Source organism: Yoonia sp. D2-7 (genome assembly GCF_055809435.1).
Genome location: NZ_CM147912.1, coordinates 401,949 through 628,892 on the forward strand (window position 1 = coordinate 401,949; position 226,944 = coordinate 628,892).

General features: G+C 54.7%; 221 protein-coding genes, 2 tRNA genes and 1 pseudogene (2 of these 224 running past the window's edge). 108 read left to right on the top strand and 116 right to left on the bottom strand.

Annotation, left to right across the window (positions count from 1 at the left end; translation table 11 throughout):
* Positions 1-111, bottom strand: partial view of a DUF302 domain-containing protein gene (locus AC0L7R_RS01830; protein ID WP_473658556.1) — the 5' end (the start) only. 354 nt of this gene lie to the left of the window's left edge; only the first 111 of its 465 coding nucleotides appear in the window; it begins with the start codon at positions 109-111; its stop codon lies off the left edge, out of view.
* Between the two features lie 77 nt (positions 112-188).
* Positions 189-1,043 carry an EamA family transporter gene (locus AC0L7R_RS01835; protein WP_473658557.1) on the bottom strand — a complete coding sequence of 285 codons (855 nt, stop codon included), beginning with the start codon at positions 1,041-1,043 and terminating at the stop codon, positions 189-191.
* 156 nt (positions 1,044-1,199) lie between these two features.
* On the opposite strand from AC0L7R_RS01835, the gene AC0L7R_RS01840 reads away from it, so the two are divergent.
* The gene (locus AC0L7R_RS01840) at positions 1,200-1,652 is read left to right on the top strand and encodes a tellurite resistance TerB family protein (protein ID WP_348107078.1); all 453 of its coding nucleotides are present in this window, start codon (positions 1,200-1,202) and stop codon (positions 1,650-1,652) included.
* 24 nt (positions 1,653-1,676) lie between these two features.
* Here the strand turns inward: AC0L7R_RS01840 and AC0L7R_RS01845 are convergent, their stop codons facing one another.
* Positions 1,677-2,903, bottom strand: coding sequence for a Hint domain-containing protein (locus tag AC0L7R_RS01845; RefSeq protein ID WP_473658558.1), 1,227 nt, complete (start codon positions 2,901-2,903; stop codon positions 1,677-1,679).
* Positions 2,904-3,041: 138 nt separating this feature from the next.
* Here AC0L7R_RS01845 and pncB point away from each other — a divergent pair, with 138 nt between their 5' ends.
* Positions 3,042-4,334: a nicotinate phosphoribosyltransferase gene (gene pncB, locus AC0L7R_RS01850; RefSeq protein ID WP_473658559.1), complete on the top strand. Its 1,293-nt coding sequence runs from the start codon at positions 3,042-3,044 to the stop codon at positions 4,332-4,334.
* A 39-nt stretch (positions 4,335-4,373) separates the two neighbouring features.
* Complete coding sequence (locus tag AC0L7R_RS01855; protein ID WP_473658560.1) at positions 4,374-6,038, top strand: AIPR family protein; 1,665 nt, start codon at positions 4,374-4,376, stop codon at positions 6,036-6,038.
* 8 nt (positions 6,039-6,046) lie between these two features.
* On the opposite strand, the gene arfB is transcribed toward AC0L7R_RS01855, so the two are convergent.
* From arfB to AC0L7R_RS01885, 6 genes are all read right to left on the bottom strand, one after another.
* Complete coding sequence (arfB, locus tag AC0L7R_RS01860) at positions 6,047-6,463, bottom strand: alternative ribosome rescue aminoacyl-tRNA hydrolase ArfB (protein WP_247127813.1); 417 nt, start codon at positions 6,461-6,463, stop codon at positions 6,047-6,049.
* Between the two features lie 390 nt (positions 6,464-6,853).
* The gene (locus AC0L7R_RS01865) at positions 6,854-7,495 is read right to left on the bottom strand and encodes a queuosine precursor transporter (protein WP_473658561.1); all 642 of its coding nucleotides are present in this window, start codon (positions 7,493-7,495) and stop codon (positions 6,854-6,856) included.
* Positions 7,496-7,582: 87 nt separating this feature from the next.
* A complete protein-coding gene (locus AC0L7R_RS01870) occupies positions 7,583-8,440 on the bottom strand; it encodes an esterase-like activity of phytase family protein (protein WP_473658562.1) in 858 nt (285 codons plus the stop codon).
* A complete protein-coding gene (gene mepA / locus AC0L7R_RS01875; protein ID WP_473658563.1) occupies positions 8,441-9,355 on the bottom strand; it encodes a penicillin-insensitive murein endopeptidase in 915 nt (304 codons plus the stop codon). It abuts the gene before it with no gap.
* Complete coding sequence (locus tag AC0L7R_RS01880; protein WP_473658564.1) at positions 9,340-10,722, bottom strand: MFS transporter; 1,383 nt, start codon at positions 10,720-10,722, stop codon at positions 9,340-9,342. The genes mepA and AC0L7R_RS01880 overlap by 16 nt, the downstream gene beginning before the upstream one ends.
* Positions 10,723-10,784: 62 nt before the next feature.
* On the bottom strand, positions 10,785-11,333 hold the full coding sequence (locus AC0L7R_RS01885; protein ID WP_473658565.1) for a thioesterase family protein: 549 nt from the start codon (positions 11,331-11,333) through the stop codon (positions 10,785-10,787).
* 139 nt (positions 11,334-11,472) lie between these two features.
* Here AC0L7R_RS01885 and AC0L7R_RS01890 point away from each other — a divergent pair, with 139 nt between their 5' ends.
* From AC0L7R_RS01890 to AC0L7R_RS01940, 11 genes are all read left to right on the top strand, one after another.
* Positions 11,473-11,760, top strand: a complete 288-nt coding sequence (locus AC0L7R_RS01890) for a YggT family protein (protein WP_473658566.1) — start codon at positions 11,473-11,475, stop codon at positions 11,758-11,760.
* Positions 11,761-11,884: 124 nt separating this feature from the next.
* The gene (gene fdhF / locus AC0L7R_RS01895) at positions 11,885-14,650 is read left to right on the top strand and encodes a formate dehydrogenase subunit alpha (RefSeq protein ID WP_473658567.1); all 2,766 of its coding nucleotides are present in this window, start codon (positions 11,885-11,887) and stop codon (positions 14,648-14,650) included.
* 616 nt (positions 14,651-15,266) lie between these two features.
* Positions 15,267-17,225, top strand: a complete 1,959-nt coding sequence (locus tag AC0L7R_RS01900; protein WP_473658568.1) for an AMP-binding protein — start codon at positions 15,267-15,269, stop codon at positions 17,223-17,225.
* Between the two features lie 67 nt (positions 17,226-17,292).
* On the top strand, positions 17,293-18,105 hold the full coding sequence (locus tag AC0L7R_RS01905; protein ID WP_247127803.1) for an ABC transporter ATP-binding protein: 813 nt from the start codon (positions 17,293-17,295) through the stop codon (positions 18,103-18,105).
* A 68-nt stretch (positions 18,106-18,173) separates the two neighbouring features.
* Positions 18,174-19,169, top strand: coding sequence for an ABC transporter permease subunit (locus tag AC0L7R_RS01910; RefSeq protein WP_473658569.1), 996 nt, complete (start codon positions 18,174-18,176; stop codon positions 19,167-19,169).
* 50 nt (positions 19,170-19,219) lie between these two features.
* Complete coding sequence (locus AC0L7R_RS01915) at positions 19,220-20,296, top strand: ABC transporter permease subunit (protein ID WP_473658570.1); 1,077 nt, start codon at positions 19,220-19,222, stop codon at positions 20,294-20,296.
* An 82-nt stretch (positions 20,297-20,378) separates the two neighbouring features.
* Positions 20,379-21,662: an ABC transporter substrate-binding protein gene (locus tag AC0L7R_RS01920; RefSeq protein WP_473658571.1), complete on the top strand. Its 1,284-nt coding sequence runs from the start codon at positions 20,379-20,381 to the stop codon at positions 21,660-21,662.
* Positions 21,663-21,734: 72 nt separating this feature from the next.
* Complete coding sequence (locus AC0L7R_RS01925) at positions 21,735-22,559, top strand: ABC transporter ATP-binding protein (protein WP_348107093.1); 825 nt, start codon at positions 21,735-21,737, stop codon at positions 22,557-22,559.
* Positions 22,560-22,659: 100 nt separating this feature from the next.
* Positions 22,660-23,835 carry a phenylacetate--CoA ligase family protein gene (locus AC0L7R_RS01930; protein WP_473658572.1) on the top strand — a complete coding sequence of 392 codons (1,176 nt, stop codon included), beginning with the start codon at positions 22,660-22,662 and terminating at the stop codon, positions 23,833-23,835.
* An 18-nt stretch (positions 23,836-23,853) separates the two neighbouring features.
* Positions 23,854-25,512 (top strand): peptidoglycan-binding protein, encoded by a 1,659-nt coding sequence (locus AC0L7R_RS01935; protein WP_473658573.1) that lies wholly within the window; start codon positions 23,854-23,856, stop codon positions 25,510-25,512.
* Positions 25,509-25,967, top strand: a complete 459-nt coding sequence (locus AC0L7R_RS01940) for a GNAT family N-acetyltransferase (RefSeq protein WP_473658574.1) — start codon at positions 25,509-25,511, stop codon at positions 25,965-25,967. Before AC0L7R_RS01935 ends, AC0L7R_RS01940 begins: the two co-directional genes overlap by 4 nt.
* Before the next feature lie 3 nt (positions 25,968-25,970).
* On the opposite strand, the gene AC0L7R_RS01945 is transcribed toward AC0L7R_RS01940, so the two are convergent.
* The 3 genes from AC0L7R_RS01945 to AC0L7R_RS01955 all read right to left on the bottom strand — a co-directional run bounded on the left by AC0L7R_RS01945 (position 25,971) and on the right by AC0L7R_RS01955 (position 27,711).
* The gene (locus AC0L7R_RS01945) at positions 25,971-27,200 is read right to left on the bottom strand and encodes a DVUA0089 family protein (protein WP_473658575.1); all 1,230 of its coding nucleotides are present in this window, start codon (positions 27,198-27,200) and stop codon (positions 25,971-25,973) included.
* A 233-nt stretch (positions 27,201-27,433) separates the two neighbouring features.
* Positions 27,434-27,559, bottom strand: coding sequence for a type B 50S ribosomal protein L36 (gene ykgO, locus AC0L7R_RS01950; RefSeq protein WP_039685556.1), 126 nt, complete (start codon positions 27,557-27,559; stop codon positions 27,434-27,436).
* A 77-nt stretch (positions 27,560-27,636) separates the two neighbouring features.
* Positions 27,637-27,711 (bottom strand) — tRNA-Val (locus AC0L7R_RS01955).
* Between the two features lie 150 nt (positions 27,712-27,861).
* On the opposite strand from AC0L7R_RS01955, the gene AC0L7R_RS01960 reads away from it, so the two are divergent.
* Positions 27,862-28,734, top strand: a complete 873-nt coding sequence (locus AC0L7R_RS01960) for an N-formylglutamate amidohydrolase (protein WP_473658576.1) — start codon at positions 27,862-27,864, stop codon at positions 28,732-28,734.
* On the opposite strand, the gene AC0L7R_RS01965 is transcribed toward AC0L7R_RS01960, so the two are convergent.
* The 6 genes from AC0L7R_RS01965 to AC0L7R_RS01990 form a co-directional block, all read right to left on the bottom strand.
* Positions 28,735-28,968, bottom strand: coding sequence for a hypothetical protein (locus AC0L7R_RS01965; protein ID WP_247127792.1), 234 nt, complete (start codon positions 28,966-28,968; stop codon positions 28,735-28,737).
* Between the two features lie 63 nt (positions 28,969-29,031).
* A complete protein-coding gene (locus AC0L7R_RS01970; protein WP_473658577.1) occupies positions 29,032-29,604 on the bottom strand; it encodes a ferric reductase-like transmembrane domain-containing protein in 573 nt (190 codons plus the stop codon).
* Between the two features lie 6 nt (positions 29,605-29,610).
* Complete coding sequence (locus tag AC0L7R_RS01975) at positions 29,611-30,078, bottom strand: twin-arginine translocation pathway signal (protein WP_473658578.1); 468 nt, start codon at positions 30,076-30,078, stop codon at positions 29,611-29,613.
* Between the two features lie 214 nt (positions 30,079-30,292).
* The gene (locus AC0L7R_RS01980; RefSeq protein ID WP_473658579.1) at positions 30,293-31,810 is read right to left on the bottom strand and encodes an ATP-binding cassette domain-containing protein; all 1,518 of its coding nucleotides are present in this window, start codon (positions 31,808-31,810) and stop codon (positions 30,293-30,295) included.
* Positions 31,811-32,038: 228 nt separating this feature from the next.
* Entirely contained in the window at positions 32,039-32,464 is a 426-nt protein-coding gene (locus tag AC0L7R_RS01985; RefSeq protein WP_473658580.1) for a GFA family protein, read from the bottom strand.
* 21 nt (positions 32,465-32,485) lie between these two features.
* Positions 32,486-33,739, bottom strand: coding sequence for a DNA polymerase IV (locus tag AC0L7R_RS01990; protein ID WP_473658581.1), 1,254 nt, complete (start codon positions 33,737-33,739; stop codon positions 32,486-32,488).
* On the opposite strand from AC0L7R_RS01990, the gene AC0L7R_RS01995 reads away from it, so the two are divergent.
* Positions 33,738-34,211, top strand: coding sequence for an NUDIX domain-containing protein (locus AC0L7R_RS01995; protein WP_473658582.1), 474 nt, complete (start codon positions 33,738-33,740; stop codon positions 34,209-34,211). The two genes, AC0L7R_RS01990 and AC0L7R_RS01995, sit on opposite strands and share 2 nt — an antisense overlap.
* Before the next feature lie 92 nt (positions 34,212-34,303).
* On the top strand, positions 34,304-35,302 hold the full coding sequence (locus AC0L7R_RS02000; protein ID WP_473658583.1) for a Gfo/Idh/MocA family oxidoreductase: 999 nt from the start codon (positions 34,304-34,306) through the stop codon (positions 35,300-35,302).
* Here AC0L7R_RS02000 and AC0L7R_RS02005 read toward each other — a convergent pair.
* Genes AC0L7R_RS02005 through AC0L7R_RS02030 form a run of 6 tightly spaced genes read right to left on the bottom strand, consistent with a single transcriptional unit; the run spans position 35,299 to position 42,653 of the window.
* On the bottom strand, positions 35,299-36,261 hold the full coding sequence (locus AC0L7R_RS02005) for an aldose epimerase family protein (RefSeq protein WP_473658584.1): 963 nt from the start codon (positions 36,259-36,261) through the stop codon (positions 35,299-35,301). The two genes, AC0L7R_RS02000 and AC0L7R_RS02005, sit on opposite strands and share 4 nt — an antisense overlap.
* A gap of 3 nt (positions 36,262-36,264) precedes the next feature.
* Positions 36,265-38,166, bottom strand: a complete 1,902-nt coding sequence (locus AC0L7R_RS02010) for a beta-galactosidase (protein WP_473658585.1) — start codon at positions 38,164-38,166, stop codon at positions 36,265-36,267.
* A 48-nt stretch (positions 38,167-38,214) separates the two neighbouring features.
* Positions 38,215-39,042 (bottom strand): SMP-30/gluconolactonase/LRE family protein, encoded by an 828-nt coding sequence (locus AC0L7R_RS02015; RefSeq protein ID WP_473658586.1) that lies wholly within the window; start codon positions 39,040-39,042, stop codon positions 38,215-38,217.
* Positions 39,039-39,644, bottom strand: coding sequence for a 2-dehydro-3-deoxy-6-phosphogalactonate aldolase (locus tag AC0L7R_RS02020; RefSeq protein WP_473658587.1), 606 nt, complete (start codon positions 39,642-39,644; stop codon positions 39,039-39,041). The genes AC0L7R_RS02015 and AC0L7R_RS02020 overlap by 4 nt, the downstream gene beginning before the upstream one ends.
* A gap of 4 nt (positions 39,645-39,648) precedes the next feature.
* Positions 39,649-40,551 (bottom strand): 2-dehydro-3-deoxygalactonokinase, encoded by a 903-nt coding sequence (locus AC0L7R_RS02025; protein WP_473658588.1) that lies wholly within the window; start codon positions 40,549-40,551, stop codon positions 39,649-39,651.
* Positions 40,548-42,653, bottom strand: coding sequence for an alpha-galactosidase (locus tag AC0L7R_RS02030; RefSeq protein ID WP_473658589.1), 2,106 nt, complete (start codon positions 42,651-42,653; stop codon positions 40,548-40,550). The genes AC0L7R_RS02025 and AC0L7R_RS02030 overlap by 4 nt, the downstream gene beginning before the upstream one ends.
* A 134-nt stretch (positions 42,654-42,787) precedes the next feature.
* Between AC0L7R_RS02030 and AC0L7R_RS02035 the strand changes: the two genes are divergently transcribed.
* Positions 42,788-43,573: an IclR family transcriptional regulator gene (locus AC0L7R_RS02035; RefSeq protein ID WP_247127777.1), complete on the top strand. Its 786-nt coding sequence runs from the start codon at positions 42,788-42,790 to the stop codon at positions 43,571-43,573.
* Here AC0L7R_RS02035 and AC0L7R_RS02040 read toward each other — a convergent pair.
* The 10 genes from AC0L7R_RS02040 to AC0L7R_RS02085 form a co-directional block, all read right to left on the bottom strand.
* Positions 43,570-44,439, bottom strand: coding sequence for a dimethyl sulfoxide reductase anchor subunit family protein (locus tag AC0L7R_RS02040; protein ID WP_348109202.1), 870 nt, complete (start codon positions 44,437-44,439; stop codon positions 43,570-43,572). The genes AC0L7R_RS02035 and AC0L7R_RS02040 overlap by 4 nt on opposite strands.
* Positions 44,439-45,218, bottom strand: a complete 780-nt coding sequence (locus AC0L7R_RS02045; RefSeq protein WP_473658590.1) for a 4Fe-4S dicluster domain-containing protein — start codon at positions 45,216-45,218, stop codon at positions 44,439-44,441. Before AC0L7R_RS02045 ends, AC0L7R_RS02040 begins: the two co-directional genes overlap by 1 nt.
* A 73-nt stretch (positions 45,219-45,291) precedes the next feature.
* A complete protein-coding gene (locus AC0L7R_RS02050; RefSeq protein WP_473658591.1) occupies positions 45,292-48,117 on the bottom strand; it encodes a molybdopterin-dependent oxidoreductase in 2,826 nt (941 codons plus the stop codon).
* A 79-nt stretch (positions 48,118-48,196) separates the two neighbouring features.
* Complete coding sequence (locus tag AC0L7R_RS02055) at positions 48,197-48,946, bottom strand: sulfite exporter TauE/SafE family protein (RefSeq protein WP_247127773.1); 750 nt, start codon at positions 48,944-48,946, stop codon at positions 48,197-48,199.
* Positions 48,947-50,005 (bottom strand): acetate/propionate family kinase, encoded by a 1,059-nt coding sequence (locus tag AC0L7R_RS02060; protein WP_473658592.1) that lies wholly within the window; start codon positions 50,003-50,005, stop codon positions 48,947-48,949.
* Positions 50,002-50,937, bottom strand: a complete 936-nt coding sequence (locus AC0L7R_RS02065; RefSeq protein WP_473658593.1) for a phosphate acyltransferase — start codon at positions 50,935-50,937, stop codon at positions 50,002-50,004. The genes AC0L7R_RS02060 and AC0L7R_RS02065 overlap by 4 nt, the downstream gene beginning before the upstream one ends.
* A 7-nt stretch (positions 50,938-50,944) precedes the next feature.
* Complete coding sequence (locus tag AC0L7R_RS02070; protein WP_473658594.1) at positions 50,945-51,685, bottom strand: TSUP family transporter; 741 nt, start codon at positions 51,683-51,685, stop codon at positions 50,945-50,947.
* Positions 51,686-51,687: 2 nt separating this feature from the next.
* On the bottom strand, positions 51,688-53,460 hold the full coding sequence (xsc, locus tag AC0L7R_RS02075; protein ID WP_473658595.1) for a sulfoacetaldehyde acetyltransferase: 1,773 nt from the start codon (positions 53,458-53,460) through the stop codon (positions 51,688-51,690).
* 202 nt (positions 53,461-53,662) lie between these two features.
* On the bottom strand, positions 53,663-55,141 hold the full coding sequence (pdxR, locus tag AC0L7R_RS02080; protein ID WP_473658596.1) for a MocR-like pyridoxine biosynthesis transcription factor PdxR: 1,479 nt from the start codon (positions 55,139-55,141) through the stop codon (positions 53,663-53,665).
* Positions 55,142-55,369: 228 nt separating this feature from the next.
* Positions 55,370-56,752 (bottom strand): aminotransferase family protein, encoded by a 1,383-nt coding sequence (locus tag AC0L7R_RS02085; RefSeq protein WP_348109195.1) that lies wholly within the window; start codon positions 56,750-56,752, stop codon positions 55,370-55,372.
* A gap of 453 nt (positions 56,753-57,205) precedes the next feature.
* Between AC0L7R_RS02085 and AC0L7R_RS02090 the strand changes: the two genes are divergently transcribed.
* The 5 genes from AC0L7R_RS02090 to AC0L7R_RS02110 all read left to right on the top strand — a co-directional run bounded on the left by AC0L7R_RS02090 (position 57,206) and on the right by AC0L7R_RS02110 (position 62,454).
* Complete coding sequence (locus tag AC0L7R_RS02090; RefSeq protein ID WP_247127766.1) at positions 57,206-58,207, top strand: taurine ABC transporter substrate-binding protein; 1,002 nt, start codon at positions 57,206-57,208, stop codon at positions 58,205-58,207.
* A gap of 122 nt (positions 58,208-58,329) precedes the next feature.
* A complete protein-coding gene (locus AC0L7R_RS02095; RefSeq protein WP_348109193.1) occupies positions 58,330-59,133 on the top strand; it encodes a taurine ABC transporter ATP-binding protein in 804 nt (267 codons plus the stop codon).
* On the top strand, positions 59,133-60,467 hold the full coding sequence (locus AC0L7R_RS02100) for an ABC transporter permease subunit (protein ID WP_247127764.1): 1,335 nt from the start codon (positions 59,133-59,135) through the stop codon (positions 60,465-60,467). Before AC0L7R_RS02095 ends, AC0L7R_RS02100 begins: the two co-directional genes overlap by 1 nt.
* A gap of 123 nt (positions 60,468-60,590) precedes the next feature.
* The gene (hisD, locus tag AC0L7R_RS02105) at positions 60,591-61,898 is read left to right on the top strand and encodes a histidinol dehydrogenase (RefSeq protein ID WP_473658597.1); all 1,308 of its coding nucleotides are present in this window, start codon (positions 60,591-60,593) and stop codon (positions 61,896-61,898) included.
* Between the two features lie 37 nt (positions 61,899-61,935).
* Positions 61,936-62,454, top strand: a complete 519-nt coding sequence (locus AC0L7R_RS02110; protein ID WP_473658598.1) for an NYN domain-containing protein — start codon at positions 61,936-61,938, stop codon at positions 62,452-62,454.
* Positions 62,455-62,457: 3 nt separating this feature from the next.
* Here AC0L7R_RS02110 and uvrB read toward each other — a convergent pair whose 3' ends face one another.
* A complete protein-coding gene (gene uvrB / locus AC0L7R_RS02115) occupies positions 62,458-64,665 on the bottom strand; it encodes an excinuclease ABC subunit UvrB (protein ID WP_473658599.1) in 2,208 nt (735 codons plus the stop codon).
* A gap of 163 nt (positions 64,666-64,828) precedes the next feature.
* Between uvrB and AC0L7R_RS02120 the strand changes: the two genes are divergently transcribed.
* Both AC0L7R_RS02120 and AC0L7R_RS02125 read left to right on the top strand, forming a co-directional pair.
* On the top strand, positions 64,829-65,140 hold the full coding sequence (locus tag AC0L7R_RS02120) for an ETC complex I subunit (protein WP_348394158.1): 312 nt from the start codon (positions 64,829-64,831) through the stop codon (positions 65,138-65,140).
* Positions 65,141-65,230: 90 nt separating this feature from the next.
* Positions 65,231-66,172 (top strand): MYG1 family protein, encoded by a 942-nt coding sequence (locus AC0L7R_RS02125; protein ID WP_473658600.1) that lies wholly within the window; start codon positions 65,231-65,233, stop codon positions 66,170-66,172.
* Positions 66,173-66,187: 15 nt separating this feature from the next.
* On the opposite strand, the gene AC0L7R_RS02130 is transcribed toward AC0L7R_RS02125, so the two are convergent.
* The 3 genes from AC0L7R_RS02130 to AC0L7R_RS02140 all read right to left on the bottom strand — a co-directional run bounded on the left by AC0L7R_RS02130 (position 66,188) and on the right by AC0L7R_RS02140 (position 68,410).
* On the bottom strand, positions 66,188-66,619 hold the full coding sequence (locus AC0L7R_RS02130) for a glyoxalase superfamily protein (protein WP_473658601.1): 432 nt from the start codon (positions 66,617-66,619) through the stop codon (positions 66,188-66,190).
* Positions 66,616-68,007 carry an MATE family efflux transporter gene (locus tag AC0L7R_RS02135; RefSeq protein WP_473658602.1) on the bottom strand — a complete coding sequence of 464 codons (1,392 nt, stop codon included), beginning with the start codon at positions 68,005-68,007 and terminating at the stop codon, positions 66,616-66,618. The genes AC0L7R_RS02130 and AC0L7R_RS02135 overlap by 4 nt, the downstream gene beginning before the upstream one ends.
* A gap of 326 nt (positions 68,008-68,333) precedes the next feature.
* Positions 68,334-68,410 (bottom strand) — tRNA-Arg (locus tag AC0L7R_RS02140).
* 124 nt (positions 68,411-68,534) lie between these two features.
* Here AC0L7R_RS02140 and AC0L7R_RS02145 point away from each other — a divergent pair.
* Positions 68,535-69,560, top strand: coding sequence for a LacI family DNA-binding transcriptional regulator (locus AC0L7R_RS02145; RefSeq protein ID WP_473658603.1), 1,026 nt, complete (start codon positions 68,535-68,537; stop codon positions 69,558-69,560).
* Here AC0L7R_RS02145 and AC0L7R_RS02150 read toward each other — a convergent pair.
* Positions 69,557-70,354, bottom strand: a complete 798-nt coding sequence (locus tag AC0L7R_RS02150) for a PhyR family response regulator anti-anti-sigma factor (RefSeq protein ID WP_473658604.1) — start codon at positions 70,352-70,354, stop codon at positions 69,557-69,559. The two genes, AC0L7R_RS02145 and AC0L7R_RS02150, sit on opposite strands and share 4 nt — an antisense overlap.
* A 108-nt stretch (positions 70,355-70,462) precedes the next feature.
* On the opposite strand from AC0L7R_RS02150, the gene AC0L7R_RS02155 reads away from it, so the two are divergent.
* Genes AC0L7R_RS02155 through AC0L7R_RS02165 form a run of 3 tightly spaced genes read left to right on the top strand, consistent with a single transcriptional unit; the run spans position 70,463 to position 72,455 of the window.
* On the top strand, positions 70,463-70,639 hold the full coding sequence (locus AC0L7R_RS02155; RefSeq protein ID WP_281501988.1) for a NepR family anti-sigma factor: 177 nt from the start codon (positions 70,463-70,465) through the stop codon (positions 70,637-70,639).
* Entirely contained in the window at positions 70,636-71,175 is a 540-nt protein-coding gene (locus tag AC0L7R_RS02160) for an RNA polymerase sigma factor (RefSeq protein ID WP_247127726.1), read from the top strand. Before AC0L7R_RS02155 ends, AC0L7R_RS02160 begins: the two co-directional genes overlap by 4 nt.
* A gap of 5 nt (positions 71,176-71,180) precedes the next feature.
* Complete coding sequence (locus tag AC0L7R_RS02165) at positions 71,181-72,455, top strand: histidine kinase dimerization/phosphoacceptor domain -containing protein (RefSeq protein ID WP_473658605.1); 1,275 nt, start codon at positions 71,181-71,183, stop codon at positions 72,453-72,455.
* Here AC0L7R_RS02165 and AC0L7R_RS02170 read toward each other — a convergent pair.
* Together AC0L7R_RS02170 and AC0L7R_RS02175 are read right to left on the bottom strand one after the other, a co-directional pair.
* Entirely contained in the window at positions 72,452-73,759 is a 1,308-nt protein-coding gene (locus AC0L7R_RS02170; RefSeq protein WP_473658606.1) for an FAD-dependent oxidoreductase, read from the bottom strand. The two genes, AC0L7R_RS02165 and AC0L7R_RS02170, sit on opposite strands and share 4 nt — an antisense overlap.
* A complete protein-coding gene (locus AC0L7R_RS02175) occupies positions 73,756-75,147 on the bottom strand; it encodes an aminotransferase (protein WP_473658607.1) in 1,392 nt (463 codons plus the stop codon). The genes AC0L7R_RS02170 and AC0L7R_RS02175 overlap by 4 nt, the downstream gene beginning before the upstream one ends.
* A 159-nt stretch (positions 75,148-75,306) precedes the next feature.
* On the opposite strand from AC0L7R_RS02175, the gene AC0L7R_RS02180 reads away from it, so the two are divergent.
* The 6 genes from AC0L7R_RS02180 to AC0L7R_RS02205 all read left to right on the top strand — a co-directional run bounded on the left by AC0L7R_RS02180 (position 75,307) and on the right by AC0L7R_RS02205 (position 82,099).
* A complete protein-coding gene (locus tag AC0L7R_RS02180) occupies positions 75,307-76,386 on the top strand; it encodes an extracellular solute-binding protein (RefSeq protein ID WP_473658608.1) in 1,080 nt (359 codons plus the stop codon).
* A gap of 74 nt (positions 76,387-76,460) precedes the next feature.
* Positions 76,461-77,588 (top strand): polyamine ABC transporter ATP-binding protein, encoded by a 1,128-nt coding sequence (locus AC0L7R_RS02185; protein ID WP_473658609.1) that lies wholly within the window; start codon positions 76,461-76,463, stop codon positions 77,586-77,588.
* Between the two features lies 1 nt (position 77,589).
* Positions 77,590-78,480 (top strand): ABC transporter permease subunit, encoded by an 891-nt coding sequence (locus tag AC0L7R_RS02190; RefSeq protein WP_473658610.1) that lies wholly within the window; start codon positions 77,590-77,592, stop codon positions 78,478-78,480.
* The gene (locus AC0L7R_RS02195) at positions 78,477-79,295 is read left to right on the top strand and encodes an ABC transporter permease subunit (protein WP_473658611.1); all 819 of its coding nucleotides are present in this window, start codon (positions 78,477-78,479) and stop codon (positions 79,293-79,295) included. The genes AC0L7R_RS02190 and AC0L7R_RS02195 overlap by 4 nt, the downstream gene beginning before the upstream one ends.
* An 83-nt stretch (positions 79,296-79,378) precedes the next feature.
* A complete protein-coding gene (locus AC0L7R_RS02200; protein ID WP_473658612.1) occupies positions 79,379-80,800 on the top strand; it encodes an aldehyde dehydrogenase family protein in 1,422 nt (473 codons plus the stop codon).
* A 60-nt stretch (positions 80,801-80,860) separates the two neighbouring features.
* Positions 80,861-82,099 carry an aminopeptidase gene (locus AC0L7R_RS02205; protein ID WP_473658613.1) on the top strand — a complete coding sequence of 413 codons (1,239 nt, stop codon included), beginning with the start codon at positions 80,861-80,863 and terminating at the stop codon, positions 82,097-82,099.
* Between the two features lie 48 nt (positions 82,100-82,147).
* On the opposite strand, the gene gyrB is transcribed toward AC0L7R_RS02205, so the two are convergent.
* The 9 genes from gyrB to mutM form a co-directional block, all read right to left on the bottom strand.
* Positions 82,148-84,565, bottom strand: a complete 2,418-nt coding sequence (gyrB, locus tag AC0L7R_RS02210; protein ID WP_247127716.1) for a DNA topoisomerase (ATP-hydrolyzing) subunit B — start codon at positions 84,563-84,565, stop codon at positions 82,148-82,150.
* A 79-nt stretch (positions 84,566-84,644) separates the two neighbouring features.
* Positions 84,645-85,265, bottom strand: coding sequence for a LysE family translocator (locus AC0L7R_RS02215; RefSeq protein WP_348107163.1), 621 nt, complete (start codon positions 85,263-85,265; stop codon positions 84,645-84,647).
* Positions 85,262-85,714: a VOC family protein gene (locus tag AC0L7R_RS02220; RefSeq protein ID WP_473658614.1), complete on the bottom strand. Its 453-nt coding sequence runs from the start codon at positions 85,712-85,714 to the stop codon at positions 85,262-85,264. The genes AC0L7R_RS02215 and AC0L7R_RS02220 overlap by 4 nt, the downstream gene beginning before the upstream one ends.
* Positions 85,711-86,823 carry a DNA replication/repair protein RecF gene (recF, locus tag AC0L7R_RS02225; RefSeq protein WP_473658615.1) on the bottom strand — a complete coding sequence of 371 codons (1,113 nt, stop codon included), beginning with the start codon at positions 86,821-86,823 and terminating at the stop codon, positions 85,711-85,713. The genes AC0L7R_RS02220 and recF overlap by 4 nt, the downstream gene beginning before the upstream one ends.
* A gap of 44 nt (positions 86,824-86,867) precedes the next feature.
* On the bottom strand, positions 86,868-87,986 hold the full coding sequence (gene dnaN / locus AC0L7R_RS02230; RefSeq protein ID WP_247127712.1) for a DNA polymerase III subunit beta: 1,119 nt from the start codon (positions 87,984-87,986) through the stop codon (positions 86,868-86,870).
* Positions 87,987-88,113: 127 nt separating this feature from the next.
* Positions 88,114-89,457 carry a chromosomal replication initiator protein DnaA gene (gene dnaA, locus AC0L7R_RS02235; RefSeq protein WP_348109335.1) on the bottom strand — a complete coding sequence of 448 codons (1,344 nt, stop codon included), beginning with the start codon at positions 89,455-89,457 and terminating at the stop codon, positions 88,114-88,116.
* Positions 89,458-90,034: 577 nt separating this feature from the next.
* On the bottom strand, positions 90,035-90,298 hold the full coding sequence (rpsT, locus tag AC0L7R_RS02240) for a 30S ribosomal protein S20 (RefSeq protein WP_247127710.1): 264 nt from the start codon (positions 90,296-90,298) through the stop codon (positions 90,035-90,037).
* 175 nt (positions 90,299-90,473) lie between these two features.
* Positions 90,474-91,250, bottom strand: coding sequence for an enoyl-CoA hydratase (locus tag AC0L7R_RS02245; RefSeq protein ID WP_247127709.1), 777 nt, complete (start codon positions 91,248-91,250; stop codon positions 90,474-90,476).
* Between the two features lie 63 nt (positions 91,251-91,313).
* The gene (mutM, locus tag AC0L7R_RS02250) at positions 91,314-92,165 is read right to left on the bottom strand and encodes a bifunctional DNA-formamidopyrimidine glycosylase/DNA-(apurinic or apyrimidinic site) lyase (RefSeq protein ID WP_473658616.1); all 852 of its coding nucleotides are present in this window, start codon (positions 92,163-92,165) and stop codon (positions 91,314-91,316) included.
* 85 nt (positions 92,166-92,250) lie between these two features.
* On the opposite strand from mutM, the gene ubiE reads away from it, so the two are divergent.
* The gene (gene ubiE, locus AC0L7R_RS02255) at positions 92,251-92,997 is read left to right on the top strand and encodes a bifunctional demethylmenaquinone methyltransferase/2-methoxy-6-polyprenyl-1,4-benzoquinol methylase UbiE (RefSeq protein WP_247127707.1); all 747 of its coding nucleotides are present in this window, start codon (positions 92,251-92,253) and stop codon (positions 92,995-92,997) included.
* Positions 92,998-94,527: a 2-polyprenylphenol 6-hydroxylase gene (gene ubiB / locus AC0L7R_RS02260; protein ID WP_473658617.1), complete on the top strand. Its 1,530-nt coding sequence runs from the start codon at positions 92,998-93,000 to the stop codon at positions 94,525-94,527.
* Here the strand turns inward: ubiB and AC0L7R_RS02265 are convergent.
* Both AC0L7R_RS02265 and AC0L7R_RS02270 read right to left on the bottom strand, forming a co-directional pair.
* The gene (locus tag AC0L7R_RS02265; RefSeq protein WP_473658618.1) at positions 94,524-95,195 is read right to left on the bottom strand and encodes a flagellar hook capping FlgD N-terminal domain-containing protein; all 672 of its coding nucleotides are present in this window, start codon (positions 95,193-95,195) and stop codon (positions 94,524-94,526) included. The two genes, ubiB and AC0L7R_RS02265, sit on opposite strands and share 4 nt — an antisense overlap.
* A gap of 7 nt (positions 95,196-95,202) precedes the next feature.
* Positions 95,203-96,594, bottom strand: a complete 1,392-nt coding sequence (locus tag AC0L7R_RS02270) for a flagellar hook-length control protein FliK (RefSeq protein WP_473658619.1) — start codon at positions 96,592-96,594, stop codon at positions 95,203-95,205.
* A gap of 96 nt (positions 96,595-96,690) precedes the next feature.
* On the opposite strand from AC0L7R_RS02270, the gene AC0L7R_RS02275 reads away from it, so the two are divergent.
* The 6 genes from AC0L7R_RS02275 to AC0L7R_RS02300 all read left to right on the top strand — a co-directional run bounded on the left by AC0L7R_RS02275 (position 96,691) and on the right by AC0L7R_RS02300 (position 100,439).
* The gene (locus AC0L7R_RS02275) at positions 96,691-96,993 is read left to right on the top strand and encodes a rod-binding protein (protein WP_473658620.1); all 303 of its coding nucleotides are present in this window, start codon (positions 96,691-96,693) and stop codon (positions 96,991-96,993) included.
* Positions 96,974-97,315, top strand: a complete 342-nt coding sequence (locus tag AC0L7R_RS02280; RefSeq protein ID WP_473658621.1) for a hypothetical protein — start codon at positions 96,974-96,976, stop codon at positions 97,313-97,315. Before AC0L7R_RS02275 ends, AC0L7R_RS02280 begins: the two co-directional genes overlap by 20 nt.
* Positions 97,316-97,512: 197 nt before the next feature.
* Positions 97,513-98,772, top strand: a complete 1,260-nt coding sequence (locus AC0L7R_RS02285; RefSeq protein WP_247127702.1) for a flagellin — start codon at positions 97,513-97,515, stop codon at positions 98,770-98,772.
* A 99-nt stretch (positions 98,773-98,871) separates the two neighbouring features.
* Entirely contained in the window at positions 98,872-99,246 is a 375-nt protein-coding gene (gene flaF, locus AC0L7R_RS02290; RefSeq protein ID WP_473658622.1) for a flagellar biosynthesis regulator FlaF, read from the top strand.
* Positions 99,247-99,651: a flagellar biosynthesis repressor FlbT gene (flbT, locus tag AC0L7R_RS02295; protein ID WP_473658623.1), complete on the top strand. Its 405-nt coding sequence runs from the start codon at positions 99,247-99,249 to the stop codon at positions 99,649-99,651.
* A complete protein-coding gene (locus AC0L7R_RS02300) occupies positions 99,648-100,439 on the top strand; it encodes a DUF1217 domain-containing protein (protein WP_473658624.1) in 792 nt (263 codons plus the stop codon). The genes flbT and AC0L7R_RS02300 overlap by 4 nt, the downstream gene beginning before the upstream one ends.
* Positions 100,440-100,448: 9 nt before the next feature.
* Here the strand turns inward: AC0L7R_RS02300 and AC0L7R_RS02305 are convergent, their stop codons facing one another.
* Entirely contained in the window at positions 100,449-101,771 is a 1,323-nt protein-coding gene (locus AC0L7R_RS02305; protein ID WP_473658625.1) for a FliI/YscN family ATPase, read from the bottom strand.
* 82 nt (positions 101,772-101,853) lie between these two features.
* Here AC0L7R_RS02305 and AC0L7R_RS02310 point away from each other — a divergent pair, with 82 nt between their 5' ends.
* From AC0L7R_RS02310 to AC0L7R_RS02350, 9 genes are read left to right on the top strand one after another with little or no spacing between them, the layout of a single operon-like run.
* Positions 101,854-102,237, top strand: a complete 384-nt coding sequence (locus tag AC0L7R_RS02310; RefSeq protein ID WP_473658626.1) for a FlgB family protein — start codon at positions 101,854-101,856, stop codon at positions 102,235-102,237.
* A gap of 3 nt (positions 102,238-102,240) precedes the next feature.
* Positions 102,241-102,633, top strand: a complete 393-nt coding sequence (flgC, locus tag AC0L7R_RS02315; RefSeq protein ID WP_247127696.1) for a flagellar basal body rod protein FlgC — start codon at positions 102,241-102,243, stop codon at positions 102,631-102,633.
* 12 nt (positions 102,634-102,645) lie between these two features.
* The gene (gene fliE, locus AC0L7R_RS02320) at positions 102,646-102,930 is read left to right on the top strand and encodes a flagellar hook-basal body complex protein FliE (protein WP_473658627.1); all 285 of its coding nucleotides are present in this window, start codon (positions 102,646-102,648) and stop codon (positions 102,928-102,930) included.
* Positions 102,930-103,199: a flagellar biosynthetic protein FliQ gene (locus AC0L7R_RS02325; RefSeq protein ID WP_247127694.1), complete on the top strand. Its 270-nt coding sequence runs from the start codon at positions 102,930-102,932 to the stop codon at positions 103,197-103,199. Before fliE ends, AC0L7R_RS02325 begins: the two co-directional genes overlap by 1 nt.
* Before the next feature lie 2 nt (positions 103,200-103,201).
* Positions 103,202-103,918 carry a flagellar hook-basal body complex protein gene (locus tag AC0L7R_RS02330; protein ID WP_473658628.1) on the top strand — a complete coding sequence of 239 codons (717 nt, stop codon included), beginning with the start codon at positions 103,202-103,204 and terminating at the stop codon, positions 103,916-103,918.
* A gap of 12 nt (positions 103,919-103,930) precedes the next feature.
* A complete protein-coding gene (gene flgG, locus AC0L7R_RS02335) occupies positions 103,931-104,716 on the top strand; it encodes a flagellar basal-body rod protein FlgG (protein ID WP_473658629.1) in 786 nt (261 codons plus the stop codon).
* A 5-nt stretch (positions 104,717-104,721) separates the two neighbouring features.
* Positions 104,722-105,129: a flagellar basal body P-ring formation chaperone FlgA gene (gene flgA, locus AC0L7R_RS02340; RefSeq protein ID WP_473660339.1), complete on the top strand. Its 408-nt coding sequence runs from the start codon at positions 104,722-104,724 to the stop codon at positions 105,127-105,129.
* On the top strand, positions 105,116-105,859 hold the full coding sequence (gene flgH, locus AC0L7R_RS02345) for a flagellar basal body L-ring protein FlgH (protein ID WP_473658630.1): 744 nt from the start codon (positions 105,116-105,118) through the stop codon (positions 105,857-105,859). The genes flgA and flgH overlap by 14 nt, the downstream gene beginning before the upstream one ends.
* Positions 105,860-105,868: 9 nt before the next feature.
* Positions 105,869-106,375, top strand: a complete 507-nt coding sequence (locus tag AC0L7R_RS02350) for a flagellar basal body-associated FliL family protein (RefSeq protein ID WP_473658631.1) — start codon at positions 105,869-105,871, stop codon at positions 106,373-106,375.
* Between the two features lie 371 nt (positions 106,376-106,746).
* Here the strand turns inward: AC0L7R_RS02350 and AC0L7R_RS02355 are convergent, their stop codons facing one another.
* Genes AC0L7R_RS02355 through AC0L7R_RS02390 form a run of 8 tightly spaced genes read right to left on the bottom strand, consistent with a single transcriptional unit; the run spans position 106,747 to position 114,888 of the window.
* A complete protein-coding gene (locus AC0L7R_RS02355) occupies positions 106,747-107,808 on the bottom strand; it encodes an EscU/YscU/HrcU family type III secretion system export apparatus switch protein (protein WP_473658632.1) in 1,062 nt (353 codons plus the stop codon).
* Complete coding sequence (locus AC0L7R_RS02360; RefSeq protein WP_473658633.1) at positions 107,809-108,585, bottom strand: flagellar biosynthetic protein FliR; 777 nt, start codon at positions 108,583-108,585, stop codon at positions 107,809-107,811.
* On the bottom strand, positions 108,582-110,666 hold the full coding sequence (locus AC0L7R_RS02365) for an FHIPEP family type III secretion protein (RefSeq protein ID WP_473658634.1): 2,085 nt from the start codon (positions 110,664-110,666) through the stop codon (positions 108,582-108,584). Before AC0L7R_RS02365 ends, AC0L7R_RS02360 begins: the two co-directional genes overlap by 4 nt.
* Before the next feature lie 30 nt (positions 110,667-110,696).
* Entirely contained in the window at positions 110,697-112,532 is a 1,836-nt protein-coding gene (locus AC0L7R_RS02370; RefSeq protein ID WP_473658635.1) for a hypothetical protein, read from the bottom strand.
* Positions 112,532-113,401 carry a flagellar motor stator protein MotA gene (gene motA / locus AC0L7R_RS02375; RefSeq protein ID WP_247127685.1) on the bottom strand — a complete coding sequence of 290 codons (870 nt, stop codon included), beginning with the start codon at positions 113,399-113,401 and terminating at the stop codon, positions 112,532-112,534. Before motA ends, AC0L7R_RS02370 begins: the two co-directional genes overlap by 1 nt.
* Positions 113,402-113,432: 31 nt before the next feature.
* Positions 113,433-114,029: a MotE family protein gene (locus tag AC0L7R_RS02380; RefSeq protein WP_473658636.1), complete on the bottom strand. Its 597-nt coding sequence runs from the start codon at positions 114,027-114,029 to the stop codon at positions 113,433-113,435.
* Positions 114,026-114,382, bottom strand: coding sequence for a hypothetical protein (locus AC0L7R_RS02385; RefSeq protein ID WP_473658637.1), 357 nt, complete (start codon positions 114,380-114,382; stop codon positions 114,026-114,028). The genes AC0L7R_RS02380 and AC0L7R_RS02385 overlap by 4 nt, the downstream gene beginning before the upstream one ends.
* An 11-nt stretch (positions 114,383-114,393) precedes the next feature.
* On the bottom strand, positions 114,394-114,888 hold the full coding sequence (locus tag AC0L7R_RS02390; protein ID WP_473658638.1) for a flagellar basal body-associated FliL family protein: 495 nt from the start codon (positions 114,886-114,888) through the stop codon (positions 114,394-114,396).
* A 126-nt stretch (positions 114,889-115,014) separates the two neighbouring features.
* On the opposite strand from AC0L7R_RS02390, the gene fliF reads away from it, so the two are divergent.
* From fliF to fliP, 4 genes are read left to right on the top strand one after another with little or no spacing between them, the layout of a single operon-like run.
* Complete coding sequence (fliF, locus tag AC0L7R_RS02395; protein ID WP_473658639.1) at positions 115,015-116,622, top strand: flagellar basal-body MS-ring/collar protein FliF; 1,608 nt, start codon at positions 115,015-115,017, stop codon at positions 116,620-116,622.
* Entirely contained in the window at positions 116,623-117,186 is a 564-nt protein-coding gene (locus AC0L7R_RS02400) for a FliH/SctL family protein (RefSeq protein WP_473658640.1), read from the top strand.
* 1 nt (position 117,187) lies between these two features.
* Positions 117,188-117,484 carry a FliM/FliN family flagellar motor switch protein gene (locus AC0L7R_RS02405; protein WP_473658641.1) on the top strand — a complete coding sequence of 99 codons (297 nt, stop codon included), beginning with the start codon at positions 117,188-117,190 and terminating at the stop codon, positions 117,482-117,484.
* Between the two features lies 1 nt (position 117,485).
* A complete protein-coding gene (gene fliP / locus AC0L7R_RS02410) occupies positions 117,486-118,214 on the top strand; it encodes a flagellar type III secretion system pore protein FliP (protein WP_473658642.1) in 729 nt (242 codons plus the stop codon).
* On the opposite strand, the gene AC0L7R_RS02415 is transcribed toward fliP, so the two are convergent.
* Positions 118,211-118,837: a hypothetical protein gene (locus AC0L7R_RS02415; RefSeq protein WP_473658643.1), complete on the bottom strand. Its 627-nt coding sequence runs from the start codon at positions 118,835-118,837 to the stop codon at positions 118,211-118,213. The genes fliP and AC0L7R_RS02415 overlap by 4 nt on opposite strands.
* Before the next feature lie 238 nt (positions 118,838-119,075).
* On the opposite strand from AC0L7R_RS02415, the gene pnp reads away from it, so the two are divergent.
* The 4 genes from pnp (at position 119,076) to AC0L7R_RS02435 (ending at position 123,416) form a co-directional block, all read left to right on the top strand.
* Positions 119,076-121,211 (top strand): polyribonucleotide nucleotidyltransferase, encoded by a 2,136-nt coding sequence (gene pnp / locus AC0L7R_RS02420; protein WP_473658644.1) that lies wholly within the window; start codon positions 119,076-119,078, stop codon positions 121,209-121,211.
* A 102-nt stretch (positions 121,212-121,313) separates the two neighbouring features.
* Positions 121,314-121,964 (top strand): hypothetical protein, encoded by a 651-nt coding sequence (locus AC0L7R_RS02425; RefSeq protein WP_473658645.1) that lies wholly within the window; start codon positions 121,314-121,316, stop codon positions 121,962-121,964.
* Between the two features lie 162 nt (positions 121,965-122,126).
* On the top strand, positions 122,127-122,723 hold the full coding sequence (locus tag AC0L7R_RS02430; protein ID WP_473658646.1) for a L,D-transpeptidase: 597 nt from the start codon (positions 122,127-122,129) through the stop codon (positions 122,721-122,723).
* A gap of 135 nt (positions 122,724-122,858) precedes the next feature.
* Complete coding sequence (locus AC0L7R_RS02435) at positions 122,859-123,416, top strand: L,D-transpeptidase (RefSeq protein WP_247127672.1); 558 nt, start codon at positions 122,859-122,861, stop codon at positions 123,414-123,416.
* 59 nt (positions 123,417-123,475) lie between these two features.
* Here the strand turns inward: AC0L7R_RS02435 and AC0L7R_RS02440 are convergent, their stop codons facing one another.
* The 3 genes from AC0L7R_RS02440 to AC0L7R_RS02450 all read right to left on the bottom strand — a co-directional run bounded on the left by AC0L7R_RS02440 (position 123,476) and on the right by AC0L7R_RS02450 (position 125,498).
* Positions 123,476-124,123: a redoxin domain-containing protein gene (locus AC0L7R_RS02440; RefSeq protein WP_473658647.1), complete on the bottom strand. Its 648-nt coding sequence runs from the start codon at positions 124,121-124,123 to the stop codon at positions 123,476-123,478.
* Between the two features lie 81 nt (positions 124,124-124,204).
* Positions 124,205-124,852, bottom strand: coding sequence for a pseudouridine synthase (locus AC0L7R_RS02445; RefSeq protein ID WP_473658648.1), 648 nt, complete (start codon positions 124,850-124,852; stop codon positions 124,205-124,207).
* The gene (locus AC0L7R_RS02450) at positions 124,845-125,498 is read right to left on the bottom strand and encodes a YggS family pyridoxal phosphate-dependent enzyme (protein WP_348108093.1); all 654 of its coding nucleotides are present in this window, start codon (positions 125,496-125,498) and stop codon (positions 124,845-124,847) included. The genes AC0L7R_RS02445 and AC0L7R_RS02450 overlap by 8 nt, the downstream gene beginning before the upstream one ends.
* A gap of 233 nt (positions 125,499-125,731) precedes the next feature.
* On the opposite strand from AC0L7R_RS02450, the gene AC0L7R_RS02455 reads away from it, so the two are divergent.
* The 4 genes from AC0L7R_RS02455 (at position 125,732) to holA (ending at position 130,995) form a co-directional block, all read left to right on the top strand.
* Positions 125,732-126,814, top strand: a complete 1,083-nt coding sequence (locus AC0L7R_RS02455; protein WP_348108092.1) for a porin — start codon at positions 125,732-125,734, stop codon at positions 126,812-126,814.
* A 149-nt stretch (positions 126,815-126,963) separates the two neighbouring features.
* Complete coding sequence (leuS, locus tag AC0L7R_RS02460) at positions 126,964-129,507, top strand: leucine--tRNA ligase (RefSeq protein ID WP_473658649.1); 2,544 nt, start codon at positions 126,964-126,966, stop codon at positions 129,505-129,507.
* A 13-nt stretch (positions 129,508-129,520) separates the two neighbouring features.
* A complete protein-coding gene (gene lptE, locus AC0L7R_RS02465) occupies positions 129,521-129,976 on the top strand; it encodes an LPS assembly lipoprotein LptE (RefSeq protein ID WP_473658650.1) in 456 nt (151 codons plus the stop codon).
* Complete coding sequence (holA, locus tag AC0L7R_RS02470; protein WP_473658651.1) at positions 129,973-130,995, top strand: DNA polymerase III subunit delta; 1,023 nt, start codon at positions 129,973-129,975, stop codon at positions 130,993-130,995. The genes lptE and holA overlap by 4 nt, the downstream gene beginning before the upstream one ends.
* A gap of 56 nt (positions 130,996-131,051) precedes the next feature.
* Here the strand turns inward: holA and AC0L7R_RS02475 are convergent, their stop codons facing one another.
* The 7 genes from AC0L7R_RS02475 to AC0L7R_RS02505 form a co-directional block, all read right to left on the bottom strand.
* Positions 131,052-131,252 carry a hypothetical protein gene (locus tag AC0L7R_RS02475; RefSeq protein ID WP_473658652.1) on the bottom strand — a complete coding sequence of 67 codons (201 nt, stop codon included), beginning with the start codon at positions 131,250-131,252 and terminating at the stop codon, positions 131,052-131,054.
* A gap of 74 nt (positions 131,253-131,326) precedes the next feature.
* On the bottom strand, positions 131,327-131,533 hold the full coding sequence (locus AC0L7R_RS02480) for a hypothetical protein (RefSeq protein ID WP_247127664.1): 207 nt from the start codon (positions 131,531-131,533) through the stop codon (positions 131,327-131,329).
* 73 nt (positions 131,534-131,606) lie between these two features.
* Positions 131,607-131,807, bottom strand: coding sequence for a hypothetical protein (locus AC0L7R_RS02485; protein WP_183523790.1), 201 nt, complete (start codon positions 131,805-131,807; stop codon positions 131,607-131,609).
* A gap of 486 nt (positions 131,808-132,293) precedes the next feature.
* The gene (locus AC0L7R_RS02490) at positions 132,294-133,466 is read right to left on the bottom strand and encodes a TIGR03862 family flavoprotein (protein WP_473658653.1); all 1,173 of its coding nucleotides are present in this window, start codon (positions 133,464-133,466) and stop codon (positions 132,294-132,296) included.
* A complete protein-coding gene (locus AC0L7R_RS02495) occupies positions 133,463-134,770 on the bottom strand; it encodes a mechanosensitive ion channel domain-containing protein (protein WP_473658654.1) in 1,308 nt (435 codons plus the stop codon). Before AC0L7R_RS02495 ends, AC0L7R_RS02490 begins: the two co-directional genes overlap by 4 nt.
* Positions 134,771-134,825: 55 nt before the next feature.
* Positions 134,826-135,437, bottom strand: a complete 612-nt coding sequence (locus AC0L7R_RS02500; protein WP_473658655.1) for an enoyl-CoA hydratase-related protein — start codon at positions 135,435-135,437, stop codon at positions 134,826-134,828.
* Positions 135,434-136,192, bottom strand: a complete 759-nt coding sequence (locus AC0L7R_RS02505; RefSeq protein WP_473658656.1) for an SDR family NAD(P)-dependent oxidoreductase — start codon at positions 136,190-136,192, stop codon at positions 135,434-135,436. Before AC0L7R_RS02505 ends, AC0L7R_RS02500 begins: the two co-directional genes overlap by 4 nt.
* A gap of 111 nt (positions 136,193-136,303) precedes the next feature.
* Here AC0L7R_RS02505 and AC0L7R_RS02510 point away from each other — a divergent pair, with 111 nt between their 5' ends.
* The 7 genes from AC0L7R_RS02510 to lpxK all read left to right on the top strand — a co-directional run bounded on the left by AC0L7R_RS02510 (position 136,304) and on the right by lpxK (position 144,063).
* Positions 136,304-137,797, top strand: coding sequence for a DUF2125 domain-containing protein (locus AC0L7R_RS02510; protein WP_473658657.1), 1,494 nt, complete (start codon positions 136,304-136,306; stop codon positions 137,795-137,797).
* 67 nt (positions 137,798-137,864) lie between these two features.
* On the top strand, positions 137,865-139,388 hold the full coding sequence (locus AC0L7R_RS02515; protein ID WP_473658658.1) for a hypothetical protein: 1,524 nt from the start codon (positions 137,865-137,867) through the stop codon (positions 139,386-139,388).
* A gap of 64 nt (positions 139,389-139,452) precedes the next feature.
* Entirely contained in the window at positions 139,453-140,799 is a 1,347-nt protein-coding gene (locus AC0L7R_RS02520; protein ID WP_473658659.1) for a metallopeptidase TldD-related protein, read from the top strand.
* On the top strand, positions 140,786-141,595 hold the full coding sequence (locus AC0L7R_RS02525; RefSeq protein WP_473658660.1) for an inositol monophosphatase family protein: 810 nt from the start codon (positions 140,786-140,788) through the stop codon (positions 141,593-141,595). Before AC0L7R_RS02520 ends, AC0L7R_RS02525 begins: the two co-directional genes overlap by 14 nt.
* Positions 141,596-141,634: 39 nt before the next feature.
* Positions 141,635-141,877 carry a DUF4170 domain-containing protein gene (locus AC0L7R_RS02530; protein WP_247127655.1) on the top strand — a complete coding sequence of 81 codons (243 nt, stop codon included), beginning with the start codon at positions 141,635-141,637 and terminating at the stop codon, positions 141,875-141,877.
* 13 nt (positions 141,878-141,890) lie between these two features.
* Entirely contained in the window at positions 141,891-143,078 is a 1,188-nt protein-coding gene (locus tag AC0L7R_RS02535; protein ID WP_473658661.1) for a glycosyltransferase N-terminal domain-containing protein, read from the top strand.
* Position 143,079: 1 nt separating this feature from the next.
* Positions 143,080-144,063, top strand: coding sequence for a tetraacyldisaccharide 4'-kinase (gene lpxK, locus AC0L7R_RS02540; RefSeq protein ID WP_473658662.1), 984 nt, complete (start codon positions 143,080-143,082; stop codon positions 144,061-144,063).
* A gap of 3 nt (positions 144,064-144,066) precedes the next feature.
* Here the strand turns inward: lpxK and AC0L7R_RS02545 are convergent, their stop codons facing one another.
* Together AC0L7R_RS02545 and AC0L7R_RS02550 are read right to left on the bottom strand one after the other, a co-directional pair.
* Complete coding sequence (locus AC0L7R_RS02545) at positions 144,067-144,681, bottom strand: DsbA family protein (RefSeq protein ID WP_247127652.1); 615 nt, start codon at positions 144,679-144,681, stop codon at positions 144,067-144,069.
* Positions 144,682-144,685: 4 nt separating this feature from the next.
* Positions 144,686-145,207, bottom strand: a complete 522-nt coding sequence (locus tag AC0L7R_RS02550) for a DciA family protein (RefSeq protein WP_473660341.1) — start codon at positions 145,205-145,207, stop codon at positions 144,686-144,688.
* A gap of 66 nt (positions 145,208-145,273) precedes the next feature.
* Between AC0L7R_RS02550 and mutY the strand changes: the two genes are divergently transcribed.
* Positions 145,274-146,341: an A/G-specific adenine glycosylase gene (mutY, locus tag AC0L7R_RS02555; RefSeq protein WP_473658663.1), complete on the top strand. Its 1,068-nt coding sequence runs from the start codon at positions 145,274-145,276 to the stop codon at positions 146,339-146,341.
* Positions 146,342-146,377: 36 nt separating this feature from the next.
* Positions 146,378-147,520: a fatty acid desaturase gene (locus AC0L7R_RS02560; RefSeq protein ID WP_473658664.1), complete on the top strand. Its 1,143-nt coding sequence runs from the start codon at positions 146,378-146,380 to the stop codon at positions 147,518-147,520.
* Here AC0L7R_RS02560 and AC0L7R_RS02565 read toward each other — a convergent pair.
* The 4 genes from AC0L7R_RS02565 to AC0L7R_RS02580 form a co-directional block, all read right to left on the bottom strand.
* The gene (locus tag AC0L7R_RS02565; RefSeq protein ID WP_473658665.1) at positions 147,509-148,543 is read right to left on the bottom strand and encodes a methyltransferase domain-containing protein; all 1,035 of its coding nucleotides are present in this window, start codon (positions 148,541-148,543) and stop codon (positions 147,509-147,511) included. The genes AC0L7R_RS02560 and AC0L7R_RS02565 overlap by 12 nt on opposite strands.
* Positions 148,544-148,680: 137 nt before the next feature.
* Entirely contained in the window at positions 148,681-149,805 is a 1,125-nt protein-coding gene (locus tag AC0L7R_RS02570; protein WP_247127648.1) for a site-specific DNA-methyltransferase, read from the bottom strand.
* Between the two features lie 97 nt (positions 149,806-149,902).
* Positions 149,903-150,532 (bottom strand): ribonuclease HII, encoded by a 630-nt coding sequence (locus AC0L7R_RS02575; protein ID WP_348108073.1) that lies wholly within the window; start codon positions 150,530-150,532, stop codon positions 149,903-149,905.
* 126 nt (positions 150,533-150,658) lie between these two features.
* A complete protein-coding gene (locus AC0L7R_RS02580) occupies positions 150,659-151,153 on the bottom strand; it encodes a hypothetical protein (RefSeq protein ID WP_473658666.1) in 495 nt (164 codons plus the stop codon).
* Positions 151,154-151,304: 151 nt separating this feature from the next.
* On the opposite strand from AC0L7R_RS02580, the gene AC0L7R_RS02585 reads away from it, so the two are divergent.
* Positions 151,305-151,586, top strand: a complete 282-nt coding sequence (locus tag AC0L7R_RS02585) for a hypothetical protein (RefSeq protein ID WP_473658667.1) — start codon at positions 151,305-151,307, stop codon at positions 151,584-151,586.
* A gap of 25 nt (positions 151,587-151,611) precedes the next feature.
* A complete protein-coding gene (locus tag AC0L7R_RS02590; protein WP_247127750.1) occupies positions 151,612-152,262 on the top strand; it encodes a winged helix-turn-helix domain-containing protein in 651 nt (216 codons plus the stop codon).
* Positions 152,263-152,304: 42 nt separating this feature from the next.
* Here AC0L7R_RS02590 and AC0L7R_RS02595 read toward each other — a convergent pair whose 3' ends face one another.
* Entirely contained in the window at positions 152,305-152,871 is a 567-nt protein-coding gene (locus tag AC0L7R_RS02595) for a carboxymuconolactone decarboxylase family protein (RefSeq protein WP_473658668.1), read from the bottom strand.
* A gap of 98 nt (positions 152,872-152,969) precedes the next feature.
* Between AC0L7R_RS02595 and AC0L7R_RS02600 the strand changes: the two genes are divergently transcribed.
* Positions 152,970-153,542 (top strand): TetR family transcriptional regulator, encoded by a 573-nt coding sequence (locus AC0L7R_RS02600; RefSeq protein WP_473658669.1) that lies wholly within the window; start codon positions 152,970-152,972, stop codon positions 153,540-153,542.
* A gap of 65 nt (positions 153,543-153,607) precedes the next feature.
* On the opposite strand, the gene rpsO is transcribed toward AC0L7R_RS02600, so the two are convergent.
* From rpsO to rbfA, 7 genes are all read right to left on the bottom strand, one after another.
* The gene (gene rpsO / locus AC0L7R_RS02605; protein WP_247127642.1) at positions 153,608-153,877 is read right to left on the bottom strand and encodes a 30S ribosomal protein S15; all 270 of its coding nucleotides are present in this window, start codon (positions 153,875-153,877) and stop codon (positions 153,608-153,610) included.
* Between the two features lie 135 nt (positions 153,878-154,012).
* A complete protein-coding gene (locus AC0L7R_RS02610) occupies positions 154,013-154,858 on the bottom strand; it encodes a calcium-binding protein (RefSeq protein ID WP_473658670.1) in 846 nt (281 codons plus the stop codon).
* 109 nt (positions 154,859-154,967) lie between these two features.
* A complete protein-coding gene (locus tag AC0L7R_RS02615; RefSeq protein ID WP_473658671.1) occupies positions 154,968-155,477 on the bottom strand; it encodes a DUF1643 domain-containing protein in 510 nt (169 codons plus the stop codon).
* A gap of 105 nt (positions 155,478-155,582) precedes the next feature.
* A complete protein-coding gene (locus AC0L7R_RS02620; RefSeq protein WP_348106779.1) occupies positions 155,583-156,077 on the bottom strand; it encodes a hypothetical protein in 495 nt (164 codons plus the stop codon).
* Between the two features lie 201 nt (positions 156,078-156,278).
* Complete coding sequence (gene truB / locus AC0L7R_RS02625; protein WP_473658672.1) at positions 156,279-157,193, bottom strand: tRNA pseudouridine(55) synthase TruB; 915 nt, start codon at positions 157,191-157,193, stop codon at positions 156,279-156,281.
* Between the two features lie 111 nt (positions 157,194-157,304).
* Complete coding sequence (locus AC0L7R_RS02630; protein WP_473658673.1) at positions 157,305-158,024, bottom strand: phosphodiester glycosidase family protein; 720 nt, start codon at positions 158,022-158,024, stop codon at positions 157,305-157,307.
* Positions 158,021-158,416 (bottom strand): 30S ribosome-binding factor RbfA, encoded by a 396-nt coding sequence (rbfA, locus tag AC0L7R_RS02635; RefSeq protein WP_247127636.1) that lies wholly within the window; start codon positions 158,414-158,416, stop codon positions 158,021-158,023. Before rbfA ends, AC0L7R_RS02630 begins: the two co-directional genes overlap by 4 nt.
* Before the next feature lie 96 nt (positions 158,417-158,512).
* Between rbfA and dapB the strand changes: the two genes are divergently transcribed.
* Entirely contained in the window at positions 158,513-159,322 is an 810-nt protein-coding gene (dapB, locus tag AC0L7R_RS02640) for a 4-hydroxy-tetrahydrodipicolinate reductase (protein ID WP_473658674.1), read from the top strand.
* A 79-nt stretch (positions 159,323-159,401) separates the two neighbouring features.
* Positions 159,402-159,767 carry a dihydrodipicolinate reductase gene (locus AC0L7R_RS02645; protein ID WP_473658675.1) on the top strand — a complete coding sequence of 122 codons (366 nt, stop codon included), beginning with the start codon at positions 159,402-159,404 and terminating at the stop codon, positions 159,765-159,767.
* 9 nt (positions 159,768-159,776) lie between these two features.
* Here the strand turns inward: AC0L7R_RS02645 and AC0L7R_RS02650 are convergent, their stop codons facing one another.
* Together AC0L7R_RS02650 and AC0L7R_RS02655 are read right to left on the bottom strand one after the other, a co-directional pair.
* Positions 159,777-159,911 carry a hypothetical protein gene (locus AC0L7R_RS02650; RefSeq protein ID WP_281501982.1) on the bottom strand — a complete coding sequence of 45 codons (135 nt, stop codon included), beginning with the start codon at positions 159,909-159,911 and terminating at the stop codon, positions 159,777-159,779.
* Positions 159,912-159,978: 67 nt separating this feature from the next.
* Positions 159,979-160,158, bottom strand: coding sequence for a DUF1674 domain-containing protein (locus AC0L7R_RS02655; RefSeq protein WP_348106784.1), 180 nt, complete (start codon positions 160,156-160,158; stop codon positions 159,979-159,981).
* Positions 160,159-160,224: 66 nt separating this feature from the next.
* Here AC0L7R_RS02655 and AC0L7R_RS02660 point away from each other — a divergent pair, with 66 nt between their 5' ends.
* The gene (locus AC0L7R_RS02660; RefSeq protein WP_473658676.1) at positions 160,225-161,496 is read left to right on the top strand and encodes a transcription antitermination factor NusB; all 1,272 of its coding nucleotides are present in this window, start codon (positions 160,225-160,227) and stop codon (positions 161,494-161,496) included.
* A gap of 85 nt (positions 161,497-161,581) precedes the next feature.
* Here the strand turns inward: AC0L7R_RS02660 and AC0L7R_RS02665 are convergent, their stop codons facing one another.
* Complete coding sequence (locus AC0L7R_RS02665) at positions 161,582-162,568, bottom strand: 2-hydroxyacid dehydrogenase (protein ID WP_247127631.1); 987 nt, start codon at positions 162,566-162,568, stop codon at positions 161,582-161,584.
* Between the two features lie 110 nt (positions 162,569-162,678).
* On the opposite strand from AC0L7R_RS02665, the gene AC0L7R_RS02670 reads away from it, so the two are divergent.
* Positions 162,679-163,212, top strand: a complete 534-nt coding sequence (locus AC0L7R_RS02670) for an SH3 domain-containing protein (RefSeq protein ID WP_473658677.1) — start codon at positions 162,679-162,681, stop codon at positions 163,210-163,212.
* Positions 163,213-163,282: 70 nt separating this feature from the next.
* Here AC0L7R_RS02670 and AC0L7R_RS02675 read toward each other — a convergent pair whose 3' ends face one another.
* The 6 genes from AC0L7R_RS02675 to AC0L7R_RS02700 form a co-directional block, all read right to left on the bottom strand.
* Complete coding sequence (locus tag AC0L7R_RS02675; protein ID WP_473658678.1) at positions 163,283-165,307, bottom strand: M3 family metallopeptidase; 2,025 nt, start codon at positions 165,305-165,307, stop codon at positions 163,283-163,285.
* A 64-nt stretch (positions 165,308-165,371) separates the two neighbouring features.
* The gene (locus tag AC0L7R_RS02680; RefSeq protein ID WP_473658679.1) at positions 165,372-166,424 is read right to left on the bottom strand and encodes a molybdopterin-synthase adenylyltransferase MoeB; all 1,053 of its coding nucleotides are present in this window, start codon (positions 166,422-166,424) and stop codon (positions 165,372-165,374) included.
* Positions 166,421-166,879: a dUTP diphosphatase gene (gene dut / locus AC0L7R_RS02685; protein ID WP_473658680.1), complete on the bottom strand. Its 459-nt coding sequence runs from the start codon at positions 166,877-166,879 to the stop codon at positions 166,421-166,423. The genes AC0L7R_RS02680 and dut overlap by 4 nt, the downstream gene beginning before the upstream one ends.
* A 14-nt stretch (positions 166,880-166,893) precedes the next feature.
* Positions 166,894-168,090: a bifunctional phosphopantothenoylcysteine decarboxylase/phosphopantothenate--cysteine ligase CoaBC gene (coaBC, locus tag AC0L7R_RS02690; RefSeq protein ID WP_473658681.1), complete on the bottom strand. Its 1,197-nt coding sequence runs from the start codon at positions 168,088-168,090 to the stop codon at positions 166,894-166,896.
* 62 nt (positions 168,091-168,152) lie between these two features.
* The gene (locus tag AC0L7R_RS02695) at positions 168,153-168,938 is read right to left on the bottom strand and encodes a ChaN family lipoprotein (protein WP_473658682.1); all 786 of its coding nucleotides are present in this window, start codon (positions 168,936-168,938) and stop codon (positions 168,153-168,155) included.
* Positions 168,935-169,813, bottom strand: coding sequence for an RNA polymerase factor sigma-32 (locus tag AC0L7R_RS02700; protein ID WP_473658683.1), 879 nt, complete (start codon positions 169,811-169,813; stop codon positions 168,935-168,937). Before AC0L7R_RS02700 ends, AC0L7R_RS02695 begins: the two co-directional genes overlap by 4 nt.
* An 85-nt stretch (positions 169,814-169,898) precedes the next feature.
* Between AC0L7R_RS02700 and cobU the strand changes: the two genes are divergently transcribed.
* Genes cobU through AC0L7R_RS02720 form a run of 4 tightly spaced genes read left to right on the top strand, consistent with a single transcriptional unit; the run spans position 169,899 to position 173,504 of the window.
* The gene (gene cobU / locus AC0L7R_RS02705) at positions 169,899-170,471 is read left to right on the top strand and encodes a bifunctional adenosylcobinamide kinase/adenosylcobinamide-phosphate guanylyltransferase (RefSeq protein ID WP_473658684.1); all 573 of its coding nucleotides are present in this window, start codon (positions 169,899-169,901) and stop codon (positions 170,469-170,471) included.
* Positions 170,468-171,043, top strand: coding sequence for a histidine phosphatase family protein (locus AC0L7R_RS02710; protein WP_473658685.1), 576 nt, complete (start codon positions 170,468-170,470; stop codon positions 171,041-171,043). The genes cobU and AC0L7R_RS02710 overlap by 4 nt, the downstream gene beginning before the upstream one ends.
* A 20-nt stretch (positions 171,044-171,063) precedes the next feature.
* Entirely contained in the window at positions 171,064-171,933 is an 870-nt protein-coding gene (locus tag AC0L7R_RS02715; protein ID WP_473658686.1) for a glutathione S-transferase N-terminal domain-containing protein, read from the top strand.
* 56 nt (positions 171,934-171,989) lie between these two features.
* On the top strand, positions 171,990-173,504 hold the full coding sequence (locus tag AC0L7R_RS02720) for a YifB family Mg chelatase-like AAA ATPase (protein ID WP_473658687.1): 1,515 nt from the start codon (positions 171,990-171,992) through the stop codon (positions 173,502-173,504).
* On the opposite strand, the gene gshB is transcribed toward AC0L7R_RS02720, so the two are convergent.
* The 3 genes from gshB to rsmI all read right to left on the bottom strand — a co-directional run bounded on the left by gshB (position 173,505) and on the right by rsmI (position 175,768).
* On the bottom strand, positions 173,505-174,452 hold the full coding sequence (gene gshB / locus AC0L7R_RS02725) for a glutathione synthase (RefSeq protein ID WP_473658688.1): 948 nt from the start codon (positions 174,450-174,452) through the stop codon (positions 173,505-173,507).
* Between the two features lie 75 nt (positions 174,453-174,527).
* The gene (locus AC0L7R_RS02730; RefSeq protein WP_473658689.1) at positions 174,528-174,908 is read right to left on the bottom strand and encodes a YraN family protein; all 381 of its coding nucleotides are present in this window, start codon (positions 174,906-174,908) and stop codon (positions 174,528-174,530) included.
* Entirely contained in the window at positions 174,905-175,768 is an 864-nt protein-coding gene (gene rsmI, locus AC0L7R_RS02735) for a 16S rRNA (cytidine(1402)-2'-O)-methyltransferase (protein WP_473658690.1), read from the bottom strand. The genes AC0L7R_RS02730 and rsmI overlap by 4 nt, the downstream gene beginning before the upstream one ends.
* An 82-nt stretch (positions 175,769-175,850) precedes the next feature.
* On the opposite strand from rsmI, the gene AC0L7R_RS02740 reads away from it, so the two are divergent.
* From AC0L7R_RS02740 to murJ, 3 genes are read left to right on the top strand one after another with little or no spacing between them, the layout of a single operon-like run.
* The gene (locus AC0L7R_RS02740; RefSeq protein WP_473658691.1) at positions 175,851-177,032 is read left to right on the top strand and encodes an ABC transporter substrate-binding protein; all 1,182 of its coding nucleotides are present in this window, start codon (positions 175,851-175,853) and stop codon (positions 177,030-177,032) included.
* The gene (locus AC0L7R_RS02745) at positions 177,013-179,808 is read left to right on the top strand and encodes a [protein-PII] uridylyltransferase (protein WP_473660343.1); all 2,796 of its coding nucleotides are present in this window, start codon (positions 177,013-177,015) and stop codon (positions 179,806-179,808) included. Before AC0L7R_RS02740 ends, AC0L7R_RS02745 begins: the two co-directional genes overlap by 20 nt.
* Positions 179,809-179,863: 55 nt before the next feature.
* The gene (murJ, locus tag AC0L7R_RS02750) at positions 179,864-181,450 is read left to right on the top strand and encodes a murein biosynthesis integral membrane protein MurJ (protein WP_473658692.1); all 1,587 of its coding nucleotides are present in this window, start codon (positions 179,864-179,866) and stop codon (positions 181,448-181,450) included.
* A gap of 3 nt (positions 181,451-181,453) precedes the next feature.
* Here murJ and AC0L7R_RS02755 read toward each other — a convergent pair whose 3' ends face one another.
* The 5 genes from AC0L7R_RS02755 to AC0L7R_RS02775 all read right to left on the bottom strand — a co-directional run bounded on the left by AC0L7R_RS02755 (position 181,454) and on the right by AC0L7R_RS02775 (position 185,929).
* Entirely contained in the window at positions 181,454-181,660 is a 207-nt protein-coding gene (locus AC0L7R_RS02755) for a DUF3035 domain-containing protein (RefSeq protein ID WP_348108675.1), read from the bottom strand.
* A 53-nt stretch (positions 181,661-181,713) separates the two neighbouring features.
* Positions 181,714-182,214 (bottom strand): signal peptidase II, encoded by a 501-nt coding sequence (lspA, locus tag AC0L7R_RS02760; protein WP_348108676.1) that lies wholly within the window; start codon positions 182,212-182,214, stop codon positions 181,714-181,716.
* An 11-nt stretch (positions 182,215-182,225) separates the two neighbouring features.
* Entirely contained in the window at positions 182,226-183,815 is a 1,590-nt protein-coding gene (gene purH / locus AC0L7R_RS02765; protein ID WP_473658693.1) for a bifunctional phosphoribosylaminoimidazolecarboxamide formyltransferase/IMP cyclohydrolase, read from the bottom strand.
* Positions 183,815-185,584, bottom strand: coding sequence for a heparinase II/III domain-containing protein (locus AC0L7R_RS02770; RefSeq protein WP_473658694.1), 1,770 nt, complete (start codon positions 185,582-185,584; stop codon positions 183,815-183,817). Before AC0L7R_RS02770 ends, purH begins: the two co-directional genes overlap by 1 nt.
* A gap of 189 nt (positions 185,585-185,773) precedes the next feature.
* Entirely contained in the window at positions 185,774-185,929 is a 156-nt protein-coding gene (locus tag AC0L7R_RS02775; protein WP_473658695.1) for a hypothetical protein, read from the bottom strand.
* A 248-nt stretch (positions 185,930-186,177) separates the two neighbouring features.
* On the opposite strand from AC0L7R_RS02775, the gene AC0L7R_RS02780 reads away from it, so the two are divergent.
* Positions 186,178-188,673: an FAD-dependent oxidoreductase gene (locus AC0L7R_RS02780; RefSeq protein WP_473658696.1), complete on the top strand. Its 2,496-nt coding sequence runs from the start codon at positions 186,178-186,180 to the stop codon at positions 188,671-188,673.
* 75 nt (positions 188,674-188,748) lie between these two features.
* On the opposite strand, the gene AC0L7R_RS02785 is transcribed toward AC0L7R_RS02780, so the two are convergent.
* The 3 genes from AC0L7R_RS02785 to dnaE all read right to left on the bottom strand — a co-directional run bounded on the left by AC0L7R_RS02785 (position 188,749) and on the right by dnaE (position 193,659).
* Complete coding sequence (locus tag AC0L7R_RS02785; protein ID WP_473658697.1) at positions 188,749-189,225, bottom strand: hypothetical protein; 477 nt, start codon at positions 189,223-189,225, stop codon at positions 188,749-188,751.
* A 92-nt stretch (positions 189,226-189,317) separates the two neighbouring features.
* A complete protein-coding gene (locus AC0L7R_RS02790) occupies positions 189,318-190,070 on the bottom strand; it encodes a hypothetical protein (RefSeq protein WP_473658698.1) in 753 nt (250 codons plus the stop codon).
* Positions 190,071-190,161: 91 nt separating this feature from the next.
* A complete protein-coding gene (gene dnaE, locus AC0L7R_RS02795; RefSeq protein WP_473658699.1) occupies positions 190,162-193,659 on the bottom strand; it encodes a DNA polymerase III subunit alpha in 3,498 nt (1,165 codons plus the stop codon).
* 84 nt (positions 193,660-193,743) lie between these two features.
* Between dnaE and AC0L7R_RS02800 the strand changes: the two genes are divergently transcribed.
* The 11 genes from AC0L7R_RS02800 to AC0L7R_RS02850 all read left to right on the top strand — a co-directional run bounded on the left by AC0L7R_RS02800 (position 193,744) and on the right by AC0L7R_RS02850 (position 206,384).
* Positions 193,744-194,034: an ArsR/SmtB family transcription factor gene (locus tag AC0L7R_RS02800; RefSeq protein ID WP_348108683.1), complete on the top strand. Its 291-nt coding sequence runs from the start codon at positions 193,744-193,746 to the stop codon at positions 194,032-194,034.
* Positions 194,035-194,232: 198 nt separating this feature from the next.
* Positions 194,233-195,582, top strand: a complete 1,350-nt coding sequence (locus AC0L7R_RS02805; protein WP_473658700.1) for an FAD binding domain-containing protein — start codon at positions 194,233-194,235, stop codon at positions 195,580-195,582.
* Positions 195,579-197,975, top strand: coding sequence for a xanthine dehydrogenase molybdopterin binding subunit (gene xdhB / locus AC0L7R_RS02810; protein ID WP_473658701.1), 2,397 nt, complete (start codon positions 195,579-195,581; stop codon positions 197,973-197,975). Before AC0L7R_RS02805 ends, xdhB begins: the two co-directional genes overlap by 4 nt.
* A complete protein-coding gene (gene xdhC / locus AC0L7R_RS02815) occupies positions 197,968-198,720 on the top strand; it encodes a xanthine dehydrogenase accessory protein XdhC (RefSeq protein WP_473658702.1) in 753 nt (250 codons plus the stop codon). Before xdhB ends, xdhC begins: the two co-directional genes overlap by 8 nt.
* Positions 198,717-200,240, top strand: a complete 1,524-nt coding sequence (locus AC0L7R_RS02820; RefSeq protein ID WP_473658703.1) for an ATP-binding cassette domain-containing protein — start codon at positions 198,717-198,719, stop codon at positions 200,238-200,240. The genes xdhC and AC0L7R_RS02820 overlap by 4 nt, the downstream gene beginning before the upstream one ends.
* Positions 200,241-200,273: 33 nt before the next feature.
* Positions 200,274-201,356 carry an ABC transporter permease subunit gene (locus AC0L7R_RS02825; RefSeq protein WP_473658704.1) on the top strand — a complete coding sequence of 361 codons (1,083 nt, stop codon included), beginning with the start codon at positions 200,274-200,276 and terminating at the stop codon, positions 201,354-201,356.
* A complete protein-coding gene (locus tag AC0L7R_RS02830; protein WP_348108137.1) occupies positions 201,356-202,270 on the top strand; it encodes an ABC transporter permease in 915 nt (304 codons plus the stop codon). The genes AC0L7R_RS02825 and AC0L7R_RS02830 overlap by 1 nt, the downstream gene beginning before the upstream one ends.
* A 36-nt stretch (positions 202,271-202,306) precedes the next feature.
* The gene (locus AC0L7R_RS02835; RefSeq protein ID WP_247127599.1) at positions 202,307-203,386 is read left to right on the top strand and encodes a BMP family ABC transporter substrate-binding protein; all 1,080 of its coding nucleotides are present in this window, start codon (positions 202,307-202,309) and stop codon (positions 203,384-203,386) included.
* A gap of 122 nt (positions 203,387-203,508) precedes the next feature.
* On the top strand, positions 203,509-204,354 hold the full coding sequence (locus tag AC0L7R_RS02840; protein ID WP_473658705.1) for a hypothetical protein: 846 nt from the start codon (positions 203,509-203,511) through the stop codon (positions 204,352-204,354).
* A gap of 27 nt (positions 204,355-204,381) precedes the next feature.
* Positions 204,382-205,314, top strand: a complete 933-nt coding sequence (locus tag AC0L7R_RS02845; RefSeq protein ID WP_473658706.1) for an aldo/keto reductase — start codon at positions 204,382-204,384, stop codon at positions 205,312-205,314.
* Positions 205,311-206,384, top strand: a complete 1,074-nt coding sequence (locus tag AC0L7R_RS02850) for an FAD-dependent oxidoreductase (RefSeq protein WP_473658707.1) — start codon at positions 205,311-205,313, stop codon at positions 206,382-206,384. Before AC0L7R_RS02845 ends, AC0L7R_RS02850 begins: the two co-directional genes overlap by 4 nt.
* 6 nt (positions 206,385-206,390) lie before the next feature.
* Here the strand turns inward: AC0L7R_RS02850 and AC0L7R_RS02855 are convergent, their stop codons facing one another.
* A complete protein-coding gene (locus AC0L7R_RS02855) occupies positions 206,391-206,579 on the bottom strand; it encodes a hypothetical protein (protein ID WP_473658708.1) in 189 nt (62 codons plus the stop codon).
* A gap of 59 nt (positions 206,580-206,638) precedes the next feature.
* Positions 206,639-206,842, bottom strand: a complete 204-nt coding sequence (locus AC0L7R_RS02860) for a SlyX family protein (RefSeq protein ID WP_247127594.1) — start codon at positions 206,840-206,842, stop codon at positions 206,639-206,641.
* A 112-nt stretch (positions 206,843-206,954) separates the two neighbouring features.
* On the opposite strand from AC0L7R_RS02860, the gene hisS reads away from it, so the two are divergent.
* From hisS to hisG, 3 genes are read left to right on the top strand one after another with little or no spacing between them, the layout of a single operon-like run.
* Complete coding sequence (gene hisS, locus AC0L7R_RS02865; RefSeq protein WP_473658709.1) at positions 206,955-208,436, top strand: histidine--tRNA ligase; 1,482 nt, start codon at positions 206,955-206,957, stop codon at positions 208,434-208,436.
* Positions 208,437-208,444: 8 nt separating this feature from the next.
* Positions 208,445-209,500 (top strand): ATP phosphoribosyltransferase regulatory subunit, encoded by a 1,056-nt coding sequence (locus AC0L7R_RS02870; protein WP_473658710.1) that lies wholly within the window; start codon positions 208,445-208,447, stop codon positions 209,498-209,500.
* Complete coding sequence (hisG, locus tag AC0L7R_RS02875; RefSeq protein WP_473658711.1) at positions 209,500-210,189, top strand: ATP phosphoribosyltransferase; 690 nt, start codon at positions 209,500-209,502, stop codon at positions 210,187-210,189. The genes AC0L7R_RS02870 and hisG overlap by 1 nt, the downstream gene beginning before the upstream one ends.
* A gap of 68 nt (positions 210,190-210,257) precedes the next feature.
* On the opposite strand, the gene AC0L7R_RS02880 is transcribed toward hisG, so the two are convergent.
* Positions 210,258-210,689, bottom strand: coding sequence for a DUF1489 family protein (locus AC0L7R_RS02880; RefSeq protein ID WP_473658712.1), 432 nt, complete (start codon positions 210,687-210,689; stop codon positions 210,258-210,260).
* 236 nt (positions 210,690-210,925) lie between these two features.
* Here AC0L7R_RS02880 and AC0L7R_RS02885 point away from each other — a divergent pair, with 236 nt between their 5' ends.
* Positions 210,926-213,202 (top strand): adenosylcobalamin-dependent ribonucleoside-diphosphate reductase, encoded by a 2,277-nt coding sequence (locus AC0L7R_RS02885; protein ID WP_473658713.1) that lies wholly within the window; start codon positions 210,926-210,928, stop codon positions 213,200-213,202.
* 192 nt (positions 213,203-213,394) lie between these two features.
* Here AC0L7R_RS02885 and AC0L7R_RS02890 read toward each other — a convergent pair whose 3' ends face one another.
* Positions 213,395-213,604, bottom strand: coding sequence for a helix-turn-helix domain-containing protein (locus tag AC0L7R_RS02890; protein ID WP_473660344.1), 210 nt, complete (start codon positions 213,602-213,604; stop codon positions 213,395-213,397).
* 116 nt (positions 213,605-213,720) lie between these two features.
* Here AC0L7R_RS02890 and AC0L7R_RS02895 point away from each other — a divergent pair, with 116 nt between their 5' ends.
* Positions 213,721-214,116 (top strand): hypothetical protein, encoded by a 396-nt coding sequence (locus tag AC0L7R_RS02895; RefSeq protein ID WP_473658714.1) that lies wholly within the window; start codon positions 213,721-213,723, stop codon positions 214,114-214,116.
* Positions 214,117-214,582: 466 nt separating this feature from the next.
* Here AC0L7R_RS02895 and AC0L7R_RS02900 read toward each other — a convergent pair.
* The 6 genes and pseudogenes from AC0L7R_RS02900 to AC0L7R_RS02925 all read right to left on the bottom strand — a co-directional run bounded on the left by AC0L7R_RS02900 (position 214,583) and on the right by AC0L7R_RS02925 (position 220,122).
* A pseudogene (locus AC0L7R_RS02900) lies at positions 214,583-215,832 on the bottom strand (IS3 family transposase).
* A gap of 198 nt (positions 215,833-216,030) precedes the next feature.
* On the bottom strand, positions 216,031-216,495 hold the full coding sequence (locus tag AC0L7R_RS02905; RefSeq protein ID WP_473658715.1) for a DUF1348 family protein: 465 nt from the start codon (positions 216,493-216,495) through the stop codon (positions 216,031-216,033).
* 6 nt (positions 216,496-216,501) lie between these two features.
* Positions 216,502-216,969 carry a cyanase gene (gene cynS / locus AC0L7R_RS02910; RefSeq protein WP_473658716.1) on the bottom strand — a complete coding sequence of 156 codons (468 nt, stop codon included), beginning with the start codon at positions 216,967-216,969 and terminating at the stop codon, positions 216,502-216,504.
* Between the two features lie 17 nt (positions 216,970-216,986).
* Complete coding sequence (locus tag AC0L7R_RS02915) at positions 216,987-217,892, bottom strand: nitrate ABC transporter ATP-binding protein (protein WP_473658717.1); 906 nt, start codon at positions 217,890-217,892, stop codon at positions 216,987-216,989.
* Positions 217,893-217,902: 10 nt separating this feature from the next.
* Positions 217,903-218,736 (bottom strand): nitrate ABC transporter permease, encoded by an 834-nt coding sequence (ntrB, locus tag AC0L7R_RS02920; protein WP_247128910.1) that lies wholly within the window; start codon positions 218,734-218,736, stop codon positions 217,903-217,905.
* A 3-nt stretch (positions 218,737-218,739) separates the two neighbouring features.
* Positions 218,740-220,122 carry a CmpA/NrtA family ABC transporter substrate-binding protein gene (locus AC0L7R_RS02925; protein WP_348108122.1) on the bottom strand — a complete coding sequence of 461 codons (1,383 nt, stop codon included), beginning with the start codon at positions 220,120-220,122 and terminating at the stop codon, positions 218,740-218,742.
* A gap of 433 nt (positions 220,123-220,555) precedes the next feature.
* Between AC0L7R_RS02925 and AC0L7R_RS02930 the strand changes: the two genes are divergently transcribed.
* The 4 genes from AC0L7R_RS02930 to AC0L7R_RS02945 form a co-directional block, all read left to right on the top strand.
* A complete protein-coding gene (locus AC0L7R_RS02930; protein WP_473658718.1) occupies positions 220,556-222,178 on the top strand; it encodes a sigma 54-interacting transcriptional regulator in 1,623 nt (540 codons plus the stop codon).
* A gap of 904 nt (positions 222,179-223,082) precedes the next feature.
* Positions 223,083-224,792, top strand: coding sequence for a hypothetical protein (locus tag AC0L7R_RS02935; protein WP_473658719.1), 1,710 nt, complete (start codon positions 223,083-223,085; stop codon positions 224,790-224,792).
* A 180-nt stretch (positions 224,793-224,972) separates the two neighbouring features.
* Positions 224,973-226,511 carry an alkaline phosphatase D family protein gene (locus tag AC0L7R_RS02940; RefSeq protein ID WP_473658720.1) on the top strand — a complete coding sequence of 513 codons (1,539 nt, stop codon included), beginning with the start codon at positions 224,973-224,975 and terminating at the stop codon, positions 226,509-226,511.
* A 200-nt stretch (positions 226,512-226,711) separates the two neighbouring features.
* Positions 226,712-226,944, top strand: partial view of a CAP domain-containing protein gene (locus AC0L7R_RS02945; RefSeq protein WP_473658721.1) — the start only. The gene runs 265 nt beyond the window's last position; 233 of the gene's 498 nt are visible here — the first part of the coding sequence; its start codon is at positions 226,712-226,714; the stop codon falls past the right edge of the window.

Below are 226,944 nucleotides of genomic sequence, written 5' to 3' on the forward strand. Positions count from 1 at the left end.
ATCAAAAGGTTTGTCACTATGCATAACAACCCAACCATCGCGCGGGGTCACGGATTGGGCCATCGCAGAGGCGGACCAGAGGGCAAGTATCGCAATCAAAACCAAACGCATCGGGACTTCCTTTGTTATCAGGCCTCTTGCATCCATTACTTCGTGCGTTTGGTAAATTCACGTTTGCGACAGATCGCCTATTTCGCGCGGCCCGCCGCCCAGATTGAACCGGCACCAGCGGTGATAATCACGGCGAGGCCCATCAAGGCAATTGAATCGGGCCATTCGCCAAAGAATAGGAACCCAAAGACAGTCGCGATGATGATCTGGCTATAGATCAATGGGGCGATCACGGATGCCTCTGCCGCGCGATTCGCGTGCACAAGCAACAGGTTACCGATCGCCGACCCCATCGCGCTGATTGTGATGTATCCGACAAAGGGCAACGTCAATGACGGCAGCGGCGCGATCGCGAGCGGGGCCAAGACAATGGAACCGATGACAAGCTGCGAAAACAGCAAAAACCGTGGGCGATAGGATCCTGCCAACCACCGCGTCGCGACAAGGTAGCTGCCGTGGAAAACGCCAGCCAGCAACGCAAATCCAAGACCCGGTGTCATCCCAAATCCCGGCTTCACGACCAACAAAACACCGCCAAAGCTGACCAACAACAGAACCGTGCGGGGGATCGTTACCTTTTCCTTAAGGAATATGGCGGACAGTGCATAAGAAATGATCGGCCCAACAAAGAAACCGCCAAACACAGTCGCCAGCTGTTCGGTCTTGAGCGCGGTCAAGATTGACGCGATCCCCCCTGCGATCAGGCAGGCGCGAAACATCAACGCGGGTTTCAGCAAAAGCCGCATTTCGCCTTTTTGAAGGCCGACGACTGGGGCAAGTAGGACGGCCGCCAAGGCAAAACGCGTCCAGGCTACGAAAAATTGTGAAAATCCCGCACTGGTCAACATCCGACCGGCCACATCACCACCAACGATCAGGATCATCGCACCGACAACCATGGCGACCACGCGAAGCTGAAATGAACCCGTCATGTTTTATCCTTCAAAATCAGCTGCACACTCTGCTTTGCCCCGACTGTGGTCAAGCGCCCTTCGTACAGCGTCAGACGCAAATCCCCGATGGTTTGGGGGCTAGCCCCCAAAGCGGCGCACGGCTAGACTTCGTTAACGACATTCCGGAGCTTCACCATGTTCGATCGCATTTTGTCCATGTTTCATAAAGAAACCAACGTCACCAAGCTGCCAGAGGCAGATGCACAGCATGCGCTGGGGGCTTTGTTGGTGCGCGCGGCGAAAATCGACAAAGCGTATCTTTTTGAAGAAATCGAACAGATCGATGACGTTTTGGCGCATCGCTACGGATTAAACCCCGTTCAGGCCGCGAAAATGCGGGCCGAATGCGAAAAACTGGAAGAAGCAATGCCAGATACCGACGCTTTGTCGACCATCTTGCATGACGCGATTAGTCTCGAAGAACGCGAAGCCACAGTTGCGGCACTTTGGGCTGTTGTTTTCGCAGATGGTGTTGAAGCGGAAGCAGAAGACCAACTTTTGCACCAAGTAGAAGCGATCTTGGGCGTATCACCCGAAGTCAGCAAAAAGCTTCACGATGCCGCAATGGCAGCCCGCAATCAGGGCTAGAACGTGCACCGCGCACGGCCAACGTTAGAAAACTGGCTTTGCGTTCACCAATGGCCTGTCCGCTTTATCCCGCACGCGCCGCCTGTCTGTCGCCACACGCCTTTCGTTGGCTGCGGGCCATGGTTTCTGCGGTCCACGGCGATCTTTTTTACGCCGTTGTGGCGTCGGATTGGCCAACGCGCGGGTGACATCGCTACGCGCGATTTGGTTCACATCAAGCGGCCCCAACGATCGACGCAGGGTGTCAAGGCGGCGCTGCACCATCCCCACCGTGTAACAATCGCGTGCTGGCGGCCCATTCAGTGGGGCATCGGGAACGATCGGGGCGCCAAATATGTGTCGCAACGCCCTTCTTTGATCGTCTGACAACAGCGCCAACACCATTGGCCCCAATAAAAGCGTTTCCGACCAGCAGTCATTCGCAAGAACAATTTGATGGGCATCACAGACAAAATGAACCCACGTGACGTTCTTCTTGCCGTTCATATGGCGAACACCCGGCAAAGCGGTCAGTGATTTTGCAGGCGCGAAGGCTTCTTCTGTGAATAAGGCTTCCAATTGACCTTTGCCCCCAACGAACAAACGGTGCTGCGGCGATACCACCATGTCCGTCGACGGCCGCCCTTTTCCCAAGGCGTTTGCAGAGATCAAGACAGGTTTCGCATCGGGTGACGTATCTTCCAGCGGTTGGGTATCCGACCTGACCCACCGGATCGGCACAATGCCGTCGTCCAACGTGACGACCAGATCACCGGGTTGTAGGTATTCAACCGGTCTGGGGCCGTCGGGTGTCGTGATAAGCGTGCCTTCCGCAAAACAAACGGCTTGATATGTTTCGGCTGCGTTCTGGTCGCTGGTCCAAAAGGCGTTCGGGCTGTCTGGCCCGCCACCGTTGTCCCAATACCAGCTTTCCAAATCAAATCCGGGGGACCAAACCATTTGAAATAGCTCGCCAGTAACAGAATTCGTGCCTTCAAAGACCACGGCGCCTTCGCCCGGACCAACGTAGTCGCTGCGAATAATGGTCGCGTCCTGCATGTCACCACCGCCGCCATGACCCGACCATGTTAGGTCGTAGGTTTCCCCGACTTCAAACAAAATCGGTTTATCGTCCCCCATATTCGACGTGATTTCGAGGTTAGTCGTCGATCCCGGGGGGTGGTCGAAATAACTATAGTCCTGATGGACATCCACATTGCTACCGGACGCGGCAGCAAATTCGTTATCGAGCGCATAGAAAGTTTTGGTCATGATCGGTTCCTTCCGGTACCCGATACGTCCACTTCGTTGAGGTTCGATAAACAGCGACAAATTGAACTATTTTGGAACGCCCTTGCCAATGGGTCGTGCCCTTGGTCTAACCTGCTGTAAGTCAAAGGGAACACGCACATGGTCGACATCGCAACACGGGTCTGGAACCACAAATGGAAGATCGACCCAATCGTGCGGTCGCTCATCGACACGGATTTCTACAAGCTCCTGATGTGCCAATCCATTTTTCGGAACCATCCGGACACCAACGTCACATTCTCGCTGATCAACCGGTCCAAACACGTGCGCCTCGCGGACCTCGTCGACGAAGGCGAACTGCGCGAACAGCTCGACAATATCCGGTCGCTGTCCCTGTCACGCGGTGAATCCACATGGCTGCGGGGGAACACCTTCTACGGCAAACGGCAAATGTTCCGGCCCGACTTCATGGAATGGTTCGAAAACCACAAACTCCCGCCCTATCACCTCGAAAAACGGGACGGGCAGTACGAACTCACCTTCGAAGGCAAATGGCACGAAGTCATGCTCTGGGAAATTCCGGCGCTCTCCACGCTCATGGAACTGCGGGGGCGGGCGGTGCTCAAGGACATGGGGCGGTTCGAACTGCAGGTCCTCTACGCTCAAGCCATGACCAAAGTCTGGTCCAAGGTCGAAAAACTCCGCGACGTGCCCAACCTCAAACTCGCGGACTTCGGGACGCGGCGGCGGCATTCCTACCTCTGGCAGGACTGGTGCGTGCAGGCGCTGAAAGAAGGGCTGGGCGACAACTTCACCGGCACCTCCAACTGCCGGATCGCCATGCAGCGCGAAATCGAAGCCATCGGGACCAACGCCCACGAACTGCCCATGGTCTACGCAGCCATGGCGGACACGGATGAAAAACTGCGGCAATCGCCCTACGACGTGCTGGCGGACTGGCAGGAAGAACACTCCGGCAACCTGCGGATCATCCTGCCGGACACCTACGGAACGCAGGGGTTTCTGGACGATGCACCGGACTGGCTGGCAGGCTGGACAGGCATGCGGATCGATAGCGGAGACCCGGCAACAGGGGCAGAGCGGGCGATCGACTGGTGGACAGCGCGTGGGGAAGACCCGCGCAAGAAACTGGTCATCTTCTCGGACGGGCTGGACGTCGATAAAATCGCAACGCTGCAAGCGCAATTCGCAGGGCGGGTGCGGGTGTCCTTCGGGTGGGGAACCATGCTGACCAACGACTTCAAAGGGCTTGCGCCGGACGACGCACTCGCACCGTTTTCCCTCGTCTGCAAAGCGGTCGCGGCCAACGGCAACCCCACAGTCAAACTGAGCGACAACCCCAACAAAGCCATGGGCCCCGCCGAGGAAATCGCTCGGTATAAGCGAGTGTTTGGGGTCGGAGAGCAAGAGAAGGTTGAGGTTGTAGTTTAGCCAATCTAGAGTTGCTCATGTGAAAGTGAGAAACAACCCATGGCCGTAAACGATCAGTACCTTCTCGACGAAATCCTTAAGCAAAAGAAAAGAGAATTGTTCCCCCATTTTTCAGATGCAGATTTTTTTGAGTTTTTCTGTGCCGCTGAAATTTTGAAAGACTTTGAACTTTCCTACGAAGAAATTGAAAATGGAATCGTTGATGGTGAGCATGACGGAGGTATTGATTCCGTCTATGCATTCCTAAATGGAAATCTGGTTGTCGAAGACTTCGACCCGAGTTCGCACAAGAAAGATGTGAGATTCGAGTTACATGTCATCCAGTCAAAAACATCGAAGGGCTTTAGCGAAGATGCTCTGGATAAGATTTCGCGTACCTTGGAGAAACTTCTAAACTTCAGCGTTTCGGATGAAGAGCATCCAGAGTTGAACGGTTCCGTTAAGGCAAAATTTGCTTACTTTCGAAATATTTATAAAGCAATGGCAACACGGTTTCCAAGTCTAGAGGTGCATGTCCATTACTGTGCAAAAAGGGCAGATGACAATGTTCACCCAAATATGGAGATTAGATCGTCCGAATTAGTCGAAAAGATCGAAAAAATGCTCTCGTCGTCAAAGGCTAGTGTACATCTTCTTTCTGCATCCGATCTAATGGATATGGCTCGGAAAATCCCCAAAACAACTTTCAATCTGAATTTTACTAATGTCCTAAGCGATAGTGATAACGGTTTCATCGTGCTTGCTAACCTAAGAGATTTTGATAGCTTTTTGCGGGATGAAAGTGGTCGCCGGCTCGAACGAATTTTTGAATCAAATGTTCGGGACAACCAAGGTCGTACGCCAGTAAACAAGGAGATCCGGGCCACGCTTGGAAGCGAAAAGGATGTAGATTTTTGGATGCTAAACAATGGCGTTACAATTGTCGCTGACCGCGCGCAGATATCTGGGCAATCGCTAGCTATAGAAGGGCCGCAAATCGTCAATGGACTTCAAACATCAACGCAAATTCTCGACCATTTTGACGAATTGCAGTTTGGTGAGGAGAGTCGAAAAATAATGATCAAAGTAGTTCCGCTTTCAGATGATGAAGTGCGGGACAAGATTATTAAGGCAACCAATAGTCAAACGCAGGTGTCAGCAGCTTCGCTGCGAGCAACAGACAAGATTCAACGTGACATAGAGACATCGTTGAGAGCAAAAGCACTTTTCTACGACCGAAGAAAAAACCATTATAAAAATATGGGGATTTCGCCAGACAAGATAGTAAGCGTTCCGTACATGGCGCAATGTATGATGGCCACAAACCTAGGGCGGCCGGATGATGCTCGCGCCCGCCCGTCTACTCTGATCAATGATGAAAAAGAATATGCTCAACTATTCAATCCAAAGTTTAATCTGAAGACATATTCAAACTGCGCGGAGCTTGCCAAATTGGTCGAGGATTCACTTTCACGTCGAGCCGACGTATCCTCAAGTGACAGAAATAATCTGCGATTTTATGTCTTGTGGGATGTGCTAGCGCAAAAATTCAAAATTCAGAAAATAAAGGATTCCCAGTTGGCAAGTCTGGAAGCCGGTAGTGTGACTGGTGATGAGATTGAGGCATCAATTGGAAGGGTTGCACATGAGTATCGCGAGCTAGGCGGGACTGACAAAGTTGCGAAAGGCACAGAACTACTCCGCAGGCTAATCAGTAAGCTTTGAGTGGACGCTCACTCCTCCCCAACCTTCCCCCGCAACTTCTTCACAGCCCCGCGCACCTTTTTCCCCTCAAGCCGCCGCTTGACCGACCCGTAGGTCGGTTTTGTTCCGATCCGGCGTTTGGGCACATGCAGCGCCTGCACGATCATCTCGGCCAGACGGTCCCGCGCGATTTCGCGGTTCCGTGCTTGGGACCGCGTGTCCTGCACAAACAGGACCACCGCCCCGTCCTTCGTCCATTTCTGGCCCGCCACCCGCCGCAGCCGCCGCTTCACCGCCTCGGTCAAATTGGGCGACCGCGCAGCTTCAAACCGCAGTTCCACCGCCGTCGAAACCTTGTTCACGTTCTGCCCACCCGGACCGGACGACCGCGCGAACTGCTCGGTCAATTCCCAATCTTCAAGCGTGATCTGATCGTTGATTTTCATCTGTCCACTACAACTCATCAGCGGTCCCGACGCAAATGCCGTGGCCAATCTTCATGATGCGTTAACACTTCTGGAATTCAGGGGCTGACAACGCGGTGCACGCCTTGTGTACGCGTTGTGCACGCAAATCACACCGTCCAAATACGAAAAAGGGCCGCCCCGGCGTGGGGTGGCCCTTCTCTGAATAGCGGAGGGGGGTCGGTTAGGTCGCCCACCCTGTGGTTTTCTCAGCTAAGGGCTGCCCTAGTTGAAGACCCCACAAGTTGTCCCGACTGCCTTCTCCAATACTTCATGATGCACTGGATCACCTCCTTTCAAAATGTTTCGCCTATACTTTGAAGGTGGCATACCTGATCTTAAAATCAAGATAATTTTTTGTGACAACGCAGATTAAGCCCGCGCATCCACAAATCGCCCAACAATAATTCGGAACGGCACCAAAGCGAGCAAAGCAATCACAAGCTTCACGCCCCAGTCCGCAACCGCCAAAGAAACCCACAACGGAGCGTCCGGACCTACGGTCAAGAACGGAACAGCATCCTGCGCCCAGCTAATCTCCACCATGGCAGATTCGGATAACCCATTGAAAAGCGCAGAAAAAGCGATGGTGAAGAAGATTGCCGTATCCACGGTGGAGCTGATCAAAGTGGACCCCAGCGGTGCTTTCCACCAAGATCCGTCCCGCAGTTTGTTAAACACTGCAACGTCCAGCAGTTGTGCCACGCCGAACGCAATCGCAGACCCGATCGCAACACGTAACGCAACGGCTGCGTACGGTCCATATTCACTGTCAAAAATGATTTGCGTCCCGATCAGGGAACAGATGATCCCCGTGACCAAACCTGCGAACACAACCTTGCGGGCCGTCGCGGCCCCGTAAAGCCGGTTCATGATGTCTGTTACCAGAAAGGCGAGCGGGTATGTGAATGCCCCCCACGTCAGCAATCCATCAAGGATCAGATATTGCACAAGAATATTGGATGCGACCACAATAGCGGCCATGGCGAGAACGCCGGGGAGAATACGTGTCATGTCATTGGTTCCGTTTTGACAAGGGTGCGGCACTTGGTCCCCGAACCGTTCAAGGACGCGCCCACTTAGGCCTCGCTGGCCGACAGGTCAACCGTCGATACGGTATTCCGCGATCTCGTTCGTCAGAATGCTGCGGAAATTGTTATCCGCGATCAGGGTCATGATCATTTGACCATCCGCGGTCTGCCATACGGAAATGCCTTCCATATTTCCGTGAACGCCAATTCCGGTTTCTAGGATCGTTTCGGCGGTTGCGGCATCCAGATCAAGGCGGCGCACGCGCGTATAGAAACCGAAGCCGCTGAAATCCCGTTCCAGCACATAAAGCATGCCGTCAGGCCCAAAATCCGCGCCGACCATCAGATAGGCACCGGTGCGCGGGATGGCATAAGGTTGATCCCATTTGCCGTCTTTGTAGCGATATACCGGGAAAGGCCGATCGTACCGTCCAGACCGTTCGGGGATTGTGTAAAGGGCGCCATCCGCGTCGATTGCCAGGGCTTCCAAGCTGCTGTTGTCCTGCAAAGCCTCAAATTCGCGGGGCACTGGCAGGGTCTGTTCGGCGGCCCCGAAGTTTGCGAATTTCCCGACCCGATGCTGCCCTTCGAAAGAAACATAGATCGTGCCGTCGGGCGCCACAGCGATACCTTCGGAATCGTTGTTTGTCAGACCTCCTGGCAGGTCTGCGTTTTCAATTGAAACGGGTGTGCCCATGGCAATACCGCTGATCTGTCCTTCTGCGTCCCGTGAAATTGTGCCTTGCATCAACATGCCGCGATCACTGACCGCAATGATGGTGCTGCCATCATCACCGATATGCACCGCAGACAGGCCACCGATCCGTCCGCCATCTGTGTGGATGATAAAACGCCCGAAAAGGGCGGTCTCGGTGAAACCAAGACCGCCCATCAGAAGAATGGCCGCTGAAAACAGAATTTTTAGCATTTAGTCCGCGTTCAAAACACTCAGGCATTGGCCGGGTAGATTAGCCATTGTGATCGGTCCGCGCGGCGGACGAGACGTCGGGTTGGGATTTGGGGGTGGCGGGTTCAGGATGTTGTTCACCCAATCCTGCGCATCTGCACAGCCATCACCTGCTGGTGGCGGCGCTTGATCAACGCAAGTGTTGTCACCCGCCGGGCATTTCAGGCGGACGTGGAAATGGTAATGGTGACCGTACCAAGGGCGGATTTTGTTCAGCCAGCTGCGATCACCCGTCGCAGAGTTACACATCGCAACCTTTGCGCCAGGGAACACAAAAATGCGCGCGACACGTGGATCAGAGGCAGCCGCTTTGAGTACCGCCTCATGTTCGGCGGTCCAACGGCTGTTCGTGTAGGCCCCGCTGGCACGACGCATGGAGATCGAAGAGATATTCTCGCGTTCTTGTGCAGATAGGTTCAACCGATCAGGCGGCAGCATCCAGATATCGGCATCAAGCCCGACTTGGTGGCTGGCGTGTCCCGTCAACATCGGGCCGCCACGTGGCTGGCTAAGATCGCCGACGTACAGACCTTCCCAGCCGGGTAAGCGCGCAACTTCACGGCTTAGGTCCTGAATATAGTCGATCAGCGCAGGTTGGCCCCAGTTCCGGTTTCGGCTCAGGCGCATCGCCTGCCACGTTGGACCGGTTTCGGCCAATTCAACAGCGCCCGCTTGGCAGCCCTTTGCGTAACCGCCAATCGCTTCGGGTGTTTGGTTCGATCCGCGTGGGATGTGGCCGAAAAGCGTCTTGGCCACACGAGTATCACCCGCGTTCGACGTCGAAATGGCTGCGGCTTGGCTAACCGATGCCGTGTCTTCGCTTTGGCATGCCGCCAAAGCCGTTAACAATGAAAGTATGCCTATGAAGCGGACCATGCTGCGCGATCTCCGTCTTTGTTGACCCATGATAGCATCACGAGGCCAAGAAGAAAGAGGAAGATAACAGGCAAGAAACCAAGTTGCACATTACCGGTCCAAGCGGTGAAAATCCCAATGAGCAGGGGGGCCATGAACGCGGTCGCTTTGCCGGAAAGTGCAAATAGACCAAAGGCTTCGGTTGGACGTTCGGGGTTTGTGTGGCGCACCATCATGGACCGCGATGCGGCATAAATTGCGCCGCCTGCACCCCCAATTACAGAACCACACACGAAAAAAATAATGTCAGGGACCATCGAATCTGCCGCAAGCGGGACGCCAAACACCTGTGTGCGAGACATGCCGACGATGATCGTGCTGACGATCAGAAGGCAAAGAATGCAGAAAATGATGACTGGTTTTGGTCCCAGCTTCGCGTCAAACCGACCGCCGACATAGGTAAATACGGCTGCTGTAATGACGCTGATGATCCCGAAAACGCCTAGCCAGATCGTGCCCCAACCTAACACAAGCGTCGCGTAAACGCCGCCAAATGCATACAAAGCGTTCAGGGCGTCGCGGTAAAACATCGACCCGAGCAGGAACGATGCGGTGCTTTTGCGGCGTGCGACATTGCGCAGGGTCTGTTTCAGATCACCCCAAACTTTCGACATTCTGGGGACCTCGCCTGCGTCAGCAGGATTGTCGCGCACCCATAAGAAGAACGGGATCATGAAGATTGCAAACCAAACCGCCATGAACGGACCGACGGCACGTGTGCCTTCGCGTGCGCTTGGGTCTAGCCCAAACAGCGGGTCCAAACCGATCAGCGTTTTGCCTGTCTGCGCGTCCTCAGCGAACAGCAACAACATAATGATCAAAGCAACCAAGCCGCCCCAGTAACCAACTGACGCACCAGTGCCCGAGATGCGACCGACCTCTTCCGGGGTGCCAAGCGACGGCAAATATGCATTGATGAAGTTCAACGCCGATTCTGCCGCAATAAAGCCGACATAAAACAGGATCAGGAACAGCATCAGGCTGCTGCTGTCGGGGGTCAAAAACCATAACGACCACGCGCCGACGACATATAGAAGGGAAAAGCCGATGATCCACGGCATCTTGCGACCCGTATTGTCCGCAAAAGCGCCAAGGAACGGCGCGGTAAAGGCGATGACAAGGCCCGCACAGGTCTGGCCAAAGGCCCAAGTGCTTTGCGCTGATGCGCCTGCGGCTTCTTGGTCAAGCCCTTGACCGAGAAAGTAATTCGCAGCGACGACCGCAAAATATGGCCCAAAGATAAAGGTCAACCCAAGCGTGTAGTATGGTTGCGCTGCCCAATCAAAGCTCATCCAGCCCCAGATGCGCTTTTTTGCCGATATTGTCATGGTCGTCCCCCGTAAGTGCCGCGATAAGACACCGAAGGGACGGCACATTGCAAGTGACGTGTTTATGACTGTGTGTCTGGTGTCACTTCTGGGGGCCAAGGACGTGTCTGGTCAGCGTCGATCCAGTTTTGTGCCCACGCAGGTAGCGGCGGTCGGTCGCCTTCGTAGCCAATGTGATCAAATAGCTGTCGGGGGCGCACGATCCCGTTTTTGTCAGTCACAGCAGACCGGTACAGGGCCTGCACGGCGCATTCGTTTCCGATCCAGATGGATTGTTCGAGGTAGAAAAACTTATCGTCCCAGCCCACAGCGCGACTGACAGTCTTGAATTTCACAAACGGACGAATACGCTTGCGGTAACGCACGCTGACACCCGCCATTGTAAGACCCCAACGCTTTTCCCTGAGCGCGTCTAGCAGGCCGACCCGTTTGGCCAAAACTGTGCGCCCAAGATCAAGAATTGTTAAGATACGTCCGTTATTCATTTCAATGAACGCGTCGATATCTTGTGGCCAGCACCGGTGTTGCGACACATGAACACCCAGAATGGGCAGGTCAGGTGCGCGGCGGGCAAGATACATATCTTTGATAAGCCGTACGAAAGGATACATCGGGACAACCTTTAGATGACGATTACCCTCTCCATCTGCCTTGTTGACGTAAACGTCAACTTTGACGCAACGGAAGCTGGGGCTTGCAGGACTGTCACTTAGAACTTACTTGAACGGTGCACAAATTGAAGGCGATACCATGCAGTCCATCTTTGAAATCTTGTTGATGCTCATCGGCGTCGCCCGTTTCTTTATCTTTGCGCATTTCATCATGAGCTGGTTGATCAGTTTTGATGTCTTGAACGTGCGTCAGCCGTTGGTCGGCCAAATTTGGTACACGCTGCAACGTATCTTGGAACCGCTTTACGCCCCGATCCGTCGGTTTATGCCTAATTTAGGCGGCATTGATTTATCGCCAATCGTCGCCTTGTTGGGGCTGGAAGCGATCCGGATCGTCCTGATCAACAACGCCCAAGCATTTTTCTAAAGCCACACGTAGATTTCGCATCAGAAACCGCACATGGCGCAAATGTGCGGATCGTGGTCGCGGATGGCCTGTCTTAACTTGCACGAAAGTGGTGTAGTTTGCTCTGAGGATGAGGAGCACCGCTATGGCCGAGATCAAATTTACACTCGACGGTAAGTCAGTGACCGCCCAGCCGGGTGAAACGATTTGGGAAGTGGCCAATGGCCGTGGTCTTGTGATCCCGCATCTCTGCCACAAACCGCAGCCCGGTTATCGGTCCGACGGAAACTGCCGCGCGTGTATGGTCGCGATTGATGGCGAACGGACCTTGGCGGCGTCCTGTATCCGCGAACCGTCTGAAGGCATGGTCGTCACGACAGACCAGCCGCGCGAAGTGCAGGCGCGTAAAATGGTCATGGAAATGCTGGTTGCAGACCAGCCTGAACAGGCTGTCGCGCACGATAAATCGTCTCATCTATGGGACATGGCTGCCAAACAGGACGTCAATGAAAGCCGTTTTCCGACGATGGATAGCGACCACATCCCACTGCTCGACGACAGCCATGTCGCGATGTCGGTTAACTTGGATGCGTGTATTCAATGTGGATTGTGCGTGCGGGCTTGCCGTGAAGTGCAGGTCAATGATGTGATCGGCATGGCGGGGCGGGGCCACAATGCCTACCCTGTTTTCGATATGGACGATCCGATGGGTGCATCCAGCTGCGTGGCCTGTGGTGAATGCGTACAGGCTTGCCCAACTGGAGCATTGTTGCCCGCGACCGTGACGGATGAAAACCAAATCGGCGATACGGCGGACTACGACCGCGAAGTCAATAGCGTTTGCCCATTCTGTGGCGTCGGCTGTCAGGTGTCGTTGAAAGTGAAGGACGACAAGGTCAAGTTCGTCGAAGGTATTAATGGCCCCGCGAACGAAGGCCGTTTGTGTGTCAAAGGCCGGTTCGGTTTCGACTATATTCACCACGATCACCGGCTGACCAAACCTTTGATCCGGCGCGACGATGCGCCCGCAAAGGGCTTGAACGTTGATCCGGGCAATTGGGGCGAAGTGTTCCGCGAAGCGTCTTGGGACGAAGCGCTGGATTTTGCTGCCAATGGCATGAAAGAACTCGGCGGGACCAAGATCGCGGGCTTTGGGTCAGCCAAATGTACCAACGAAGAAGCGTATCTTTTCCAGAAAATGATCCGCCAAGGCTTTGGCCACAACAACGTCGATCACTGCACACGGCTATGCCACGCGTCATCTGTCGCTGCGTTGATGGAAAACGTGGGATCGGGTGCCGTCACCGCCACATTCAACGAGATTGAAAACGCCGATGTCGCCATCGTCATCGGTGCGAACCCGATTGAAAACCACCCCGTCGCCGCGACCTATTTCAAGCAGTTCACCAAACGCGGTGGCAAACTTATTGTGATGGATCCGCGCGGTCAGGCATTGAAGCGTTTCTCGACCCATATGCTGCAATTCCGCCCCGGTGCGGATGTGTCGATGCTGAACGCGATCATGCATGTGATCGTTGAAGAAAAACTTTACGATCAACAGTATATCGATGCCTATACCGAAAACTGGGAAGCTGAAAAAGCGCATCTCAAAGACTTCTCACCAGAGAAGATGGAAGGCATTTGCGGCATTCCAGCAGATGAATTGCGCGCCGTCGCGCGGACCTTTGCGGGGGCCAAAGCGGGGATGATTTTCTGGGGCATGGGGGTGTCGCAACACATCCATGGGACCGATAATTCGCGCTGCCTGATCAGCCTTGCTTTGATGACAGGCCAGGTCGGCCGTCCGGGCGCCGGACTGCATCCGCTGCGGGGGCAAAACAACGTGCAAGGCGCGTCTGATGCGGGCCTCATTCCGATGTTCCTGCCCGATTACCAGCCCGTCGGTGACGACGGCGTACGGTCTGCGTTTCAAGAGGTTTGGAACGAAGGCAATATTGACCCGAACAAGGGTCTGACCGTCACTGAAATCCTTGATGCGGTATACGCGGGTGACATTCAGGGGATGTATATTCTGGGTGAGAATCCTGCGATGTCTGATCCAGACGTTGAACATGCGCGGGATGCCTTGGCGAAACTTAAGCATCTGGTCGTGCAGGATATTTTCATCACAGAAACGGCGAACTATGCTGATGTGATCCTGCCTGCTTCGGCCTTTGCCGAAAAGACCGGGACGGTGACAAACACAAATCGACAGGTGCAAATGGGACGCCCAGCGGTCGCACCTCCGGGTGATGCGAAGGAAGACTGGTGGATCGAAGTTGAGCTTGGGAAACGATTGGGCCTTGGTTGGACCTATACGCATCCAAGCGACGTGTTCGACGAGATGACACAGGTGATGAAATCTTTGGATAACATCACATGGGATCGGCTTGAGACCGAAAATGTGGTGACTTATCCATCATTGTCAGCAACGGATCCGGGGCAACCAATTGTTTTTGCGGATGGTTTCCCGCGCGAAGACGGGCGCGCCCAATTCACACCGGCCAATGTGATCGCGCCGGATGATGTGCCTGACGCGGACTATCCGATGATCCTGACAACCGGACGACAGTTGGAACATTGGCACACCGGGTCCATGACGCGCCGTTCAAAGGTGCTGGATGCGGTTGAGCCAGAAGCGAACTGTTCGCTTCACCCGTCGACGCTGCGCAAGCTTGGTGTTGAACCGGGTGGGTTATTGCGACTGACAACTAAGCGTGGGTCGATCAAAATCATGGCGCGGTCGGATCGGGCTGTCGCGCCTGACATGGTCTTCTTGCCGTTTGCCTATGTTGAGGCAGCCGCGAACATTCTAACGAATCCAGCGGTCGACCCCTTCGGCAAGATTCCCGAATTCAAATTCTCTGCAGTGCGTGTTGAGAAAGTCGAAACGACAATCGCAGCCGAATAACGCAGTGCAGCCCCAGCCACTTCTGGGGCTGTATTATGACCTTGTCCAGAACGTTGCCGATAAAGCCGCCAGCGTAAATCAGATCTTCGTTGTTGCCGCAGAACGTGCCGATAACTTTGTCATAGATTATGCCACCGCTTTTGATCGGCACGACCCGAATCTGTTGCTACGTTTTGTGCAGGAATAGAGCCGGACAGAATTGCTGCGGCGGCGATTAGGTTGATCGTCGTGAGTTCCTTTTAGGTTTTCGTCAAAAACTATCTGGGCATTGCTATTTCAATTTTTGTACCTCGTGGTTCACCATTCAAGCGGCTTTGGTTTGGCTCCGAAATCAGATGTGTTTCGACGCCAAACGCCTTGGAAATGGCAGTAGCATCTAATAGATAGCTGCAATTGTGCCCTTATATGAGGCCGCTTCTGCGGTGTCACGTTCGCGCTGAATCGGCTTGCAAAAAAGGTGTCCGCGACGGCTTCGGGCAGAGCATCATCACCTGTTCAGATAAATTAAATGAACGCTTGTTCAAAAAACCATTTGACGGATCGCAGGTGGTCGGCACAGTATCAAACCTAAGCAATGGATCGCGGGGAGGCGATTCAATGTGGGGGAGGAAAATCAATGGCGACAGGGCAACCCCTTGCGGGTCCAACGTCCATACCAGCACTATTGGCGCGCAATGTTGAACAGCATGGTGCCAAGGCTGCGTATCGTGAAAAAGAATTTGGGATTTGGCAAAGCTGGACTTGGGCCGAAGCCGCAGTAGAGATCGATGCGCTCGCGCTTGGTCTGCTGTCGCTTGGGGCAAATGTTGGTGACCACGTTGCCATTGTTGGTCGCAATCGGCCCGCGCTGTATTGGGCGATGGTCGCGGCGCAAAAGGCGGGCTGCGTGCCTGTGCCGATGTATCAGGACGCGGCTGCCGAAGAGGTCGCCTATGCGATGGATCACTGCGGTGCGCGCTTCGCGATTGTGGGTGATCAGGAACAGGTTGATAAGCTGGAAGACGTCCGCGATCAGCTGACCGGACTGGACCACGTGATCTATTTGGACGGTCGCGGTCTGCGTAAATACGATCACTCTGCCATGACATCCTATGCCGATGTTCAGGCTGCTGGACGTGCGTCAAATCTGGAAACGGTGATGGCGGAACGGACCGTGGCGCTGAATTACAACAGCACCTGCGTGATGCTTTATACATCAGGTACGACCGGGCGCCCCAAAGGAGTTGTGCTGTCGAACCGCAATGTGATCGAGACATCGCGCAATTCGTCCGAGTTCGATCATCTGCAAGCTGGCGATGAAGTTTTGGCTTACCTTCCAATGGCTTGGGTCGGTGATTTTATCTTTTCCATCGGGCAGGCGATGTGGACTGGGTTCTGTGTGAACTGTCCGGAAAGCCCCGATACGATGCAGTTCGACCTGCGCGAAATCGGTCCGACCTACTATTTTGCTCCGCCGCGCGTGTTCGAAACGCAGCTAACCAACGTCATGATCCGGATGGAAGATGCGGGTCGTTTCAAGAAGTGGCTGTTTGACAAATACATGGCTGTCGGCCGTCGGGTTGGGCCGCGCCTTTTGGACGGCGAAGACGTCAGTTTTGGTGATCGCTTGCGGTATAAGTTGGCCGATTGGCTGGTGATTGGACCGCTGAAAAACACGCTTGGCCTTAGCCGCGTGCGTGTTGGATATACCGCTGGTGAAGCAATTGGACCTGAGATTTTCGATTTTTATCGGGCCTTGGGAATCAACCTGAAACAGCTTTACGGTCAGACGGAAGCGACCGTTTTTATAACACAACAGCCTGATGGCGAGGTGCGGTCTGATACTGTTGGCGTCCCTAGTCCGGGTGTTGAACTGAAGATCGCGGACAATGGTGAGGTATTCTATCGGTCGCCGGGTGTCTTTGTGGAATACTATAAAAACGCGGACAGCACTGCGTCTACGAAAGACGCCGAAGGTTGGGTCGCGACGGGTGACGCTGGCTTTATCGAAGAGAATTCTGGCCATCTGCGGATCATCGACCGCGCAAAAGACGTGGGCAAAATGGCAGATGGATCGCTGTTCGCGCCGAAATACGTGGAAAACAAGCTCAAGTTTTTTCCGAATATCCTTGAGGCTGTTGTCTTTGGGGCGGATCGGGATCGCTGCACCGCGTTCATCAATATTGATCTGACTGCGGTGGGCAATTGGGCGGAACGTAACAACATCGCCTATTCGTCGTACCAAGAATTATCGCAGCATCCGCAGGTGCTTGATACGATCGCGGAACATGTCGCCGAGGTGAATGCATCAGTTGCAGCTGATCCCATGTTGGCCGGTTGCCAAGTGCATCGGTTCCTTGTTCTGCACAAGGAATTGGACGCGGATGACGGGGAGATGACCCGCACGCGCAAAGTGCGTCGCCGGATCGTGGAAGAGAAATTCAGCGATCTGATTGCGGCACTTTATGGCGGAAAATCAGATATTTATACCGAAACGGAAGTCACTTACGAAGATGGCCGCAAAGGCAAGATTACAGCCACTTTGGATATACGTGACGCCATTGTAGCACCTGCCGTGAAGGTTGCGGCGGAATGATGGTGCGACGCTTTTGCTGCGCAATGCGCCCCGCCCACCATCCCATGCCACACGAAGGAGACGCGTTATGCTAGATGAAGGATACGTCACCGCGGACGGGCGTCAGATTGGCGGCGTCATGATGGATATGCGTGGCATTACTTTGCGATTTGGCGGTGTCGAGGCAATCAAGAATATTTCGTTTGATATTCGTGAAGGCGAAATTCGCGCGATTATTGGGCCGAATGGTGCTGGTAAGTCGTCGATGCTGAACGTGATTTCCGGTTTCTATAACCCGCAAGAGGGCGAGGTTTGGTTTCACGGCAGCAAACGCCCGCCGATGAAGCCGTTTCAAGTCGCCCGTCAGGGGATTGCTCGCACGTTCCAGAACATTGCTTTGTTCGAAGGGATGTCCGTGCTCGACAATGTCATGACGGGTCGTCTGACGAATATGAAGGCCGGTATGCTCGCCCAGGCGATCTGGAAGGGTAAAGCGGAACGGGAAGAGACGGCGAACCGTGAAGTCGTTGAGAAGATTATTGATTTCCTTGAAATCCAGGCGATCCGGAAGACCCCTGTGGGGCGTTTGCCTTACGGTTTGAAGAAGCGTGTTGAACTGGCGCGTGCGTTGGCCGCCGAGCCGAAGTTGCTGCTTTTGGATGAACCGATGGCGGGCATGAACGTCGAGGAAAAAGAGGACATGTCCCGCTTTATCCTTGATGTGAACGATGAATTCGGCACCACGATTGCCCTGATCGAACACGATATGGGCGTCGTTATGGACCTGTCCGACCGCGTGGTCGTGATGGATTATGGTCGCAAAATTGGTGACGGCACGCCGGATGAAGTCCGCAATAATCAAGAAGTGATTGATGCATATTTGGGGGTCGCGCATGACTGATTTTTCACTTGTGACTCGCGTGCACAATGCGTGCACAACCCGTGCACCGCAATTCCGGGAGTTAACCAATGTCAGCTGATTTTCTGTACGGAATTGAGGTGGTCATCAACGGCCTGATGGCGGGGGTTTTGTATGCCCTTGTTGCCTTGGGCTTTGTTTTGATCTTCAAGGCGTCCGGCATTTTCAATTATGCCCAAGGTGTGATGGCGCTGTTCGCGGCTTTGACCCTTGTTGGTGTCATGGAAGGGCAAGTGCCGTTTGCCCATATGATCAACGCGATCTTTGGCACTGAAATCCACCATTTCGGTTGGGAGGTGCCCGCCCTACTGGCGATTTTCGTGACCTTATTGGTGATGATATTGTTTGCGTGGCTCGTGCAGCAGTTCGTGTTTCGCCATCTTGTGGGCCAGGAACCGATCATTTTGTTTATGGCGACGATCGGGCTTGCCTATTTCCTTGAAGGTGTGGGCGATCTGATGTGGGGATCTGAGATCAAGACGATTGCCTTGGGCCTGCCGCAGGGTGGATCGCGTGTGGTCGAAGATTTCACTGCCGGACTTGGTGGTGACGATTTTTACGGCTTCTTTATCGACAAGCTGGATATGGTCGCCACGGTTGTCGCGATCATCTTGGTCGCCGCATTGATTGGCTTTGCCCAATACACCAAGCAAGGTCGCGCGATGCGTGCTGTGGCGGATGATCACCAAGCCGCGTTGAGCGTCGGCATTTCGCTGAACTTCATCTGGGTGCTCGTGTGGTCTTTGGCGGGGCTTGTCGCCTTGGTCGCAGGGGTCATGTGGGGCGCGAAATCGGGTGTACAGTTTTCGCTGTCTTTGATTGCGCTGAAGGCGTTACCGGTGCTGATGCTGGGTGGCTTTACGTCGATCCCCGGTGCGATTGTTGGCGGATTAATCATCGGCGTGGGTGAGAAATTGTTTGAATACACGATTGGCCCGATGGTGGGTGGTGCGACTGAAAACTGGTTCGCCTATGTACTGGCGCTGATCTTCTTGGTGTTCCGACCACAGGGCCTATTCGGGGAGAAAATCATTGAACGTGTTTGATGTGACTGACCCGCAAGATGAGTTGTTAGGGCGCAATATAGGAGGCTGTCATGCTGTATCGTGAGGCCGGTGATTTTTCGACGTCCTATCCTGAGGATAGCCAGACGTTCCCGATTAAATTTGACCGTTATCGTTATTGGGCTGTGCTGGCCATTGCGTTTCTGGTCATACCGTTTGTGATCAATGACTATTGGGCGTCATCGCTGCTCGTGCCGTTCCTGATCTATGCGATTGCCGCAATCGGCCTGAATATTCTGACCGGATATTGCGGTCAGGTATCGCTGGGCACGGGTGGTTTCATGGCTGTGGGGGCCTATGCCTGCTACAAGTTGATGACCGCCTTTCCTGATGTGAATATCGTGTTTCATATCGTGATTGCTGGCGGGATCACGGCGGCTGTTGGTGCGGCCTTTGGTCTGCCGAGCTTGCGTATCAAGGGGTTTTACCTTGCCGTGGCAACACTGGCCGCGCAATTTTTCCTCGTTTGGTTGTTTAATAAGGTGGCGTGGTTCTACAATTACTCCGCCTCTGGCCAGATCAACGCGCCAGAGCGGTTTGTGTTCGGACAGGCCGTGACGGGCCCGAATTCAACGGCAATGTCCCAATATATGATCTGTCTGGTGTTTGTGACCGTCTGTGCGATCATCGCCCGCAACCTGACCCGCGGCACATTGGGCCGGTCGTGGATGGCGATCCGTGATATGGACATCGCCGCAGAGATCATCGGGGTGAACCCGCTGAAGGCGAAACTGACCGCCTTTGCTGTGTCGTCGTTTTTCATCGGCATCTCGGGGGCGCTGTTCTTTGCGGTCTATCTGGGCGCGGTCGAAGTGGGCGAAGCATTTGGCATTCAGAAATCGTTCCTTGTCTTGTTCATGATCATCATCGGCGGGCTTGGCTCGATCTTTGGTAGTTTCGCCGGGGCCGCGTTCCTTGTGCTGTTGCCCGTCGCCCTTAAGGTGTTGGGCGTGGATGTTCTGGGTTGGCCCACTGATCTGGTGGCGCATCTGCAGCTTGTGATCGTAGGCGGTTTGATCATGTTCTTTTTGATCAAGGAACCGCACGGGTTGGCCCAACTTTGGCGGCTGGCCAAAGAAAAATTACGGCTCTGGCCGTTTCCATATTGACCCGAGGCGGGGACCAACCCGCCCGGACGCCGGACACACCGGCACCCACATAATCGGTATAACCAATGGGAGGAAATTTCCGATGACACTTAAGGCATTAGCAGCCATGGCCCTTGCGGGAACGATGGCAGCAGGACCGGCGCTGGCCGATCTTGTAATCCCCGACCTGAGCTATCGTACCGGCCCTTACGCGGCGGGCGGCACACCGTTTTCGGACGGCTATCAGGACTATTTCAACCTGCTGAACGCCCGCGATGGCGGGATCGGCGGCGAGCCTGTCCGCATCATTGAATGCGAAACAGGCTATAACACCGAAAAGGGTGTGGAGTGTTACGAGAGCACCAAAGGTGAAGGCGCGCTGATCTATCAACCGCTGTCCACCGGCATCACCTACCAGCTGATCCCGAAAGCAACGGCGGATGGTATCCCGATCCACACGATGGGTTATGGGCGTACGTCGGCTGCGAATGGTGAGGTGTTCAACTGGGTATTCAACTATCCTGCGAACTACTGGGATGCAGCGTCGGTTGCGGTGAACTATCTGCTTGATGAAAACGGTGGATCGCTGGATGGCAAGAGCATCGCGCTGGTTTACCACAACTCTGCTTACGGTAAGGAACCGATCCGCACGCTGGAAGAACTGTCAGCGATGCATGGGTTTGATTTGACGCAGATCGCCGTTGATCACCCCGGTCAGGAGCAGAAATCACAGTGGCTGCAAATCCGCCGCGAACGTCCTGACTATGTCCTGATGTGGGGCTGGGGCGTGATGAACCAGGTTGCCGTGCAGGAAGCTGCTAACATCGGGTTCCCGATGGAGAACTTTATCGGCAACTGGTGGGCTGGTGCGGAACATGATGTGGGTCCTGCAGGTGATGCGGCAAATGGCTACAAATCACTGAACATGAACCCGATCCGCAACTATCCTGTTCTGGATGAAATCCGCGCGATGGTTGTCGATGCGGGCAATGCTGCCGGTGACGGGTCCAACGTAGGTTCTGTGCTGTATGTACGCGGGATGTACGCCGCGATGCTGGCATCTGAGGCGATTGCCACAGCACAGGAAATCCACGGTGTGGCTGACGTAAGCGCCGCAATGGTCCGCGACGGTATGGAAGCGCTGGATATCACGGCTGCCCGCATGGCCGAATTGGGCATGGAAGGCATTGGGCCGGAATTTGCTGTGTCCTGTCAGGACCACGGTGGTTCGGGCCTTGGTATCGTGCAGCAGTGGAATGCGTCGACTGGCACATTCGATCCGCTGACCGATTTCATCGCACCTGATGATTCCGTGATCGCGCCACTGGTGGCTGAGGATTCAGCTGCATTTGCCGCTGAAAACAACATCGAGGCTGGCTGTCTCTAAAACATGTCGGGCGACCCGATTGGGTCGCCCGATTTCCACGAATTTTTGGCAAGACAATATGAAAGTTGCTCCATGCTAGATGACACCGCGCAGACCGAGACGTTGCTTGAGGTCAACAACATCGAAGTGATCTATAACCACGTGATCCTTGTGCTGAAGGGCGTGTCGCTGTCCGTGCCGAAAGGCGGGATCACCGCGCTTCTAGGCGGCAACGGCGCTGGCAAGACGACAACGCTGAAGGCGATTTCGAACCTGCTGCATTCCGAACGTGGCGAGGTGACAAAAGGGTCGATCAACTATCGCGGGGATCGGGTTCAAGACCTGTCGCCGTCTGATCTTGTGAAACGCGGCGTGATCCAAGTCATGGAAGGCCGCCATTGTTTTGAACACCTGACCATCGAAGAAAACCTGATGACCGGCGCTTATACGCGCGGCGACGGGTCCGGTGCCGTGAGCGCTGATCTTGAGATGGTTTATGATTATTTCCCGCGGCTGCGTGAGCGCCGCAAATCGCAGGCGGGCTATACGTCGGGCGGTGAACAACAGATGTGTGCGATTGGTCGCGCCCTGATGTCGCGCCCTGAAACGATCCTGCTGGATGAACCGTCCATGGGGCTTGCCCCGCAGTTGGTCGAAGAAATCTTTACCATCGTGAAGAACCTGAACGAAAAGGAAGGCGTGTCCTTCCTGCTGGCCGAACAGAACACTAACGTTGCCCTGCGTTTTGCCCACCACGGGTATATTCTGGAAAGCGGACGTGTCGTGATGGAAGGCCCCGCTGCTGAATTGCGCGAAAACCCCGATGTGAAGGAATTCTATCTGGGTATGTCCGATGATGGCCGCAAATCGTTCCGTGACGTGCGCAGCTACCGCCGTCGTAAGCGTTGGCTCGCCTAATTTTCAACCGATATCGTATAACAACACCATGATGCCCTAGTCTTTGACTGTGCTGACCGCCAGAGTGAACAAAAGACTGGGCGGCAGGACAGGAGAGAAGATGACTCATTTTGACGACCTTGAAACACGTAGTGCAGATGCCCGTGAAGCGGATCAAACCGCTGCGTTGAACGCACAGATTGCGCGTGTTGGTGGCATGGATCAGGTCACGTCATTGGCGGACTTGGCCAAACTGCCTGTGCTGCGCAAATCTGATCTGAGTGCCCGTCAAAAAGAACAGCCGCCGTTTGGTGGTATGATCGCCACGAACCTGAGCCACGTTTTTCAATCCCCCGGCCCGATCTATGAACCGGGCGGGTCGGCGCATGATTGGTGGCGTTTCGGGCGTTTCTTGACCGCCTGTGGGATCAATGCCGACGATATCATTCAGAACTGTTTCAGCTATCACCTGACCCCTGCTGGCACGATGTTTGAAAACGGCGCGCGTGCTGTCGGGGCTGTTGTGCTGCCTGCGGGGACTGGCCAGACTGAACTGCAAGCGCAGGCGGCCCACGATATTGGCTGTACCGCCTACGCTGGTACGCCGGATTATCTGAAGATTATCCTCGAAAAAGCAGACGAGATGGGTCTGCCGCTGAAAATCACGAAGGCTGCCGTGTCTGGCGGGGCATTGTTTCCGTCGTTGCGCGATTTCTACGCGGATCGCGGTATCACCTGTTTGCAATGCTACGCGACCGCTGATCTGGGCCACATCGCCTATGAAACCACCGTTGGCGAAGGCATGATCGTCGACGAAGGCGTGATCGTCGAAATCGTCACCCCCGGTACGGGCGATCCGGTAGCGGAAGGCGAGGTCGGCGAAGTCGTCGTTACGTCCCTGAACCCTGACTATCCGCTGATCCGTTTTGCAACGGGCGATTTGTCTGCCGTGATGGCGGGGCAAAGCCCCTGTGGTCGCACAAATATGCGGATCAAAGGCTGGATGGGTCGCGCCGATCAGACAACTAAGATCAAAGGCATGTTTGTGCGGCCCGAACAGGTCGCGGCCTTGGTTGCAAAACATGACGGCATGACCCGTGCGCGGGTGATTGCGGATCGTGCGGGCGAGACGGATGTCATGTCCGTGCAATGCGAAGGTGATAACCTTGACGCCACAGCCATCGCCGACAGCCTACCTGCTATTTTGAAACTAAACGGTGACGTCGCGGTTGTTGCTGACAACACGATCCCGCGCGACGGGGTCGTTATCGAAGATCGTAGAACCTACGACACATAACAAAACGGAGGTGCCCTGATGCGCCGGATTATCCTGACTACTGCCATTGCCCTTTGGGGTAGCACGACGCTCGCTGACGATCAGGCGCTTTTGCTGGGGGTGGATCGATACGCGACCCTTGATCGGGTCAGTGGTGCTGCGGATGTCGCCGATGCGGCGGACGCGTTGCAGGCTGTAGGGTTCAATGTGCAGACGCAGGTCAACGGCGTCGGTCGCGATATGACCCGACGGTTGACGGGATTTGTGTCGGGGATTGATGGCGCTGACAGGCTGGTCGTCGGGATGTCGGGTGCCTTTGTCACCGATGGTGATCGCAGCTGGTTGCTGCCCGTTGATGCCAGCGATCCGGTTTTGTTTAACCTCGCGGGTGCTGTTTCTGTGGAAAGCATCCTGCAGGTTTTAGCCGCCACACCGGGGCAGGCGGTGCTGGTGTTGGGCGCGGATCGGTCTGCGAATGATCGCTACGGTCCCTATATGCGCGACGGAATCGGGACGCTGACGGTGCCAAATGGGGTGACGGTGGTGACGGGAACCACGGGGGCCGCGTCCGATCTGTTGCAAGAAATGGCCGAGCCGGGTGCGGATGTTATGGCGCTTGTGCGTGCGAACAATCGGTTGTCTGCACAGGGTTATACGCCTGCGTCGTTGGTGCTGGTCGCGGATGATGTGACCCCAGTTGCGGTGCCTGATGCGCCAGAGCCGACTGATGATGAACGCGCGGCGGAAATCGCGTTGTGGGAAGGGGCGCAAGCGCTGGATACCGCAGATGCGTACCGCAATTACCTGACGCGTTATCCTGACGGGACCTATGTCGAACAGGCTAATGCCCTGATCTTAGAGATTAACACAGAACCCAATCGCGCCGCGCGGCTGGCAGAAGAAGCGCTATCGCTGTCGCGCGATGCGCGTCGCGATATCCAACGTGACCTGACAATCTTGAACTTCGATCCGCGTGGGATCGATGGTATATTTGGCCCTGGATCGCGGTCTGCCGTCACGAATTGGCAGCAGCAAAACGGTTTCTCGCAGACGAGTTATCTGACGACCGAACAGATTAACCAGCTTGATGCGCAAGCAGCACGTCGCGCGGCTGAGCTTGAGGCTGAAGCAGAACGCGCCCGCGCCGAAAAGGAACGGCTTGATCGTGCGTTTTGGGCTGAAACGGGCGCGCAAGGTGATGAACCGGGGCTGCGGGCCTATCTGGAACGGTTCCCTGACGGGTCATTTGCTGCACAGGCGACTGAACAGCTTGGCGAGATTGAAGCAGCTAAACGCCAAGCCGCTGCTGCCGAAGACAAGGCCGCTTGGGACACCGCGACCGAAACCAATACGCAAGCGGCTTACCAGACCTACCTGCAATTGTTCCCTGCCGGATCGTTTGTTGCAGAAGCCGAAGCGCGAATTGCTGCGTTGAATGCGCCAGAGCCATCGGATGATGCCGCAATTGCAGCAGAAAACGCATTGGGCTTGGACGGCATCACCCTGCGTTTGATCGAGGCGCGTCTGGCGCAGCTTGGTCTGGAGCCGGGATCCGTTGATGGTGGTTTGGACGAAGACACGCGTCGTGCGATCCGCAATTTCCAAGAAGATCGTGATTTAGATATCACCGGATTTATCAACGAACAGACGATCGTTCGTCTTTTGGCTGACGGTTTCCAAGCGCTTGGGCAGAATTGATAAAGGTCGACAATATTGCTGATGTTGCAGGCTGCGACGACGTATTGGTCGATCTGCTGATGACCACATGGCCCGCGTATTACGGCGCGGGCGGTTTGGGGGATGCGGACAAGACTATCGCGCAGAGGCGTCAACATCGGTCCGGCGGCGTGGCGTCGTTGAACGGTCAAATTGTCGGAACTGTCGCGCTATCTGAAACATCGTTTGGTGCGCAGTCTGGCGACGAAGGTATTTGGCTGATCGGCCTGTGTGTCACGCCCGCTGCACGGCAAATGGGCGCTGGCACAGCGTTGGTGCGTTGGGCGATGGCGCAAGCTGATGCGTCACTTTTCACGACAACGCAAAACGCCGCAGGATTACTGCGGCGTTTAGGGTGGACCGATCTGCGCGAGGTCACTGATGACAGCGCTCGATGGTCGGTTTTGGAAGCCCCACCCAAGACGGGTGAGGCTTAGAAATTAACGCGCTGCGGTGTAGCGTTCGAAGACCATCCGCACGTCGCCTGTCATGCCTTCTTCCAATTGGCGGACGCCAACCAGATATGTGCCGGCATTGACCCGCGCGGCGATCAGGCTGTCGTAGCCTTCGCCGTAATCGTCGTTCTGGCCAACTTTGCGACCAAGGTCATCGTAAGCCACCAACCACGGATCGCCTTCGCTGCCAACGGACACGGCTTCGATCAGCATCAGGCCAGCCTCTGGCATATCCACGGTAAACCACGTCATTTCGCCAGTTGTGGACACGTCTTGGCGCAACCGATTGTCCAAGCTGCCGAGTGCTGTAAACGGGATGGATCCGTCAAGCGGAGGTGCAACATCGCCGCTTGCATAAAGCGCAAGCTGGGCTGCGACTGGATCGTATTCGATAACGCCGACGGTGATTGGCAAATCGTTGCTGTCCAAGGCACCAATTTCGATGCAGTAATCACCTGCAGCAAGAGCGTCGGTGTATTCGAGCCGCGAATTCAAGCCATCGAAATCATCGTTGTCGTTGATGTAGTTCCCTTCGGCATCCAACAGGGTCATCGTCGGATCGGCTTCTTCATTTTCAGCCGTCATGGTGAGGGCTGTGTCTTCCGACAGGCTAAAGCTCCAGTAGGCATTTTCGGCCACCGATGCGGTGCCGAACAACCCGTCCGCCAGTGACCCTTCCAAAGGACGCGCGTCAGCGCAGCTGCCTGTCGCGACGTTGGTGTCCGTGTCGGTATCCGCATCAGGAACCACGACGGCTGCCCCTGCGGTCAGCGCTTCTTGTTCCGACCGACCAACGCGGACAAAGGCCGTCAATGGCGCGCCATCGTAGCTTTTCACCGCGACGCAATATGTGCCCGCATCAAGCTGTGTTTCCGCGCGCGCCGCGCCATTGCCGCCGCTATCGTCGTCGGACAAGATGATGCTGCCCGTGCTGTCGAGCAATTCAAGCAACGGATCGCCCGCGCCACGACCCTGTGCTTCCAACCGGACATCAGTTGTGCCGGACAGGGTGAAGAGTGAAACGTAGGCATTGCCGCCCAGCACCAACGCCATTTGTTCCTGATGGGAAGACGCTGTTGTCATGTCCGATGATGCTTCGCTTCCGCCGATCCATTGCCCGTCGCCGAGACCACACACATCTTGGGCGAATGCAGGGGAAGCGACTGCAAGTGTCGCTGCTGCCAACGCAATCGAAGGTAAATGGGATTTCTTCATCGAACGGATCCTTACATTATTTTGGTCGTGATGCGTGATCCTAGGCTTAGGGCAGGTCATCTGGCCAGTGCCTAGCGCACAAAGGTAAGGAAATCCGGATATTTGAGAGCCGATATTGTCAGAAATGCACGCAAGCGTTGAATGAAAGTATCATTCTTGAAGTCGCAAACAAAAAGGGCCGCTTCAAATGAAGCGACCCTTTTCGAATGCTATTACAGCGGTTTAACGCAGGATTAACCCTGACGTGCTTTAAACCGACGCTGCGTCTTGTTGATCACGTAAACGCGGCCCTTACGGCGCACAATGCGGCAATCGCGATGACGATTTTTCAGCGAGCGGAGGGAGTTACGTACCTTCATGGCAGAATCCTCTTTCTTTTCGCGGCGCGCGGATTGCGCCTTGGGTTACAGTTATGGCCCGTGAAGGCCGAAATTCATGGTGGACGATACTGGGATCGAACCAGTGACCCCTTCGATGTCAACGAAGTGCTCTACCGCTGAGCTAATCATCCATAACCTCAGTGGTTTACTAGCATCTCGTCGCAAAACGAGACGCGGGAAAACCGCGTCGGGTTCCGGTGCTATAAAAGGAGTCGCGAGGGGGATCAAGGGCTTTTGAAAAAACCATTTCGTGGACTAAGTTATAAATCAAAGGAAACTGAATGACAGCACCCCACGCCCCTACGGCATACCATCTTTTTCAGCCGAAAAGCCGGACAACGTCCGTTGTTTTTGCGTCCCCGCATTCCGGTCGGGCCTACCCCGAAGCGTTCCTGAAGCGCACGATTTTGAACGAACGAGAGGTCCGTTCATCTGAAGATGCCTTTGTAGATCAATTGTTTAGCGCTGTTCCGGAACATGGTGCACCGTTTCTGACGGCCTGCGGGCCCCGTGCGTTTCTGGATTTGAACCGCGGGACCGAAGAACTGGATCCCGCGTTGATCGAAGGTGTGCGCCGTATGTCACACAATCCGCGCGTTGCGTCGGGTTTGGGAGTGATTCCGCGCGTCGTGGCCAACGGTCGCGCGATTTATCGGGGAAAATTGTCGCTGTCAGAGGTGCATCGCCGCCTGACAGAGTATTGGCGACCGTATCACGACCAGCTGCAAACCCTGCTGGATCAAAGTTTGAATACCTTTAACGAAGCGATTCTGATCGATTGCCATTCCATGCCGCACGAAGCGCTTGAAAACGTGGGCCCGCCCGGTGCTGCGCGCCCGCACATCGTGCTTGGTGATCGCTTTGGTGCCGCCGCTGCCGGGTCTATCGTCGAAAAAGTGGAAGCTGCGTTTTCACAGGCCGGATTTCGTGTCGCCCGGAATATGCCGTTTGCGGGGGCCTATATTACGCAGCATTACGGGCGGCCGTCGCGCAGGCAACACGCGCTTCAAGTCGAGATTGACCGCGCGCTGTACATGGATGAAAAAACGATGACGCCGCACGCAGGCTACGACGATTTTGTGTCCGCTCTGAATGGAGCCATCGCAGATATTGCGGCAATCGGCGCCAGTGAACGCAGACTGGCCGCCGAATAGTCAGCCCCAGCGGATCAATCCGATGATGGCCGACGCGGCATAGAAGAACTGCAGCGCGAAGAAGGCCCAGCGTTTGTCGAGAAAGCCCCAGCCTGCGAACAATAGGGCAGATATCAGCAACAGCGAAAACCCGAGGATTTCGTTGCCGGTATTGGACGCGATCAGTAGCGCATAGGCCATGGCAAGAACGGAGCCCGCGATTTCGCAGATTGATATGATGGTGTTTTTTTGCATGAAATGTGCCCTTCGCAGTCCCTGATCTTCGGTAGCAGATGCGTGTGAAACTGTCGAAGCGGATTAACGCGCCTGTTTGAAAACTGCGTGGTACGTGGTGAACAGCAGGACTAAGCTGAGGCCGATTTTGGTAAATGTTTCCATTGTGCCGTCGATCAAATAGGCATGCAGCACTGTGGTCAGCACGATGATCATCGCCAGTGTTTTGTGAATGCGCTGCCACATGCGCGGGCGAAGACGTCGCCTGAAAGCTGCAAAGGCAGCGGTCGCGAATATCCCCCACATCGCGATGACACCCCAGAGTGAAAACGGGGTGGGCGAGGCAACGAGCAGCGCATCGATGACGTCAGGCGGGCTGGTGATCCAAAGCCCCCCGACATGCGCGATAATTGCCACGACCAATACCACCCCCATGATCCGGTGCAATTTGCGTTGCGTCATCGGGTGAATGGTTGGCAACGCGCGGGATGCGAGCAGCGTTTGCAGCAAAAGCCCCACCATCGCGGTTATGCCCGCAAACCCCGCGATAATGTAAATCGGGTCACGCCATGCCAGCAGTGGACTGAACCCAGCCGCCGCAATTGGGGCCGTGACCGCGCAGAAAAGCCCGATCCAAAAGACAAGGGTACGGGTCATAAGTGTCTAGGCAGGTGTCAGAACGAAATCGACGTTGAGACTGGTATCCGTCGGCTTTGCCATGACGGGGCGTAGGAACACTGTCTCGAATTCACCGCTGTCGTAGGCCAGATGCCCATGCGCCTGCCCGAAGGCGGGCACGATCTGCGGCATTTCCAAGCGGAACACGCCATCTGCATCGCTAAGGGTCGCACCATGGCTTTGCGGATCGCGTTCATGACCTTCGGTTGTATGGGCCCAGACCTGAATGCGTTGGTTGGCTAAAGGCGCACCATCCCCCGCACGGCGCACAGTACCGGTCATCCAGAAACCACCGCCGCCTATTTTATCAACAAGGGGCGCATCGGGCAGGTAGTTGTTCGCACCGCCGCGCATTGTGCGTGTGGCGGACAAGTTTTGCGCAAGGGCGGGCATGGCGAGGCCACTGGCCGCACCGGCAATCAATGTGCGTCGGGTGATCAAAAGCGGGGGCATTGCGATCTCCTTTTGGGACGTGTCGGTGTATAGATATGACGAGTTTACAGAAATTCGAATGTGAAGTGGCGCGATTGGCTGGAATTCGCCTTCACCCTTGCGTGATCTGACCGATTATTGGTTAGTTGTGCGCAGCATATGCCCGCATGCCGCGCGGTTTGGGCGCGACAGGCGATTGGACACAGCGGAAACGCCGCTTTTAGGTCATCGCGCCTTAGTGGTCGGCGAGCGCGCTTTCAAAGAACGGTTCGGGGCTGTCGACCTCGACCAGTTTGTTCCGTTCGACTTGCCAGAACCGATTACCGACCGCCCGAATGAAGCTACGGTCGTGGCTGACAAGGAGGCAGGATGCGCCGTGCGCGACCAGTTCATCCTCCAACGCTTCTTGTCCTTCGATATCCAGGTGGTTCGTCGGTTCATCCAACAGGTAGAAATTCGGATGCGTCAGGCGCAGCACCAACATTGCCAATCGCGCTTTTTGTCCGCCTGACAGCTTTGCCGCTGGGGCGTCTTGCATCGCGATTGTCATGCCAGCACCGGCTAATTGCCCGCGTGCCCGTTGATCGCCCACATCAAAGCGATGGGTGATATTCTGCAAAGGGCTGAGCGTCAGATCGAGCTGCGATAACGCTTGGTCGGAATAGCCGGTCACGACGCTGGGCGCGTGTTTGATTCCGTTTTCGGTACCACCTAACGCTGCCTGCACCATCCGCACCAATTGCGTTTTGCCGACACCGTTATGCCCCAGCACAACAACGCGATCACCGCGCGAGATCCATTTTTGACCTGTCATATACAGATCGCGGTTATCGGGCGTCTTAACTTGGATATTATCGAGCGTGATCAACGCCTTCGCATGTGTGCCGCTATTGCCCAATTTGATATCGCCGGCAGAGCGTTCTTTGTAGGCAGGTTTAGCCGCCGCTTCCATGTTTTCGGCGCGTTCGTTCAATTGCTTGGTCTTTTTCACCAGCAGATCAGAGCCGGAGTTGATGCCAACGTTCTTGAGCTTGGCCGCCTGTTTACGTAGCTGCTGGGCCTGTTTCATTTCGTTGGTAAAGCGGCGTTCATCTGCGGCGTCGGCTTCATCCAACGCATCGCGGGCCTTTGTGTAGGGGAGCGCGAAATCGCGTGATACCTCGCGGCGCAAAAATAGCGTGCGGTTTGTCGTTTCATCCAGAAACGCACGGTCATGGCTGGTGATGATCACGGGCACATCGCGGGGAAGGCCGGACAGCCAGTCTTGCAGCAGCCCGATGCGGGACAGATCAAGGTGGTTCGTCGGTTCGTCCAACAACAACACGTCGGGTTCAGTCACCCACGCGGCTGCCAGCATTGCGGTCCGTTGCCATCCGCCGGACAATTCACGCAAAGCTGAATGGTGCAGATCGAACGGGATTTTCAGATCATCGAGCACAACGTCGACGCGCCAGCCTTCGAAATCCTGTTGTTCGGGGGCGAGCGCGAATAGCACAAAATCGTAAAGTGACTGATCCAAACGGTCGTCGGGTACATATTGCGCAACGGCTGCGATTCGGCATCCGCGTGCCGTTGTGATGTCGCCGGTGGTTTGTTCCAGCTCGCCTGTCAGGCACGCCAGAAGGGTCGATTTTCCCGTGCCGTTGGCCGCGACAAGCCCCAATCGGTCGCCTTTGGAAAGCGTCAGGTTAAGGTCGGTAAACAGCGGTTCACCAAGGGTGACGCCGAGGTTGCGTAGATTGATAATGCTCATGAAATTCTCTGGTCTGTTGCGCATAGGCGCGTGGCCCCGAAAGGGCGGATAGGGCAGACCGTGGGATATTTCACCCGATGATCAGCCCTGCAAAATGTCTTGCAGGGCAGCGCGGGGACCATGCTGAAGCATGCGGGTGATACGTGGCATCAGCGTTGTCCTCCTGTCAGGTTCGTGTTTCGCATTGGTGGCAGGGTAAGCTGTCGTGCGCGTGCTGGCAAGCCTGTCTCAGTCGTCGACGTGGTGCCGCACAAACCGCAACGTGCCGCAAACCGGTGCTGCTGTGCCTTTGTCGGAGGGATGATTAACGCCATCGTTCACGATCACTTCGTCGAAATCAAAGGGGCTTACGCCGTCGAGACAGGCCACGTTGACGCCAAATTCGTTTGGATTCGACCGCCGTTGGTGGTGCGTGTAAATCCCGCATGTGGAGCAGAAGTAGTGTTTCGCCGTTCCTGTGTTGAATTGGTACAATGTCAGGTTTTCGGCACCTTTGGTAAACGTGATCCCGTCGAGGTTGGCGCTGACTGCCACCGCCCCACGCATGCGGCAAAAACTACATGAACAGCGGCGTGCAGTGTTCAGACCGTCCGTCAGTGTGACGTCAAACTGAACCGCGCCGCAATGACACGCTGCATGGTGTTTGTCTGGCATTGGGTGTTTCCCCTTCAATCGTTAGCGCAAGGCACGCCCTTTGATAATGGCGGTATCGCCAAACTTTTCGCGGATTTTGTCGGCTGCCCGTTCTGCATCCGCGCGTTTGCCCGCATCCGGATCAAGCAGATCACCTTCGCGATCCGCATCCCCGTCCGATCCGATTTCCGACATGCCGACGCCCAGCAGCCGAAACGGCCCCCGATGGCTGACCTGATCGAACAGACCACGTGCTGTGCGGTAAATGGTATCGGCCATTTGGGTCGGATGGTGCAGGCTTTGCCGTTTCGACACCAGCTTAAAGTCTGAGGTTTTCAGTTTCAGCGTCACCACGCGCCCTGCTTTGTTCTTAGCTTTGGCGCGCGCGGATACCTTTTCGGCCATGCGCCACAGGTGCCCGTCCAGCAAGTCGATGTCTGCCGTGTCTTCGTTGAACGTTGTCTCGTTCGACAGCCCTTTGACGGGAGTGTGCGATGAAATCCGGCGACCATCTTCGCCACGGGCCAGCGCGTAAAGCCGTTCGCCCATTCCGCCAAACCGGTCATGCAGGTCGCGGCGGTCCCAGCGCAGTAAATCATCAAAGGTTTTGATCCCCGCTTTTTCAAGCGACTGCTGTGCAACGGGGCCAATGCCCCAGATCAAGCGGACGGGTTTGGGGCGCAAAAAGGCGGTGGTTTCCGCCTTGCCGATAATCGAAAAGCCCCGTGGTTTTTCTAGATCAGACGCGACTTTTGCGAGGAATTTATTGTGGGACAGACCGATTGATCCGGTAAGGCCGATCTCGTCCTTCATCCGCTTGACCAGTCGCGCCAGCATGACCGCAGGTGGCGCACCGTGTAGTCGTGCGGTGCCGGTCATGTCCATGAACGCCTCGTCCAATGACAAAGGTTCAACCACGGGCGTGAGTTCATCCATCAAAGCACGGATCGCGCGTGATGCTTCGGTGTAGGCGTCGAACCGCGGTTTCACGACGACGGCTTCGGGGCACAGCTTGAGCGCTTGGAACATCGGCATCGCGGATTTCACGCCTTTGATCCGCGCCACATAACAGGCTGTTGAAACCACGCCCCGCCGCCCGCCGCCAATGATGACAGGTTTGTCTTCAAGTTCCGGATTATCGCGTTTTTCGACGCTGGCATAGAACGCGTCGCAATCCATGTGGGCGATGCTGAGATCCCACAATTCGTCGTGTCGGGTGACACGTGGCGACCGGCACGACGGACAACGTGCGCCGTCTTCAAATTGGGTCAAACATTCGCGGCAAAGGGCGGGCATGGACCTAAGATACGTCTTGCAGGGCAGGGTCACAATGGGCGACGCTGCGGGCATGACAGATGATTTTAACGGCGCAAAGGTGGCCTTGTTCATAGGGGCCGAACTGCTCGCGATCTTGCGGGATGATGATCCGGACATTGCTTTCCCGAACCTGTGGGACTTTCCGGGTGGCGGACGCGAAGGGGATGAGACCCCGTTTGAAACCCTTGCCCGAGAGGTCAAAGAGGAAGTCGGTTTGACCTTGCCGCGCGACGCGATCATCTGGGAGAAATGCCTGCCGTGGTCACAAGATGCGACGCAAAAGATATGGTTCTTTGTTGCGCAAATGCCTGCGGGGACTGAGGACAAAATCGTGTTTGGTGATGAAGGTCAAAGATGGGGGCTGATGACGCCTGACGCTTTTATGACCCACGAAAGAACGGTGCCAAATCTGGGGCAACGGCTTCGGCTTTGGATGGATGACGCGACCTAAGATATGGTGCTTACGTTGAATTACGGTGCAGCGCGATCTGGCGCGACCTATGCATTGCGCTGGAAAACACCCCGGATCAAAAGGATCACTTCATGCTGAACATCGGTCTTCTTGGCGCATCTTGGATTGCGCCCCAAGCTATCATTGATCCGGCAAGCATTGTGCAGGGCACCCGTATTGCCGCCGTTGCTGCACGTGATCTGGGTAAGGCGCAAAGCTACGCGAACACCTACGGTATTCCAACGGCTTACGGCAGTTACGATGATCTTTTGGCAGACCCTGCATTAGACGCGATCTACATCAGTTTACCGCCTGCCTATCATGCGGTGTGGACTATTCGCGCGCTGCAGGCGGGCAAACATGTCATTTGTGAAAAGCCCACAGCGATGACGCTGACAGAAGCGCGAGCAATGGTGGACGTGGCAAAATCCACAGGAAAACGTCTGATTGAAGCGTTCCATTCGCGCTATCACCCAGCGTTTTTGACCTGCATGGACTGGGTCGCGTCGGGCGACATTGGCGACGTGCAAAGCATGACCGCGCATTTCGGCGTTGGATTTCCGGATGATGGCGTAAAGAACCAATATCGTCCCGAATTGGGCGGTGGCACGATCATGGATATGGGGTGCTACCCGCTGCATTGGGTCCGGCAGTTGGCGGGCGGGGCCATTACCGATGCAAAGGTAGAGACGACGTTGGCCGAGTCGGGGGTTGATCTGACAATGGCGTCTGAGCTGACGTTTGATAACGGCGTGACGGCCAAGATTTCGTCGTCCATGCATCCTGACACTGAATTTGATGCGTACCTTGAAGTGACTGGCACCAAAGGAACGATCACATTCCAGAACCCGCTGGTGCCGCATCAGGGCGGGGCGCTGTCCAAGACCGTTGATGGTGTGACGACGGATGCGCCCGTGTCCACTGTCACGACTTATTGCTACCAGCTAAAGGCTATCGCGGAGGCGTTGCAGACGGGCGATGTGCTGCCAACCGAAGCTGCCGGACTTTTGGATCAGCAGGCCGAAATCGACCGGCTTTATGACGCTGCTAGCCTGTCACATCTGCGGATCACGACGCAGGACTATACTTAGGCCGTGAACGTCCACGTTGTGACTTGCGTATAGGTTTGGTCAGGCGTCAGGATGATCGACGGGAAATCGCGATTGTTCGGGGCGTCGGGCCAGAACTGTGCCTCTAGCGCGAGCCCTTCGTGCGTGGACCGACCAGGGCGCAGGCCGTCCTTGTTGTCGTAAATCTGAATGCCGGGTTCGGTCGTCGCAATCGTAAGCGATACGCCGGATGCGCCGGTTAAGGTCAGCGCATCGTGCAGCGGGCGGCGGTGATCTGCGAGGCAGAAGTTGTTGTCGAACGTATCCGTTTGCCGCGAGATTTTGCGCGGCTCTCGGAAATCCATCGGTGTGCCGTCTACCGCGACGATTTCGCCTGTTGGGTAACACTGTGGCGTGCCCGGCAGGTAGCTGTCTGCGTGAACCGTCAGCGTGTGATCGTCCCAACTATCGCTGCCATCAAGGTTCCAATAGCTGTGGTTGGCAAAGCTCATCGCGGTCGTGGTGTCGGTTGTTCCCGTGATTTCCATAGACAGGGTGCCGGGGGCTGCCACGCGGTAGGTGACGGTGAAATCGCGGTTGCCCGGAAGGCCGCATTCACCGTCGCGCATTGTGCAGGTCAGCGTCGCGTGGTTGTCGGATGCATCGACCAAAGTCCACGCACGACGATGGGTGGCCTGTGCGCCGGAATGCAGGTGGATCGCGCCGTCCTGATTGCGTTCGAGTTCATACATCATGCCGTCGATTTTCACGCGGGCATTGCTGATCCGGTTCGCAATCGGGCCAATCAGCGACCCGTGATGACGCAATCCACCTTCGTAATCGCGCAAATCGTCCGAACCTAAGGTCAGGCTGTAATCCACGCCAGCCAGACGCACATCTTGGATAATCGCACCCCATGTCAGGATGCTGACGCTGAGATCACCCGCACTGATCGTCACTTTTTCGACGTCAACGCCTGTGCTGCTGGTTCCAAAATGCATGGCTTAGATTTCCTCCCAGTGGACCCCCGCTGCCGGAATGATCACATCGCCCCATTTGCGGGCCTTCGGTGCATAGTTGAACACAAACCGATGGGTAGCGGTATCCCTGATCCGCAGACCTTTGGGTAAATCGAACGTCGCAATATCAAGCGTGTCGCACAGGTTGCCGATGATCTGGTCAAAGGTGTCATCACTGGGCCAACCGGCCAAGTAACGCACATTGTCGCTGCCCATGATCGCAGGCTGGCCCGCTTTGGTGGACAGATAAACGTCTGCGTCACCTTCGAGATGATCGAACCAATGCAGAAATTTTCCACCGTTTTGCAGCTTGATCGCATCGGATGGCGGCAGGCTTTCGGCCATTACGACACTGACGTCGGTGTTTGGCAGGTTAGGGCCAAGCGGGGTCGGAATCGCCAGTTCATCCGTTTTGGTGTCGGTGCGTGGACCGAGCAGGGCGATGCCGTCGAATGTGTCCAAGGCGGCACGGAACGGATCGGACAGCGTCATCAGGCCGGGTGCCAGCACCAGTTTGTAAGCGGATAGATCGGCGGTTTCGGGGTGGATGATATCCACGCTTAGACCCGCACGACGCAACCCGCGATAGGCGGCAAAGGCGAGCCGGAACATATCAAAATCAGCGCCTTGCGGCTGCACGTCCCATGCCCATGCGCTTTCGTAGTCGAAAACAAGTGCGACGGGCGAGGCGGCTGTGCCGACCTCTGGCAGTTGTGCAATTTCTTCGGCAACTTGCGCGGCTTCGGCCAATGCAGGCGCTGGTTCTGCGTCGGGACGCAGCAATGCCGCATGCATTTGCTCTTGCGCAAAGGGGGCCTGCCGCCAGCGGAAATAACACACGGTTTCAGCGCCATGCGCGAATGCTTCCCATGCCCACAGACGCGCCATGCCGGGAAGCGGGGCAGGGTTATAAGGTGCCCAGTTTACGGGACCGGGTTGCTGTTCCATGACCCACATGCGGCCGCGGCCAACGGCGCGGTACAGGTCGTGGTGGAAGGCTTGGTTATCGGGGTGGCCTTGGCGCAGATAGGTCTGCTTTTCCTTTGGCGTCCCTTCGATCCGGTCAGACAGGAACCCGATCGGGTAGCTGTCCCAGGACGCGATATCGAGGTCAGCGCCGACTTTCCAATGATCAAACGTCGTGATGCGACCCATGTAGTTGTGGATCAGTGGGGCGTCGGTATGTGGGCGGATCACGTCGACTTGGGCTTTGTTAAACGCGACGACCTGATCAGAGGAATAGCGGCGGAAGGCGAGCTGATGTGGATGGTTTGGTTCCGTCACGGTCAGGTTTGGCAATTCGATCTGATCGAACGTGTCGTATTGCATCGACCAAAATACGTTGCCCCACGCACGGTTCAGCGCATCGGTCGATTGGTAGCGCTGGGCGAGCCAATCTTGGAAACCCTTTTTGGCAGCTTCGGAATAAGACAGTGTCGTGTCGTGGCAGTCGTATTCGTTGTCGATTTGCCATGCGGCGATGTATGGGTTTTTGCCATAGCGTTCGGCCATCAGGCGGGCGATGCGCACCGCTTCGGCCCGAAATCCGAGATGGCTGAAATCATAATGACGACGCGATCCGAATTTGCGTGTTTGATTATTTTCATCCACAGCAAGCATATCTGGATGCTTATCAATCATCCAGCGCGGCGGTGTGGCCGATGGCGTGCCTAGAACAACCTTCAATCCAGCCTTGCCCAACACGTCAATCGCGCGATCAAGCCAGCCCCAGTCGTAGGTGCCGGGCGTGGGTTCCATCAAGGACCAAGCGAATTCGCCGATCCGAACCCATGTCAGGCCATTCGCGACCATTTGGGCGGCGTCGGTTTCCCAACGCTCCTCTGGCCAATGTTCAGGATAATAACAAACGCCGAGCGTGCGGTTCATGGCGGTGCCTTCAAAGTTGTTTTGGACTGATGGAACAGAGCAGCGGGATCAAAGGATCACGCGGTGCTCTGCTTGGCCAGTGGTTGTGGTAGGTGCGGCAAATGTTTTGCCGTCATCAATTGCGGGCGACGTCATGCCTTCTGTGGCGGACGTGCAATACAACGTCTTCATATCAGCGCCGCCAAACGCGGGGCAGGATGTCTGGCTGGCGGGGAACGTGACCGATTGCAAGAATGTCCCATCGGGCGCGTATTGTGCCACGCGCGATGCCCCCCATTGCGCATTCCAGATGTTACCATCGGCGTCCACAACAGCACCGTCGATGCCGAAATCCTCATCGCTGAGATCAACGATCAGACGCGGTTTGCCAGTGGGCCATCCGTCTGCATCAAGATCGGTCGCCATCAGTTTTCCAACGATGGTGTCAGTGTAATACGCGATGGTCCCACAAGGCGCGAAGCAAATGGCGTTTGTGATCGTCACGTTATCAAACAAACGGCGCAGTTCGCCGCGGTAGTAACGGTAGATCGCCCCTGCTTTTTCTTCAGCGTTAAAGCCCATGGTGCCGATCCAGAACCCGCCTTGCGGATCAGCGCGGCCATCGTTGGAACGGGTCACTTCGTTATCGCTTTCCAGACCGCAGACGTAGGTTTCTTCTTCGGTTTCAAGGTCGAAGGTGAACAACTGCGTGGCGGATGCGATCAGGAATGTGTCTTTGTCGACCCAGCCTGCCGCCGACACGTATTCGTCGAATTCCCAGTATTTGCCGACTGTGTGCAGCCGCTTGTTCAGGATGTCGAACCAGAAGAACTGTTGGCGTTCGGGATGCCAGATCGGACCTTCGCCCAAAGCGCATGGTGTATCGTCGATAATCATTTGGCAGCCTTGTAAGCCGCGACCATGCCTTTCGCCCGTTCAGCGACATCAGCAACAGAGAAACCGGGTTTGAACAATGCTGACCCAATGCCAAAGCCGTCGGCGGACGCATCCATCCACAAACGGAAGTTATCTGCGCCAGCACCGCCAACCGCGTACACTTGGGTACCTGCCGGCAACACCGCACGGATGGCCTTGATGCCGTCCGGGCCAAGCAATCCGGCAGGGAAAATCTTAAGACCGTCAGCGCCTGCTTTGAGCGCGGCGAAGCATTCGGTTGGGGTCATGACACCCGGCCAGCTGGCCATGCCAGCCGCTTTGGTTGCCATGATCACGCGCTGATCGCAGTTGGGCGACACGATCAATTCGCCGCCTGCATCACGTACACGACCAACGTCGTCGGTGGACAATACGGTGCCTGCACCGATGATCGCCGCGTCACCAACGGCGTTTTTCATGGCTGTGATGCTGTCGAACGGCGTCGGTGAATTCAGCGGAACTTCGATCTGGGTGATGCCTGCGTCGACCAAGGCTGTGGCCATGGCCGGGGCTTCTTCAGTTGTAACACCGCGCAAGATCGCGATCAGGGGAAGGTGGGACATAGAATTAACCTTTCAAGCGGCGGTAGGCCGCGATGAGACCAGCAAGCGTGACACTGTCACCTTGCACTTGGGTAGCGGGCGCGCCTTGCAGACCAAGGGCTTTGACGTAAAGGCCAGCAATGTCACCAGCACCAATTACGGCGATCTGTTGACCTAACCAATAAGGGCGCGCGCCAGCAAGTTCGGCGCCAATCAACAGGCCGGACAGGCGGCTACGCGCCGCTTCGTTTGTCATGTTATGCAGCAGGCCGTCCGCGCGCAGCGAAAACAGGTTCGCGGCCAGCTTTTCTGGGCGTGACATTGTTTCGGAAACGGCGGTTTCAAACACGCTATCGTCCCAGCCGATACTATCAACGGAATGCTTTAGCACGGTGTGCCCAGAGATAGCCGCGAACAATTCGCCGGTCATATAGGTTTGAAAACTCACGATTTCGTCGGCGCTGACATGGACCCATTTGGTGTGGCTGCCGGGCAGGCAGATGATGCCATCCCAATTCGGATTGCGTGACAGGAATCCAGCGATCTGGGTTTCTTCGCCACGCATCACATCAGCGGGGCTGTCCTGTGAAATGCCTGGAATGATGTGGACCGACAAATCGGGGTCGTCGGTCGGTACCTTGGTGAAACCGGAGGTCGCTGCAGGACAAGGGACACGGTCATACTTCGCTTCGGCCCAGCCTTGACGCGCGCCAACCATGCCGCAGGCGACGACGGTCATCGGGCCGTTGATCCACTTGCCAGCAACATCGCGCAGCGCTGGTTCAAACCCTGTGCGGTCTAGTTTGCCCATGCCTTGGTCAGAGCTTGCTTCGGCCAAGATATCGCCGCTGGCTGACATCGCCCACACACGCAAGTTGCTGGTACCCCAGTCGGCGGCGATCCAGTCTGGTGTGATCGTGTCAGTCATGATGTCTCCTTTGGGGCGTCCGTCAATCGCGTGCCTTCGATGACCCACATACGGTCAGGGAAGGTCCACGGCAATGTCACACCGTGGCGCATCAGATACGCACCGGATACTTCGATTTCTTGGGTCTTGAGGATTTGATCGCCACGCGACAGTGCGGGCGCGCTGGTCCGGTTGGCAAGGTTGATCCGATATGTCGCTGTGGGAACCAAATTGGTTAACCGCAGTGGGCGTGGCGCGATTTGCGCGCTTGTTGCGGCTTTGCCCGCGAAGACGACAAACTGGTCGCCGTCTTGTGCCATTTGCTGTTCTGCGATGACGGCCGGATCGGCGCTATCCAGACGCAGAATGTCCGCCTTTTGCATCCAATGGCGGTTGTGTTTCCACCACGATGTTACTTCGGTCAGCACTGCGACTTCGTGATCGTCCAGTTCGCGCGGGTCCATTTCGAAACCCATGTGCCGTTGGGCGGCGACCCATGCGCGGAACGCGATATCGAGCGTGCGGCCGGACGTATGGCAGATGCGCGGGCCGACGTGTGATCCGGTCACGGATAGGGGCAGGAACAGCGCCGCATCATGTTGAATACGCAGGCGTTCCAGCGCGTCGTTGCTGTCGGACAACCAAACCCGTTGGGTCCGTTCCATGATGCCGAAATCGATGCGACCACCGCCTGATGCGCAGCTTTCGATTTCTGTATTCGGGAAGTCAGCACGCAGCCGGTCGATCAAGGCGTAAGACCCGCGGGTCTGTGCGGCATCGGGCATCGGCAGCACGCGGTTGTGGTCCCATTTGATGTAATCGACGTCATGATCGCGCAGGATCGCAGACATCCGATCGTACAGGAAATCGCGGACTTCTGGCAGTGCCATGTTCAACGCTTTTTGCTGACGGCCCAGCGTCTGGTCTTCGCTGCCTAGGGCCCAGTGCGGGTTGGCGCGGTGAATGTCGCTGTCTTCGTTGACCATTTCAGGTTCAAACCAGATGCCAAACGTCATCCCGAGGCTGTGCACGTGATCCACCAACGGACCAAGGCCATCAGGGTATTTGCGGGGATCAACGGTCCAGTCAGACAGGCTGCGGGTGTCGTCATCGCGCTGGCCGAACCAGCCGTCATCCAGCACAAAACGTTCGGCGCCAAGTGATGCGGCCTTTTCGGCGATCTCTTTCAACACGGGCAGTTTGTGGTCGAAATACACGGCTTCCCAGCAGTTGTAGTGCACCGGACGCGGCGCATTTGGCTTTGGCCACGTCACGATCCGGTCGCGCAGGTGACGTTGGAAAGATACCGCGCAGCCGTTCAGGCCGCTGTCGGAATATGTGATGTAAAGCGGTGCGGTTTTGAATTGCTTGGATGGTTCTGTTTCCATCCGCGCGGCGTGACCCCACTGGATTTGACGACGACCGTCTTGCAATTCTTCGGCGATCATCCGGTGCCCACCGGACCAACCATAGTGGAAACCGTAGGCCTCGCCTTGGGTGTTCGTCGCACCCGTACACGGCACGATCAGACCGGGGAAATGTTCGTGACCCGTGCGACCCGTCCGGTTTTCGCGGTAACGGATGCCTGCACCCCACGCTGTGCGGTTGGGCTGGAATTCACCACACCAACGGCCTGAGAAATCGATCATTTCATCAGATTGTTGCGGACCCGGCAGAACCGGTGCTGCAAGCCAATGCAGGTGCACTGGGCGATCTGCATCAAGCGTTGTTTGGCAGGTAATAATATGCGTGTGGGGATCTGGTTTGAAGCTGACGGTCAGTAGCAGACCGTTGTCGGCATCACGGTATGTCAGAACGATCCCGTCCGTTTCATCGACGCTTTCAAAGCAGAATTTCGGCAATAGCGGCGTGCCATCGCTGTCGCGGACAATCAGACCGGGCTGGCCGGGAAAAGACCGTGTGGCTTCTGGGCAAATCGAAAGATCGGGGTTTTCGTCCAGCATACCGCCCGTCACGTCCAGCGCGCCTGCGGCATGGATTGTTGTCAGATCTTCGTCCATCGGCAGGGCAGCGCCCCAGTAGACAACTTCGTGCAGGCGGTCATTGCGGGCCGCAAGAACAAGTGTTTGGCGGTCATCATCAAGGCGATAAGTGCGTGTCATGGAAACTCTACAGGCGATCAGGTCCGGAAGCGGACGGCTTCTTGTTTCAATAATTGAAACTAGGTTTTGAATATTGATACTAAAGCGGCTATCGTCGGAAAATGTCAACTGCTGCAATAGGGGAGGTCGCCGCAATGTCACGTGACCATGAGGATGGAACTGTCGGTAAGGCACTGGCGGTCTTGGATCAAGTTGCTGCATTTGGACAGCCTGTGCGTTTTGGAGAAATCCTTGCGCAGTCGGCGTTTCCGAAGCCCACATTGTACCGATTTGTCCAAACGCTGACGAATCAGGGCATGCTGGCCTATGATCCGGATCGGCAAACCTATTCCCCCGGTGTGCGTTTGGTGCGACTTGCGCATGCGGCATGGGCGCAATCCACTTTGGCCCCGATCGCGCGACCGCATCTGGATGCGCTTAGCGCAGAAGTTGGCGAAACAGTGCATCTGGCCCAACTAGACAATGCGCAAGTTCTGTATCTGGAAAAACGCAACGCGGCCCAGCCTGTCAAAATGTATTCCCAAGCTGGTAAAGTTGGCCCAGCGTATTGCACGGGCGTGGGCAAGGTCATGCTGGCCTACACCGAAGATGCGGCGTTGGATCGGATCATTGCACAGCAGTCTTTCCATGAATTTACACCCAAGACCCTAACCAATTCTGAAACGTTGATGGAAGAATTGGATGCCATTGTCGCCCGTGGTTACGGGTTTGACGATGAAGAACACGAACCGGGGATCATCTGTATCGCGGTGCCGATCCTGACTGAAAAGGGGCGGCCGCTGGGTGCGTTGTCTGTGACCAGCACCACGGCGCGTCAATCATTGGAACAGATGGAAAAGCTTGCACCGATGTTGCAACAAACCGCCCGCGACATCGCATTCGATGCCGCGAACTGGCATATTCGGGACGAAGATTCTTAGCGTTTACCGTAGTAAAGACCGACGACATGTTCGGCTTGCGCGAAGAACAACCAGCGCAGCGTCAAGACGCCTGCGATGTGGCTCAGCACAGCGAGCAGCGCGAAAAAGTGGTTGAACGGCAAGATCAGAAGCAGGACGGGCAGGACAAAAGCCAAGCCCATTGCGATCATCCGCAGCTTTTCAGCATGTTTGCGGCCTACAACGTGCACGAATTCACGCAGCAGATAGTTGGTGCCGGTATGCGGCGGTTCGAACGCGCGGACCTCACCGATGTTGCCAAGACCTGTCGCCGTTTTCAGGTCTGTCCCTGATTCCGCTAACCGCGTATCGCCAGACATCCATGCGTAATATTGCAGTGCGGCAGCAGCGGCGAGCAGGACAATTGCGATCCAGACTTGGCCAGCAAACAACGCACCGCCGCCGATGGACAGGGTCAGGAACAACGCAGGCGTCGTCCAATGTTTCCAACGCGGCACTGTTTTCAGTTGGGCGTAGATCATCGACGTTGTGAAAACCGTGGCCAATGCGCCTAACGCGCCCAGAAAGCCAAGGAACCCCATGTGCGTGCCAAACAATGCGCCAAGGGCATAAATCCCCATGATGACGAGCGTGACGACAGCTGCAATCCCTTCGCGGGACAACCAACTGGTGCGCCATTGGCTAAACGCTTTGATTGCGCGTTCGGGGTGACCAAGGTGGAAAGTGGAGGCGAGCAAACCGCCGACAGCCATCGCATAGGCGATTGCAAACCAGATGAAAGCGCCGAACCCCGTGGGTTGCAACGCGCCAAGGCCAAGCCAGAACAGCAAGCCAAACCCGAGGCCAGAAAAAGTAGTGAAGATGATAACACTTGGTGCGGGATGCATTAATTTGTGCCTCCGGGTAGGGCGTTCAGCGCTTTGTCGAGCCAGCCAACAAAACCTTTGGCGTCTGCGGCGATTGGTTCAAGGTATGGTGCAAGCACGTCAAATTCAGGTGCGACGTCTTTCGGGCGCGGCGGCAGGTATTTGTTGACGGGCTTTGTGCCTTGTTCTGGCATCAGATCAAAACCGCCGCGTTCTTTGGTCAGAATGCTCACGTTGCTCTCTGGGTCTGCGAAGTCGCCAAAGTGACGCGCACCAGCGGGGCAGGTCCGCACACACGCTGGCTGACGGTCTTCTTCTGGCAGGTTTTCGTTGTAAATCCGGTCCACACACAGAGTGCATTTTTTCATCACCCCTTCGTCCGCATCCAGTTCTCGTGCGCCGTAAGGACATGCCCATGCGCATAGCCCGCAACCGATACAATCCTGTTCGTTTACCAGAACGATGCCGTCTTCGACCCGCTTATAGCTTGCGCCAGTCGGACAGACGGTGACGCATGGGGCGTCTTCGCAATGCAGACAGGATTTCGGGAAATGGATCAGTTGTGCTGCAGGTTGCGGTTCGTCTTTCAGCTTGGGTGGCTGAACTTCGTAGGAATGCACGCGGTTTAGGAACGTGCCCGTTGGGTTTGCGCCGTAAGGGTCCTGATCCGACAGCGGCGCGCCGTAGTTTTCGGTGTTCCAGCCTTTGCAGGAAATCACGCAAGCATGGCAGCCGACGCAAGTATCAAGGTCGATGACAAGGCCCAGCTTTTTCTGCGTGGAGGTAGGTAAGGTGGTCATGATTGGCCTCCTAAATGTGTGGTCTGTGCCAGAGATTTCGGCAGGAATTTGTTCGGGCAGGCGGAATGAGAAGTCATTTGCCCACCTTCCACGTCAGCTTGTTCGGGCCTTTGCCGACTGGCGATTTGATCGCAGGGATCGCTGGTTGCGCCTCGTTGGGAACACTGGATTTGCTGATTTTGACACGCAGGTCGAACCAAGCAGCTTGACCTGTGATCGGGTCTGAATTCGCCCATCGCAGGCCGTCACCTTTGGGTGGCAACAGTTCGTGGATCAGGTGGTTCAGCAGGAAACCTTTGGTGGCTTCCGGTGCTTTTTCATCCAACGCCCATGCGCCTTTGCGTTTGCCGATCGCGTTCCAAGTCCAGATTGTGTTTTCGTTCAAGCTGGCCTGATGGGCGACGGGCACCACAATCGCGCCATGGGCGGATTCAACCTTCGCCCAATCGCCTTCTTTGAACCCGTTTGCTTCCCAAATCTTGGTTGGGACATATAGCGGGTTATGCCCGTGAATTTGGCGGAGCCAGGCGTTCTGGGTGCCCCATGAATGGTACATCGCCATCGGGCGTTGGGTCAGCGCGTGGACGGGATATTCGTCGACGTCCACGTGGCTGTCTTCAAAGGGCGCATACCAGATCGGCAGCGGGTCCATGGTTTTCTTGATCCGCTCGCGCAGGTGTTCAGGTGGCTGACGGTCACCAACGCCTTCTGCTGCAAGTTGGAATTTGCGCATCGGTTCGACGTAAAGCTGGAAGATGTAAGGCTGCACCGCGTCATAGAACCCCATCTCGACCGCCCAATCTTGGTAGGCTGCGTTGAAAGGTTTGAAATAGGCGGCTTCGGCGGGGACATGTTCCATCCAGAATCCACCGTTGTCGATGTAGGCCTGCAACTGATCAGGGTTCACGTCGCCGCGCCCTTTACCTGACCCGTCTTCATTGCGGAAACCGGCCAGTGGCCCAACACCCGGACGGCGGATGTGGTTGGTAATGTAGTCGCCGTAGTCCTTGTATTTCTGGCTGCCGTCTTCGTTCACGAAACCGGGCATGTTCAGCATCGCGCCAAGTTCGCAGAGCACGGATTGGAAGCCGCGCACGTCGCGATCTGGTTCGACCACTGGCCAGCGGATCGCATCGGCCACGGCGTCGGCTTCACAAATCGGACGGTCCAGCAGGGAGATACAATCGTGCCGTTCAAGGTAGGTCGTATCCGGCAGGATCAGGTCGGCGTAGGCCACCATTTCGCTTGAGTACGCATCCGAATAGATGATGTTCGGGATCACATAAGATCCGTCTTCATTCTTGTCGGTCAGCATTTGCATGACGCCGGACGTGTTCATCGACGAATTCCATGCCATGTTTGCCATGTACATGAACAAGGTATCGATCTTGTACGGTACGCCCGCGTGCGCGTTCGAGATAACCATATGCATCAGCCCGTGGGCGGACATCGGATTGTCCCATGAATAGGCTTTGTCGATGCGGGTCGGGGTGCCGTCGTCCTGCAACAACAGGTCTTCGGGACCGTGCACGTAGCCGAGGTGCGGGCCGTCCAGCGGCGCACCGACCGTGACCTTGCCGTGTGGTTTTGGATGCGCCGTCGCGGGTTTTGGGTAGGGCGGTTTGAACCGCATCCCGCCGGGGGTCTCAACCGTGCCGAGCAGGATTTGCAACACGTGCAACGCGCGGCAGGTCTGGAAACCGTTCGAATGTGCCGAAATCCCACGCATCGAGTGGAAGGACACAGGGCGCCCGACCATCTTGTCATGCTTCTTACCGCGGAAGTCGGTCCATTCGCGTCCAATCGTGATTTCTTCGTCAAAGGCGACACGTGCCAACTCGGCAGCCATCGCACGGATTTTTTCTGCAGGGATGCCGGTCTTTTCGGCGACATTTTCTGGCGCGTAGTCATCCGACAGATATTTGTCGGCCATCTGGTGGAACACGGGGCGATGTGTAATCCCGTCTTTTGCGTATGTGCCCGACAAATCAGGTTCGACGCCTTGACCGTTCCAAGGTGCCAGCTTGCCGGTGTTGCGGTCGATGACCTGCGGCTGGCCGTTGCTGTCTTTCAAAAACAACCCGCGATCATCGCTATTTGGGTCTTCGTTCACCAAAACGGACGCATTGGTGAACCGCGCGAGGTAGTCCAGATCGACCTTACCGGCCTTCATCAGACAATGGATCATCGACAGGATATACAGCCCGTCGGTGCCCGGTGTGATGCCAACCCATTCGTCAGCGACAGCGTTATAACCTGTGCGGATCGGGTTCACGCCGATGATCTTCGCGCCGTTTTTCTTGGCGCGTCCGATTCCCATCTTGATCGGGTTGCTATCGTGATCTTCGGCGACACCAAAGATCATCACCATCTTGGTCAGGTCCCAGTCAGGCTGCCCGAATTCCCAGAAAGCGCCGCCCATCGTGTAGATGCCAGCGGCGGCCATGTTCACCGAACAGAACCCGCCGTGAGCCGCAAAGTTTGGTGTGCCGTAGGCCTGCGCCCAGAAGCCCGTAAACGACTGCGACTGATCGCGACCGGTGAAGAACGCCAGTTTCTCAGGGGCTTCATTGCGAATTGGTTCAAGGTGGCCTTTTGCAATCGCCAGCGCTTCGTCCCACGTGATTTCTTCGAATTCGCCTGAACCGCGTTCGCCAACACGTTTCATGGGGGCACGCAAACGGGATGGCGCGTTATGCTGCATGATACCGGCAGAGCCTTTGGCACACAGCACACCTTGGTTCACGGGATGGTCACGGTTGCCTTCGATATAGGCGACCTTTCCTTCCTTCATATGCACGTTGATGCCGCAGCGACAGGCACACATGTAACAAGTCGTTTTGCGAACCTCGTCTGACACTTTCGGCGAAGTGTCGAGGTTGGGCTGGTGATGCGTCATGCGGGCCTCCCTATGGCGTACGTCGGCAATGCAATGTCCGCTTGTGCGGCGCGTGCAGTGAATGTGGTGCGGTAATCCATTATGTGGCCACCGTGCGGATCAGGCTGAAACCGGCCAGCGACATCAGCAGCGTCAGGCAAAACGGGCGGTAATACGGGGCCAACCGTTCGGTGAACGTTTGTTGGCCTGCATAGACCCCTGCGGCTGCGAACACGGCCAGCGATAGACCACGCGCTGCGGCTTGGCCGTTCATGACGCCGGTGACCAAATAGGTAATCATCGTCGTGGTGCTGCTAATGAAAAGAAACAGAACAAGCGCTGCCCGCATTTTTGCGGCGGGCGCATCTTGAGAAAGAACGTAAAGGGCGACAACCATGCCACCAACCGATGCGAGACCCGTCGCAATACCGGCGCAAAAACCGGACAGGTACAGTCCGGGTTTTGTGGCGAGAAACGCAAATCGAACTTTGGCCAATTGGGTCGCAGACAGGATAATCAAAACCACCAAGACAACCAGTTTCGACGTGGCAACCGGCAATGCCATCATGGTCAAAACGCCGAACGGCACCCCGACGGTTGATCCGACGACCAGCCCGAGAACGACGCCGCGGTCTGCTTCTTGCCAACCGCCACGCGCCATAAGGACGGATGCGGTAAGCTCTAGCACCAAACAAATCGGGATCAGTTCAATCGGGGGGAGGATCAAAACGCCAGCGGCCATTACCAACGCCGACAATGCAAAGCCTGAAAACCCACGCACGACGCCCGCCAAGGTGACGATCACCGCCAGCCAAGCAAAGTCTTGGGAAGAGAGGGCCAGCAATTCCATCTATGCGCCCATCACTGACAAGGCGTCGCGGGCAATCGCTTTTTCTTCGTCCGCCGCGATGACATGGACAGTTGGCGCCCCAAAACAGGCCAGATGTCTCATGATTTGATCACGGATCGCTGGTGCGTTTTCGCCGATGCCACCTGTAAAGGCGACAGCATCCACGCCGCCCATCGCGACGATAGCTGACCCCGCGTGACGTGCGGCCCAATAACAGAAATGTTCCACTGCAAATTTGGCAGCGTCATCGTCGCGGTCCAGCAGCGTTTTCATGTTGTTGTCGCCCGCCAATGCCTTGAGACCAGAGTTTTTGTTCAACATGCGGTCGGTTTCGGATTCGCCAAGAGCGTCTGAAATCCGTAGCACCGCGGCCCCGTCAATATCGCCGGAACGGGTGCCCATGGTCAGGCCCGACAGCGGCGAATACCCCATGGATGTCGCGACGGATTTGCCGTCTTCAATCGCGCAAAGCGATGCCCCATTGCCAAGGTGAAAGGCCAACAAGCGTTTCGGCAGCGCGTCACCGAATTCCGCAACCATATTTGCGTAGGACAACCCGTGGAAACCGTAGCGGCGAATGCCTGCGTCATGCTGAATTTGCGGGATTGCGTATCGCGTCGCGACCTCCGGATTTGTGGCGTGAAACGCTGTCCCGAACGAACAGAACTGCGGCAGATCGGGCGCTTTTTCGCGCAAAGCTATGATCGCAGCAAGGTTGTTGGGGTTGTGCAATGGCGCCAGCGGAATACAGTTTTCGATGGCTTTGATGACCGGATCAGTGACCTTTGCCGGCTGCGTCAGGATCGTGCCGCCATGCACCACGCGGTGGGCAGCAGCGGTTAGGTCCTTCAGTGCGACACCGTTGGATGCCAAGGCAGCGAGCATCGCATCCAACGCGTCAGCATGAGTGGCCGTCGTGAGCGTTTCGCGTTTGTCACCAAGCCGCAATTCACCTTCGGTTCCGATATTTGTCACTGCACCACTGACGATCGACGCAAGCGAAAGGTCAAAAACCTCTACTTTCAACGACGATGATCCAGCGTTCAGAACAAGTATCATTTTGGTAACCCACAGCGAATAGATGCAAGGGCGGCTGATGCCATGCGCGCCGCCGCTGGATCGGCCCGCGAAGTCAGCAAGATCGGCACCTTTGCGCCTGTCACAAGGCCCGCAGCACAGCCGCCACCGACGTAAACCAGCGATTTGAACAACGCGTTGCCGGACACGATATCCGGCACGATGATTGCGTCCGCTTGACCAGCTACGGGATCCTTAGTCAGTTTCTTGGTTTTGACGGCGTCCATCGACAGGATCAGGTCCAAGGCAAGCGGGCCGGACACATCCGCGTCTTCGATGTGCTTTGCAGCCCAGTCGGCCAATTCGCGGCCTTCCATGGATGAAGGAACGGCAGGGATCGGGCTTTCTGTCGCGGAAAGGATGGCAACCTTTGGGCGGGACGTGCCCAAGCGTTGCAGCAGATCGACAACTTCTTCGATGGCGCTTTGGCGTGTTTCGATATTCGGAGACACGTTCACTGCGGCGTCAGAAATCAGGATCGGTTTGCCGCCATCGGGGTGCGAAATATGGAAGATATGAACAAAGCGTTTATCGGTGCGCAGCCCATTGGCGCGACTGACGGCGGATTTCATGAAGACGTCGGTGTGCAACTGGCCCTTCATCAGGACATCAGCCTCTCCCGCGCCGCAAAGCTGGGCGGCGGTCATGCCTGCCTCTTCTTCGCCGGTCGTGTCGTGAATCGCGTAGCCTGAGATGTCCCAATCCAGTTTTGCGGCCTCGCTGCGGATCGCGTCTGCTTCGCCCACGAACACAGGGATCATGATGCCGGCTTTGGTCGCGTCTTCGGCGGCTTCCATCGGCAAGGGTGCACCTGCACGGGCAATGGCGACGCGCGGCGCTGCGAATCCCTGTGCGAGATCAAGAAGGTTCTGCGGGCAGACCGCTTCGCGACTGGAAACAAATGGGGAAGACATCAGAACCTCACAATAGCGCCCGGAGAAGTCCGAGCATCGACAGTATCAATAGTATAGCAATTGCAAATTTGCGAAAGCCTTGCGGGCTTGTTGAATTGAATTTTCTGCTGCCCAGCCAAATGCCAAGCCCTAGAAACGGCATTGCGCAGAGCGCGCCGATGCCTGTTTCCGCCGTGATCAACCCGCCGTGCCACATCCATGGCATCGTGATCAGGTCCAATCCGGTCAGATAGACGATCATCGTAGCGCGAAAAACGGGGGCCGCGATGGGCTGTGCTGTCAGGAACGCCGCGACGGGAAGACCGCCAATGCCTGCAGCGTTGCACATGCCGGAAATTACGCCGACACCCGTGAACCCCGCTAAGGGGATCGTGCGTTTGATCGTCCATCCAGTCAGCAAGATCAGGGACATGGTGAATACGATGGCTGAAACCGCTAGTCGTGCGGTTTGATCGCCGACCGACAAAATCACGCAGATCGCAAATGGCAGGGCAAGTGCCGCCCCCAGCAACAACGCCCCGACGCGCCGCCAGTCGATGTGACCGCGAATGCCGCGTGCTTGAAGTGCTGTCATGATGATTTCGCACGAAAAGACCACCGGAATTAGGGGAAGTGGATTGGTGATGAGTGCTGCAAAAGCGATGAAGATCGCTGAAAACCCAAAACCAGAATAGCCGCGGACATAGGCCGCAAATAGCAAAGCAATGCTAAGTGCGCCCAGTTGCCCGAGGCCGAGGTCAAATAGCAAACTTACTCAGCTGCCATGTCGGATGCGTCGATCCCTGCCACTTTGACAGGTTTCTTCATCGCATCGCGGCGGAATGGTTCGCCAAGCTCTTGGTTCAGGATGACTTCGATCAACGTGGTTGTGTTGTTTTCCATCTGATCCACGATCGCTTGCTTCAGCACAGCTGTCAGTTCGTCCATCGTTTTCGCTTGAACGCCTTTCAGGCCACATGCGTTTGCGATGCCCGCATAGGACACTTTCATGTCCAGTTCGGTGCCCACAAAGTTATCGTTGAACCACAGTGTGGAGTTCCGCTTTTCAGCACCCCACTGGTAGTTGCGGAAAACGATCTGTGTGATGGCTGGCCATTCGTCGCGACCAATCGCTGTCAGTTCGTTCACGGAAATCCCGAACGCACCGTCACCCGCAAAACCGATCACAGGCACATCGCGCTGGCCGATTTTCGCGCCGATGATGGACGGAAGACCATACCCACAAGGACCAAACAGACCCGGTGCAAGATATTTACGACCTGTTGGGAAGCTTGGGTAAGCGTTACCAATCGCGCAGTTGTTGCCGATGTCGGAAGAGATGATCGCATCTTCTGGCATCGCGGACTGGATCGCACGCCATGCTTGACGCGGTGACATCCAATCAGGACGCGCGTCGCGTGCGCGTTCGTTCCATGTGGTGCCAGGATCGTCCTGTTCGTGATCCAAAGACGTCAGTTCCTGTGCCCAAGCGGATTTGGTTGTGGCGATCAGGTTCTTACGATCTTCGCGACCCGCATCACCGGCTGTGTCTGCCAGTTGGGATGTGATGCCGTTGGCAACTTTGGTCGCGTCGCCAACAATACCGACTGTAACCTTTTTGGTCAGGCCGATGCGGTCCGGATTGATGTCGACCTGAATGATTTTCGCGTCTGTCGGCCAGTAATCAATGCCGTAACCCGGCAGTGTTGAGAACGGGTTCAAGCGTGTCCCAAGGGCCAGAACAACGTCTGCCTTTGCGATCAATTCCATCCCTGCTTTTGAACCGTTGTAGCCCAACGGACCTGCGAACAGCGGGTGGTTGCCCGGGAACGCGTCATTGTGCTGGTAGCCGACGCAAACAGGTGCATCCAGCTTTTCTGCCAAAACGCGGGATGCTTCGATGCCGCCTTCAGCCAGAACAACGCCTGCGCCGTTCAGGATCACGGGGAATTTCGCTTCTGACAGCAGGGCCGCCGCGCTTGCGATGGAATCTGTGCCGCCTGGTGAGACTTCGAAGTTGATTGGTTCTGGAATTTCGATGTCGACGACCTGAGTCCAGAAATCGCGCGGGATGTTGATCTGGGCCGGGCCAGACAAACGGTGCGCTTTGGAAATTACGCGGGCCAACACTTCGCAAATGCGGGTCGGGTCGCGGACTTCTTCTTGGTAGGCCACGCAGTCAGCGAACAGGTTCATCTGCTCCATCTCTTGGAAACCACCCTGACCGATTGTTTTGTTCGCAGCCTGTGGCGTGACGAGCAAGCACGGTGTGTGGTTCCAGTAAGCGGTTTTCACGGATGTGACGAAGTTCGTGATGCCCGGACCGTTTTGCGCGATCATCATGGACATTTCGCCAGTCGCACGGGTGTAACCGTCGGCCATCATGCCGGCTGTCATTTCGTGGGCGCAATCCCAGAACGTGATGCCAGCAGCAGGGAAAATATCAGAAATTGGCATCATGGCAGAGCCGATGATCCCGAACGCGTGGCGAATGCCATGCGCTTGCAACGTTTTGACGAAGGCTTCTTCGGTCGTCATTTTCATGGGAAATTCCCTCCAGACAGTTTGACAGGCGTGGCTTAAAGCCTCGTTGGTATTGGGGCGACACTAAGAATTGGTCAAGACCCGCGATAGGTCCAATAGGTCCAGCTCATTAGTGCCAGCGGCAAAATTAATGAGACTTTGTGTCTCAAAATTAATGATAGGTCGGATTTAGCAGCTATTCAGGCTTTTGCATACCCTAAAGTCACGCATGTCCCTTTTCTTCCAATGTCCGCAAGGCATCAGCAATGTGACCAATCCCCGCGGAAATCCGGCTGGCGGGGATAGAAGAATACGCAACGCGGAAATAGTTCTGCGGTGGATTGGTGCTGTGGAAGAACGGTGCGCCGGGTTCGATCAGGACACCCTTCGCCCGCAGAATGTCCGCAAGGTTTTGCGTGTCGATATGCGGTGCGGCTTTCATCCAGATCGAACTGCCACCAAACGTGCCTTGCCCCGCGACGGTAAGGCCGTTGTCGGCAATCGCCTGATCAATCACCATGCGCCGTTGTTCATACGCCTTGCTCATCCGGCGGACCAACGCGTCGTAATGGCCTAACGACAGGTAATAGGCGACGGTTCGCTGAATTTGGCCCGGTGGATGACGCAGGATCGAGGCCCGCAAAGCGCGTGCTTCGCGAATAAAGGGGGCGGGACCGACAAGGTAACCAAGCCTTAACCCCGGAAAGAGAGACTTCGAAAAAGAACCCACATAGATGACCCGCCCGTTCTGATCCAAGGATTTCAAAGACGGAGAGGGCGCCTTGAGAAAGGACATTTCGAATTCGTAGTCGTCTTCCACAATGAGAAAATCGTCGTCTTCTGCTTTTTGCAATAACGCTTTGCGTCGATCCAATGGCATCGTGCATGCGGTCGGGCAGTGATGGCTTGGCGTCGTGAACACAACATCGGTTCCGTCAGGAATGGCTTCCGGCGGCAGGCCGTCTTTGTCCACGGACACGGGGCTTAACTGGCAACTGGACTGCGTCAGGATCGTGCGTAAGGCGGGGTAGCTGGGGTCTTCGATGGCGGCGCGACGACGCGCGTTCAGCACAACCTGCGCCGTCAGCCAGAGCGCGTTTTGCGCCCCCATGGTGACAAGCACCTCTTCAGGCCCCGCGAGAATCCCGCGTCGCGGCAAGATTTGTCGCGCAATGAATTCAATCAGCTTCGGGTCGTCACGGTCATAGTAATCGGCCGTCATCGCGCTGAAGTCGCGTTTACCGAGCGCCTGAAGCGCACAGAGCCGCCAATTGGCGCTATCGAATAGGGTTGGATCGGTTTGACCGTAAATGAACGGATATTTGTAGCTAGCCCAATCTTTCGGTCGGTCCATATTAAACGCAGGCAGATGTTTGTGCCCGATCACGCGGCCCCAATCGACTGTACTATTGGGGGCCTGTTGGGCGGGGAACGCGGGTGGTTCAGGCGCATTTTCTGAAACGAAATAGCCGGATCGCCCTTTCGAAGTCAGGTAATCATCCGCAACCAATTCCGTATAGGCCAAGGTCACGGTAATGCGGCTGACACCAAGGTGTTGTGCCATGCGACGTGATGACGGTAGCCGTTCACCGGGGCGGAAACGACCGGCCAGAATACCCTGCGCGACCATCTGCTGAATGCGGGCTTGCAGCGTGCCTTCGGCATCGGAATCGAGAAAAAAGGTTTCGATGGAAATTGGCATGGAGATTCTTCTGGACCTAAGAGTCTGATCAGGGTGGACCCATTCAAGTTAACGAACAAGGTTATTTTGAAGGTCTGATTGGAAATGCTGCACATGAAACCTTCCCCGCGGGGAAGACGTGCGTCGTGCTTAGCAAAAGATGAATCCCTAGATGGTGTGGGAAGTGCACGATCTAGAAACGAAAAAGGGCACCGCAGATCGCGATGCCCTTGATGATGGCCTTAACCTTTAGCCCAGAACGCGCGTGATCGCCTGATCGACCGCATCGGTGACGTGATCGATGTCGTCTGGTGTGGCGATCAGGGCAGGTGCGAACAGCAAGGTGTTGTTGAAGCCCGGAAGCGATTTGTTGGTCGCCCCGATGATCACGCCTTGGTTCATGCAATCCGCAACGATAGCTGCGACCAGTTTTTCGTCGACTGGTTCTTTGCTGTCGCGATCTGTCACAAGTTCCGCGCCTGCAAACAGACCCATGCCACGCACGTCGCCGATCCAGCTGTGCTTTTCCATAAGTGCGTGAAGGTTGTTTTTCAGGTGTTCACCTGTGCGGACAGAGTTGCCGCGCAAATCTTCTTCTTCGATGATCAACATGTTCTCAATCGCCGCTGCAGGCCCCGCAGTACATCCACCGAAGGTAGAGATATCGCGGAACATCGACAGTTTGTCGGTGTCGTCTTTGAACTGGTCGAACACCGCGTTGGTTGTCACACAGCACGAGATCGCAGCGTAGCCAGATGCCACGCCTTTCGCCATTGTCACGATGTCTGGCTGCACGCCGAACTGCTGATAGCCAAACCACGTCCCCGTCCGGCCAACGCCGCAGACGACTTCGTCGATGTGGAGCAGGATTTCGTATTTGCGGCACAGTTCCTGCACGCCTTCCCAGTACCCAGTTGGCGCGACGATGATGCCGCCGCCTGCAGTGATTGGTTCGAGGCAGATGGACCCGATGGTGTCCGCGCCTTCGCGCAAGATGACGTCTTCGATGGCTTTCAGCGATGCGGCTGCATATGCTTCGCCAGTTGATCCGTCTTGGGACCGGTATTCAAGGCAATGCGGCACAGGAATGAAGCCCGGCGTGTATGGGCCGTATTGTGCATTGCGTTCTTCTTGGCCGCCCGCAGACAGGCACGCAATTGTTGTGCCGTGATAATCGCGTTCGCGGTAAAGGATCTTGGACTTTTTGCCGCCGTGATGCTTGTGGCTGATCTGGCGGACCATTTTGAAGGCTTTCTCGTTCGCCTCTGAGCCAGAGTTGGCGTAGTAGACCCGATCAAGACCCGGCATTTTGTCGATCAGCATTTCGGCAAAGTTCGCGCCCGGGATCGTGCCCATCGTGCCGCCGAAGAAGCACATCTTGGATACCTGATCAGCAATTGCTTTGCCGATACGTTCGCGTCCGTAGCCGACGTTGACGGTCCAAACACCGCCGGACACGGCATCGATATGTTCTTTGCCTTTGATGTCCCAAACCTTCAGGCCTTTGCCTTCGACGATGATGCGCGGATCAACGCCAGAATCGTATGGTTTGTGCTGGGAAAGGTGGTGCCACACATGAGCCCGGTCGGCTTCGACAACATGGCCTGGGTCATTGGAAAGCGTAAAGTCCATCGGGACACTCCTTATTTGTATGGGTTTCGGGTGCACGAATCCGTAGATTCTGCCATTGCCTCGTTTTCAGACATTGCGCCTAACTGTTGGTTTCTCAGTAGGGCCAGAGTTGGTGCAAGCATATATCCAGAATTGGTACGGAATGCGTCATCTGATCCGTGATTTGCACCAAGTTACTTAGAAAACTGGTACTTACAGCCAAAAATTCGCGAATTGCCGGTTTTCTGCCGTTTCCGCCTGATCGTTCGCGGCTGTTGACGGATCGGATTGTTCTGCTTTTGACTGCCCATTGCTACTGGGGGGTCAATTGCGAACGCCTTGGTGAACAACTTGTGTCCGCGAACGGGGGTGGTGAATTGCCCCTTTTCATGGTCATCTGAAAAATGACGAGGCGGGAAACACCTGTCCGGCAAACCGGTCTGCAGAAGGCCAACCAACGTGGAGAGAAACAAAATGAAACTTACCAACAAATTGATGAGCGCCGCTGCTGGCGTTGCAATGATGACTGGTGCAACGGCTGCGTTCGCAGACGGTCACGGTGAAATCACTGTCGGTTACTTCCTTGAGTGGCCAATGCCATTCCAGTTCGCAAAAGTGAACGGCACATACGATGAAGCGCTGGGCGCAAAAGTGAACTGGGTATCCTTCGATTCCGGTACTGCGATGTCCGCAGCTATGGCGTCTGGTGACGTGCAGCTGTCTGTATCCCAAGGTGTGCCGCCGTTCGTTGTTGCTGCATCCGCTGGTCAGGATCTGCAGATCCTCGACGTTGCTGTGTCTTATGCTGAAAACGACAACTGCGTTGTGTCTTCCGGTCTCGAAATCGACGCGTCTTCTGCGGCTGAACTGGCTGGCAAAAAAGTTGCTGTTCCGCTTGGCACCGCTGCGCACTACGGTTTCCTGCGTCAGATGGACCACTTCGGTGTAGATGTTGCATCTTTGGATGTTGTTGACATGGCGCCTGCTGATGGTGCTGCTGCGATCGCACAAGGCCAAGTCGACATGTCTTGCGGTTGGGGCGGTGCATTGAACCGCATGAAAGAGCACGGCAACGTGTTGCTGACAGGCGCAGAAAAAGAAGCACTCGGCATTCTTGTTTTTGACGTCACATCAGGTCCAGCCGACTTTGTCGCTGAAAACTCTGAAATGGTTTCCAAGTTCCTGAAAGTGACTGCAGACGCAAACGCGGCATGGGCATCTGGCGAAAACGAAGCTGAAATGCTGGCAGTGATCGCCAACGATTCCGGTATGGACGTTGAAGCGGCTGCTGCATCTTTGGCAACATTCGTTTTCCCAACAGTGGAAGAACAGCTGTCTGAAGCATGGCTTGGCGGCGCGGCACCTGCGTTCATGAAGGGCGTGGCTGATGTGTTCGTTGAATCTGGCTCTATCCCATCATCTTTGGATGACTACGCTGGCGCAGTGAACACTGGCCCATTGGCTGCTGCTCAATAAGCTAAACGGTAAGGGCGCGGCGCAAATGCTGCGCCCTTATTGCAAACGCAGGTCGCGATTTTTCATGACGAAATTCGGTAACAGCGAATTTTCTCAGGGAAAATAACAACAGGGAGCAGGATATGTCTGGTTTACAGATGGATAAAATATCCATGCGTTTTGATCTGCCAAATGGCAGCTCCGTCCAAGCATTAAAAGATGTGTCGCTTGATCTTAAGGCTGGCGAATTATTGTCGGTTCTTGGGCCGTCAGGGTGTGGTAAGACCACGCTTTTGAACATCGTCGCCGGGTTTTTGGCCCCGACAGAGGGCAAGATCGTCCTGAACGGAAACACCGTTCACGGTCCCGGTGCTGAACGCGGCATGGTGTTTCAGCAGGGCGCATTATTCGAATGGATGTCCGTGCGTGAAAACGTGGGCTTTGGTCCGAAAATGAAAGGCATGGCGGCTGGTCCGAAGCGCGAGATCGTGGATCATTTGCTGGATGTTGTCGGTCTTGGCGATTTCAAGGAAAAGGCCGTTTACGAATTGTCCGGCGGGATGCAGCAACGTGTTGCTTTGGCCCGCTGTCTGGCGAACGAACCTGATGTCATCTTGATGGACGAACCATTGGGTGCGCTTGACGCGCTGACCCGCGAAAAGATGCAGGGTCTGGTTCTGAAGCTGTGGAAAGAGACCGGTAAGACGATCATTCTGATCACGCACTCTGTTGAAGAAGCGCTGTTGTTGGGTGAACGCCTGCTGGTTATGGCACCACGTCCGGGCCGTATCCATAAAGAATACCGTTTGCCGTTCGCTGAGATGGGCGTCGATCAAGATCTGCGTGACGTCAAAAAGCACCCCCAATTTTCCGAGGTCCGTGAAGAGATCCTTGGGATGATTTGGGACATGGAAGAAGAAATCATGGGCCGGAAGGAGGGCGCGTAATGGGTATCATTTCACAACTCGGCGCTGAACTGGGCGCGGTCTTGGCCACGTTGTTTGGCGCGTTGCCGTATATCTTGGGCTACGTGCTGCTAATTTTGGCGTTCTCGTTCATCTGGCAGGCCGTCAAGCGGTTCCTGACCCCAAAAGCGGACTATGGTTCGTTGAAAACGGTGACTTTCGGGGACGAAAGCGCGGTCACGTCGAATTCTGTCGCATCGGTCGTTTCGATTGTTCTTATTTTCGTTTTGTGGGGGGCGTTTACGGGATCTAAACTGTTGCCGTCCTTTATGCATGCACCCGGTGCGTTCACCGGCGAAGGGTCGTTCACATACACGGTCACGACGCCAGACGGTCAGTCTGACGATGCGACTGTTTCGGTTATTGTATTCGAGACTGGCGCGCCTGTTGATGCACCTGACGTTGACCCCGGTGAAGGTTTTGCCAAGAACGACAGCATCGCGTTGGCTGCTTATCGGTCCGCATTGCTGCGCGTTGACGAGAACGATGAAATCGGTCGTGCCGAAGAAGCTACAGTGACGGCAATTAACGGTGAAGCGATTGAACCGGGCGGGTCTGTCAGCACCGACTTTGGTCGTGTGGAGCTGTCTGGGAAAGGCACACCAAACGTCTATCCATCAAAGGGTATACAGATGGAGCCAATCTGGCTGCCAGCACCTGAAGCCGTGTGGAGCCGTTTGACGGAAATCGCCACCGAAGGGTACCGGAATTCGACCTTGGCGGAACACCTTGGTTTCTCGCTTTTCCGCGTGATCGTGGGCTTTATCCTTGGTGCAATCGTCGGCATTCCGCTTGGTTATGCGATGGGGCTGTCGAACTGGTTCCGTGGCTGGTTTGACCCGATCGTGGAATTCATGCGCCCTGTGCCGCCGCTGGCTTTGATCCCGCTTGTGATCATCTGGGCGGGTATTGGTGAGGTTGGTAAGATCATCCTGCTGTTCCTCGCCGCCCTGTGGATCATGGCGATTGCCGCCCGGTCCGGTGTGTCTGGCGTCCGTATTTCCAAAGTGCATGCGGCCTATTCGCTGGGCGCATCGAAGTGGCAAATCATGCGGTATGTCATCATTCCGAACTCGCTTCCTGAAATCTTTACAGGTGCGCGTGTTGCGATGGGTGTCTGTTGGGGGACCGTTGTTGCGGCTGAATTGGTTGCTGCGGAAAAAGGGGCCGGCATGATGATTATGGTCGCGTCCAAGTTCCAATCGACGGACATCGTTCTAATGGGGATCATCCTGATTGGTGTCATCGGCTTTAGCATTGATATGCTGATGCGCTGGGCGGAACGCTGGTTGGTGCCTTGGAAGGGTAAAGGTTAACGCCCCCTCGGATTTCCTAAATCGGCTTTCAGCCAACCAAAACACATCAAGGCAAGGCGTTTTCACGCTTTGCCTTTTTGTTTGTCCATGGCCATGTGGCGCTGACACCTAAGGAGTTTCACGATGGCCGAGTATCTGAAAACCGCAAGCCGGACCGCCGAAGAAGACCATGCCGATGTCAGCGTTGCCGTGCGCGCGCTGTTGGATGAGGTTGCACAGGGCGGAGAGGCCGCAGCGACCGAATTAGCAAAACGGTTCGACAAATGGGATGGACCGATTGTTGCGACACGCGCCGATATCGATGCTGCCAAAGCAAACCTGCCGGAGCAGGTCAAAAAGGACATCCAATTCGCGCATGCCAATGTGAAAAGGTTTGCGCTGGCACAGCGCGAAACGATCGTCGACACCCAAGTCGAAATCATGCCGGGCCTGATTGCGGGGCAAAAGCAAATTCCGGTGAACGCGGCCGGTTGCTATGTTCCGGGTGGACGGTACGCCCATATTGCGTCTGCGATTATGACTGTGACGACGGCCAAGGCTGCTGGCGTTGGTCATGTCACCGCGTGTTCGCCGCCAACGCCAGGCAAAGGTATCCCCGATTCCATCCTGTATGCGATGGACCTGTGCGGCGCTGATACGATTTTGAACATGGGTGGTGTGCAGGCCGTTGCATCCATGGCGACCGGTTTGTTTGATCTGCCGAAGGCGGATATTCTGGTGGGTCCCGGTAACGCCTATGTCGCTGAAGCAAAACGCGTTTTGTTCGGTCAGGTGGGGATCGACATGGTTGCTGGTCCTACGGATTCGCTCGTGCTTGCTGACAGTTCTGCTGATCCCGAAATCGTGGCTGTGGACCTTGTGGGTCAGGCTGAACATGGCCCCAATTCACCGGTTTGGTTGGTGACAGATGATCGCGCATTGGCCGAAAAGGTGATCGCCCGCGTGCCCGCATTGATCGACGATCTGCCAGAGCTGAACGCAAACAGTGCTCGCGCTGCGTGGCGGGATTATGCCGAAGTGATCCTGTGCGAAGACCGCAATGAAATTGTCGCAGAATCCGACCGTATCGCGCCCGAACATTTGACCGTTATGTGCGCTGATCTGGATTGGTATCTGGATAGTTTGACGAACTACGGGTCGTTGTTTTTGGGTGAAGAAACGACAGTTGCCTTTGGTGACAAAGCGTCAGGTCCAAACCATGTTTTGCCGACTTCAGGTGCCGCGCGTTACACTGGTGGTTTGTTCGTTGGTAAGTTCATGAAAACAGTGACGTGGCAGCGATCAACACGCGACGCGGCCAAATCGGTTGCAGAGGCGACAGCGCGGATTTCGCGGATGGAGGGGATGGAAGGCCATGCCCGTTCTGCGGATATTCGTTTGGCAAAGTTCTTTCCGGATGAGACTTTCGATCTTGGCGCAACTGCGGACTAGGGTTGCATTCAGCGTGCCGCGTTGATTCAAGTGCGGCATGCTTTCTGATCTTCTTTTGCTTGCTCCGGCGGCGATCATCTTTGTCATACTTCTGCTGTTGCGACTGCGGGGGAGGGCGACAGATGCTGTGCCGTCCGATGACACTGCGCCGCGCAATGCGATTGTCGTCGATGGGTCTAATGTGATGCATTGGGGCGGCGATCCATCGCTAGGTGTTTTGGCGCGGGTTTTGCGAAGTCTTGAGATGGCGGGCTTCAGCCCTATCGTCTTTTTTGACGCAAATGTGGGGTATAAAGTGGGTGAACGCTACTATACTGAGGAAACGCTTGCCCCGCTCATCGGTGTCCCAATTGGCCATATTGTTGTCGTCGATAAGGGCGTTGTTGCAGACGAAATGATCTTGAAGTGCGCGACCGATCTTAGAGCGCGGATCGTGACGCAAGACAAATTTCGTGACTGGCGCGTCCGGTTCCCGCACGCCGCAAAGAAGGGGGTGCTGGTCAGCGGTAAATACACCAATGGCAATGTAAAATGGGCGCGACCATTGAAGGTCTAGCGCCTATTTCTTACCGCCATAGCGCGATTTACCGCCACGCATCCCGCCGCGACCGCCGGTACTGCGCCCAGATTTGACACCCGCTTCGACCACCGCTTTTTCGACGGCTTGCTGCCGCGCAAGCGGATCATCCGACACGGCAAGATCGACCGCTTCGAGGCGTTTGACCTCGTCACGCAGGCGCGCCGCTTCTTCGAATTCGAGGTTCTCAGCCGCCTTGCGCATGTCGGTCCGCAGCCCGTCGAGAACGGTTTGCAGGTTTCCGCCCGCAAGCGGATTGTCGATTTTGGCGGTGACGCGGTTCATGTCGGCGTCGCCTTTGTACAGACCCGCAAGAATGTCTTCGACGTTCTTCTTGACGGTCATCGGCGTGATGCCGTGTTCTTCGTTGTAGGCCTGTTGTTTGGTGCGACGGCGCTCGGTTTCTTTCATCGCACGTTCCATCGAACCGGTGATCCGGTCGGCGTACATGATCACGCGTCCTTCCGCGTTTCGTGCCGCACGACCGATGGTCTGAACTAGCGACGTTTCAGAACGCAAGAAACCTTCTTTATCGGCGTCTAAGATCGCGACGAGCCCACATTCGGGAATGTCGAGACCTTCGCGCAAAAGGTTAATGCCGATGAGCACGTCGAAAGCGCCAAGCCGCAGATCCCGCAGGATTTCGATCCGTTCAATCGTGTCGATATCGGAGTGCATATAGCGGACACGAATGCCCTGTTCATGCATGTATTCGGTTAGGTCTTCGGCCATGCGTTTGGTCAGCGTGGTGCACAGCGTACGGTAGCCATCGGCGCTGACTTTACGGACCTCGTCGAGTAGATCGTCGACCTGCATTTCGACGGGTCTGATCTCAATTTTCGGGTCAATTAGTCCAGTAGGACGGATGATTTGTTCAGCAAACACACCTCCGGCTTGATCCAGTTCCCATGCGGATGGGGTCGCCGAGACAAAGACAGACTGCGGGCGCATGGCGTCCCATTCTTCGAATTTCAGCGGGCGGTTGTCCATACAGGACGGCAGCCGGAACCCGTGTTCGGCCAGCGTCATTTTGCGTCTAAAGTCACCCTTATACATACCGCCGATTTGCGGGACGGACACGTGGGATTCATCCGCAAACACGATGGCATTGTCAGGGATAAATTCGAAAAGGGTGGGCGGCGGTTCGCCCGGCGCGCGGCCTGTTAGATAGCGCGAATAGTTTTCGATGCCGTTACAGACGCCCGTCGCCTCAAGCATTTCGAGGTCGAAGTTTGTCCGCTGTTCCAGCCGCTGTGCTTCCAACAATTTGCTGTCGGCGACCAACTGGTCCAAGCGCATGCGTAGTTCTTTTTTGATCCCAACAACAGCTTGCTGCATGGTTGGTTTCGGCGTTACGTAGTGTGAGTTCGCATAGATGCGGACCTTTTCGAAGGTGCCAGTTTTTTGGCCCGTCAAAGGGTCAAATTCTGTAATGCTTTCCAGTTCTTCGCCAAAGAACGACAGTTTCCATGCTTTATCATCAAGGTGGGCTGGCCACACTTCGAGACTATCGCCACGCACACGGAAACAACCACGCTGGAATCCCTGATCGTTGCGGCGATATTGCTGGGCCACTAGGTCGGCGATGATACCGCGCTGATCGTAGCTTTGGCCGACGTAGATATCCTGCGTCATGGCCCCATATGTTTCGACGGACCCGATACCGTAGATGCAAGACACGGAGGCCACGATGATCACATCATCGCGTTCTAACAGCGCACGCGTGGCCGAATGGCGCATACGGTCAATTTGTTCGTTAATCTGACTTTCTTTTTCGATGTAAGTGTCTGATCGCGCAACGTAGGCTTCCGGTTGATAGTAGTCATAATAACTTACGAAATACTCAACGGCGTTTTCGGGAAAGAACCCTTTGAATTCGCCGTATAATTGGGCCGCAAGTGTTTTGTTCGGGGCCAGAATAATCGCAGGACGCTGGGTTTCTTCGATGACCTTTGCCATCGTGAATGTTTTGCCGGTACCGGTGGCGCCCAACAGCACTTGGTTCTGTTCACCAGACAGCACACCTTCGGACAATTCTTTGATCGCGGCGGGCTGATCGCCGGCTGCATCGAATTCGGTCACGAGCTTAAACCGTTGACCGCCCTCAAGTTTTTCCCGCGTCCGCACATCCGGAGCAGGGTTCGCCATGAAGGGCATATCGGGCGATTTGTCGGTCTGGGCGTACGGCATTGGGGGCTCCTTGCGGGATACCATACATTTGGCGTTTCGCAGCAAAGCTTCAACCCCTGATTGGGGAGTGATGCCACGCGACAGAGTTCGTTAATCCCATTGATCGGGAAACCTTGCATTATCCGCCCGATTTTTACATAAGTCGGCCATCAAGGAGATCCTCATGCGTGCACGTATTTTTAAGCCTGCGAGAACAGCCATGTCATCCGGCACGGCAAAGACCCGTCATTGGGTTTTGGAGCATGTAAACGAGACTGGTCGCGACGTTGACCCGTTGATGGGATGGACGTCGTCATCGGATACGCAAGCGCAAGTGCGCCTGACGTTCGATTCGAAAGAAGCCGCCCTTGATTACGCAAAAGACCACGGAATCGACGCGGTCGTACAAGAACCAAAACCCCGCAAGGCGAATGTGCGCCCCGGTGGTTACGGCGAAAACTTTGCGACAAACCGTCGTGGGGCTTGGACCCACTAAGCGGTTCCTCCCCCATCGCTATCCGAAGGCGGCCAATTCGGTCGCCTTTTTTCATTCTGACTGATCAATATCGACCCTGCGGAGCTATCAATGACCATCACACATCTTGTCACCCATTCCGGCGGTTTTCACGCGGATGAGTTGATGTCCTCGGTCATTTTGACCCGCCTGTTTCCGGATGCGACGCTAATTCGCACCCGCGACAAAGCCTGGATCACACCGGGCGAGGACAAGATCATTTATGATGTCGGTGGTGACTATGACGCCGCCGCCCAGATCTTCGATCATCACCAACGGCCTAGCCCATTGCGCGAAGACGAGCAGCCATTCAGTTCGTTTGGTCTGATATGGAAGCATTTCGGGTCCGACTATCTGGCCGCGCTGGACGTTCCAGAGGCTGATATTGAACTGGTTCATGCGACTGTTGATACCAAGTTCGTGCTGCCGATTGATCTGCTGGACAATGGCGCGATGGAGCCTTCGGTTGCGGGTCCTTTGTCTGTTCTGACGTTGCCAAGCCTTCTGGGCAGTCTGAAACCGGTTTTTGATGATACGTCTCCGACTGCTGATGATGATGCATTCCATAACGCTTTGCCGATTGCGCGCAGTTTCGTTGAAGCGTTTGTCGCGAACATTGCCGCGAAATACCGCGCCACTGGAATCGTCGAAGCCGCAATTGAAGCAGCTGGCGAATCCGAAATTCTTGAACTGCCGATGGGTATGCCTTACCGGTCGACATTGCTTAAAATGGAAGCGGATCACATTCTGTTCGTTGTTAATCCGCGTGGCGGTGACTGGACGTTGAATGGAATCAAACTGTCCCATGACACCTTTGATCAGCGCGCTGATCTTCCTGCGTCATGGGCTGGTCTGACCGATGCAGCGCTTGAAGCTGCGACAGGTGTTCAGGGGGCAAAGTTCTGCCACAACGCCCGTTTCATTGCCGTTGCGAATAGCCGTGATGCGATCATGGAAATGGCTGAAATTGCAGTTAAAGAAGCATCGCAGGCGGTCGCTGAACCGACCGCCTGAAACAAAGGGACGCATTTACCAGAGGTCGATTTGAAGCTGGGCCTGCCCGTCGCTAGTGCGTTCGGCTGAATGACCTTTAGGGCCAACAACACCCCGAATACGCGTGCGAAAATTCGTGAAGCTATCGGAGGTCACGACGTCAACGGGTTCATCCAGCTGTAGTTCCAGTTCGTGCCAGCCGGGCCTAACTACCGAAGCGGCGATCACCTGTGCCGTGAAAGGTTGTGACAAATACGTGCCCTTAACGGTGTCACCGTTGGCCCATCCTTTCGGCGGTTCGTTTCCGATAGCCGCGAACATGGTGTTCCAATCGCGGTAACCATATTGGTGAGCGATAAACTCAAGCGATTTGGCATGCCCGATTGGCGTCCCATCGGCGGTCATCTTTGTGCGTAAACGCTTTGCCTGTTCTTTCGCTTGCGCTGCTGATGGAAGTTGCGTGTTCATAGTGGTGCTCCTTCATTCGTGTGGAATAGACCCCATTTGAGGGGCTGTGTGCGTGCGACGTTCCAGAGAATGAATGCTGTCAGGCATAACAGCATCATTTCTGCGACGGGGCCCGCGTACCAAATCCCTTTTTCACCAAAGAAGATCGGCAAGGCGAACGTCAAAGGGATCGCAAAGGCGTAAGGTTTGGTCAGCCCTAAGATTGCGGCTTTGGTGGCAGATCCGATAGCCTGAAAATAGGAGGCGACCATCATCAATGGGCCGACCGCGAAGAAGACACTCGTCATTATCGGCAGAATGCGGGTGACTTCGGCGATGACAGCGTGATCGTCCACAAATGCGCGTGCGATTTGGGTTGGTATGGTCATCACGATGATTTGCACGGTGCTGCAATAGGCAAACGCGGCCCAAAGCGCCACGCGCAGGCTGGCGTCGGATCGTTTCCAAAGTGCTGCCCCGTAATTGTTGCCCGTGATGGTTTGCATCGCGAAAGACAGCCCTAGAAGGGGCAAAAAGGCAAATGTGATGACCCGCGTGATGATCCCATAGGCCGTAATCGTATCGGCGTAGCCGGGCCGACCGACCCACTGAAGCGCGCTGATAATTGCCGCAGACCCCAGCGCCAAACCGATGAAATTCAGGCTTTGTGGCGCGCCCAATGCAAGGATGCGTGCCCATTTCCCGTACATCGAATGCGACAGCAACGTTGCAGGCCGTAAAGGGGTGTCGCCGACAAAACGAAATGTTGTGATAATGCAAAAGGCAAGGGCTTGCGCGGCGGCTGTCCCGTAGGCTGATCCCGCGACGCCCATGTCCAAAATCGCAATCAAAACATAGTTGAACACGATATTGGCAACGGACACCAGCAGGCTCATCGCTGCCATGAAACCTACGCGCCCTTCGTTCCGCAATGCGTCAGAATTCACCGACAGGACGAACAATAGCGGCGCGAAAAAGACTGTGATCCGCAGGTAGGTCAAACCCATTTCTGCAAGTGTTTCGGACCCGCCTGCGGTGCGTAAGGCGACGGGCTTGCCCAACAAAATAAACAACCCGATCAGAACAGCGCCCAACGCAATCGCAAGTCCATGTGCCCCCGCAAACGTCGCCCGCGCATTTTCCATATCGTTGGCCCCAAGCGCCCGAGCCAACAGGCTGGACATCCCGTTTGCCACAAGCGTGGAAAGTGCCACAATCAACATATAAATAGGGAACATCAGGGTAACAGCCGCCAATGCATCGGGTCCCACATGGATTCCCAAAAACAATGCGTCGGCCACCGACAACAACCCGTTCATACCCATTACAAAAATGATCGGCAGCGCGGTTTTGAGGTAGACGGAACCAAGTGGTCCATCGGTAAATGAATTCGTAGGGGTATCTGTCATATCCCGTATCTCTCTTGCCTGATCGCGCAGTTTAAGATGGGACCCGCATTACCATCCGCGCGATGTGCGGAAAGAGGTAGATAGAGATTTACACCGTAGAACTTAACCAAGACAAACGTCAGCGGGAGGCAGGTGTCTACAACCTGCCGTTGGGTTATTGTGAAAATCTTGGCACGTCAAGCCGCTGTCATTCGATAGGCTTTGTGAGAGCGGCACGTGGTAATCCACTTCGTCCAATGGCTGTGCGGCGCCGAGTGCGCAACTGGTAATGACCTATCGCGTCGGCGCGCGGGGAATTCGTGCGGAAACCTGATTTAGGATTTGTCTGGTGACCCCGGCAGGATTCGAACCTGCAACCTGCCCCTTAGGAGGGGGCTGCTCTATCCAGTTGAGCCACGGGGCCTTGCTGTGATCCTTGCCGCGCTTTTCATGGATGGTCAACGGGGAACCACGTTTGGTGACCTATCCCTTGGACAAGCCCACTGAGAATGTCTAACAAGGGATAACGATACTATCAGGATCACACCGTGAACCCACCACCACGCCGCCCGCTTACCCTTCGTGATGTGTCTGAGGCCTCTGGCGTCAGTGAAATGACTGTTAGTCGCGTTCTGCGCAATAAAGGGGACGTGAGTGCTGCGACCCGAACAAAAGTTCAGGAAGCTGCGAAGCGTTTGGGGTACGTGCCCAACAAGATCGCCGGATCTTTGGCATCGAGCCGTGTTAATCTGATCGCCGTTGTTATCCCGTCGCTTAGCAACATGGTTTTTCCAGAAGTGCTGTCTGGCATTTCGGAACGGTTGGAAAGCACAGGTCTGCAACCCGTTGTCGGCGTCACGGACTACCTTGTTGAAAAAGAAGAACAAGTTCTGTTTGAAATGCTGAGCTGGCGTCCGTCTGGTGTGATTATCGCGGGCTTGGAGCATTCCGAAGCGTCAGAAGCGATGTTGCGCCAAGCTGGCATTCCGGTTGTTGAGATTATGGACGTTGATGGTGTTCCAATCGATGCCTGTGTCGGGATTTCGCACCGTCGTGCCGGTCGGATGATGGCAGAACAGATCATTGGTGCCGGTTACAAACGTATTGGTTTCATGGGGACCAAAATGCCGCGAGATCACCGTGCGCGTAAACGTTTCGAAGGTTTTACGCGGACGCTGGCCAAAGCCGGTATCGAGATTGCGGATCAGGATTTCTATTCGGGTGGTTCTGCCTTGGCAAAGGGTCGCGAGATGACCCAGGCCATGTTGGAGCGCACCCCTGACGTCGATTTTCTATATTTTTCGAACGACATGATCGGGGCTGGTGGTCTGCTTTATCTTCTGGAGAAGGGGATCGACGTGCCGGGCCAGATTGGTCTTGCTGGGTTTAACGGCGTGGAATTGCTGGATGGCTTGCCGAAGCAGTTGGCGACGATGGATGCCTGCCGGAAAGAGATTGGTCAGACCGCGGCCGAAATGATTGCAAAGCACTACGCAGATGGTCCTGACAGCTATGAACGGCGGGTCGAGCTGGAACCAAAGCTGGCGCTGGGTCAAACCCTGCTGCGCCGTTAAGGTTTCGCCAGAAGTACCGTCGTTGCAAAGAACATCGCCTGTGATACGGCTGATGTAACGTGGCTTTCGTTGTAAGGTTTCGATATGAGGAATGCGGGTTCTGGCCGGTTGCCGGTCAAAAGCCGTTCTGGGAAAGCCGTGATGAAAATGACAGGCACCCCGCCAAATTCTTTCATCAGGTCATGCGTCGCATCAATGCCTGACGACCCGTCTGCCAGTTGAATATCAGCAAGAATGAGGTCCGGCTTCGTTTTTTTGCCAAGCTTGACGGCCTCTTCTCGTGTACGCCCAACGCCAGTCACACGGTGGCCTGCGAGTTCCACGATCCGCGAAAGGTCTGATGCAATAATAGGTTCGTCTTCGATGATCAGGATGAGCCCTTCGGACAACCGTTTCATGTCCGACTTGGCTTGCGCGATCAGCGAGTGAACAGTTTCGATATCCGTATCGAGGATAATGCTGACCTGATGCGAGGTGAATTCTTCGATGGTGCTCAACAGAAGGGCTTCGCGAGAATCGGGTGCAAGATCGGCAAGCCGTTTCTGCGCGTGCGCATGGTCGCCTTGATCGATTGCCGATGGGGCGGTCGCCATCGCGGTCCATTGCTGGTGAAAAATCCTAAAAACAGCCACACGCAGCGGTGTATCAGCTATTAGTGCTGTCCGGTCGTTGAGTATTCTTTGAAGGGTTTCGTAAGCCAGATCATCGCCGCTGGCCTGTGCCCCTGTAAGTGCGCGTGCATATCTGCGGAGGTAGGGTAATTCTATCGTGAGTTGGTCCGCAAGATCGTGCATAGTTCGACATCCGTTTATTCTTTAGTAGCTGGTAGGGAACAAAGTTAGCTGCAACGTTGTTGAGTTTGTATAGAGTAATGCCATTCCCTATGAGAAAGCCAGTAAATCATGTCAGAGGATGACCACGACCCATTACGGGGTGACGTCGATGCCCTGATAGATCAAAACTTAAAACTTATGTACCAAGAGCTTTTGAAAGAGAGCCTCCCGGACCGTTTTCAAGACCTTCTCGCCGTTATTCGGGCAGAGGATCAGTTGAACGCGAAAAAGGATGGCGACGCATGAGCGACACATATCGCGATGAACTGATCAGCCATTTGCCGGCATTGCGCGCGTTTGCAATCAGTTTAACACGGTCCAGATCAGCAGCGGATGACGCTGTGCAAGACGCGGTTCTTAAGGCGCTGGTTAATTTCGACAAATATGAACCCGGAACGAATATGAGGGCTTGGCTGTTCACCATTTTGCGGAACACATATTATTCGTCTCGTCGGAAATACCACCGTGAAGCCAGCGATCCTGATGGTTTGTTGACAGCCGGTTTGGCGGTGAAACCGGATCATGATGGTCGCCTGCAGTACAATGACTTCATGAAAGCGTTCAGCCAGCTTCCTGATGACCAACGCGAAGTGCTTATTTTGGTCGGGGCGTCCGGATTTTCCTATATCGAAGTGGCTGAAATGACGGGTGTGGCATTGGGCACCGTGAAAAGTCGTGTGAACCGTGCCCGTGCGCGCATTGCCGAGATTTTAGAATTGGGCGACGGACCGATAGAGTTGACCGATAAATCAACGATTGCAGTCGTTTCGCGAAGCCTTTGAAACGCATGGTTTTTCGACCGTCAGATGCTCTGGTTGATCGTTACGGGCGACCGGTGGTCATTGCCGCGTTGTTGTTTGTCGTGGCCCTTTTCGCGACCTTCTATGTGGGCGCAACGCATCGGCAGGATAACGCGATTGCGTTCGCGAAAGTGCATAGCTTGCTCGTTGCAACGACGCTTGAGAAAGAACGCGGTGACATCAATGTGGTCAGCGAAGCGGGGCAAGGTGACGGGCTGTTGCACCTCGGGCTGTATGGTCGTGATGGCGAATGGATCAGTGGCGATACGTTCGAATTCGATCTTGATAGCGCTGTTCTTGAGCCGACCGTCCTGTCAGAAAGGCCGACCATTGTGATCGGGGTGCCTGCTGCTGATGACGTCTTCATTGCAGAATGGGACCGTACGCTGATCTTGCCGCAAACCTGGCGATTGGATCGTTATGCGTTTCTGAGTATTGCGAGTTTGCTTGCGATTTTCACGGGTCGTGCAGTTTGGCATGATCGATCAGCGCGCCAGACCAAGCAGTTGCGCCGCCGGATGAGCCGGTTCTTGCAGACCGGTGAACATCAGCCTCAAACATCGACCACCCACATGTCAGCTGACCTTGCGCGGTTATATGCTGCCTTCGACAAAATGGCCGAAAGCAGCGTGGCCGATGTTGAAAAAGCTAAACAGTCGACTGCTGAAAAGTACGTTTTAATCCGTGAAGTGCATCATCGCGTGAAGAACAATCTTCAAATGATGTCGTCGATCCTAAGTATGCATCTTCGCGACACAAAAAATCCCGAAATGATCAGCGTTCTTCGGCGCATACAAGATCGGGTGATTAGCTTGGCTACGGTCCATGCTGATTTGTATCAATCCAGCACGGCGGGGGCAGTGCCAGTCGCACCTTTGCTGAATGAAATCGTGGATCGCGTGGAACAGGTTGCCCGATCACTTGGCCAATCCCTGACTATTTCACGCGATATTTCGGAGGCAAATTTACTGCCCGATCAAGCAGTTCCGCTGTCATTGCTGACGGCTGAAGCATTGAATATCGCTTTGAAGGACGTCGTGCCAACAGGCCAAGTTCCTGAAGTTTTGCTGTTGTCGTTCCGCGCTGGCAACCGATGTGTGCTGTCAGTGGAAATCCGAGATCGAAACCTAAAAGAAGCCACGCCCGCGAGCATCGGCCAGCAATTACTGGAAGCGTTTGCGACGCAATTGCATGCAGATTTTACGCGTACCCGCGACGCTGACCTTCTGCGGTTCACTTTCAGTTTTGAAGTTGTCGCTTAAAGGCGGTCTCTTAAGCTGTAATAGATCATCGCCGCTGCGAGCAACGGCGCGCGCAGTCGCGATCCCCCAGGGAATGCTGTTGTAGGAACCGACGCCATAAGGTCAAATTTTTCGGCCTGTCCTGCGATTGCATCAGCTGCGATTTTTCCGCCCAATGTCGCCATCGCAACGCCGTGCCCCGAATATCCGCTGGCCGTGAGCACATTGCCAGCCAGTCGGGCAAAGTGGGGCATTCTGTTCATCGTGATCCCAAGGGTGCCGCCCCAAGCATAGTCTATTTTTACGTTCTTTAGTTGGGGAAAAATTTCAGACATCGGTTTGCGGACAGTTGCCGCAATGTCTTTGGGGAAGCGGTAACCGTAGCTTTCGCCGCCGCCGAACAGCATGCGATTGTCATCGGACAAGCGGAAATAATTGATAACAAATTTACTGTCCGCGACGGCGTGATTATACCGGATCAGGTTTTTGGCTGTATGATCATCAAGCGGTTCTGTCGCGGCGATGAAGTTGTTGATCGGCATGACCTTTTTGGCGACCTTGCCATCTAAAGCGCCAAGGTATCCGTTACAGCCAAGCACTACATAAGTCGCTGAGATATCAGCATGTTCCGTCGCGATTTTGGCAGGCGTTCCGTGCGACAAGTTGGTTACTTTGCTGTTTTCGAAAATGCGCACGCCCCCCGATTGCGCCGCTCGCGCAAGGCCTATTGCATAGCGCAACGGATGAATGTGGCCGCTGCCTATATCCAACGTGCCACCGTAATATGCTGGCGACCCGACGTGATCGCGCATTGCGTCGCGATCCAGTGTCGTGACCTGCGTGTAGCCGTAAACGCGTTCCAGATGCGCTGCATATTCGTGGTAATCGGGCACAAAGCGGGCGCGATGGGCTGCTTCGATGATGCCGTCATGGAACGGTACATCCATGTCGTGTTGCGTGATCAGGTCTTTGACGAGTTGAACGGAGTCGAGCGATAGGTCCCACAACGCTTTCGCGGGGCCCATGCCGACCATTTTTTCCACGCTGTCCATTTCGACGCGCTGACCGGTCGCGACCTGACCGCCATTGCGTCCCGATGCGCCGAAGCCGACGCGCTGTGCCTCTAGTAGGACGACATCGTATCCTTTTTCCGCCAAGTGCAAGGCCGCAGACAGACCCGTGTAGCCGCCGCCAACGACGCATACATCGCAAGTGATCGCGCCCTTCGCCGTTGGGAAGGGCGGAAGTTGAGGCGCGGTCGCGGCGTAGTAAGACGCGGGATATGCGCCCTGCGTGTCGTTGGCTGTGAGCAGATCAAGCTTCACGCGGTCATGTGCCCTTCGGATTTCGCCCAAGCGTATGTTTCATCAAGCGACTGCACCGCGCGATCGATCAAAGTGTCGATTTCGTCCTTCTTGATCACAAGCGGCGGCGAAATAATCATGCGGTCGCCCACGTGACGCATGACCAATCCGTTTTCAAAGCAACGCGTCCGGCAATAATACCCCATCGCACCGGGTGTTTTGAACGCAGCGCGGCTTTCTTTATGCGGTGTCATGGCGACCGAAGCCATCATCCCCTTGATCGAGGCTTGGCCAATCAGCGGGTGTTCGGTCAGCGCTTCCCATTTCTGTTTCAGGTATGGCGCGGTTTCGTCGCGAACGGTTTCGACGATACGTTCCTCTTCCAAGATACGCAGGTTTTCCAATGCAACGGCCGCAGACACAGGATGGCCTGAATAAGTGTATCCGTGGTTAAAATCGCCAGCATTGTTGATCACATCGGCGACTTCATCACAGACCAATGATCCGCCAATCGGCGCATATCCGGACGACAGACCTTTGGCGATTGTCATGATATGCGGCTTGATGTTGTAGGTTGTGGACCCGAACCATTCGCCGGTGCGTCCAAAACCGCAGATTACTTCATCCGCGATCAATAGGATGTCATGCGCGTCACAAATGCGCTGAATTTCAGGCCAGTAGGTTTCAGGTGGAACGATCACGCCGCCAGCACCTTGCACGGGTTCCGCGATGAATGCCGCGATTTTGTCTTCGCCGTAGTGGGCAATTGCGGCCTCGAGCTGGCGCGCACGTTCAAGGCCGAATTCCTCGGGTGACATATCACCACCTTCGGCCCACCAGTTTGGCTGATCAATGTGATGCACGTCGGGGATCGGCAGTCCGCCCTGTTGGTGCATCGGAATCATGCCACCAAGGCTTGCGCCACCTAAAGTCGAACCGTGATACCCGTTTTTGCGGCTGATGATGATCTTTTTCTCGGGCTGGCCTTTCGCAGACCAATAATGGCGCACCATCCGGATGTTCGTGTCGTTGGCTTCAGACCCAGAACCCGCGTAAAACACATTGTTGAACCCGTCAGGTGCAAGTTCGGCCAGCTTCGCAGACAGGGCGATCACAGGCACATGTGTCGTCATGAAAAAAGTATTGTAGTAGGGCAGTTCACGCATCTGGCGCGATGCGGCTTCGGCCAGTTCATCACGTCCATAGCCAATATTCACGCACCAGAGGCCGGCCATCGCATCAAGCAATGTTTTACCTTCACTGTCTGTTAGCGTGACACCTTTTGCAGAGGTAATGACCCGTGCACCTGCGGCAGCCAGTTCTGCGCCGGCGGTAAATGGATGCATGTGATGGGCTGCATCAAGTGCCTGCAATTCGGCAGTCGGCATATGGTTTGAGATCTTATTCATCAGATGCATCCTATTTGGGCTGGGACATGCCACCTTGCGTTGTGCCGCAGTCCGAATGCGGAGCCGCAAGACCTGTTTGTATTGCAATGGCTGAATGAAATTGATCATATCAACCATACGAGAGCAAGAGACTCTCAAAGCCATCGACGGGAGATACCGATGAAAAAGATTGCTTTGCTGCTGGCCACGACGACTTTCGCCAGTGCGGCATTTGCCGAAGAAGTCCGGGTCTACAATTGGTCCGACTACATCGACGAAGAGCTGCTTACCAAGTTTGAAGAAGAAACAGGTATCGACCTGATCTATGACGTTTTTGACAGCAACGAAGTGCTTGAAACGAAAATGCTGGCGGGATCGTCCGGTTACGATGTTGTGGTGCCGTCCGGGACGTTCTTACAACGCCAGATTTCTGCGGGTGCGTTTCAAGAATTGGACGCAGACCAACTGTCCAACGTGGGGAATCTTTGGGACGTGATTAAGGATCGTACCGCGCAGTATGATCCGAATAATGCATATTCCATCAACTATATGTGGGGCACGACGGGCCTTGGTGTAAACGTTGGCAAGGTGCAAGAAATTCTCGGTGAAGATGCACCGATCAATTCGCTCGATCTGGTGTTTAATCCGGAAAACATGGAAAAGCTGGCGGCCTGTGGGGTTCATTTTCTAGATGCACCGGCCGAGATGATCCCGGCTGCATTGAACTACATCGGCGAAGATCCTGATAGCCAAGATCCTGATGTGATTGCCAAGACAGAAGATGTCCTGATGGCCGTGCGCCCGCATATTCAAAAGTTCCATTCGTCCGAATACATTAACGCGTTGGCGAACGGGGATATTTGTGTTGCATTTGGTTGGTCCGGCGATGTTTTGCAGGCACGAGATCGCGCATGGGAAGCCGACAATGGTGTCGAAATCGCCTACAACGCCCCCGTGGAAGGCGCATTGATGTGGTTTGACCAGATGGCTATTCCAGCGGACGCACCGAACCCTGAAGCGGCGCATAAGTTCTTGAACTTCATCATGGATGCCCAGAACATGGCTGATGCGTCGAACTATGTTTATTACGCGAACGGCAATCTGGCGTCGCAAGAATTGCTGGTTGAGGACGTGATTGGTGACACCGCGATCTACCCAGATGCAGCGACACTTGAAAATCTGTATACGACTACGCCGTATGACGCGCGCGTCCAGCGGTCTGTGACCCGTCTGTGGACGAAAGTGAAGTCTGGGACATAAACGCCAGCACAATGACAAAGCGCGCACTGGATAGACCGGTGCGCGTGCGTTTCTTCAACATGTGAGACCTCAACATGGCGCAATCGCCGCAAGATGTTTTTGCCCCTTGGGAGGATGCTGCAGAAAAACCGCTGATCCGGTTTCGCAATGTGACGAAGAAATTTGGCGATTTTACCGCCATCGATGATCTGACGCTCGACATCTATGCGAAGGAATTCTTTGCACTTCTTGGTCCTTCGGGCTGCGGGAAGACGACCTTGATGCGGATGTTGGCCGGGTTTGAAAAACCGACGACGGGTTCGATTGAATTGGACGGGAAAGACATCGCGAATGTGCCGCCGAACCAACGCGCGGTGAACATGATGTTCCAGTCCTACGCGCTGTTTCCGCATTTGACGGTGTATGACAACATCGCTTTTGGCCTGAAACGGTCAAATATGGATCGCGCTGATATTCCTGCGCGGGTTGATGAAATGCTGCGTCTGACGCGTCTGCAAAAATTCGCCAAACGGAAACCTCATCAGATATCCGGGGGACAGCGGCAACGCGTTGCTTTGGCCAGATCGCTTGCGAAGGCCCCGAAATTGTTGCTGCTGGATGAACCGCTAGGCGCGCTTGATAAGAAGCTGCGACATGAAACCCAATTTGAACTGATGGATATTCAGGAGAAAACTGGAACGACGTTTGTTATCGTCACGCACGACCAAGAAGAGGCGATGACTGTTGCGTCCCGTGTTGCGGTGATGGACGCCGGTGTGATCGTGCAGGTCGCAACCCCTGATCGGATTTATGAGACGCCAAATTCTGTTTATGTCGCTGATTTCATTGGTGAAGTGAATTTGATCGAAGGCCGTGCGATGGTTGCTGATGGGGTTGCCACGATTTCTTGGGCAGAAGGGCAGAAGCCGATTTCTGCGAAAACTGACCTGAGTGGTGATGTCCGCTGCACCTATGCGATACGCCCCGAAAAGATCGCGATTTCACGTGATGAACCGCGGGATCGCCCTAATAAGGTGCAAGGCGCTGTGTTGGACATCGCCTACCTCGGCAATATTTCGACTTACCATGTCGAATTGCCGAATGGACAAATTATCAAAGCGCAAACCGCCAACGACCGGCGGATCGCGCGGCGTAGCTTTACATGGGAAGATCGCGTTTGGCTTGCTTGGACCGACACCGCTGGTGTCGTGTTGACCGCGTAGGATGCGCCGCTTCATCCTCATTGCGGTTCCATATGTATGGTTGCTTGCGCTGTTCTTTGTGCCGTTCCTTATCGTGCTGCGCATCAGTTTTTCTTACTACGAACTGTCTATTCCCCCTTATGGTCCGCAGCTTGATATTGCTGCTGGGTGGGCAGGCATTAATGCATTTTTTGCTGAACTGAACTGGGACAATTACGCCTTTCTGACCGGGGATGACCTGTATTGGAAAGCCTATCTATCTAGTTTGAAGATTGCGTTAATCGCCACATTCTTCACGCTTTTGGTTGGGTTTCCAATCGCTTACGGAATGGCCAAAGCCGCCGAAGAGTGGCGCCCGACCTTGATGATGTTAATCATCTTGCCGTTCTGGACATCGTTCCTGATCAGGGTCTACGCGTGGATCGGCATCCTTGGAACGGAAGGATATCTTAACCAGCTGCTGCTAGGTCTCGGAATCATTGATACGCCTTTGACGATCCTGAACACCAGCGTCGCCGTCTATATCGGGATCGTCTACACCTATCTGCCGTTCATGGTGCTGCCGATCTATGCCGCGTTGGAAAAGATGGACGATAGCCTGCTTGAAGCGGCGGAAGACCTTGGTTGCACGCGGACCCAAGCGTTTTGGCTTGTGACGGCACCCCTTGCAAAGTCGGGCGTCATTGCTGGCTGCTTTCTTGTGTTCATTCCCGCGCTGGGCGAATTTGTCATACCATCGCTGCTTGGTGGTTCAGACACGCTGATGATTGGTAAGGTTTTGTGGGAAGAATTCTTTTCGAACCGTGACTGGCCAGTGGCATCGACGGTCGCGGTTATACTGTTGTTGATCTTGATCATCCCTATCATCCTATTCCAGCGCAATGAGCAGAAGCAGCGGGAGCAGGACGGATGAGGCGCTTTAGCTGGTTCAATGCGACGTCGCTGACGTTGGGATTCGTGTTTCTCTATCTGCCAATGATCATCCTCGTGATCTACAGCTTCAACGAAAGCCGGTTGGTCACGGTGTGGGCCGGATTTTCTGCAAAATGGTATGCCGAACTACTTCAAAACGATGCGTTTCTTGACGCGGCTTGGGTGACCGTCAAGGTGGGTTTCTGGTCATCAACGCTGGCCACTGTTCTTGGTACGATGGCGGCATATGTCATGGTCCGTGGTGGCCGTTTCTTCGGGCGCACATTGTTCTCTGGAATGGTCTATGCGCCATTGGTCATGCCCGAAGTGATCACAGGGCTTTCACTGCTTCTTTTCTTTATTGCCATAGACTTAGATCGTGGCGTCTTGACGATTGTCTTGGCCCATACAACGTTTTCGATGTGTTATGTATCGGTCGTGGTATCGTCGCGTTTGATCAGTTTTGATAAGTCGCTGGAAGAGGCTGCGCTTGATCTTGGCTGCACGCCATTTGATGCGTTTCGATCCGTGACATTGCCGATTATCGCACCGTCTGTGATCGCGGGTTGGCTGCTGGCGTTTACCTTGTCGCTTGATGATCTGGTGATTGCATCTTTTGCGTCGGGTCCATCATCAACGACGTTGCCAATCAAAATCTTTTCGGCGGTGCGGTTGGGTGTGACGCCAGAAATTAATGCACTATCAACGATCATGATCGGGATTGTCACTTGTGGTGTGATATGTGCATCTTTGGTCATGAAACGGAATGTTGCGCGGGCCAAAGCGGACGAAGCCCGCGCGGAGATGAACAGTTAGGCGAGCATCAACTAGCCCCTGTTGATCGACCATTAGGTTCAACGCCGCCTTCCGTGAGGTGCCGCTGACAAGAGGATATCAGCATGATCGAGAAACGTGATTTTTACATTAATGGCGCATGGGTTGCGCCGGCAATTGCGGCTGATCTGGCCGTCATTGACCCGTCGACTGAACAGCAATGTGCCGTAATTTCTGTTGGTTCTCAATCAGATACCGACGACGCTGTTGCAGCCGCAAAGGCTGCTTTTCCTGCATGGTCTGCGACCCCTTTAGAAGAACGTCTTGCCGCATTGGAACGGCTCGAAGTGATCTATAAGGCGAAAAAGACAGAGATGTCGGAGGCGATGTCGCTGGAAATGGGGGCCCCGAAGTCGCTGTCCGAGTCGTCTCAGTGGGGCGCAGGTGCTTGGCACATCAAGGAAGCAATCCGTGCAGCGCGCGCGTATGATTTTGAGCGCAAGAGCGGCGATGATTGGATCTACCACGAACCGATTGGCGTTGCCGCTTTGATTACACCGTGGAACTGGCCCATGAACCAAGTCACGCTGAAGGTAATACCGGCGTTGGCAGTTGGCTGCACTGTTGTGCTGAAGCCGTCAGAGATTGCGCCGCTGTCTTCGATCCTTCTGGCCGAAATGATTGATGAAGCGGGTTTCCCTGCTGGTGTCTTTAATATGGTAAATGGTGACGGTGCCGGTGTCGGTTCGCAGCTGTCGGTGCATCCTGACGTCGATATGGTCAGCTTTACAGGGTCAACGCGTGCAGGTGCTTTGATTACAAAGGCCGCCGCAGATAGCGTCAAGCGTGTCAGTCTCGAGCTGGGCGGTAAGGGTGCAAACGTCATTTTCGCGGATGCTGATGAAAAGGCTGTTGCCCGTGGAGTGCGCCATTGCTTCCAAAACACGGGCCAGTCATGCAACGCGCCGACCCGCATGTTGGTTGAAGAAAGCATTTATGATCAAGTTGTCGAAACCGCCAAAGGGCTGGCTGAAAAGCAAGAGGTCGGGATCGCGCAAAAAGACGGTCGACACATCGGCCCACTCGTCAGCGATGTGCATTGGCACAAAGTGCAGGGTTTGATCCAAGATGGAATTGATGAAGGCGCGCGCCTTGTTGCTGGTGGCACAGGGCGTCCTGACGGCATGGACGTTGGTTATTTTGTGAAGCCCACGATTTTTGCCGATGTGAACAATGATATGAAGATTGCGCGCGAAGAAATTTTTGGTCCGGTATTGGTGATTATTCCATTCAAGGACGAAGCCGACGCGTTGGCGATCGCAAATGACACACCATACGGTTTGGGGAACTATGTGCAGACCCAAGATCCTGAAAAGGCTAAGAGAATGGCGCGGGGGATGCGGTCGGGAATGGTCGAAGTTAACGGCAATTTCTTAGGCGGCGTGACCCCGTTTGGCGGGTACAAGCAGTCCGGAAATGGGCGCGAAGGATCTGTTTGGGGGCTTGAGGAATATCTCGAAGTGAAAGCTGTCGCAGGCATTTCTTAACTGGTTGACCTTATGGTGGTCGGGCGTAGGTTGGCACAGTTTTCAAAACTGAGGTGCACCATGTCCGACCATATCGATCCTGTGAAACTCGACCGGCTTGCCGAAGTCGCTGTGCGTACAGGTGTAAATCTTCAGAAGGGCCAGGATCTGGTGATCACGGCCCCGATGTCCGCGTTGCCGCTGGTTCAGCGCATCGCAGTGCATGCCTACAAGGCGGGTGCTGGCGTTGTCATGCCATTCTTTAGCGACGATGCAATTACCTTGGCGCGCTATGAAAACGCCGACGATAGCAGTTTTGACCATGCGCCTGCATGGTTCTACGAAGGTCTTGCCGCTGCGTTTAAGGGTGGCGCCGCGCGTATGGCGATTACAGGCGATGATCCGATGCTGCTGGCTGATCAAGACTCAAGCAAGGTGGCGCGGCTGTCAAAAGCCACTTCAATCGCGGCAAAACCGGCGATGAACCCGATTGTGGGTTTTGAGGTGAACTGGAATATTGTTGCCTATCCCGGCGCCGGTTGGGCGGCGCGCGTCTTCCCAGATCTGCCTGTGGAGGAAGCGCAAGGTAAGCTGATGGATGCGATTTACGATGCGTCTCGTTTGGATGGCGACGATCCGGTTGCCAATTGGGCAGATCACACAGCTGAACTGAAGAAGCGTGTGAAGTGGCTGAACGATCAAAAATTTGACGCCCTGCATTACACAGGACCGGGCACTGACCTGCAACTTGGCCTCGCTGAAGGCCATATTTGGAAGGGTGGGGCATCGCCTGCACTGAATGGTGTTGTGTGTCAGCCGAACATCCCGACTGAGGAAGTGTTCACGTGTCCGCATGCCTATAAGGTCGACGGTACGGTGTCTGCGACCAAGCCGCTTGCGCACCAAGGTAATGTTATTGAAGATATTTCCGTCCGCTTCGAGGCAGGCAAAATCGTAGAAGCGACGGCGTCGAAAGGGCAAGATCAGCTGCGCGCATTGCTCGCGACAGACGATGGGGCCAGCCGTATTGGCGAGGTTGCTTTGGTTCCGCACTCCAGCCCGATTTCGCAGTCCGGCGTGCTGTTTTTCAACACGTTGTTTGACGAAAATGCATCGTGCCACATTGCGCTTGGCCAGTGCTATGCGGACACCATCGAAGGCGGTTCTGAATTGGCACCCGAAGAGTTGCAACAAAAGGGCGGCAACCAAAGTCTGATCCACGTCGATTGGATGATGGGGTCGGACGCCGTTGATATCGATGGTGTGACGCTATCGGGTGAAAAAGTACCTGTGATGCGCAAAGGCGAATGGGCGTTCTAAGTCGTTAATAAATAAAGAAAAGGCCCGCGCTGTGCGGGCCTTTTTGATTTAGAAATCCAGGTTCTCGACGCTCAACGCGTTATTCTGAATGAACTCGCGTCGTGGTTCCACCACGTCACCCATCAGCTTGGTAAACAGGTCATCGGCGTCGGCCAGATCTTCGACTTTTACTTGCAAAAGCGTCCGCGCATCCGGATCAAGTGTGGTTTCCCACAGCTGATCTGGGTTCATTTCGCCCAAGCCTTTATAGCGCTGATAAGATAGACCTTTTTCGCCTTCCTCAAGAATGGCTTTCAACAGATCAAGCGGTCCATAGATCGCTTGCGACCTGTCTTTGCGGACCAGTGTTGCAGGCAGGTTGTAGACGTCTTGCAACGATTTGGTGAAGGATCCAGTGCGGCGCGCCTCGCCTGAGCGTAACATCGTACCATCCAGTGTCCGCACCTCTTCAACGCCGCGTAGGATACGGGCAAGGCGCATACCTTTGTCTTGCGTGATGCGACCGGCCCAGCCGCGTTCCCATTCTAATGCGATGAGGTCGAGACGTTTGGCCACGCGGTCTGCGGTACCCTGCAAATCGCTGTCGACAACACCGGGCACGAACGCGCCTGCGATGGCGGCCTGTTCAAGGATGTGACGCGGGTAATGCGTTGGAAACGCGTCCAAAACTCGCTTGAGCTGACGTGCTTCGTCGACAACGCGTTTCAGGTCCGCGCCAAGAATCTCTTCGCCGTTTCCCTGCCGTAAAATCGCACCATCGATGCCCTGTTCGATCAGGTAATCTTCCATTTCGGTTTGATCTTTGAGGTAAACTTCAGACTTACCGCGCGACACTTTGTAAAGCGGCGGCTGCGCGATGTAGAGGTAGCCACCTTCGATCAGTTCCGGCATCTGACGGAAGAAGAATGTCAGCAACAGCGTCCGGATGTGCGCCCCGTCAACGTCCGCATCGGTCATGATGACGACCTTGTGGTAGCGCAGTTTATCTATGTTGAACTCGTCACGGCCGATGCCCGTTCCGAGCGCCATAACGAGGTTACCAATTTCCTGACTGCCGAGCATTCGGTCAAAACGGGCGCGTTCGACGTTCAGGATTTTACCTTTAAGCGGTAGGATGGCTTGCGTTTGACGGTCACGACCCGTTTGGGCGGACCCGCCAGCGGAGTCACCCTCCACCAAGAAGACTTCGGTTTTGGATGGGTCTTTTTCAGAGCAATCCTTGAGCTTACCCGCTAAGAAATTGACATCCATCGGATTTTTGCGCCGCGTCAGTTCGCGGGCCTTGCGGGCCGCTTCACGCGCCAATGCTGCCTCGACGATCTTTCCAACGATTTGCTTGGCGACGTTAGGGTTTTCTTCAAACCATTCTGACAGTTTTTCCCCTACGAGGGATTCTACCGCTGGCCGCACCTCGGAAGACACGAGTTTATCTTTGGTTTGTGAGGAGAATTTAGGATCAGGAACTTTGACGGACAACACGCATGTTAGGCCTTCACGGGCATCGTCCCCAGTGAAGCTAACCTTTTCCTTCTTCGCGATACCTGATGACTGCGCGTAGGCGTTGATTGTCCGCGTCAGCGCGCCACGGAAGCCCGCCATGTGCGTGCCGCCATCGCGTTGTGGAATGTTGTTTGTGAAAGGCAGGACCATTTCGTTGTAGCTATCGTTCCACCACATCGCGACTTCTACGCCGATGTCGTCCTTTTCGCCGACAACATAGATGGGTTCTTCCATGACGGCTGTTTTTGAGCGGTCGAGGTATTTCACAAACTCTTTTACGCCACCGTCGTAGTACAAATTCGCTTCAAGAGGTTCCGCAGGACGTTCGTCTTTCAAAATGATACGCACGCCAGAGTTTAGGAATGCCAGCTCGCGCAAGCGTTTTTCGAGCGTATCAAACGAATAGTCGAGGTTTGAGAACGTGTCAGTCGAAGCAAGGAAACGAACCTCTGTCCCTTTGCGGCCGTTTGCTGGGCCCACAACTTCGAGCGATTTTGTGGTCACGGATTCTTCGAAACGGCAGTAATGTTCTTTGTCGTCACGCCAAATGCGCAGTTCCAGCCAATTGGACAGCGCGTTTACAACTGAAATACCCACGCCGTGCAGACCGCCGGACACCTTGTAGGAGTTGCTGTCAAATTTACCACCGGCGTGCAGCTGGGTCATGATGACTTCGGCCGCTGAAATGCCTTCTTCCTTATGCATATCGACGGGGATGCCGCGCCCATTATCACCGACGGAAACAGAGTTGTCGGCGTGGATCGTGACGCTAACGTGGTCCGCATGGCCGGCCAACGCTTCGTCAATTCCGTTGTCCACGGCTTCGTAGACCATGTGGTGCAAACCAGACCCATCGTCGGTGTCACCGATGTACATGCCTGGCCGTTTGCGAACTGCATCTAAGCCCTTGAGAACCTTGATGGAATCGGCGCCGTATTCAGCGTTGTTCGGCTGGTCGTCAGACATATGTATTATCCCGTGTATCTACCCCCAAAATATATGCTTTTTCGGGGGCAATGTCACGCGTTTGCCGCTACATTTTGTGTCACGCGAAAGGGATAATTAGGCCGACGCCGATCAGCAAAAAGCCAGCGATGATGTTGGTTCGTTTCAGGGCTGTTGGCGACGTCAAAAGCGCGCGGGCTTTGCCGATGAACAGAGCCAAAGTCAGGTTGCCGATTAGTGGTACGATAAAGGACAGGGTGCAGATTGCTGCGATGTCATAGCCCGTCACCGCAGTCAGATCAAAGAACCCGGGCAGCATGCCCATATAGAACAAAACCGCCTTTGGATTGCCCAAGATGACGGCGAGCCCAGCTATAAATCCAGCCCACATACCAGGTTTTGTGAGACGGCTATCGCTTGCGATGGTTTTATCCGCGTGCCGGATAAGAAGCACACCCATTGCGATAAACATCACGCACGCGACCCAACTGATTGCTTGGAGTATCCCGCCGTACAGGGAAACTAGCCAAGTCAGTCCAAAGATCGCGACAAGAGGCCAAAGGACGTCGCCGATCACCACACCAAGGGCGAGGGGCCATGCACCGTTAAAACCGCCAGATAGCGTGCGTGCGATCAGCGCGACCCAAACCGGACCGGGCGTTAGGAACAGAACAAGCAAGGCACCCGCGTAGAGCAGCAGGTCGGCTGGGGAAAGCGTCATGCAGCTGGTGCCTCGTCCGGTAAAGTTTGAACGCCGTCGTCATCAAGTTCCCAAAACGGGTTAAACGCAACTTCCCACGGATGACCGTCCGGATCAGCGTAATAGCCTGAATAGCCGCCCCAAAAGACCTTTTCTGGTGCCTTGAGCGCAGTTGCCCCGGCAGCCAGTGCATGCGCGTAGGCTTCGTCAACTTCGGCTTCGTTGCGGAAATTCTGTGCAAGGGTCATCGCGCCCGTGCCGAGCTTTGCTTCTGGTCGCCCTTGATCTTCAGCGAGCGGTTCGATCCCGAATAGCCCCAGAACCGCACCATGTATCTGATAGAAAATCACCTGACCCGGCACTTCATCTTTGGGTGTCCAACCAAGATCCCCGTAGAATTTCCGCGAAACCGCGAGATCTGCGACGCCAAGCGTGATGAGGCTGACCCGCTGTACTGGAAGTTTTGTCATGGTGCGTCCCTTTGTGTGACTGTTGATGCGCCAGTGTCGTCTCCGACTTCGATGAATTGCGCACGGTGGCCAAGTTCCCCGAACAATTCTGGCCCTGTGCCAGTCATCCAAGCTTGCGCGCCCAATGTGCAGATTTCATCATAAAGTGCCGCGCGACGACCTGCGTCAAGGTGCGCTGCCACCTCATCAAGCAGCAAGATGGGCGGTGCACCGAAATCCCGTGTCAGCGCCCGCCCATTCGCCAAAATGAGCGAAATCAGCAGCGCTTTTTGTTCGCCGGTTGAACAGTCTTTCGCTAGGACGCCTTTTTCGGCATAGGTCGCACCCAGATCAGACCTGTGCGGACCATGTAGTGCGCGTCCCGCGGCCAAGTCACGCGGTCGGTTCTGGGCGAAAGCGTCGACAAGCGCGGCTGGATCCCCCGGCGTTTCGCAACCGCCGTCAGGATTAGCAAGCGACAGATCCGCAGTCGGAAACGCGGTCGTGGCGTTGGCCTGTGCGGTGTTCAATTCATTGATCGTGTTCGTGCGGTTCATGTGGATCACGGCGCCCGCTTCGGCCATCTGCCGTTCAAGGGCGACGTACCAATGCGGGTCGCGCACCATGTCCTTTAACAGCCGATTGCGTTCGCGCATGGCCTTTTCATAAGACAACACCGCTTCGGCGTGGGACGGTGTAAAGCTGAGCGTGGCACGATCCAGAAAACGCCTGCGTCCTTCGGCCCCTTCTATCCAAAGGCGATCCATCGACGGCACCAGCCACAAGATGCGTGCGATGCGACCTAGGGCGGTCTGGGGTGACGTCTTTTCATCAATCCGCACTTGGCGCGATTGCGTAGGTTCGGCGAAAGTGCTGATTTCGTGGGTTTGGTTCAGCGATTGCAGGACTGCCGTGATCTTCCAGCCCAGTGATTCCGGCCTGCGGATCAAATCGTCCATGCCTGCCCGCCGCAGCCCCCGACCAGGGGACAGCATCGAAATCGCTTCGATCAGATTGGTCTTTCCAGCGCCGTTTGCGCCGTAGATGGCCACAGGTCGCGCGTCGACCTCTAGTACCGCACGGCGGTGCGACCGGAAATGGGACAACGTGAGTTCAGAGAGCGCGAGCATCGCTGAACCTTACGTGCAGATGATGGCTTGGCAAGGTGTCCGCGTCACACGCGCATTGGCATAACGACGTAAATCGCAGTGGTGTCATTGCCTTCGCGCATCAGCGTTGGATCGCCCGATGAGTTGAACATGAACACCGCGTTTTCACGGTCAACTTGGCTCGCAATTTCGAGCAAGTATTTGGCGTTAAAGCCAATTTCGAGCCGTTCGTCGCCGTAAGCCACAGCCAGTTCTTCTTCCGCGGCACCGCTGTCTGGCGCGTTGACGGACAGAACAAGACGGTCTTCGTCGAGCGATAGTTTCACGGCGCGCGACCGTTCAGAAGACACGGTTGCCACACGATCGACGGCCTTTGCGAATTCCGCGGCATCGACTTCGAGTTTGCGTGTGTTTCCTGTCGGAATAACGCGCGTGTAGTCCGGGAATGTGCCGTCGATGACCTTAGATGTCAACGTGATCGTAGGTGTCGCGAACCGGATCTTAGTTTCAGATACGGACACGGCGATCTGCATGTCGTCGTCATCAAGCAGCTTGCGCAATTCGCCAACGGTTTTGCGGGGTACGATGACCCCAGCCATGTCTGCCGCACCTTCAGGCAATTCCGCGTCGATCCGCGCAAGGCGGTGGCCGTCGGTTGCAACGCAGCGCAGCACCTTACCGCCGTCCGCGTCGGACACGTGCATGTAGACACCGTTTAGGTAGTAGCGTGTTTCTTCGGTCGAAATCGCGAACTTGGCTTTGTCGAAAAGACGGCGCAGCGTCGGCGCAGGCGCCGAGAAATTCGCGGCGTATTCGGATGATGCCATGACGGGAAAATCTTCTTTTGGCAGTGTCGCCAAAGAGAAATTCGACCGACCTGCTTCAATCGTCAAACGGCCAGATGCGCCATCTTCGGTCAGCGTGACCAAGGCACCGTCAGGCAATTTGCGGACGATTTCGTTCAGCGTGACGGCGGCGACAGTGGTCGCGCCAGCGCGTTCGACCTTAGCAGGTGCTTTGTCGACGACTTCGATATCAAGATCGGTCGCGCGGAACATCACATCATCGCCATTGGCTTCGATCAGGACGTTCGCAAGGATCGGAATCGTGTTGCGTCGTTCAACGACGGATTGTGCTTGTGCCACGGCCTTCAGCAATGCCGCCCGTTCAATACTGAATTTCATGTCCCATGCTCCGCAATTAGGCGTGCTTTGTGCCGCCGGGAGTTGAAAACTATCCTATATCCCAGCAGGCTCAAGCGTTTTGTTGGACTGTTGCCGCGTTGGAGGGCAGCGTCAAGGCGTGGGCGGCTTATTCCGACAAAGCGCGACGCAGAAGTTCCACATCATCAGCCATTTGACTGTCGGTTGCTTGCAGTTCTTCGATCTTTTTCACGCCGTGCATGACGGTTGTATGATCGCGGCCGCCAAAACGACGCCCGATTTCCGGCAAGGACCGGCTTGTCATGGTTTTCGCAAGATACATCGCGATTTGACGCGGACGTGCCAAGGTGCGCACCCGCTTTGGCCCGATCATGTCAGACAGGCGGATGTTGTAGTGTTCAGATACCTTGCGCTGGATTTCTTCGACCGTGACCTTACGATCAGATGCTTTCAGAACATCAGCTAAGCAGTCTTGCGTCAGCTCAAGGTTAATTTCGCGACCGACCAGCGATGCGAACGCGAACAGGCGGGTCAAAGCGCCTTCCAGCACGCGCACGTTGGTGCTGATCCGGTGAGCAAGGAATTCGAGAACGCCGTCGGCCATTTCGATGCCTTGATACATCGGCGCGTATGCTTCGGCTTTGGCCTGAAGGACACCGAGACGCAGTTCGTAGTCGGTCGGGTGTAGGTCAACGACAAGACCACATTGCAGGCGGGATTTGATGCGCTCTTCTAGGTCCTTAATTTCGCCCGGAGCACGGTCAGCAGATATGATGATCTGCTTGCCAGCGTCGACGAGCGCGTTGAACGTGTGGAAGAATTCTTCTTGCGTGCTGTCTTTGCCTGCAAGGAACTGAACGTCGTCGACCATCAGAATGTCGACTGAGCGGAACAAATCCTTAAAGTCCATCATTTTGCGATCACGCAGGGCCGTAATGAAACGATACATGAACTGTTCGGCGGACAGGTACAGAACGTTCAGGTGCGGCTGCTGACTGCGCAATTCGTGGGCGATCGCGTGCATCAAGTGCGTTTTGCCAAGGCCAACGCCACCATAAAGGAACAGCGGGTTAAAGCTGACAGGACCACCTTCGGCCACACGACGAGCGGCGGCATGGGCGAGTTCGTTTGGCTTGCCGACAACGAATGTGTCGAACGTAAACCGTTTATCAAGACCGGCAGTGGATGCTTCAGCACGTGGTGCTGCTGATGGCGTGCGGACGTCTTTTGTGACGGCCGCTGCGCGACGTTCCCCACCAACCGCAAAACTAAGGCGGTCAATGCTTTGATCTGCTTCGCGCATCTTGTGCAGAATCAGATCAGAGAAATTCTGTTTGACGTAGTTACCGATAAAAGTCGTTGGTGCGTTTAAAGTCGCGACGCCACCATTCAAACCGCCGAACTCTAATGGTTCGATCCAATTGGAATAGCTGTTGGCGCCAAGAACCTCTTCCAAAGTTCCAAGTACACGTGCCCACGTATCGTTCGTCATTTAATTCGGTGTCCCACTGTCTTTTGTCGTCACGAGCCCCCACAGCTCGCGTTTGTTACTCTTTAGGCGCAAACGTTTCCGGATCGGTTGCCATCGAGCAGCCGTCGCAAACAACTTGCATTCTGCGGTGAAATCTTTGACGCGCCAGGCAGCGCAGGATTCACGAACAGTACATTCTTGAAGACAGACAACTTCCACCGCACATGCGGCTTCACATCGACACAAACCTGACCTCGGTGCTTAGTTTGCCCTAAGCATCGTTTCTTGGCTGCATGAGAAAGGCCCTTGTTACGATTGGCAGTTTTGGCGCTGCAACAAAGACGGGTTTCTCTCATGTCCCCCCGTGCGACCCGAGTCGCATGCACAAGTTACCAATCCACACATGGCCATTTCAACAGAACAACGGTCTTGACTCTAAGTGGACCCGAAAAGAATCTATGAAGCCCCGCGAAGGCCTTTGGAATTGCTGGATTTGCACGTTCAAATAGAAAAGGCGCGCCGATACGGGCGCGCCTTTGATAAGCTCTTGCTGGTGACATTTCGACAACGATTCTATCGTCGCCGATGTCTGGCTGATTTAGCCGAGCGCCTTCACACGGGAAGACAAGCGGGACATTTTACGTGCCACTGTGTTCTTGTGGAAAACGCCTTTTGTCACGCCGCGCATCAGTTCTGGCTGTGCAATTTTCAGTGCTGCTTGTGCTGCTGCTTTGTCGCCGGATGCGATTGCTTCTTCAACTTTGCGCAGCTCTGTGCGGATGCGTGAACGGCGCATTTTGTTGATTGCGAAACGTGCTTCGTTCTGACGGGCGCGTTTTTTTGCCTGTGGTGAATTCGCCATGATGCGTACCTTTGTCTAAGCCCTATGATCGGGCAATTAAATATCATCTGCGCAATCGGCCCGACCGGGTTTTAGAACCGGCTGATTCTGGCCAAAGCGGGCCTCACACGCATTTCTGAAGCGGCGTATAGGCATATTTCCCTCGGAAAGGAACCCCTAAACGCCGCTTGAGTTCTTACTTGTCGCGGAACTGTGCTTCGCGCTTTTCTTGGAAGGCGGCCATCCCTTCGGATTGGTCTTCTGTCGCGAACAAGGACTGGAAAAGCCGACGTTCGTAGTTAACGCCTTCGGCCAGTGTCGTTTCGTAGGACCGGTTGACGGCGTCTTTTGCGGCAATGGTCGCGATCTGCGATTTTTCAGTGATCTTGACGGCTGCTGCCCGTGCTTCGTCCAGCAGCTTTTTGGCAGGTACCACACGGCTGACAAGGCCCGAACGTTCAGCTTCTTCAGCGTCCATAAAACGCCCTGTCAGGTGCATATCCATCGCTTTGGATTTACCTACGAACCGTGTCAGGCGCTGCGTCCCACCGATACCGGCGATGACGCCAAGGTTAATTTCGGGCTGACCGAATTTGGCGTTATCAGCGGCGATGATAAAGTCGCACATCATCGCAAGTTCACAACCACCACCCAGCGCGTAGCCCGCAACAGCGGCAATGATGGGTTTCCGCGTATTGTTGAAACGCGTGGCTTCCGGCGTGAAGAAATTCTGCATGAACATGTCAACGAAGGACTGATCCGCCATTTCAGTGATGTCAGCACCGGCTGCGAAGGCTTTGGGCGAACCGGTGATGATGATGCACCGCACCTTGTCGCTCTTGTCCGCGTCTTCCAGAGCTGAGCAAACCTCGCCCAGCAGTTTCTGATTCAACGCGTTCAGCGCATCTGGGCGGTCCAGCGTGATGGTGGCGACGTAATCTGTCACATCAACGTTGATCGTCTCATAAGCCATGCAAAGCAGTCCAAGTTGTTTCTCAGACCCCTGTTGTTGGCGAAACTTTTACAGCGGATCAAGCTATCTTTGGCATTGCGGACAAAAGAAACTTGAGCGTCCCGATTGCACGATTCGCGCAATGTGTTTGGTACAATCGGGGTTTACGCAGGGTTCACTTTCGCGGTCATATACTTGAAAACCATGCTGAAAATAGCCCAATTCCCCGTCGGCCTGTCTGTAGTCTTTTAACGATGATCCGCCTGCTGCGATGGCTTCTTCCAGCACTGCACGAATAATGGGCACGAGCCCCGCCACCCGCTTTGCCGCAATTTGTCCGGCTTTGCGTTTAGGGTGAATGCCTGCGCGAAACAGCACTTCGCAGACATAAATATTACCAAGACCAGAAACGATTCTTTGGTCCAAAAGCGCAGATTTGATCGGCGTATTCCGATTGCTGAGGCGTTCAATAAGATACGAATCGTTAAAACCATTGCTTAGTGGTTCGGGGCCCAGGTCGCGGATCAGCCAATGATCGTCTTGTACGTCGGTTTGCATCAAATCCATCGCACCAAAGCGGCGTGCGTCGTTGAATGTGATCCGAACGCCGCTGTCCAGATGCAGGACAACATGGTCATGCTTGGCCGGGGCAGGGTGTGCGTGATGGAAATCACCGACGGTATGCCCTGAAATCAGCATGCGCCCAGACATGCCGAGGTGGATCAGCAAACTTTCCTGACTGTCCAAATCAACGAGGATGTACTTTGATCGACGGCGTAGGCCGAGCACCCGCCGGCCCGTCAGTCTTTCGGCCATTTTTTCAGGGAAAGGCCAGCGCAAATCCGGCCTGTTCACATCGGCGTGCGCGATCACGGCGCCTTCCATCACAGGAGCCAAACCGCGACGGACTGTCTCGACCTCTGGTAATTCCGGCATGGCGTGCTTTCCTTATGGTGTGCGGACGTTGTATGCCGCAGTTGGCGTCCTATACTTGGGGCGAAGAATAGAGGACGGCAAGCCCATGACAGACGACAAAACCACGCATTTTGGGTTCGAAACTGTTCGTGAAGAAGAAAAAGCAGGGCGTGTGCAAGGCGTGTTTTCTTCGGTCGCGTCAAAATATGATGTGATGAATGATGTTATGTCGGTTGGCATCCACCGCATTTGGAAAGATGCGATGATGGATTGGCTGGCCCCGCGTCCCGGTCAAAAGCTGCTCGATGTTGCCGGTGGTACTGGCGACATTTCGTTCCGTTTTCTAAAACGGGCAGGTTCCGGCCATGCGACGGTGCTTGATTTGACTGAACCTATGTTGGTCGAAGGCCGCAAGCGCGCCGAGGCCGATAATATGTCGGACAGCCTGGATTGGGTCGTTGGCGACGCGATGGCGCTGCCGTTTGAAGACAATACGTTTGATGTTTACACGATCTCTTTTGGCATCCGGAACGTGACCCGCCCACAAGAAGCGCTGAACGAAGCGTTCCGCGTTTTGCGCCCCGGTGGCCGGCTGATGGTTCTGGAATTTTCGCAGTTGCCGAACCCGATGATGCAGGCTGCCTATGACGCCTATTCGTTCAATGTGATCCCCAAAATGGGCAAGCTGATTGCGAACGATAGTGAGAGTTATCAATACCTTGTCGAATCTATTCGTAACTTTCCTGATCAAGAAACGTTCTTGGGCATGGTACGCGCTGCCGGGTTTGAAAATGCGAAATATCGCAACATGACGCTTGGTGTTGCCGCCCTGCATTCCGGGTGGAAGCTCTAGATGCGTGGTCCACACAACATTATTCGTCTGATCCGAACTGGTGCTACGTTTGAGCGTACGGGCGCAATGAAGGTTGTGCTTGAGGCACTCGATGCGCCGCCGTTGGTGAAGGGCGTATTTCGGACGATTGTTTGGCCGTTTCAATGGCTTGGGTATAAAGGTGACGTGAACGTCCCGCCTGTCCCGCGGGCATTGACGGCACTAGGGCCAGCTTACATCAAATTTGGGCAGATCTTGTCGACGCGTCCTGACGTTGTCGGCAACGACATGGCAATCCAGTTACGTGTTTTGCAGGACAAGCTGCCACCATTTTCGATGAAAGAGGCGAAAGACGAAATCGCACGTGAGCTTGGCCAAACAGTAGATCAGCTGTTTTCAACGTTTTCCGAACCCGTGGCCGCTGCATCTTTGGCGCAGGTTCACAAAGCCCATTTGGTCGAAACTGGCGAAGCGGTGGCGATCAAGGTTCTGCGTCCAGGGATCGAAAAAGCATTCCGCAAAGACATCGATGCATTCTATTTCGCGGCCAAAACCATCGAAATATTATCGCCGTCGTCCCGTCGCCTGCGTCCTATGGAAGTGATTACGCATTTTGAAGGCGTCGTGCTGGGCGAGCTTGATTTGCGTTTGGAATCCTCAGCGGCGTCGGAATTCGCCGACAATACTGCGGGAGACGCAGGTTTTTCTGTCCCTCGTGTTCGGTGGCATCTATCCGGACGGCGCGTTATGACGCTTGATTGGGCCGAAGGCGTGAACGCGGGTGATAATGACGGGATCGACGCCGCCGGCCACAGTCGCGAAGAGCTTGCGACGCGGGTGTTACAGATGTTCCTGAACCACGCGTTGCGGGACGGGTATTTCCACGGCGACATGCATCAGGGTAACCTGAAAATCGGAGCGAACGGCGATATCATCGCATATGATTTCGGGATCATGGGGCGTATCGATGAATACACGCGCCGCGTCTACGCCGAAATTCTGTACGGGTTTATTCGTCGTGATTACAAACGTGTGGCGGAAGTCCATTTTGAGGCGGGATATGTGCCGGCCAATCGGGACGTTGATGAATTCGCCCGTGCCCTGCGTGCGGTGGGCGAACCCATCTTTGGCATGGATGCGACCAGAATTTCGATGGCGCGGCTTTTGTCTTATCTTTTCGAAGTGACGGAACGCTTCGGAATGGAGACGCGAACCGAACTGATCCACTTACAGCGCACAATGGTTGTGGTGGAAGGCGTCGCGCGATCCATGAACCCGAAGATGAACATCTGGGAAGATGCGCGTCCTATTGTCGAGGCGTACATCAAAGACAGCATCGGTCCAAAAGCTGTTCTGCAGGATTTGATGAAGACCGCAGTCGTCTTGTCTCGGTACGGTTCACGGTTGCCTGCAATGGCCGAAGCGGCGGTTATCCGGCAATCCAATCCAGATCACGTACCGGAACCAAGTAGCCGTCGCGCCTCTATCGGGTATTTCCTTGCAGGGGTTGGCGCGACGGCATTCATTGGTTGGATACTGCAAACGATCTAAGTATTTGCTGCGCGGATGGCAGACACGTCACTTGCCGGCACGGTTGACCCGCCTTCGAAAACAACAAGCGTATCGCCTGCAGGCGTTTTTTGTACTTCGCGAACGGTGGCATAGACGGCGGCTTGTGTTGTTTCGACTAAGGTGTCGCCATCGAAGCTTTCGATGTCGAAGCTGTATAATCCCGACGCGAATGGAACACCGTTTGCGTCCACGCCCGCCCACTCAATAGGGTCGTCGGAACTTGGTTTGGTGAAACGTGCAACTTCAAATCCGTTCGCGTCTTTAACGACGACATCCATTTCCGTCGCGTTGTTCGTCGGCGAAGGAAAGAGCATTACGGGCGCGCCGCTAAACTGAACTGGTGTGGCGGCCCGCGCCTCTTTGCCAACCCAATCAGCCATTTGCGCGATACCGGACAAGCCTAACTGAGCCTTCAAGTCCTTTAGGATATCGTTGGTTTGGACCTGTTGTTCCACATTCGAAAACGTGGCGAGCTGCACAGCATAGTCGGAAGAATCAACTGGATTGAGAGGATCTTGATTTTGCATCTGAACAGTCAGCATCTTCAAAAAAGTCTGAAAATCTGAACTGATTCCGTTCGTCGATTCGGTCGGTGGTGTGATGACGTTTTGAGCTGTCTTGCTGGTTTGGGTGTTTGATATTTCCATTTTGTCCTCATAGGCGCAAATCGAGACGTGCGTCGGGCGCACTATCGGTATGAAGTTGTTCCGGTTGAGCCAAGCTGGTTGGTTCGACCTTACTCGGCTCATCTGCTTTATCTTGATCTCTAAAATTGTCTTGGCCGGGACCGTCGCCGCCGAAGTCGAAGGTCATCGATTCATACCCCAAGGCTTGAAATTCTTGGGCGAGCTCTGTGATGTGTCGGCGCATAATTTCTGCCGTTTCTGGGCGTTCTGCCAGAATAGTCATTGCCATAACGCCATCCGCATTGCGCAATGACATGCGGACGGGCCCTAATTCTTCTGGGTTCAGGCGAATCGTTGTTGATCCGTCGTTCTGTTTGGTAATTTGGGTGGCGAGTTGCTGCACAATGCTTTTTGCCTCGTGAGAATTCAAGTTTTGGACTACCTGAGCTTGTGGTGGAGACGGGACATGTTGCCGTGACTCAGTCTCTGCCAATCTAATTGGTTCGATTGAAACGGGCATAAACTGCCGTTTATCATCAACGCCGAATGGGATTGGCGATTGATTGGTTCTGGAAATTGGGTTTCTGGTAATTCCGATTTTGACTGGTGTGTCCGATACGCTCACCCGTTGGGGCGTCGCGCTGCGTTGGTTTGTCTCTGCCAATTGTTTATCGGGACCACGCTTCTCCGGTTCCTGGGCGTATTTTGAAAGGGGCTTGTCGGAGGTATTTTCAGTGACCATTCGAATCGGCGCGACCGCATCTTTTTGCGTATCGGTCTTCGTCTGAGATTGGTGAGGCTCTGGCCCCGCCGGTCGTGCCTTAGCGGTTTCGATGCGCTGTAACGCATTGAGTTGGGTCGTATGGATAATGGAGCGCACACTTTTGCCATCTTCGTTCGGGGCAGGCTTTTGTTGAAGTGTTTCTGTGGTGCTAGTTTTCGGATTTTCTTGTATGGACGCAGCGGTGCGTCGCTCTGCGGCGCTGGTCGGATTTGCAGGATAGTCGCTTCCCTTGATTTTCTCATCATGTTTCTGACTGAGCGTAGCCGGTTCTTTGATATTCTTGGGCTGCGGTACGCCAGTATCAGCGTGAGCTGCGTTGGAAATCGGCTGATTGATGGAGTGTTGCTGTTGCGTCGGTAGTATTTCCGCTAATTCTTTCAGATTAAATGGTGTGGTCGAAGTCGGTTCAATTAATGTGTTAACAATTTCGGGGGAGACCGGAACATCGCTTGGCGGCCGCTGAGACAAAATATTTCTGTGATCGGATGCCATCGGATTTTTAGGTTTATTATCAGCCATAATTTGTTCAAAGTTGACCGAAGCGATTGAAGAATCGCCTTCCACGTCAATTGAAACGATAACAGTCGCTCTCCTTGCGCTATCCGTCTGAAGTTTAGTGTTTGCAATATCTGTCATCGGTTCTCCGACATTTGGTCGCCTCTTCATTGCAACAGTTGATTACTAAATCTTTACCGAAATGGCGAATATTCACCTGAAATGATGGAGAATCGGATGTTGATTAATGGTACTCAAGTTTCGCACAGCGGAAGCCCACCAATAAACGATAATCGTCAATTAAATGATCTTCGAAACGTAGTCGTAAAGCTTGAAGCAACATTTATTTCTGAAATGTTGAAGTCCGCAGGTGTTGGGGATTCTCGAGGCGACTTTGGCGGTGGAGCAGGTGAAGAGCAATTCGGTTCATTTTTACGAGATGCGCAGGCGCTTGAGCTGGCAAAAAGTGGGGGTTTTGGGTTGTCTGAGACGCTATTTGAAGCAATGAAGGGACGTTTTGATGACCTCAAATCAGATTGATGAACTGCTTGGGCTTTTTGAAAAAGAAAGGCAGGCCGCGCTTACAGTTGATCTCGACGGGCTGGCGGATCTTGCGAAGCAGAAGGAATTGCAAATCTGCCGATTGGATATTTCAGTTCTAAATAGCGAGAATTCCGAAAAGGTAGGGAGTGAGCTGCGCCGAAACCAAGCCATCCTTGCTGCAATGATCAAGGGTGTGCAGTCCGCTCGTAGCCATTTGAAGCAAAGCTATGTGAGTCCGGAGGAAGTGAATATCTATAATAAATCTGGATCGCTTCAGGTTGTACGCGAACCGCAAATGCGAAATTCTAAAAAATTCTGACTTTTATTCAATTTTGACCGAATGTATTTTTGATCGTTAATTACTTGTTCAAGATAGTGTTGGCATAAGAGCTGCAATCCAGAACGGACAATCCGCGAAATGCGAATTGTAAATCGTCAGAACGGCGTAGTTAGCCGATCCGATAGGGTCGAAATCCTAAATCATGCGCAAAAGGCGCAAACAAAGGGCCCAAAAATATGTCCAGTATTTTGACTAACAATAGCGCGATGGTTGCACTTCAGACACTGAAGTCAGTCAATAGCAATCTAGCTGATACTCAATCTGCGATTTCCACAGGTAAATCCGTAGCGAGTGCGAAAGACAACTCGGCCGTGTGGGCGATTTCCAAAGTAATGGAATCCGACGTCAAAGGTTTCAAAGCGATATCCGAAAGTCTGTCGCTGGGGCAATCTACTGTTGCGGTTGCCCGCAATGGTGCGGAGAAAATCACAGACTTGCTGAATGACATCAAGGGTAAGGTCATTTCCGCTAACGAAGAAAATTTCGACGGTGATAAACTTCAGGCGGATCTTGCATCGCTCCGCGATCAGATTACTTCGATCACAGGCGCTGCCCAATTCAATGGTCTAAACTTGCTAGGCAACAAGGACGGTGGCACCGATTTGGCGACGTCCTTGGCCAAAGTTGGCAGTTCGGAAGTGAATGTCTTGTCCTCGCTGGATCGGTCAGCAGATGGCAGCGTTGCATCCTCAACGATCACTGCCCAAAAAGCTGACCTCGGGACGCAAGCCCTAACACTCGGGACAGGAACGGATATCGCGGCTACCGCAATGGTCGTTTCCGGTGCTGCGGCCGTAAGCGGTGGTACGGCAACAATTACAATTGCTGGCGATACCGCGGCATCCCGCGGTGGTAACGCTGTGCTTGCGGGCGATAGCTACCAGCTGACGGCGGCTTCGTTGGGAACGAGCGAAGATGTTGAGTACGTTGCGCGCGATGGTGATACTTTGACGGACATCGCCAAGGCGCTGGAAGCGCGTGCCTCTTTCCAAGCAAAGTCTGACGGTTTGGATATTGAATTCTCTCGTTCTGGTGCGACCCTGACGCTGACGAATAACAGCACGACCGCAGTAACGGCCGTTGGTGCTGTAACGTCGGCTGGTACAGCTGGCGGCGGGCTTGAATTGCTGGATAAGGTCGATGTTTCAACGTTGGATGGCGCCAAGGCGTCACTTGCTGCTTTCGAAAGCCTCGTTCAAACTTCTATTGATGCGGCTGCTCAGTTTGGTTCGACCGAAGGCCGTATTGAAATCCAAAGTGAATTTGTTTCATCGCTTTCTGACAGCTTAAAGTCGGGGATCGGCGCTCTCGTCGATGCAAATATGGAAGAGACGTCAGCTCGCTTGCAGGCGCTGCAGGTTCAGCAACAGCTTGCGGTTCAATCGTTGTCAATTGCGAACCAGGCTCCTCAGTCCATCCTGTCACTATTCAGATAACTGAATGGTATGGGGAGGGGCGATTTCTCGCCCCTCCCTTTCAATAGTCGGAAGCGGTAGCGCCGTTTGCCGCTTCGTTTCGTATCGGAAGGACCTACCGTGAACGCAGTTGAACTTGCTCGGCAGGCTTATGCCCCCACCAACAATCCTTTGAAATCTGAGCGCAGTATCGAAGCGCAGGTCATCGGAAAAATTACCGCTAAGCTTCGCTTAGCCGCAGTTCGCCGTGAAAATGATTTCCCCGCATTTGTTGACGCACTCAGTAAAAATAGGCAGCTGTGGAATTTGTTAGCCACTGATGTTGCGGGCGCGAAGAATGATTTATCACCTACGTTAAGAGCGCAAATCTTCTATCTAGCGGAGTTCACAGATTTACATACCGCAAAGGTACTGCGAGGTGACGCAACTGCTGAGGCTCTTGTCGAGATAAATACCTCGATTATGCGCGGGTTGAACGTTGGGCAGGGTAATTAGATGTCCGGGTTGGTATTAAAACTTAACCCCAAAGAACGTGTTTTGGTGAACGGCGCGGTCATCGAAAATGGTGATAGACGCAGTCGACTGTCAATTCTAACCCCGAATGCAAATATATTGCGCCTTCGCGACGCGCTGCGGCCGGATGAAGTTAACACGCCTGTTCGAAGGGTATGTTATGTCGCACAGCTCATTTTGTCAGGAGACGCCTCGGTCGATGAGGCGAAAATACAAATTCTGAACGGCATAGAGCAGCTTAGCCAGGCTCTGAGAGACCCTGATAGCCGGGAGCAACTATCAGCGGCCACCGATGCAATCACCCAAAATGATTTTTATCGGGGATTGAAGGCGTTGCGCGCGCTGCTTCCGAGGGAAGCACGGTTGCTCGCGGTGCATTCGCAATGACTTTTCAACCTATTGTTCCGGCGGGCAGTTACGCAGGATGGTTGTTCTTAGAACGTACTTTGGAGGAACAGCAGGAATCTTTTGACGAAAGTTTCCCTGTTAAAAGAGCTACTGACTATTTTAGAGAAAACATATCGGATGTGCAAACAGCGGAACAGTTAGTTAATGACCGCGAAATGCTTTCAGTTGCTTTGGGCGCATTCGGTCTATCAGATGATCTGGACAATAAGTACTTTATTCAAAAAATATTGGAAGAGGGTACAATTGACGATGGTGCGCTAGCAAACAAGTTGTCGGACAGCCGATATGCCGAATTTTCGAGGGCGTTTGGTTTTGGCGACTTTTCGATTCCGCTGACGGCGACTTCTGTTGTTTCCGACAGCATTATTGACAGGTATCAGCGGCAATCTTTTGAGGCCGCTGTTGGAGAACAGGATAACCAGCTCCGATTGGTTCTTAATGTGGATAAGGCGATCGATGATGTAACATCTTCGGCTAGTTCGACCGACGCGCAGTGGTTTTCGTTACTAGGCAATGCGCCCCTACGTGAGGTAGTTCAAACTGCTTTAGGTCTGCCAAGCGAAATAGCGAGCGTAGATATTGATCAACAACTTGAGACATTTAAAGATCGCGCTGAATCCATATTCGGAACAGATGATGTAAATGAGTTCAACTCGGACGAGCTTCAGGAAAAAATGATACGCTTGTTCTTAATCCGATCGTCAGTCAGTGCCGGTGCCGGAATATCAAGCGGAAGTATTGCGCTGACCCTGTTGGGCAACCAATAAACGATACCTTCAAGGCGTGATGTTGGGTATCGTGCGGTTCAATGCGTCGAAATGTTGGGAAACCCCTCGGTTGTCCCGAACCGCCAGATAAGTTTCGAGGCCTTCATGGTACTCAATCGCTTCATCGACCTTTTTGTCTGATCCCTTCACATAGAGGCCTGCTTGAATCATTAGTTCAGCGTTCTTGTAATTACTCATGTGTTCTCGCGCCCTTGCGATCAGGGCATTTTCATGCCGTTCCGCAGCCGCGGGCAGGGATCTAGAGACGGACCGCAGTACGTCAATCGCTGGGAAACGTCCTTTTTCTGCTATTTCTCGGTCCATCACAACGTGACCATCTAAAATCCCTCGTAAGATATCGGCAATAGGTTCTTCCATGTCGGATCCGGCGACCAATACAGAGAAAATAGCTGTAATATCTCCGGACGTTTCTGTTCCGGGCCCCGCTCTTTCGCACAGATTTGCGACTATCGGGACCATTGATGTGGGGAAGCCTCTTAATGAAGTTGGTTCTCCGGCAGCAACGGCAATTTCTCGATGTGCTTCGCAAAACCGGGTCACTGAATCGGCAAACAGCACTACATGCATTCCCTTGTCTCTGAAGTGTTCAGCAACGGCCATTGCAGAAAGGGCGCAGCGGTACCGCAACTGAGGTGCCCTATCAGAGGTCGCAGCGACGACGATTGCACGTTTCATCCCCTCGGGACCGAGAACATTCTCGAGAAAGTGTACAAGTTCTCGCCCGCGTTCGCCTATAAGCGCGATGACAATTAGATCGGCAGAAATACTTTTGGCGAGATCCGCGATCAACGTCGATTTACCGACACCAGACCCTGCAAAAAGGCCGATCCTTTGCCCTCTGACTAAAGGCAAGAAGGTGTTAAAAACCGCGAGCGACGTTTCTAATCGTTTGCCCATTTGCCGTCGGGCATGTGCCAGTGGTGGAGTACGACGTAAAGATGCAATTTGCACGCCCTGTACGAGCGGCAGGCCATCCAGAGGTTGACCGTCTGGATCGATGACCCTTCCGATCCAGCTATCGTCAGGCGCAAAACGGACGGGTTGATTGAGTTGCACACGGTCGCCCAATTTGACGCCTTCTAAGCCATCTTCGACGAGAACGTGAACTTTGCCATTGGACATGCGGATAATTTCGCCATTTACGCGCCGATCCCCCGACAATATCGAAATCGGATCGCCGAGCCCCGCAAGTTGCGAAAGTCCGGAAACTTGGATAGCTGATCCGCTAATTTCTGCAATTCTTCCAATGGGATGCGTTGGCGTCAGTGTCTGAATGGCATGAGCGACGTTGCCGAGAAATGTATTGTTCATCGTGATCCTTTGGATTTGAGACAACTTCTTTTTAAGGAATCACCGTTAAAGCTTCGTTGAAGTCACACGAGGGAGAACCCCGATGTATCAAAATCTGGAATTATTTCAGACATCCGGCGCAATGGCGCGACATGCGGGAAGCCGTCAGGCTGTCGTCGCGCAAAACATTGCTAACGCAGACACGCCGGGATTTCGCGCATTGCAGGTTCCGTCATTTTCGGAAGCCGTCACAAACAGCGGTGTCGGCACGATGAAGATGACGCGATCCAATCATTTGCACGGCGACACTAAAGCGGCGGCGGTCGCAAGAGTGACAGAGTCCTCTGCGGAACCTGCACCCAACGGAAACTCTGTTTCGATCGAAGATGAAATGCTCCACTCTGTTGAAGTCACACGAGAGCATTCACGCGCGCTCGCGATCTATCGCCACGGCCTGACCGTCATCCGTGCAACGTTAGGGCGCTAGATAATGGCGTATGACTTTTCAGAAGCGATGTCCGTCGCATCAAGTGGCATGAAAGCGCAGGCGAGTCGTTTGCGCCATGTTTCCGAAAACATCGCGAATACCGATACGCCCGGGTATCGCCGAAAAACGGTATCGTTCGAAGAGACGTTGCGCGGGCCTGATCAAGGAACTGTCGAAATTGGCAACGTCCGCCTCGACCAAAGCAACCTCAATCGCGTTTTTGACCCCAACCATCATTTGGCAGATGAGAATGGCTTTTACGATGGATCAAATGTGAATCTTCTCATTGAAATTGCAGACGCCCGCGAAGCGCAACGAAGCTACGAGGCGAACCTCAAAATGTTCGATCAAGTTCGACAAATGTCGACTTCACTCATGGATTTGCTCAGAAGATAAGGAATAGTCAGAATGGATATTCGAAACACAGTCGCCGCTCAGAATTATGCTGCGACCAAAGCTGTTACAGGCGCTGACCCAGCCGCTGCGGGGGGCGTGGTATTCGACACGGCGAAAGATTTCATCTCTACGCTGCAACAAAGCGAAGCGACGGCTGTTTCCGCGATGACATCCGGTGCGGACCCCCATTCGTTAGTACAGGCCTTAGCGCAGACGGAAATTGCCGTTCAATCTGTCGTGGCCGTGAGGGACAAGGTTGTTGAGGCATATCAGGAACTGCTGCGGATGCCGATCTGATGATGTCCGAAGCCCTGTTTTATGACACGTTGAGAGCTGGTCTTTGGACTGCCTTTGTCGTGTCAATTCCGATTTTGACAGTCGCGTTGACGGTCGGACTTGTCATTGGCCTGTTCCAAGCGCTGACGTCAATTCAAGAAATGACGCTGACTTTTGTGCCGAAACTTGGCGCAATCGTAGCGGTTTTTTGGGGGACGATGGGGTTCATGTCAGAAACACTTGTTAGCTTTTTTCAGGCGACTTTGATGCCCGTCATAATCGGAGGTTAGTGATGGATAATGCGACCTATGCTGCGCTTACCCGCCAGTCGGGATTGGCGAATGAATTGCGTGTCGTTGCCAATAATATCGCGAACGCGTCGACGACAGGTTTTCGTGCGGAAGGCGTAGTCTTTTCCGAATACGTCAACGTACTCAGCAATGATCACGACTCCCTATCGATGGCGAGCGCGCGCGTTCGTGAAACCAACGACGCGCAAGGGCTATTGAAACAGACCAATGCGACATTTGATTTGGCTATCGAAGGCGAAGGTTTTTTTCTCGTCCAGACACCGGCTGGTGAACGTCTGACTCGTGCTGGTCATTTTACACCCAATGCGAACGGCGACTTGGTGGATGCTGATGGCTTTCCGGTGCTGGATGCTGGCGGTGCACCAGTGTTTGTTCCAACCGGTGCTGGCCCGGTCGGCATCGGGGCGGACGGGGTTATCAGCGCGGGTGGTCAGCTGGTTGGGCAGATTGGTGTTGTCGTGCCTACGAATCCACTTGGTTTGATCCGCGAAGGCGGCACACGTTTCGAAGCCCCGGATGGGTTTGATCCCGCACAAGAGGCGCGAGTTGTTCAGGGGTTTCTTGAAGGATCAAATGTGAATCCCACGCAGGAAATCGCGCGGATGATTGAAGTGCAACGCGCCTACGAGTTGGGCCAAAGTTTCTTGGACAAAGAAGACGAGCGTATCCGCGCCGTCATGCAGGCGTTAGGTCGCTAAAGGAGTATTAAGATGCGAGCACTACAGATTGCGGCTGCAGGTATGGCGGCTCAACAAACTCGGGTTGAAGTGATTTCAAACAACCTCGCGAACATGAATACGACTGGCTACAACGCGCGGCGTGCGGAGTTTGCTGACCTTCATTATCAACAAGTTGCCCGACCCGGGACGATAAACGCGACAGACGGAACTATTCTGCCGACAGGTATTCAAATGGGTTTGGGGGTGCGACCAACAGCCGTTTCGATGATCTTGGCGCAAGGTACTGTCGCACAAACCGGCGGGGATCTAGATGTTGCGATCGAGGGGCGCGGATATCTTGAGGTCACGCTCCCGAATGGGACAGCCGCATATACGCGTGACGGCGGTCTGAAACGCACAGGTGATGGGCTTATTGTGACGACGGATGGTTATCCGGTTGTCCCCAATATTACGATTCCGCAAGAGGCACAGTCGATTTCGATCAATGCCGATGGTGAAGTTTACGCATTCTTCAATGATCGTGTCGAACCGGAACAATTAGGCCAGTTGAATCTTGCAGGTTTCACAAATCCCAAAGGACTTGAGGCGATCGGGTCTAACAATTTCGTAGAAAGCCCGGCGTCTGGCCCCCCGACCATATCCGCGCCTGGTGTCGATGGTCTTGGCACTTTCCGGCAAGGTTACGTTGAAGAAAGCTCGGTCGATCCGGTTAAGGAAGTGACCGACCTGATTGAGGCCCAGCGGGGGTACGAGCTGAACTCTAAGGTCATATCTGCAGCCGACCAGATGCTTGGCGCAACGGTGCAGATCCGATGATTAGAATGTTGGTCTGTCTCATCCTTAATGCTTCTATTGCCAGTGCAGATGTCTTGGTTGCTACTCGTGTAATCCCTGCAAATGCGGTTATTTCGGCCGATGATATACAATTGCGAGATGTTTCCGCGCCTAGCGGCATCCAAGACCCCAATCGGGTCATCGGAATGGAGGCGCGCAAAGCGCTATTCGCGGGGCGACCTATATTGAACACAGATATAGGCGTACCTGCGGTTGTTGAACGTAATCAACTGGTTCAGCTTGTTTTTAGTCGTAGTGGCTTGGTCATCAGGGCCGACGGTCGTGCGATGGGGCGGGCGGGCCCCGGAGATATTGTACGTGTCATGAACCTCGCGTCGCGCTCTCTAGTAACCGCAAAAGTCGATGCAGAGGGGGTTGCTCATGTTTTGCAATAAAGCTCCAATCTTGCACGCCCTAGCCGCACTTTTCATCTTCTCGGCATGTTCATCCACACCAATCGCAAGCGCCCCACCACTTACCAACCCGAACGCAACGCAAGAACGTTCGGCATTTGCTGCTTTTCCAAGTCCGGACCGACTTCCTCCGGCTGGCATGCGAAATGTAACGTCGGCATCGCTCTGGTCTAGGGAAAGAGGTTCGCTGCTGGGTGATCGACGGGCCGTCGAAGCCGGTGACATTTTGACAGTGGTCATTGAGATTGACGAAAGTGCCGAAATTTCAAATGCATCTGACCGCGCGAGATCTGCCTCGCAAGACTTGGGGGTTCCACAACTTTTTGGCCTTCCGCAGCGCATCGACAATGCGGCTCCTGAAGGAGTATCGTTGGCTAGTGCCGTGTCGGTGAATTCGCAAAGTTCGTCAAACGGCAACGGAAGCGTAAGCCGAAATGAAAAGTTAGAGCTGAGAGTCGCTGCTGCGGTCGTTGATGTCTTGCCGAATGGTGTATTGAGCATCGTTGGCAATCAAGAAGTGCGTGTGAATTTTGAATTACGAGAGCTGCTAGTGACGGGGTTCGTACGTCCAGCTGACATCACACGTCAAAATGAAATCACATATGACAAGATTGCCTCAGCGCGCATTTCCTACGGAGGAAGGGGGCAGATTACCGACGTGCAACAACCGCGCTATGGCCAGCAGGCACTAGAAGCTATTCTACCGTTTTAAGAGGTACTCATGAAACTGTTTTTGATACCACTCGTTTGCTTGGTTTTGGGCGTAGGCGGAGGAGTTGGGGCTGGAATCTTTCTTTTGCCGGACCCCGAACCTGAACCCGTAATAGCATCAACAGACGAAAGCACGGATAGTGTCGAAGAGCCGGCGGTAGAAAGTCCAGCTGATGTAAGTTTAGAAGTATCGGGCGTCGAATATATTGACCTAACCAACCAATTCATTGTGCCGTTGCTGATCGATGGTAAAGTCAGCGCCATTGTTGTTTTGGCAATTGGCCTAGAGGTAGCGGAAGGGACGATGCAGGAGGTCATGCTTGGTGAGCCAAAGTTGCGCGCCGCTTTCCTGCAAACACTTTTCAATCATGCCAACAATGGCGGATTTGATGGGAATTTCACTGCATTTTCCACTATGCAAACTTTGCGTCGGGAATTGTTACTTGTCGCCCAATCCATCTCAGGAAGTCGGGTATCAGACGTTCTGATTTTGGACGTTGTTCGTCAGGTGCCTTAACCTAAAAGCTCTTAAACAACATAAGCCTTGTATTAATTATCTTTCGCAATGGACTTGATTGCAAGGTACCGACCGTAGGACTTACTCAGTCGTTTCCGGGCTATCTCTTCTTGCCCTGTAAGGGTGAAACGTTCCATGTTAATTGTTGCCTGCGTGCGATCAATCCAACGCCCCCAGTGGAAGCTTTGGTTCTGGATCGTCGAGCTTGTCGAAGATTGCACGCCAAGGTGACGGCTATCATCTAGCCGACTGTTCATGTCCTGTAGGTCCTGGCACCGTTGAATGGTCAAACTTAACTTGTTTTGGTCGCTAAGATACTGAAGCCTAGAGATTTCCAGAATTTTTCTTAAGTTCATGCTCATAATCAAAATCTAATAATACTTAACGGATTGCGCGAAACGAATGGCGGCAGCGACGGCCTGATAGAAGTCAACGGGCACCTCGTCGCCGATTTGCGAGATGGTTGAAAGGTGTCGAGCTGTCGGAATATCGATGTGAACTGGAATGCCTGCGGACTCTGCAACTTGTTTGATCTTTAACGCGATTTCATCGATACCCTTCGCTACCACAATTGGTGCGTTTGATTTCGTTGGATTCCATTCAAGGGCAACAGCGTAATGTGTCGGGTTGACGATTACCACATCAGCGTTAGGAACATCATGTATCATTCTGTTGGTTGCAATGTCCAAAGCCCGTTGTCGACGCAAACTTTTGAAGTGAGGATCCCCTTCTGCATCGCGATGTTCGTCTTTGAGCTCCTGAAAGCTCATCATGTTCTTCTTCGTAAATTGAGAAACCTGCCAAACGTAATCAATTGCAGCGATTGCGGACGCAATCATACCTGTCACAATTAGCAACATCAGCGCTTTTTTGAAGATGAAGTTTATGCCTGCCCGGTCGCCTAGTCGCGACAAGTTTGAGATGTGATCTATTAAAGGTAAAATCAATGCGGTAAGTGCCGCTGAAAATAGAACCAGTTTAACGAAGCTTTTTAGGAACTCAAAAATTCCGTTCGTACCAAACTTTTTCTTAAAGCCAGCAACAGGTGAAATACGATCAAGCTTCGGTGCGATGTTTGACGCCACGAAGATGGCTGACCTTTGAACGGCTATCATAAGAACAATGACGATCAGTGGCCCCAGTATAAATGGCGCATTTCTTGATAGAACGCTCAGAATCTTCTCTTTAATCACGCTGTGATTGGACGATTGCGTTGCATTTATTTGTTCTAGCAAGGCCGGGGAAAAAAACGTACTGAGCGTGGCTGTTGTTTCCTTCATGATAGTTGCGCCAAAAATGAAGAGCACCAAGATCATCGACAGATAAGTAAGCGCGACACCAACCTCTTGCGATCTAGGAATTTCACCTTTCTTCCGCGCGTCGTCCAGCTTTTTTTGCGTTGGTTGGTGCGACTTTTCGTGTGAGTCCTCCATTCACTGAAAGCCCGAAATCGCAGCGATCGCGTATGCGCTTTTAAGCCATGTTTCCAGCATTGGACGCGCGGAAATGACCAATAGGCCGATGGAAGCAGCGATGATGCCAGGCGCACCAACGAAGCTAACTAATAACTGAGGCATGGCGCGGTTTATTGCGCCTAAAGTCATGTTATAAAAAAGTGATAGTGCCATGAAAGGCAGCGCAAGTTGGAACGCCAACGCATAACAATCGGATACTGCTTGGACCAAGATGTTGAGCGCATTGCCGGCATCCGGACGTATATTTGCCGGCAGCCACATGTACGATTGCAGGAAAAAAGCTGCTAGCTTATCGAGAAGTCCAGATAGCATTAATACAGCGATGCCGGAAATGGTCAGAATATTGCTAACGGTTGATTGTGCCTCGTTCGATACGGATCCGCCAAAAATTTGAGCGATTGAGCTGGATTGAGCAATAATCGTGCCGGCAATTTGGAGCGAAAATATACTCATCCTGATCGTTAAGCCAATCAGGAGCCCCTTAACCGCCTCACTCAGAAGAATTTCTGCGGCCCCGGCGTTACTAGGCGTGATCGCGGCAAAGTCAGTGAGGGCAAGTGGCGCGATAGTTATACTTAGCATCATCGCAAAACCGAGCTTGTACTGCGTGGGTACATAGGATGCGGAAACACCAGGTAACAGGAAGACTATGGCCGAAACTCGAGCAAAAATAGCTAGCAAGTTCATCGCGCCAGCTTGTTCCATAAGCTCGAAGATGATCGATAGATCGATCACGGATGGATCACTCCAACCAGATTCAAAGATACGTTTTGATCAATCTCATCATAAGAAAGTACCGGGTTGGAAATGCCTTTGGCCGAGAGAATACTGCTGATAAATTTTCGCCGCTTGCTTGTCGTTACAATTGCGGTCTGCGTCTTCGACTCACTTGCGGCCCCAATTGTTTCTGATGTTTTGTCCAACAGTTCTTGTAGTAGAGGAGGTGGAAGAGCGATTTCACCTCTTTGGTTCGCGTCCGCATTAATTTGATACGTGGCAAAAATCTTTTCCCACTCTTGGGCCAATTGAACCACATTGAGGTAGTCATTGTCGTCCTTTATCTTGTCCAGAATTTGGAAGCCTAAGCGGCTTCTGACGTGTTCATAAATGCTATCCCAATTTTTGCTAAATTGTTGGCCCTCTGCAATGGCTTCGATGATTAGCTGAAGGTTCTTAATGGATATGTTTTCGTCCAATAGCGAACGTGTGGTTCCGTGGAGTAACTCCAATGAAACTTTTTCAGGGATCATCGTGTCTAAAAACTTCTTATTTGCTGCAGCTCTACGTTCGTCCGCGATGACCGTCATCTCGTGTAGCCGTTCTTGGAGGGCGGACATGCTCAATATTTTGGAGAAATTCTTTTTAAGAATTTCTAACAGGTGGGTCGCCAATATTTCTGCGGGTCGAACAACGGTTAAGCCATTTAGAGTCGCCTCTTCTGCGCTTGCTGGTTCCACCCATATCGCGGGTGCGTTAAAGACAGGTTCAGTCACCTCTTCACCAACGATTGGCAACCCATCGGAATTGGATGTTAATACCATTTGAAGATCGGGCCTCAATTGATATCGACCGTGCGGCACACCCAGCAAGTTGATAACGTATTCACCTTCCGGTAACATAGGATTATCGGTCAGGTGAACTTCCGGTAACAGAATCCCATATTCACGAGCGACATATTTTCGTATGTTTGCTATTCTCATGTCCAGGCCAGTTATGTGATCCAAGGCCATTGGCGTGAGGTCATTTGCGAAATCGATGTGAATTTCATCGGTTTCTAAAAGGTTTGAAATGGATTGCTTGGGAGCTTCTGGCACAGGTGCTGTCTGGTCATTGGATATTTGCTCATTCTCTTCACGTTTGCTTTTTAAGCGTGACGCGCCTGCCAAACCGAGGACGATGGCACCAGCCAGAAATGGGACGAAAGGCAGGCCGGGAATAAGTGCGAAAAAGCCAAGTAGGACAGCGACCGAGATCAGCGCGGCAGGATGTTTTCCAAGTTGCTCAAGTACCGTCGTATCAGTCGCGCCAGTCGCGCCACCGCGAGCGAGCAGCAGCGCGGAAGCGATCGAGATAAGCACGGCGGGTATCTGTGAAACAAGACCATCACCAACGGTTAGGATTGAGTAAGTTGCAAACCCGTCAGCGAGAGACATTTGATGACCAAAGACGCCAATCGCGAGGCCGACAAAGAGGTTCAAAGCGGTGATCAAAAGACCTGCAATTGCATCGCCTTTTACAAATTTTGACGCGCCATCGAGGGATCCGAAAAACGTTGTTTCGGCCTGTTCGGTCTCGCGCCGTTCTTTGGCTTGCTCATGAGTAATTGCGCCAGATGCAAGGTCGCTGTCGATAGCCATCTGTTTCCCAGGCATGGCATCCAATGCAAACCGTGCGCCGACCTCAGCCATCCGCGTGGCACCCTTGTTGATAACTAAGAAATTGACCATCAACAAAACGCAAAATACGACCAGACCCAACGCGATGTTTCCGCCCATTACGAACATCGCAAATCCTTCGATGACATTTCCGGCCGCGGAAGTTCCCGTATGGCCATTGCCGATAATCAATTTTGTCGAAGCTATATTGAGAGACAGTCTGAGAATGAGCGAACCAAGCAAGATGGTTGGGAACGCTGAAAAATCTAACGGTCGCTGTATGAAAAGCGTTACGGTAAACATGAGAATTGCGAGTGCGAAAGAAGCGGCCAATCCCACGTCTAATGCCCATGACGGCACTGGAAGAACCATGATGCAAATGACGCCCATCAAGACAAAGGCGAGTGCTATTGTGGAGTTTGATGAGTTTTTGGACATCATGAACCTGTTGCTACGAATAAGGAAATGCGACTAGCGGTCAATTGAGGAGAGTTGGCTCAGAATTGATGATCGAAGAGCCTGTGTATCATCGAGGAGTTTGCGAATTTCCGTACTGTTTAGTGTTGAAAAGCTTTCCGACGAAGGTTGATCTAGTGCTGCATCAAGGTCGACTTGGGTCGGTTCATCAGCTTGCTCTCTCTCACCTGCGGCAGGTTGATCGCTTGCTTCACGTTGGTCGAGTATATGGAATTCAACCATACGGTCCGATAGCAGTTCTAAAGTGTCTTCGGTTAGCGGCCAGTCATCGCGAAGGAAGAAGGCCGCTAGGAAATCAGTATCGTTCGCATTTTGGGAAATTTCGGCAAATACCCTGTTGGCAATGCCGTCTACAGACCTGTCCTGAGACGGCTCGTGTTGAAATTCTTCCAGCTTACGGATGGCATCGGAGTAGTTTTTGGAATTTAGTAGCGAAACAATTTCTGCTTCTAATAACTCGAACCATAGCGGTGTACCTTGGTGTTCGAAACGAATGGCCTCTGAAATGCCCGTTGCATTGTGATGATCGTTAAGTGCAAGAATATCTAACATCACCTCTGGTTGATCTCTATTTGCGATCTTGATTTCGGAGGTAGGGATGCTCCGGAGTGCAGTCTCAGTTTTCTCAAAGCCGGTTTCAGTGGCAACATCGGAAAAAGAGAGGATTTCAGCTGCAGAAGAATATTCGCTATTCCTGATGAGCAACTCATGAAGGCGGGCAGTGACATGCTGCCTGAGCCATCTAGGTAGTGCTTTAAAGTGCAGGAGAACTAGATCGCTTTTTATGTCATTTTCTGACACGCCCTTCATGCTCAATGCATACCATAAGTAATTCGAATTTTCGCATCGTTGCATTCGCTGCCAAAAATCGGACGTATCAATGTGGTCTTGTAGAAGTTTTGCGATCTGCTTGAGTAATTCCACTTCTTTTGTTTTGGTGCTAACTTGATTTAGGATTTGAGACGCCTCAATTTCTAAACCGAGTTCCAGGTATTGAAGTGCAAGGGAAACCATCCTTTCATCATTTGGATTTCCCGTCCCAGAAAAGACCAATTTCCGTGTCGCGATCAGGGTCTCGAAGTCTGTTTCTTCTACTGTTGAACCAAAAAGTTCTGCTGACCTGAAGGCATTGCAGGCTGTATCGGGGGGGATCGGATTTAACCCCTGCGCGTCACTACTCGTTGTGTCGATGCCGATGTTCAGTGACAAAATTGAGGTTTGGATGTCGTTTGCAGTTGCATTGGTAGGCTCCCTGTCATCATCACTTTTCTGGTGTAATTCGATACGACCCGACGTTGCTGCAGTTGATAGTTCGCGAGCAAGAAACTCAGGTATATAAACGCTATCAGGTTCCTGAATGAGGGGCGCTTCGACTTGGTTAACTTCGTAATTTGGGGGCGCCCCAACCAGAAGATCCCTCCACCATGAACCACTTGGAATGTCACCATTTGAGGTGGCTGTCTCAACATTCATCTCGGGGAATACATTGAGAATATCAATTACCAAGAAAACATCTTGGTACACGTATACATCTATATGACAATCACACTCGAAACTAACCTCAATTTGATTCCGGCGTTCACGCTCAATCAGCTTCGCGTAGATCTCCCCAGCGCCTATTGCGTCCGGATTCTTCTGTTCAAAGCGAAATCCCTCTGGAAGCTCAATTATTGATTTTCCCTGTTCTTGCTGAATTTTCCAATCTATTCCACGTGGTATGGTTGCGACAAAACGTGGAAAATCTGACTGATCTCCCGATATGATCGGAACAACCTCTGAGTAAGCACTGCTTGCAGTCAGAAGTAGAGCGACCGTTGCCCACCTAGTCATTAGGACGCTTCTTTTTTGAGCGATTTCAATGCTTCTTCGAGATCGGTAAAGGACGGACGGAAGTGCGAAGGAGTATTCTGGCGCCCGACTTCAATGCAAATATTTGGCGCATGGCGGTGAAGATTTGCGACCAGTACCTCACGGATTAACCGATAGAAGTGGGCATCTTCCTCGATGACCGCACCAACGCGAAGTGCAAATGGGCCTACTAAGCCATAGGCTAAAAAAACACCTAGAAATGTACCGACAAGTGCCCCACCGATCAATTTTCCTAGGACTTCTGGAGGTTGATCAATTGAGCCCATTGTTTTGATGATACCCAAAACAGCAGCGACAATTCCTAGGGCAGGTAGCCCGTCAGCGATGCTCTGTAAGGCATGCGTCGAATGCATATTATGATGGTGGGTCGCATCGATGCGTTTTTCCAGGACCTCTTCGACCTGGTGAGGGTCGTCATAATTCATTGACCCTGACCGAAGGGTATCGCAGATCAGGCCAATAGCTTCTTTGTCAGCTGCGATCTTTGGATACCGTTCAAAAATTTCCGAACTGGTCGGATCTTCAATATGCGCTTCAAGTTCTACTGGGTTTGCCCTTGCGATGCGAAGCAGCTCAAATAGAAGGCAAAGAAGATCGCGGTAGTCGCTTGTTTTCCAAGTTGGACCTTTGAAAACTTTCCCGACATCTTTCGCTGTATGCTTAATGCCAGCTGTATCGTTACTGATGACAAACGCACCAACCGCTGCCCCCACAATCATTATCATTTCGAATGGTAGGGATTTGAGGATAATGCCCATTTTACCGCCAGCGAGGAGGTAACCGCCGAACACCATTACAAAAATGATGACAATGCCAACTAGTCCTATCATACGATTCTCACATTATTACAGTTATGGGCAGTCATTCAAAATTGAACGCATTGGCATTTCGACCCGCAAGCATGACGCTAATGGTGTGCGCATTTTCCGGTTCTAGTTCCGTCATTACGGCCGCCGCAGCTTCGGCTTGCATTAGCCCGAGAAAACCAGCAGCAAAGCCGGGTGCCATTTCGGAAAACAAGGCGGCAGTATCCTTCGGCTTCATGTTTTCGTAAACAGTTGCTAACCGCGCCAAGTCACTTTCGGCCGCGGTGTCCGCTAGTGCTAAGGTGCTAGCGAGTTTTTGCTCAATGATTGTGAGTTCTGATATTTTTTCGGAAATACGTAGTTCCGATTGGCTTAGATCATCCTTTAGTATTCTTAATTCTGCTTCGCGTTCCAATAAATCCGCTTCACGAACTTCGAAGGCAGCGAGAATTGTTTCAATCGCTTCGCTGTTAAATGGAATACCGATGATCTCGGTTGTGCTAGATGATGCAGCTAAATTGGAAATATCTGCGTCTTGAGCAAATGCAAAAAACTGCTGTTCCGAGGAGCGAACGATTCCGGATACTATTAGTATTGTTGCGAGTGCGCCAAGCGAACTACTATAGTGCTTTTTTCGATTTAGAATGCTCATTCGTCGCTCGCAGATTGCGGTTCGCGCCGTGCGAAGAATGGATTTGACGCTTGTTGATGCTTCTCCGCAGATGGCAAGCTGTGAAGCGATGCAACAAGTAATTCTAAATGCTTGGCGGCTTCTTCCGCCCTCTGACTGCCTGCGTTTAATCGCCGAACTGATTGATTTCCATTCTCTTGCGCCCGGCGTAACGATAGGTTCAGTTCGCTAATTTGGACCGACATCGTTTTTATTGCTTTTCCGATGTCGCCTTCAAGGCTTGTGAACCGGCGCAACCTTCGTGATAAGATCATGCAATAAATGGCAACGCCAAATGCGCCTGCAGACAATAGTATATCTGATATGAAGGCCATTCTGGCGCCCCCTAATTAAGTACAAATTCCATTACCAGTAAGTCATTGACGCGGTTTTCACCGGCAACGATTCTGACGCGGTGCAACATCTGCGAGCGAATTTTAATCAGCGCAGCTGGTGCTTCGAGATCTTCTACTTCTAGAGCTCTTAAATAACCGTTTAAGATGTCGATAATTCGCGGCTTAATTTTCTCGACTTCTTCTACTGCGGCTGGGTTGACATCTAGCTGGGCTGTAAAACGAAGTAATTGCCTGTCCGGCCCGCTGGATAGTGTAATTACCATGGGGTCTAATGGGACGAAGGCCACATCTTCGCTTTCGGGCGGAATATCCAACGTTTCTGTAGAACTTCCGGCAACCTCATTTGTTTTCCCTCCGATGAAGCCGATCTTTACGAGGGTGAAGCCCCCTCCAGCCCCTGCCAGCAACAAGACAAACCCTAGGATTAGCGGAAGTTTCGATTTTTTGGGCGGTGGTGGCACCTCTAGTTCGGCAGCGTCGGTCATGTTGCGACTCCATTAAATGTCTCTTGACGCGATTTAACCAAAGAAGCCCTAACTCGTTATTAATTGTTTGCATGCAATCAATCGATTGTTGGAGGCAGAAGGCCTCTGTTTGATCGGAGAACTGATTTGCAAAATTTACTCGACGTTTGGAATCGGTTGAGCATCGGGCAGCGGGTCGCGGCGATTGGCTCGAGTATCGGTGTGTTCTTGGTAGTCTTGTTTCTTGTGCAATCCCCTGGCGCGCGAGACATGTCTCTGTTGTTCGGGGGGCTAGAACCAAGCGCGGCAGGTGACGTACTAACTGCGCTTGACCAACAAGGTGTCGTATATGAAGTGCGCGGTGGAGCAATTTATGTCGAAACGACCGCGCGTGATTCGCTTAGACTTGTTCTGGCGGGGCAGGGTTTGCCGGTCAGTGCAGTCAACGGTTACGAATTGTTAGACAATCTCAGCGGGTTTTCGACAACGTCCCAAATGTTCGATGCGACGTATTGGCGGGCAAAAGAAGGGGAGCTTGCGCGTACAATTGTTGCGAACCCGCGCTTCCGTAGCGCGAGAGTTCATATTTCCTCTGCGTCGACGCGATCATTTCAGCGATTGGAACCACCAAGCGCTGCAGTGACAGTGCAGTCATCCACAGGGATAATTTCCGCCAGTCAAGTCAAGGCACTCCAGTACCTTGTTGCCTCTGCTGTCAGTGGGTTGGTTCCTGAAAATGTCGCAATTATTGATGCTACTGCGGGGCTTTTGTCAGGCGCCGATGATTTGCCCGGCGCCGCTGTGGATAATGAGCAAGCTGATATTCTTCGTGCGCGAGCTGAAAGGCTATTGTTGGCGCGGGTGGGGGCAGGGAATGCGGTTGTCGAACTCACAATGGAAACAGTCACTGATTCTGAGACGATATCCGAACGCACGGTGGATCCTGACAGCCGCGTAGCGATTAGTACAGAGGTTCAGGAAAGCGCGGAAAAATCGGAAGATTCTCGCGGCGGGGAGGTGACTGTTGCGTCCAATCTTCCAGACGGTGACGCAGCCAGCGGCGGAACAGCCAATAATGAGAATAGCGAAACACGCGCGCTCACAAATTTTGAGGTCTCTGAAACGCAAAGGGAAATCAGGCGAATGCCGGGAGCGGTTAAGCGTCTAACTGTGGCGGTATTGATCAATGACGCGGTGATCAAGAACCCTGATGGAACCACAACAGTTGAACCACGGTCGGACGAAGAATTGGCTGATCTACAAGAATTGGTAACGTCTGCCGTCGGCTTCGACGAGGCAAGAGGTGACCAAATCACTTTGCGATCAATGCCATTTGAGCCAATCCCTGAATTAGGGACAGAAGTATTCGCCGACAGTATTTCGACGTCATCTTTAGACATGATGCAACTCATTCAAATCGGGGTTTTGGCCGCAGTTGCGCTGATCCTCGGATTGTTTGTCGTGAAACCTATTTTGTCACCGAAGCCCGGAATGGCAGCCTTGCCACCGCCTGATGAAGGGGCGGAAAGCACCAGTTTCGTTGAAGACGATGCCCCACAAATGATGTCCGCCTTTCCGGACATGATGTCGATCGAAGGGCCAAGCGACGACGGTTTAGGTTTTGGTGACATGGGTGGAAGCGCCGCAGATGACCCAGTCACAAGATTGCAGGACATGATCACGGATCGGGAGAATGAAACGCTGCAAATTCTTGAAAATTGGATGGACGATCCTGAGCGGAAGGAGCCCGCATAAATGGTGTCATCCTTAAGTCTTGAAAGCTTTGATGGACTGAATCTGAGGCAGACTGAGCATCCAGAAAATATTACGACATATGATGACGGATTCCGGGATGGGCAAGAGGCAGCAAATCTGGCGCATCAGAGCGAACAATCGCAGTTACGCGCAAAAGTCGCAGAATCACTGGTCGATGGCATGTTTGGGTACGAAGAGGCGCAATCGCATTTTTCGAATGGCACAGCGAACTACGTTACCGCTATTTTGGAACAGGTTTTGCCTGAGTTGCTTGCGCCCGCTTTTCATCTGAAGTTGCGCCAACTCTTGCAGGATGCAATTGAACGCGACAGCACACATCCCATTGTCCTCCGCCTGCCACCGGATCAAATTGGCGTGTCTCAGGCCGTCATTAGTGACCTCGATTTGTCTGATTTTGTAATTGAAGCAGATCCCACCTTAACAGAGCACGCGGCGTTTTTCATGGGTGGCGGACACGAAACGTCCATTGATTTTGATGCCTTACACGCGGCCATCAAACATCATTCGAAAATCTTGATTACCCCAGCGAAGGAAGCTTCATAAGATGGAAGATGTCGTCGAAAAACAGACCACTGGACATGCGTCGGTACATCCTCTGCAACGCATCCCAATCGAGATATCGGTTTCCGTCGGCAAGGCAACGCCGCTGATCTCTGATCTGATGAACCTAACGGAAAACGCAGTCTTACCGCTGGATCGTAAAATTGATGATCCCGTAGAGCTTTATATCGGCGATCGACTGATTGCCCGCGGAGAACTGCAAGAACTGGAGGGCGGTGAACCGGGGCAACTTGCGGTGCGGCTGACAGAGGTCGCCGTTCACAACGACGAGTTGGAATAACGTGCGGTTTTTGTGCATTACGTTACTGTGTATCGCTTTTTGGGCGTCGCCATCAGTCGCGCAAGATTTCTCGATAACACTGGGCGACGATACCTCTTTGGCGTCGCGGTCGATCCAGTTGCTCGTCCTGATCACTGTGCTCAGTTTGGTGCCGGGCATCGCAATTATGGTGACCTGCTTTCCATTCTTCGTCACCGTCTTTGCGATCTTGCGACAAGCGATTGGTTTGCAGCAGTCGCCACCAAATATGATGATGGTCAGCCTTGCGTTATTCATGACCTACTTTGTCATGGAACCTGTTTTCATTGCGTCTTGGGAGCAGGGAGTCGGTCCGGTCGTTGATGGTGTTATGGACATTGAAACAGGCTTCTTCCGCGCAATGGAGCCGTTGAAGATTTTTATGGCGGGTCGGATTAACCCTGAAACCTTCGAACGCATGGCTGAGCTGCGACCGGATGTTGATCCGACCTTGCCGATCGTTCAGTCCAACCTGTCCGTCGTGATCCCGTCGTTTATGTTGAGCGAACTTGCGCGTGCATTTCAGGTCGGGTTTATTATCTTTTTGCCGTTCCTGATTATCGATCTCATTGTTGCGGCCATTCTGATGTCGATGGGGATGATGATGGTGCCGCCTGCAATCGTTTCGCTTCCCTTTAAACTGTCGTTTTTTGTTGTGGCGGACGGGTGGAGCTTGCTTTCAATGGGACTTGTTCAAAGCTATGGGGTTTAGTGTTTCAGTTGTCGTAGTTTTTTGGCGACAATGGCTGGATTGGCGATGACCCGTTGAATTTTCACCCAAATGTCGCGCACTGGGCCGAGGGAATTGTAGGGGTACTGGCTTAGCTCCGGCCACAACCGTTGGATCATAGCGATCCCTAAAGTCCCATTTCGTTTCCAGTCGGCGGGTAGGCCGCGCATCAACGCCGAGGTTTCGTAGGTGAACATCGGAGCATAGCGCACAACAGTTGGGTCCGCGCAGAATTGGACATTCGCCCAAGGTCCCATGCGATTTTCTATGTACGCGAGGTCTAGAATATCTAGACCGTTTGTTCCGATTTCGGTTTTGAGCTCCGTCAACCAAGCGCCAAGGGCCGCAGCGGCTTTATCGGACTGACGCAGGCCAAAGCGTGTTACCAACAATTCAGTCGAAACATTTAGTTCGGCAGTGTCGGTATCACGCCAAAGAAAGGCCCGCCCGATTTCGCCACCCAACCCACCGACGAAGACCTGTTCGCGCGCGAGCGGCCGGACACTGGGGTGGAATTTGACGTTGCTGTCACCGTGGCAATGCCCGCCGCGCCGCAAAAACGGTTCCTGCTGGTCGGTATCCACATTTTTTCGCGGCAGCGCCATGTGGTCCAAGTACAGATCATCGGCAATTTTACGGGTTTGGCGCGTGGGTTGATGGGGTGTTCATCTCTTTCATGGTCTAAAAAACCATAATGCTTCCCAATCGGGTCAATCCGGTGTATGGCCCGCCCATCTTGGAAGACCGGCGCCCGCAGTCCAGCGCCGACAAAAGAAGATACCGGATTGAGGGGGAATACGCCCCCTACGCAAAAGGCCCCATCGGGCCAAAAGGAAAACATATATGTTTAACGAAGTAAAAAAATCGATGCAGTGGGGCGAAGAAACGCTCACTCTCGAAACCGGCAAGGTTGCGCGTCAGGCTGACGGCTCTGTCATTGCGACGCTTGGCGAAACATCTGTGATGGCGAACGTCACATTTGCACGCAAGCAAAAGCCTGGTCAGGATTTCTTTCCGCTGACCGTACATTATCAAGAAAAATACTATGCTGCCGGTAAAGTACCTGGTGGCTTCTTCAAGCGTGAAGCGCGCCCAACTGAAAAAGAGACGCTGACATCCCGCCTGATCGACCGTCCAATTCGCCCATTGTTCGTCCCTGGCTTCAAAAACGAAGTTCTGGTGATGTGTACTGTGCTGTCCCACGATCTGGTTAACGACCCAGATATGGTTGCGATGATCGCCGCATCCGCGGCACTTACCATTTCCGGTGCACCATTCCGCGGCCCGATTGCCGCGTGTCGCGTCGGTTTTGAGGATGGTGAATACATCCTGAACCCAGAAATCGACGATATGCACAACCTGCGCCTGAACCCAGAGCAGCGTTTGGACCTTGTTGTTGCCGGTACAAAAGATGCCGTGATGATGGTTGAATCTGAAGCATACGAATTGACCGAAGAAGAAATGCTCGGTGCGGTGACGTTCGCCCACGAAAGCATTCAGCCGGTCATCGACCTGATCATTGATCTGGCCGAAGAGTGCGCAAAAGAGCCATTCGATTTCCAGCCTGAAGATTATTCCGACCTGTTTAACGCTGTCAAAGCCGCTGGCGAAGACAAAATGCGTGCCGCTTATGCGATCACGGACAAGCAAGAACGTACCGGTGCAGTTTCTACCGCCAAGGACGATATCATCGCATCTTTGTCCGAAGAGCAACAAGAAGACGGCAACCTGGGCGCTGCTCTGAAGAAGCTGGAATCTGCGGTTCTGCGCGGTGATGTTGTCAAAAACGGCAAGCGCATCGACGGTCGTGCTCTCGACACGATTCGCCCGATCGTTTCCGAGACAGGCATCCTGCCACGGACACACGGCTCTGCCTTGTTTACACGTGGTGAGACACAGGGTCTTGTTGTGACGACGCTTGGTACTGGCGACGATGAGCAGATGATCGACTCATTGACTGGTATGTATAAGTCGAACTTCATGCTTCATTATAACTTCCCACCGTATTCAGTTGGTGAAGTTGGTCGTGTTGGTGGTCCGGGTCGTCGTGAAATCGGCCACGGTAAACTGGCTTGGCGTGCGTTGCAGGCTGTTCTGCCGTCCGCAACTGATTTCCCATACACCATCCGTTTGGTGTCTGAGATCACTGAATCCAACGGGTCGTCGTCAATGGCGTCCGTTTGTGGTGGGTCTTTGTCCATGATGGACGCTGGCGTTCCGTTGAAAGCACCAGTTGCTGGTGTTGCGATGGGTCTGGTGATGGAAGACGATGGCGACTACGCGATCCTGTCCGACATCTTGGGTGACGAAGATCACCTCGGCGACATGGACTTTAAAGTTGCGGGTACTGAAAACGGTATCACATCTTTGCAGATGGACATCAAAATCGCGGGTATCACGCCGGAAATCATGTCCAAGGCGCTGGCACAGGCGAAAGCTGGCCGTTTGCACATTCTCGGTGAGATGGGCAAAGCGCTGACAGGCGCGAAAGATCTGGGCGTACACGCACCGAAGATCGAAACGATGCAGATCCCAACTGACAAGATCCGTGAAGTGATCGGTTCTGGTGGTAAAGTGATCCGTGAAATTGTTGAGACATCCGGCGCGAAAGTGGACATCAACGACGACGGTATCATCAAACTGGCGTCCAACGATGCGGAGGCCATCAAAAAGGCCTACGACATGATCCATTCCATCGTGGCTGAGCCAGAAGAAGGCGTGATCTACAAAGGCAAAGTAGTGAAGCTCGTCGATTTCGGCGCGTTTGTGAACTTCTTTGGTAAGCGTGACGGCCTTGTGCACGTCTCTCAGATCGAAAACCGTCGCCTGAACCACCCATCTGACGTTCTGAAAGAAGGTCAAGAAGTTTGGGTGAAACTGCTCGGCTTTGATGATCGCGGCAAAGTCCGTCTTGCTATGAAAATGGTTGATCAGGAAACTGGTAAAGAGATCACAAAAGAAGAAGCTGCTGAAGAGTAATCCTTCTTTGAAAGATTTGAAAAAGCCCCGATGTGTTCATCGGGGCTTTTTTATTTGTTTACTTGTTCCGGCTAGTTTGCCCTAAACTTGAAAGGGTCTTTGATGCGAATAAGAATTTGGGTTCTCATGATGTTGGGTATGCTGGCGGGGCCGTTGAAAGCGCAAAACATCGGTGACGTCACCGCATGGAGCGGGGTCTCTACATTTGGTTTGTCCTTCGAAGGGGGATACCAGATGACTCCCGATTGGCGCGCACGTGCTGGATGGATGGGTGGCCTTCAGCTGAATGACACACAAACCGAAAACGGGAACAATTACGATATCGATGCCGCACTGGGTGCAATGACAATGATCTTTGATTATTCTCCCATGGATGCTGACTGGCGGTTTTCAGGCGGTCTGGTGTTTAGCAGAACAAGCATTGAAACAACGATATCAGGGTCAGCCAGTGACCCGATCGAATATGACGGGCAAAGCTTTGACAGCGGCACAGCAACCAGTGTTGCCGAATTCAATCGAACTGCCGCCCCTTTGGTTTCTGTTGGGTACGATTACCCGATAAACGATGAGTGGGTATTAAGTAGTGAAATTGGGGCTGTCTTTGTAGGCGGTTTCGACATTGAAATTACTGGGGACAGCGCTGCGCTTCAGGCCGCAATTGATGCCGATCCGGATGTGCAAGACGCCCGCGCTGACGCCGCCAATTTTGCGGCTTATCCATACATCAACCTGTCGGTGGGGTATCGATTCTGATACCGCTTCGTGATTTTTCCCCCTCGTCGGCATAATTGTGAGCAGATAAGGCTGTTGTTGGTTTGCATCACCAAAATCGGTTCACTCATATTTGATCTGAATTCCGGTCGGGATGACGCTAGATACGAACAAACCAGCGCAGATTCTTCGGGGGAAAACCTTATGCTGACAAGACGTCATTTTATTGCCACGGGTGCTGCCATCACCGCGTTTGGCGCTCACCCTGCTTTTGCACAAGAGGCGGCCGCGCCAGCGCCAGAAGCGCCAGTTGTACCTGCTGATCCTCTTGCGCCAACTTTGGTTACTTTGGCAGGCGCCGTCGCCGCCAATGAAATCCATATGGATCCAAACACATTCCGCCTTTACCTGACACTGGGTGGCGATCAGGCAATGCGCTACGCCGTCGGTGTTGGTCGTCCAGGATTGTACGAACCGGGTAGCTTCTATGTTGGTGCCAAGAAAGAATGGCCTAGCTGGACGCCGACACCGGAAATGATTGAACGTGATCCAGAGGCGTATGAAAAATACGCAGACGGGCTCGAAGGCGGGCCGGACAACCCGCTAGGTGCGCGTGCGCTTTACCTATTTGAACCGGGCCGTGGCGACACGTATCTCCGCATTCACGGGACAAATGCGCCCCGCACAATTGGCACTGCGGTTTCAAACGGCTGCGCGCGCCTTACGAATGAATTCGTTGTAGATCTGTACAACCGCACGCCGATGCGTTCGAAAGTTTACCTGTATCCACGTGACGTCTAGCACCACAAAGTGATGCAGGAACCCTACAGTACCGGCCCTAATTGGGCCGGTACTTTGCATTTTGTTGGTTCGGTAATCTGTTTGGCCTAATGATTGCTTCAAAACAGACAGCAATAGACCTGAGCAGGACCCCAAATGCTGACACGCCGTCAATTCACTGCAAGCGCAGTGGCGTCTATCCTCGCGACGCCCGCGATAGCGACACCCACAGTCGTCCAGCTACCGCGTCGTTTCCGGCCCCAAGAAGTGGACGTAAACCCCGAATTGCCAGCAGGCGAAATTCATGTCGTTAAGGAAGATTTCTATCTGTATTGGACGCTTGGCAATGGTCGTGCCCGTCGTTACGGCATTGCGCTTGGTAATCAGGGGCGGAACTATACGGGGGTTCTGACGATCCGCCGTAAGGCCGAATGGCCCAGCTGGATTCCGACGCAAAACATGATCAATCTTGAACCAGAGCTATACGCGCCCTATCGGCGCGGTTTGCCCGGAGGTCACCCGCAAAATCCAATGGGTGCGCGCGCGCTGTACCTGTATGAGGGCGGTCGCGACACATATTACCGCATCCATGGCACGCCACAGCCTTGGACGATTGGTCAGAACTTTTCGTCAGGTTGCGTTCGGTTGATCAACCCGCATGTCGAAGAACTTTACGATCAGGTGCCTGTGAACACGCGCGTCTATATCTTCTAAGAAAAAGAGCCTCGCAATCACTTGCGAGGCTCTTTCAGTTCCAACAGCGATAACGCCGTTTAGAGCTTTGTCTTGCGCAAGTATGGTAGCACTTTTTCAAAATCGCCAAATTTCGCTGTCGCGTCTTCATCGCTCAATGTGGCGGGAATGATGACGTCGTCCCCAACATTCCAGTTCGCTGGTGTCGCAACGCCACGTCCTGTGGATGTCTGTAGACCATCGAGGGCGCGCAGCACTTCGGCAAAATTGCGCCCGACGGTCATTGGGTAGGTCATCGACAGTTTCAGCTGTTTGTCTGGGCCAATGATAAACACTGAACGGACTGTCGCGCTGTCCGCTGGCGTGCGTCCATCTGGCAGGTACGCTTCCGCTGGAAGCATGTCGAACGCCTTAGACACTTCAAGTCCAGTGTCCGCGATAATTGGAAAACCTGCTGCAGCGCCGCCAACGGTTTCGATGTCGGTTTTCCATTTCTTATGGTCTTCGACACCGTCGACGGACACGCCGATCACCTTTGTGCCGCGTTTGGCCCATTCGTCGGCTAGTTGCGCCACTGCGCCAAATTCGGTCGTGCATACCGGCGTAAAGTCTTTGGGGTGCGAGAAAAGGATCGCCCAGCTATCGCCGATCCAATCGTGCAAAGCAAAGCTGCCTTGATCGGTTTCGACGGTCAGGTTTGGAATGGTATCGTTAATACGCAAGCTCATAGTAGTATCCTTTCATGCGGTTCTTGTCGATATATAAGGACGCGCACGACAGAGCGCACCCCCGACAGATCATCGAATTTGCTAGAATGGTGCCTTGGCCGTGATGCGGGTGCCTTGTCCGCCGTCAGGGTGCCGAAACTGGAATGTCTCGGAATGCAGCATCAATCTCGGATGGTTCAGTGCGTCGCCTGTCGCATAGAACGGATCGCCAAGAATGGGATGCCCCATCGCCAGCATATGTACACGTAGTTGGTGGGACCGGCCCGTTTTTGGCATTAGGCGGACCCGCGTTTCTGTATCGCTACTGCGGATGACCCGCCAATCGGTCACGGCTTGTTTGCCGGTTTCATGGCAAACCATCTGTTTTGGGCGATTGGGCCAGTCGACGATAAGTGGCAGATCAACTGTACCAGTTTTTTCTGCGATACCTCCTGCAACACGGGCCACATAGGTCTTTTTCGTCTGACGTTTTTCAAACTGCAAGCCGAGGTGGCGCTGAGCGTGTGGCGTTAGCGCGAAAATCATGACCCCGGACGTGTCCCGATCAAGGCGGTGAACCAGCAAAGCCTGTGGGTATACCGCCTGCACACGGGTGATCAGGCAGTCCGCCAGATGTTCACCCTTACCCGGAACAGACAAAAGCCCGCTTGGCTTATCGACAAGAACGACTTCGTGATCGTCGTACAGGATCACAAGTGGATCTTGGGGTGGGGCGTAGGTGTTAGTCATAAACGCGGTCACCGAAGATAGCTGATCCAACGCGAACATGTGTCGCGCCTAAGGCAATCGCGCTTTCGAAATCTCCGCTCATGCCCATGGACAGGCCTGCCAATCCATTGCGGCCAGCGATTTTGGCAAGCAATGCGAAGTGTAAGGATGGTTCTTCTTCCGCCGGTGGAATGCACATCAGGCCTTTGATCGGCAAATCAAGCGCGATCGCGTCTTTGATAAAGGTGTCGGCTTCGGACGGTAATACACCTGCTTTCTGCGGTTCTTCGCCGGTGTTCACCTGAATGAACAGATCAGGGCAGCTTCCGATCTCTTGAGCGATGCGTGCGATTGTTGTTGCAAGTTTTGGCCGGTCAAGTGTGTGGATCGCCTGTGCAAGTGTCATCGCTTGACGGGCCTTGTTGGTTTGCAGCGGTCCAATCAGGTGAAGATCGACATCATTATATGTTTCGCGGAACGCAGGCCATTTGCCAGCCGCTTCCTGTACCTTGTTTTCGCCAAAGACGCGGTGACCTTCAGAAAGAATCGCCTCAACGCGTGCATTGGGTTGCACTTTAGAAACCGCAATAAGCGTGACATCACCTTTTGGCCGGTTCGCCTTTGTTTCGGCGCGGTTGATGCGCTCTTTGATATCCATCAGCGACATTACAGGGTCCTGTTATTGTTTTGATATTCGTTCTAGGCAACGAAATAGGGGGTTTGTGCGTGCTTGTCATTCCGCAAACTGCCAAAACCGGTGTGTGTCCTTGATGCACCATTTTTCATAGACCCGCCAAACATTGGCCCAAATTACTTGAGTGTGCAGCCACTTGGGCGCAATTACACACTCAATGCTAGACGATCTGGCATCTTGGGAATGCAAACACGAGGGAATTATCCATGAAAAGCATCCTTCTTACCTCTACTGCCCTGGTCGCCTTCGCTGGCGCCGCTGCAGCTGACGGTCACGCAAGCGTTGATTTCGGTCTGTCCGCAACACTTGGTTATAACGATGAAGTTGACGGTGTTGGCGAAGACGGCTTCTTCTGGGAAGGCAACGTATCCGCTACTGCTTCTGCAGAGCTGGACAACGGCCTGACAGCTGGCGCGTACTTCGAATTCACAGTTGATGAAGACGATGACACAGCGAACAACGACTACACAAGCGATCTTGTGTCTTCTGACTTCGTTGTATCTTTGGAAAGCGACTCCGCTTCTTTGTTCTACGGCGACACAGGTACAGCTGCTAACAAGCGCTGGGCTTCTGCTGGCGACATGGAATCTGATGGCTTCACATCTGGCAACGACTCCGCAGCACTGCGCGGCGACGTTTCTTTCGGTGGTGTAGACGCGTCTATCTCTTACCTGGTTGATGATGCGAACAACACTGCTGAGCAGCTGTCTTTCGGCGCAGCAGCGACTTTCGGTATCGCGACTATCACAGCCGCTTACCAGGAAGAAACAGACTACGTTGATACAGACGGCGACTTCAACGCTGACGAAATCTTGGGTGTATCTGCAGCTGTAACTGTTGCTAACGCAACAATCACGCTTGCATACGCTGACAACATGACTGACGACACACAGTCCACTGGTATCAAGGTTGCATACCCGTTCGGTCCAGTTGTTGGTACAGTTTACTACGTTGACGAAGGCGATGCCGACGCAAACTACGGTGTAAACGTTGCTTACTCTTCAGGTCCAATCGCAGCTTCTGTTGATTACCAAGACGACCAAGGTACTGAAAAGTACAAGGTTGAAGGTTCTTACGACGTTGGCAATGGCTTGACTGTTCTTGCTGGTGCGTTGAACGAAAACGAAGGCGACGACGTTGACTACTACGCTGGTGCAACATACGACCTCGGTGGCGGTGCAACTGCTACTTTCGTATACGCAGCTGACGAAGATGGCGACCAAGGCGACGAAATCGGCGCTGGTGAATACGATCCAGGTGTGACTGTTCAAGTTGACTTCACATTCTAAGTCGACCGACACTTATTAAGTTTGAGCCGCCCTTTGGGGCGGCTCTTTCTTTTTGTGGACACGTCTTTGGACGCACTAGTCTTTCGGCCCATAGGCCTTTATGAAAATGCAAAGCTTACAGCCCGTGTTTCCATTGAAAGACCAGACATATGTCCACGTATTCCCCATCAGAAATCGAAGCCAAATGGCAGGCCGCGTGGACGGACGCCGAAACTTTCAAGGCGATACGCAGCGGCGATAAGCCGAAGTACTACGTGTTGGAGATGTTCCCATACCCATCGGGGAACCTGCACATGGGCCACGTCCGCAATTACACGATGGGCGACGTGATCGCGCGCTATAAACTGTCGACAGGTCACAACGTCCTGCACCCGATGGGCTGGGATGCCTTTGGGATGCCAGCGGAAAACGCGGCGATGGCCACGGGCATTCATCCCAAGGAATACACCTACGGCAACATCGAGCACATGAAATCGCAGATGCGCCCGCTGGGCCTGTCGCTGGATTGGTCGCGTGAATTTGCGACATGTGATCCTGAATACTACGGCCAGCAGCAGGCCTTGTTCATTGATTTCCTTGAGAAAGATTTGATCTATCGCAAAAAGGCAGTCGTGAACTGGGACCCAATCGATATGACGGTTCTGGCCAATGAACAGGTCATCGACGGCAAAGGCTGGCGGTCTGGCGCAGAGGTTGAACGCCGCGAATTGGTGCAATGGTTCTTTAAGATCTCCGACTATTCTGACGAATTGCTGTCCGCTCTGGATACGCTCGACAACTGGCCTGCGAAGGTCAAACTGATGCAGTCGAACTGGATCGGCAAATCGCGCGGTTTGCAGTTTGGTTTCTCTGTCATCGACGGCCCTGATGGCCACGACCGGGTCGAGGTTTACACGACCCGTCCGGATACGCTGAACGGCGCTTCCTTCGTTGGTATCTCTCCAGATCATCCGCTGGCCAAGCAGCTGGAGGCGGATAGCTCCGAAATCGCAGCGTTCTGCGCGGAATGTCGCAAAGGCGGCACCACTGCCGAAGCGGTCGAGAAGGCTGAAAAGCTGGGCTATGACACGGGCCTGCGAGTGCGTCATCCATTTGATAACGCATGGGAATTGCCTGTCTATATCGCGAACTTCATCCTGATGGATTACGGTACAGGCGCTATTTTCGGCTGCCCCGCGCATGATCAACGCGACTTCGAATTCGCGACGAAATACGACCTGCCAATCACGCCTGTTTTCGCGGAGCCGGGCAAAGAAGACGTCGCACTGACCGAGGCATTTGTGCCGGGCAAAACTGATAAGGTCACTTATCTCAAAGGGTTCGCTGGCGAGACCGAACAGAATGGAGACGAAGCTGTCGAAGCGGCCGTCGATTTCTGCGAGGCAAATGGCGTGGGTCAAGGCGTCACCAAGTTTCGCTTGCGTGACTGGGGCCTGTCTCGTCAACGCTATTGGGGCTGCCCGATCCCGATCGTCCACTGCGATTCTTGTGGGGCGGTGCCCGAGGCGAAAGAAAACCTGCCGATCAAACTGCCTGATGATGTTAGCTTTGATATTCCGGGCAACCCGCTTGACCGACATCCAACATGGCGTGACTGTAAGTGCCCGAAATGCGGGGCTGATGCGCAGCGCGAAACCGACACGATGGACACATTTGTCGATTCGTCTTGGTACTACGCGCGCTTCACCTCACCAGGTGCCGCGACGCCGGTTGATATCGAAGAAGCTGCGTATTGGATGAACGTCGATCAATACATCGGCGGTATCGAACACGCGATTCTGCACCTGCTTTATTCCCGTTTCTTCGCGCGGGCCATGCGGATGACAGGCCACCTGCCACAGGGCAGCGAAGAACCGTTTGACGCGTTGTTTACGCAAGGCATGGTGACCCACGAGATTTACCAAACCAAAGGCGCTGATGGACGCCCTGTCTATCATTTCCCGACGGATGTGACCGAAGGCAAGCTCGCTGATGGAACCGATGTTGAAATCATCCCTTCCGCGAAAATGTCGAAATCTAAGAAGAACGTAGTTGATCCCGATGATATCCTCGCGACCTATGGCGCTGATACGGCACGGTGGTTTGTGTTGTCCGACAGCCCGCCAGAGCGTGACGTGGAATGGACGGCGTCGGGGGCCGAAGCGACGCACAAGCACCTGTCTCGCGTTTGGCGGATCGCAAATGATGTCGCGGCACTTGAAGGCGGCGATGCGGCGCAAGACGCTGATCTGCTGCGTGCAATGCACAAGGCAATCATGGACGTGACCAACGGCGTCGAAAGCTTTGGCTTTAATGCAGCGATTGCAAAGCTTTACGGTTTCACTGGTGTGCTTGCGAAATCTAAAGCAAGTGCAGTGGCGAAACGCGAAGCAACGCTCACGCTTGCACAGTTAATGTCGCCGATGACACCGCATTTGTCTGAGGAAATCTGGTCTCTGCTGGGTGGCGAGGGCTTGATTGCAACGGCCCCTTGGCCGGTCGCGGATGAAAGCATGTTGGTCGAAGACACAGTGACGATGCCGGTGCAGGTCAACGGCAAACGGAAAGCGGAAATCGCAGTGGCGGCAGATGTGGACAAAGCATCGGTTGAAGCGCTTGCCATGTCGAACGAAACCGTAATCCGTGCGCTTGATGGGGCAACCCCGAAAAAAGTGATCGTCGTGCCAGGCCGGATTGTGAACATTGTGGTCTAGGCGTCGCCTCTGTTTGCTGGCCGCCATTGTCACGATGGCCGGCTGTGCGGTGATGCCTTTGCATGGTCCCAATGGTGCTGCAGCGCGGTGGCAGAACACCATCGTGGTTGATGCACCGGACAGCGTTATTGGTTTCCGTTTGGCCGAAAGGCTTGAGGCGATATTTGGTTCTGCTACGGCTGCGCAATACCGACTGACAGTGGTCCCGCAGATCGAACCTGTTCCGGCAACGATTACGGTCGATGGTGATAGCACGCGCTTTAATTTGACAGGAAATGCGACGTGGACGCTTGTTGATCAAGCCGGAGAAAAAATCGGCGAAGGGCTAGAGCAAACTTTCACAAGCTACTCCGCGACCGGATCAACTGCGGCAACCCAAGCTGTCGAAAGCGACGCACAGGCCCGGCTTGCGGTCGCATTGGCTGACCTGATTAGTCAACGCTTGGCTCTGTTAGAGGTGCCGCGATGAAGCTGGCTGGTGCCGCAGCAAACGGATATTTTCGCAACCCCGACAAAACCCATACCGGACTGCTTATTTTTGGCGCAGATCCCATGCGCGTTGCGGGGAAACGGCAAGAGGTCATCGCAGCCCTTGTCGGGCCGAATGGTGACGAAGAAATGCGACTGACCCGTATCCCAGGGGCCGAACTACGCAAAGATCCTGCGATCCTGAATGATGCGATAAAGGCGCAAGGTTTTTTCCCCGGCCATCGCGTTGCGTTCGTGGAAGATGCGACAGACGGGGTGTCGAAAGTTATTGATGCAGCACTTGCGGATTGGCAGCCGGGGGACGCGCAGGTCATCGTCACAGCGGGCCAATTGACTGCAAAGTCTGCTTTGCGAAAGGTGTTTGAAGGTCACCGAAATGCGGTTGCGGTCGGGATATATGACGATCCACCTAGTCGTGATGATATTGAACAGTCGTTGCGGGACGCCGGGCTTGAGGTCCAAAGCAGGGACGTGATGGATGCCCTGTTTGCGCTCGCCGGCTCATTGGAACCGGGTGATTTTCGGCAAACGATTGAAAAGGTCGGCCTGTACAAACGTGGTGATGCGACGCCGATAAGTGTTGAAGACATCATGGCGAACGCGCCGCAATCAGCGGAAGTAGATGTGGACGATGTGCTCGAGGTCGTGGCATCTGGGCAGGCGGATAAGCTTGGACCAATCCTGCGGGACTTGTATGCGCAAGGCGTGGCCCCCGTGACCCTTTGTATCGGCGCGATGCGCCACTTTCGGCAATTGCATGCCGCTGCATCTGATCCGGGTGGCGCTGCTGCCGGTGTTGGACGCCTGCGTCCACCTGTCTTTGGGCCGCGTCGCGATAAGATTGTGCGCCAAGCCAGCAATTGGGGGCGTGACCGGCTTGAACGTGCGCTGACTGCACTGACAGACACTGATCTGCAAATGCGTTCGTCGGGCGCGACGCCAGACCGGGCATTGATGGAACGGGTTTTGATACGACTTGCAATGATGGCACGTCGTTAAAGCAGGTTGGGCCGCCCAATTTGGACGGCCCCTAACGCACGTTTCAGTGAGTTGAATTAGTTTGTCGTGGACGTCGCAGATGCGGCGTTCGCGATGGCGAATAGGGCTGCCAGACTAGCGAGCGTCACGACATCGGGGCCAATTTCAGGAATACCAATTTGGTCGCTGATAACCACGGCAGCGTTGTCTGCCTGTGCAGTGCTGACAGTCATGGAAAGCAGGCAAGCAGCCGCAAGAGAAGTCTTAAGAAGTTTCATGTAAATTTATCCCCGTAGAATCAAAAAAGGGCCAGCAAATGCCAGCCCTTTTTACGTAGTCTAAACAGCGAGGTTTAGAAAGATGCAGATGCAGCAACCAAGGCAGCCAAGAGGCCCAATACGATGTAGCCAGAGTTGATTGAACCAGCAGGTGCCGGTGCTGGTGCTTGTGGGATCACAACAGGTGTTGGAGCCGGAGCTGGAGCCAAACCGCCAGCGTTAGCTGTTACAGCAGTTGTTGCCAAAACCGCAGCAGCGGCGAGAACTTTCAAAGAGCGCATGTCATTATTCCTTAGTTAAAATGAAAAAGGGCCAGCCGTAGCTCGCCCTTTAAACTCAAATCTAATCGTCAGATTAGAAAGAAGCAGATGCTGCTACGAGTGCAGCCAAGAGGCCCAGCACGATGTAGCCAGAGTTGATTGAACCAGCAGGAGCAGGTGTGTCAACGATGACAACTGGTGCTTCTGGGATTACTGGGGCCAGGCCGCCAGCGTTTGCAGCAACACCAGAAACAGCGATAGCAGCTGCGGCAGCGAGAGTAGTTGTGAGGCGCATGTCGGTACTCCAAATTAAATGCACTTTGTGGACGATCACAGGTTTTCTATCCACCGTGCTCGTGTAACTCAAGTGGTTAAATGGTTTCGGCGCGGGACCCAAGGGTTTCTTTTTGCGCGGAAAACCGTCCGGATTAGTTTTTTGCTGTCCGATTTGGCGCAACTCAAAGCAGTTCAGACGTTGGAACGCCTATTTTTATTGGTGAATCAGAGATGTAACGTTTGTAATAAATGGTTAGCGCGCACAGTCGGAGTGTTTTGAAACGGTATCGACTGTCCGGCGTAAAAGCTAAAAAGCGATGCGGTCGCGCAACAGTTTGTCGCAATTGGGACGTGGGCAAGCGGCTGAAAATGCCACAAATTTGGTCGGAAAGTGGCGTTTTTCCCCGTAAAAGGCGCATTCCGGCGCGATTTTGCGAATCTCTTGGCTGATCAAGCCCGTCATTTCACGGCATCTGTTAGGGCAACCGTGATTCTTTGAATCAGCTTAAATTGATTTCAGCCAAGAAAGCGCGCCTCGTGCGGCGGCCTCACCTGTCGCAAGGCAACCGCTGATCAAATAGCCGCCGGTCGGGGCTTCCCAGTCCAGCATTTCGCCTGCAGCAAATCGACCTGGCTGATCGCGCAACATGAAATGGGAATCCAATGCAGAAATGCGCAGTCCACCAGCCGTCGAAATCGCTGCATCCATTGGCATCGGGGCAAGGATAGGGACGGGCAAAGCCTTGAGTAAATCAGCGATTTTGCCCGCTTCATTCAGATCCTCACCTTTCGTGAATTCGTAGAACAGCGCGGTTTTTATCGGGGAAAGCCGTACGGTTTTCTTCAGAAATTGCGGGAAACTCTGCTTGCTGCGGCGTTTTTTGACCCTGCTGAGCACATCTTGATGACTCAGGTCAGGGAAAAGATCGACGTGAAGCGGTGCGCCATCGCGTATTTTCCGCGATAAATCGTAGACGCCACCGCCTTCGATACCATTGCGCGATATGACCCATTCGCCTCGGCTAGATGTACGACCGGCATGTAGCGCCGTCGCTTTGATTGGGGTTCCAAGGAAGGGTTCCATATGATCCGACCACGCAACCTGAAATCCCATATTGGCAGGCTTAAATGGGGCCACAGCATCAAAGTGTTCAGCCCACGCACCGGTTGAACCAAGTTTTGACCAGCTTGCGCCGCCCATCGCGAGAATTGTGATATCTGCGGCGATGGATTTCGCCCCATCCGGCGTTTCAAATTTACTATGGCCGTCCTGAAAACCGGTCCATGTCCAGCGGGTATTGAACACGACATTCGCGGCCCGAAGCCGCGCCAGCCAAGCCCGCAACAACGGCGACGCCTTCATGGCTGTCGGAAAAACCCGTCCTGTTGAGCCAGTAAAAATGGATTGCTCAAGGTCTTCTGCCCACGCCATAACTTCGACGGGGCCGAAACGGCGCAAAGCCGCTTCCATGGTCGGATGGAGGGGGCCAAAACGCGCGATATACGCGTCTATTGGTTCGTCTTTGGTCAGGTTCAGGCCCGACTTTCCCGCCATCAGAAATTTGCGCCCGAACGACGGCATTGCGTCGCAAATCGTTACATCAATCTCCGCTTGCGACAGCACATCTGCGGCCATGAGACCCGCAGGTCCGGCCCCGATCACAAGCGCGGTGGTCATACAGGCATCTGACCTTTGATTTCCACGACACGGTGCGGGTAAGGAATCTCGATACCGTTTTCTTTCAACGTATTCCAAACAACAAACAGGACATCCGAGGTGTATTTGTTGACACCGTCATCAATCCCTTCAACCCAGAATTCGACCGCAAAATCGATGCCACTATCGCCGAAGCCGCGCAATTCGCAATCGGGTCTTTCAGGCGCTGTCAGGACGTTCGGGTGGGCGGCGACAGCGGCTTCGATCAGGTCGGGGACACGGTTGATGTCCGTGTCATAGCTCACTGAGAATGGCACCTCGAGCCGGTTGGCCGATCCGCTATCCGAATAATTCACAACGCGCGTTGTAATGAAGTCTTCGTTCGGAACAACGATCCAACGACCATCGTAGGTTTCAAGAATCGTAGCGCGCGCGGTCATCTTAATGATGGTGCCGGCTTCACCACCGTCGAGTTCAACATAATCGCCGACAGTCGCTTGGCCTTCGATCAACAAAATAACACCAGAGATGAAGTTCGATGCGATTTTTTGGAGGCCAAAACCCAGACCAACACCAATAGCACCACCCAAGACGGCGAGCGTACCAAGGTCGATCCCCATGATGTTCATCAGTAGCAAGAATGCGATGCCGAAGATGACGAATTCGGCGGTTTTGACCGTCAGTTGACGGATCGCCGGACGCATTTCCTGACGATCCAGAAACGCGGATGACTGGCCGTTCGACCACTGACCAAGCCAAAACAAGAGCGATCCTGCAACAACGCCCCGTATCAATGCCAAGGCGCTGAAACCGATGTTCCCGATGCTGACACGTGCTTCGCCAAGTAAAACAATGACCGGATCAAGAATCCCGAGCGCGTAAAGGGCGCCGACAGGGATCAAAACGAATTTGCCCAAAAGGTGCAGGAACGGATCGGTCAGGATATCTTTGACGAATGCCCTGATCGCCAGGAAAAGAAAGACCCGCTTACCAAAGCCAATGACAGGGCCCGCGCCGAACATTGCTGTCACCACAGCTTCGCCCATGGCGGTGAACGCATAGGCTAAAAGCGGTAGGATCAGCGGCAAGAACTGCAACACAAAGCGCCGCGCTTTAGCGAAGATGTTTGTGCTTTCCGCGGGGGGTGTCAGCAGGTTTGTCAGTTTCGGCGCAACGATCCGGTTGACAAGTCTTGCCAGCAGGTAGGACGCGATCAGCAGGCCAAACTGGGACCATGCGGCAGGCGACAACAACCAACTTTTTGCAAGCGCAATGCCCTGATCAAGATAGCCGAGAAATTGTTCGAGAATAACTTGCGGATCCATGGGCGCCCTCATATTTCACAGCGGTTTTGCCTGCGTTTGGCTTGCAAGGCAAGGTTCAGCGCTTGATCATGTCCTTAATCCCGCCCACGAGATCAAGTGATGCTGCTTTTGCGGGCGCCGCAAGTTCATGGGCGCGGTGAATCAGGTCGTCGGGCGCTACAATGTCATCAATCAAACCCCAACGCAGGGCTGTTTCGGCATCGATTTTGCGCGCGGTCAACAGCATCATCTTCGTGCGCGACGGGCCAATGAGGTGTTCCATCCTTTTGGGATCGGACGGCTGGGGGTAAACTTCCATTTTCATGACTGGATAGAAAAAACGAGCATCGGGAACTGCGACCCGTATATCGCAGGCCAACGCCATACCGAACGCGCCGCCCGCCAACGTGCCGTTCAGCGCGCAGATCGTAAGGCCCTTTTGATCGGCAATTGATTGCGAAAGGATTTCCCACGCCGGATCAGTCGCAAGGCCGTTCTGCACTTCTTCCAACGCCGCCCCTGCGCTGAAAACCTTGCCTATGCCTGTCAGGATCGTCACGCGAGATCCACGTGACTTTTCAACGGCATCGATCAATTCGCGCAGCATTGCGCTGGTCAGGGCGTTTGCTTTTTCGGGTCGGTTGATAGTGATCGTCGAAACATGATCGTCGTAGTGATATTCGATCATATAAGACCAACCATGCGACGGATTTCGTCTTCGCGCAGCGATACGTCTGTCCCAAGATACGGGTCGGCTGCATCGCCGCACATCCAGACCAAGGCCGCCGCGGGCCATTCCGGCGGGATGTGGTCTGACCAATCAAGCTCTGCCACGCGATTGACACCGGACGCTTTGATGTCGCGCTGCATTTTGGTTGCCACCGTGCCGGGGGACAGACCAAGCACGCGGACGCCTTTGTCTCGGTTTTCGTGATCCGCGGCGCGCGTTAACATGTACGCCCCAGCTTTTGTGGCGCAATAAGTCGGCCAGCCTTCCATTGGACCATGTGCAGCCCCAGACGAGACGGTGATAATCGTGCCGCTTCCACGCGCGATCATGTGGGGCAGAACCGCATTCATGCCGTAGAAAACACCTTTAAAATTTACATCAACGGCCTTGGAAAACGCGGCCAGATCAGTCTCGGCAAGCATCGAAATCGGTTCGATCATGCCCGCATTCCCGATCAGAATGTCAAGCGCCCCGAACCGGTCGATCGTCTGATCAACGGCGGCTTTTACAGCGTCAGGATCCGCGACGTCGCAGGGAATTGCGATGGCCTGATCCCCGATCTCTTTGGCAATGGCGTCTATGTCATCTGTGCTACGTGCAGTTAGTGTTACATTCGCGCCTGCCTGCGCAAATGCATGCGCGGCGGCCGCACCGATGCCACGGCTTGCGCCTGTGATAAGTGCGGTTTTCCCGCTGAGTGTCTGATCTACCATAATAATCTCATAAGTACCTTGGCCATTGCTTGCCAGTCTAGGATTCCCGACCTTGCACATCGGTGCAAGTCGTCCGACACTCTGCGCAGAAATTATTTGAAAGGACATCTTATGAAAGACGTCATTGTATTGCGTGGTGCCGTTTGTGCAGCTGCCCTTCTGAGTTCTTCTGCCGCGATTGCAGATGTGACGGCCGCCGATGTGTGGGCCGACTGGCAAAAGCAAATTCAGGTTTACGGGTCCGAAAACATTTCTATCGGCAGCGAAGTCGTAGACGACGCGACGCTGACCGTGAACGACCTGAGCATGACCATGTCTGATGAATTCAGCAGCGTCACGACCAACCTGGGCCCGCTTGTCTTTACAGAAAACGGCGATGGGACAGTGTCCGTTGATGTGCCGGACAGCTATCTGATTGCGGTAAACATAGAGGACGACCTGATCGTTGATCTTGAGGTTGCTCAGGAAAACATGGCGATTACCGTTAGTGGCGATCCTGATGCGATGAATTACGACATCAGCGCAGACAGCTACACGATGCGTGTTGCCGAATTTAAAGGCGATGCCGCAGATGTCGAAGGCGACATTTTCGTGAAGGCGAACGATCTATCTGGCACGTATCAAACTAGCGCAGATGGTACCTTGGCTTATGACATGATCGCTGAAAATGTAGACGTCTTGTTTGATGTCAAAGAACCGGGCGGCGATGGCTACATGCTTGTGAGCGGCAAAATGGAACGGCTGGGTGCAAACGGGACCATGAATATGCCCGAAGGTCTGGATATGGACGCGCCTGACACATGGTTCGCGAACGGCTTTGGCGTCGATTCAACGATGGGATATCTTGGCGCAAGCTTTATCGCTGACTTCAGCGTCGATGGTGATGCTGGCACGGCGAGCATTCAAATGGGTGAAGGCGGTTTCAACGCCACAATGAACCAATCTGATCTCGCGTATGGTTTCGCATTTGATGGTGTGAATGTCAGCGCACAAATGCCAGATCTGCCGTTCCCCGTTAGCTTTTCTTGGGATCAAGCCGAGACAAGCTTTTACATGCCACTGGAAAGTACAGACGAGGCAGAACCGTTCGGTTTCAAATTCGCTTTGACCGAAGTCACGGTCAGCGACGACATCTGGAACATGGCGGACCCGACGGGCACGATCCCGCGTGAACCTGTGACGGCTGAACTTGAATTGGCTGGCATGGCCAAATTGTTCTTCAATATCTTGGACCCAGAACAAGCCGAAGCAATGGCCTTTGCTGACACACCAGGTGAATTGAACAGCCTTCAGCTGATCGGTTTGCGTCTGGCAGCGGCGGGTGCTGAAATCACGGGCGCTGGTGATTTCACATTCGACAACAGCGATCTGGAAACCTTTGACGGATTGCCACGTCCAACAGGCGAAGTGAATATCGGGATCAAAGGGGCGAATGCGCTGATCGACAAAGTCGTCGAAATGGGGCTGCTGCCTGCTGAACAGGCCACAATGGGCCGCATGTTCATGGGGATGTTCGCCACGCCTACCGGCGACGATGAGCTGAGTTCAAAGATCGAGATCAATGATCAAGGTCACATCATGGCCAATGGTCAACGTATCCAGTAAGCTGCACGAAATAGGGGGTGCGATGGACGGCCGTCGCACCCCTTTTCTATTGTAATATAAGGAAAATATGATGCTTCGCCGAAACCTATTTGGAACGACTGTTTTATCTGCCACGGCTATGTTGGCGCAAAGCGTCGCGGCGGACGTCACGGGCGCTGACGTTTGGGCGACCTACACCGCATATTATGAATCAACTGGTGCACAAGTTATTGGCACCCCGACAACCAGCGGCGACGAGACCGTGATCAGCGATAGCGCGCTGCTTTACCGGTTCCCGTTTGATGTCGCGACGTTGCGGGTTGGTTTGCCTGACATGCGCTTTGTTGATCAGTCTGATGGGACTGTCGTCATCTCCTACCCTGATGCGTTTGATGTGCGGATCGAATTTGATGTGCCGTCCGAAGGGTCAGGGGCGCTGACACTAAGCATCGCGCAAGACAATTTCCAAGGCACTGTGTCAGGCGACCCCGCCGATATGACATTCGTGCAATCAGCCGATGCGTTGACGGTTGAAGTCAAAGATATCGAAGTGCCAGAGGAAGACATCGACTTTTCGATGCTTGCTAGCGGGGCGGGTTATTCGTCTACGTCACGCGTTTTGACGGGCGACCTGATCACAACAACAACAGAAATGACAACGGGTGCCGCTGACGTGGCCTATGTGTTGAACGATGCAGACGGGTCTGTGATCAGCAACACGGGACGGTTCGGCGCGAATGACACGACGTTTGAGACAGCGTTCCCCGCTGGCGGTTCGGACATCATGAACTTGTCCGCGGCATTGGCGGCAGGCGCTTACCTGCGTGGTACGGCAGATGCGGAAGGTAGTTCCAGCGAAACCGTTACGACAGTCGACGGCGATATCCTGTCCGAGCAATCACAAACCTCCGGCCGCACAACCAGTCGTTTTTCAATTGATGCCACCGGCTTTGACCTGTTTGCCGAAGGCGAAGGCGTCGAATTCAACATGTTGATCCCGGACGTTTTCCCATTCCCGATTTCTGGCAGCATGGGGAAAGCCGTCGGCGGCTACAAATTCCCACTGATGCCAAGCGAAGAACCGCAAGATGTTGCTATGCGTTTGGATTTCTCCGATTTGGAAATCAGCGAAGACCTTTGGGGGCTTTTTGATCCAAATGGTGATCTGCCGCGTGATCCAGCGTCGATTAATATTGATGTCGCGGGCACTGTGATCTCTGAAATCGATGCGTTGAATTTCGCAACTATCGAAGCGCAGATGAATCAATCGGAACCGCCCATTAGCCTTGAAAGCCTGACGATCAACGAAATTTCGGTCTCTGCTATCGGGGCAAGTGCCTTGGCCACCGGGGCGTTTGTTGTCGACAATTCCGACATGGCAACCTTTGATGGGTTCCCGCGTCCGGAAGGCAGTGCGATCCTGAACGTTGATGGCGCAAACGCATTGATCGATCGTTTGGTTGGCTTCGGTGTTATTGGTCCGGACGAAGCGGGCATGGCGCGTCTTGGCATGGGCTTTATTGCCAAAGCGACAGGCGACGATGCCTTTGAAACGCGTCTGGACGTGAACGGCGAAGGTCATGTCATCGTGAACGGCCAACGCATGCGCTAAGCGCCCCTTGCGGCGGGGCGACCCGCCGCATACCTGTCTTACGACTTATTCAAAGCAGGCACACATGACCCAACAGCTTTCCACCCTGACAGAACAGATGATCGCAATTGCCAAAAAGGCGGGAGCAGACGCTGTCGATGCCATCGCCGTTGATGGTACATCGGTGTCGATTGATGTGCGGGCGGGGGCCTTGGAAAAGGCAGAACGGTCCGAAGGCGTGGATGTTGGGATGCGTGTGTTTGTCGGCAATCGACAAGCTTGTGTTTCGTCATCTGATGCGAAAACTGCAACGCTGGAACAGATGGCCGAACGTGCCGTTGCGATGGCCCGTGAAGCACCGGAAGACCCGCACGCGGGGCTGGCTGATGCGTCTCAACTTGCTGCGGACCGCGACAGCAGTTCCCTGGAAATGTTCGACCCAACCGACGAACCTGATCCGGCAGAATTACAAGCCGATGCTGCCCGCGCAGAAGCGGCGGCGCTTGAAAATAAAGATATCAGTCAAGTTCAATCCGCCTCCGCAGGTTACAGTCGTCGCCGCATCCACCTTGCTGCGTCTAATGGATTTTCCGGCGGTTACACGCGCAGCGACCGTGGTTTGTCCTGCGTCGCAATCAGTGGGACTGGCGCTGAAATGGAACGCGATTACGACTACGATAGCCGCATTTTTCAAGCCGATCTGCGCGACGCCGAAGACATTGGACGCCAAGCCGCGGCGCGTGCCGTCGAACGTACTGGTGCCCGCAAACCCAAAACCGGCAGCTTTCCGGTTCTGTTTGATGAACGGATTGCCAGCAGCCTTGTAGGGCACATCAGCCAAGCCGTCAACGGTGCGGCAATCGCGCGTGGGTCCAGCTGGCTGCGTGACGCGCTGGGCGAACAGGTCTTGCCTGATGGTATTTCACTGATCGAAGACCCGCGCCGTCCACGCGCCTTTTCATCGCGCATGTTTGACGCCGAAGGGCTGGCGACGCAGCGCCGAGCGATCATCGACAACGGTGTGCTGACTGGATGGACGCTCGACCTTGCGAACGCCCGAAAATTGGGGCTCGACAGTACAGCCAACGCATCACGCGGGACATCCGCACCACCATCGCCAAGCCTGTCGAACCTTGCGCTGACACAAGGCGATAAATCGCGGGCAGACCTGATCCGCGACATGGGTACGGGGCTGCTGATCACGTCGATGATCGGATCGACTGTGAACCCGAATACGGGCGATTATTCACGTGGTGCGTCTGGGTTCTGGGTCGAAAACGGTGAAATTACTTATCCGGTCAACGAATGCACGGTTGCGGGCAATCTGCGCGACATGCTGCTGCGGATGATTCCGGCGAACGATGCACGGGCACATCTGTCGCACGTCGTGCCGTCGATCCTGATTGAAGGGCTAACGCTTGCCGGTGACTGATCTGGACCTGCTGATTGCGACGGCCAAGGCGTCGGGTGATATCGCCCGACGTTTCGTCGTTGATCGCCCCAAAGTCTGGGACAAAGGTGGCGGTGCGGGCCCTGTGACCGAAGCTGATTTGGCCGTTAATGAATTGATGGCCCACGAATTGCAACGGGCGCGGCCCGATTATGGCTGGTTGTCTGAAGAAACTGAAGACGACATGGGGCGGCTCGCGACCCGGCGCCAATTCGTTGTGGATCCAATTGATGGCACGCGGGCGTTCATCGAGGGATCGCAGGACTGGGCGCATGCATTGGCCGTGCTTGAAGGCGGCGAAGTGATGGCAGCCGTCGTCTATTTGCCGATGCGCGATTACCTTTATGCCGCCCAAAAGGGCGGTGGGGCGACGTTGAACGGGAACCCGATCGAAGTCTCTCAAAAGAACAATCTGGACGGTGCGACCGTGTTGTCGAACAAAGCGAGCTTTGCCGATAAATTCTGGGCAGATCAAACGCCGCCAGCTGGTGTGGTACGTAAATTTCGGTCGTCGCTGGCCTATCGGATGGCTTTGACAGCGCAAGGTCGGTTTGACGCTATGATGACGCTACGCCCGTCTTGGGAATGGGATATCGCAGCGGGCGCTTTGATCGTCGCCGAAGCGGGCGGCGAGGTGACGGATCAAACGGGGGCACCGCTGCGTTTTAACAATCCGCATCCGCAGGTTAACGGCGTGGTAGCGGGTAGCCCTGTAACACGTCTTTTGCAGACAGCATTTGCTGCATCAACGGTTGAGACACCTTCACCAAACGCATAAGTCTGATACAACACGGTCAAGTCAAAAAAGGTTAACCCTATGACACAACGTCTACACCTCGTCTTCGGCGGAGAGCTGATCGATCCAACCAAAAGCGCATTTGCCGATGTCAACAATATCGATATCGTAGGTATTTTCCCCGACTATGCGACGGCTTACGACGCGTGGAAGGCGGCCGCGCACCGCACCGTTGATAATGCACATACCCGCTATTTCATCGCACATTTGCACCGCCTGCGTGACGAAGAAACAGCAGCATCATCGACCGAAGAACTCGGCTAAGTGGACCACCCGAATGCCTGATAAGTCACTTTCACTTGCGGCGTATTTCTCACGCCGCGGCGGTGAAAGGGCAGAGCAGGACACCCATGAACTGCCGCAACGCCCCCAAGGCAGTGTCATCTGGGTGCGCGTGAACGGCGATTTGCCGATGGATGCTCTTCGGGATCTGGAAACACGTTTGCAGGCCGATGGCGATCCCATTTTTCTGGTCATCACGACTGCCGATGGGATGGACGATACTTTTAATACGCCATTAGGGCGCACACCGGTACGCGCGTTTCTTGACCATTGGAAACCGGACCTGACGCTTTGGCTCGGTCCGGAACTTGATGCGACGACGTTGTATGAACTGGCGCAGGCCAAAACGCCTTGCGTGCTTGTTGGTGCCGAGCAGGCAACCGCACGGCCCACGACCAAGACCTGGGTGCCAGGGCTGACACGCGGTATGTTGCGCCAGTTTGCCAAGATTATGACAGTCGCGGATGACGTCGCACCCGCACTTGTACGGGCTGGCGTTGACGCGAACCGCATTGAAACGCTTGGTCCGCTCGAAAGCGCGCCTGCCGCCTTGCCGCACTTCGAAGACGAACGTCAGGATATCGCCAAATCGCTTGGCGCCCGTTCGATTTGGTTCGCGGCGGATGCCGATATTTCCGAGGTTTCACAAATCGCGCAGGCCCATCATCAGGCAAGCCGTCGTGCGCATCGTCTATTCCTGATTATTTCTTTGCGTGATCCGTCATGCGGCGTGGCTGCGGCGGAAACGCTGCGCGGGGCCGGGTTTTCCGTATGTCTTCGTTCCGCTGATGAAGAGGTTGACGAGGCAACGCAGGTCTATGTTGCTGATACAGAGGGTGAGTTGGGCTTATGGTATCGCGTGGCACCAATCACGTACCTTGGCGGGACTTTGACGGGAACGACATGCCGTGAACCGTTTGAAGCCGCGACTTTGGGCTCCGCAGTGTTGCATGGGCCGTTCGTGCAGCCGTATGAGGCGCAGATATCCAGACTCGCCGCCGCTGACGCCTGTGTTGCTGTGAATTCTTTCGCGGATCTCGGAAAAACTGTCGAGACACTTTTGTCACCCGACAAAGCCGCCCGGATCGTTCATGCCGCGTGGGATGTGACATCACGCGGGGCCGATGTGACAAATCGGTTGGCCGAAACGTTGCTGGAACAACTTGACGGGGTGGGTGCGTAATATGAAAGCTCCGCTTTTTTGGTACACATCGGCGCAATCGCCAGCATGGCAGGCACGCATTCTGTCGCCTTTGGGTGCACTTTATGGCGCGGCCACTGCCCGACGTGTTGCGCAGTCCGGCATGAAAGCCACTGTTCCGGTCATCTGCGTTGGTAATATTAACGCGGGCGGAACTGGAAAAACGCCGACAACAATGGCGTTGACGGAACGGCTTATTGCAAGGGGTCATCAGCCGCATATTGTGTCGCGCGGGTATGGCGGCAGCCTGAATGGTCCGAACCGTGTTGATCCGACGGCGCATCCCGCAGGCGAAGTCGGTGACGAACCCCTGTTACTGGCAGCTTTCGCGCCGACTTGGATTGCGAAAGACCGTGCCGCAGGTGTGACAGCGGCGCAGGACGGTGGTGCCGACGTCATTATTCTGGATGATGGTTTCCAAAATCCAAGCGTTGAAAAAGACGTTTCCATTGTGGTGGTCGACGCAAAGCGGGGTTTTGGAAACGGCAAAGTTATCCCTGCCGGTCCTTTACGTGAACCTGTTGCCGCTGGTCTAAAGCGGGCTGACATCGTTCTTTCAATTGGCGCGAAGGACGATCAAAATAAGTTTCGTGATCAATGGCCTAACCTGTCCGGACATGTTCAAGGCCATCTTGAACCGTTGCCGACAGGTATGCCGTGGCAGGGGCTGCCGGTACTCGCGTTTGCTGGGATCGGGCATCCTGAAAAGTTCTTTCAGACCTTGCGCGACTTGGGTGTTGTCCTGATCCACGGTGAAGCTTTGTCGGATCATCAACCGCTGACCGCCGCGTTGATGACAAGGCTGGAAACCGAAGCGCGGTTGAAGAACGCGCAGATGGTGACGACTGAAAAAGATGCGGTGCGCTTGCCCGACGCGTTCAGGGCAAAAGTGCTGACAGTTCCGGTTCGGCTACAAATCAGCGACTGGGGGCCACTTGATGCAGCCCTCAGTCAGATTGGCCTTTAAGGGTTAACCCAGCTTTTCGTCCAAGATCGTCTTGAAGTTCTCGTACGTCATGTTGCCATGGCTTTCGCCGTTGATCAGGAAGCTAGGTGTAGAGTTGATGCCGTCACGTTCGGCGTTCGCTTGGTACCAACCCACCAATGCTTGCGCTTGGTCCGCATCGGACATGCACGCATCAAGCGTTTCATCATTCAAGCCAGCTGTTTTTGCCAATTTGCGCAGTTCTTCAATCACAATTGCCGGATCGCCGCTTGCGGTCCATTCGCGCTGCTTTTCGTAGACGAGGTTTGAAACTGCGAAGAAACGGTCTTCACCAGCGCAGCGTGCAATCATGGATGCCCACAGGCCGAAACGGTCAAAATACACTTCGCGGTAGATGAATTTCACCTTACCAGTGTCGATGTAGTCTGCCTTCAGCTGCGGGTACACGTTGGCATGGAAAGACGCACAATGTGGGCATGTGAAGGACGCGTACTCGATCATTTCGATTGGCGCGTTTTCATCACCGAGCACCATATCAGGGATTTCAATCGTGGTTTCTTGCGCCTGTACAAACGTGCCAAAGCCACCCGAAAGGGCAACGGCGGCACCGCCTGTTTTCAAAAGGTCTCTGCGTTTCATGTCGTTATCCTTTGGTAGATTTATTGTGTTTTGACAGGATGTTAGCCCCAAGTGCGGCAAGCGCATCGCGTAGCGCGGGGCTTGTCACGTCGTTTGATATCTGGCTTGCCGCCTCGCGGTACACGGGAGCTGGCTCAGGTCGTTTTTCTTCCACGCGGTCAAAGGCGACTTGCCCTTGCTTAAAGCCAACAGGGGCCGTTTGCGTGATCCGAACGCGGGCAATTGCGCGGTAGCCGTAGCAGGCATTTACCTTGTCGCGAATCTGATCTTTTTGCATTTCCAGCATCGGGGCTTGTGCGCCCGTCGTCAGAATAGACAATGTCGCGCCCATGCCACCCTTGCCGTAGCTGACCTTGACGGGGGTCGCGATCTTGGCTGTTCCTTCGCCAACAATCTCGGACCAATGGGTCAGCAGCCGGGTCACGGCAAAACCACGGGCTTCGCTGGCTTTGCGAATCCGGTTCTGCATCAATCCAGATGCCCGAGAAAACCCGTAGGTTGACCCCTTATGGCGTGGTTGTTTCATCATTCCGTTCTAATGTAAGCAATGCGGCAGGCCAAGCCAGCCCCTGAGCTAAAGGAGCAATAAACATTGCGTGATCTAAGCGACGAATTGCTGATGTGGTATGATGGCCACGCGCGGGCCATGCCATGGCGCGTACCACCAGATCAAAGCAAAGCGGGACAGCGCCCTGATCCCTATTTCATCTGGATGTCAGAGGTGATGCTGCAGCAGACGACTGTTGCGGCAGTTAAGGAATATTTCCGCAAATTTACCGGTCTGTGGCCCACCGTGATAGATTTAGCCGCAGCCGAAGACGCAGAGGTGATGGCCGCATGGGCAGGGCTTGGGTATTATGCACGGGCGCGCAATTTGTTGAAATGTGCGCGCGTGATCGTGGCAGAACATGATGGGGTATTCCCAAGCGATTACGATGACTTACTAAAGCTACCGGGCATCGGTCCTTATACTGCGGCTGCAGTGTCCGCCATTGCGTTTAACCAGCACGCAACCGTGCTTGACGGTAACGTCGAACGCGTGATGGCGCGCATGTACGACATTCACGATAGCTTACCAGGCGTCAAACCAGTCTTGATGAAACACGCAGAAGCGTTAACGCCTCAGGGGCGACCGGGCGACTATGCGCAGGCCGTGATGGATCTGGGCGCGACTATCTGCACGCCCAAGAATCCCGCCTGCGGAATTTGCCCATGGCGTGACCCTTGTGCGGCGCGGCAGGTTGGCACAGCGGCTCAGCTGCCAAAGAAAACCCCGAAAAAGAAAACGCCTGTGCGTTTGGGCTATGTTTATGTCGCACGCCGCGATGATGGTGCTTGGCTGCTGGAAACGCGTCCCGATCAGGGGTTACTCGGTGGGATGCTTGCTTTCCCAAGCTCTGATTGGTCGGACGACCCTACGCCTGCACCGCCTTTAGAGGCGGATTGGAAAGACAGCGGGCAAGAGGCGCGGCATACCTTCACGCATTTTCATTTGCGGCTGAAGGTCATGGTTGCGGATGTCCCTGACAACCTTGACCCCACGCGCGGCCATTTTGTCCCGCACCATGCGTTTGTACCATCAGCGCTTCCGACGGCGATGCGCAAGGTTTTTGATCTTGTTCCGCGACGTGACGCCACAATTGAGCCAGAGTCCCGTTAAATGTAGTGTAACAGTCAAACGATAGTGAGAATGGCGATGACCACTGCACCTTCCATACCGGCGATGACCCGGCTTTCGGCCGCTTTGCCGTTCTGGCTGTCTTTGATCCTGATCCCGCTTGCGATGATCGCAGCACTCTACGGCGGTTGGGCGCTTTTGCTACTGCCGCTCGCGACGTGGTATTTGTTTACGGTCTTGGACTACTTCACGGGCTTGAACGAAGAAAATGCAGACCCGCAGACGCCTGAAGCACAGCTGTACTGGTACAAACTGATCACATTGATCTGGACCCCCATACAATTGATCACGATCTTTGGGGCCATGATCTATGTGCTGAACACGGACCACCTGAATTGGCTGGAAGAATGGGCGTTGTTCGCAGGGTTCGGGATCATCTCGGGCACCATCGGGATTAACTATTCGCACGAATTGATGCATCAGAAGTCAAAACTGGAACGCTGGCTGGCGGACATTTTGCTGGCATCCGTCTTGTATTCGCATTTTCGTTCCGAACACCTGCTTGTGCATCACCGCTACGTCGCGACGCCCAAGGATCCGGTAACAGCGCGTTACAATGAACACTTCTGGCGGTTCTTCCCGCGCGTGCTGGCTGAATGCTATGCATCTGCTTTCAACGCAGAAAAAGCGATGCTGGCCCGCAAGAAAAAACCATGGACCGACCTGTCCAATCCGTTCTTCCGGTATTGGGCTTTGCAGGCCGGCTTCATCGTTCTGGCCGCTGTCATTGGCGGTTGGTGGGGCGTTTTTTTGTTTCTGGTCCAAGCTTTCTGGGCTGTTTTTCAGCTCGAGCTGGTGAACTATGTCGAACATTACGGATTAACACGTAAACATTTGGGCGACGGTAAATATGAACACGTCCTGCCGCGTCATTCGTGGAATGCGGCGCATAAAGCGTCGAATTGGTTGCTCATCAATTTGCAACGCCATTCTGATCATCACTACAAGCCGGACCGCAGATTTCCGTTGCTGCAAACCTATGATGACAACGATGCGCCGCAACTGCCCTACGGGTATCCGCTTATGACAATGGCGGCACTTTCGCCGCGTCTTTGGCGGAAAATCATGAACCCGCGCGTTCTGGCTTGGCGCGAGAAATACTATCCAGAAATCGAAGATTGGCTGCCGTATAAGCAAGGGACAAATCCGTTACCGCGGTAGGCAAAACCCATTGTCGCAGCAGGCATTGATCAGGGGCAGCCAAAAACCAAGCGCTGGATCAAATGGCGGATTCTCTAACCGCCAATCGGGGCCCGTCTGTTCCGCTTTAGCAGCGATTGTAGTCGCATATTCCGCCGTCGCATGCGCGAGGTAGATATTTTCGGCGACAACAACAGCTTGGGATTTTGCAATTGGTGCTGCAGTTGGCGCGATGATGATCGCCCCTTCTTTGGCTTGACGCAGTATCCGATTTTGCATGGTTGCCAACATCTGCGGATCAGAGATCGGCCGATAAAAATAGATCACGTCATAATCGCCGTATCCGTCAAATTCCAAAGCATCGCCATCAACAACGTGACATCCATCAGTTTGGGATAAATGCAGGGCCTGCCGCGCATTTGCCGCGAAAGCGCTATTGTATTCCAGCCCGTCAACCTGTTCGAAAAAGTGGGCTGCGATCATAAGCTTTGTGCCGCCTCCGCACCCGACATCCAAAAACCTAAGGGGCCGTTTTCCGCTCTGTGCAAGGCTTACGCGATAGGCCGCTTGCATCAGGTTGACAAAATAATCACCCGACAGCGGGATATCCGGAAACTGCGTTTCATGAGAAAAACGACGATCCTCTGCAATCGGGTTGGCCAGGTGATGCAGCGAATTGGTCAGGTAGGACATTAAATCGTTATTGCGATCAACCGCTTGCAGCTTTGGTTGTGTGACAAGTGGCTGCGTCGTGTGTGCGGCTAACCGATCAAGGAGCATCCTTGTTTTGGACCACAACGACGCGCGATACGCCCCATGTTTAAGGTATGTTTGGTGATCGGCATGAAACGTGACAGGCGCATTTTGCAAGGCGGAAAGGCTGGATTTGTAAGGCCCAAACTGTCGGGCAATTCCCTGCCATTGCGTATCAACGGCTGTATTGCGGACGTCCGATGCTGGTTGCGCCAATTGACTGGCGATACCGCTGGCCCGTGTCATCAGATCAGCCTCAAGATGGCGCAGTTCCGTCACTGGATCAGTCATCTTAGTCCCCGCACATTACAGCGTAGCTAGACAATTGACCAAAAAAAACCCCGCCACAAGGGCGGGGTGAAGTTCGTGCAAGCGGTCCTTCCCCTTGCAGGGAAGGCGGGCCACTTGCACCGGCGGTATTCGTAAAATCAGTTGTGTTTGGCCATTTCGGAACGGATCTGCTGGCGCAGCAAGTCGATAGGGACCTTTTGTCCGTCGCGTTTAAATTGCCAGTAGGTCCAGCCATTACAGCTTGGCGCGCCTTCGCAGGCTGCCCCCACTTGGTGGATAGACCCTTTGATATCTGCCCCGATCACGGTGCCATCTGCACGGACCTTAGCCTTGTGGCGTCCATTCATGGACCACAGTTCTTCTCCTGGACGCAGCATGCCGCGTTCTACCAGAACACCAAAGGCAACACGTGGTTCTGCACGTTTCGATGTGGACACTTCAAGCGCCTCTTTGTCGAACTTGCGTGTGTTCTTGATGCGCTTTTCAGCGACCTTGCGGTATGCTTCTTCGCGTTCGATGCCGATGAAATCACGGCCCAGCATTTTCGCGACGGCACCCGTTGTGCCAGTCCCGAAGAACGGGTCAAGAACCACGTCACCTGGGTTGGTTGTCGCAACCAAAACGCGATGCAGCAGAGATTGCGGCTTTTGCGTTGGATGTGCTTTTTCGCCTTCGTCGTTCTTAAGACGTTCATGACCGGTACAAATCGGGAGCACCCAGTCAGATCGCATCTGAACACCTTCGTTTAGCGCTTTCAGCGCCTCGTAGTTAAAGGTGTATTTGCTCGCTTCTTCTTTAGACGCCCAGATCAGTGTCTCGTGAGCGTTCGTCAGGCGTTTGCCGCGGAAGTTTGGCATCGGGTTCGACTTGCGCCAAACCACATCGTTCAAAATCCAGAAGCCTTGGTTCTGAAGTTCAGCGCCCATCCGGAACACGTTGTGGTAAGACCCAATGACCCAGATCGCGCCATTCGGTTTAAGCAGGCGACGGGCGGCTTTCAGCCAAGCCTTTGTAAAACGGTCATAAACCTTAAAGCTATCAAACTGGTCCCATGCATCATCCACGGCATCTACCTTGGAATTGTCGGGACGGTGAAGATCGCCCTTCAACTGAAGGTTATAGGGCGGATCCGCAAAAATCAGGTCAACAGAACCCGCAGGAAGCGCATTCATCCGCTCAATGCAGTCGCCATCAAGGATCGTGTTTAGGGGAAGCGTAGCCGCCTCCGACACCCCTTTTGGGGCTTTCGTTTTGGTTTTCATCGTCTGCCTCTGCCTCGGCGAATTTGTTCCGCTCGTTGGTTGAGTTCACAATGATTCACAGACGATTCTGTGTAAATATCTTTAAAAATTCGTGTTTTTATTTTTTTTCTTGCCACAAGATATTGTGTACCGGGGCGAATGTACGGCGATGATGTAGAGTGACACCGTGGCTTTTTAGCCGCGCTTTGTGTTGAGGTGTGGGGTAGCCTGCATTTGTCTCCCAGCCGTAGCCGGGGTGCTGTTGCGCTAGCGACAACATCAGACGGTCGCGCCACACTTTGGCCACAATTGAGGCGGCCGCGATGGACAATGACCGCGTATCCCCTTTGATTAAAGTGCCTGCGGCAACATTCAGGCCGCGCGGAACCGCGTTTCCGTCGATCAGAACAAAATCAACAGGTTGCTTCAAACCCGAAACCGCACGGACCATGGCCAAATGCGATGCCTGCAAAATGTTGATTTCCTCGATCTCGCGCACGCTGGCCTCTGCGATCGATACATCGGCGACATCGTACAGGATGTCGTAAAGCGCCTCGCGCTTCTTGGCGGACATCTGTTTGCTGTCATTTAACCCGTCAGGAATATTGTCTGGGTCCAGCACAACCGCGGCTGCAACGACGGGTCCCGCCAATGGGCCGCGCCCGACTTCGTCTACGCCTGCAACGCGGCTATAGCCGCTGTTGATTGCGTCTTCTTCATATTCAAACGTGGGAATCGTCTTGGCCATAAGGTTTCAGACCAGAGCCAGCCCCCCCCTTCAACCCAAAAGTGGGGCGAGAGGTCGTCCAAACCCTCGCCCCACAAGACACACCCCCCGACATGACCTTCGGGCGGGTGCATCTATCTCTATTGCTCACCAGCGTTGATCTGATCGGAAGCCACGGTCGCGTAGACAACTGGCTTCGTAGCCGCGTCGGCTGCCATCACGGCCACCAAGGCGCGTCAGACATTGACGCGGCAGGCTGGCGTTATCGGCAAAGCGGCGGTCAAGGCAGCGTTCGGTGAATACAGACTGAACACGTCCGTTACCGAGCTCGATCTGGCGGAAGCACCGGCTTGGCAGCGGATCAACACGACGCTGCGACTGGGCGCGACGATCGTCGCGGTGTTGGTGTTGGTCGCGTTCGGTCCGTCGGTTGTCGTCATGTGTCCAACGACGGTTGTCGTGCTGAACTGGAATGCTGCGCGTTTCGCTTTGGCTCTTGTTGATGGCCAAGCCGATGGCACCTGCCGCCAACAAGCCAAGTATGGCGCGGTTCAACGCGTCATTGGTTTCTGCGTGAACGGGCGCTGCGGGGACAAGTACAAGGGAAAGGGCGGTCAGGCCGGCTGTCAGTGTCTTACGCATATCGTTTGCTCCTTTGGCTGCGATGCGGGATGCACCGAACGTGGGCCTTGTCAGGACTGACCATCAATAACGGGGGATGGTTATGCGATACCAAGCGGGCTATCGTTGGGCGATATTGAATAACACGCAGGGCAGGGGCATAGATCAGGGCATGAAAACCTTACTTTATTCCATCATGGCATTGGTCATGCTGACGGGGGCTGCTCAGGCGGCCTGCTACGCTGACTACAAGGCTAAACAGGACAACCCGTTGCGTCTGCACTATGGTGTGGCGACTGTGCAGGGTGATTGTTCTGTCAGTAATGCGGCGTCACAACTGTCAGGGCGACTTTCGTCTGGCGGTTGGGAACTGCTGAACGTACTGAGCGTGTTTGACGATACGCAACTGGATGACAAGAAGGATAGCGCCGGTGACTATTTCCTCCGCTTCTGAGACCCGCGAAATCAGCAGCCGTCTTGTGGTGGCTGGAATCATTGGGATTGTCGTGATCCTCGCGGTCGCGGCTATTTTACTGTTCATCAACCTGCCTGACGCGAACGCGTTTAATGCGCAGGTCGAACGAATTTTCGTCGAAAACGATACGCTGACCGGCAATGCCGAGATCAAGCTGCTTGAAATTCTGGCCCAAACCGGAACGAACTTTGCGGATACGCTTGCGTCGTACCGCTTTGTTATTTTCGTTTTGCTGATGTTCTCGACTGCCTTGTTGGTGGCTGCGGTCGCTTTCCTTGTGCTGCTGATCGCATTGAACCGCCGGATGGGGCGGATCGAAAGGGCAGGGATCGAAGTGAATTCGCTCCAGATCAACCGTGGTGAAAAAGCGGTCTATCTGAACGACTTTGCGTTTAAGCTCACGGATGCGGCGATCGAAACGTTGTCTGTATTGGCAGAGGCGCGGATGGATGACGAGGTCTTGTCCGGCGCTGAAATCGAAGGTGTGATCTCTGGTCGTGATGCGTCTGAATGTGATGAGGCAGCAGGGGCGACGCGGATCAAGCGTCTGCGCGATACGCTCGGCAACCAAATGATGAGCGAACTTTTGGTCAAGAACATCGCCCGCAAAGGCTATGTGCTCGCGATTGATAAAGCCGTCATTCGGATGACCTAAGTGGTTCGAGCGCGCCTTATCGCAGGCGCGCTCGATCTTGTTTTATACTTCAAGCGGTGTGTCGCTGCGTGTCCATTTCAATGGGTGGAACACCTCATCAACAGGTGTCTGTGCGACGTGGTTGATATAGTTGGACATCGTCTTTTGCGCCAAGCCAAGGATCACATCCAGAACCGCGCGGTGGCCGTAGCCTGCGTCAAAGAATGTCTTCATCTGTTCGTCGGACACATTGCCGCGTTCGCGGACCATCTGGATTGTGAAAGTACGCAATGCTTCCAGTTTAGCTGACGCAAGTGGTGTTTCGTTGCGCAGGGCTTCGGTGATCTCGTCGGACACTTTCATCATCTTCGCGATGCCCGTGTGGGCAGGAACGCAGTAATGGCAGGCATGTTCAACGTTGATTGATTGCCAAACGACCGTCAGTTCGTCTGCGTTAAATTCGGTTTCAGTGAACAGCTTGTGAAGCACTTGATAGCCTTCATATGCCTGCGGGCTTTCCGCCAGAACCTTGTGCAAGCCTGGCAAACGACCGAAAGCTTTTTGAGAATTTTCCAACAGCGGCTTAGAGCCTTCAGGTGCGGAATCGAGGTCGTGGGATGGGAAAGCCATGATTTAGGTCCTTTTCATTACGTATGTTTGCTGATTAGGCTTTCTTGAGTGATCACTCAAGTATATAATTGAGCAATCATTCAACTATTGGTGAACACATGCCGCGCAAGCCAAATTATGACCGTGATGATCTGATCAAGCGTGCCCGCGACCTGTTCTGGCGACGAGGCTGGGCAGGCACGTCGTTGAAAGATCTTGAGGCTGAATTGCAGATGAAACCCGGTAGCTTTTATGCGGCGTTCGGGTCAAAGGACGCGCTCTTTGCGCTTGCCATGGAAAAATATGCGTCCGACGGGCAGGCGCGGCTTGCGGCACTAGCGCAGGAATATGGCCCTGTCGTTGCATTGCAAAGGTTTCCGGCGATGGTCGTTGAAACCGAAGATGCGCCCGCGAAGGCCTGTATGTTATCCAAAACGTTTCTGGAATTGCATGCGCATGACCACCCCTTGGCCGAAACAGCTGACGCTCATTTGAAAGCCATGGAAACGCAATTCGCTGCCCTTTTCGCGCAGGCGCAAACCGACGGTCACATTTCGTCAGGTCGCACCCCAAAGGATTTGGCGCGGCGCTATCAATCTGACTTGCTTGGTCTGCGGATATCGGCGGATCGCGGCGGTGTGGATGCTAAAGCGATTGCTGCGGAAATTGCGCAGAACGTGGCGCAGGCCTAAATCCAAAAACAAAAAAGCCCACCAAAATTGGTGGGCTTTTCCGTATCTGTGGTGCGGCAGCTAAATTAGCGGCGCAGGCCAAGACGTTTGATCAGGTCCTGGTAACGGGCCTCATCTTTACCACGTGTGTAGTCCAGCAGCTTCCGGCGCAGAGCAACCATTTTCAGCAGACCACGGCGACCGTGGTTGTCTTTTTTGTGGGTCTTGAAGTGTTCTGTCAAAGTCGCGATGCGCGATGAAAGAATCGCGATCTGAACTTCTGGGGAACCTGTATCGCCTTCTTTGGTGGCGAATTCTTTCATGATCCGTGCTTTATCTTCAGCAGTAATCGACATCGGGGTCTCCTTATCTAAAGGGTTGATGGCGCGATCCGGGATGTCGTCCAGAAAGGCCCGTGGAGCATCCGGCAGGGAGATTCCCTGATCGGATGGGTGCGTTTAGGCAAGAACAGGCAAAAAGAAAAGGGTTTTTTAGGCGGCGACCAAAGCAATCCGGTCAAGATCAAGCGTTTCGACGTTTGCAAACCCCGCGACAAAGTCGCCATCTGCGAAAAGGGCCAGCCCGTCGTCAGTACGACTTGTGGTTAATTCGGGTGCCGGTCCGTTCTGATCATAAACAACTTCTATGACGTCCACATCAGGATCGTAGTCGTCGATGTAGGCCGTTCCTTCTTGATCAGCGTCTACCGCGAACGTATCCGCACCTTCACCACCGGACAGAGTATCCCCAACGCCACCGCGCAGAATATCGTCGCCGCGACCGCCATTCAGGTAATCGCTGTCGGTATCGTCGTTCCCAATCAAGATATCATCGCCAGCGCCGCCGTTCAGTACATCTTGACCTGCGCCACCTTCCAAAGTGTCGTTACCAAACGATCCCAGCAGTTCATCGTCACCGTCGCCGCCATACAGCGTGTCGTCACCGCTGCCACCGATCAGGTCATCGGCGTGGTCACCACCGTCCAAGACGTCGTCACCAATGTCGCCAAACAGGCTGTCCATCGCTTTCCCGCCAAACAAGGTGTCGTTTCCATCGTCACCATGCAGCGTGTCTTCGCCTTCACCACCTGTGATTTCATCGTCACCTGTCCCACCAAACAACAGATCGGCGCGCACAGTCCCCGCGATTGTTTGTCCGGTGCCCGCACTATTAAGCGTTTCGCTGGGCATCAACGCTTCTTGCAACGGCGTTGTCGCACCAGTGCGGTCGTCTTCTGGGGCAGGTTCCACGGTTGTTTCTGGATCGGTTTCATGGTCCGCGTCAGTGATGACAATCGACGCAACGGCGACCCCGAATAAAGCAATGATAGCAAGCATGTTCGTCTTCCTGAAAAGCGGTACCGCCCCCGGCCCAACGTGATCCCGCTTCAATAGCAAATGCCTAAATCGGAGTCTGGTGCGAACAAGTCTGTTGGTTAATGCAGGATTATGCCGGCCAAGGCGCGGGCATCGCGCTGTAAGGCATATAAAGCGGGTGGCGAGGGTGCCCTGCTTTGGTCATGCCAAGAGCGTGAAAAGCGCGATTATTGTTTTGAAATAAGGTGATAACCTCTGCGTTGCGGCCAAGATGAACGCCGTGAACACCCCATGCAGCGATCGTGGTGTCAGCCCAACCTGCACCTTCAATCAATGCCTGATCATTATCAGGACCATTTGGTTCAATATGTTGCCGCATCTGCATCGGGTCTGTTTCACGCAACGCGAACAGGTTGGTGACACGAAATGCACCATAGCCCAAAGCCCGCGCACGGTTCTCGCATCGCCCAACGGTTGGGTCATTATGGGCCTCGGTCGCCTTTGACGGATTGAGCATCACAAACATCAGCCGCTTTCCCGTGTCATCCCAAGTACGGGTCAGGGCGTAGCGATAGGTTTCGCAATCTGAATAGGTCGCAGAGGACAGTGTCGCCCCATCGGAATGGTGTCGCGTGATCATGGCCTTGATATCGGTGTTGCCCCCGCAAAAAGCAACAGACCGCCTTTGATGAACAAAGACGGCCTGCAACTGGGAGGAGGGTAGGAAGGGAGGTAGGAGAAGTGATTAGGCCGTCACGGCAGACGCTTTGGCGTAGGACACGGACAGACCGCGAGCTTCGATCACCCATGCTGCGACAACCGCAAACAAAATGTGACCCCAAAGCGCGACCCACGTGATGCCGCTAAAGCCAAGGAATGCGGGATTTCCAGCAACAAGGTGGGCCATGACGTACAGGGCGAACACCCACAAGGCGACGCCATAAGCGACGGCGGTCAGACCCCAATGCAATTTCGGGACGATCATCTTTTGAACGGGGCGCGCGATCAGCAGGTAACCGAGCGTGTAAAACAGAACGCCAGTGATCGTGTGCAACATGTGCGCTGTCCCTTTTGGCACGCTGTCGAAAACAGTGTTGAGCGTTTGTTGGGCCAGACCAACTGGTGCCAGCTTGGCAAACCCAAACATCGGCGACAGGCCTTGGCCGAAGGCGTCAAAGGCGATGGTGGCAAAAGCGCCAGCGGCGAGAACGGTGAAGGCGGAGTGTTTGATGTCGGTCATGGGGCAAGTCTTTCGGTCATGTGTTCTGTGTATCGTTGAACACAACTTGCCGAATGTGACTGGCTCTGTGCAGCCCTATCACGCAGGGATGACCGACCCACCCAAAACTGTAACATTTCGTGAAACAAACATCGGGCATCGTATAACGGCCGCGTGAGGCGCGTGACATCTTGTAACATTTCGCGCCGTGAAGCGCGAAAATCACATCGAATCAGCGACGAAAACCCGTGATGGCTGCAATGTGCCGCCCAGATATTTGCCCACGGCAATCGGGGTGCCATCGTGCGACGCCCAAACTTCTTCGCCATATTCCAAACCCGACCCGATCACTGGGGCCGGATTGCCGTTACGCAGTTTCACAACACTTTCGGCGGGGCAGGTCACCTCTGGCAAATCGGCAAGGCCAACTTCTAAGGGCTGCAAATGTGCGTCCAGGTCCGGCGTCTTTGCGAGCGCGTCGATTTGGTCCAGCGATATGCCGTCTTCCACATCAAACGGACCGGACCAAATACGGCGCAGTTGCAGGACATGACCATAACAACCAAGTGCGGCGCCCAGATCGCGGGCGATAGAACGGACATAGCCGCCTTTCCCGCAGGTCATTTCAAGAACCACGTGGTCTGCGTCGGGACGATCAATCAGCAACAATTCTTCGACCCACAGCGGACGCGCGGCAAGCTCCATCTCTTCGCCGTCGCGGGCTTTTTTGTAGGCGCGTTGGCCATCGACCTTCACGGCAGAGAACTGTGGCGGTACTTGCATGATGTCGCCAATGAACGGGGCAAGCGCATCTTTGATCTGATCATCTGTCGGGCGCAGGTCGGATGTTTTGATCACTTCGCCTTCGGCATCATCGGTGTTTGTGGCTTGGCCAAGACGCACCGTGAATGTGTATGCTTTCAAAGCGTCAGTAATATAGGGCACGGTCTTAGTCGCCTCGCCCAGCGCCACAGCCAGAACGCCAGTGGCTTCGGGATCAAGGGTGCCAGCGTGTCCCGCTTTTTTCGCGTTTAAAGCCCAGCGCACTTTGCCGACAACAGTCGTCGACGTGATGCCCGCAGGTTTGTCCACAACAAGCCAACCTGAGATATCGCGTCCCTTACGTTTGCGTGCCATGTGATGAACCCTTTGGTAATTGAACGCGCCTGCTAGCTTGTGTCGGGGCGGCGGTCAATATGGGGGCCAGCCCCCAAACCCCCGAGATATTTAAGGCCAAAAGAAAAGGGACTATTCGAGCACGCCGATCATTGGGCCAAGCTGAAAGCCGAAATCCGATCGTCCTAATTCGGGCGCATAAAGTCGCGAGACTTTACCGTCGAAGTAAAGCGCATTTGGAGTTTTCAGGTAGTCGCGGAAAAAGGTGCCAAAGCTGTGAAAGTTCACCGCATTGTTCGAGATCGCAAAGATGGCGGTTTTGCCATCCGCCGATGTTCCGACGCCATTGCGCACATATTTGGACGAACCGTCTTCCAAGAACCGCGGGTGTAGCGTTCCGTCGATGACCAGCATCGGACCGGATTGGTTCGCATCGCGGCAATCGGGGGCTTTCGCGACAAAATCGAAGCTTTCATAAACTTGCGCATCACTATCCGTCAGGCACAGAACACCGTTCGGCAGCAGACCAAAATTACCTGGCCCGTCGGATGTGACGATTCCTGATTTCTGGTTGCCTGCTTCAAGGTAAAGGCCAACGGGCGCGCGGTCAGCATGATACATGCCCGCGTTCATGGCGAAGGCGAGCGTCTTTTCATGGTGTTCATCGGCCAGATCGCCAAAGCTGCCAATTACCTCATCCGCAGCATTGCTATGGAAAAGACGCAAATCTTCGGCTGACGCATCCACGGTGCAAGCGGTGAAACTGTTGCCATCATAATCAATGTCTTCGCAGGTCACAGCGCTGGCCGGTAGCGCCAGAACAATGAACAGACCTGCGAGGGCGCGGATCATTCGTCCAGATCTTGCCGCACGTGTTCATCGGCAAGCAATGCACGTGTGGCGTCCATCTGGTCGAAGGTTCCGTCAATTTCGAACCGCAGTTCCGGTGCGAATTTCTGCGATCCACCTTTGACCACAAGATGGCGGATTTCATGGCGGTTGCGACGCACCGCATCCAGCGTTTCCTGCTTATTCTTTCCACCCAGTGGCAGAATATAGGCTGTCGCAACGCGCAGGTCAGGCGACATGCGCACTTCGCCCACGGTGATCATCATCCGGTTCAAGTCCGGATCATGTACTTCGCCACGTTGCAGCACAGACGACAATGTCCGTCTGATCTGTTCGCCCACCTTCAACATGCGTTGGGTTGGGGCCTTACCGTCTCTGTTACTTTGCTTTGCCATAAGCCCCATGTAGTGATTGCCCGCCGTTTTGCCAAGCGAGGCTTTGCGTCAGCCGCCCGAAACGCTAAGAGAGGGCAACAGACAGAAGGACAGCGTATGACACAGGGACCAGGAATCGTCGTGACCGGGGCATCGGGCCGTATGGGGCAGATGTTGATCGAGACAATCATGGCGTCTGATGCATGTCACCTCGTTGGGGCGCTGGAACGGGATGGTCACGATTGGGTCGGTCAGGACGTCGGCACAGCGATGGGTGGGCAACCCGTTGGTGTGGTTGTCACGTCCGACGCCTTAGAGGCGTTTGTGAAAGCCCAGGCTGTCATTGATTTCACGGCGCCTGCTGCCACCGTTGCGTTTTCCGAACTGGCCGCACAGGCCAAAGCAGTGCATGTCATCGGCACGACGGGTATGACAAACGATGACATTGCGGCAGTCAATGCAGCATCTCACCATACTGTCGTGGTGCGTGCGGGGAACATGTCATTGGGTGTGAACCTGCTTGTACAGCTGACCAAGAAAGTTGCGGCTGCGTTAGACGAAGACTTCGATATCGAAGTGATCGAAGCGCACCATCATCACAAAGTCGATGCGCCATCAGGGACGGCATTGATGTTGGGTGAAGCTGCAGCCGAAGGGCGCGGCGTGGCATTGAATGACGTCAAAGACAGCGGTCGTGATGGGATTACGGGCGCGCGCAAACGCGGCGATATCGGTTTTAGCGCTATTCGTGGTGGGGATATTGTGGGCGAACACGATGTGCTGTTTGCAGCCCCCGGCGAACGGATCGTGCTGCGTCATATGGCGACTGACCGTAAGGTATTTGCGCGCGGGGCGCTCAAAGCGGCACTTTGGGGGCAAACCCAAAAGCCTGGCGCATACGATATGCTTGATGTTTTGGGGCTGTAGTCGGCCATATTAGGCAAAATGAAACCAAAGGCACGTGTTGCGCGTATATCGTACATAACGCACGACAAAGGAGCTTTTGATGACGACCTTTTTCAAGACAGCGGCAATCGCTTTCGTTTTGTCCGCGACAGCTGCGACTGCGCAGGGCTATCAAGCGATCTCTGACAAGGCGACATTTCTTGCGACGCTTGGCGGCAAAAACCTGTCAAACCGCCTGTACGGCGTGAATTTGGCTGTTTCGCCTGCGGGCCAGATCGCGGGCACCGGTGCGGGCTGGGAAATCACCGGCACGTGGTCTTGGCAAAACGGGTATTTTTGCCGCGAAATGAATTGGGGTGGGGATCCCATTCCGTACAATTGCCAGCTCGTTGAATTTAACGGTCAAGAAATGCGGTTCACAACTGATCAAGGTGCCGGTGATTCTGCATCATTCAAGCTACGCTAACCAATCCACTTACGGCCAGACCGGACCCAATACGCGTTCATGGACAACAGGATGCGCCGTCTGCGCAAGCGTTTCGGACGTGACAAATGTTGCAAGGCTTAAACCGGCTGCAACAACAAGGAACAGGTAAGGTAGGCTGCGCATCGTGGGCTCCTTTTCAATAAAGTTGCCCGTAATACGTCACCGCGCTGTTATTCCGTCGCTGCCAACATCAAAAATCGACGGCGATGCCTTTTTTCTCCCAATCGCCGTAGCGGACTGGTTCCGGGCCCTTGCGCCCACCCAGTTCTGGCGGCAGTTCGGCTTTGTCTGCCTCTTTGCGCCGTTCTTCGGCTTCGGCCAAGGCGCGCTGGGCTGCAGGTGGCAGGTCTTTGTGATCAGGCTCGGTCATCGGGCATCCTTGTCGTCGTGTCCTTTCTGATATACGGCCAAATGGGTTCAAAACAAGTGAGACACCATGTCCAAAACCGGTCTACCGCCGCGCCGCGCTGCGCATCATCTGCTTGAAGAGATCACAGGCGAAGGACGTCTGATGTCCGAACTGATTGGTGGCGGTGCGCTGGATCACTTGCCTGCGGATGAACGTGCGCGTGCGCAACGCTTGGCGATGGACGCTTTGCGTGGTGCGGATCGCGCGGATCGGATGCTGAAACCCTACCTCAAGAAAGAACCGCCAGAGACGGTGCAAAACGCGTTGCGGCTTGGTGTAATCGAACTTGTGGGTGGCGAGGCCGCGCATGGTGTCGTGAACGCCTACGTCGAAATTATCAGCAAGAACAAACATGTTTCGTCGTTCAAAGGACTGACCAACGCCGTTCTGCGCCGGATTTCCGAAGAGGGCGAAAAAGGCTGGACCAAACGTGCCAATCCACTGACGCCGGGATGGCTGCGCCAGCCGTTGGTCGCGGCTTGGGGGCGGAAATCGGTCGAAGGGATCGAAGCAGCACATTTCGCTGGGGCAGCGCTTGATCTAACGGTCAAAGGCGATCCAAAGGCTGTCGCAGACGCGGTGGGCGGCACTCTTTTGCCGACAGGGTCAATCCGGCTGAAAGAAGCGGGTCAGGTATCGGCGCTTCCCGGCTTCGAGAACGGCGATTGGTGGGTGCAAGACGCTGCCGCGGCCATTCCGGTCCAAGTGCTTGATCCCAAACCGGGCATGAAGGTGCTGGACCTTTGTGCGGCGCCGGGCGGTAAGACAATGCAGCTCGCGGCAAGTGGGGCGGATGTGACGGCTGTCGATCTCAGCCATAACCGGATGACACGGGTGAAGGACAACCTGAAACGTGTCGGGCTGAAAGCCAACTGCGTGACGTCCGACGCGTTCAAATTCGAACAAGACGGATTTGATGCGGTGCTGCTCGATGCGCCCTGTTCCGCGACCGGCACAATCCGGCGCCATCCCGATTTGCCATATGCAAAAGACGGATCTGAATTCATGGCCTTGATCGAACAGCAAGAACTGCTGATCGACCACGCGCTGACGTTGCTCAAACCGGGCGGGAAGCTGGTCTTTTGCACCTGTTCGTTGCTGCCAGACGAAGGAGAAATCCAAGTCGACGAAGCGCTCGAACGGCACGCAGGACTGACCGTGGATACCGACGCGCTGAACAAACCGGGCATTGATCCCGCATGGATCACCGAAGAAGGCGGCATCCGCCTGCGCCCCGATTATTGGGCGGACCTCGGCGGCATGGACGGGTTCTACATCGCGGTACTGACCAAAGCCTAAGCAGGCAGACCACGCTGCGCTTCTTTGACGTTCTCTAAATCCCCGCCGGAGGCTCCGACAGCGGCCAAAACCGCTGCCGCCTGCGTTACATCACACCCGGTACGACCTGATCGGGCGGACGGTGACCATCTGCGAACGTCTTGATGTTCACAATGACCTTTTCGCCCATTTCCTGGCGGCCTTCGACCGTGGCCGACCCCATATGGGGCAGCAAAACAACGTTCGGCAGGTCCATCAGGCGCGGGTTTATCTCGTGACCGCGCTCAAAGACGTCCAAGCCTGCACCGGCAATTTCACCGGCCCGCAACATCCGCGTGAGCGCATTTTCGTCGATGACCTCACCACGTGACGTATTCACGATGACCGCATCAGGTTTCATCAGCTTAAGGCGTCGCGCATTCATCAAGTGAAAGGTCGATGGCGTGTGCGGACAATTGATCGAAATCACGTCCATTCGCGCGACCATCTGATCAAGACTGTCCCAATACGTGGCCTCTAGTGCCTCTTCGACTTCGGGCCGCAGGCGTTTGCGGTTGTGATAATGCACCTGCATACCAAAAGCGGCGGCACGTTTCGCGACGGCCTGACCAATGCGACCCATGCCCAAAATACCGACACGACGTCCCGAAATACGGCCCCCCAGCATTGCGGTTGGGGACCAGCCTTCCCAGTCACCGCTCCCCATAACTCGCAACCCTTCAGGAATGCGGCGGGTGACGGCGAGGATCAAGGCGATCGTCATATCGGCCGTATCGTCGGTCACTGTGCCGGGGGTGTTTGATACCAAAATCCCGCGTTGACGGGCGGTGGCGACATCAATCCGGTCTACACCGGCACCGTAGTTCGCAATGAGTTTCAGTTTTTCACCAGCTTGCGCCAGCAATGGCGCATCAATGAAATCGGTGACTGTAGGGACCAAAACATCCGCCGTTTGAACTGCTGCAACCAGTTCTTCGCGGCTCATCGGCCTATCGTTTTCGCGTAAAGTGACGTCGAACAGCTCTTTCATGCGTGTTTCGATGCTTTCGGGTAACCGTCGCGTGACGACAACACTTAACCGCTGACCTGGCATTCTTTTCTCCCATCGCTTGAAACGGATCACCGCTTTGGTTCAGAGTGCATTTAACCGACGCGAGGCACAAGAACCTCGCGCGACGAGTAAGTGATAAAGGCAGGTTTACCGTGATTTTTCGCATTCTTCTGGTTTGTGCTGCGCTCTGCCACCTTGGTGCAGGTGCAATTGCGCAAGAGGCGACGCCGGTTTCCGGCGGAACATTGGACGCGCCTGCCATTGGGCCGGAAACAAATTTGCCTTTGCCGCGCTACGTGTCACTGAAAGCATCAGAAGCAAACGTGCGCCGTGGGCCTAGCCTGTCGCACCGGATTGATTGGGTGTTTCAACGCCGGTCTATGCCGCTGCAGGTGATCGCGGAATACGGACATTGGCGGCGTGTGATTGACCGTGAAGGTCAAGGTGGATGGGTCCACTACACCATGCTGTCAGGCGCAAGATCGGTCATTATCGATCAAGATCGCCTGCGTTTACGGTCACAGCCGCGCGACGATAGCCGCGAGACTGTGGAGCTCGAACTTGGTGTTATTGCACGTCTGCATGAATGCGAACCGACGTGGTGTCGCCTGAGTGCGGGTGGCTACAAAGGCTGGGCGCCTAAGGCCGTGATGTGGGGCGTCGATGCGGAGGAAGTCCGCGACTGATATCGTTCGTTGATCCCGCAGGGTTGGGGGCTAGCCCCCAAACCCCAAGATATTTTAGACCACAAGAAGATCAGGTGGCATCAAGACCGCGGCCCTTGAGCAGTGCATCGACCCCGGGCAATCGCCCACGGAATTGCTTGTAAAGTTCTTTCGCGTCGACGGAGCCGCCGGAAGACAGAACGGTATCTTCCAATTTTTTCGCCAAAGCCGGATCAAACGGATCGCCGATTTCTTCAAAGGCTGCGAATGCGTCCGCGTCCATGACTTCGGACCACATGTAGCTGTAGTAGCCACTGGAATATCCGTCCCCTGCAAAGACATGCGCGAAATGGGGTGTTGCGTGGCGCATACGGATCGCGTGGGGCATGCCAATGCCTTCAAGGACTTCGGCTTGTTTCTGCATCGGGTCTCTGGGCGCGGGACCATCGTGGAATGCCAGATCGACCAGCGCGGAAGATACATATTCCACTGTCTGGAAGCCCATATCGTAGGTTGCTGCATCCAGCATGCGTTGCAGCATATCGGCTGGCATTGCTTCGCCCGTTTCCGCGTGCGTGGCGAATTCGGACAGGACTTCGGGCACTTCAAGCCAGTGTTCGTAAAGTTGGCTGGGCAGTTCGACAAAATCGCGGGCCACTGATGTGCCGCTGATGCTTTCATAGGTCACGTCAGATAACATTTGGTGCAAAGCGTGGCCGAATTCGTGGAACAATGTGCGGGCGTCGTCATAAGACAACAGGGCCGGTTGCCCGTCTTCCGGTTTCGCAAAATTGCAGACGTTTACAACATGAGGACGTACTTCACCGCCGAGACGATGTTGCGACTGCATTGCCATGCACCACGCACCGGACCGTTTTGAACCGCGCGCAAAGTAGTCGCCAATGAAGACAGCGACATGTTTGCCGTCGCGGGTAACTTCCCACAGGCGGACGTCAGGATGATAAACAGGACCTTCGAGCGGTGCGAATTCCAGACCAAACAACCGATTGGCGCAGGCAAATTGCGCTTCGATCATCCGATCCAGCTGTAGGTATGGTTTCAGCGCCGCTTCATCCAGATCGTGTTCGGCCTGCCGCCGCTTTTCCGAATAATAGCGCCAATCCCATGCTTCCAAAGGTCCGTCAAAACCATCGGCATGCAACATCCGTTCCAGCACTTTTGCATCCGCTTCAGCGGCGGCTTTGGCTGGCGTCCAAACCTGCATCAACAGATCGCGCACCGCGTCGGGGGTCCCCGCCATTTCGGTTTCGAGTTTGTAATCTGCGAAGGTTTCGTAACCCAGCAAATTGGAGCGTTCTTCCCGCAAGGCAAGCGTTTCCGCCGCGATTCCACGGTTGTCCGTCTCGCCGCCATTTTCGCCGCGCGAAACCCATGCGTCATAGGCTTTCTTGCGAAGATCGCGCATAGGGGAAAACTGCAAAAACGGCACAATCAAAGATCGGGACAGGGTCACAACGGGACCGCCCGCATCCTTTTCGGTGCCAGCCGCGCGGGCTGTTGCGATGACAAAGCCGGGCAGACCTTCAAGGTCGGCTTCGGTCAATGGCATGAACCATGACCGTTCATCGGCCAGTAGGTTCTGGGTGAATTGTGTCCCCAGCACCGAAAGACGTGATTTCACGTCGCGCAAGCGGACCGCATCATCGCCTACTAACAACGCACCTTGCCGGACGAAACCGCGACGGGTCAGCATCAGAACACGAGACTGTTCATCCGACAGGTCAAGATCGGCACGACGTGTCCAAAGGTCCTCAATCCGCGCAAATAGCGCTTTGTTTTCGGTGATCTCTGAACCAAACGCACTAAGCTTCGGACCAAAGTCGCGCTGTAACGCTTCGCGTGCCGGATTGCTGTCCGCGCCAGCGACGCCGTAAAAGACACCCAGCACTTTGCCGAGTGTCAACTCGGCCAATTCCATCGCTTCGATTGTGTTTGCGAATGTCGGGGCATCGGGATTTTCGGCAATCGCGGCGATAGCGCTGCGGGCTTCATCCAGTGCGACATCCACGGCAGGGGCGAAATCTTCGTCCGAAATCATATCAAACGGGGGCAGGCCGTGTGGGGTCGTCCAGTCAGTCAGCAACGGGTTGGTCATGGTGATCTCCTTTGCAATCAACTTAGGGTGCGAAGGGTACGACTTCCAGCGGTAGGTCTGTGAATTAGGTGAAGGATCCACTGCAGACCGCGCAGTCATCCCGCCGTTTTAAGCCAATGGTGCGGGTGTCTGCGTAAAGTGCGTCGTAGATCATCAGCCGCCCCCGCAATGGATCGCCCGCGCCCGTGATCAATTTCACGGCTTCCACCGCCATCATCGACCCAATCACACCGGGCAATGGGCCAATCACACCGGCCTCTGCGCAGGACGGCACAAGTCCGGCGGCGGGCGTTTCAGGGAAAATGCAAGCGTAGCAGGGTGCGTTGTTGGCTGGGTCGTAGACGCTGATCTGACCTTCCCACTGCGTGAGGGCGGCAGAAATCAAAGGAATTTTCCCGGCGACACAGGTTTCATTCACCAAATACCGTGTTTCGAAGTTGTCGGTGCCATCTAAAACGATGTCATATTCAGCGAACAATTCAGCGGCGAAACTGGCGTCCAGCCTGCGATGATAGGGTTTGACCTGCACAAACGGGTTTTGTGCACGCATCGCGTCTAGTGCAGATTGTACTTTCGGCATGCCGATCCGGTCGTCTGTGTGAATGACTTGTCGCTGCAGATTGGAATTCTCGACGGTGTCATCGTCAATCACACCAATCTGGCCAACACCTGCCGCGGCCAGATAAAGCAACGCGGGCGACCCCAAGCCACCGGCACCAATCACCAGCACTTTCGCGCGGCGTAGTGCCATCTGCCCCGTGCCGCCGACTTCGCGCAGCATAATGTGGCGCGCGTAGCGGTCTAGTTCGGTTTCCGACATCGCGCTGGACTTATCCGCAGGGGTGTCACGAACAACTTGGGGGGATGCCTTGGCCCGCAAGCCACGCAGCAGCTTGCGATATCCAAATGCGATGACACCAAAGGCGACGATCAATGCCCAAAGCCGGACGTCACCGCCCGTGGCTTCGCGCAGCGGATGGCCGTCAGGCAATACCAACTGGATGATTATCACGATCACCAACAGCAACCCGATCATCGTCCAACGCGCACGTTTTGGCGTGTCCATCGCCATGCCGGTGCCCCACAATACGGCGGCCATTGCGGCGACCATGATCATGCGACGACACCCGTACTGCCAAATCCGCCCACGCCGCGTTCGGTCGCGTCTAGGTCATCAAACAGCGTAAACTGGGCCTGTACGACAGGGGCCACAACCATCTGCGCAATCCGCATCCCGTGAGTCACCTCAAACGGGCTATCACCTAGGTTAATCATGATGACCCCAACCGGCCCGCGATAGTCGCTGTCGATCGTGCCCGGGCTGTTGACCAAGGTCACACCATGTTTCAACGCAAGTCCGGAACGGGGGCGAATTTGCACCTCGACCCCGTCAGGGATCGCCATGGCAAGCCCCGTCGGCACAAGCAAACGTGCGCCGGGGGCGAGCGTCACAGCACCGCCTTTCGTGCCAAAATTAGCGCAAATATCAGCGCCCGCTGCACCTTTGGTCTGATACGAAGGCAAGGGCAGCTTGCGATCCGCATCGGGCTGCCAAGACAACTTTATCTGCATCTCACCGCGTCCCATTATCCAGCCAGTTCAAGCGCGATTTTCGTGGCGAGCTTGGTGGCGACTTCGTCCTTGCCCATGCGGGGCCAAGCATCCGCGCCTGTGTCAGAAATCAACGTAACTGCGTTTTCTGTACCGCCCATGATCCCCGTTTCAGGCGACACATCATTCGCGACGATCCAGTCACAGCCTTTGCGCAAACGTTTGGCGGTGGCGTTGGCAATCACATCATTGGTTTCGGCTGCAAAGCCGACCACCAGCGCTGGACGACCGTCCGTCATCTGCGAAACGGTTGCTAGAATATCGGGGTTTTCCGCAAAGGTCAGTTCCGGCAATCCAGACGCGTCCTTCTTGATCTTCGCATCAGACGCATTTGATACATGCCAATCGGCTACGGCCGCGGCAAAGATGGCGGCGTCAGCGCGTTTGGCATTTTGCACGGCTTCAAGCATCTCGGCGGCGGTTTCTACCGGAACAACTGTGACGCCCGCAGGTGGCGGCACATCGGCAGGGCCGGTCACAAAGGTCACGTCAGCGCCCAACGTAACCAGCGCCTGCGCAATCGCCGTGCCCTGCGCGCCTGATGATCTGTTCGCGATGTAACGTACCGGATCAATCGGTTCATGTGTGGGGCCCGACGTCACAAGGACATGCTTACCCTTCAACGGCCCATCGGATAACGTGGTGTCGATTGCGGCAACAATATCAAGGGGTTCTGCCATACGTCCGGGGCCATATTCACCACAGGCCATATCGCCTTCGCCCGGACCAACGAACAAAATGCCGTCGCCCTTCAACGTTTTCAGATTCCGCTGGGTTGCAGGGTGTTCCCACATCCGCACATTCATCGACGGGGCTACCAGAACGCGTTTGTCTGTGGCGAGCAATAGCGTCGACGCCAGATCATTCGCCAAACCGCCCGCCATTTTTGCCATAAGGTCAGCAGTACCGGGGGCCACAACGATCAAATCGGCGGCGCGGGATAATTCGATGTGCCCCATCTCGGCTTCATCGTTCAAATCAAACAGGTCGGTGTATAGCTTGTTCGCGGCCAATGCTGACACGGACAATGGGGTGACGAATTCAGCGCCCGCCTTGGTCAAAACCGGCGTCACTTTCGCGCCGCGTTCGCGCAAGCGCCGGATCAGATCCAACGACTTAAATGCCGCGATTCCGCCGCCGATGATCAAAAGAATATGTTTGTTTGTCAGCATGTCCGCCTCCGCAATTGTTCAGAACGTAAGACTTTGACGGCACGGATACAATCGGTGTGCAGTTATTCAAATGCGGCACAGGGATCGGGGCGGTCAATCGGGGGCGTGACACGCCACAGATCGTAGGGCGGTTGACCAGACGGCGCGGTGATTTGACCAATGCTCAGCACATGCGTGTCAGGTGACGCGGCGTTCAGGTAAACAGGCATTCCCCAGTCGGTACGTGCATGCCCGTTGCCGGTGATCACAACAACCGGCCCGCCAAACGTTTCAAACGCTTCCAGTGCCGCGCGCGCAAAAACCGCGTCGCTGAACCGTTGTTGATCGACAAACCAAGGCAGCATTCCCACAGGCAAAGCCCCACAATGGCCGTCTTGCATGCCCTGTTCGCGGGTACCCTGTTCGTCTTCGTCTAACGGGATGTGAAGCTCAAACCGCTGATCCGTGAACGCGGCCAAAATATCTTCGCGAGCCTGCGTTGCCATCTCCGGACTTGGGGCGGCGCCAATGATCTTTGCATCTTCGGCAGCCGTGAAAATCGGGGCATACATGGCAAAATCAGGCCAACCGTTGGCTTCCCATTCCAGTAAGTCACCTAGATCTGGCGAAGTGATCGTGTCCGAAGTGATCTGCCTTGCCTGATCGGACGTTAGCATCTCAAAAACGATGGCTGTCGGGTCAAGCAATGCGATGATGTCGGCCTGCACCTGATGGTGGGTCGGATCATCGTGAATTTCACCAACAATGACGATATCCGCCCCGTCAAAATCAGTCGCCGAAAACGCAACGATCTCGCCAACGTAAACCGGAGAGACCGTTAGAAAAGTGATGAATGTCGCTGCCCTCATACGAGGAAACGATGCACCTCTTCGTTTTGACCTACAAGGCTTTTGCGCATTTTGCCAAAGGCCGCAGCTTCAAGCTGGCGAACACGTTCTTTCGATAGACCAAGTTCGGTACCAAGGCTTTCCAATGTCCGCGGATCATCACGCATTTTACGTTCTCGGACGATAAAGCGTTCGCGATCATTCAATTCGCCCAAGGCGGACAACAGCCACTGCCGCAATGTATCATTATCGTGGTTGTTTTCCACAGTTTCAGCGGCTTGCGGACCATCATCTTCCAATGCGTCAATCCATTCCCGACCTTCGTCTTCAGCAGATTGGGTGGCGTTGAGCGAATAATCGGACCCAGACAACCGGCCTTCCATCATCTCGACATCATGCAATGGAACGCCGACCTCTAGCGCGATCATTTCACGCATGTCGTGACGGTCAATCGTGCGTCCTTCTGCGGCGGCTTCACGTTCAAGACGGGCCTGAACACGACGCAGATTGAAGAACAGAGATTTCTGAGATGACGTTGACCCGGTCCGGACCATCGACCAGTTCCGCATGACATAATCCTGAATGGATGCTTTGATCCACCAAACCGCATATGTCGAAAACCGGACGCCGCGATCTGGGTCGAATTTATCGGCGGCTTTCATCAAGCCAACGGATGCTTCTTGGATCAGGTCGTTCATCGGCGCGCCGTACCGCTTGAACTTACCTGCCATCGAAATCGCGAGGCGCATGTAGGCGGTGATCAGGCGATGAAGGGCCTGTTCGTCTCGATCATCTCGCCACGCATATGCCAACGCAAGTTCCGTTTCGGCATCCAAAAGCTCCGCTTTCATTGCCTTGCGTGTCATCTTCTGATCCGAAAAACCGTCAAACGCCATGTTTTGATCCCCACCAGATTGCGCGCGGGTGTTCCCGTGCTATTGATCTGTCTACGAAGGGTCGAACCAAGCGGATCAGAAAAAGTTGCAAGAAAAATCGCCGAAGACTTTGTATTTTGTGACGGGCGGGGCTGCGTCAGGCAAATCAACCTTTGCAGAAAAGGTCGTTCGTGCGACAGGCAAGCCCAAAACATATGTTGCGACTATGCAGCCCTACGACGACGAAATGCGCGCGAAACTGGAAAAGCATCAGCAGCAGCGCGGGGGCGATTGGACAACCATCGAGGCCCAGATCGATATCGTGTCAGTACTGGATCAGGCGTCGGCCGATGACATCATCCTGCTGGATTGCGTGACCCTGTGGCTGACGAATGTGCTGCTCGGGGATCATGATGTTGATGCGGCCTGCGACGCATTGGTGAATGCGCTGTTAACCTGTGCGTGCGATGTCGTGGTGGTATCCAACGAAGTCGGCATGGGCATCGTGCCGGACAATGCCTTGTCACGTAAGTTTCGGAATGCACAGGGAAAAGTGAACCAGATGATCGCGGCACGGGCAGACGTCGTCATGACCGTGATCTCTGGCCTGCCACTGGTCCTAAAAGGGTCTTACGATCTTGTTCCCGCAACGCACTTCTTCCCCGCGGGGAATGTTTGACCCGCTTTTGGCTGGTCCGGCACGGGCCCACGCATCAAAAAACCTTTACCGGATGGCGTGATGTGCCTGCGGATTTAACCGATACTGCGGCGTTAGATCGGTTGTCGTCCTACCTGCCGGACCAAGCGCTACTAGTTTCATCTGATCTGCAACGATCTGTGCATACCGCTGATGCCATCGGGGATGGCAGGATGCGTTTGGCACATCGAAAAACTCTGCGGGAATTTGATTTTGGGATGTGGGACGGCCTGCACCACACAGAAGTCGCGGAACGTGATCCTGTTCTTAGTCGTCAGTTCTGGGAACAACCTGGAACGTTGGCACCGCCGAACGGTGAAAGCTGGAATGCGGTGACGAAACGCGTAACCGCATCGTTGTCCCAATTGGCCCACCACCACAAAGCGAAAGATATTGTTGTTGTCGGCCATATGGGCATGATCATGACAATGATCGCGCAATGTGGCGGGACACCTTACGAAGCGATGGGGCACAAGATCGATAACCTGTCAGTCACGGACGTGCATTTCACCCTACGAGGTTGGCAAATCGGAACGATCAATCACGTCGCTTAAGCTGTAAAAGGACCAAAACCATGACCTACGAACTCTACATCGGCGACCGGACCTTTTCGAGCTGGTCTTTGCGCGGCTGGCTTCTGCTTGAGCAATTTGGGCTGCCCTACAAAACAGCGATGGTCGGTTTGTACGCGGGAACGATGGCGCAAGACATGGCGCATTTGTCGGGTGCTAAAACGGTGCCTGCATTGGTCACGCCAAGCGGTGGATTATTGACGGATAGCTTGGCGATGGCGGAAACGCTTGCCGAAGAAAACCCGCAAGCAGGACTTTACCCCACAGACCCCATTGCCCGCGCAATGGCACGGTCCATGATTGCGGAAATGCACAGCGGCTTCGGGGCATTGCGGTCGGATTGTCCGCACAACATGGAACATACACTTGTCGGGTTTGAGCCGTCTGATGCGGTCATGAACGACGTGGCCCGCATTTCCGAACTCTGGTCAATGGCACGCGACAGGTTCGGCGAAGATGGGCCATGGCTGTTTGGGCAATACACTGCGGCTGACGCATTCTACGCGCCGATCGCGAACCGTTTTACCACCTACGGTATCCCGTTGGGTGTCACAGCGCAGGCCTATGTCGACGCGCATATCGCGGATCTGTCTAACCGACAATGGCGGGCAATGGGGCAGACTGTGCGCTATGACCCGTTTCCATACGATTTTGGATTGAAGACAAAGCCATGGCCGATTGATGCTTTGCCCGCTCGGGCAGTCGATCAAGGTCCGTCAGAAAACGAAACATGCCCGTATTCTGGTAAACCGGTCACGCATTACTTGGAACTGGACGGCAGAACGTTTGGTGTCTGCAACGCGTTTTGTCGTGACAAAACGGTTGCTGACCCTGCGGCATGGCCGAAATTTATGGCGTTGTTGAACAATTAACCTTTTCGCAAGGGTCCTGTCGTTAACCATAAGTATTGGAAATGACGGGAACCAACATGTCAGCAGTTGCCTACACGGTCGCCTTTGACGGGATCGACGCGAAAATGGTCGAGGTGCAATGCGCGGTCAGCCCCGGCATGCCGGGGTTCGCTATCGTGGGCTTGCCAGATAAAGCGGTTTCAGAGGCGCGCGAAAGAGTGCGGGCCGCGTTGACGCATATGGCGATTGCGCTGCCGTCAAAGAAAATCACGATCAACATGTCGCCCGCGAACATGCCGAAAGAGGGGTCGCATTTTGATTTGCCTATCGCGCTGGCTTTGTTGGCTGCGCTTGAAATCCTGCCGCGTGAAGATGTCGCGGGCACGGTATCACTTGGTGAATTATCGCTAAACGGGGATCTGGTTCCTGTCATTGGGGCGTTGCCTGCGGCAATGGCTGCAGCGACTGAAGGTAAAGTTCTCGTCTGCCCAAACGCATGCGGCCCCGAAGCAGCATGGGTCGACGCGGCAAAAGTGATCGCACCGCAGTCGCTGGCCGCGGCGATACGGCACTTTACCGGACAAGCTGTGCTCGACGCGGCGGTCGCTGGCGAAGTGCACGTTGATGCAAACGCTTCTGATCTGGCCGAGGTGAAAGGGCAGGAACGTGCGAAACGTGCGTTGGAAATTGCAGCCGCTGGGCGGCATCATTTGATGATGGTTGGCTCACCCGGTTCTGGTAAGTCGATGTTATCGAAACGCATTCCCGGTATCCTTCCACCAATGTCACCGACAGAAGCGTTAGAGACGTCGATGATTCATTCGCTGGCGGGCGTGTTGGAAGAGGGCGGCATCAATCGCACGCGCCCTTTCCAAGAACCGCACCACACAGCGTCGACTGCTGCGATTATCGGCGGGGGGCGAACGGCGAAACCCGGACAGATTTCACTGGCGCACAATGGGGTACTTTTTCTCGATGAATTTCCGGAATTCCCACGGTCAGTGCTCGAAACCTTGCGCCAGCCGATCGAAACGGGCGAGGTGATCGTCGCGCGGGCCAATGCGCATGTGAAATACCCGTGTCGTTTTATGTTGGTCGCGGCCGCGAACCCTTGCAAATGCGGGTATCTGGCAGATCCAGCGCGCGCCTGCGCACGTGTGCCGATCTGCGGTGAAGAATATATGGGTCGCATTTCTGGGCCCTTGATGGACCGTTTTGATTTACGGGTTGAAGTGCCGCCGGTCGCATACACTGATCTGGATTTGCCAGAAGACGGCGAAAGCTCCGCGGTGATTGCTGCCCGCGTTGCCGCCGCTCGCGATGTGCAATCGCAACGGTTTGCGGACGCGGCGGGCGTACGGGTAAATGCCGAAGCTGAAGGGCGCGTTTTGGAACAGGTGGCCACGCCGGATACCGAAGGACGGGCGCTGTTGGTCAAGGTCGCGGAACGGTTCGGGCTTTCGGCGCGGGGGTATCACCGTGTGTTGCGCGTCGCGCGAACCATCGCTGATCTGGCTGGCGAAACCGATGTGCGTCGCCCACATGTCGCGGAGGCGGTAAGCTACCGCCTCTCGCTGTCTCAGGACGTGTAATCAGGCAGCAGCGCGGCGCGCTTCAATTGCTTCCCAAATTTTGGCCGTGATATTGACGTCGTCAAACCGTTCCAATTCTTGAATGCCTGTCGGTGAGGTCACGTTGATTTCGGTCAGCCAGTCACCAATCACATCGATCCCGACAAAAATCTGACCCTTTTCACGCAACAACGGTCCGATTGCCGTACAGATTTCGCGGTCACGGTCAGTCAGTTCGACTTTCTCGGGGCGTCCGCCTACGTGCATATTGGATCGGGTTTCGCCTTCGGCGGGGACGCGGTTGATCGCGCCGACAGGTTCACCATCGACCAAGATGACCCGCTTGTCACCCTTGCTGACGTCGGGCAGGAATTTTTGCATGATCAGCGGTTCGCGATTAATGCCGGAGAACATTTCGTGCAGTGATGCGAGGTTACTATCGCCCTGTTTCAGCTTGAAAACACCGGCGCCACCATTGCCGTAGAGTGGTTTAAGAATCACGTCGCCATGTGCGGCACGGAATGATTTGAGCGTGTCTAAATCACGCGCAATCATCGTTGGCGGTGTCAGGTCAGGGAAGTTCAGAACCAGCAACTTTTCCGGATAGTTCCGCACCCAGAACGGGTCATTCACGACGAGCGTATCGGGGTGAATCATATCAAGAATATGGGTTGTGGTAATGTACCCCATATCGAAAGGGGGATCTTGGCGCAGCCAAACGACATCGTAGTCGGCAAGATCGACTTCAACTTCGTCGCCCAGTGTAAAATGATCGCCTTCGACCCGCTGAACGGTCAGCGGCCAACCCCGCGCGACAACTTTACCTTCGCGGTAGGCAAGTTTGTCAGGTGTGTAGTAGAAAAGACTGTGACCGCGCGCCTGTGCTTCCTCTGCGATGCGGAAGGTGCTGTCGGCGTTGATATCGATAGGACCAATCGGGTCCATTTGGATCGCTACTTTCAAGGGCATGACCTGTGGCCTTTTCTCAATATGGAATTGAGAGATACATGGCCCATGCGACGGGCCTGTGCAATGGCGGCAAGATCACGCTTCCATGAACGCGTTTTCAATAATCCGCACATTGCCAGTTTGATCAACGGCTGCCACGTCGAAACGCATATCGGTTAGCGCCCCGCGCGGTTCATTTGCCACAAATTCACTCGCAGCAGCACAGAGCCTGTCCATCTGACGGCGACTGACACGTTGCAATGCGGTCGCGTGGGATTTGCTTTTCTTAACTTCGACAAAGATCAGGCTGTCACCATCGCGGACAATCAAATCGATTTCGCCGCCGCGCCCGCGCCATCGTGTATGCGCAATAGAATGGCCACGACGTTTGTAATCACGGGCAACACTGGATTCGGCCGCCAATCCTGCATGGTGATTGGTGCTGGCACGCATCGCTTGTTGCGTCGATGATGTCATTCGTCGTCCTTTTCCAGCCCAAGGGCCATTTGGTAAACTTGGCGGCGGGGTAGACCCATCGCACCTGCAACCATCGTTGCCGCGTCTTTCACTCGCATCGTTCGCATCGCGTCGACCAATGCCGCCTGCACATCGTTTTCGCCGATCTTTTCACCGTTCCCACGATCAACCAGCACGACAATTTCGCCCTTTACCTTTCGGTCGGCAAAATCTGCGACAAGTTCATCGAGAGACCCGCGTGTGGTTTCTTCAAACTTCTTGGTCAACTCACGACAGACCACCGCGCGGCGGTCGCCCCCTAGAACATCGCGCAAAGACATTAGCATATCATGAAGGCGCTTTGGGGATTCGTAGAACACTAGTGTTAGCGGCATATCGCGTAGTTCTGCGATCTCTGTTTCGCGCTGTGTTTTTGCAGATGGCAGGAATCCGATGAATGCAAAGCGGTCAGTTGCCAGACCAGAAACGGTCAACGCGGCAAGTACTGCCGACGCTCCGGGGGCCGTGGTGACGGGCAGGTCAGCCGCGATCATCGCAGCGCCCAGTTCATATCCCGGATCAGCCACTAATGGTGTACCCGCTTCAGACACGTAAGCGACTGATTTTCCTTCACTTACAGCCCGCACAAGTCGTTCGGTTGGCTTTTCCCCGCTGTGGTCATGGTAGGCGACAACCTGTCGTGTCCCAAGCGGTACGCCATGAATTTCCATCAATTTGCGGGCCGTCCGTGTGTCCTCTGCTGCGATCAGATCGGCGCTGGCGAGGATGTCGAGACCGCGCAGTGTCATGTCACGCGCCGACCCGATTGGAGTCGCCACGAAATAAAGACCCGCCGTCAAGGGTTTTTCTATAAAATTCATACCTAGACCCTTTGGCGCATAGCCCTATGATGTTGCCCAATGTTTGACCCGATGGAGGTCACCATCAGGAGGGGGATTTCCTATGTTTGCTTGTTTCGCCGACGCCCGCAAGGCGGCAGCCCGGCTGTTTATCTTTTTGACGCTTGTGTTCGTGTCGGCCTGTACGGTCCCCGGCCAAGTTGGTGTGAATGAAAACACCGGTCAGCGTATTGATCCGAACGCGCCTGTTCAGGTTGCGCTTTTGGTTCCGGGTGGGTCCGGTAACGAGGGTCGTTTGTCAGCTAGCCTTGAAAACGCCGCACGATTGGCGATTTCCGATTTGGCTGGCGTGACGATTGATCTGCGCGTGTACAACACTGCCGGTGATCCGCTGCAGGCCGCACGCGTTGCAAATGCTGCGGTTGATGACGGTGCAAAGATTATTTTGGGACCATTGTTTGGTGAAGCAGCCAACGCGGCTGGTGTGTCTGTCGCGAACCGTAATGTGAACGTCCTCGCGTTTTCGAACAACCCGACAATTGCTGGCGGTAACGTCTTTATCCTCGGGTCTACATTCGGAAACACAGCGAACCGTTTGGTCCAGTACGCAGGCCGTCAAGGCATCAACCGCTACACGGTTGTCCATGGCAATTCAGTTCCCGGGCAGTTGGGCCGTGATGCGATTGCAAACGCTGTTCGTGCGAACGGGGGCCAAGTGACCGCGATCGAAGGGTATCCATTGACCCAGCAAGGCGTATCCGATTCGTCGGCGCGTATCGTTTCTGCAGCGCGGAATGGTGGTAGCGATGCGGTCTTCTTCACAGGTGATCCTTCTGCTGACCTTCCGTTTATTCTGGACGGTCTGTCAGCCGCTGGTCTGACATCGAACGAAGCGCGCTTTATGGGTTTGACCCGTTGGGACGCAAATGCTGACGTTCTGGGAAGCGCTGCTGCCCAAGGCGGCATCATTGCGTTGCCTGATCAAGGTTTGAACAACGCGTTCCAGAACCGTTACGCGTCTGTTTATGGCGATGCGCCACATCCGCTGGCCGGTCTCGCGTATGATGGAATTGCCGCCATCGGCGCGCTTGTTGCCCAAGGAAACGCCAACGCCCTGACAAAACAGGCGCTCACGACGTCGCAAGGCTTTCAAGGGACTGGTGGTATCTTCCGGTTCCTGCCAAATGGTCTGAACCAGCGTGGCCTCGCCATCGCCGAAATACGCAACAATCAGGTGATTACCCTTGAGCCAGCCCCACGGAGCTTTGGCGGATCAGGTCTCTGATCCGACCAACACGACTTACGACCTTGAAACGCCGGACAATTTGATTTGTCCGGCGTCTGAGATTTTTGACCAACCCGCAGTCCGTGCAGCGTTAGAAGCCGCGGCGAGCCTTGGTCATAGCGACAAAGACATCCGCACCCAAACCGTCGAAATCCTGAACGAAGCGCGTGTTGCAGGGCGTAAACGCATTGCAGAAGCTTTTGCCGCTGATCCATTTCCGGGGCGTCGTGGGACGCGCGCCTATAGCTGGCTGACAGACCAGATTATCGGCGAAGTGTTGAATATCGCGCAAACGTATCTGCACCCTTTGCCGAACCCGACAGAGGCCGAACGTATCGCGATTATTGCGGTGGGCGGCTACGGGCGTGGCGAAATGGCCGCGCATTCGGACGTCGATTTGCTGTTTTTGAACCCGTATAAAATCACACCGTGGGCGGAAAGCCTCATCGAATCGATGCTGTATATCCTGTGGGATTTGAAGCTGAAGGTCGGACATGCCAGCCGGACGATCAAAGACTGCATTCGACTTGGCCGCGAAGATTTCACGATCCGTACGTCGTTGGTGGAATACCGTTATCTTGCCGGTGACGAAGATTTGGCGCAGTCCCTTGCCACATCGTTGTGGGAAGATTTGTTCAAAGGCACCGAAGCCGAATTTATTGAAGCCAAGCTTGAGGAACGTGCTGAACGTCACCGCAAGCAAGGTGGCCAGCGGTATGTGGTTGAGCCGAACGTGAAAGAAGGCAAGGGCGGTTTGCGCGACCTGCAGTCCTTGTTCTGGATCGGGAAATACGTGCACGGGACGCAGAACGCTAAGGAATTGATTGCCTTTGGTGTCTACAACGAAGACGAATTCCAGACCTTTAAGACAGCCGAAGATTTTCTTTGGTCTGTCCGTTGCCACATGCACATCATCGCCAATCGTGCGGTTGATCAGCTGACTTTCGACATGCAAGTCGAGGTCGCAGAAAAGCTTGGGTATAAGGATCACGACGGGCGTCGTGCCGTTGAACATTTTATGCAGGATTACTTCCGCCATGCGACCAAAGTGGGTGAAGTCACGCGGATCTTCCTGACATCACTCGAGGCGACACATACCAAAGCCGAACCGATGCTGCTGCGCCTGTTCAAACGGCGCAAAAAGGCGAAAGCCCCATATGCGATTGAACAGAACCGTCTGACCGTTGCGGATGAAGAGGCGTTTCTGGCGAATCCCGTCAATATGCTTGGGATCATCGAAGAAGTGCTTCGGACGGGTACGTTGCTGCATCCAGATGCGATGCGGATGATTGCGGCGAACCTGCACTTGATCGACGATTCTGTCCGCAATGACCCAGCTGCGCGCAAACTTTTCCTTGGGATCATGTTGAAACACGGCAACCCTGAACGCGGCTTGCGGCGGATGAATGAACTGGGGCTTCTGGCTGCGTTTATTCCGGAATTTGCGCCGATTGTGGCGATGATGCAGTTCAATATGTACCATCACTACACGGTCGACGAACATACGATCCAATGTATCAGCCATCTGTCACAGATCGAACGCGAAGAGCTGATAGAGGAATTGCCGATTGCGTCCGGCATTCTGCAAAAAGGTGTGAACCGCAAGGTGTTGTATGTCGCGTTGCTGCTGCACGACATCGGCAAAGGACAGCCAGAAGATCATTCGGTTTTGGGTGCGAAAATTGCGCGTGTTGTGGCCCCGCGGTTGGGGTTGAACAAGAAAGAATGCGAACTGGTCGAATGGTTGATCCGCAATCATTTGCTCTTGTCCGATACGGCACAAAAACGCGATATTTCGGAACCACGCACCGTGACCGGTTTCGCCAAAGCGATGAAGACCGTTGAACGGCTTGATTTGCTGACGGTGCTGACGGTTTGCGACATTCGGGGCGTTGGCCCCGGCACATGGAACAACTGGAAAGCGGTGCTGATCCGTAACCTGTATGCCGCGACGCGTGATGCGCTGGAAAATGGGTTGGAAGATCTAAACCGCGAAACAAGAGAAACCGAAGCAAAGCGCGCGCTGCGTGGCGCTTTGACCGACTGGAAGCCAAAAGATTTAAAAGCAGAAGTTGGGCGTCATTACGGGCCGTATTGGCAGGGTTTGCCGGGGTCGACCCATGTGATTTTCGCGAACCTTTTGTCTGGAATTTCGGACGATAGTATCGCCGTTGATCTGATGCTTGACGAAGACCGCGACGCGACACGCGTTTGCTTTGCCATGGTGGACCATCCGGGGTTGTTTAGCCGGATGACCGGAGCGTTGGCGTTGGTTGGTGCGAACATCGTTGATGCACGCAGTTACACATCCAAAGACGGTTACGCGACGGCGGCGTTTTGGATACAGGACGCGGACGGGCATCCGTACGAAGCTGCCCGCCTGCCGCGTCTTCAGCAGATGATTATCAAGACGCTGCATGGTGAAGTGGTCGCCCGCGACGCCCTGAAAGACCGTGATAAGATCAAAAAGCGTGAACGTGCGTTTAAGGTGCCCACTGTCATCACCTTTGATAACGCGGGTTCCGAGATTTACACAATTATCGAAGTGGACACCCGCGACCGGCCCGGCCTGCTGTACGATCTGACGCGTACGCTGGCGAATAATCACGTCTATATTGCGTCTGCTGTCATCGCGACGTTTGGCGAACAGATCGTCGATACGTTCTATGTCAAAGACATGGTTGGTCTGAAGTATCACAACGAAGCCAAGCGCCAAGCGCTGGAAGCGAAACTGCGTGAAGCCATTACACTGGGCGCGGAAAGGGCTGTGACGTGATACGGATTTTCGTGAAAATTCGGACGATTTTTCCGGAAATATCGGGGGCGCTTGCGTGAAACCTATTCGATTGATGGCTGGCTTCTTCACAGTCGGCCTTTGGACGTTGCTATCGCGTGTCTTGGGCTTTGCGCGCGACATCATGATGGCTGCGTTTTTGGGTACTGGCCCCGTGGCCGAAGCGTTCTTGATCGCACTGTCCTTGCCGAACATGTTCCGCAGATTCTTTGCCGAAGGTGCTTTCAACATGGCCTTCGTGCCGATGTTTTCTAAAAAGCTGGAAGCAGACGACGACCCGCTGACCTTTGCACAGGATGCATTCGCAGGACTCGGGTTCATCCTGCTCATTTTCACCGGCATCGCTGTCGCGTTTATGCCTGCGCTTGTGACCTTGATGGCCGCAGGATTTCGCGGCGATGTCCGGTTTGAGCTCGCCGTTGCCTACGGACAAGTAGCGTTCCCGTATATTCTGTTCATATCGCTCGCCGCCCTTCTTTCAGGTGTCTTGAACGCGACGGGGCGCTTTGTTGCTGCGGCAGCGGCGCCTGTCCTGTTGAACATTTTCTTTGTTGTCACAATGTTGGCGATGTGGGTGTTCGGCCCTACGACCTTTACCGACGGTGCCTATCAATTCGATGCGACCGTGGGCTTTGGGCGCGCTTTAGCGTGGGCTGTTCCATTCGCAGGGATAGCGCAGGTCGCACTGGTCTGGGTCGCTGCAAAGCGAGCAGGTTTCCCTATGGCGCTACGGATGCCGCGCCTGACGCCTGACCTGAAACGGCTTGCGATTATTGCGGTGCCAGCGGTGCTGGCGGGCGGCGTACTGCAGATCAACCTGCTCGTGGGGCGTCAGGTCGCAAGCACCTTTGACGGCGCGATTGCATGGCTGAGCTATGCGGATCGGTTGTACCAGCTGCCGCTGGGTGTGATTGCGATCGCGATTGGGGTCGTGCTGTTGCCTGATTTGTCTCGCCGCTTGCAGGCCGGTGACGAGGCCGGCGGGCAAGATGCCTTTAACCGCGCGTCTGAAATTGCGTTGGCGTTGACCATTCCTGCAGCCATTGCGCTAATCGTCATCCCGATTCCATTAGTATCGGTCTTGTTCGAACGCGGCGCGTTCACACAAAGCGACACGGCGGCGACCGCGTTGGCCGTTGCTATCTATGGTCTCGGGTTGCCTGCATTCGTGCTGCAGAAAGCCTTGCAGCCGTTGTTCTACGCGCGTGGCGATACGAAGCGGCCGTTCTATTACGCGCTTGTCGCAATGGTCCTGAACGCTGTGCTTGCGTTTGGGTTGCGCGATTATATCGGATTTATTGCGGCAGCCGTTGGTACATCACTGACGAGCTGGGCGATGGTTGGTCAGCTGTGGTGGGGCGCACGCGGGATGGGTAAATCTGCGCAATTCGATACGCGTTTCAAACGGCGCATTTGGCGGATTATCGTAGCCGCGTGTTTGATGGGCGTCGTTCTGTTTGGCGTCGCTTGGGCTTTGCAGCCGTTATTAGCTGCAGGTGGATTGCGGATGATCGGGTTGTTGATCCTCGTCGTCGCGGGGATCGTGAGCTATTTCGCAATTGGCCAGATCATTGGTGCGTTCCGGCTTGCTGAATTCAAGGCCGCGATGCGTCGGTCCAAGTAGAACCTAATTGTCGGCCCTGTTCACGCCACCCGGTGTCGGTTGTGGCAATGTTTGCAGGGTCGGCGGCAGGGCCAGTTCTTTTGCGATCTCTAGATTATTTTCAACAGGGGTGATTGTGACCCCCCCGAAATCGCGGATCGGAGTCGCAGGACCGTTTGAACATGCGGCAAGTGCCAAAAGTGTGACGCTTGCCAGTATAATTGCACGCATTGCCGTTCCTTAAGTCTTTGGTGATGCGTGTTTAGCGCAGGAATGCGCCCGCGTCACGATCTCTTTGTGCCGCGTTTTTTGGACGGCTTAGAACCGCCGTCTTCTGACAGGAACGCGAGGCCAATTGCCCCTGCAAAGATCGCGATGTCTGCGACGTTAAATGCATAGGGGTTGTCGATGCCGCAGCAAGACATGTTCAGAAAGTCCGCGACCGCCCCATAGATAACCCGATCAACGACGTTACCAATGGCCCCGCCGATCAACAGACCAGCCGCGATCATCATGTTGCGCGTCCCGCCTGCACGCCAAAGCCAAACGATGACTCCGACGGAAATCGCGAGTGCGACCCCGATCAACACCCAACGCATGTCGTAGCCCGCGCCAAGGCCAAAGTTGACCCCACGGTTCCACGCCATGCGGTATTCAAGAAACGGCGGAAAGACGGTGATGCGCCCACCCGGTGCATTGATCAGGCCAAGCCAATGTACGACGTAATATTTCGTCACTTGGTCAATCAGAAAGACCCAGAAAGCTGTCCAAAAAAGCGGGCGCATACGATTTATCCTTAGTGCCGGAAGTGACGTGTGCCGGTGAAGACCATTGCGATGCCGGCCTCATCAGCGGCTTTGATCACTTCGTCATCGCGCATAGACCCGCCGGGCTGGATGACACAGGTCGCCCCTGCTGCCGCGGCTTCCATCAAGCCGTCAGCGAACGGGAAGAACGCGTCAGATGCGACAGCAGAACCGATAGTCAGCGGCTGTGGTAGACCCATGGCGTCGGCCATACGTTCCGCTTTCTTCGCTGCGATCAGGGCACTGTCGAGGCGGGACATTTGTCCAGCACCGACGCCGACAGTTGCGCCGTCTTTGACGTAGACGATGGCGTTGGATTTGGTGTGCTTCGCGACTTTCCAAGCGAACAGCAGATCCTTGAGTTGATCGTCGGTCGGTTCAACCTTCGTCACAACCTTTAGGTCCTCGATCCGCAGATCGTCTGTGTCTTTGTCCTGCACCAACATGCCGCCCGCGACCTGACGGTAGGCCAATGACTGTTCCTGAGGGTCTGGCAGGCCGTCAGTGGTCAACAAGCGCAGGTTTTTCTTGGTCGCGAAGATCGCCTTGGCTGCATCGGATGCACCGGGCGCAATCACAACTTCGGTAAAGATTTCGACGATCGCTTTGGCCGTGTCTTCATCAAGCGGTTGGTTCAGCGCCACGATCCCGCCGAACGCGGAGGTGCGGTCGCAATCGAATGCCTTGGTGTAGGCCTCGAGCAAGGTCGCCCCTTGACCAACGCCACATGGGTTCGCGTGCTTGATAATCGCGACGGCAGGGCCATTGGCCGGATCGAATTCCGCGACCAGTTCAAAGGCCGCGTCAGTGTCATTGATGTTGTTGTAGGACAGTTCTTTGCCCTGATGCTGCTGGGCTGTCGCCACACCCGGACGACCTGTCCCGTCGGTATAGAAGGCAGCAGACTGGTGGCTGTTTTCGCCGTAGCGCATTGTTTGGGCGAAGGTGCCCGTGAAGGACCGGCGGCGCGGCTCATTGTTGCCAATCGCGCTTGCCATCCATGTGCTGACTGCGGTGTCGTAAGCCGCGGTGCGACCATAGGCGATCTGTGCTTGGCGCTGGCGGAACGCGTAGGATGTTTGACCGTCGTTGGCGTCCAATTCGGCGCGCAGGGCGGCGTAGTCTTCGACGTCAGTGACAACAGTCACAAATGCGTGGTTCTTCGCAGAGGAGCGGATCATCGCAGGACCACCGATATCGATATTCTCGATGCACGTGTCGTAATCGGACCCTTTGGCAACAGCGTCCTCGAACGGATACAGGTTCACAACCAACAGATCGATTGGCCCGATGTTGTGTTCGTCCATTGCCGCGACATGGCCTTCCAGATCGCGCCGGGCCAACAGGCCACCATGCACAACAGGGTGCAGCGTTTTCACGCGCCCATCCATCATTTCGGGAAAGCCTGTGACGTCAGCCACGTCTTTCACGTCCAGCCCTGCATCGCGCAGCGCCTTGGCAGAGCCGCCCGTGGAGAGCAGTTCAACCCCACGCTTGGCAAGATCTTGGCCCAATTCAATCAGGCCAGTTTTATCAGATACAGAAAGAAGCGCGCGGCGCAGTGGTGCGAGATCGGTCATCAGTGTCCCCGTGATGTGTCATCGTAACCGCCCACCGGGTCATTTGGGGTCAGATCACGCACCGCATCGGGCGTGTCTTGTGCTTTGGCCAACGACCAGCGGACGCGCGTCGCATATGCCATTGCGGCGCTGGTTAAAACCACCTGTTGGCTTGCGCGGGGCTTTAATCTGCCATTTTCCAAATAAACTGACGGTTCAAGGCTCAATCTTGCCTGTCCATCGTGCCGGAATATCCAAACTTCACCGGATTTCAGGATCAACGACACGGCGCCACCGCCTAAATCGACGGTCGCGTTGACGTCAGGGTGCAGATGAAAGCGGATAGTATAGGGCACGCCGGGGCTGGTCCGTGATTGTAGGGCGTCAAAACGGCTTTCGTCATTTGGACCGAGCGTGGTCAGCAAATCTTCGCCCACGATCCCGCGACCATCAATGGCGATATCGATCGTGCGGGCGTGCGTCAGGCCATGTGTGTGGCGGTAACCATCATGGGACAGCTCGATCCGTTTCCCATCATCGAGGTTCGAAAATTCGCATTGCACCAGTTGCGGAACATCAAGCAAAAGTTCGGTCGCGCGGCTGCCTTTGACAGGTGGCGCGAGTCGGGATGATGAATAACCGTTGATCCAAAGCGTTGAATGGGACGGTGTGGCGCGGCCAGCCCTGCGCCAATCTTCGCCAAAACTGCGGCCTGATCCGCATGTCACGATGATCGGGCGGCGACCTGATGTGACTTCGAATGCCAGCGTGCTGGCGTGGGCGTCGCTGGACGCGGCCCCGACGGGTGGCGCATCCGCATCGACGATCATCGACGTCCGGCCTGCGGTAATGCGGGCAAAACCCATATGCAGGTCCCGTTGTTCCATCGGGGTTACCCGCACGAGCGAATCGGCCAGAGCATGATCAAGGCGGCCATCAATGCCACGCCCGCCGCCATGGAAACGGGCAAGGCTACCGTCCGCATGTCGCAAAGCACGCAGCGTGGGCGCAATCCGTTCTAGCGCGTCGGTGAATTGCCGCGGTGGTGTTTGGCCCACATTTGTTAACGCCTGCGTGGCCCATGTGATGAGTGTGAAAACCTCGAGCAAATGTTCGGGATTTCGCGTAGGTATCCCGCCCATTGCGTCGACCTGCGTATCACAGTCTTCGGCGAGTGCTTTGATCGCAGGTGGTGCGAATTTCTCCATCCCTTCAAGGGCCAGCCCTGCGTAAATGATGCCTGTCAGCGCTTCGAAACGCGCCAAACCCGGTTCAGCGGTGCGCCAGCGTTTTGCCAAGAACAGGGTTTGTTGGCCCAGCGACCGAAAGAACGTGTCGGACTTCGCTTTGTCTTGACCGCGCAAAAGGAACAGGCCGTGGTTGATCCAGCGGATCAGCCGTCGACCTGTCAAATCTGGCGTCCAACCCGGGCCGGTACCATTCCCGAACCGGACGATCCATTCCGACACCCATGCTTGCGCTCGTTCGCGGGCACGCATGTCGCCGACGGCGGCCAAATCATCAAGCCACGCACAGCCCTGAATTTCTTCGGCGACGCGCATGTTGTCGATGCCAATGTCCCAGATCAACGCGTTGGGTGCTTGGACGAACGATCCGGCAAACAGAAAATTGCCGCTGATCAGCTGACGACCGCGGGCAAAGTGGCCAATCGTCTTGGGCTCCGGTTGTGACACGAAGCCAGTCGCAGGGCGTGCGCGGGCAGACCGCCGCGCATGGTAGCGATGCATAAATTCGGTGCGTCGGGCACGCCATGTTTGTGCCTGTTCCACTGGGGGCTGCCTGCTTTGATTTTTGTTGTTGGCAAACGTTAACCTGACACGGGGTTTGAGTCACGAAAACTTCGTGTGTGGCGCCAACTGAGCGGGAATGGGAAAGGGCTGAATCGCGAATAGGGCGCGTGTCCATCAAGCGGGCACGCGGTCGTGTATCAGCGTCAGATAGCCAAAAGCGATCGAATCTTAACGGGCAGGACCCGATGGAATCGCATAATTAGCGGCGGAAAAGCGCAACAAATCGTTGTCAGCCCGACCAGCCACATAGCTATCAGGCGTCGCAGCGCAAGCGCTCAGCAAACTCGCTGAGACTAACGCCAGCATGGTTAGCAAGCGTGTCATGAAACTACTCCTCATTTCCCACATCTTACGTGTGGTGAGGTTAATATAGTCTTTTCGACGGCGTCTGTTGAGTCTGCAATTTTAACCAAATCGTTCCAGTGTCATTTCTGCATAGTGGCCACGATAGCGCCTCAACCTTTAAGAATTTGTCACCACGTCGGTTTTAGCACTTTCAAGGTCGGATGGTTCTGTCTTGCCAGCGTCGATTGCGACACATTGGGCGAAAGTACATTCTGCGGAGCATCGCCATGAAAACTACTGTCAAAGCCTTGGTTGTTGGGGGCGGTGCAGTCGGCACATCAATTGCCTATCACCTCGCGAAAGCGGGTTGGGATGATGTGATGTTGTTGGAACGGGATGAACTGACATCCGGTTCAACATGGCATGCGGCGGGTCTGCTGCCGCTGTTTAACATGTCCTACGCGACGACCCACATTCACAAATATTCCGTCGATTTTTACAAAACATTGGAGGAGGAAACCGGTCTGAATGCCGGTTTTGCAGTCGTCGGTAACCTGCGTATGGCACAAACGCAGGAACGCATGGATGAATACATGCTCTATGCGTCCACCGCTGAAACTTGCGATGTGCCATACGAATGGATGACACCCGATCAGATCAAGGCGAAATGGCCACTTATCAAGACCGACGATCTGAAGGGTGCGCTTTACCACAACACCGATGGCTACATTAATCCGGCCGATGTGACCCAAGCGATGGCCAAGGGTGCCCGCCAACGTGGCGTTGCGATCGAACGCAAATGGCAGGCCGATGCGTTCCATTGGAACGGCGACGCTTGGGAAGTGACCTGCACAAAGATGGTCGAGAAAGGCGGTAACCTAATCCCGTCTGACGAACAGATCGTTATCACAGCAGAACACGTTGTCACCGCATCAGGCAACCATGCGCAAACGACGGCCAATAAACTCGGCATCAAGATTCCGGCAATTCCCGTTGAGCACCAATTCATCGTGATGGACCAAGACCCCGATCTGGTGAAGTTCCGTGCCGAAGGTAACGTCGAACATCCCGTGATCCGTGACGCCGATGCGCAATCCTATGTGCGTGAAGAACGCGGTGGCTGGATTTTGGGCGTCTACGAGAAAAACGCGCCTGCCGTGTTTGAATACGGTGTGCCTGATGCGTTTCGTGCCGATCTGTTCCCGCTCGATCTGGAACGGATTGAGGATCAATATATGGCCATGATCCACCGCATCCCGTCATGCGAGGAAAGCGGTCTGAAGGACGACTTCAACGGCCCGATTTGCTATACGCCAGACGGTAACCCGCTGGTTGGGCCGGCCCCCGGTTTGCACAACATGTGGCTTGCCGAAGGGTTTTCGTTCGGGATCACTGCAGCCGGCGGTACGGGGTATTACCTTGCCCAAATGATGGTCGACGGCGAGGCCGAGATCGACATGGCGTCACTTGATCCCAAACGCTACGGCGATTGGATGACGACGGAATTCGCGGCGCGCAAAAACGAAGAATGCTACGACCACGTCTACATCCTGCACCATCCTGATGAAGAACGGCCTGCCTGCCGCCCGCTGCGCACATCACCCGCCTATGACCGCCAAGCAGCACGCGGCGCGCAATTCGGGTTCGTGAACGGGTGGGAACGGCCAAACTACTTTGCGCCACTGGGGTTCAACGACCACGACGCGCGGTCCTTCCGGCGTGGCGATTGGTGGCAATACGCGGTGGAAGAGGCGAAAGCGATCCGTGAAGGAGTCGGCCTGATTGATGCAACAGCCTTTACTAAACACCGGATTTCCGGGCCGGGGGCTGCAGCGTTCCTTGATTGGTTTACCACTAACAAACTGCCGAAAGTGGGCCGGATCAACCTGACATACGCGCTGACATCGCACGGCACCACGCGGACAGAATACACCATAGTCCGCATTGCGGAGGATGATTTTTATCTCGTCTCCGCAGGGGCTTGGCACGCTTACGACCAGGATTATCTCTACAAAGCGATCATGGAGAAAGAGCCCGAATTAGGTCGCATCAATGAAGAGGACGTGACGACGAAATACGGCGTCTTTGCCATCGCAGGGCCAAAATCGCGGGACGTGCTGCTGGACGTAATCAAAGACGCAGAACCGGAAACAGCACTGTCCAACAAACGTTTCCCATGGCTGTCATCCAAAAAGATCGAATTGGGTATGTGTCCGGTGAACGCGATCCGCGTGGCTTATACAGGCGAACTCGGTTGGGAATTGCACCACCCGATCGAAATGCAGAACTACCTGTTCGACCTGCTCGAAAAAGCGGGTGAAAAGCACGGCATGAAGCTGGTCGGGGCGCGGGCGCAAAACTGGTTGCGTCAGGAAAAATCGTATCGCGCTTTTGGCAACGAACTGGGCCGCGATGCGACTCCGGCAGAGGCGGATTTGCCGCGTTTCATTGACCTGAACAAAGATTTTTACGGCAAAGACGCGATGGTCGAAAAAGGCATTCGGTCCAAATGTGTGACACTGCTGATCGACGGGCCGGATGACGCGGATCCATGGGGGCGCGAGGCGCTATATGCACAAGACGGCACGCGAGTCGGGCGTTTGACCTCGGGCGGTTATTCAGTCGCTTTCGAAAAATCTATCGGCCTTGGCTACGTCCGCCCTGAACTGGCAGAGGTTGGGACGACGCTGAAGGTGCGGATGCTCAATGAACTTTGGGACGCAACAATTGTCGAAGACAGTCCCTATGACCCCAAAAACGCTAAAATCCGGGTGGATGGTTAAAGCTGGCCACGCCATCTAGCTTCTTTGGGTCCTTTCAAAATCCCCGCCGGAGGCTCCCGCAGGTGCACACAGGTGCTACTCTGCGGGGGCGAGCACCTTTTGCATCACGCCATCTTGGGCAAATGCGTCGTTTAACCCACTCGCCGCCATGCGTTCGGTCCCGATCCGGATCATACCGCAGGAATTGGACAGGCCCAACATCACGTTGCTGGAAAGCGCATCAGGCATTTGGGTGGTCATGTCAGTGAAATTGACGATTTCGGCGTCAGCGAATTCTTCTAGGGCCGCCAGATAATCCGCAACTGCGGTTGTTCCACCATCGGTGTCGAGGCCGTCCAAGACACACTGCCCCGCATCCCGAAATTCAGCGTCCCACGACATATCGGGACGCACGTCTTCCAATGACGGAACCCGTGACACATAGAAATCCAACAAGTTGTTGGTCATCTTTTCTGTGCCAGCTTCCAACCTTGCCAACGCATCGGCATGTCCATCTGCAAATGCAAAAACGGGGAAAGCAGTGAATAGTGCAGAGATAATAAGGGCACGCATGTCAAATTCCTTTGGGGTCAATCAAAGGTCACTATCAGCATAGGCAGGCCTGCGGACAAGTCGCTGGTGTGATTTTTCTGATTGTAGGCAGATCAGCGTTCTTTGAAATCGATCGCTTTGACTTCACCGTCGTGCAACAAGATTTCGACCCAACGGGGATGCGCGCCGAACTTTTCATAGGCTGTTACAAAGGTTGTGTCGGCAGCAAGCGTATCGATGCGTGCGCCACACGGCGTGCCATGGCTGACACGACAAACTGATGCTTTGATTGCTTCGTATGCGTTGTCCGTTGCGCTGTAAGGCACGTTCCGGTTCGTGGGCAGATATCGCACCACTTCATGTGTCCCCACATCGCCGGTGAGGCTTAACGCTGCTGAAAACTGGCGCGCGCAACCATCGTCGAACCCCGTGATGTAATGCGCCCGCATGGAGGTGCCATTTGCGCCGGAATCGTAGATTTTGTAGCCACTGATGTTGGCGACTTCGGTGCCAAGACCGCCACGTGGTGCATCACACACCGTCGCAATTTCGCCGTAAGCCACGCTTTCGCCGAACGGGATGATTTGCGCATCAGGGCCAGTGCGCGGCGCAGGTGCTCGGTTTGTGCTTCCACCACTGCCGCTGAAGAGCCCCGATAGGAAACCGCCGCCTTGCGTCTCTGCTGGCGTTGCCGCCAGCGCTAGTGCCGCAGCGACCGCGTCTTCTTGTGACGTGCCTTCAGGAAGCACAACGTCGCTGAGGCTTTCGATGTCGGGTTCTGCTGGGACAGGGTTGCTTGCCGGTACGCCTGAACAGCCCGATACAAACGCACAAGTGCCTAGAATTGCTGCAAATCGCAGGTGCATGCCCAAAATCCCCATTTGTCCCAGCGCTGTCTTTACGCGATTTAGCGGGCACCTGTCTATCTAGCTGTTTGGATAAGGCAAAAACGTGCCGTCACACTTCTTCGACTTCGATCACACCGTTCAGTGACCGCAGCGCACCCTTGATTTGCGGGTTCACTGGGAAATTTTGACCTAGATCGATCTCGACTTCGCCTGGCAAATCCGCGCCCATCAAGCAGAAATAAACCGGTCCGCGTCCGCCTTTCACACCGTCACGGCTGGCGTTTTCGAGGATCGTCGCAACCGATGGAATGGCGTCTGGCGCATCAAGGAAAACCCGCAACCCGCTGCTACCTGCATCCGCCACCGCGTTGTCGATGGGGGCAACGGACCGACCGAGCAATTTCAGCTGATCGGATTCCATTGTCGCCTCTGCCTGAATGACGACTTGCGACCCTGTTTCGAGGTGTTCGCGGGCTGTTTCCAACGTATCCGAGAAGATCGTGATCTCGTATTGCCCTGTTGGGTCCGATAGTTGTGCAAAAGCAAAACGGTTGCCGCGTGCCGATTTGCGTTCCTGTCGCCCTGACACGGTACCGGCCATTTTGACGATGCAAGCGCCGCGTTCTGCCTTTGCGGTGACTTCGTCCAATGTCAGCACGCCTTTGCGTTTCAGCGCAGCCATGTAGTCATCAAGCGGGTGGCCGGATAGATAGAAACCGATGGCCTTGAATTCTTCGGCCAACCGTTCTGCGGGCAACCAATCATCGCCGCTGGCGATGCGTGGTTCGGGAAGATCGTCGCCCGCTTCGCCAAACAGCGATACTTGGTTCGACGTCTTTTGTTCGTGGATCGCAGCCGAGTACGCAACAAGCGGATCGAGCGAGCGGAACACGCGTTGGCGATTGCCGTCCAAAACGTCGAATGCACCTGCACGGGCGAGCATTTCAAGCGGACGCTTGCCGACCCGTTTCAGATCAACGCGCCGCGCGAAATCGAACAGGTTCACAAATTCACGCCCGTCGCGCCCGTCAACGATCAGTTTCATCGCCTCCACACCGACGTTCTTCAACGCGCCCAGCCCGTAGACCAGTTTCTGATCGCGCACGTCGAATGTGGCTTCAGACCGGTTCACGCAGGGCGGGATGTAGTCGATCGACAGGCCTTTTTTGACCTCTTGGAAATACACCGCCAGCTTGTCGGTCAGGTGAATATCGCAGTTCATGACGCCAGCCATGAATTCGACCGGATGGTTCGCTTTCAGCCACGCGGTTTGGTAGCTGACCACCGCATAGGCCGCCGCGTGCGATTTGTTGAAGCCGTAGTTCGCGAATTTCTCGAGCAAATCGAAAACCTCAGAGGCTTTCTTTTTGTCGACGCCATTTTCCATCGCCCCCTTTTCGAACTTGGGGCGTTCCTTCGCCATTTCTTCGGCAATTTTCTTACCCATCGCACGGCGCAAAAGGTCAGCGCCGCCAAGCGAATAGCCCGCCATGACCTGCGCGATCTGCATCACCTGTTCCTGGTAAACGATGATGCCTTGGGTTTCGGCCAGCAGATAGTCGATGGATTCGTGCACGGATTCGATTTCGCGTTGGCCGTTTTTGACCTCGCAATAGACCGGAATGTTTTCCATCGGACCCGGACGATAGAGCGCCACGAGAGCAACAATATCTTCGATACAGTTGGGTTTCATGCGCTTGAGCGCATCCATCATACCGCTGGATTCCACCTGAAACACCGCGACGGTTTTGGCTGAAGAGTAAAGCGCGTAGGACTTTTCGTCGTCGAGCGGGATCGTCCCGATGTCGTTGATTAACCCTTCAGGGGGCTGGAATAATTCATCGCCGCCTGCATTCACATGCAATGGACGCCCTGATTTTACGACCAAATTCACAGCGTTCTGAATGACGGTCAGGGTTTTCAGGCCCAAGAAGTCGAACTTCACCAGACCCGCCTGTTCCACCCATTTCATGTTGAACTGGGTCGCGGGCATGTCGGACCGTGGATCTTGGTACAGCGGCACCAATTCATCCAAAGGACGGTCGCCGATCACAACACCCGCCGCGTGGGTGGATGCGTTCCGCAGCAGGCCTTCGACCTGTTGCGCGTAGGTTAGCAGACGGTCGACGACTTCTTCGTTGTTGGCCTCTTCACGCAGACGCGGTTCATCGGCGAGCGCCTTTTCAATCGATACCGGTTTGACGCCCTCAACGGGGATCATCTTCGACAGGCGATCCACCTGACCATAAGGCATCTGCAACACGCGCCCCACGTCACGCACTGCGGCTTTGGACAGCAGCGCACCAAAGGTGATGATCTGCCCCACTTTGTCGCGCCCGTATTTTTCCTGCACGAAACGAATGACTTCTTCGCGACGGTCCATGCAAAAGTCGATATCGAAGTCAGGCATGGAAACCCGTTCGGGGTTCAAGAACCGTTCGAACAGCAGTGAATAGCGTAGCGGGTCAAGGTCGGTGATCAGCAGCGCATAGGCCACGAGTGACCCCGCACCGGACCCACGGCCAGGGCCGACGGGGATACCTTGATCCTTCGCCCATTTGATAAAGTCGGCAACGATCAGAAAATAGCCGGGGAACCCCATGCCCTCAATAATGCCGAGTTCGAATTCAAGCCGGTCTTCGTATTCTTTGACCTCTGCGGCATGCGGAATCACGGCGAGGCGGGCTTTCAGACCTTCCTGTGCCTGACGGCGCAATTCTGCGACCTCGTCGTCAGCAAATTTCGGAAGGATCGGGTCACGTTTGTACGTTTTGAAGGCGCAGCGTTTGGCGATCTCGATTGTGTTCTCAATCGCCTCAGGAAGGTCGGCAAACAGCGTGACCATTTCCTGCGGTGTTTTCATGTAATGCTGCGGGGTCAGTCTACGACGGTCTTCCTGCTGGTCAACATAGGCGCCTTCCGAGATACAGATCAGCGCGTCGTGCGCTTCGTACAGTTCGGATTTCGGGAAATAGACGTCGTTGGTGGCGACCAGAGGAATGCCTTTGGCATAAGCCATTTCTACATGCCCGCGCTCCGATTGCTTTTCCGCGTCGGTCAGCCCGCTTTCACCGGGATGCCGTTGCAGTTCCACATAAAGGTTATCGCCGTAGATGTCCTGAAACTGGTCCATTAGTAACTCGGCCTTAGGCCGCTGACCCTGTCGCAACAGCCGTCCGAACGGACCGTCAGGGCCGCCGGTCAGACAGATCAAACCGTCGCTGAATTCCGCCAATTCCTGCACATCGACCTGCGGGACTTCGTTGCCTTGATCAAGGTAGGCGCATGAATTGATTTTCATCAGGTTCATGTAACCCGCTTCGGATTTGGCCAGTAGGACGATGGGCGCTGGGGCTTCCGGTTTTTTACCCGGATCAGGTTTTGTATAGCGAATGTCGACCTGACAGCCGACGATAGGCTGAATGCCTGCTTTCGACGCGTATTCGGAAAATTCCAGTGCCGCGAACATATTGTTCGAATCGGTGACTGCGACTGCCGGCATATCCATGCTAGCGGCGAGACCGATCAGTTTCTTAACCGGAACGGCCCCTTCGAGAAGGGAATATTCCGTATGCAGGCGAAGGTGGATAAAGCGGGGATCAGACATGGACTGATCCTATGCCGCGTGGTCGGCAGGGGGAAGGTGTGAAACGCAATTGACCACGCGTTCGCGGCGGGAAATAACCGATGCATGGGCTCACATCTGAATGAATTCTTCGCGGCATTGTCCGACCCGACACGTCGGGCTGTGCTGGAACGGCTTGTGCGTGGCCCTGCAACCGTCAGCGATCTTGCAGCGCCACATGACATGGCCTTGCCGACTTTTATGCGGCATTTGGGTGTGCTGGAACGCGCGGGTCTTGTTCGGTCGATTAAGAAAGGGCGGGTGCGGACCTGTCACCTTGAACCTGCTCCTTTGCTGGAAGCGCAGGGTTGGCTTGCTTGGCAGCGAACCGTGTGGGAAAGCCAAATCGATGACTAAATGTCCATAGTCTGATTGATTTTTGGGCATTTGCCCGTGAAATTCGCATTTAACCTGTGGTCAGTCCCGCGTTTGTCCTTGCCAAACGTCGATATGCGGGCTTTGATCGGTCCAACCCAAGGGGGCAGACGCGTCTACGCCGCATCGACGCTGTGCCAGATCCTACGATGACTTTGGTAAGGCGGCAGGTTTTACATCATGAAAGTTGCGTTTTCTCTGAACGGAGAAGCGATCAGCGTTGAGGCCGCGCCGACGGTCACACTGCTGGATTGGCTGCGCGAGGACCAAGGTCTTTGTGGCACCAAAGAGGGCTGTAATGAAGGCGACTGTGGCGCTTGCACTGTTATGGTCACGGACGCGGATGGCGCACGGGCGCTCAACGCTTGTATCCTTTTCATGCCGCAGTTGGACGGCAAAGCGGTCCGCACGGTGGAAGGGTTGGCGAGCCCCGATGGTGAATTGCATCCTGTTCAACAGGCGATGGTTGATCACCACGGATCGCAATGCGGGTTTTGTACACCCGGTTTTGTGATGAGCATGGCAACCGCCCATCGCAATGGTCGCGCGGATCATGATGATCAGCTCGCGGGTAATTTGTGTCGTTGTACAGGGTACGCCCCGATCATTCGCGCGGCGAAAGCGGCAGCCGAGCAACCTGTGCCGGTGTGGGTCAAAGACACGGCTGATACCACGGCGAAAGCGCCCGACATCAGCCTGACCGATTTCGCGGCATGGTACGCTGATAACCCAGATGCGACGCTGATCGCTGGTGCGACGGATGTGGGGTTGTGGGTGACAAAGCAGTTGCGCGAACTGGATCAGGTCGGGTTTATCGGGCGTTGTCCGGAACTGCGCCAGATCACACGTCACGCCGACCGCGTGACTTTCGGTGCAGGCGTCACAATGACGGATGTTTTGGAAACGATCCGCAATGATTACCCGTCCTATGCTGAAATGATCCGTCGCTACGGGTCGGTTCAAGTCCGTAACGCTGCGACGATTGGTGGCAACATCGCGAACGGATCTCCGATTGGCGATAACCCACCTGCGTTGATCGCGTTGGGGGCAACACTTCACCTGCAATTGCGGGACGTGACCCGTGATCTGCCGATCGAGGACTTCTTTATCGACTATGGTAAGCAAGACCGCGCGGCGGGCGAACTTGTGACAGGTGTGACCCTGCCGTTGGGCGAAGATGCGTTGCGCTGCTACAAGCTGTCGAAACGGTTCGATCAGGATATCTCTGCGGTGTGTGGTGCGTTCAACATTGCTGTCGCGGACGGCATGGTCACATCAGCGCGGATCGCCTTCGGCGGCATGGCAGGCACCCCGAAACGGGCCGCGACGGTTGAAGCGGCGTTGGTGAACCAACCATGGAGCACAGATACTGTGGAAGCCGCCGCCGCGAAATTCGCAGAAGACTACACCCCAATGACGGACATGCGTGCTTCTGCCGACTATCGCCTGACTGCTGCGCAAAACATGCTGCGCCGCTACTTTGCAGAGACCACTGGCGCCGCCACCAATGTGTTGGAGGTCCAGCCATGAGCGTTGCAAAATCACTGCCCCATGACGCGGCCAAGCTGCATGTGACCGGGGCCGCCCGCTACATCGACGATATTCCGACACCTACAGGGACGTTGCATCTGGCGTTTGGCATGTCTGATGTGGCGTGCGGGACAATCACCGATCTGAATTTAGACAAGGTGCGCGCGGCAGAAGGCGTCGTGGCTGTCCTAACTGCCGATGATCTACCTTTTGCGAACGATGTGTCCCCATCGGCACATGACGAACCGCTGCTGGCGACGGGTGAGGTGCATTACCTTGGTCAGCCCATCTTTATGGTCGTGGCGAAATCGCACCTTTTGGCACGCAAAGCGGCGCGTCTTGGTGATGTGGCGATCGACGCGGGCACACCGATTTTGACGATTGAAGACGCGCGGGCCGCCGATAGCCGGTTCGAGGATGGTCCGCGTATCTGGCGCAAAGGCGATGTTGATGCTGCTCTGACCGCGGCGACCCATCGTGTGCAAGGCACAATCGACATGGGCGGACAGGAACATTTCTATCTTGAAGGCCAAGCCGCACTTGCTTTGCCGCAAGACGATAGCGAAATGGTTGTTCATTCTTCCACGCAGCACCCGACCGAAATCCAACATAAGGTTGCAGAAGCGCTGGGCGTGTCGATGCATGATGTCCGGTGCGAAGTTCGCCGTATGGGCGGTGGTTTTGGTGGCAAGGAAAGTCAGGGCAACGCGCTGGCCGTGGGCTGTGCTGTCGCTGCGCGGCTGACCGGTAAGCCCTGCAAAATGCGGTACGACCGCGACGACGACATGATAATCACCGGTAAACGGCACGATTTCCGGATTGATTACGATGCGGGGTTTGATGCTGACGGACGGTTAACGGGCGTTGATTTTACGCAAGCCACGCGGTGTGGCTGGGCGCTTGACCTGTCAATTCCTGTGGCCGATCGTGCGATGTTGCATGCTGATAATGCTTACCACCTGCCTGCGGCACGTATCACGTCGCACCGCTATAAAACCAATACCCAATCCGCGACGGCCTATCGCGGGTTTGGCGGCCCGCAGGGTGTGTTGGGGATAGAACGGGTGATGGATCATATCGCCGATACGCTTGACCTTGATCCTGTGGTCGTGCGCCAGCGGAATTATTATGCCGAGATGGCGCAGAATGTGCCTGCGGCACATGGGGGGCTGTCTGCCCCCAACACCCCCGAGGATATTTTCGACCAAAAGAAGGGGCGCGGTGTGCCATTTGGTGGCGCGCATTCCCCGAAACCTGTCTTGCAGACAACGCCTTACGGGATGGAGGTGAAGGATTTCATTCTGCATGGGATGACGGCGGCTTTGCTTGAGTCGTCGGATTATGCTGCGCGGCGTGCCGCGATTGATCAATTCAATGCTGAGAACAGTGTCTTGAAGCGTGGCATCGCCTTTTCCCCCGTCAAATTCGGGATTTCCTTTACGCTGACCCATCTGAACCAAGCCGGTGCGTTGGTGCATGTGTATCAAGACGGGTCGATCCGGATGAACCATGGTGGCACCGAGATGGGGCAGGGGCTGTTTCAGAAGGTGGCCCAAGTTGCTGCGTCTCGCTTTGGCGTCGATGTTGATGTTGTGAAAATCACGGCGACGGATACGGGCAAGGTGCCCAATACATCCGCGACTGCCGCGTCATCCGGGACAGATCTGAACGGGATGGCTGTGCAGATTGCCTGCGATACGATCCGTGACCGGATTGCGGACTGCGTGGCTAGGGTGCATGGGGGTGCCGTCGCCGACGTGGTGTTTGCAGACGGTCAGGTGCGTGCGGGCGATGTGGTCATGACCTTCGCCGAAGCTGCAACGCTGGCCTATACCAACCGCGTCAGCCTGTCTGCGACAGGGTATTACAAAACGCCGGAACTGGAATGGGACCGGATCAAGGGCCAAGGGCGGCCGTTCTTCTACTTTGCGCATGGCTGTGCCGTGACCGAGGTCGTCATCGACACGCTGACAGGCGAAAACCGGATTCTGCGGGCCGATGTGCTGCATGATGCGGGCGCGTCGCTGAACCCTGATTTGGACATTGGACAGGTGGAAGGCGGTTATGTGCAAGGGGCCGGGTGGCTGACGACGGAAGAGCTTGTCTGGGACGGGAAAGGCCGGCTGCGCACCCATGCGCCTGCTACCTATAAAATTCCCGCCTGTTCGGATCGCCCTGATATTTTTAACGTCGCACTTTGGGACCAACCGAACCCTGCGCAAACCGTGTATCGGTCAAAAGCCGTGGGTGAACCGCCATTTATGTTAGGGATTTCTGCGTTCTTGGCGCTGTCCAACGCTGTGTCTGCCTGTGGTGATGCCTATCCCGCATTGGATGCGCCTGCGACGGCAGAAACCGTCTTGGCCGCCGTGAACCGTGTGCGCAATGGCTGATCGCGATCAAGTCACCGTCAGTGTTGTGCGGGTCCAAGGGTCCGCACCACGCGATGTAGGCACTATGATGCGTGTTGACGCGCAGGGTCAGGACGGCACGATTGGTGGCGGGGCGCTTGAATATGAAGCGGCCGCGATCGCGCGCGAGATGTTGGCGGGTGATGCGCAACATATGCAGCGGGTAATGCCGTTGGGGCCTGATCTAGGGCAATGTTGCGGGGGAACCGTGACGCTACATTTTGATCGCGGAGCCGTCGACACAAAGCTGACAGCGCCTCCGCTTTGGATTTGGGGTGGTGGTCATGTGGGTCGCGCGATTGCGAAGGTCATGGCCCCGTTTCAGGATCGTGCAATCACTGTTGTGGATACAACTGCTGACCGGATGCCTGATGATCTGCCAAGTGCGGTGACGCCCTTGGTGGCCGCTGATCCGCTACGGGTTGTAGGTTTGGCGCCTGCAGATGCGGATCATCTGATCCTGACCTATTCGCACGACATTGATCTGGCCCTATGCGACGCGCTTCTGCGGCGTGATTTTGGAAGCGTCGGCTTGATCGGATCCGACACGAAATGGGCGCGGTTTCGCAAGCGCCTGCACGGCATGGGGCATGGAGTTGAACAGGTTGCACGTATTGCGTGCCCTATCGGCGATCCAAGCCTTGGAAAACACCCCCAAGCGATTGCACTTGGCGTCGCAACTGCGATGTTGACCGCACACCGCGTGAAAGAGGAGCGCACCGGATGAGTGACATTTTGCTATCGCTGAAGGGCCTAACAAAGGCCTATCCCGGTGTCGTTGCAAACAGTGACGTGTCTTTCGATATTGAGCGTGGCGAAATCCATGCACTGCTGGGCGAAAACGGTGCGGGTAAATCGACGCTCGTGAAAACGATTTATGGCTTGGTGAAACCTGACACTGGCACGATGACCCTGAACGGGGCTGCCTTTACGCCTGCGGAACCGCGTGCGGCGCGTGCGTCAGGTGTGGCGATGGTGTTTCAGCATTTTTCACTGTTTGACGCGATGAACGTGGCTGAAAACATCGCGCTGGGCATGGAAAACCCGCCACCACAACGTGAAATCGCGGCGCGTGTCCGCGAGGTATCCGAGAAATACGGCCTGCCGCTCGATCCAAGTCGGATTGTGGGCGAATTGTCTGCAGGTGAACGCCAACGCGTTGAGATCATTCGCTGTCTTTTGCAGGATCCGAAGCTGTTGATCATGGATGAACCGACGTCGGTGCTGACCCCGCAAGAGGTTGATATCCTGTTTGAAACGCTGCGCAAGCTGTCGGCGGAAGGCACTGCGATCCTTTATATCTCGCATAAGCTGGAAGAAATCCGCGCCCTGTGTGATCGCGCGACCGTGCTACGTTTGGGCGCAGTTGTGGGTGATTGCATTCCGCGTGACACATCGGCACGCGACATGGCTGAACTGATGGTGGGGGCCAAACTGAAGGTTCCAACAAAGGCTGATCGCGCTGTTGGGCGTGGCATTCTGGTGCTGAACGGATTGTCCGCACCGGCACCGCATCAATTCGGGACGCCACTGCGCGACATCAATCTGCGCGTACGTGCAGGCGAGGTGATGGGGATCGGCGGCGTGGCTGGCAACGGTCAAGACGAACTCGTCGCGGCGCTGTCTGGGGAAATGCGCACTGCAGCCGGCATGGTGATGTTGGATGATGCGCCGATTGGTAAACTCGGACCAAATGCACGGCGTAAGCGCGGGCTGTCCGTCGCCCCTGAAGAACGCAACGGTCATGCGGCGGCTGGCGATATGTCATTGATTGAAAATGCTGTTCTGACAGGCGCTGTACGTCAAGACCTGACGGCGCGCGGATTTTTGAGATGGGGCAGGGCACGCGCTTTTGCGGAAAAGGTCATCGGTGATTTTGATGTGCGGACACCTGACGCCGTGAATACGGCGGGGTCATTGTCCGGCGGGAATCTACAGAAATTCGTGATTGGGCGCGAGATTTTGCAGGCCCCTGACGTGTTGGTTGTGAACCAGCCGACTTGGGGTGTCGATGCCGCCGCTGCAGCCGCGATCCGGCAGGCATTGCTGGATATGGCGGCGAACGGCGCTGCGGTTGTCGTGATTTCGCAAGACTTGGACGAGCTGATGGAAATATCAGACCACTTTGCGGCATTGAACGAAGGGCGGTTGTCTGAACCGCGTCCTGCGAACGGGCTAACGGTTGAAGAAATCGGTCTGATGCTTGGCGGCGCGCACGACATGGAGGTGGCGCATGTTGACGCGTAACGCAGTGATTTATTTGGAACAGGGGGCGCGGCCATGATCATGCTTGAAAAGCGACCGCAACCGTCGCGGGGATGGACGTTTGCCACACCCGTGTTGGCCGTTGTTTTGACGATGATTGTGGGGGGCGCATTGTTTGCGGTCCTTGGCAATGATCCGATTGAAACGATCCGCGTAATTTTCTTCGATCCGTTATTTTCTGAATTCGCTTGGTATTATCGCCCGCAATTGCTGGTGAAAGGCGCACCATTGGTGCTGATCGCCATTGGGTTGTCGTTCGGGTTTCGGGCCGGTGTGTGGAATATCGGGGCCGAGGGCCAGTATATCGTTGGCGCGATTTGTGGCGCTGCGGTTGGGCTGGCCATGTATCCGGCTGAAAGCATCCTGATCTTCCCTGCGATGGTGATCGCGGGGGCGTTGGGCGGGATGCTGTGGGCGATGATCCCGGCCATTTTGCGGGTTAAATTTGGGACAAACGAGATTTTAGTGTCGCTGATGTTGGTCTATGTGGCCGAACAATTGCTGGCGTCGATGGCGCTTGGTGCGTTGCGAAACCCTGACGGGATGGGCTTTCCTGGATCGCGGAACCTTGCGCAGTATCCATCGGCTGCGAACCTCGAATTGATCAGCGGGTCAGGCATGCATTGGGGCGTTGTTGCAGCGTTGATCGCTGTGATTTTCGCCTACGTTATGCTGTCCCGCCACATCTTTGGGTTTCAGGTGAAACTGTCGGGGCTTGCCCCGCGTGCCGCTGCTTTTTCTGGCGTGAACCCGAGCCGTTTGATTTTGATTTGTATGGCGATTTCAGGCGGGCTTGCCGGATTGGCTGGGTTGTTTGAAGTTGCGGGACCTGCTGGGCAGATCAGCATCGATTTTAACGTGGGCTACGGTTTCACCGCGATTATTGTTGCGTTCCTTGGCCGTTTGCATCCGGTAGGAATTCTGCTGGCGGGTGGTCTGATGGCGCTGACGTATATCGGCGGCGAGATCGCGCAAAGCCAGTTGGGCCTACCTGGTGCGGCGATCCAATTGCTGCAAGGGATGCTGTTGTTCTTCCTGCTAGCCGTGGATGTGCTGACACATTACCGCGTCCGATTTGGCAAAGGGGAGGTCGCGTAATGGATCTGTCATCTATTAACCCGATCCTATTGCTGGCCTCGCTTATGGTCGCCGCAACCCCAATTTTGCTGGCTGCGATTGGCGAACTTGTGGTCGAACGTTCCGGTGTGTTGAACCTTGGTGTTGAAGGTATGATGATCACGGGCGCGGTCTGTGGCTTCATCGTCGCCGTGAATACTGGATCACCATGGCTTGGGTTTATCGGGGCGGCGATTGGCGGGGCGATTTTGGCGTCGCTGTTCGGATTTCTGACCCAGTATCTTTTGTCGAACCAAGTGGCGACGGGCCTTGCGTTGACCTTGTTCGGTTTGGGGCTGAGCGCCCTGATGGGGCAGGGGTATATCGGTATCAAAGCACCTAGCTTTCCGGATTGGCACATTCCGCTGCTGGGCGACATTCCGGTGATCGGTCCGATCGTGTTCCAGCATGATCCGATGGTCTATGTCGGCCTGCTGATCGTGCTTGGGGTCTGGGCGTTTCTGACCTTTAGCCGCGCGGGACTGATCCTGCGGGCGGTGGGTGAAAACCATGATGCGGCCCATGCTTTGGGATACAAGGTCAAACGCGTGCGGATGCTAGCGATCATGTTCGGCGGGGCCTGTGCTGGTCTTGGCGGCGCGTACCTCAGCCTTGTCCGTGTCCCGCAGTGGACCGAAGGGATGACCGCTGGTGCGGGCTGGATTGCATTGGCGATTGTTGTCTTTGCCAGTTGGAAACCGGGGCGTCTTTTGCTGGGTGCTTATTTGTTCGGCGGGGTGACTGTTTTGCAGCTGAACCTGCAAGCCGCTGGCATGGCTATTCCGGTCGAATATCTTTCAATGTCGCCATATCTGGCAACCATTGTGGTTCTGGTTATTATGCGTGCTGGACGCGCACCCGGATCACTGGGCCGAATCTTTCACGCCTCGCGATAGAGGCATACGATCAAGACCACCAACAGGGGAAAAACAATGATCAAATCACTTATGACGGGGGCCACGCTGGCCCTTGGGATGGCGACAGCCGCCCATGCCGAAGACCCAACAAAAGTAGGGTTTGTTTACGTTGGCCCAGTGGGCGACGGCGGCTGGACATACGAACACAACGTTGGCCGTTTGGCAGTTGAAGAGCATTTCGGCGATGCGGTTGAAACCGTCTTCGTGGAAAGTGTTCCAGAAGGCCCAGACGCTGAACGCGTGATGACACAGATGGCGCTGGACGGCGCTGACCTGATCTTCACAACATCCTTTGGTTACATGGATCCGACCATCAACGTCGCGGCCAAATTCCCAGACGTGAAGTTTGAGCACGCAACGGGTTACAAACAGGCCGACAACGTGTCCGTTTATTCGGCACGTTTCTATGAAGGTCGCGCAGTTCAGGGCCACATCGCCGGTCACATGACCGAAAGCAACATCGTAGGCTACATCGCGTCCTTCCCAATTCCGGAAGTGATCCGTGGCATTAACTCTGCCTACCTGCACGCCAAAGAAGTAAACCCAGACGTCGAATTCAAAATCGTTTGGGCGTACACATGGTTCGACCCTGCGAAAGAAGCTGAAGCTGCCACCGTTCTGATCGAACAAGGCGCTGACGTTGTTCTGCAGCACACCGATTCCACAGCGCCACAAGCCGCCGCACAGGCCGCTGGTAACGTTGTGACATTTGGTCAGGCATCCGACATGGCGGAATTCGGCCCGTTCCCACGCGTATCATCCATCATCGACAACTGGTCCCCATATTACATCGCCCGCACACAGGCGGTCATGGACGGCACATGGGAAAGCACCAGCACATGGGACGGTATCGCACCAGGCATGGTTGGTATCGGTGAAATCACTGACGCAGTTCCTGCGGACGTGAAAGCATCTGCAGAAGCCATGGTCGAAGCAATGCGCGCAGGCGACTACCACCCGTTCACAGGCCCGATCAACAAGCAAGACGGGTCTGCTTGGTTGGCTGAAGGCGAAGTCGCGTCCGACTACGGCGACGATGGTCTTGCTGGTATGAATTTCTACGTTGAAGGCATCGTGGGCGACGTTCCACAGTAAACCAGTTGCATCGCGACATAGTTTTGGGGCCTCTGCAGGAATGCAGGGGCCCTTTTTGCGTGACATTGGGTGTGTGATCGTTAGCGTTGCAATCGTAAATTGTAGCTTAAGAGGTAATGATCATGGGCCGTATTCACACAGACCCAAGTCCAACGGCATTAGCGCAATCCGGGATTTTGCGTGATGCACTGGTCGCGCACAGTAAAGCGCGGATGCGGTTTTTCTTTTTGTACATGTACACCTACCGAATGCTGATGCACGTCTTGCAGATCCCAAGTGATCAATGGCCCCAATATGTGAGCATTAAAGCGACCCATCAGTTCAACACAGGTGCCCGCCGCGATAGCGATTGGGACCTGAGTTTCCAAAAGGACGACATCGGCATCCTTGATCATTCGGCCAGCCTGTTTCGCAGGATTGATGCCGCCCACTTTTGCAATCTCGGCCTTGCGCCGTCGCTTGCAACATTATGCACGCGTTCTGGTGATCCGCGTGCCGTAGCCATCTACGAAACGCTGACAATGATCAGCGCCGCGACTCGATTTATGCCGCAACGGATCAATATCGGACCTGACCGCGTGGTCGATACGGCCCACGGCGTGCTGTGCCGTGAAATGCTGACAAATATGGCCAATGGGGCCGCCGCGATTAGTCCGTCGGCCTTTGCGCGCTACAAAAACTACGTGTCCGGCAAGATGACAGCATATGCCGAAAGTCAGACCCAGCAGGAAAACTTTGCGGTTGCCGAGGCGACGCTCATCTATGTTGCGACATGGGGCGAAACCGTCGCACCGACAGAACTACGCCAAAACGGCAACGCGAAGAAGGTGATCAACACGCGCGAAACCCATTTTGCCGAGATATGGTCGTCGGTTTCACGTGGCGCACACCAGGATTTTGTAGCCTACGGTTTTGATCGTGATGCTGGGGCGTCGTTGTCGATGATCCTGTCAAATATGGTGTCATAACGGTCAAAGACGCGCTACGATTGCGAGATGACTCAGCTTGAAACTGCCAACGGCACCCCCCTTTCCCGCCTGACATTTGGAACCATGCAGTTTGGCGGGAACGCCGATGCAAAGGCATCGCGTGCGATGTTCGATGCGGCGTTTGACGCGGGCATCAACCATTTTGACACGGCTGTTGGTTACACGGGCGGGCAGTCTGAAACGCTGCTTGGCCCGATGGTCACGGAAAAACGGGACGACATCTATCTTGCGACCAAGGTGGCGTATAAGGGCGGTGCTGGCCGCGCCAATATCCTCGACCATTTCGCAACCTGCCAACGTCAGTTGCAGTTGGACGCGGTTGATCTGTTGTACCTGCATCGGTTTGATGATGACACGCCGCTGGAAGAAACATTTGCGACGATGGCCGAACTTCAACAGGCGCGTAAAATCCGCCATATCGGCGTGTCGAATTACGCAGCTTGGCAAGTGATGAAAGCACAGGCGGTCTGTGCGACGCTGGGCACCAAGATTGACGTCATCCAACCGATGTATTCACTCGTCAAACGCCAGTCCGAGGTCGAAATTTTCCCGATGTCCGTTGATCAGGGGATCAAAATCGTTCCTTATTCGCCGCTGGGTGGCGGATTACTGACGGGCAAATATGCCGCTGGCGAAACGGGGCGTCTGACCGACGACGCCATGTACAAAAAACGGTATAGCGTGGATTGGATGCATGAATGCGCAACGGCGCTTTCGGACATTGCGGCTGAACTGGGGACGCATCCCGCGACCCTTGCCGTGGCATGGGCGGCGAAACATGCGGCAAACCCGTCGCCGATCATTTCCGCGCGATCAACAGAGCAGTTGGCGCCATCATTGGCGGCTGAAGGCTTTGCGATGGATGCAACGCTGTACGACCGGATCACGGCGCTATCGGTTAGCCCTGCACCGGCAACGGATCGGCTGGAAGAGGCATGATCGATTTTCTAGTGATCGGCGGCGGGATTGCGGGTCTGTCCGTGGCTGCACGGCTTTCCGTCCACGGAAAAGTCACGGTTCTGGAGGCAGAGAAATCCGTCGGCCATCATGCCTCTGGTCGGTCGGCGGCGCTGTTCGAAGAAAACTACGGTAATGCGGCAGTGAAGGCGCTGAACAAGGCCAGCGCTAAGTACCACAAGACGGCTCATGGCGGTGTGCTGTCGCCCCGCGGCTTGATGCTTGTGGGGCGGACTGGCGAAGAGGCGGCGTTCGCGGCCGACGTTCAAAACATGCATCTGACTGAGATCAGCGTGACAGATGCCGCAGGGATGATCCCGATTCTTGATACAAACGTCCTGACGCATGCTGCATATGACGCGGGCGCATTGGATATTGATACCGACCTGCTGATGCAGAACTTCGCGCGCGATCTGCGCGTGCACAGCGGGACCATCGTCACAAATGCTGCTGTCACAAGCATATCGCGCTCGGACCATGGCTGGCAGGTTTACGCGGGCGAGATGTATGATGCCAAAGTGATCATTAACGCGGCTGGTGCGTGGGTGGACCAGATTGCGGTTTTGGCGGGTATTTCTCCGTTAGGTTTCCAACCGTACAAGCGATCCATGGCCCGCATACCTGCGCCGGGCGGGCATGATGTGTCGGATTGGCCGATGGTCTTTGGCGTGAACGAAGCATGGTACGCGAAACCGGACGCAGGCGCATTGATCGTGTCTCCTGCCGATGAAGAACCTGCCGAACCGCATGATGCATGGGCCGATGATATGGTGCTGGCCGAAGGGTTGGACCGCTATAGCCAACACGTGACCGAACCTGTGACTCGCCTTTTGGCGTCTTGGGCCGGATTGCGGACTTTTGCGCCGGATCGGGCCTTGGTGTTGGGGCCGTCGACACAAGACGACAGTTTTATCTGGTGCGCAGGGCAGGGTGGCTACGGGTTTGCGACCGCACCGGCGGCCAGCCAATTGGTGTCGGATTTGGTTGCAGGTAAGCCGTCAGAGCTTGGGGCGGACATCGTCGCGGCGCTCAGCCCGTCGCGCTTTACTTAACCCTAATCATTCCAAACCGGGCAGGTCGACGATTATGTCTTCGCCTGTATTGAGCTGATCATTAATGAACATATCAGTCGTGTATGCGTAAATTCCGATTGCAACAATTGCAGTCAAAACTGTCAGAACGATTGCGCTGACCGCATCAATGGGTTGGACGATTCTATCGGACGTGTCGCGGTCTGTATGTGCCACTGTTGTCTCCATGCTTGGAATAGCAGGACAACTAAGCAGCAGCTAATTGGTTCCGTGGTTTACCAGTGCGGCGGGCGTTGATCAGCCAACGGTACGCTACTGCCAGCGTCCATTTCGCGGCCTGCTTCGCGTTCCATCAGCATCGCCAAACGGCGGGTCGCCAAGGCGAGTTCGTTTTCCTGACGCGCCACGATATCCGACAGGTCTTCGACCGTCTTCGTGAGGTGGGCGATCTGTTCTTCTAAGTGTGTCACGTCTGTCATATTCGTCGCCTATCACGCCCGCAGAGCGCTGCAAAGCCAATGCGCATTGCCCCAACTGACAGTCCGCGTTAAACGGCAGGCGCAATTAAGCGAAAAACCCATAGGACCCGAAATGGCCAAGATGAAAAAAGCACCCAAGCCAAAGGCGCAAACCCCGAAAGGGTTCCGCGACTATTTTGGCGCTGAGGTGACCAAGCGCACTGAAATGCTTAATCAGATCGCTGGCGTCTACCATCATTACGGGTTCGATGCGCTGGAAACATCTGCCGTTGAAACGGTCGAAGCTTTGGGCAAATTCCTGCCCGACGTGGACCGCCCGAACGAAGGTGTGTTCGCGTGGGAAGAAGACGGCGATTGGCTGGCGCTGCGTTACGATATGACCGCCCCGTTGGCACGTGTTTACGCGCAATTCCGCAACGACCTGCCGACGCCGTATCGCCGCTATGCGATGGGACCTGTGTGGCGGAACGAAAAGCCCGGACCGGGCCGTTTTCGCCAGTTCTATCAATGTGATGCGGATACAGTTGGTGCGCCTTCTGTAGCGGCTGATGCAGAGATTTGCGCAATGCTGTCTGATACGTTGGAAACCGTGGGCATCGACCGTGGCGACTACATCGTGCGGGTCAATAACCGGAAGGTTTTGAATGGCGTGATGGAAGTTGCAGGCCTGTCCGGCGACGACAAAGAAGCCGAGCGCGGCATCGTGTTGCGCGCGATTGATAAGCTTGACCGGCTTGGTGATGACGGCGTGCGTGCACTACTTGGCGAAGGCCGCAAGGACGAAAGCGGCGACTTTACCAAAGGGGCTGGTCTTGGCGCTGAACAAGCTGAGATCGTGATGGGCTTCATGTCCGCCAAGCGCGATACAGGTGCCGCCACAGTGGCGCGTTTGAACGAATTGGTAATCGGTTCCAAGATCGGCGCTGACGGGGTGAACGAACTTGAGACGATCGCGGAACTGCTCGACGCCCAAGGCTACGGTGCAAACCGGATCGAGATTGACCCAAGTGTTGTGCGTGGCCTTGGCTACTACACCGGTCCTGTTTACGAGGCGGAACTGACGTTCGAAGTTACCGATGAAAAAGGCCGCCCGCGCAACTTTGGTTCTGTTTCCGGTGGTGGTCGTTATGATGACCTCGTGAAGCGTTTCACTGGGCAGGAAGTCCCTGCAACTGGTGTTTCTATCGGTGTTGATCGCCTGCTCGCCGCACTTGATGCAAAAGGGCGCTTGTCCAAGGCGTCGGTCGGTCCTGTGGTCGTGACTGTGATGGATAAAACGCGGATGGCGGAGTATCAGGCGATGGTGGCGGAACTGCGCAATAACGGCATTCGGGCCGAGGTCTATCTTGGAAACCCCAAGAACTTTGGCAACCAGTTGAAATACGCAGACGCGCGCCAATCCCCGATTGCGGTGATTGCGGGTGGCGACGAATTCGATAGTGGCGTTGTGCAGATCAAGGACCTGATTTTGGGTGCCGAAATTGCCAAGAATGCGACGCTTGAAGAATGGAAAGACCGTCCTTCACAGTACGAGGTCGCCCGTGGTGATCTTGTCGCAAAAGTCCGCGAAATTCTGGCGGGGCAAGCAAAGTGACCACAGCCATGATCAAAGACGAGGCCGCCCGTATTTCGGCGGTGTTTCAGGCTGCGGGGGCAGAACCAGTCGAGGCCGCGATCCTGCAACCCGCTGACGTTTTGCTGGACCTTTACGGCGAAGACATCCGTGGCCGCGCCTATGTGACAAACGATCCGGTGCAGGGCGAAATGATGCTGCGGCCTGACTTCACGGTGCCCGTCGTGCAAATGCATATGCAAAGCCACGCGGACCCTGCGCGGTACACATATGCTGGCCCCGTATTCAGGAAACAGGACGAAGATCCACGCCGTGCGCGTGAATATACGCAGGTCGGGTTCGAGGTTTTCGATGGTCAAAATCCGGCCGCTGCCGATGCAGAGGTGTTTGCGACGGTGAAATCGGCACTTGCCGATGCGCCAGTGCGGGCAGCGACTGGCGACATCGGTTTGCTCAAAGCAGCAGTCGCAGGGCTGCAAACGACAGAAGCGCGTAAAGCGGCATTGATGCGTCATATTTGGCGGCCCAAGCGGTTCAAATCCTTGCTCGATCGGTTCGGCGGACGTATTGCGGCCCCCGCCAAACGCTTGGCGCTGCTTGGTGCCAGTGACCCGTTTGCGGATGCAGGCCCCGAGGTCGGCGTGCGGTCCCGGGGCGAAGTTCAGCAGCGGATCGACGCCTTGCGTGCTGACGCAGAGGCGGCACCGATTTCGAACGAAGAAATCAGTGTGATTGAATCCATTCTGAACCTGAGCGAAACAGCCCCACATATCCTGTCTGCGCTGTACGATATCGCGGTCGACATGCCTGCGATTGATACGGCTGTTAAGACCTACCAGGCGCGCCTTGATGCGATGGCCAAGCGCGGCGTTGATGTTGATGCGTTAGCCTTTGAAGGCAGCTATGGACGTACGTCATTGGAATATTACGATGGCTTCGTCTTCGGGTTCTACGGCGTGAAAGATAACCGGCCCGTGGCCACAGGCGGGCGCTACGATGCGCTGACCCAAGTGTTGGGTGACGGGCGTGCCGTGCCTGCCGTTGGTGCCGTCATCCGCCCCGATCTGCTGCTGGAGGTCCGCTAATGTTGAAGCTGGGCGTGCCGTCTAAAGGGCGGCTGATGGAAAAGACGTTTGACTGGTTTGGCGCGCGCGGCGTGACGCTGCGCAAGTCTGGGTCAGATCGTGAATATGCAGGTGCGGTTGACGGGATCGATGGCGTGGAACTTGTCCTGCTGTCCGCAGGCGAAATCCCGCGTGAATTGGCCGCAGGGAACATCCACCTTGGTGTCACCGGATCTGATCTGGTCCGCGAGAAATTAGCGCTTTGGGATAGCCAAGTGGCTGAACTTGCGTTGATGGGCTTTGGCGGTGCTGATTTGATTATCGCGGTCCCGCAGGGCTGGGTTGATGTGGATACTTTAGATGATCTTGACGCAGCGGCGGCTGCATTCCGTCAAAATCACGGGATGCGTTTGCGGATCGCGACGAAGTATCACCGACTTGTCCGTGAATTCCTGCGCGAAAAAGGTGTGGCCGATTACAGACTTGTCGATAGCCAAGGCGCGACCGAAGGCGTGGTCAAGAACGAGACGGCAGAGGCGATTGCGGATATCACATCCACCGGCGAGACATTGCGGGCGAATGGTCTGAAGGTCCTCGATGACGGACTCATTCACGCGTCTCAGGCGACGCTGTTCCGCGGCACGCGGCGTGACTGGTCCGATGACCAACGGGCGACGTTGAAGCGGCTGGTGGCATTGCTCGACATTTGAATGTGTGGCGGCGGGCAGGGTGGGGGCCAGCCCCCACACCCCCGGGATATTTAAGACCAAAAGAAAGGCTAGCGCACGCCAATCGCCGCGAGCGCCGCGCTGAGTTCGGCGGGCAGCGGTTCTTCGTCTTCGCGCCCTTCTGGCAGGTCGATTGGGGCGTCTTCCGGTGTGAGATACCGCCAGCCCTGAAACGCCCGACGCGGGGTTGCAGCCACGCGGATCAGCGGCTGATCACAGACAATGGCGCAGCGCCGGATGCCATCGGCGGAGTTATATTCATCAAGTCGGACAATTTCCTGTCGCGCAAGGATGACACCCTTGATGACCCAGTAAATTGAGCCGCCATTCAGGATTTCCGATTCGCGTTTTGGCCACATACGGGTAACGTGCTGTGGGTAGCCATCATCCGATTGCGCCCGCCGCGTGGCTTGCCATGCAGCCAGACCTGCGACATCTTCGGTGCCGACGGATAGCTTAATAAGGTTAACAGTTTTACTCACGTGCCGTCCCCAATTGCGTTCCCTGTCGTAGTGCGTGATATAGGTGACTTCAAGAAAAGAATTCACCATATTTGGTAATTTTTCAGATTGCGAACACCATATCTTGATGTATGACTGCCGCAATAACAAAGCGTCTCTTGTGGCGCTGAGCAGCGTAATACCCGTTTTCATCTTGTGAGAATCCACTTAGTGTGGATGTCTCCCTTTGCCAGCCGTTGTCACGAAAGGTTCTGACCATGTCCCGTTTTACCGCCCCAATCGCCGAACAAATTTGGGACATGAAATACCGCTTTAAACAGGCGGATGGCACCCCGATTGATAACACGGTCGAGGATTCATGGTCCCGCATCGCCGGTGCGCTGGCGAGCGTCGAAAAAGACCCAAAGGCGTGGGAACCGAAGTTTTACGAAGCCCTAGAAGACTTTAAGTACCTCCCAGCTGGCCGGATCACAGCCGGTGCTGGCACCGCGCGTTCTGTGACGTTGTTCAACTGCTTTGTCATGGGCACGGTTCCAGACAGCATGGGCGGCATTTTCGATATGCTGAAAGAAGCTGCACTGACCATGCAGCAGGGAGGCGGCATCGGGTATGACTTTTCTACGATTCGTCCGAAAGGCGCGCTGGTCGAAGGTGTGGCAGCGGACGCCTCTGGCCCGCTGTCCTTCATGGATGTCTGGGACGCGATGTGCCGGACGATCATGTCTGCGGGGTCCCGTCGTGGTGCCATGATGGCCACGATGCGCTGCGACCACCCTGATGTTGAGGATTTCATCACCGCAAAATCCGACGCCGCCCGTTTGCGGATGTTCAACATGTCCGTTCTGATCACTGACCCATTCATGGACGCGGTGAAGGCCGATAAACCGTGGGATCTGGTGTTCAACGGTGAGACATATAAAACTGTTCAGGCGCGTGAATTGTGGGATGCGATTATGCAATCCACCTACGATTACGCTGAGCCGGGCGTCATCTTCATCGACCGGATCAACAAGGCCAACAACCTGTCCTATTGCGAAACCATCGCGGCGACGAACCCGTGCGGTGAACAGCCTTTGCCGCCTTACGGCGCGTGTTTGCTCGGGTCCATCAACATGGCCCGTCTGGTCAAAGACCCGTTTGGTGACGCGCCTGAAATGGACGAAGCGTTGATGATCGACCTCGTCGCGACAGCCGTGCGCATGATGGACAACGTCGTTGATGCGTCGAAATTCCCGCTGGAACAACAAGCACAAGAAGCCGCAGCAAAGCGCCGCATCGGTCTTGGTGTCACAGGTTTGGCTGACGCGCTGTTGATGGTTGGCCTGCGCTATGGATCGGAAGAGGCGGCAGCCCAGACCGACAAATGGATGCACGCGATTGCACGCGCAGCTTATCTGGCCTCGGTCGATTTGGCGAAAGAAAAAGGCGCGTTCCCGCTGTTCGATGCGGACAAATTCCTTGCGTCCGGTGCGATGCAGGACATGGACGACGACGTGCGTGACGCGATCCGCGAACACGGTATCCGCAACGCTTTGCTAACGTCGATTGCGCCAACTGGTACAATTTCACTGTACGCGGGTAACGTGTCATCGGGCATCGAACCTGTCTTCGCCTACGTCTATACGCGCAAGGTTTTGCAAAAAGATGGCAGCCGTACGGAAGAAGAAGTCGTTGATTACGCTGTGCAATTGTGGCGCGAACTGAAAGGCGACGCAGAATTGCCAGACTATTTCGTCAACGCACAAACGCTCGCCCCACTGGATCACGTGCGTATGCAAGCCGCAGCTCAGAAATGGATCGACTCGTCGATTTCCAAGACGATCAACTGCCCAGAAGATATCAGCTTTGATGATTTCAAAGAGGTCTACATGGCGGCATGGGATCAAGGCTGTAAGGGCTGCACAACATACCGTCCAAACGATGTGACGGGCTCTGTTCTGTCTGTGTCCGAGGACAGCAAAGAAGCGCCCGTTCAGGTCAGCACTGACGGCGAAAAGGCCGAGGTTGTGTATCTTGCGGAACCGTTGGACCGCCCGCAAGAACTCGATGGTGCGACTTACAAGCTCAAATGGCCTGATTCCGAACACGCGATCTACATCACGGTGAACGATCTGATCGTCGCAGGGCACCGTCGTCCGTTCGAGGTCTTCATCAACTCAAAGAACATGGAACACTTCGCGTGGACTGTGGCCTTGACACGCATGATCTCGGCGGTGTTCCGGCGCGGCGGTGACGTGTCGTTCGTGGTTGAAGAACTGAAAGCGGTGTTCGATCCGCGCGGCGGGGCATGGATGCAGGGCAAATACGTGCCGTCCATCTTGGCAGCCATCGGCGGCGTTATCGAAAAGCACATGATCGCAACGGGCTTTTTGGCCGGCGAAGGGATGGGCCTGAAATCAGACCCACAAGCCGACGTCGTGGCGCTGAAAAACGCGTCAAAAGGTAAGGCCTGTTCATCGTGCGGCGGCTACGAGCTACGTATGGTCGAAGGCTGCATGACGTGCGGATCATGCGGCTACTCCAAATGCGGCTAAGCTAGGTTGTCGCGCCTTGATGTGGTGTGAAGTGACCCATAGGTTGCCCATTTCGTTCTAACTCGTGTCCATCATGTACACATAGGTTGTACATTGACTTGAAGCACAACGTTCTTAGATGGCGCATTTCATGCTACCTAGGCGGGCACTTGATGTGCGCTGCTCTATTTAAATGTCTGGTAATGAACGGTTTTAATCGTCTACTGATTTAATCAGAGTGAATGCTTCGACACCCAATCCCTGGGCCAGCCGATACAGGTTATCTAGTGACATGTTTTGTTCGGATCGTTCGACCGCGCTCAGATAGGTCCTATTAAGCCCGGCTTCTGCGGCCATACGTTCCTGAGACCACCCCTTCTCAGCCCGAATGAGCCGAAGGTTTCGGGCAAGGGTGTCTCGCAGTGGGCTTTATGGTGTCCGTTTCACCCCAAATGCTATTTGTGAATGTCGCTTATAACTCTACCTGTTTTAGGAGACATTCGTGTTGATCTAGCGAAAATGAAATGAGGGGCTTTGGAATGGTTGTTGATTTAATAAAGTTGGAAAGAGCAGCTAACGGCAAGAGCTGCTTCGGAAGCTTGCATTTTGAATATTGCTTCACTGAGAACGGTGAGGAAGGTCCGATATTCTTGGGCGAAGCTGGGTCAGTCATTTTTTCGACGCGCGAATTACCTTCGGTTGCTTACAACATTGTGAAATTTGCAGCCAAGCGCTTAAACATGCCAGAGGAAACTTTGCGTAGATGGGCGGAGTTGCACGAACGGGATGAATTGGCCTGTGAGGCACTGACGAAAAATGGGAAGCCTTGTCAAAATCCAGCAGAGAGCAAGTGTGTTTCTACAGATCCTAGGGCGTTCGATGCAGCTCAGAGGTTATTTTGTAGTTTGCATCGAAAGACCATTGCTTGCCCTTGAAACATCTTCTTGACGTAAACGGCCCTTACCGGGCTTGGGCCGTGACAACCGCCGCCGCGGTGCAGCTGCCATGAACCGGACACTAACAAAGATGCCAATGGATGACGAGCTTGAGAAATTTATCTTATGCTGAATTTCCTTCGAAGTTGACTTGTATACCCTTCATTAGGACTGCAATTTATGAATGATAAATTCGTGGGGGGCGGCTTTGGTGCGCAAGAAAATAATTGAAATTAACTGGTGCCGTGAGAATATCCTTACCTTTTTCTACAGAAGTGATCAGTTGGATTACACGACGCTTAGACCTCTTTCCCATGTTATGGGAAATTGGGAACTCACAAGCTCAGAAAACGGTGATCCATTGTTCGAAGAAGAAGAGGATAGTTACGCCGCACATCTTAATGTTCTCATTGATGAGATTGCCGCAATGGACCTGTCACGCTTTAGTGCCGCCCCAAGTGCTCGTTTAAGCCACTTTCCGTTTGAATGCGACGGGGCTTTTCCAGCCGAGTGCTGAGTGTCGACGTCGCGGGTTATAGAAACCGTTTATGTATTCGAAGATCGCCATCTCAGCTTTGCGCCGGGTCTCCCAATGATGCCGCCGGATGAGTTCAGCCTTGATGGTTTTGAAGAACGTTTTGACGGCGGCGTTGCCATAACAATTGCCTTTGCCGCTCATGGACACCTTGAGGCCATGTTGGCGCAGGATCTTCTGGTAGTCGTGTGAACAATATTGCGACCCACGATCCGTGTGATGAATGCAGCCTCTCGGTGGCGCACGGAACGCAATGGCCATCTTTAATGCTCGGATCGCCAAGTCGCGTTTCATCCGATTGCTCACAGCCCAGCCGATCACGCGCCTTGAATGCAGATCGAGGATCACAGCCAGGTACAGCCAACCCTCGCGTGTCCAGACGTAGCTGATGTCGCCAGCCCACTTCTGGTTTGGCGCATCTGCAGTGAAGAGGCGGTCCAGCAGGTTCGGCGCGATGTTGAACTTATGATCGCTGTCCCCCTCTCGGCAGATTGCTTTGCAATCGCCTGCCGGGCAATGGTTGTGACCTTGTGTTTGCGTGTTCTAACAACGAATATGCCGTTCTGGCGCATTAATCTGCCCACACGACGATGGCCGACATCCAGACCAATCTCTTTCAGCTCCTCGGTCATTCGGGGGCGACCATAGCTGCCTAAACTGAGACGCGACTGTTCTTGCCCTCTCGGGACATTGCTGCGCAATACCCTGTCGGGCAGTGGATATGGGCCAGCGTCACCAGATCGGACCGTTGCCAGCGACTGGCAGGGCGACTACGGAAAGCGCGGAGGCCGCGTGTGCTGACGCCGACAACGTCGCACAACCGATGGGCCGGGAAATGGACCCTGTGTTCTTCCCCTCTCATCGAAACTGCGTTTTGACTGCCGGGCAGCGGACATACCTAAATCTCATTGCTTTAGGCCCGCAAAGAACTGGGTGGCCTTTTTTAAGATCTCCCTCTCCTCCTTGAGAAGCCGGCTCTCGCGTCGAAGCCGGTCATTCTCTTGAGCCAGGCTCAAATCCTCTTTGGAAACAACGTCTGTGTCTCGATGCGCGATGATCCATTTGTTCAGCGTCGACAACCCGACGCCAAGGTCACTAGCCACCTGCTTACGCGTTAGCCCGCTGGTTAGTGCGATACGCACCGCATCCTGCCGGAACTCGTCCGTCCGTTTCAGTTCCATAGTTCATCTCCTATGCTGCAGTAAATGCTATCAAAGGAGCGGCATCAAACCGGGACAGGTCCAAATCCCGTTCATATGTGAGTAGGCATCCTCATCGATGACAGGCCCGCCGGTCTTCAATTTAAGCCCTCTTTTGTCATTGATACGGCAATAAAAATGACGTCCAACTCGCTGCCGAGCAGTCTTGATACCCTTCGTTTACAGTCCGAGATCAGACAAACCGCCATGTTCTGATGGCCTCGGCCCATGAGGCCAATGAAACAGCCTTTCGGTCTCAGCGATCGCGACATCATTGATTGAGGCATGGCGCACGGCCATGTAGCCCTCGGCGTCGAATTCCCAGTTTTCATTGCCGTGGGCGCGGAACCAGTTGCCGCTCTCGTCGTGGTATTCGTAGCAAAAGCGCACAGCGATGCGATTGTCGCCATGCGCCCAGATCTCCTTGATCAACCGGTATCCGTTTTCCTGGGACCACTTGCGGGTTAGGAAATCGCGCACCTCGTTCCGGCCGTTCAGGAATTCGGATCGGTTGCGCCAATTTGTGTCAGGCGTGTAGGCCAGTGCCACCTTGTCAGGATCACGTGTGTTCCACGCATCTTCGGCCATACGGACTTTTTTGACCGCATCATCGTAGGAAAAGGGCGGCACTGGCATACGGGTCATTGCGGCTTACCAGCTATTGTAGCCAAGGTATTTGCCCGACATCTCGACCTTTACGCGATCGCCTTTTGGGTTCTCAACGCGCGTGACGGTCATGTCGAAATCAATGGCGGACATGATCCCGTCGCCAAATTTTTCTTGGATCAGCGCTTTCAAAGTCGGGCCATAAACGCCGACGATTTCATAAAAACGGTAAATGCAAGGATCGGTCGGCACGGCTTGTTCCCAAATCTTGGTGGGGCTTTCGGCCAAGACGCTTTCCGCTTCTTGCGGCAGGCCCATGACGCTGACCATCAACGCAGCTTTTTCGGGCGGAAAGGCGTTCATGCCCATTGCGGCGGAATGGGTCCAGACAGGAGACATGCCGATTTTTTCGGCGATCTCTTCCCATGTCAGTCCAGCCTGTTTCTTGGCGGACAGGATCATGGCGGTGACGTCTTCTTTGGTCATCATCTCAGTCATTGTGAGGTCTTTCATGTTGGTCTCCTCCGGTCTTAGCTATTCACTGCTTTCAAGGCAGGTCGTTTGTCTTCGGGATCTTCTGCAGGATCGGTCAAGTCGATCTTGACCGTTTCGGGTTTGTTCATTTGCCCTGCTTCCGTTGGCTGTCCGGCCAGTTCCTTTGATCGTTTGCCAAGGAACTGCACCAAATGGTTGCGGATCGCATAGTAGTTTGGGTGTTCGATAATTTCGGTCCGATTGCGCGGGCGCGGGATTGTGATTTCGACACTTTCGGCGACACGCGCGTGCGGTCCGTTTGTCATCAGCAAAATGCGGTCGGCCAGCAGGATCGCCTCGTCGATGTCATGGGTGATCATGAACACCGTTTGCTCCATCTGGCCCCAGATTTTCAGAAGCTCGTCCTGAATGGTCCCGCGTGTGAGGGCATCAAGTGCGCCGAAAGGTTCATCGAGCAGCAACAGCTTGGGGTGGTTTGCAAAGGCGCGCGCAATAGATACCCGCTGGCGCATTCCCCCCGACAATTGGCTTGGTTTGCGGTGGATGACATCCCCCTCAAGCCCCACCATCGCGAGGAACTTGGTCGCATGTTCTTCGACTTGGCTTTTGGTCCATTCCGGATGACGGGCCTTAACCCCGAAGGTGACGTTCTTTAGCGTCGTCAGCCACGGCAGCAAAGAATAGTTTTGGAACACGACACCTCGGTCGAGGCTGGGACCACGGACTTCGTAGCCATCCATCGTGACAACACCGCTGGTCGGGTCTGCCAACCCTGCGAGGATGTTCATGATCGTCGATTTACCGCAGCCTGAATGGCCAAGGATCACCACGAATTCGCCTTTTTCGACCCCGAAGGAAGCGTTTTCGAAAACAGTCAACTCGCCGCCGTTCCCATCCGGGAACCGTTGGGTGAGTTTGTCGATACTTAAGAACGGTTTCATGGCACTTCCTTTATTCGGCGTAGGTGACACGGCGCTGCAGCAGGCCGAACATGGCGTCGAGCAGCATGCCCACCACACCAATCATGAGGATTGAGAAAACGACGGACGTCAGATCAAGATTGTTCCATTCGTTCCACACGTAGTAACCAATGCCAGTGCCACCGACGAGCATTTCAGCGGCCACAATTACCAGCCACGCGATACCGATTGAGATGCGCATTCCGGTCAAAATGGTCGGTGCAGCAGCAGGCAGGATCACGGTGAACGCCGTTCTAATTGGTCCCAACTCGTGGGTTCGGGCTACGTTGACCCAATCTTCACGGACGCCAGCCACGCCGAAGGCGGTGTTGATCAGCATGGGCCAGATTGAGCAGATGAAGATCACGAAGATCGCCGATGCTTCACTGTCACCAATGATGAACAACGCAAGCGGCATCCACGCCAGAGGTGAGATTGGCCGCAGCACTTGAATGAACGGGTTGAAGGCCTTGTACGCAACTTGGCTCATCCCGATCAGAAACCCGAAAGGAATGGCGATCAAGGCGGCGAGAAAATACCCTGTCAGGACACGATAAATCGAATATCCGATTTGAATGCCGATGCCCTTGTCGTTGGGCCCCGCATCATAGAACGGGTTGCTGAGTTGTTCCCACGCCTTTGCAATGACCTGACTGGGTGGCGGGACACCCGCCTTTGGGGCGCCAGCGCCGGTTAGAATCTCGTATTCGGTTAACTCTTCGGCGGCCTTTTGTGCCGGGATGGCGGCCTCCCAAATCAGGAGACCGACAACCAACATGACAACTGACAACAATGCAGCACGCTGGTTTATTGAAAGGGTGCCCATGGCTTACCCTTTCCCGATTGGGAAGCTGCTGACGTATTCTTCTGGTTTCGCAGGATCAAAGGTTTTGCCCATGATCGTATGCGATTTGTAGGTGATGTCAGGTGCGTCATAGCCAAGGTCTTCCATGACTTTTTTGCAATCGGCGGCAAGGTAGACCTGCTCTGCCACGCCGCGGTAATCCACGTCGCCTTCGATATAGCCCCAACGTTTCATTTGCGTCAGGATCCATACGCCCATGGAGTGCCATGGGAATGGATCGAAATCGATCCTGTCGGGCACACGCTGCACCTCGCCCAAGCCGTCGGCGTAGGTTCCTGTCAGAACCTGCTCAATCACAGTCACCGGCTGGTTGAGGTAGTTGGTCGGGGCAATCGCCTCTGAGATTTCCTTGCGGTTTTCCGGCGCTGACGCGTACTGCGTCGCGTCGATGATCGATTTCAAAAGCGCGCCGTAGGTGTTCGGCAACTCTGTGGCAAAGGACAGGGGTGCAGCAAAGGCGCAGCATGGGTGGCCTTCCCAGATTTCTTTCGTCAGCAAATGAAGGAAACCAATGCCTTCATACACGGCACGCTGGTTGAACGGATCAGGCGACAGATAGCCGTCAAGGTTACCGGCACGCAGGTTTGCAACCATTTCTGGCGGTGGCACAACGCGGATCTGGATATCGACATCTGGGTCCAGGCCAAATTCAGCCACGTAATACCGCAGCAGGAAGTTGTGCATTGAATACTCAAACGGCACGCCGAAGGTGAAGCCCTTCCACTGTTTCGGGTCACGCTTATCGAGGTGTTCATTCGACAGCACGATGGCTTGCCCGTTGATGTTTTCAACGGCTGGCATGATGTAAGGTTCCGCAACCGAACCCGCCCCAAGGGTCATCGCCAAGGGCATCGGCGTCAGCATGTGCGAAGCGTCGTATTCCCCGTTCAGCGACTTGTCACGCGCAACGGCCCAACCAGCAGTTTTGATCACTTGGGCATTGAGGCCGTAACGCTCATAAAACCCCAAAGGCTGTGCCATAATGATCGGCGTAGCACAGGTGATCGGCACAAAACCAATGTTCAGGTCGGTCTTTTCAGGTGGCCCAAGATTGTCGAGGATAGCGGCTTTCGCTTCGTTCAGTGGAAACACGGACGCCAGTGCAGCGGCCATCGTCGACCCACCCATCATGCCCATAAAAGACCGGCGCCCGATGTCGCTTTGTCCAAAGACCGACCGCACAATTGCGCTTTCGACTGCGCGCTCCAACATGCCTTCGGAGGTTGACAGATCAATGCTGTCCGCAGCCTCAGGTTTGGGTGCGCTACAGGTGTGGCAGCCGCAATCGGCGGCGTGCCGCAGATCGGTTTCGGAAGAGAAGGGATTACCCAGTGATTTGACAGTCATGTTGCAACCTCGCTGTTGATTTTCTCCATGCTGGCAGCGGGGCATCGACATTTGAAGGCATTCGTTAAGAAATCAAAAAATGGATTTTGTGATTAATTTCAAAGCAATAATGGAAGTATAGCTCATGAAATATTACGAAACTTCGTAAATTACGATATTTCGTATTGCTCATGGGCGCGTGCCTATACTCCATCAAAGGATGCTTGATACCGATCTCCCTCACGATTCCTTTCTCGCTGGCGCAATCGGCCCTACGATCCTAATTCATCTTGGCCGGGATCAAATTTTGGCCGCGACGAAAGAGGCTGAAACACTTTTAGGGGATGATGCCCTAACAGGATCGCACTTCGCCCGCTTCGTTGCCGCAGGTATGGAGACCTTCGTCGTTTTCATCACAGAGGTACAACACCGAGGCACAGCTTGGACTCGGCAGGTGACACTCCAAAATGCGGACCAATCGCCCCTGCAATGCGAGGTCACGGGGCGGGCTGTACATCACGACGGTCAGGACATGCTGCTTTTGCATGTGCTTGATCTTGAGACCCTTGAGCAACACGCAGCTGAGGTTGAAGCCGGAAAAATCTACAACGGCGGCCTGATGGAATGGCAACGCGCGCAAAGCTTCTTTGCGGATCTGGAACGCGAAAATCAATTGATCCTGAACGCCGCTGGCGAAGGGATTTACGGGGTCAACGCCGATGGCAAAACAACCTTTGTGAACCGCGCAGCGCAGGAAATGCTTGGCTGGACCACCCAAGACCTTCTGGGTCACGATATCCACGCAAAAATTCACCATCACCACCTGAGCGGCGAACAATATCCGTCGCACGAATGCCCGATTTATCAATCCTTCCGGTATGAGCAGGTCAACCGGATCGAAGACGAAGTATTCTGGCGTAAGGATGGCAAACCGATCCGGGTAGAATACGTCTCAACCCCGATCTACGACGGACCCAAATTGGTCGGTGCGGTGGTCATCTTTCGCGACATCACGGAACGCTGGGAAAACGAACGCAAACTGCGGGACGCAATGGATCAAGTTGCCGCATTGCATCATCAGTTGGAGGAGGAAAACGCCTACCTACAGGAAGCGATCAGCATCGAGCGCGCACATCACGACATTATCGGGCGCTCGGACGCGATTCAGGAGATCATCAGGCAGATCGAACTTGTAGGTCCAACCGATACAAGCGTCTTGATCCGTGGCGAGAACGGTGTCGGGAAATCCCTTGTGGCGTCAGCTGTCCATGACGAAAGCAGCCGTAAACGCCGCCCTATGATCCACTTTAAAGCTGGAGCTGTAAGCCCTGAGAAAATTGAAAGTGAGTTGTTCGGCCAAGTCCGTGGTGCCTTTGCCGGTGCGCTCAAGGATCGGCCAGGAAAGTTGGAATTGGCACATGGCGGCACCTTGTTCATTGATGAGGTTGCAGACATTCCCATCGAATTACAGGGCCACCTACTCGATGCGTTGCAAAACAGAGTGGTGACCCGATTGGGGGATGATCGCAGCCGCAGCCTTGATCTACGTGTGATCGCCTCGACCAACCGGAACGTTGACCGCGAAGTGCAGGCAGGGCGTTTGCGTCAGGACCTCATGCTGCACCTTGGGGTCTTTCCCATTCTGTGTCCTTCTTTACGGGATAGGCCGGAGGACGTCCCGATCCTGACCGCCCATCTGCTGCGCATTGCCTGTAAGCGGCTCGGTCGAAAGGTCCCTGTCGTCACCGAAGGGGCGATGCGAAAACTGCAAGACTACCATTGGCCCGGCAACGTGCGCGAACTGGCAAACGTCATCGAACGCGGTGCAATCGTGTCGCAATCCGACAAGTTACAAGTTGAGATCCAGAGCCAGGTTGTACCGGGATCAGCGCCGACGTCTGCCTTGCTCACCGAAGCGGACGTCGAGCAAATCCGTCGAGCCAATATCGTCGCCTGCATGAAAGAAGCTGATGGAAAGGTTTCCGGGGCAAAAGGGGCGGCAACATTGCTCGGCATCAAGCCGACAACACTCTATTCAAGGCTCAAAAAACTGGGATTGAATGAAAATGACTGGTGAATGATTGACGGGTGTGCAGAAAGTCGCGAAGACCGCCAAAGCCTACATCGGTTCGCATGACTAAACGCCAAGCAGCTCATCCGGAAGGCTGTGGGCGGACCCTTTTTAAAGGCTAAGTTTACCTGCCATGAATGCGCCCAGCGGGATTTCGATGCCAGGCGCAATGGTTGGTATTGAATAGCGGTTCTGGGGCTGCAGTGGACTGATCTGCAAAAGGAGGGCCGAAGCAAGATCCCTACGCGGCAAAGCATTGGCGCTTTGTCCACAGGATCGTTGGCTGGATCAGTTTGCAGTAAAAATAAGTTCTTCGTTCTTATTGATACCACTTTTGCGAATGACCGGTTTGGCGACAAATGATGTAGTGCAGAGCAATTCGTGTCGCGAGTGTAAACGAATGCTGCACCTGCGAAATACGAAAATGAATGGCGGAAAATCCGCATAGCGGACCTTCGGTACGGATGCGGTACAGGTCTGGTTCGAGTGTCTGTACACTTGATTGCCCATGCGGACAGGTTTGCATGCGCTAAAGAAGATCTCATCAAATCTCATCAACTGCAGTATTTCTACCGCTCGCACTTTGTGCGGACATTTTTTGTTACAAGTGAAAATAATCCGAAAAAGATTTTTGCGTATGCTGTTGGTTTCGTTCGCAGGCTTCATGTTTCGCGGTAGTTTACAGGGTGAGCTTTATGCCCTGATTTATAAGGTTGTAACGAAATGGGTCGAAAACACGAATTCGTACGCTTCTGGTTTTTCTGGCTCCAAATTGGCAAAAGTTTGCGCTCTGTCCGGCCGTCTCACGTTCCAAAATCACCGGAATTGTCGGAATTCTGTCTTTTTGAAGCCATAGTTGTCTCGCAGAAGTTGCATTACGACCTGTAACCTAATGAGAACGCTGACTAAAATGGCTCATGCGTTGAGTGCATCTATTCCGAACCAAGTGAAGCTTGTTGTTTGGGATCTAGACGAAACCCTTTGGAATGGTACGCTTTCCGAGGAAGGTATTTCATCCGTCGAGGCGCATTTGCAGATGGTCCGTGACCTCGTCGATCGCGGGATTATGTGTTCAATCTGTTCCAAGAACGATTTCGAAGATGCAAAGGCCGCGTTGGTAGATCTCGACATTTGGGATTATTTTGTTTTCCCACACATCGCATGGTCGCCGAAGGGCCAAGCGATCAAAGCCATGATTGCTGCGATGGGGTTGCGCGACGAAAACGTGCTCTTTCTCGATGATAATCACCTCAATTTAGAAGAAGCACAGTTCTTCAATCCGAACGTGATGGTCTTTGATGCCAATCAGGACATCCTGCCGTTGATGGATTTGCCTACACTGGCAGGCAAGGATGACAAGTCGCACAGTCGTCTCAAGCAATACAAAGTGATGGAAGAAAAACAGGTCGAACAGGCTGAAACGGGTTTGTCGAATACCGACTTCCTTCGACAGTCCGAGATCAGGGTCAAGGTGATCACAGACGTCGAAGATCAGATGGACCGTGTCTATGAAATCCTGAACCGTACGAACCAGCTTAACTACACCAAAAAGCGTGCGAACACCCCAGCTGAAAAGGCGCAGCTGCAAACGTTGCTGAACACTGCGGGCGTCCACGCGGGCCTGATTGAAGTGCAGGATCGCTACGGGGATTATGGCATCGTGGGATTCTTTTGCGTCAGTGCCAAGTATTCCGGCAATGTGGTGCATCATCTCGCATTTTCATGCCGCACGTTAAACATGGGGGTCGAACAATGGGTTTGGCAGTTCCTTAACAAACCGGATTTCAAGACCGTTGGCGGAGTTGCCAACCCGATTGACGCACATGAAAATGTGGACTGGATCCAGGACGTCAAGGATTTCGATGCCCCCGAGACGGCAAGACAGCAGCAACATCTGTGTCTGGTCGGTGGGTGTGACTTGCTACAGGTGTCATTCTACTGTGGGACGGACCGTGATGAATTCGTCAACAAGCCGGACGACAACGGCATGTTGGTCCGTTTTGACGACGTGGGGTTCTTTCTGAATCAGCGTGATCCCGTTTTGAATCGTCTATTCACGCAGAAAAATTTTATCGGCTATGGTTCCGATGACATGGTGGCGCTGGACGAGTCCTTGGCGTCATCCGATCTGATCTTGCTGTCGATGTATTTCTCTTTCGCCAACGATTTGTTGTTCCAATACCGTGGGAAAGAACCTGGCAGCGAATTTCTTGGCAGCGTTCCACCCCGCAGGTTTCAACAGCTGATGCGCGATCAAAAAACAGCGATGCGCTTTGCCAAATCAATGCAGCACCGCCCCTATGACATTCATGATCGTCTTGATTTGACACACCGATGCTTTCAGGTCGCGGATGTGCTGCGCCGGGCTGATACGCCGATCTTTATTATCGGGACGACCGTCCGTCACGGACCTCAAGCAGAACGTAATCCGAAACCGCGCATTGCTTTTAATGACATGTGTAGAAAGTTCTGCGCAGAAACCCACAACGCACACTTCATCGATATCGACACATTGTTAACACCGGCCGAGTTCACAGACAGTGACCACTATAGCCGGACCGGGTACTTTAAGATTGCCGACTTCGTGAATTCGCACACAATGATGAAAATCGCGGCCTGACCCGCAGTGGTTGCTGATTTTGCGCGTTGAATAAGAGATAGGCGAACAACCTGTTCGACCGATGCAGATCACGCAACTCGGCGCTTTTCGAAATTCGTGAATCTGTCACAGCACTGTCAGCAAGTTGATACGCGCGCGCCCCTAGTCTTGGATATCCAACTCATCAAGGAGCAGATATCCATGCCACGTATATCCTTTACACGCCGCCAAACGCTTCTGGGCACTGCCGCGTTGTCCGCAGCAGTCGCCATGCCTTCACTTTCACGGGCGCAATCACGCCCTATGATCACCCACGGCATTATGTCGGGCGATGTCGCCCATGACGGTGCCGTTATCTGGAGCCGCGCTGACCGCGAGGCAAAGATGCTTGTCGAATGGGCAACCACCGAAAGCATGTCAGACGCGCGTGCGGTGCCAGCCTTGGCCGTAGGCACGCCAACAGATTACACCGGAAAGCTGGCGTTAACTGGCCTGCCAAGCGATCAGGACATTTTCTATCGCGTTACAATGTCCGACCTAGCCGATGGCACGCTTTCAGAACCCGCTACAGGCACGTTCCGCACGGCCCCTATGGGCAGCCGCGATGTCAGCTTTGTTTGGTCAGGCGACACCGCCGGGCAGGGGTGGGGGATCGACGAAGATCGCGGTGGCATGACTACCTACGCCACGATGCAAGGCCATGCGCCCGACTTTTTCCTGCATTCAGGCGACACCGTCTATGCTGACGGACCACTTCAGGAAGAGGTCGCTTTGGATGATGGCACGGTTTGGAAAAACGTCGTCACGCCGGCCAAAACCAAAGTTGCAGAAACACTGGACGAATTCCGCGGTCAGCATTTGTACAACTACATGGATAAGAACGTGCAGGCGTTTAATGCCGCCGTGCCAATGATCTCGCAGTGGGATGATCATGAGGTCACAAATAACTGGTACCCCAACGAAGTGCTGGCCAGTGACGACCGTTATACCGAGAAATCCATGCAGGTTCTTGCGGCTCGTGCGGCACATGCGTTCCACGAGATGATGCCAACGCGGCAGGTTCTGTCAGAACCTAATCGGGTCTATCGTAAAGTGTCTTACGGCCCGTTGCTGGATATCTTTGTGATCGACATGCGCACATATCGTGGCGACAACACTGCCAATACCGAAACCGAAGGCACTCCATTCCTTGGCTCCGAACAGCTGGCGTGGTTAAAGCGCGAGATGGTCAATTCGACGGCCACGTGGAAAGTCATCGCGTCTGACATGCCCATTGGCATGATGGTCCGCGACGGGGACACCAACATGGAAAACGGGGCGAACGGCGACGGACCTGTTCTTGGGCGTGAAAAAGACATCGCCGCAGTGCTGTCGTTCATCAAAACCGCAGACATCGTCAACACCGTCTGGCTGACAGCGGATGTGCATTATACCGCCGCACATCACTATTCTCCTGACCGCGCCGTATTCCAGGATTTTGATCCGTTCTGGGAATTTGTTTCCGGCCCATTGCATGCCGGTACTTTCGGGCCCTCGACCTATGACAATACGTTTGGTCCCGAAGTCCGCTTTGCAAAGCATCCCGAAGAAGGCCAAGCCAACCTTCCGCCCAGCGACGGCCTGCAATTCTTCGGTAAGGTCGACATCGCGGCTGACACGGGTGTCATGACTGTCCGGCTGATGGACAGCGCAGACATCGAACTTTGGTCAGTGGAACTCGAACCTAAATCGGTGATTTGATATCGTGGAACTGAGGTGGCCCGTAGCGGGCCGCCCCTTTCTCACGCTTAGAAACTTGGAACTAATCCTGACAGGTTTTGCCTGACTTCCGTCCTAAATGCGCCCCACTTGCGGGCAACTATCAAACTCAACGCTGACCAATGTGTGAATCAGTGAAGGAGATGAGTTTGATGTTGCAGTGGAAAAGTCTTGGATTCGCAATGACCCTTCTTGCGGGCTGTGGTGGTGCCGGGTTGTCGGTCACATCAGGCCCCTCTGATATCGCGTCGACCGCCTATGGTCCTAATGAAGTCGGGATCGTAGGGCCCGCAACATCCATAGAGGATTCCAGCTTTGCCGAGTTGCTGAATGGCATGCGTATCGCATCGGACCTCGCACCTGTCACCTATGACGCACGTCTTGATGCCGCCGCGCAAAAGCATGCGCAGGACAT

Bases quoted from the DNA above. Each gene is read 5' to 3' on its own strand.
- AC0L7R_RS01835 (WP_473658557.1), bottom strand. From the start codon at position 1,043: ATGACGGGTTCATTTCAGCTTCGCGTGGTCGCCATGGTTGTCGGTGCG.
- AC0L7R_RS01840 (WP_348107078.1), top strand. From the start codon at position 1,200: ATGTTCGATCGCATTTTGTCCATGTTTCATAAAGAAACCAACGTCACC.
- AC0L7R_RS01845 (WP_473658558.1), bottom strand. From the start codon at position 2,903: ATGACCAAAACTTTCTATGCGCTCGATAACGAATTTGCTGCCGCGTCC.
- pncB (WP_473658559.1), top strand. From the start codon at position 3,042: ATGGTCGACATCGCAACACGGGTCTGGAACCACAAATGGAAGATCGAC.
- AC0L7R_RS01855 (WP_473658560.1), top strand. From the start codon at position 4,374: ATGGCCGTAAACGATCAGTACCTTCTCGACGAAATCCTTAAGCAAAAG.
- arfB (WP_247127813.1), bottom strand. From the start codon at position 6,463: ATGAAAATCAACGATCAGATCACGCTTGAAGATTGGGAATTGACCGAG.
- AC0L7R_RS01865 (WP_473658561.1), bottom strand. From the start codon at position 7,495: ATGACACGTATTCTCCCCGGCGTTCTCGCCATGGCCGCTATTGTGGTC.
- AC0L7R_RS01870 (WP_473658562.1), bottom strand. From the start codon at position 8,440: ATGCTAAAAATTCTGTTTTCAGCGGCCATTCTTCTGATGGGCGGTCTT.
- mepA (WP_473658563.1), bottom strand. From the start codon at position 9,355: ATGGTCCGCTTCATAGGCATACTTTCATTGTTAACGGCTTTGGCGGCA.
- AC0L7R_RS01880 (WP_473658564.1), bottom strand. From the start codon at position 10,722: ATGACAATATCGGCAAAAAAGCGCATCTGGGGCTGGATGAGCTTTGAT.
- AC0L7R_RS01885 (WP_473658565.1), bottom strand. From the start codon at position 11,333: ATGTATCCTTTCGTACGGCTTATCAAAGATATGTATCTTGCCCGCCGC.
- AC0L7R_RS01890 (WP_473658566.1), top strand. From the start codon at position 11,473: ATGCAGTCCATCTTTGAAATCTTGTTGATGCTCATCGGCGTCGCCCGT.
- fdhF (WP_473658567.1), top strand. From the start codon at position 11,885: ATGGCCGAGATCAAATTTACACTCGACGGTAAGTCAGTGACCGCCCAG.
- AC0L7R_RS01900 (WP_473658568.1), top strand. From the start codon at position 15,267: ATGGCGACAGGGCAACCCCTTGCGGGTCCAACGTCCATACCAGCACTA.
- AC0L7R_RS01905 (WP_247127803.1), top strand. From the start codon at position 17,293: ATGCTAGATGAAGGATACGTCACCGCGGACGGGCGTCAGATTGGCGGC.
- AC0L7R_RS01910 (WP_473658569.1), top strand. From the start codon at position 18,174: ATGTCAGCTGATTTTCTGTACGGAATTGAGGTGGTCATCAACGGCCTG.
- AC0L7R_RS01915 (WP_473658570.1), top strand. From the start codon at position 19,220: ATGCTGTATCGTGAGGCCGGTGATTTTTCGACGTCCTATCCTGAGGAT.
- AC0L7R_RS01920 (WP_473658571.1), top strand. From the start codon at position 20,379: ATGACACTTAAGGCATTAGCAGCCATGGCCCTTGCGGGAACGATGGCA.
- AC0L7R_RS01925 (WP_348107093.1), top strand. From the start codon at position 21,735: ATGCTAGATGACACCGCGCAGACCGAGACGTTGCTTGAGGTCAACAAC.
- AC0L7R_RS01930 (WP_473658572.1), top strand. From the start codon at position 22,660: ATGACTCATTTTGACGACCTTGAAACACGTAGTGCAGATGCCCGTGAA.
- AC0L7R_RS01935 (WP_473658573.1), top strand. From the start codon at position 23,854: ATGCGCCGGATTATCCTGACTACTGCCATTGCCCTTTGGGGTAGCACG.
- AC0L7R_RS01945 (WP_473658575.1), bottom strand. From the start codon at position 27,200: ATGAAGAAATCCCATTTACCTTCGATTGCGTTGGCAGCAGCGACACTT.
- ykgO (WP_039685556.1), bottom strand. From the start codon at position 27,559: ATGAAGGTACGTAACTCCCTCCGCTCGCTGAAAAATCGTCATCGCGAT.
- AC0L7R_RS01960 (WP_473658576.1), top strand. From the start codon at position 27,862: ATGACAGCACCCCACGCCCCTACGGCATACCATCTTTTTCAGCCGAAA.
- AC0L7R_RS01965 (WP_247127792.1), bottom strand. From the start codon at position 28,968: ATGCAAAAAAACACCATCATATCAATCTGCGAAATCGCGGGCTCCGTT.
- AC0L7R_RS01970 (WP_473658577.1), bottom strand. From the start codon at position 29,604: ATGACCCGTACCCTTGTCTTTTGGATCGGGCTTTTCTGCGCGGTCACG.
- AC0L7R_RS01975 (WP_473658578.1), bottom strand. From the start codon at position 30,078: ATGCCCCCGCTTTTGATCACCCGACGCACATTGATTGCCGGTGCGGCC.
- AC0L7R_RS01980 (WP_473658579.1), bottom strand. From the start codon at position 31,810: ATGAGCATTATCAATCTACGCAACCTCGGCGTCACCCTTGGTGAACCG.
- AC0L7R_RS01985 (WP_473658580.1), bottom strand. From the start codon at position 32,464: ATGCCAGACAAACACCATGCAGCGTGTCATTGCGGCGCGGTTCAGTTT.
- AC0L7R_RS01995 (WP_473658582.1), top strand. From the start codon at position 33,738: ATGGACCTAAGATACGTCTTGCAGGGCAGGGTCACAATGGGCGACGCT.
- AC0L7R_RS01990 (WP_473658581.1), bottom strand. From the start codon at position 33,739: ATGCCCGCCCTTTGCCGCGAATGTTTGACCCAATTTGAAGACGGCGCA.
- AC0L7R_RS02000 (WP_473658583.1), top strand. From the start codon at position 34,304: ATGCTGAACATCGGTCTTCTTGGCGCATCTTGGATTGCGCCCCAAGCT.
- AC0L7R_RS02005 (WP_473658584.1), bottom strand. From the start codon at position 36,261: ATGCATTTTGGAACCAGCAGCACAGGCGTTGACGTCGAAAAAGTGACG.
- AC0L7R_RS02010 (WP_473658585.1), bottom strand. From the start codon at position 38,166: ATGAACCGCACGCTCGGCGTTTGTTATTATCCTGAACATTGGCCAGAG.
- AC0L7R_RS02015 (WP_473658586.1), bottom strand. From the start codon at position 39,042: ATGATTATCGACGATACACCATGCGCTTTGGGCGAAGGTCCGATCTGG.
- AC0L7R_RS02020 (WP_473658587.1), bottom strand. From the start codon at position 39,644: ATGTCCCACCTTCCCCTGATCGCGATCTTGCGCGGTGTTACAACTGAA.
- AC0L7R_RS02025 (WP_473658588.1), bottom strand. From the start codon at position 40,551: ATGACTGACACGATCACACCAGACTGGATCGCCGCCGACTGGGGTACC.
- AC0L7R_RS02030 (WP_473658589.1), bottom strand. From the start codon at position 42,653: ATGACACGCACTTATCGCCTTGATGATGACCGCCAAACACTTGTTCTT.
- AC0L7R_RS02035 (WP_247127777.1), top strand. From the start codon at position 42,788: ATGTCACGTGACCATGAGGATGGAACTGTCGGTAAGGCACTGGCGGTC.
- AC0L7R_RS02040 (WP_348109202.1), bottom strand. From the start codon at position 44,439: ATGCATCCCGCACCAAGTGTTATCATCTTCACTACTTTTTCTGGCCTC.
- AC0L7R_RS02045 (WP_473658590.1), bottom strand. From the start codon at position 45,218: ATGACCACCTTACCTACCTCCACGCAGAAAAAGCTGGGCCTTGTCATC.
- AC0L7R_RS02050 (WP_473658591.1), bottom strand. From the start codon at position 48,117: ATGACGCATCACCAGCCCAACCTCGACACTTCGCCGAAAGTGTCAGAC.
- AC0L7R_RS02055 (WP_247127773.1), bottom strand. From the start codon at position 48,946: ATGGAATTGCTGGCCCTCTCTTCCCAAGACTTTGCTTGGCTGGCGGTG.
- AC0L7R_RS02060 (WP_473658592.1), bottom strand. From the start codon at position 50,005: ATGATACTTGTTCTGAACGCTGGATCATCGTCGTTGAAAGTAGAGGTT.
- AC0L7R_RS02065 (WP_473658593.1), bottom strand. From the start codon at position 50,937: ATGTCTTCCCCATTTGTTTCCAGTCGCGAAGCGGTCTGCCCGCAGAAC.
- xsc (WP_473658595.1), bottom strand. From the start codon at position 53,460: ATGAAAATGACGACCGAAGAAGCCTTCGTCAAAACGTTGCAAGCGCAT.
- pdxR (WP_473658596.1), bottom strand. From the start codon at position 55,141: ATGCCAATTTCCATCGAAACCTTTTTTCTCGATTCCGATGCCGAAGGC.
- AC0L7R_RS02085 (WP_348109195.1), bottom strand. From the start codon at position 56,752: ATGGACTTTACGCTTTCCAATGACCCAGGCCATGTTGTCGAAGCCGAC.
- AC0L7R_RS02090 (WP_247127766.1), top strand. From the start codon at position 57,206: ATGAAACTTACCAACAAATTGATGAGCGCCGCTGCTGGCGTTGCAATG.
- AC0L7R_RS02095 (WP_348109193.1), top strand. From the start codon at position 58,330: ATGTCTGGTTTACAGATGGATAAAATATCCATGCGTTTTGATCTGCCA.
- AC0L7R_RS02100 (WP_247127764.1), top strand. From the start codon at position 59,133: ATGGGTATCATTTCACAACTCGGCGCTGAACTGGGCGCGGTCTTGGCC.
- hisD (WP_473658597.1), top strand. From the start codon at position 60,591: ATGGCCGAGTATCTGAAAACCGCAAGCCGGACCGCCGAAGAAGACCAT.
- AC0L7R_RS02110 (WP_473658598.1), top strand. From the start codon at position 61,936: ATGCTTTCTGATCTTCTTTTGCTTGCTCCGGCGGCGATCATCTTTGTC.
- uvrB (WP_473658599.1), bottom strand. From the start codon at position 64,665: ATGCCGTACGCCCAGACCGACAAATCGCCCGATATGCCCTTCATGGCG.
- AC0L7R_RS02120 (WP_348394158.1), top strand. From the start codon at position 64,829: ATGCGTGCACGTATTTTTAAGCCTGCGAGAACAGCCATGTCATCCGGC.
- AC0L7R_RS02125 (WP_473658600.1), top strand. From the start codon at position 65,231: ATGACCATCACACATCTTGTCACCCATTCCGGCGGTTTTCACGCGGAT.
- AC0L7R_RS02130 (WP_473658601.1), bottom strand. From the start codon at position 66,619: ATGAACACGCAACTTCCATCAGCAGCGCAAGCGAAAGAACAGGCAAAG.
- AC0L7R_RS02135 (WP_473658602.1), bottom strand. From the start codon at position 68,007: ATGACAGATACCCCTACGAATTCATTTACCGATGGACCACTTGGTTCC.
- AC0L7R_RS02150 (WP_473658604.1), bottom strand. From the start codon at position 70,354: ATGCACGATCTTGCGGACCAACTCACGATAGAATTACCCTACCTCCGC.
- AC0L7R_RS02155 (WP_281501988.1), top strand. From the start codon at position 70,463: ATGTCAGAGGATGACCACGACCCATTACGGGGTGACGTCGATGCCCTG.
- AC0L7R_RS02160 (WP_247127726.1), top strand. From the start codon at position 70,636: ATGAGCGACACATATCGCGATGAACTGATCAGCCATTTGCCGGCATTG.
- AC0L7R_RS02165 (WP_473658605.1), top strand. From the start codon at position 71,181: ATGGTTTTTCGACCGTCAGATGCTCTGGTTGATCGTTACGGGCGACCG.
- AC0L7R_RS02175 (WP_473658607.1), bottom strand. From the start codon at position 75,147: ATGAATAAGATCTCAAACCATATGCCGACTGCCGAATTGCAGGCACTT.
- AC0L7R_RS02180 (WP_473658608.1), top strand. From the start codon at position 75,307: ATGAAAAAGATTGCTTTGCTGCTGGCCACGACGACTTTCGCCAGTGCG.
- AC0L7R_RS02185 (WP_473658609.1), top strand. From the start codon at position 76,461: ATGGCGCAATCGCCGCAAGATGTTTTTGCCCCTTGGGAGGATGCTGCA.
- AC0L7R_RS02190 (WP_473658610.1), top strand. From the start codon at position 77,590: ATGCGCCGCTTCATCCTCATTGCGGTTCCATATGTATGGTTGCTTGCG.
- AC0L7R_RS02195 (WP_473658611.1), top strand. From the start codon at position 78,477: ATGAGGCGCTTTAGCTGGTTCAATGCGACGTCGCTGACGTTGGGATTC.
- AC0L7R_RS02200 (WP_473658612.1), top strand. From the start codon at position 79,379: ATGATCGAGAAACGTGATTTTTACATTAATGGCGCATGGGTTGCGCCG.
- AC0L7R_RS02205 (WP_473658613.1), top strand. From the start codon at position 80,861: ATGTCCGACCATATCGATCCTGTGAAACTCGACCGGCTTGCCGAAGTC.
- gyrB (WP_247127716.1), bottom strand. From the start codon at position 84,565: ATGTCTGACGACCAGCCGAACAACGCTGAATACGGCGCCGATTCCATC.
- AC0L7R_RS02215 (WP_348107163.1), bottom strand. From the start codon at position 85,265: ATGACGCTTTCCCCAGCCGACCTGCTGCTCTACGCGGGTGCCTTGCTT.
- AC0L7R_RS02220 (WP_473658614.1), bottom strand. From the start codon at position 85,714: ATGACAAAACTTCCAGTACAGCGGGTCAGCCTCATCACGCTTGGCGTC.
- recF (WP_473658615.1), bottom strand. From the start codon at position 86,823: ATGCTCGCGCTCTCTGAACTCACGTTGTCCCATTTCCGGTCGCACCGC.
- dnaN (WP_247127712.1), bottom strand. From the start codon at position 87,986: ATGAAATTCAGTATTGAACGGGCGGCATTGCTGAAGGCCGTGGCACAA.
- dnaA (WP_348109335.1), bottom strand. From the start codon at position 89,457: ATGACGAACGATACGTGGGCACGTGTACTTGGAACTTTGGAAGAGGTT.
- rpsT (WP_247127710.1), bottom strand. From the start codon at position 90,298: ATGGCGAATTCACCACAGGCAAAAAAACGCGCCCGTCAGAACGAAGCA.
- AC0L7R_RS02245 (WP_247127709.1), bottom strand. From the start codon at position 91,250: ATGGCTTATGAGACGATCAACGTTGATGTGACAGATTACGTCGCCACC.
- mutM (WP_473658616.1), bottom strand. From the start codon at position 92,165: ATGCCGGAATTACCAGAGGTCGAGACAGTCCGTCGCGGTTTGGCTCCT.
- ubiE (WP_247127707.1), top strand. From the start codon at position 92,251: ATGACAGACGACAAAACCACGCATTTTGGGTTCGAAACTGTTCGTGAA.
- ubiB (WP_473658617.1), top strand. From the start codon at position 92,998: ATGCGTGGTCCACACAACATTATTCGTCTGATCCGAACTGGTGCTACG.
- AC0L7R_RS02265 (WP_473658618.1), bottom strand. From the start codon at position 95,195: ATGGAAATATCAAACACCCAAACCAGCAAGACAGCTCAAAACGTCATC.
- AC0L7R_RS02270 (WP_473658619.1), bottom strand. From the start codon at position 96,594: ATGACAGATATTGCAAACACTAAACTTCAGACGGATAGCGCAAGGAGA.
- AC0L7R_RS02275 (WP_473658620.1), top strand. From the start codon at position 96,691: ATGTTGATTAATGGTACTCAAGTTTCGCACAGCGGAAGCCCACCAATA.
- AC0L7R_RS02280 (WP_473658621.1), top strand. From the start codon at position 96,974: ATGACCTCAAATCAGATTGATGAACTGCTTGGGCTTTTTGAAAAAGAA.
- AC0L7R_RS02285 (WP_247127702.1), top strand. From the start codon at position 97,513: ATGTCCAGTATTTTGACTAACAATAGCGCGATGGTTGCACTTCAGACA.
- flbT (WP_473658623.1), top strand. From the start codon at position 99,247: ATGTCCGGGTTGGTATTAAAACTTAACCCCAAAGAACGTGTTTTGGTG.
- AC0L7R_RS02300 (WP_473658624.1), top strand. From the start codon at position 99,648: ATGACTTTTCAACCTATTGTTCCGGCGGGCAGTTACGCAGGATGGTTG.
- AC0L7R_RS02305 (WP_473658625.1), bottom strand. From the start codon at position 101,771: ATGAACAATACATTTCTCGGCAACGTCGCTCATGCCATTCAGACACTG.
- AC0L7R_RS02310 (WP_473658626.1), top strand. From the start codon at position 101,854: ATGTATCAAAATCTGGAATTATTTCAGACATCCGGCGCAATGGCGCGA.
- flgC (WP_247127696.1), top strand. From the start codon at position 102,241: ATGGCGTATGACTTTTCAGAAGCGATGTCCGTCGCATCAAGTGGCATG.
- fliE (WP_473658627.1), top strand. From the start codon at position 102,646: ATGGATATTCGAAACACAGTCGCCGCTCAGAATTATGCTGCGACCAAA.
- AC0L7R_RS02325 (WP_247127694.1), top strand. From the start codon at position 102,930: ATGATGTCCGAAGCCCTGTTTTATGACACGTTGAGAGCTGGTCTTTGG.
- AC0L7R_RS02330 (WP_473658628.1), top strand. From the start codon at position 103,202: ATGGATAATGCGACCTATGCTGCGCTTACCCGCCAGTCGGGATTGGCG.
- flgG (WP_473658629.1), top strand. From the start codon at position 103,931: ATGCGAGCACTACAGATTGCGGCTGCAGGTATGGCGGCTCAACAAACT.
- flgA (WP_473660339.1), top strand. From the start codon at position 104,722: ATGTTGGTCTGTCTCATCCTTAATGCTTCTATTGCCAGTGCAGATGTC.
- flgH (WP_473658630.1), top strand. From the start codon at position 105,116: ATGTTTTGCAATAAAGCTCCAATCTTGCACGCCCTAGCCGCACTTTTC.
- AC0L7R_RS02350 (WP_473658631.1), top strand. From the start codon at position 105,869: ATGAAACTGTTTTTGATACCACTCGTTTGCTTGGTTTTGGGCGTAGGC.
- AC0L7R_RS02355 (WP_473658632.1), bottom strand. From the start codon at position 107,808: ATGGAGGACTCACACGAAAAGTCGCACCAACCAACGCAAAAAAAGCTG.
- AC0L7R_RS02365 (WP_473658634.1), bottom strand. From the start codon at position 110,666: ATGATGTCCAAAAACTCATCAAACTCCACAATAGCACTCGCCTTTGTC.
- AC0L7R_RS02370 (WP_473658635.1), bottom strand. From the start codon at position 112,532: ATGACTAGGTGGGCAACGGTCGCTCTACTTCTGACTGCAAGCAGTGCT.
- motA (WP_247127685.1), bottom strand. From the start codon at position 113,401: ATGATAGGACTAGTTGGCATTGTCATCATTTTTGTAATGGTGTTCGGC.
- AC0L7R_RS02380 (WP_473658636.1), bottom strand. From the start codon at position 114,029: ATGAGCATTCTAAATCGAAAAAAGCACTATAGTAGTTCGCTTGGCGCA.
- AC0L7R_RS02385 (WP_473658637.1), bottom strand. From the start codon at position 114,382: ATGGCCTTCATATCAGATATACTATTGTCTGCAGGCGCATTTGGCGTT.
- AC0L7R_RS02390 (WP_473658638.1), bottom strand. From the start codon at position 114,888: ATGACCGACGCTGCCGAACTAGAGGTGCCACCACCGCCCAAAAAATCG.
- AC0L7R_RS02400 (WP_473658640.1), top strand. From the start codon at position 116,623: ATGGTGTCATCCTTAAGTCTTGAAAGCTTTGATGGACTGAATCTGAGG.
- AC0L7R_RS02405 (WP_473658641.1), top strand. From the start codon at position 117,188: ATGGAAGATGTCGTCGAAAAACAGACCACTGGACATGCGTCGGTACAT.
- AC0L7R_RS02415 (WP_473658643.1), bottom strand. From the start codon at position 118,837: ATGGCGCTGCCGCGAAAAAATGTGGATACCGACCAGCAGGAACCGTTT.
- pnp (WP_473658644.1), top strand. From the start codon at position 119,076: ATGTTTAACGAAGTAAAAAAATCGATGCAGTGGGGCGAAGAAACGCTC.
- AC0L7R_RS02425 (WP_473658645.1), top strand. From the start codon at position 121,314: ATGCGAATAAGAATTTGGGTTCTCATGATGTTGGGTATGCTGGCGGGG.
- AC0L7R_RS02430 (WP_473658646.1), top strand. From the start codon at position 122,127: ATGCTGACAAGACGTCATTTTATTGCCACGGGTGCTGCCATCACCGCG.
- AC0L7R_RS02435 (WP_247127672.1), top strand. From the start codon at position 122,859: ATGCTGACACGCCGTCAATTCACTGCAAGCGCAGTGGCGTCTATCCTC.
- AC0L7R_RS02440 (WP_473658647.1), bottom strand. From the start codon at position 124,123: ATGAGCTTGCGTATTAACGATACCATTCCAAACCTGACCGTCGAAACC.
- AC0L7R_RS02445 (WP_473658648.1), bottom strand. From the start codon at position 124,852: ATGACTAACACCTACGCCCCACCCCAAGATCCACTTGTGATCCTGTAC.
- AC0L7R_RS02450 (WP_348108093.1), bottom strand. From the start codon at position 125,498: ATGTCGCTGATGGATATCAAAGAGCGCATCAACCGCGCCGAAACAAAG.
- AC0L7R_RS02455 (WP_348108092.1), top strand. From the start codon at position 125,732: ATGAAAAGCATCCTTCTTACCTCTACTGCCCTGGTCGCCTTCGCTGGC.
- leuS (WP_473658649.1), top strand. From the start codon at position 126,964: ATGTCCACGTATTCCCCATCAGAAATCGAAGCCAAATGGCAGGCCGCG.
- holA (WP_473658651.1), top strand. From the start codon at position 129,973: ATGAAGCTGGCTGGTGCCGCAGCAAACGGATATTTTCGCAACCCCGAC.
- AC0L7R_RS02475 (WP_473658652.1), bottom strand. From the start codon at position 131,252: ATGAAACTTCTTAAGACTTCTCTTGCGGCTGCTTGCCTGCTTTCCATG.
- AC0L7R_RS02480 (WP_247127664.1), bottom strand. From the start codon at position 131,533: ATGCGCTCTTTGAAAGTTCTCGCCGCTGCTGCGGTTTTGGCAACAACT.
- AC0L7R_RS02485 (WP_183523790.1), bottom strand. From the start codon at position 131,807: ATGCGCCTCACAACTACTCTCGCTGCCGCAGCTGCTATCGCTGTTTCT.
- AC0L7R_RS02490 (WP_473658653.1), bottom strand. From the start codon at position 133,466: ATGACCACCGCGCTTGTGATCGGGGCCGGACCTGCGGGTCTCATGGCC.
- AC0L7R_RS02495 (WP_473658654.1), bottom strand. From the start codon at position 134,770: ATGGATCCGCAAGTTATTCTCGAACAATTTCTCGGCTATCTTGATCAG.
- AC0L7R_RS02500 (WP_473658655.1), bottom strand. From the start codon at position 135,437: ATGATCGAATATCACTACGACGATCATGTTTCGACGATCACTATCAAC.
- AC0L7R_RS02505 (WP_473658656.1), bottom strand. From the start codon at position 136,192: ATGGTAGATCAGACACTCAGCGGGAAAACCGCACTTATCACAGGCGCA.
- AC0L7R_RS02510 (WP_473658657.1), top strand. From the start codon at position 136,304: ATGAAAGACGTCATTGTATTGCGTGGTGCCGTTTGTGCAGCTGCCCTT.
- AC0L7R_RS02515 (WP_473658658.1), top strand. From the start codon at position 137,865: ATGATGCTTCGCCGAAACCTATTTGGAACGACTGTTTTATCTGCCACG.
- AC0L7R_RS02520 (WP_473658659.1), top strand. From the start codon at position 139,453: ATGACCCAACAGCTTTCCACCCTGACAGAACAGATGATCGCAATTGCC.
- AC0L7R_RS02530 (WP_247127655.1), top strand. From the start codon at position 141,635: ATGACACAACGTCTACACCTCGTCTTCGGCGGAGAGCTGATCGATCCA.
- AC0L7R_RS02535 (WP_473658661.1), top strand. From the start codon at position 141,891: ATGCCTGATAAGTCACTTTCACTTGCGGCGTATTTCTCACGCCGCGGC.
- lpxK (WP_473658662.1), top strand. From the start codon at position 143,080: ATGAAAGCTCCGCTTTTTTGGTACACATCGGCGCAATCGCCAGCATGG.
- AC0L7R_RS02545 (WP_247127652.1), bottom strand. From the start codon at position 144,681: ATGAAACGCAGAGACCTTTTGAAAACAGGCGGTGCCGCCGTTGCCCTT.
- AC0L7R_RS02550 (WP_473660341.1), bottom strand. From the start codon at position 145,207: ATGAAACAACCACGCCATAAGGGGTCAACCTACGGGTTTTCTCGGGCA.
- AC0L7R_RS02560 (WP_473658664.1), top strand. From the start codon at position 146,378: ATGACCACTGCACCTTCCATACCGGCGATGACCCGGCTTTCGGCCGCT.
- AC0L7R_RS02565 (WP_473658665.1), bottom strand. From the start codon at position 148,543: ATGACTGATCCAGTGACGGAACTGCGCCATCTTGAGGCTGATCTGATG.
- AC0L7R_RS02570 (WP_247127648.1), bottom strand. From the start codon at position 149,805: ATGAAAACCAAAACGAAAGCCCCAAAAGGGGTGTCGGAGGCGGCTACG.
- AC0L7R_RS02575 (WP_348108073.1), bottom strand. From the start codon at position 150,532: ATGGCCAAGACGATTCCCACGTTTGAATATGAAGAAGACGCAATCAAC.
- AC0L7R_RS02580 (WP_473658666.1), bottom strand. From the start codon at position 151,153: ATGCGTAAGACACTGACAGCCGGCCTGACCGCCCTTTCCCTTGTACTT.
- AC0L7R_RS02585 (WP_473658667.1), top strand. From the start codon at position 151,305: ATGAAAACCTTACTTTATTCCATCATGGCATTGGTCATGCTGACGGGG.
- AC0L7R_RS02595 (WP_473658668.1), bottom strand. From the start codon at position 152,871: ATGGCTTTCCCATCCCACGACCTCGATTCCGCACCTGAAGGCTCTAAG.
- AC0L7R_RS02600 (WP_473658669.1), top strand. From the start codon at position 152,970: ATGCCGCGCAAGCCAAATTATGACCGTGATGATCTGATCAAGCGTGCC.
- rpsO (WP_247127642.1), bottom strand. From the start codon at position 153,877: ATGTCGATTACTGCTGAAGATAAAGCACGGATCATGAAAGAATTCGCC.
- AC0L7R_RS02610 (WP_473658670.1), bottom strand. From the start codon at position 154,858: ATGCTTGCTATCATTGCTTTATTCGGGGTCGCCGTTGCGTCGATTGTC.
- AC0L7R_RS02615 (WP_473658671.1), bottom strand. From the start codon at position 155,477: ATGATCACGCGACACCATTCCGATGGGGCGACACTGTCCTCTGCGACC.
- AC0L7R_RS02620 (WP_348106779.1), bottom strand. From the start codon at position 156,077: ATGACCGACATCAAACACTCCGCCTTCACCGTTCTCGCCGCTGGCGCT.
- truB (WP_473658672.1), bottom strand. From the start codon at position 157,193: ATGGCACGCAAACGTAAGGGACGCGATATCTCAGGTTGGCTTGTTGTG.
- AC0L7R_RS02630 (WP_473658673.1), bottom strand. From the start codon at position 158,024: ATGATCCGCGCCCTCGCAGGTCTGTTCATTGTTCTGGCGCTACCGGCC.
- rbfA (WP_247127636.1), bottom strand. From the start codon at position 158,416: ATGGCAAAGCAAAGTAACAGAGACGGTAAGGCCCCAACCCAACGCATG.
- dapB (WP_473658674.1), top strand. From the start codon at position 158,513: ATGACACAGGGACCAGGAATCGTCGTGACCGGGGCATCGGGCCGTATG.
- AC0L7R_RS02645 (WP_473658675.1), top strand. From the start codon at position 159,402: ATGACGACCTTTTTCAAGACAGCGGCAATCGCTTTCGTTTTGTCCGCG.
- AC0L7R_RS02650 (WP_281501982.1), bottom strand. From the start codon at position 159,911: ATGCGCAGCCTACCTTACCTGTTCCTTGTTGTTGCAGCCGGTTTAAGC.
- AC0L7R_RS02655 (WP_348106784.1), bottom strand. From the start codon at position 160,158: ATGACCGAGCCTGATCACAAAGACCTGCCACCTGCAGCCCAGCGCGCC.
- AC0L7R_RS02660 (WP_473658676.1), top strand. From the start codon at position 160,225: ATGTCCAAAACCGGTCTACCGCCGCGCCGCGCTGCGCATCATCTGCTT.
- AC0L7R_RS02665 (WP_247127631.1), bottom strand. From the start codon at position 162,568: ATGCCAGGTCAGCGGTTAAGTGTTGTCGTCACGCGACGGTTACCCGAA.
- AC0L7R_RS02675 (WP_473658678.1), bottom strand. From the start codon at position 165,307: ATGACCAACCCGTTGCTGACTGACTGGACGACCCCACACGGCCTGCCC.
- AC0L7R_RS02680 (WP_473658679.1), bottom strand. From the start codon at position 166,424: ATGATCATGGTCGCCGCAATGGCCGCCGTATTGTGGGGCACCGGCATG.
- dut (WP_473658680.1), bottom strand. From the start codon at position 166,879: ATGCAGATAAAGTTGTCTTGGCAGCCCGATGCGGATCGCAAGCTGCCC.
- coaBC (WP_473658681.1), bottom strand. From the start codon at position 168,090: ATGCTGACAAACAAACATATTCTTTTGATCATCGGCGGCGGAATCGCG.
- AC0L7R_RS02695 (WP_473658682.1), bottom strand. From the start codon at position 168,938: ATGAGGGCAGCGACATTCATCACTTTTCTAACGGTCTCTCCGGTTTAC.
- AC0L7R_RS02700 (WP_473658683.1), bottom strand. From the start codon at position 169,813: ATGGCGTTTGACGGTTTTTCGGATCAGAAGATGACACGCAAGGCAATG.
- AC0L7R_RS02715 (WP_473658686.1), top strand. From the start codon at position 171,064: ATGACCTACGAACTCTACATCGGCGACCGGACCTTTTCGAGCTGGTCT.
- AC0L7R_RS02720 (WP_473658687.1), top strand. From the start codon at position 171,990: ATGTCAGCAGTTGCCTACACGGTCGCCTTTGACGGGATCGACGCGAAA.
- gshB (WP_473658688.1), bottom strand. From the start codon at position 174,452: ATGCCCTTGAAAGTAGCGATCCAAATGGACCCGATTGGTCCTATCGAT.
- AC0L7R_RS02730 (WP_473658689.1), bottom strand. From the start codon at position 174,908: ATGACATCATCGACGCAACAAGCGATGCGTGCCAGCACCAATCACCAT.
- rsmI (WP_473658690.1), bottom strand. From the start codon at position 175,768: ATGAATTTTATAGAAAAACCCTTGACGGCGGGTCTTTATTTCGTGGCG.
- AC0L7R_RS02740 (WP_473658691.1), top strand. From the start codon at position 175,851: ATGTTTGCTTGTTTCGCCGACGCCCGCAAGGCGGCAGCCCGGCTGTTT.
- AC0L7R_RS02755 (WP_348108675.1), bottom strand. From the start codon at position 181,660: ATGCGTGCAATTATACTGGCAAGCGTCACACTTTTGGCACTTGCCGCA.
- lspA (WP_348108676.1), bottom strand. From the start codon at position 182,214: ATGCGCCCGCTTTTTTGGACAGCTTTCTGGGTCTTTCTGATTGACCAA.
- purH (WP_473658693.1), bottom strand. From the start codon at position 183,815: ATGACCGATCTCGCACCACTGCGCCGCGCGCTTCTTTCTGTATCTGAT.
- AC0L7R_RS02775 (WP_473658695.1), bottom strand. From the start codon at position 185,929: ATGACACGCTTGCTAACCATGCTGGCGTTAGTCTCAGCGAGTTTGCTG.
- AC0L7R_RS02780 (WP_473658696.1), top strand. From the start codon at position 186,178: ATGAAAACTACTGTCAAAGCCTTGGTTGTTGGGGGCGGTGCAGTCGGC.
- AC0L7R_RS02785 (WP_473658697.1), bottom strand. From the start codon at position 189,225: ATGCGTGCCCTTATTATCTCTGCACTATTCACTGCTTTCCCCGTTTTT.
- AC0L7R_RS02790 (WP_473658698.1), bottom strand. From the start codon at position 190,070: ATGCACCTGCGATTTGCAGCAATTCTAGGCACTTGTGCGTTTGTATCG.
- dnaE (WP_473658699.1), bottom strand. From the start codon at position 193,659: ATGTCTGATCCCCGCTTTATCCACCTTCGCCTGCATACGGAATATTCC.
- AC0L7R_RS02800 (WP_348108683.1), top strand. From the start codon at position 193,744: ATGGGCTCACATCTGAATGAATTCTTCGCGGCATTGTCCGACCCGACA.
- AC0L7R_RS02805 (WP_473658700.1), top strand. From the start codon at position 194,233: ATGAAAGTTGCGTTTTCTCTGAACGGAGAAGCGATCAGCGTTGAGGCC.
- xdhB (WP_473658701.1), top strand. From the start codon at position 195,579: ATGAGCGTTGCAAAATCACTGCCCCATGACGCGGCCAAGCTGCATGTG.
- xdhC (WP_473658702.1), top strand. From the start codon at position 197,968: ATGGCTGATCGCGATCAAGTCACCGTCAGTGTTGTGCGGGTCCAAGGG.
- AC0L7R_RS02820 (WP_473658703.1), top strand. From the start codon at position 198,717: ATGAGTGACATTTTGCTATCGCTGAAGGGCCTAACAAAGGCCTATCCC.
- AC0L7R_RS02825 (WP_473658704.1), top strand. From the start codon at position 200,274: ATGATCATGCTTGAAAAGCGACCGCAACCGTCGCGGGGATGGACGTTT.
- AC0L7R_RS02830 (WP_348108137.1), top strand. From the start codon at position 201,356: ATGGATCTGTCATCTATTAACCCGATCCTATTGCTGGCCTCGCTTATG.
- AC0L7R_RS02835 (WP_247127599.1), top strand. From the start codon at position 202,307: ATGATCAAATCACTTATGACGGGGGCCACGCTGGCCCTTGGGATGGCG.
- AC0L7R_RS02840 (WP_473658705.1), top strand. From the start codon at position 203,509: ATGGGCCGTATTCACACAGACCCAAGTCCAACGGCATTAGCGCAATCC.
- AC0L7R_RS02845 (WP_473658706.1), top strand. From the start codon at position 204,382: ATGACTCAGCTTGAAACTGCCAACGGCACCCCCCTTTCCCGCCTGACA.
- AC0L7R_RS02850 (WP_473658707.1), top strand. From the start codon at position 205,311: ATGATCGATTTTCTAGTGATCGGCGGCGGGATTGCGGGTCTGTCCGTG.
- AC0L7R_RS02860 (WP_247127594.1), bottom strand. From the start codon at position 206,842: ATGACAGACGTGACACACTTAGAAGAACAGATCGCCCACCTCACGAAG.
- hisS (WP_473658709.1), top strand. From the start codon at position 206,955: ATGGCCAAGATGAAAAAAGCACCCAAGCCAAAGGCGCAAACCCCGAAA.
- AC0L7R_RS02870 (WP_473658710.1), top strand. From the start codon at position 208,445: ATGATCAAAGACGAGGCCGCCCGTATTTCGGCGGTGTTTCAGGCTGCG.
- hisG (WP_473658711.1), top strand. From the start codon at position 209,500: ATGTTGAAGCTGGGCGTGCCGTCTAAAGGGCGGCTGATGGAAAAGACG.
- AC0L7R_RS02885 (WP_473658713.1), top strand. From the start codon at position 210,926: ATGTCCCGTTTTACCGCCCCAATCGCCGAACAAATTTGGGACATGAAA.
- AC0L7R_RS02895 (WP_473658714.1), top strand. From the start codon at position 213,721: ATGGTTGTTGATTTAATAAAGTTGGAAAGAGCAGCTAACGGCAAGAGC.
- AC0L7R_RS02905 (WP_473658715.1), bottom strand. From the start codon at position 216,495: ATGACCCGTATGCCAGTGCCGCCCTTTTCCTACGATGATGCGGTCAAA.
- cynS (WP_473658716.1), bottom strand. From the start codon at position 216,969: ATGAAAGACCTCACAATGACTGAGATGATGACCAAAGAAGACGTCACC.
- AC0L7R_RS02915 (WP_473658717.1), bottom strand. From the start codon at position 217,892: ATGAAACCGTTCTTAAGTATCGACAAACTCACCCAACGGTTCCCGGAT.
- ntrB (WP_247128910.1), bottom strand. From the start codon at position 218,736: ATGGGCACCCTTTCAATAAACCAGCGTGCTGCATTGTTGTCAGTTGTC.
- AC0L7R_RS02925 (WP_348108122.1), bottom strand. From the start codon at position 220,122: ATGACTGTCAAATCACTGGGTAATCCCTTCTCTTCCGAAACCGATCTG.
- AC0L7R_RS02935 (WP_473658719.1), top strand. From the start codon at position 223,083: ATGGCTCATGCGTTGAGTGCATCTATTCCGAACCAAGTGAAGCTTGTT.
- AC0L7R_RS02940 (WP_473658720.1), top strand. From the start codon at position 224,973: ATGCCACGTATATCCTTTACACGCCGCCAAACGCTTCTGGGCACTGCC.